218 protein-coding genes, 2 tRNA genes and 2 pseudogenes (1 of these 222 cut by a window edge) are annotated in these 227410 nt (G+C 58.0%); 107 read left to right on the top strand and 115 right to left on the bottom strand.

Going from position 1 to position 227410, the window contains the following annotated elements:
- The 3 genes and pseudogenes from ACR0AP_RS06590 to ACR0AP_RS06580 all read left to right on the top strand — a co-directional run.
- A protein-coding gene (locus ACR0AP_RS06590) for a CHAT domain-containing protein (RefSeq protein WP_480506107.1) crosses the window boundary here: on the top strand, positions 1–44 show its final stretch. The gene continues 5413 nt to the left of window position 1, outside the view; the window shows 44 of its 5457 coding nt (coding positions 5414–5457); the start codon falls outside the window, past its left edge; its stop codon occupies positions 42–44.
- Positions 45–46: 2 nt separating this feature from the next.
- Complete coding sequence (locus ACR0AP_RS06585) at positions 47–589, top strand: D-Ala-D-Ala carboxypeptidase family metallohydrolase (protein WP_170623009.1); 543 nt, start codon at positions 47–49, stop codon at positions 587–589.
- A gap of 890 nt (positions 590–1479) precedes the next feature.
- Positions 1480–1704, top strand: a pseudogene (locus ACR0AP_RS06580) (IS5/IS1182 family transposase); the annotation flags it as partial.
- A 9-nt stretch (positions 1705–1713) separates the two neighbouring features.
- Here the strand turns inward: ACR0AP_RS06580 and ACR0AP_RS06575 are convergent.
- The 6 genes from ACR0AP_RS06575 to ACR0AP_RS06550 form a co-directional block, all read right to left on the bottom strand.
- Positions 1714–3513 carry an NAD(P)-binding domain-containing protein gene (locus ACR0AP_RS06575; protein ID WP_480506105.1) on the bottom strand — a complete coding sequence of 600 codons (1800 nt, stop codon included), beginning with the start codon at positions 3511–3513 and terminating at the stop codon, positions 1714–1716.
- A gap of 148 nt (positions 3514–3661) precedes the next feature.
- On the bottom strand, positions 3662–5401 hold the full coding sequence (locus tag ACR0AP_RS06570) for a sigma-54-dependent Fis family transcriptional regulator (protein ID WP_480506103.1): 1740 nt from the start codon (positions 5399–5401) through the stop codon (positions 3662–3664).
- A gap of 652 nt (positions 5402–6053) precedes the next feature.
- Positions 6054–6794: a maleate cis-trans isomerase family protein gene (locus tag ACR0AP_RS06565; RefSeq protein WP_480506101.1), complete on the bottom strand. Its 741-nt coding sequence runs from the start codon at positions 6792–6794 to the stop codon at positions 6054–6056.
- An 8-nt stretch (positions 6795–6802) separates the two neighbouring features.
- Positions 6803–7966 (bottom strand): M24 family metallopeptidase, encoded by a 1164-nt coding sequence (locus ACR0AP_RS06560; RefSeq protein WP_480506099.1) that lies wholly within the window; start codon positions 7964–7966, stop codon positions 6803–6805.
- A complete protein-coding gene (locus ACR0AP_RS06555) occupies positions 7963–9117 on the bottom strand; it encodes an amidohydrolase (protein ID WP_480506097.1) in 1155 nt (384 codons plus the stop codon). The genes ACR0AP_RS06560 and ACR0AP_RS06555 overlap by 4 nt, the downstream gene beginning before the upstream one ends.
- A gap of 194 nt (positions 9118–9311) precedes the next feature.
- The gene (locus tag ACR0AP_RS06550; protein ID WP_480506095.1) at positions 9312–9776 is read right to left on the bottom strand and encodes an Lrp/AsnC family transcriptional regulator; all 465 of its coding nucleotides are present in this window, start codon (positions 9774–9776) and stop codon (positions 9312–9314) included.
- A gap of 125 nt (positions 9777–9901) precedes the next feature.
- On the opposite strand from ACR0AP_RS06550, the gene ACR0AP_RS06545 reads away from it, so the two are divergent.
- The 4 genes from ACR0AP_RS06545 to ACR0AP_RS06530 all read left to right on the top strand — a co-directional run bounded on the left by ACR0AP_RS06545 (position 9902) and on the right by ACR0AP_RS06530 (position 14001).
- Positions 9902–10951: a pyridoxal-phosphate dependent enzyme gene (locus ACR0AP_RS06545; RefSeq protein WP_480506093.1), complete on the top strand. Its 1050-nt coding sequence runs from the start codon at positions 9902–9904 to the stop codon at positions 10949–10951.
- A gap of 23 nt (positions 10952–10974) precedes the next feature.
- On the top strand, positions 10975–12024 hold the full coding sequence (locus ACR0AP_RS06540; protein WP_480506091.1) for a TRAP transporter substrate-binding protein: 1050 nt from the start codon (positions 10975–10977) through the stop codon (positions 12022–12024).
- A gap of 95 nt (positions 12025–12119) precedes the next feature.
- Positions 12120–12656, top strand: coding sequence for a TRAP transporter small permease (locus ACR0AP_RS06535; protein ID WP_480506089.1), 537 nt, complete (start codon positions 12120–12122; stop codon positions 12654–12656).
- A gap of 61 nt (positions 12657–12717) precedes the next feature.
- Positions 12718–14001: a TRAP transporter large permease gene (locus ACR0AP_RS06530; protein ID WP_480506378.1), complete on the top strand. Its 1284-nt coding sequence runs from the start codon at positions 12718–12720 to the stop codon at positions 13999–14001.
- Positions 14002–14330: 329 nt separating this feature from the next.
- Here ACR0AP_RS06530 and ACR0AP_RS06525 read toward each other — a convergent pair whose 3' ends face one another.
- From ACR0AP_RS06525 to ACR0AP_RS06510, 4 genes are all read right to left on the bottom strand, one after another.
- Complete coding sequence (locus tag ACR0AP_RS06525; RefSeq protein ID WP_480506087.1) at positions 14331–15752, bottom strand: FAD-binding oxidoreductase; 1422 nt, start codon at positions 15750–15752, stop codon at positions 14331–14333.
- 103 nt (positions 15753–15855) lie between these two features.
- Entirely contained in the window at positions 15856–16113 is a 258-nt protein-coding gene (locus ACR0AP_RS06520) for a DUF4242 domain-containing protein (protein WP_267366859.1), read from the bottom strand.
- Between the two features lie 26 nt (positions 16114–16139).
- A complete protein-coding gene (locus tag ACR0AP_RS06515) occupies positions 16140–19736 on the bottom strand; it encodes an adenylate/guanylate cyclase domain-containing protein (protein ID WP_480506085.1) in 3597 nt (1198 codons plus the stop codon).
- A 356-nt stretch (positions 19737–20092) separates the two neighbouring features.
- The gene (locus ACR0AP_RS06510; RefSeq protein WP_480506083.1) at positions 20093–21043 is read right to left on the bottom strand and encodes a GlxA family transcriptional regulator; all 951 of its coding nucleotides are present in this window, start codon (positions 21041–21043) and stop codon (positions 20093–20095) included.
- Between the two features lie 166 nt (positions 21044–21209).
- Here ACR0AP_RS06510 and ACR0AP_RS06505 point away from each other — a divergent pair, with 166 nt between their 5' ends.
- The 4 genes from ACR0AP_RS06505 to ACR0AP_RS06490 are packed head-to-tail and all read left to right on the top strand — an operon-like array spanning position 21210 to position 25684.
- Positions 21210–21920 carry a GntR family transcriptional regulator gene (locus tag ACR0AP_RS06505; protein WP_480506081.1) on the top strand — a complete coding sequence of 237 codons (711 nt, stop codon included), beginning with the start codon at positions 21210–21212 and terminating at the stop codon, positions 21918–21920.
- A 7-nt stretch (positions 21921–21927) separates the two neighbouring features.
- Positions 21928–22845, top strand: a complete 918-nt coding sequence (locus ACR0AP_RS06500) for a dihydrodipicolinate synthase family protein (protein WP_480506079.1) — start codon at positions 21928–21930, stop codon at positions 22843–22845.
- Between the two features lie 5 nt (positions 22846–22850).
- A complete protein-coding gene (locus ACR0AP_RS06495) occupies positions 22851–24347 on the top strand; it encodes an aldehyde dehydrogenase (RefSeq protein ID WP_480506077.1) in 1497 nt (498 codons plus the stop codon).
- The gene (locus ACR0AP_RS06490) at positions 24344–25684 is read left to right on the top strand and encodes an NAD(P)/FAD-dependent oxidoreductase (RefSeq protein WP_480506075.1); all 1341 of its coding nucleotides are present in this window, start codon (positions 24344–24346) and stop codon (positions 25682–25684) included. Before ACR0AP_RS06495 ends, ACR0AP_RS06490 begins: the two co-directional genes overlap by 4 nt.
- Positions 25685–25693: 9 nt before the next feature.
- Here ACR0AP_RS06490 and ACR0AP_RS06485 read toward each other — a convergent pair whose 3' ends face one another.
- Positions 25694–27241 (bottom strand): trimethylamine methyltransferase family protein, encoded by a 1548-nt coding sequence (locus tag ACR0AP_RS06485; RefSeq protein ID WP_480506073.1) that lies wholly within the window; start codon positions 27239–27241, stop codon positions 25694–25696.
- A 228-nt stretch (positions 27242–27469) separates the two neighbouring features.
- Between ACR0AP_RS06485 and ACR0AP_RS06480 the strand changes: the two genes are divergently transcribed.
- From ACR0AP_RS06480 to ACR0AP_RS06470, 3 genes are all read left to right on the top strand, one after another.
- Positions 27470–28936, top strand: coding sequence for a flavin-containing monooxygenase (locus ACR0AP_RS06480; RefSeq protein WP_480506071.1), 1467 nt, complete (start codon positions 27470–27472; stop codon positions 28934–28936).
- Entirely contained in the window at positions 28937–29938 is a 1002-nt protein-coding gene (locus ACR0AP_RS06475) for an alpha/beta fold hydrolase (protein WP_480506069.1), read from the top strand.
- Between the two features lie 55 nt (positions 29939–29993).
- A tRNA-Met gene (locus tag ACR0AP_RS06470) sits at positions 29994–30070 on the top strand.
- 371 nt (positions 30071–30441) lie between these two features.
- Here ACR0AP_RS06470 and ACR0AP_RS06465 read toward each other — a convergent pair.
- The 3 genes from ACR0AP_RS06465 to ACR0AP_RS06455 form a co-directional block, all read right to left on the bottom strand.
- Positions 30442–33270: a phage tail tape measure C-terminal domain-containing protein gene (locus ACR0AP_RS06465; protein ID WP_480506067.1), complete on the bottom strand. Its 2829-nt coding sequence runs from the start codon at positions 33268–33270 to the stop codon at positions 30442–30444.
- Positions 33271–33598: 328 nt separating this feature from the next.
- Complete coding sequence (locus ACR0AP_RS06460; protein WP_480506065.1) at positions 33599–33988, bottom strand: hypothetical protein; 390 nt, start codon at positions 33986–33988, stop codon at positions 33599–33601.
- Between the two features lie 506 nt (positions 33989–34494).
- Entirely contained in the window at positions 34495–35175 is a 681-nt protein-coding gene (locus ACR0AP_RS06455) for a recombinase family protein (protein ID WP_480506063.1), read from the bottom strand.
- 290 nt (positions 35176–35465) lie between these two features.
- On the opposite strand from ACR0AP_RS06455, the gene ACR0AP_RS06450 reads away from it, so the two are divergent.
- From ACR0AP_RS06450 to ACR0AP_RS06440, 3 genes are read left to right on the top strand one after another with little or no spacing between them, the layout of a single operon-like run.
- Positions 35466–35882, top strand: a complete 417-nt coding sequence (locus ACR0AP_RS06450; RefSeq protein ID WP_480506061.1) for a hypothetical protein — start codon at positions 35466–35468, stop codon at positions 35880–35882.
- A gap of 9 nt (positions 35883–35891) precedes the next feature.
- Positions 35892–36401 (top strand): ImmA/IrrE family metallo-endopeptidase, encoded by a 510-nt coding sequence (locus ACR0AP_RS06445; RefSeq protein ID WP_480506059.1) that lies wholly within the window; start codon positions 35892–35894, stop codon positions 36399–36401.
- 14 nt (positions 36402–36415) lie between these two features.
- The gene (locus ACR0AP_RS06440) at positions 36416–37498 is read left to right on the top strand and encodes a beta family protein (protein WP_480506058.1); all 1083 of its coding nucleotides are present in this window, start codon (positions 36416–36418) and stop codon (positions 37496–37498) included.
- 385 nt (positions 37499–37883) lie between these two features.
- Here the strand turns inward: ACR0AP_RS06440 and ACR0AP_RS06435 are convergent, their stop codons facing one another.
- The 10 genes from ACR0AP_RS06435 to ACR0AP_RS06390 all read right to left on the bottom strand — a co-directional run bounded on the left by ACR0AP_RS06435 (position 37884) and on the right by ACR0AP_RS06390 (position 44240).
- Positions 37884–40046: a hypothetical protein gene (locus tag ACR0AP_RS06435; RefSeq protein ID WP_480506056.1), complete on the bottom strand. Its 2163-nt coding sequence runs from the start codon at positions 40044–40046 to the stop codon at positions 37884–37886.
- Positions 40047–40094: 48 nt separating this feature from the next.
- Positions 40095–40529 carry a hypothetical protein gene (locus ACR0AP_RS06430; protein WP_480506054.1) on the bottom strand — a complete coding sequence of 145 codons (435 nt, stop codon included), beginning with the start codon at positions 40527–40529 and terminating at the stop codon, positions 40095–40097.
- Positions 40529–40684 (bottom strand): hypothetical protein, encoded by a 156-nt coding sequence (locus ACR0AP_RS06425; protein ID WP_480506052.1) that lies wholly within the window; start codon positions 40682–40684, stop codon positions 40529–40531. Before ACR0AP_RS06425 ends, ACR0AP_RS06430 begins: the two co-directional genes overlap by 1 nt.
- A 204-nt stretch (positions 40685–40888) precedes the next feature.
- Complete coding sequence (locus ACR0AP_RS06420; protein ID WP_480506050.1) at positions 40889–41470, bottom strand: hypothetical protein; 582 nt, start codon at positions 41468–41470, stop codon at positions 40889–40891.
- A gap of 71 nt (positions 41471–41541) precedes the next feature.
- Positions 41542–41811 carry a hypothetical protein gene (locus ACR0AP_RS06415; RefSeq protein ID WP_480506048.1) on the bottom strand — a complete coding sequence of 90 codons (270 nt, stop codon included), beginning with the start codon at positions 41809–41811 and terminating at the stop codon, positions 41542–41544.
- Positions 41801–42145, bottom strand: coding sequence for a hypothetical protein (locus tag ACR0AP_RS06410; protein ID WP_480506046.1), 345 nt, complete (start codon positions 42143–42145; stop codon positions 41801–41803). The genes ACR0AP_RS06415 and ACR0AP_RS06410 overlap by 11 nt, the downstream gene beginning before the upstream one ends.
- Before the next feature lie 10 nt (positions 42146–42155).
- On the bottom strand, positions 42156–42665 hold the full coding sequence (locus tag ACR0AP_RS06405; RefSeq protein WP_480506044.1) for a hypothetical protein: 510 nt from the start codon (positions 42663–42665) through the stop codon (positions 42156–42158).
- Positions 42665–43198, bottom strand: a complete 534-nt coding sequence (locus ACR0AP_RS06400; RefSeq protein WP_480506043.1) for a hypothetical protein — start codon at positions 43196–43198, stop codon at positions 42665–42667. Before ACR0AP_RS06400 ends, ACR0AP_RS06405 begins: the two co-directional genes overlap by 1 nt.
- A 228-nt stretch (positions 43199–43426) precedes the next feature.
- A complete protein-coding gene (locus ACR0AP_RS06395) occupies positions 43427–44005 on the bottom strand; it encodes a hypothetical protein (RefSeq protein WP_480506041.1) in 579 nt (192 codons plus the stop codon).
- Positions 43941–44240: a hypothetical protein gene (locus ACR0AP_RS06390; RefSeq protein WP_480506040.1), complete on the bottom strand. Its 300-nt coding sequence runs from the start codon at positions 44238–44240 to the stop codon at positions 43941–43943. Before ACR0AP_RS06390 ends, ACR0AP_RS06395 begins: the two co-directional genes overlap by 65 nt.
- A 29-nt stretch (positions 44241–44269) precedes the next feature.
- On the opposite strand from ACR0AP_RS06390, the gene ACR0AP_RS06385 reads away from it, so the two are divergent.
- Positions 44270–45457 carry a tyrosine-type recombinase/integrase gene (locus ACR0AP_RS06385; RefSeq protein ID WP_480506038.1) on the top strand — a complete coding sequence of 396 codons (1188 nt, stop codon included), beginning with the start codon at positions 44270–44272 and terminating at the stop codon, positions 45455–45457.
- A gap of 187 nt (positions 45458–45644) precedes the next feature.
- Here ACR0AP_RS06385 and ACR0AP_RS06380 read toward each other — a convergent pair whose 3' ends face one another.
- Positions 45645–46202, bottom strand: a complete 558-nt coding sequence (locus tag ACR0AP_RS06380; RefSeq protein ID WP_480506036.1) for a ZrgA family zinc uptake protein — start codon at positions 46200–46202, stop codon at positions 45645–45647.
- A gap of 248 nt (positions 46203–46450) precedes the next feature.
- Between ACR0AP_RS06380 and ACR0AP_RS06375 the strand changes: the two genes are divergently transcribed.
- The 10 genes from ACR0AP_RS06375 (at position 46451) to speB (ending at position 57482) form a co-directional block, all read left to right on the top strand.
- Positions 46451–47722 carry an imelysin family protein gene (locus ACR0AP_RS06375; RefSeq protein ID WP_480506034.1) on the top strand — a complete coding sequence of 424 codons (1272 nt, stop codon included), beginning with the start codon at positions 46451–46453 and terminating at the stop codon, positions 47720–47722.
- Positions 47723–47815: 93 nt separating this feature from the next.
- Entirely contained in the window at positions 47816–48109 is a 294-nt protein-coding gene (locus tag ACR0AP_RS06370) for a (2Fe-2S)-binding protein (RefSeq protein WP_480476910.1), read from the top strand.
- Complete coding sequence (gene bfr / locus ACR0AP_RS06365) at positions 48057–48542, top strand: bacterioferritin (RefSeq protein ID WP_209597970.1); 486 nt, start codon at positions 48057–48059, stop codon at positions 48540–48542. The genes ACR0AP_RS06370 and bfr overlap by 53 nt, the downstream gene beginning before the upstream one ends.
- On the top strand, positions 48502–50049 hold the full coding sequence (locus ACR0AP_RS06360) for a di-heme oxidoreductase family protein (protein WP_480506032.1): 1548 nt from the start codon (positions 48502–48504) through the stop codon (positions 50047–50049). The genes bfr and ACR0AP_RS06360 overlap by 41 nt, the downstream gene beginning before the upstream one ends.
- A 3-nt stretch (positions 50050–50052) precedes the next feature.
- Positions 50053–51063, top strand: a complete 1011-nt coding sequence (locus ACR0AP_RS06355; protein WP_480506030.1) for an imelysin family protein — start codon at positions 50053–50055, stop codon at positions 51061–51063.
- Positions 51064–51066: 3 nt separating this feature from the next.
- Positions 51067–52152, top strand: a complete 1086-nt coding sequence (locus tag ACR0AP_RS06350) for a DUF1513 domain-containing protein (protein WP_480506028.1) — start codon at positions 51067–51069, stop codon at positions 52150–52152.
- A gap of 100 nt (positions 52153–52252) precedes the next feature.
- A complete protein-coding gene (gene speA / locus ACR0AP_RS06345) occupies positions 52253–54142 on the top strand; it encodes a biosynthetic arginine decarboxylase (RefSeq protein WP_480506026.1) in 1890 nt (629 codons plus the stop codon).
- Positions 54143–54164: 22 nt separating this feature from the next.
- The gene (locus ACR0AP_RS06340) at positions 54165–55388 is read left to right on the top strand and encodes a saccharopine dehydrogenase family protein (protein ID WP_480506024.1); all 1224 of its coding nucleotides are present in this window, start codon (positions 54165–54167) and stop codon (positions 55386–55388) included.
- A gap of 85 nt (positions 55389–55473) precedes the next feature.
- Positions 55474–56643, top strand: coding sequence for a carboxynorspermidine decarboxylase (gene nspC, locus ACR0AP_RS06335; protein ID WP_480506023.1), 1170 nt, complete (start codon positions 55474–55476; stop codon positions 56641–56643).
- Positions 56640–57482 carry an agmatinase gene (gene speB, locus ACR0AP_RS06330; protein ID WP_480506021.1) on the top strand — a complete coding sequence of 281 codons (843 nt, stop codon included), beginning with the start codon at positions 56640–56642 and terminating at the stop codon, positions 57480–57482. The genes nspC and speB overlap by 4 nt, the downstream gene beginning before the upstream one ends.
- On the opposite strand, the gene ACR0AP_RS06325 is transcribed toward speB, so the two are convergent.
- Positions 57479–58069, bottom strand: a complete 591-nt coding sequence (locus tag ACR0AP_RS06325) for an HD domain-containing protein (protein ID WP_267365093.1) — start codon at positions 58067–58069, stop codon at positions 57479–57481. The genes speB and ACR0AP_RS06325 overlap by 4 nt on opposite strands.
- Positions 58070–58170: 101 nt before the next feature.
- On the opposite strand from ACR0AP_RS06325, the gene ACR0AP_RS06320 reads away from it, so the two are divergent.
- Positions 58171–59004, top strand: a complete 834-nt coding sequence (locus ACR0AP_RS06320) for a LysR family transcriptional regulator (protein WP_480482118.1) — start codon at positions 58171–58173, stop codon at positions 59002–59004.
- Positions 59005–59006: 2 nt separating this feature from the next.
- Here the strand turns inward: ACR0AP_RS06320 and lptF are convergent, their stop codons facing one another.
- Positions 59007–60146, bottom strand: a complete 1140-nt coding sequence (lptF, locus tag ACR0AP_RS06315) for an LPS export ABC transporter permease LptF (protein WP_480506019.1) — start codon at positions 60144–60146, stop codon at positions 59007–59009.
- 442 nt (positions 60147–60588) lie between these two features.
- Here lptF and ACR0AP_RS06310 point away from each other — a divergent pair, with 442 nt between their 5' ends.
- Positions 60589–60801, top strand: a complete 213-nt coding sequence (locus tag ACR0AP_RS06310; protein WP_480493678.1) for a hypothetical protein — start codon at positions 60589–60591, stop codon at positions 60799–60801.
- Between the two features lie 164 nt (positions 60802–60965).
- On the opposite strand, the gene ACR0AP_RS06305 is transcribed toward ACR0AP_RS06310, so the two are convergent.
- Positions 60966–61041 (bottom strand) — tRNA-Trp (locus ACR0AP_RS06305).
- Between the two features lie 141 nt (positions 61042–61182).
- Between ACR0AP_RS06305 and ACR0AP_RS06300 the strand changes: the two genes are divergently transcribed.
- Positions 61183–61887 (top strand): lysophospholipid acyltransferase family protein, encoded by a 705-nt coding sequence (locus ACR0AP_RS06300; protein ID WP_480506017.1) that lies wholly within the window; start codon positions 61183–61185, stop codon positions 61885–61887.
- Here ACR0AP_RS06300 and ACR0AP_RS06295 read toward each other — a convergent pair.
- From ACR0AP_RS06295 to ACR0AP_RS06275, 5 genes are all read right to left on the bottom strand, one after another.
- Complete coding sequence (locus ACR0AP_RS06295; protein WP_170346142.1) at positions 61884–62129, bottom strand: MoaD/ThiS family protein; 246 nt, start codon at positions 62127–62129, stop codon at positions 61884–61886. The two genes, ACR0AP_RS06300 and ACR0AP_RS06295, sit on opposite strands and share 4 nt — an antisense overlap.
- A complete protein-coding gene (locus tag ACR0AP_RS06290) occupies positions 62122–64377 on the bottom strand; it encodes a xanthine dehydrogenase family protein molybdopterin-binding subunit (protein ID WP_267364884.1) in 2256 nt (751 codons plus the stop codon). Before ACR0AP_RS06290 ends, ACR0AP_RS06295 begins: the two co-directional genes overlap by 8 nt.
- Positions 64377–64856, bottom strand: a complete 480-nt coding sequence (locus ACR0AP_RS06285) for a (2Fe-2S)-binding protein (RefSeq protein ID WP_209597982.1) — start codon at positions 64854–64856, stop codon at positions 64377–64379. Before ACR0AP_RS06285 ends, ACR0AP_RS06290 begins: the two co-directional genes overlap by 1 nt.
- The gene (locus ACR0AP_RS06280) at positions 64853–65719 is read right to left on the bottom strand and encodes an FAD binding domain-containing protein (protein ID WP_480506015.1); all 867 of its coding nucleotides are present in this window, start codon (positions 65717–65719) and stop codon (positions 64853–64855) included. The genes ACR0AP_RS06285 and ACR0AP_RS06280 overlap by 4 nt, the downstream gene beginning before the upstream one ends.
- A 125-nt stretch (positions 65720–65844) precedes the next feature.
- Positions 65845–69057 carry a 2Fe-2S iron-sulfur cluster-binding protein gene (locus ACR0AP_RS06275; RefSeq protein ID WP_480506013.1) on the bottom strand — a complete coding sequence of 1071 codons (3213 nt, stop codon included), beginning with the start codon at positions 69055–69057 and terminating at the stop codon, positions 65845–65847.
- Between the two features lie 75 nt (positions 69058–69132).
- On the opposite strand from ACR0AP_RS06275, the gene ACR0AP_RS06270 reads away from it, so the two are divergent.
- Together ACR0AP_RS06270 and ACR0AP_RS06265 are read left to right on the top strand one after the other, a co-directional pair.
- Positions 69133–70035 carry a LysR family transcriptional regulator gene (locus ACR0AP_RS06270; RefSeq protein WP_480506010.1) on the top strand — a complete coding sequence of 301 codons (903 nt, stop codon included), beginning with the start codon at positions 69133–69135 and terminating at the stop codon, positions 70033–70035.
- Between the two features lie 131 nt (positions 70036–70166).
- Positions 70167–70868 carry an SDR family oxidoreductase gene (locus ACR0AP_RS06265; RefSeq protein ID WP_480506008.1) on the top strand — a complete coding sequence of 234 codons (702 nt, stop codon included), beginning with the start codon at positions 70167–70169 and terminating at the stop codon, positions 70866–70868.
- Positions 70869–70870: 2 nt separating this feature from the next.
- On the opposite strand, the gene ACR0AP_RS06260 is transcribed toward ACR0AP_RS06265, so the two are convergent.
- From ACR0AP_RS06260 to ACR0AP_RS06250, 3 genes are all read right to left on the bottom strand, one after another.
- Complete coding sequence (locus tag ACR0AP_RS06260; protein ID WP_480506007.1) at positions 70871–72142, bottom strand: NAD(P)/FAD-dependent oxidoreductase; 1272 nt, start codon at positions 72140–72142, stop codon at positions 70871–70873.
- Between the two features lie 176 nt (positions 72143–72318).
- A complete protein-coding gene (locus ACR0AP_RS06255) occupies positions 72319–73476 on the bottom strand; it encodes an acyl-CoA dehydrogenase family protein (RefSeq protein ID WP_480506005.1) in 1158 nt (385 codons plus the stop codon).
- 142 nt (positions 73477–73618) lie between these two features.
- Positions 73619–74182, bottom strand: a complete 564-nt coding sequence (locus ACR0AP_RS06250; RefSeq protein ID WP_480506003.1) for a TetR/AcrR family transcriptional regulator — start codon at positions 74180–74182, stop codon at positions 73619–73621.
- Positions 74183–74485: 303 nt separating this feature from the next.
- Here ACR0AP_RS06250 and ACR0AP_RS06245 point away from each other — a divergent pair, with 303 nt between their 5' ends.
- A complete protein-coding gene (locus tag ACR0AP_RS06245; protein ID WP_209597988.1) occupies positions 74486–74950 on the top strand; it encodes a nuclear transport factor 2 family protein in 465 nt (154 codons plus the stop codon).
- An 11-nt stretch (positions 74951–74961) separates the two neighbouring features.
- Positions 74962–75582, top strand: a complete 621-nt coding sequence (locus ACR0AP_RS06240) for a pyridoxamine 5'-phosphate oxidase family protein (RefSeq protein ID WP_480506377.1) — start codon at positions 74962–74964, stop codon at positions 75580–75582.
- Between the two features lie 220 nt (positions 75583–75802).
- On the opposite strand, the gene ACR0AP_RS06235 is transcribed toward ACR0AP_RS06240, so the two are convergent.
- A complete protein-coding gene (locus ACR0AP_RS06235; protein WP_480506001.1) occupies positions 75803–76465 on the bottom strand; it encodes a TetR/AcrR family transcriptional regulator in 663 nt (220 codons plus the stop codon).
- Between the two features lie 65 nt (positions 76466–76530).
- On the opposite strand from ACR0AP_RS06235, the gene ACR0AP_RS06230 reads away from it, so the two are divergent.
- The 8 genes from ACR0AP_RS06230 (at position 76531) to ACR0AP_RS06195 (ending at position 87520) form a co-directional block, all read left to right on the top strand.
- On the top strand, positions 76531–77847 hold the full coding sequence (locus ACR0AP_RS06230; RefSeq protein ID WP_480505999.1) for a flavin-containing monooxygenase: 1317 nt from the start codon (positions 76531–76533) through the stop codon (positions 77845–77847).
- Positions 77844–78746: a bile acid:sodium symporter family protein gene (locus tag ACR0AP_RS06225; protein WP_480505997.1), complete on the top strand. Its 903-nt coding sequence runs from the start codon at positions 77844–77846 to the stop codon at positions 78744–78746. The genes ACR0AP_RS06230 and ACR0AP_RS06225 overlap by 4 nt, the downstream gene beginning before the upstream one ends.
- Positions 78683–79675 carry an SDR family oxidoreductase gene (locus ACR0AP_RS06220; RefSeq protein ID WP_480505995.1) on the top strand — a complete coding sequence of 331 codons (993 nt, stop codon included), beginning with the start codon at positions 78683–78685 and terminating at the stop codon, positions 79673–79675. The genes ACR0AP_RS06225 and ACR0AP_RS06220 overlap by 64 nt, the downstream gene beginning before the upstream one ends.
- Complete coding sequence (locus ACR0AP_RS06215; protein WP_480505993.1) at positions 79672–80436, top strand: SDR family NAD(P)-dependent oxidoreductase; 765 nt, start codon at positions 79672–79674, stop codon at positions 80434–80436. Before ACR0AP_RS06220 ends, ACR0AP_RS06215 begins: the two co-directional genes overlap by 4 nt.
- 79 nt (positions 80437–80515) lie before the next feature.
- A complete protein-coding gene (locus ACR0AP_RS06210) occupies positions 80516–82984 on the top strand; it encodes a heavy metal translocating P-type ATPase (RefSeq protein ID WP_480505991.1) in 2469 nt (822 codons plus the stop codon).
- A complete protein-coding gene (cueR, locus tag ACR0AP_RS06205) occupies positions 82981–83370 on the top strand; it encodes a Cu(I)-responsive transcriptional regulator (RefSeq protein ID WP_209504709.1) in 390 nt (129 codons plus the stop codon). The genes ACR0AP_RS06210 and cueR overlap by 4 nt, the downstream gene beginning before the upstream one ends.
- A gap of 59 nt (positions 83371–83429) precedes the next feature.
- Positions 83430–84344: an NAD(P)-dependent oxidoreductase gene (locus ACR0AP_RS06200; RefSeq protein ID WP_480506376.1), complete on the top strand. Its 915-nt coding sequence runs from the start codon at positions 83430–83432 to the stop codon at positions 84342–84344.
- Positions 84345–84454: 110 nt separating this feature from the next.
- Complete coding sequence (locus tag ACR0AP_RS06195; protein WP_480505989.1) at positions 84455–87520, top strand: aminotransferase class III-fold pyridoxal phosphate-dependent enzyme; 3066 nt, start codon at positions 84455–84457, stop codon at positions 87518–87520.
- Positions 87521–87569: 49 nt separating this feature from the next.
- Here the strand turns inward: ACR0AP_RS06195 and ACR0AP_RS06190 are convergent, their stop codons facing one another.
- Together ACR0AP_RS06190 and hemP are read right to left on the bottom strand one after the other, a co-directional pair.
- Entirely contained in the window at positions 87570–88046 is a 477-nt protein-coding gene (locus tag ACR0AP_RS06190; RefSeq protein WP_480505988.1) for a hypothetical protein, read from the bottom strand.
- Positions 88043–88210: a hemin uptake protein HemP gene (gene hemP / locus ACR0AP_RS06185; protein WP_209504713.1), complete on the bottom strand. Its 168-nt coding sequence runs from the start codon at positions 88208–88210 to the stop codon at positions 88043–88045. The genes ACR0AP_RS06190 and hemP overlap by 4 nt, the downstream gene beginning before the upstream one ends.
- Before the next feature lie 199 nt (positions 88211–88409).
- Here hemP and gph point away from each other — a divergent pair, with 199 nt between their 5' ends.
- The gene (gph, locus tag ACR0AP_RS06180) at positions 88410–89087 is read left to right on the top strand and encodes a phosphoglycolate phosphatase (protein WP_480505986.1); all 678 of its coding nucleotides are present in this window, start codon (positions 88410–88412) and stop codon (positions 89085–89087) included.
- Between the two features lie 327 nt (positions 89088–89414).
- The gene (locus ACR0AP_RS06175) at positions 89415–91118 is read left to right on the top strand and encodes a SulP family inorganic anion transporter (protein WP_480505984.1); all 1704 of its coding nucleotides are present in this window, start codon (positions 89415–89417) and stop codon (positions 91116–91118) included.
- A 5-nt stretch (positions 91119–91123) separates the two neighbouring features.
- Here ACR0AP_RS06175 and ACR0AP_RS06170 read toward each other — a convergent pair whose 3' ends face one another.
- The 4 genes and pseudogenes from ACR0AP_RS06170 to ACR0AP_RS06155 all read right to left on the bottom strand — a co-directional run bounded on the left by ACR0AP_RS06170 (position 91124) and on the right by ACR0AP_RS06155 (position 92826).
- On the bottom strand, positions 91124–91324 hold the full coding sequence (locus ACR0AP_RS06170; RefSeq protein WP_480506375.1) for a hypothetical protein: 201 nt from the start codon (positions 91322–91324) through the stop codon (positions 91124–91126).
- 20 nt (positions 91325–91344) lie between these two features.
- Positions 91345–91548: pseudogene (locus ACR0AP_RS06165) on the bottom strand (integrase core domain-containing protein); the annotation flags it as partial.
- 198 nt (positions 91549–91746) lie between these two features.
- The gene (locus ACR0AP_RS06160; RefSeq protein ID WP_480505982.1) at positions 91747–92313 is read right to left on the bottom strand and encodes a tetratricopeptide repeat protein; all 567 of its coding nucleotides are present in this window, start codon (positions 92311–92313) and stop codon (positions 91747–91749) included.
- A 30-nt stretch (positions 92314–92343) separates the two neighbouring features.
- Positions 92344–92826, bottom strand: coding sequence for an Lrp/AsnC family transcriptional regulator (locus ACR0AP_RS06155; protein WP_480505981.1), 483 nt, complete (start codon positions 92824–92826; stop codon positions 92344–92346).
- A gap of 108 nt (positions 92827–92934) precedes the next feature.
- Here ACR0AP_RS06155 and putA point away from each other — a divergent pair, with 108 nt between their 5' ends.
- Positions 92935–96333 carry a bifunctional proline dehydrogenase/L-glutamate gamma-semialdehyde dehydrogenase PutA gene (putA, locus tag ACR0AP_RS06150; protein WP_480505979.1) on the top strand — a complete coding sequence of 1133 codons (3399 nt, stop codon included), beginning with the start codon at positions 92935–92937 and terminating at the stop codon, positions 96331–96333.
- A gap of 42 nt (positions 96334–96375) precedes the next feature.
- A complete protein-coding gene (locus tag ACR0AP_RS06145) occupies positions 96376–97119 on the top strand; it encodes a rhomboid family intramembrane serine protease (protein ID WP_480505977.1) in 744 nt (247 codons plus the stop codon).
- 18 nt (positions 97120–97137) lie between these two features.
- Here the strand turns inward: ACR0AP_RS06145 and ACR0AP_RS06140 are convergent, their stop codons facing one another.
- Together ACR0AP_RS06140 and ACR0AP_RS06135 are read right to left on the bottom strand one after the other, a co-directional pair.
- Positions 97138–97923 carry an inositol monophosphatase family protein gene (locus ACR0AP_RS06140; protein ID WP_209598002.1) on the bottom strand — a complete coding sequence of 262 codons (786 nt, stop codon included), beginning with the start codon at positions 97921–97923 and terminating at the stop codon, positions 97138–97140.
- Positions 97924–98021: 98 nt separating this feature from the next.
- Positions 98022–98927 (bottom strand): LysR family transcriptional regulator, encoded by a 906-nt coding sequence (locus ACR0AP_RS06135; RefSeq protein WP_480482174.1) that lies wholly within the window; start codon positions 98925–98927, stop codon positions 98022–98024.
- A gap of 94 nt (positions 98928–99021) precedes the next feature.
- On the opposite strand from ACR0AP_RS06135, the gene metF reads away from it, so the two are divergent.
- A complete protein-coding gene (gene metF, locus ACR0AP_RS06130) occupies positions 99022–99888 on the top strand; it encodes a methylenetetrahydrofolate reductase [NAD(P)H] (RefSeq protein WP_480482176.1) in 867 nt (288 codons plus the stop codon).
- A gap of 229 nt (positions 99889–100117) precedes the next feature.
- Entirely contained in the window at positions 100118–100783 is a 666-nt protein-coding gene (locus ACR0AP_RS06125) for a DnaJ domain-containing protein (RefSeq protein WP_480505975.1), read from the top strand.
- A 49-nt stretch (positions 100784–100832) separates the two neighbouring features.
- Here the strand turns inward: ACR0AP_RS06125 and ACR0AP_RS06120 are convergent, their stop codons facing one another.
- The gene (locus ACR0AP_RS06120; protein ID WP_480475567.1) at positions 100833–101351 is read right to left on the bottom strand and encodes a YHS domain-containing (seleno)protein; all 519 of its coding nucleotides are present in this window, start codon (positions 101349–101351) and stop codon (positions 100833–100835) included.
- 248 nt (positions 101352–101599) lie between these two features.
- Here ACR0AP_RS06120 and yghU point away from each other — a divergent pair, with 248 nt between their 5' ends.
- Complete coding sequence (gene yghU / locus ACR0AP_RS06115; RefSeq protein ID WP_480505973.1) at positions 101600–102478, top strand: glutathione-dependent disulfide-bond oxidoreductase; 879 nt, start codon at positions 101600–101602, stop codon at positions 102476–102478.
- A gap of 59 nt (positions 102479–102537) precedes the next feature.
- Here yghU and ACR0AP_RS06110 read toward each other — a convergent pair whose 3' ends face one another.
- Positions 102538–103326: an SseB family protein gene (locus ACR0AP_RS06110; RefSeq protein WP_480505971.1), complete on the bottom strand. Its 789-nt coding sequence runs from the start codon at positions 103324–103326 to the stop codon at positions 102538–102540.
- Complete coding sequence (locus ACR0AP_RS06105) at positions 103319–103906, bottom strand: uracil-DNA glycosylase family protein (protein WP_267364354.1); 588 nt, start codon at positions 103904–103906, stop codon at positions 103319–103321. Before ACR0AP_RS06105 ends, ACR0AP_RS06110 begins: the two co-directional genes overlap by 8 nt.
- Before the next feature lie 249 nt (positions 103907–104155).
- On the opposite strand from ACR0AP_RS06105, the gene ACR0AP_RS06100 reads away from it, so the two are divergent.
- From ACR0AP_RS06100 to ACR0AP_RS06085, 4 genes are read left to right on the top strand one after another with little or no spacing between them, the layout of a single operon-like run.
- Entirely contained in the window at positions 104156–104815 is a 660-nt protein-coding gene (locus ACR0AP_RS06100) for an ABC transporter ATP-binding protein (RefSeq protein ID WP_209504732.1), read from the top strand.
- Positions 104793–106376, top strand: a complete 1584-nt coding sequence (locus tag ACR0AP_RS06095) for a KpsE/RkpR family capsule polysaccharide export protein (protein WP_480505970.1) — start codon at positions 104793–104795, stop codon at positions 106374–106376. The genes ACR0AP_RS06100 and ACR0AP_RS06095 overlap by 23 nt, the downstream gene beginning before the upstream one ends.
- A gap of 5 nt (positions 106377–106381) precedes the next feature.
- On the top strand, positions 106382–107215 hold the full coding sequence (gene kdsA, locus ACR0AP_RS06090; RefSeq protein ID WP_480487624.1) for a 3-deoxy-8-phosphooctulonate synthase: 834 nt from the start codon (positions 106382–106384) through the stop codon (positions 107213–107215).
- 15 nt (positions 107216–107230) lie between these two features.
- On the top strand, positions 107231–108727 hold the full coding sequence (locus tag ACR0AP_RS06085; RefSeq protein ID WP_480505968.1) for a phosphomannomutase/phosphoglucomutase: 1497 nt from the start codon (positions 107231–107233) through the stop codon (positions 108725–108727).
- Between the two features lie 47 nt (positions 108728–108774).
- On the opposite strand, the gene ACR0AP_RS06080 is transcribed toward ACR0AP_RS06085, so the two are convergent.
- On the bottom strand, positions 108775–110730 hold the full coding sequence (locus ACR0AP_RS06080; RefSeq protein ID WP_480505966.1) for an AsmA family protein: 1956 nt from the start codon (positions 110728–110730) through the stop codon (positions 108775–108777).
- A gap of 95 nt (positions 110731–110825) precedes the next feature.
- Here ACR0AP_RS06080 and rimO point away from each other — a divergent pair, with 95 nt between their 5' ends.
- On the top strand, positions 110826–112214 hold the full coding sequence (gene rimO, locus ACR0AP_RS06075; protein WP_480505964.1) for a 30S ribosomal protein S12 methylthiotransferase RimO: 1389 nt from the start codon (positions 110826–110828) through the stop codon (positions 112212–112214).
- 137 nt (positions 112215–112351) lie between these two features.
- On the opposite strand, the gene ACR0AP_RS06070 is transcribed toward rimO, so the two are convergent.
- Positions 112352–112540 (bottom strand): hypothetical protein, encoded by a 189-nt coding sequence (locus ACR0AP_RS06070; RefSeq protein WP_209504738.1) that lies wholly within the window; start codon positions 112538–112540, stop codon positions 112352–112354.
- 227 nt (positions 112541–112767) lie between these two features.
- On the opposite strand from ACR0AP_RS06070, the gene ACR0AP_RS06065 reads away from it, so the two are divergent.
- The gene (locus ACR0AP_RS06065; RefSeq protein ID WP_480505962.1) at positions 112768–113022 is read left to right on the top strand and encodes a CDGSH iron-sulfur domain-containing protein; all 255 of its coding nucleotides are present in this window, start codon (positions 112768–112770) and stop codon (positions 113020–113022) included.
- On the opposite strand, the gene ACR0AP_RS06060 is transcribed toward ACR0AP_RS06065, so the two are convergent.
- From ACR0AP_RS06060 to ACR0AP_RS06040, 5 genes are all read right to left on the bottom strand, one after another.
- Positions 113011–113271 (bottom strand): DUF6455 family protein, encoded by a 261-nt coding sequence (locus tag ACR0AP_RS06060; protein ID WP_209504740.1) that lies wholly within the window; start codon positions 113269–113271, stop codon positions 113011–113013. The two genes, ACR0AP_RS06065 and ACR0AP_RS06060, sit on opposite strands and share 12 nt — an antisense overlap.
- Positions 113271–113540 (bottom strand): DUF6455 family protein, encoded by a 270-nt coding sequence (locus ACR0AP_RS06055; protein ID WP_209598012.1) that lies wholly within the window; start codon positions 113538–113540, stop codon positions 113271–113273. Before ACR0AP_RS06055 ends, ACR0AP_RS06060 begins: the two co-directional genes overlap by 1 nt.
- 14 nt (positions 113541–113554) lie before the next feature.
- On the bottom strand, positions 113555–113806 hold the full coding sequence (locus tag ACR0AP_RS06050) for a DUF6455 family protein (RefSeq protein WP_209504742.1): 252 nt from the start codon (positions 113804–113806) through the stop codon (positions 113555–113557).
- A gap of 68 nt (positions 113807–113874) precedes the next feature.
- Positions 113875–114243, bottom strand: coding sequence for a YigZ family protein (locus ACR0AP_RS06045; RefSeq protein WP_209504743.1), 369 nt, complete (start codon positions 114241–114243; stop codon positions 113875–113877).
- Positions 114240–114947 (bottom strand): M48 family metallopeptidase, encoded by a 708-nt coding sequence (locus tag ACR0AP_RS06040; RefSeq protein WP_480505959.1) that lies wholly within the window; start codon positions 114945–114947, stop codon positions 114240–114242. Before ACR0AP_RS06040 ends, ACR0AP_RS06045 begins: the two co-directional genes overlap by 4 nt.
- Positions 114948–115068: 121 nt before the next feature.
- On the opposite strand from ACR0AP_RS06040, the gene ACR0AP_RS06035 reads away from it, so the two are divergent.
- Positions 115069–115308 carry a hypothetical protein gene (locus ACR0AP_RS06035; RefSeq protein WP_267364243.1) on the top strand — a complete coding sequence of 80 codons (240 nt, stop codon included), beginning with the start codon at positions 115069–115071 and terminating at the stop codon, positions 115306–115308.
- On the opposite strand, the gene ACR0AP_RS06030 is transcribed toward ACR0AP_RS06035, so the two are convergent.
- Complete coding sequence (locus ACR0AP_RS06030; protein ID WP_480505957.1) at positions 115305–115580, bottom strand: DUF167 domain-containing protein; 276 nt, start codon at positions 115578–115580, stop codon at positions 115305–115307. The genes ACR0AP_RS06035 and ACR0AP_RS06030 overlap by 4 nt on opposite strands.
- A gap of 134 nt (positions 115581–115714) precedes the next feature.
- Here ACR0AP_RS06030 and ACR0AP_RS06025 point away from each other — a divergent pair, with 134 nt between their 5' ends.
- Both ACR0AP_RS06025 and ACR0AP_RS06020 read left to right on the top strand, forming a co-directional pair.
- Complete coding sequence (locus ACR0AP_RS06025) at positions 115715–116293, top strand: nitroreductase family protein (RefSeq protein WP_480487608.1); 579 nt, start codon at positions 115715–115717, stop codon at positions 116291–116293.
- Positions 116290–116988: an EI24 domain-containing protein gene (locus ACR0AP_RS06020; protein WP_480505955.1), complete on the top strand. Its 699-nt coding sequence runs from the start codon at positions 116290–116292 to the stop codon at positions 116986–116988. The genes ACR0AP_RS06025 and ACR0AP_RS06020 overlap by 4 nt, the downstream gene beginning before the upstream one ends.
- Before the next feature lie 6 nt (positions 116989–116994).
- Here the strand turns inward: ACR0AP_RS06020 and ACR0AP_RS06015 are convergent, their stop codons facing one another.
- On the bottom strand, positions 116995–117267 hold the full coding sequence (locus tag ACR0AP_RS06015) for a DUF1467 family protein (RefSeq protein WP_267364249.1): 273 nt from the start codon (positions 117265–117267) through the stop codon (positions 116995–116997).
- A 24-nt stretch (positions 117268–117291) separates the two neighbouring features.
- A complete protein-coding gene (mce, locus tag ACR0AP_RS06010; protein ID WP_170346086.1) occupies positions 117292–117696 on the bottom strand; it encodes a methylmalonyl-CoA epimerase in 405 nt (134 codons plus the stop codon).
- A 136-nt stretch (positions 117697–117832) separates the two neighbouring features.
- On the opposite strand from mce, the gene ACR0AP_RS06005 reads away from it, so the two are divergent.
- Positions 117833–118552 carry a response regulator gene (locus ACR0AP_RS06005; protein ID WP_480505952.1) on the top strand — a complete coding sequence of 240 codons (720 nt, stop codon included), beginning with the start codon at positions 117833–117835 and terminating at the stop codon, positions 118550–118552.
- Positions 118553–118732: 180 nt separating this feature from the next.
- On the opposite strand, the gene aspS is transcribed toward ACR0AP_RS06005, so the two are convergent.
- The 4 genes from aspS to ACR0AP_RS05985 all read right to left on the bottom strand — a co-directional run bounded on the left by aspS (position 118733) and on the right by ACR0AP_RS05985 (position 122985).
- Positions 118733–120508: an aspartate--tRNA ligase gene (gene aspS, locus ACR0AP_RS06000; RefSeq protein WP_480487603.1), complete on the bottom strand. Its 1776-nt coding sequence runs from the start codon at positions 120506–120508 to the stop codon at positions 118733–118735.
- Between the two features lie 79 nt (positions 120509–120587).
- Complete coding sequence (locus ACR0AP_RS05995) at positions 120588–121259, bottom strand: CPBP family intramembrane glutamic endopeptidase (protein WP_480505950.1); 672 nt, start codon at positions 121257–121259, stop codon at positions 120588–120590.
- Positions 121256–121903, bottom strand: a complete 648-nt coding sequence (locus ACR0AP_RS05990; protein WP_480505948.1) for an aminotransferase class IV family protein — start codon at positions 121901–121903, stop codon at positions 121256–121258. Before ACR0AP_RS05990 ends, ACR0AP_RS05995 begins: the two co-directional genes overlap by 4 nt.
- Entirely contained in the window at positions 121858–122985 is a 1128-nt protein-coding gene (locus ACR0AP_RS05985; RefSeq protein ID WP_480505946.1) for an aminodeoxychorismate synthase component I, read from the bottom strand. Before ACR0AP_RS05985 ends, ACR0AP_RS05990 begins: the two co-directional genes overlap by 46 nt.
- 178 nt (positions 122986–123163) lie before the next feature.
- Between ACR0AP_RS05985 and carB the strand changes: the two genes are divergently transcribed.
- Complete coding sequence (gene carB / locus ACR0AP_RS05980) at positions 123164–126517, top strand: carbamoyl-phosphate synthase large subunit (RefSeq protein WP_480505944.1); 3354 nt, start codon at positions 123164–123166, stop codon at positions 126515–126517.
- A 65-nt stretch (positions 126518–126582) separates the two neighbouring features.
- Here carB and ACR0AP_RS05975 read toward each other — a convergent pair whose 3' ends face one another.
- Genes ACR0AP_RS05975 through ACR0AP_RS05965 form a run of 3 tightly spaced genes read right to left on the bottom strand, consistent with a single transcriptional unit; the run spans position 126583 to position 131143 of the window.
- Positions 126583–129630 (bottom strand): efflux RND transporter permease subunit, encoded by a 3048-nt coding sequence (locus ACR0AP_RS05975; protein ID WP_480505942.1) that lies wholly within the window; start codon positions 129628–129630, stop codon positions 126583–126585.
- A gap of 11 nt (positions 129631–129641) precedes the next feature.
- Positions 129642–130679, bottom strand: a complete 1038-nt coding sequence (locus ACR0AP_RS05970) for an efflux RND transporter periplasmic adaptor subunit (RefSeq protein WP_480505940.1) — start codon at positions 130677–130679, stop codon at positions 129642–129644.
- On the bottom strand, positions 130676–131143 hold the full coding sequence (locus ACR0AP_RS05965; RefSeq protein ID WP_480487592.1) for a MarR family winged helix-turn-helix transcriptional regulator: 468 nt from the start codon (positions 131141–131143) through the stop codon (positions 130676–130678). The genes ACR0AP_RS05970 and ACR0AP_RS05965 overlap by 4 nt, the downstream gene beginning before the upstream one ends.
- A 159-nt stretch (positions 131144–131302) precedes the next feature.
- On the opposite strand from ACR0AP_RS05965, the gene ACR0AP_RS05960 reads away from it, so the two are divergent.
- On the top strand, positions 131303–132427 hold the full coding sequence (locus ACR0AP_RS05960) for a beta-ketoacyl-ACP synthase III (protein WP_480505938.1): 1125 nt from the start codon (positions 131303–131305) through the stop codon (positions 132425–132427).
- Between the two features lie 26 nt (positions 132428–132453).
- Here the strand turns inward: ACR0AP_RS05960 and ACR0AP_RS05955 are convergent, their stop codons facing one another.
- Together ACR0AP_RS05955 and ACR0AP_RS05950 are read right to left on the bottom strand one after the other, a co-directional pair.
- Positions 132454–134256 (bottom strand): hypothetical protein, encoded by a 1803-nt coding sequence (locus tag ACR0AP_RS05955; protein WP_480505936.1) that lies wholly within the window; start codon positions 134254–134256, stop codon positions 132454–132456.
- 159 nt (positions 134257–134415) lie between these two features.
- Complete coding sequence (locus tag ACR0AP_RS05950; protein WP_480475505.1) at positions 134416–134877, bottom strand: hypothetical protein; 462 nt, start codon at positions 134875–134877, stop codon at positions 134416–134418.
- Positions 134878–135232: 355 nt separating this feature from the next.
- Between ACR0AP_RS05950 and ACR0AP_RS05945 the strand changes: the two genes are divergently transcribed.
- On the top strand, positions 135233–135811 hold the full coding sequence (locus tag ACR0AP_RS05945; protein ID WP_480475503.1) for a thymidine kinase: 579 nt from the start codon (positions 135233–135235) through the stop codon (positions 135809–135811).
- Here ACR0AP_RS05945 and ACR0AP_RS05940 read toward each other — a convergent pair.
- The 5 genes from ACR0AP_RS05940 to ACR0AP_RS05920 all read right to left on the bottom strand — a co-directional run bounded on the left by ACR0AP_RS05940 (position 135808) and on the right by ACR0AP_RS05920 (position 139014).
- A complete protein-coding gene (locus ACR0AP_RS05940; RefSeq protein ID WP_480505934.1) occupies positions 135808–136758 on the bottom strand; it encodes a 2-hydroxyacid dehydrogenase in 951 nt (316 codons plus the stop codon). The genes ACR0AP_RS05945 and ACR0AP_RS05940 overlap by 4 nt on opposite strands.
- The gene (locus ACR0AP_RS05935) at positions 136758–137096 is read right to left on the bottom strand and encodes a tRNA-binding protein (protein ID WP_209504763.1); all 339 of its coding nucleotides are present in this window, start codon (positions 137094–137096) and stop codon (positions 136758–136760) included. The genes ACR0AP_RS05940 and ACR0AP_RS05935 overlap by 1 nt, the downstream gene beginning before the upstream one ends.
- Complete coding sequence (proC, locus tag ACR0AP_RS05930; RefSeq protein ID WP_480505932.1) at positions 137089–137904, bottom strand: pyrroline-5-carboxylate reductase; 816 nt, start codon at positions 137902–137904, stop codon at positions 137089–137091. The genes ACR0AP_RS05935 and proC overlap by 8 nt, the downstream gene beginning before the upstream one ends.
- 39 nt (positions 137905–137943) lie before the next feature.
- Positions 137944–138444 carry a type III secretion system chaperone family protein gene (locus ACR0AP_RS05925; protein ID WP_209598027.1) on the bottom strand — a complete coding sequence of 167 codons (501 nt, stop codon included), beginning with the start codon at positions 138442–138444 and terminating at the stop codon, positions 137944–137946.
- Between the two features lie 321 nt (positions 138445–138765).
- Complete coding sequence (locus ACR0AP_RS05920; RefSeq protein ID WP_050604795.1) at positions 138766–139014, bottom strand: accessory factor UbiK family protein; 249 nt, start codon at positions 139012–139014, stop codon at positions 138766–138768.
- A 97-nt stretch (positions 139015–139111) separates the two neighbouring features.
- Here ACR0AP_RS05920 and lgt point away from each other — a divergent pair, with 97 nt between their 5' ends.
- The 5 genes from lgt to ACR0AP_RS05895 all read left to right on the top strand — a co-directional run bounded on the left by lgt (position 139112) and on the right by ACR0AP_RS05895 (position 143331).
- Positions 139112–140002, top strand: a complete 891-nt coding sequence (lgt, locus tag ACR0AP_RS05915) for a prolipoprotein diacylglyceryl transferase (protein ID WP_480505931.1) — start codon at positions 139112–139114, stop codon at positions 140000–140002.
- Positions 139999–141066 (top strand): class I SAM-dependent methyltransferase, encoded by a 1068-nt coding sequence (locus tag ACR0AP_RS05910; protein WP_480505929.1) that lies wholly within the window; start codon positions 139999–140001, stop codon positions 141064–141066. The genes lgt and ACR0AP_RS05910 overlap by 4 nt, the downstream gene beginning before the upstream one ends.
- Positions 141063–141821 carry a peptidoglycan editing factor PgeF gene (gene pgeF, locus ACR0AP_RS05905; RefSeq protein WP_480505927.1) on the top strand — a complete coding sequence of 253 codons (759 nt, stop codon included), beginning with the start codon at positions 141063–141065 and terminating at the stop codon, positions 141819–141821. The genes ACR0AP_RS05910 and pgeF overlap by 4 nt, the downstream gene beginning before the upstream one ends.
- Before the next feature lie 270 nt (positions 141822–142091).
- The gene (locus ACR0AP_RS05900; RefSeq protein WP_280922374.1) at positions 142092–142220 is read left to right on the top strand and encodes a hypothetical protein; all 129 of its coding nucleotides are present in this window, start codon (positions 142092–142094) and stop codon (positions 142218–142220) included.
- Positions 142221–142548: 328 nt separating this feature from the next.
- Complete coding sequence (locus ACR0AP_RS05895) at positions 142549–143331, top strand: Hint domain-containing protein (RefSeq protein WP_267362963.1); 783 nt, start codon at positions 142549–142551, stop codon at positions 143329–143331.
- Positions 143332–143450: 119 nt separating this feature from the next.
- On the opposite strand, the gene ACR0AP_RS05890 is transcribed toward ACR0AP_RS05895, so the two are convergent.
- The gene (locus ACR0AP_RS05890) at positions 143451–143951 is read right to left on the bottom strand and encodes an Lrp/AsnC family transcriptional regulator (protein ID WP_480493624.1); all 501 of its coding nucleotides are present in this window, start codon (positions 143949–143951) and stop codon (positions 143451–143453) included.
- 226 nt (positions 143952–144177) lie between these two features.
- Between ACR0AP_RS05890 and trxB the strand changes: the two genes are divergently transcribed.
- The 4 genes from trxB (at position 144178) to ACR0AP_RS05870 (ending at position 149259) form a co-directional block, all read left to right on the top strand.
- Positions 144178–145119 carry a thioredoxin-disulfide reductase gene (gene trxB, locus ACR0AP_RS05885; RefSeq protein WP_267362965.1) on the top strand — a complete coding sequence of 314 codons (942 nt, stop codon included), beginning with the start codon at positions 144178–144180 and terminating at the stop codon, positions 145117–145119.
- A gap of 3 nt (positions 145120–145122) precedes the next feature.
- Complete coding sequence (locus ACR0AP_RS05880) at positions 145123–145572, top strand: RES family NAD+ phosphorylase (RefSeq protein WP_480505925.1); 450 nt, start codon at positions 145123–145125, stop codon at positions 145570–145572.
- 80 nt (positions 145573–145652) lie between these two features.
- Positions 145653–147344 carry an adenylate/guanylate cyclase domain-containing protein gene (locus tag ACR0AP_RS05875; RefSeq protein WP_480505924.1) on the top strand — a complete coding sequence of 564 codons (1692 nt, stop codon included), beginning with the start codon at positions 145653–145655 and terminating at the stop codon, positions 147342–147344.
- Positions 147345–147540: 196 nt separating this feature from the next.
- A complete protein-coding gene (locus tag ACR0AP_RS05870; protein ID WP_267362968.1) occupies positions 147541–149259 on the top strand; it encodes a bifunctional sulfate adenylyltransferase/adenylylsulfate kinase in 1719 nt (572 codons plus the stop codon).
- A 101-nt stretch (positions 149260–149360) separates the two neighbouring features.
- On the opposite strand, the gene ACR0AP_RS05865 is transcribed toward ACR0AP_RS05870, so the two are convergent.
- From ACR0AP_RS05865 to ACR0AP_RS05855, 3 genes are all read right to left on the bottom strand, one after another.
- Positions 149361–150248, bottom strand: a complete 888-nt coding sequence (locus ACR0AP_RS05865; RefSeq protein ID WP_480505922.1) for a PhzF family phenazine biosynthesis protein — start codon at positions 150246–150248, stop codon at positions 149361–149363.
- A 93-nt stretch (positions 150249–150341) separates the two neighbouring features.
- Positions 150342–150566, bottom strand: coding sequence for a DUF1150 family protein (locus tag ACR0AP_RS05860; protein ID WP_209504776.1), 225 nt, complete (start codon positions 150564–150566; stop codon positions 150342–150344).
- A 5-nt stretch (positions 150567–150571) separates the two neighbouring features.
- The gene (locus ACR0AP_RS05855; protein ID WP_058275530.1) at positions 150572–150985 is read right to left on the bottom strand and encodes an Hsp20 family protein; all 414 of its coding nucleotides are present in this window, start codon (positions 150983–150985) and stop codon (positions 150572–150574) included.
- 163 nt (positions 150986–151148) lie between these two features.
- On the opposite strand from ACR0AP_RS05855, the gene ACR0AP_RS05850 reads away from it, so the two are divergent.
- The 4 genes from ACR0AP_RS05850 to ACR0AP_RS05835 all read left to right on the top strand — a co-directional run bounded on the left by ACR0AP_RS05850 (position 151149) and on the right by ACR0AP_RS05835 (position 153757).
- Positions 151149–151373: a YdcH family protein gene (locus ACR0AP_RS05850; RefSeq protein ID WP_209504778.1), complete on the top strand. Its 225-nt coding sequence runs from the start codon at positions 151149–151151 to the stop codon at positions 151371–151373.
- Positions 151374–151449: 76 nt separating this feature from the next.
- Positions 151450–151935: a 5-(carboxyamino)imidazole ribonucleotide mutase gene (gene purE, locus ACR0AP_RS05845; protein WP_267362974.1), complete on the top strand. Its 486-nt coding sequence runs from the start codon at positions 151450–151452 to the stop codon at positions 151933–151935.
- Complete coding sequence (locus tag ACR0AP_RS05840) at positions 151932–152687, top strand: NAD(P)-binding domain-containing protein (RefSeq protein WP_480505921.1); 756 nt, start codon at positions 151932–151934, stop codon at positions 152685–152687. Before purE ends, ACR0AP_RS05840 begins: the two co-directional genes overlap by 4 nt.
- Positions 152688–152689: 2 nt before the next feature.
- Positions 152690–153757, top strand: coding sequence for a 5-(carboxyamino)imidazole ribonucleotide synthase (locus ACR0AP_RS05835; RefSeq protein ID WP_480505919.1), 1068 nt, complete (start codon positions 152690–152692; stop codon positions 153755–153757).
- 65 nt (positions 153758–153822) lie between these two features.
- Here the strand turns inward: ACR0AP_RS05835 and ACR0AP_RS05830 are convergent, their stop codons facing one another.
- The 6 genes from ACR0AP_RS05830 to ACR0AP_RS05805 form a co-directional block, all read right to left on the bottom strand.
- Complete coding sequence (locus ACR0AP_RS05830) at positions 153823–154974, bottom strand: alpha-D-ribose 1-methylphosphonate 5-triphosphate diphosphatase (RefSeq protein WP_480505918.1); 1152 nt, start codon at positions 154972–154974, stop codon at positions 153823–153825.
- Positions 154971–155744 carry an alpha/beta fold hydrolase gene (locus ACR0AP_RS05825; protein ID WP_480505916.1) on the bottom strand — a complete coding sequence of 258 codons (774 nt, stop codon included), beginning with the start codon at positions 155742–155744 and terminating at the stop codon, positions 154971–154973. Before ACR0AP_RS05825 ends, ACR0AP_RS05830 begins: the two co-directional genes overlap by 4 nt.
- A gap of 29 nt (positions 155745–155773) precedes the next feature.
- Entirely contained in the window at positions 155774–156625 is an 852-nt protein-coding gene (locus tag ACR0AP_RS05820) for a DMT family transporter (protein ID WP_480505914.1), read from the bottom strand.
- A gap of 245 nt (positions 156626–156870) precedes the next feature.
- The gene (groL, locus tag ACR0AP_RS05815) at positions 156871–158511 is read right to left on the bottom strand and encodes a chaperonin GroEL (RefSeq protein WP_480505912.1); all 1641 of its coding nucleotides are present in this window, start codon (positions 158509–158511) and stop codon (positions 156871–156873) included.
- A gap of 53 nt (positions 158512–158564) precedes the next feature.
- Complete coding sequence (gene groES / locus ACR0AP_RS05810; RefSeq protein ID WP_170536247.1) at positions 158565–158852, bottom strand: co-chaperone GroES; 288 nt, start codon at positions 158850–158852, stop codon at positions 158565–158567.
- Between the two features lie 152 nt (positions 158853–159004).
- The gene (locus ACR0AP_RS05805; protein ID WP_480505910.1) at positions 159005–159679 is read right to left on the bottom strand and encodes a DUF2161 domain-containing phosphodiesterase; all 675 of its coding nucleotides are present in this window, start codon (positions 159677–159679) and stop codon (positions 159005–159007) included.
- Positions 159680–159788: 109 nt separating this feature from the next.
- On the opposite strand from ACR0AP_RS05805, the gene ACR0AP_RS05800 reads away from it, so the two are divergent.
- The 4 genes from ACR0AP_RS05800 to ACR0AP_RS05785 all read left to right on the top strand — a co-directional run bounded on the left by ACR0AP_RS05800 (position 159789) and on the right by ACR0AP_RS05785 (position 163412).
- On the top strand, positions 159789–160769 hold the full coding sequence (locus ACR0AP_RS05800) for a TraB/GumN family protein (protein WP_480505908.1): 981 nt from the start codon (positions 159789–159791) through the stop codon (positions 160767–160769).
- 110 nt (positions 160770–160879) lie between these two features.
- Positions 160880–161800: a manganese-dependent inorganic pyrophosphatase gene (locus ACR0AP_RS05795; protein ID WP_480505906.1), complete on the top strand. Its 921-nt coding sequence runs from the start codon at positions 160880–160882 to the stop codon at positions 161798–161800.
- 191 nt (positions 161801–161991) lie between these two features.
- Complete coding sequence (locus ACR0AP_RS05790; RefSeq protein ID WP_480505905.1) at positions 161992–162867, top strand: TIGR01459 family HAD-type hydrolase; 876 nt, start codon at positions 161992–161994, stop codon at positions 162865–162867.
- 101 nt (positions 162868–162968) lie between these two features.
- Complete coding sequence (locus tag ACR0AP_RS05785; RefSeq protein WP_209504791.1) at positions 162969–163412, top strand: MaoC family dehydratase; 444 nt, start codon at positions 162969–162971, stop codon at positions 163410–163412.
- 75 nt (positions 163413–163487) lie between these two features.
- Here ACR0AP_RS05785 and ACR0AP_RS05780 read toward each other — a convergent pair whose 3' ends face one another.
- Complete coding sequence (locus ACR0AP_RS05780; protein ID WP_480505903.1) at positions 163488–164477, bottom strand: methylenetetrahydrofolate reductase; 990 nt, start codon at positions 164475–164477, stop codon at positions 163488–163490.
- Positions 164474–165055, bottom strand: a complete 582-nt coding sequence (locus tag ACR0AP_RS05775) for a methylenetetrahydrofolate reductase C-terminal domain-containing protein (RefSeq protein WP_480505901.1) — start codon at positions 165053–165055, stop codon at positions 164474–164476. Before ACR0AP_RS05775 ends, ACR0AP_RS05780 begins: the two co-directional genes overlap by 4 nt.
- A 261-nt stretch (positions 165056–165316) precedes the next feature.
- Here ACR0AP_RS05775 and ACR0AP_RS05770 point away from each other — a divergent pair, with 261 nt between their 5' ends.
- Genes ACR0AP_RS05770 through ACR0AP_RS05760 form a run of 3 tightly spaced genes read left to right on the top strand, consistent with a single transcriptional unit; the run spans position 165317 to position 167753 of the window.
- Positions 165317–166249 carry a bifunctional riboflavin kinase/FAD synthetase gene (locus ACR0AP_RS05770; RefSeq protein WP_480505899.1) on the top strand — a complete coding sequence of 311 codons (933 nt, stop codon included), beginning with the start codon at positions 165317–165319 and terminating at the stop codon, positions 166247–166249.
- Complete coding sequence (locus ACR0AP_RS05765) at positions 166246–166719, top strand: YcgN family cysteine cluster protein (protein WP_480505897.1); 474 nt, start codon at positions 166246–166248, stop codon at positions 166717–166719. Before ACR0AP_RS05770 ends, ACR0AP_RS05765 begins: the two co-directional genes overlap by 4 nt.
- The gene (locus ACR0AP_RS05760; protein WP_480505895.1) at positions 166719–167753 is read left to right on the top strand and encodes a threonine aldolase family protein; all 1035 of its coding nucleotides are present in this window, start codon (positions 166719–166721) and stop codon (positions 167751–167753) included. Before ACR0AP_RS05765 ends, ACR0AP_RS05760 begins: the two co-directional genes overlap by 1 nt.
- Here ACR0AP_RS05760 and ACR0AP_RS05755 read toward each other — a convergent pair.
- Both ACR0AP_RS05755 and ACR0AP_RS05750 read right to left on the bottom strand, forming a co-directional pair.
- Positions 167740–168573, bottom strand: coding sequence for an alpha/beta fold hydrolase (locus tag ACR0AP_RS05755; RefSeq protein ID WP_480505893.1), 834 nt, complete (start codon positions 168571–168573; stop codon positions 167740–167742). The two genes, ACR0AP_RS05760 and ACR0AP_RS05755, sit on opposite strands and share 14 nt — an antisense overlap.
- A complete protein-coding gene (locus ACR0AP_RS05750; RefSeq protein ID WP_480487552.1) occupies positions 168570–169172 on the bottom strand; it encodes a DsbA family protein in 603 nt (200 codons plus the stop codon). The genes ACR0AP_RS05755 and ACR0AP_RS05750 overlap by 4 nt, the downstream gene beginning before the upstream one ends.
- A 107-nt stretch (positions 169173–169279) precedes the next feature.
- Between ACR0AP_RS05750 and ACR0AP_RS05745 the strand changes: the two genes are divergently transcribed.
- On the top strand, positions 169280–170299 hold the full coding sequence (locus ACR0AP_RS05745) for a ribose-phosphate pyrophosphokinase (protein WP_209504798.1): 1020 nt from the start codon (positions 169280–169282) through the stop codon (positions 170297–170299).
- A 105-nt stretch (positions 170300–170404) separates the two neighbouring features.
- Entirely contained in the window at positions 170405–170854 is a 450-nt protein-coding gene (gene rpiB / locus ACR0AP_RS05740) for a ribose 5-phosphate isomerase B (protein WP_480482278.1), read from the top strand.
- A 28-nt stretch (positions 170855–170882) separates the two neighbouring features.
- Here rpiB and ACR0AP_RS05735 read toward each other — a convergent pair whose 3' ends face one another.
- From ACR0AP_RS05735 to ACR0AP_RS05705, 7 genes are all read right to left on the bottom strand, one after another.
- Entirely contained in the window at positions 170883–171233 is a 351-nt protein-coding gene (locus ACR0AP_RS05735; RefSeq protein WP_480482280.1) for an H-type lectin domain-containing protein, read from the bottom strand.
- A 115-nt stretch (positions 171234–171348) separates the two neighbouring features.
- A complete protein-coding gene (locus ACR0AP_RS05730) occupies positions 171349–171759 on the bottom strand; it encodes a F0F1 ATP synthase subunit epsilon (protein ID WP_209504801.1) in 411 nt (136 codons plus the stop codon).
- 12 nt (positions 171760–171771) lie between these two features.
- Positions 171772–173196 carry a F0F1 ATP synthase subunit beta gene (gene atpD / locus ACR0AP_RS05725; protein WP_209504802.1) on the bottom strand — a complete coding sequence of 475 codons (1425 nt, stop codon included), beginning with the start codon at positions 173194–173196 and terminating at the stop codon, positions 171772–171774.
- A 20-nt stretch (positions 173197–173216) separates the two neighbouring features.
- On the bottom strand, positions 173217–174092 hold the full coding sequence (locus tag ACR0AP_RS05720) for a F0F1 ATP synthase subunit gamma (RefSeq protein WP_480482282.1): 876 nt from the start codon (positions 174090–174092) through the stop codon (positions 173217–173219).
- Between the two features lie 12 nt (positions 174093–174104).
- Positions 174105–175643 (bottom strand): F0F1 ATP synthase subunit alpha, encoded by a 1539-nt coding sequence (gene atpA, locus ACR0AP_RS05715; protein WP_209504804.1) that lies wholly within the window; start codon positions 175641–175643, stop codon positions 174105–174107.
- Entirely contained in the window at positions 175644–176204 is a 561-nt protein-coding gene (locus ACR0AP_RS05710; RefSeq protein WP_209598051.1) for a F0F1 ATP synthase subunit delta, read from the bottom strand.
- A 302-nt stretch (positions 176205–176506) separates the two neighbouring features.
- On the bottom strand, positions 176507–177241 hold the full coding sequence (locus tag ACR0AP_RS05705; RefSeq protein WP_480505891.1) for a class I SAM-dependent methyltransferase: 735 nt from the start codon (positions 177239–177241) through the stop codon (positions 176507–176509).
- A 61-nt stretch (positions 177242–177302) separates the two neighbouring features.
- Here ACR0AP_RS05705 and gloB point away from each other — a divergent pair, with 61 nt between their 5' ends.
- Complete coding sequence (gene gloB, locus ACR0AP_RS05700; RefSeq protein ID WP_480505889.1) at positions 177303–178070, top strand: hydroxyacylglutathione hydrolase; 768 nt, start codon at positions 177303–177305, stop codon at positions 178068–178070.
- Positions 178071–178244: 174 nt separating this feature from the next.
- Positions 178245–180569 (top strand): ATP-dependent Clp protease ATP-binding subunit ClpA, encoded by a 2325-nt coding sequence (clpA, locus tag ACR0AP_RS05695; protein WP_480482288.1) that lies wholly within the window; start codon positions 178245–178247, stop codon positions 180567–180569.
- 166 nt (positions 180570–180735) lie between these two features.
- Here the strand turns inward: clpA and ACR0AP_RS05690 are convergent, their stop codons facing one another.
- The 3 genes from ACR0AP_RS05690 to ACR0AP_RS05680 all read right to left on the bottom strand — a co-directional run bounded on the left by ACR0AP_RS05690 (position 180736) and on the right by ACR0AP_RS05680 (position 184260).
- Positions 180736–182478 carry a peptidoglycan -binding protein gene (locus tag ACR0AP_RS05690; RefSeq protein ID WP_480505887.1) on the bottom strand — a complete coding sequence of 581 codons (1743 nt, stop codon included), beginning with the start codon at positions 182476–182478 and terminating at the stop codon, positions 180736–180738.
- Between the two features lie 3 nt (positions 182479–182481).
- The gene (locus tag ACR0AP_RS05685) at positions 182482–183660 is read right to left on the bottom strand and encodes a biopolymer transporter ExbB (RefSeq protein ID WP_480505885.1); all 1179 of its coding nucleotides are present in this window, start codon (positions 183658–183660) and stop codon (positions 182482–182484) included.
- Between the two features lie 69 nt (positions 183661–183729).
- Positions 183730–184260 (bottom strand): gamma-glutamylcyclotransferase, encoded by a 531-nt coding sequence (locus ACR0AP_RS05680; protein WP_480487542.1) that lies wholly within the window; start codon positions 184258–184260, stop codon positions 183730–183732.
- A 67-nt stretch (positions 184261–184327) separates the two neighbouring features.
- On the opposite strand from ACR0AP_RS05680, the gene ACR0AP_RS05675 reads away from it, so the two are divergent.
- Positions 184328–185329 (top strand): DUF2125 domain-containing protein, encoded by a 1002-nt coding sequence (locus tag ACR0AP_RS05675; protein ID WP_480487540.1) that lies wholly within the window; start codon positions 184328–184330, stop codon positions 185327–185329.
- On the opposite strand, the gene ACR0AP_RS05670 is transcribed toward ACR0AP_RS05675, so the two are convergent.
- The 4 genes from ACR0AP_RS05670 to ACR0AP_RS05655 form a co-directional block, all read right to left on the bottom strand.
- Entirely contained in the window at positions 185326–186177 is an 852-nt protein-coding gene (locus ACR0AP_RS05670; protein ID WP_480505883.1) for an extensin-like domain-containing protein, read from the bottom strand. The genes ACR0AP_RS05675 and ACR0AP_RS05670 overlap by 4 nt on opposite strands.
- The gene (locus ACR0AP_RS05665) at positions 186174–187094 is read right to left on the bottom strand and encodes a prephenate/arogenate dehydrogenase family protein (RefSeq protein WP_267365625.1); all 921 of its coding nucleotides are present in this window, start codon (positions 187092–187094) and stop codon (positions 186174–186176) included. Before ACR0AP_RS05665 ends, ACR0AP_RS05670 begins: the two co-directional genes overlap by 4 nt.
- A complete protein-coding gene (hisC, locus tag ACR0AP_RS05660; RefSeq protein ID WP_480505882.1) occupies positions 187091–188176 on the bottom strand; it encodes a histidinol-phosphate transaminase in 1086 nt (361 codons plus the stop codon). The genes ACR0AP_RS05665 and hisC overlap by 4 nt, the downstream gene beginning before the upstream one ends.
- Before the next feature lie 64 nt (positions 188177–188240).
- Positions 188241–189656 carry an aminotransferase class V-fold PLP-dependent enzyme gene (locus tag ACR0AP_RS05655; protein ID WP_480505880.1) on the bottom strand — a complete coding sequence of 472 codons (1416 nt, stop codon included), beginning with the start codon at positions 189654–189656 and terminating at the stop codon, positions 188241–188243.
- A 102-nt stretch (positions 189657–189758) separates the two neighbouring features.
- Between ACR0AP_RS05655 and ACR0AP_RS05650 the strand changes: the two genes are divergently transcribed.
- A complete protein-coding gene (locus ACR0AP_RS05650) occupies positions 189759–190220 on the top strand; it encodes an Lrp/AsnC family transcriptional regulator (protein ID WP_480505878.1) in 462 nt (153 codons plus the stop codon).
- Here the strand turns inward: ACR0AP_RS05650 and ACR0AP_RS05645 are convergent, their stop codons facing one another.
- On the bottom strand, positions 190221–191093 hold the full coding sequence (locus ACR0AP_RS05645) for a LysR family transcriptional regulator (protein ID WP_480505876.1): 873 nt from the start codon (positions 191091–191093) through the stop codon (positions 190221–190223).
- A gap of 93 nt (positions 191094–191186) precedes the next feature.
- Between ACR0AP_RS05645 and ACR0AP_RS05640 the strand changes: the two genes are divergently transcribed.
- Entirely contained in the window at positions 191187–191468 is a 282-nt protein-coding gene (locus ACR0AP_RS05640; protein ID WP_480505874.1) for a DUF1330 domain-containing protein, read from the top strand.
- A 58-nt stretch (positions 191469–191526) separates the two neighbouring features.
- Here the strand turns inward: ACR0AP_RS05640 and rpsD are convergent, their stop codons facing one another.
- From rpsD to ACR0AP_RS05625, 3 genes are all read right to left on the bottom strand, one after another.
- Complete coding sequence (rpsD, locus tag ACR0AP_RS05635) at positions 191527–192147, bottom strand: 30S ribosomal protein S4 (protein WP_170374584.1); 621 nt, start codon at positions 192145–192147, stop codon at positions 191527–191529.
- 271 nt (positions 192148–192418) lie between these two features.
- Entirely contained in the window at positions 192419–192862 is a 444-nt protein-coding gene (locus ACR0AP_RS05630; protein WP_209504820.1) for a hypothetical protein, read from the bottom strand.
- A gap of 326 nt (positions 192863–193188) precedes the next feature.
- The gene (locus ACR0AP_RS05625; protein ID WP_480505872.1) at positions 193189–195471 is read right to left on the bottom strand and encodes an adenosylcobalamin-dependent ribonucleoside-diphosphate reductase; all 2283 of its coding nucleotides are present in this window, start codon (positions 195469–195471) and stop codon (positions 193189–193191) included.
- A gap of 114 nt (positions 195472–195585) precedes the next feature.
- Between ACR0AP_RS05625 and ACR0AP_RS05620 the strand changes: the two genes are divergently transcribed.
- The gene (locus ACR0AP_RS05620; RefSeq protein ID WP_480505870.1) at positions 195586–196017 is read left to right on the top strand and encodes a DUF1489 family protein; all 432 of its coding nucleotides are present in this window, start codon (positions 195586–195588) and stop codon (positions 196015–196017) included.
- Here ACR0AP_RS05620 and hisG read toward each other — a convergent pair whose 3' ends face one another.
- From hisG to hisS, 3 genes are read right to left on the bottom strand one after another with little or no spacing between them, the layout of a single operon-like run.
- Complete coding sequence (hisG, locus tag ACR0AP_RS05615) at positions 196018–196707, bottom strand: ATP phosphoribosyltransferase (protein WP_480505868.1); 690 nt, start codon at positions 196705–196707, stop codon at positions 196018–196020.
- On the bottom strand, positions 196704–197792 hold the full coding sequence (locus tag ACR0AP_RS05610) for an ATP phosphoribosyltransferase regulatory subunit (protein WP_209598065.1): 1089 nt from the start codon (positions 197790–197792) through the stop codon (positions 196704–196706). Before ACR0AP_RS05610 ends, hisG begins: the two co-directional genes overlap by 4 nt.
- A gap of 3 nt (positions 197793–197795) precedes the next feature.
- Positions 197796–199322: a histidine--tRNA ligase gene (gene hisS / locus ACR0AP_RS05605; RefSeq protein WP_480505866.1), complete on the bottom strand. Its 1527-nt coding sequence runs from the start codon at positions 199320–199322 to the stop codon at positions 197796–197798.
- Positions 199323–199453: 131 nt separating this feature from the next.
- On the opposite strand from hisS, the gene ACR0AP_RS05600 reads away from it, so the two are divergent.
- Positions 199454–199648 carry a SlyX family protein gene (locus tag ACR0AP_RS05600; protein WP_209504826.1) on the top strand — a complete coding sequence of 65 codons (195 nt, stop codon included), beginning with the start codon at positions 199454–199456 and terminating at the stop codon, positions 199646–199648.
- Positions 199649–199652: 4 nt separating this feature from the next.
- Here ACR0AP_RS05600 and ACR0AP_RS05595 read toward each other — a convergent pair whose 3' ends face one another.
- The 3 genes from ACR0AP_RS05595 to dnaE form a co-directional block, all read right to left on the bottom strand.
- On the bottom strand, positions 199653–200024 hold the full coding sequence (locus ACR0AP_RS05595; protein ID WP_480505864.1) for a hypothetical protein: 372 nt from the start codon (positions 200022–200024) through the stop codon (positions 199653–199655).
- An 11-nt stretch (positions 200025–200035) separates the two neighbouring features.
- Positions 200036–200254: a hypothetical protein gene (locus ACR0AP_RS05590; protein WP_209504828.1), complete on the bottom strand. Its 219-nt coding sequence runs from the start codon at positions 200252–200254 to the stop codon at positions 200036–200038.
- 85 nt (positions 200255–200339) lie between these two features.
- Positions 200340–203840 (bottom strand): DNA polymerase III subunit alpha, encoded by a 3501-nt coding sequence (gene dnaE, locus ACR0AP_RS05585; RefSeq protein WP_480505862.1) that lies wholly within the window; start codon positions 203838–203840, stop codon positions 200340–200342.
- Positions 203841–204185: 345 nt separating this feature from the next.
- On the opposite strand from dnaE, the gene xdhA reads away from it, so the two are divergent.
- From xdhA to ACR0AP_RS05550, 7 genes are all read left to right on the top strand, one after another.
- Positions 204186–205547 carry a xanthine dehydrogenase small subunit gene (gene xdhA, locus ACR0AP_RS05580; protein WP_480505860.1) on the top strand — a complete coding sequence of 454 codons (1362 nt, stop codon included), beginning with the start codon at positions 204186–204188 and terminating at the stop codon, positions 205545–205547.
- Positions 205544–207946, top strand: coding sequence for a xanthine dehydrogenase molybdopterin binding subunit (xdhB, locus tag ACR0AP_RS05575; RefSeq protein WP_480505858.1), 2403 nt, complete (start codon positions 205544–205546; stop codon positions 207944–207946). Before xdhA ends, xdhB begins: the two co-directional genes overlap by 4 nt.
- Positions 207946–208881, top strand: coding sequence for a xanthine dehydrogenase accessory protein XdhC (gene xdhC / locus ACR0AP_RS05570; RefSeq protein ID WP_480505857.1), 936 nt, complete (start codon positions 207946–207948; stop codon positions 208879–208881). The genes xdhB and xdhC overlap by 1 nt, the downstream gene beginning before the upstream one ends.
- The gene (locus ACR0AP_RS05565) at positions 208878–210395 is read left to right on the top strand and encodes an ABC transporter ATP-binding protein (RefSeq protein WP_480488998.1); all 1518 of its coding nucleotides are present in this window, start codon (positions 208878–208880) and stop codon (positions 210393–210395) included. The genes xdhC and ACR0AP_RS05565 overlap by 4 nt, the downstream gene beginning before the upstream one ends.
- 63 nt (positions 210396–210458) lie before the next feature.
- On the top strand, positions 210459–211541 hold the full coding sequence (locus ACR0AP_RS05560) for an ABC transporter permease (protein WP_267363631.1): 1083 nt from the start codon (positions 210459–210461) through the stop codon (positions 211539–211541).
- Positions 211542–211543: 2 nt separating this feature from the next.
- Entirely contained in the window at positions 211544–212464 is a 921-nt protein-coding gene (locus ACR0AP_RS05555; RefSeq protein WP_209598075.1) for an ABC transporter permease, read from the top strand.
- Between the two features lie 32 nt (positions 212465–212496).
- Entirely contained in the window at positions 212497–213570 is a 1074-nt protein-coding gene (locus ACR0AP_RS05550; protein ID WP_209598076.1) for a BMP family ABC transporter substrate-binding protein, read from the top strand.
- A gap of 120 nt (positions 213571–213690) precedes the next feature.
- Here the strand turns inward: ACR0AP_RS05550 and ACR0AP_RS05545 are convergent, their stop codons facing one another.
- From ACR0AP_RS05545 to ACR0AP_RS05535, 3 genes are read right to left on the bottom strand one after another with little or no spacing between them, the layout of a single operon-like run.
- Positions 213691–214488, bottom strand: a complete 798-nt coding sequence (locus tag ACR0AP_RS05545; RefSeq protein ID WP_480484829.1) for a metal ABC transporter permease — start codon at positions 214486–214488, stop codon at positions 213691–213693.
- A complete protein-coding gene (locus ACR0AP_RS05540) occupies positions 214488–215234 on the bottom strand; it encodes a metal ABC transporter ATP-binding protein (protein WP_480505855.1) in 747 nt (248 codons plus the stop codon). The genes ACR0AP_RS05545 and ACR0AP_RS05540 overlap by 1 nt, the downstream gene beginning before the upstream one ends.
- A 2-nt stretch (positions 215235–215236) precedes the next feature.
- Complete coding sequence (locus ACR0AP_RS05535) at positions 215237–215749, bottom strand: Fur family transcriptional regulator (protein WP_480484831.1); 513 nt, start codon at positions 215747–215749, stop codon at positions 215237–215239.
- Positions 215750–215806: 57 nt separating this feature from the next.
- Here ACR0AP_RS05535 and ACR0AP_RS05530 point away from each other — a divergent pair, with 57 nt between their 5' ends.
- The 3 genes from ACR0AP_RS05530 (at position 215807) to ACR0AP_RS05520 (ending at position 218968) form a co-directional block, all read left to right on the top strand.
- A complete protein-coding gene (locus ACR0AP_RS05530) occupies positions 215807–216769 on the top strand; it encodes a zinc ABC transporter substrate-binding protein (RefSeq protein WP_480505853.1) in 963 nt (320 codons plus the stop codon).
- A 151-nt stretch (positions 216770–216920) separates the two neighbouring features.
- Positions 216921–218324 (top strand): sensor histidine kinase, encoded by a 1404-nt coding sequence (locus ACR0AP_RS05525; protein ID WP_480505851.1) that lies wholly within the window; start codon positions 216921–216923, stop codon positions 218322–218324.
- Positions 218321–218968 carry a response regulator gene (locus tag ACR0AP_RS05520; protein WP_480505849.1) on the top strand — a complete coding sequence of 216 codons (648 nt, stop codon included), beginning with the start codon at positions 218321–218323 and terminating at the stop codon, positions 218966–218968. The genes ACR0AP_RS05525 and ACR0AP_RS05520 overlap by 4 nt, the downstream gene beginning before the upstream one ends.
- 74 nt (positions 218969–219042) lie before the next feature.
- On the opposite strand, the gene ACR0AP_RS05515 is transcribed toward ACR0AP_RS05520, so the two are convergent.
- Together ACR0AP_RS05515 and ACR0AP_RS05510 are read right to left on the bottom strand one after the other, a co-directional pair.
- Entirely contained in the window at positions 219043–219822 is a 780-nt protein-coding gene (locus tag ACR0AP_RS05515) for a hypothetical protein (protein ID WP_480505847.1), read from the bottom strand.
- A gap of 304 nt (positions 219823–220126) precedes the next feature.
- Positions 220127–221011 (bottom strand): LysR family transcriptional regulator, encoded by an 885-nt coding sequence (locus ACR0AP_RS05510; RefSeq protein ID WP_209598083.1) that lies wholly within the window; start codon positions 221009–221011, stop codon positions 220127–220129.
- Between the two features lie 270 nt (positions 221012–221281).
- On the opposite strand from ACR0AP_RS05510, the gene ACR0AP_RS05505 reads away from it, so the two are divergent.
- From ACR0AP_RS05505 to ACR0AP_RS05485, 5 genes are all read left to right on the top strand, one after another.
- Positions 221282–222247, top strand: coding sequence for an ABC transporter substrate-binding protein (locus ACR0AP_RS05505; protein WP_480505846.1), 966 nt, complete (start codon positions 221282–221284; stop codon positions 222245–222247).
- A gap of 66 nt (positions 222248–222313) precedes the next feature.
- Positions 222314–223369: a quaternary amine ABC transporter ATP-binding protein gene (locus ACR0AP_RS05500; RefSeq protein WP_209598084.1), complete on the top strand. Its 1056-nt coding sequence runs from the start codon at positions 222314–222316 to the stop codon at positions 223367–223369.
- The gene (locus ACR0AP_RS05495) at positions 223366–224907 is read left to right on the top strand and encodes an ABC transporter permease (RefSeq protein WP_209504846.1); all 1542 of its coding nucleotides are present in this window, start codon (positions 223366–223368) and stop codon (positions 224905–224907) included. Before ACR0AP_RS05500 ends, ACR0AP_RS05495 begins: the two co-directional genes overlap by 4 nt.
- The gene (locus ACR0AP_RS05490; protein ID WP_480505843.1) at positions 224904–225620 is read left to right on the top strand and encodes an alpha/beta fold hydrolase; all 717 of its coding nucleotides are present in this window, start codon (positions 224904–224906) and stop codon (positions 225618–225620) included. Before ACR0AP_RS05495 ends, ACR0AP_RS05490 begins: the two co-directional genes overlap by 4 nt.
- 785 nt (positions 225621–226405) lie before the next feature.
- Positions 226406–227362 (top strand): hypothetical protein, encoded by a 957-nt coding sequence (locus ACR0AP_RS05485; RefSeq protein WP_480505841.1) that lies wholly within the window; start codon positions 226406–226408, stop codon positions 227360–227362.
- The last annotated feature ends 48 nt before the right edge of the window (positions 227363–227410 follow it).

Below are 227410 nucleotides of genomic sequence, written 5' to 3'. Positions count from 1 at the left end.
CAAAAGTCTCGGACTCAATTTTGAATTTAGCAGAGGAGATTTGACAATGAACGACCTGTTTGAAGGAAACGAATACGATTTTGTGGAAGGTGACTTGCTTCAGGAGGCGTTAAGGGGGGACTATTCCCGCAGTGACACGCCTGAGATGGTGGAATTCCGGGCATTTTTCGACACCCTGCCCAGCGAGTTTTTTACCGCAGACGAATTCATGGTGCTTGGCCCGTCCAACCGGCCCGGCGGAAGCTGTGAGGGCAAGAACGGTTTGGCACCGAAAAGCCTGTGGAACAATGTCGAGCCGCTTGTGAAGGCCATGAACCTGATCCGGAAGGAATTGGGCACTTCGGTTCAGATCACAAACTGCTTCCGCAGTGGAACCTACAACGCGTGCGTCGGAGGCGTACCTGGCAGCTTTCATTCAAGATTCCAGGCGGCGGATTGGATCTGCGATGCAGGCAACTCTGCCACATGGGCGAGCGCGGCCAGAGCAGTCAGAGATGCCGGAGGGTTTTCAGGCGGTATCGGTATATACAATAGTTTTGTGCATGTTGACGTGCGGGGCTCAAACGCGAGCTGGGACAACCGCAGCTAAATTGAGCCGCTGTATTAGTCTGCACGCGGGCAAGGCCCGTAAAAGGCATAATACGAATTCGCGCTGGAGCGGATTCGACTGAAATTCGGAGGGCTTACTTCAAGGCGTGGAAACTAACGAATTTTGGGTTTCCGCGCCTGGCGGCAAAAACTCGCGCCGACCACATTTGATTTAACATAATGGCGCTTATCCAGCCAATAGGAGTCACGGCTCAGGCATCGCTCACCTATCGAACTTACGCAGCATTCAGACGAGGTCACAGAAACTGTTATGGCCCTATGTGGCCGAAGCGAAGTTTGTATATCTTTGGAGCTTGTATGTCTCCGGGCCGCCCTTGTTCGAATGCTGACAACGGCAGACGAAATCATGAGGGCAGAAACCTGAAAGAGCTACCCTTTCCCTGCAAGGCCGGGAGTTTTCACTGAAAAGGCACAAAAGATTCCCTGTTCAGATGTTCTGGGAATTCGCCCACAAGTCACTGATCTGTTTGCAGATTTAAGGTCTGCGGACGTAAAGTAACGCCAAAACTGTGCAAATTCCCTGTAAAAATCCCTGTTTTCAGGGAATTTTGGGTGAGACTGGCTAGCTGCAAACGGCCTGCACAGCCATGATTTTCCCTAAAACTGCGCACTCAACAGTAAGCCGCCAGTTCTGTCGAGTTTTCAGTGATTTGGCTTTCAGCGGTTTAAGCCAAGTCCCGAACGTGAGCGCAAAAATGGTCGATTTCCAGCCGCGGTCTCAATTCGTGATTCCGGCGGTACGAGTTTAGTGAATTTGGAAGAGTCTGTGGATCAGAGCACAGCGAACTGCTTGCGCATATCTGACCAGATCGCAGGGACTCCAAACTTGATCAGGTATTCCGTGGTCAGGCCGTCAGGTTGTTCGCCTGCAGTGATGGTTTCCGGGATGCGTCAAAAGACAAAGGGATACGCGTCTGCATCCCTGGAAGAAGAAACGCAAGGCCTCTGCAAAATACGAGAAGCGGCGATACAAACTGCGTAACCACATCGAGATCTTGTTCGGCGGCCTGAAGGACTGGCGGCACGCTATGACCGATCCCAAAGGTTTTCTTCTCGGTCATCGCGCTCGCCGCTCTCGTATTCTATTGGTTATGAACCCTGACCCTAGCTGAGGTGATGCACTTCTTGAAGGCCGTAGATCGGCGTCGGGATACCCTCCATCCGGGCCTTTATTTGCAGCGATAGGAACTGTGAATAGTGCCGGGACTGATGCAGGTTTCCGCCATGCATCCATAGATTTGGAACCTGGGTTGGCTTCCACATATTGCGTTGCTCTCCTTCCCAAGGCCCCGGATCCTTGGTCGTGTCAGACCCCAGACCCCAGCATTTCCCAAGTTGATCTGCCATCTGCTGCCCCATTAGGTCCGCGACCCAGCCGTTCATCGAGTTATACCCGGTCGCATAGACCACCAGATCGGCATCCAGATGCGTGCCGTCATCAAGGATAACTCCGGTTTCATCAAGCGCGGTGACCTGACCGCGTTTCAGCTTGATCTCGCCATCAATGATCAATTGGCTGGCCCCGATATCGATGTAATAGCCCGATCCGCGACGCAGGTATTTCATGAACAACCCGCTGTCGTCATCGCCCCAATCCAGCCAGAACCCGGCCTTTTCCAGCCCGTCATAGAACTCTTTGTCCTGTTCTTTCATCGCGGCATAGGCCGGAATCTGGAATTCGTGCAGAATGTGATAGGGCAACGATGCAAAGATCAGATCGGCTTTTTCGGTCGTCATGCCAGACTGAACGGCGCGTTCAGAATACAGATCGCCCAGTCCGATCTCCATCAGGGTGTCCGAGCGGACAATATGGGTTGAGGACCGCTGCACCATTGTTACATCGGCATCGTTTTCCCAAAGTGCCGCGCAGATGTCATGGGCCGAGTTGTTGGACCCCACCACAACGACCTTCTTACCGGCCCATTTGTCGGGACCATCATGTTCCGACGAATGCACCTGTTCGCCTTTGAAAACATCCATACCCGGAAAATCAGGCATGCGTTTCTTGCCGGACATCCCCGTCGCCATGATCAGATGTTTGGGTCGCAGTACAACTTCGTCACCGTCCCGGTTCACAGTTATGGTCCATTCGCCTTTGTCTTCATCGAACGTGGCGGCTTTGGCTGCCGTGCACGTCCAATAGTTCAGTTCCATTACCTTGGTGTACATCTCAAGCCAGTCACCGATCTTGTCCTTTGGTGAGAAGACAGGCCAGTTTTCCGGGAACTTGATATAGGGCAGATGGTCATACCAGACCGGATCATGCAGGCAGAGAGAATTGTAGCGATTACGCCAACTGTCGCCGGGCCGTTCATTCCGTTCAACGATGATCGTCGGAACACCCAACTGACGTAGCCGCGCGCCCATGGCAATCCCGCCCTGACCGCCGCCGATGATGACGCAATAGGGCTGTGTTTTGTAGCCCAGTTCGGCCTCTTCTTGGGCTCGTTCTTCAGCCCATGTGGTCCTATGCTTACCCGCACCGTGCTTGGCCCCAAGTGGGCGGTTGAACCCTTTGGGCTCTTCATGGCCTTTCAGCTCGACCATCGTGGTCAGCAAGGTCCATATCTTGCCATCCTTGAGGCGGATCAACCCGTAGCCGCGTGCCACTTCGGTTTCAAACTCGATCCAAGCGGTGGTAATTCCGCCGTCTTCGGTGGGCACCTCACCTTCGGCAACTTTCCAACCGCTCGGCTTGGTCGTGGCCAACTGATGCGAAAGCATATCTGCCACCTGCGCCTTGCCTTCAACCGTTTTGATATTCCAGGTAAAGCTGACCAGATCTCGCCAATAGCAATCGTCTTGGAACATATCGCACGCGGCATCGATATCACCTTTGGACAAAGCCGCACCGAAGTCATCCAGAAACCCCTGCACCTGATCCGAGAGTGTTGTGTCGAGCATGTCATCCTCCCTATCTCCACGGAGCAGAAGGCTGGCAAATCCGTGACCCTTCAGGCAAGCGTATTTGGCGTCTCAACACTTGGTGCGGTCCAAAAACGCCATGGTTTGTTGCGCGCGCAACAAGGGCGCAACACGGGTACATATGCGTTTAATTGGGCGGTCTAAGCCCGGCCTTTCGCATACGGCGCAGGATCGTCGATCGGTTCACACCAAGGCGCCTTGCCAGTTGGGACATGTTCCAATCGCAAGCACGCAATAGTGCTTCCAGATCGTCTGAGTCCTGCTTTTGCGTAGGGGCGAGCGCTGGGGTGGGCAAATCCGTCAAATCGATGATGTTGTCCTGACACAGGGCGACCGAACTGTGCAGTAGATGTTCCAGTTCACGAATATTGCCGCGCCACAAACGTGATTTCAGGTCGGCGCGGGCAGCGGTCGAGAGGCGAATATCATGGCTGGCAAACCGTCGGAGCAGACGATCAATCAGCCAATCCAAATCCGCACGGTGGCGCAAAGGCGGCAGAGACAATGTGGCCCCCGCAATCCGGTGCAGCAGATCTTCACGAAGAGCGCCCTGCAATCCCGCCGGGGGCTGATTACATGAGGCGATGATCCTTAGATCGGTACGCCGCTCCAGCAGCGCCAAAAGAGAGGCCTGCGCAGGCTTGCTAAGTTCTTCAACACCGCGCAGGAACAGAGTACCGGAACCATGAACATGGTCGAAGTCGAAGGTCTCGGTGGCGCAGCAGATTACGACATGAAAGTCCTGTTTTGCAGGGTCGGCCATGTGAATGGCACGCGCCAACTTGGTCTTGCCAACTCCGCTTTCACCGGTCAGCAAAAGTGGCAGGCTTGTTGGCGCAAGACGTGCAGCTTGGTTCAACAGTTGCTGAAGACTTGCATCCGGTCCCGCAAAACTGCCAAGGGCACCAGGCAAAACCTGCTCCCGCTTGCGCAAAGCGGCGGTCATCTGGGGTGTCTGAGGGGCAACGGCATGACCATAGAGTGCGCGCCCGTCTTTGAGGTGAAGAACGCGGTCTTCGGACGGTCGACCACGCATGAACTCAGGCATCTCATCGACGCTGATCTCAAACCAATCTTGTAGTTGCGATCCGATCAACTGACCCGAACCGCTGAGGTCTAATGCGTTTCGCGCACCAGACGTCATACCAATAATTTTGCCGCTCCCATCCACCGCCACCGCCGCTTCGGGGTCGACCTCAAGAAACTCGGGACTGGTTGAAAAGCGCAGAACCCAATCCCTGCGGGTCGACGCCATCAGGTTCGCCATCTCGACCCGGCGGGCGGAATTAGTCACCAGCGTCATGGCCAGATTCTGCGACGCCTTAGGAGAGGGGCCGCGCAACAAGGACACATCCAGAACAGCTGCAAGACCACCCTTGGTGTCAAAAATAGGGGCCGCTGTACAAGACAGGGGTGTATGCGTAATCGAAAAATGATCGCCCTGATGTATCGTCACTGGCTGGCCCGTAACAATACACGACCCTACACCGTTCGTCCCTGCCAACTCTTCCGTCCATTTGAAACCCAGGTGAAGACCGGCCTTTCTGAGCTCATCCTCGAAATTCCGATCCCCGAAGAAGTCGACACATACACCGTCCGCATCCGCAAGTAGCAGGACGTAGTTTTGCCCCGCGACCTGTGCAAACAACGATTGCAGCCCCGAGCGCGCTGTTGCGATCAGACGTTCAGATTGTTCCAAATGTTCACGAAACTGAGTGTCAGGAAGGATATGCGCGGGTTCTTGCCGCGAGGGGTCCATACCATAGGTCTCAACACAGCGTTGCCAGCTATCTGCGACAAGACGGTCACGCCCTGTATCGAACCCGCTTAAGACACGGTCAATCTCTTCTGTGTGTTGGCGATCCAACAGCTTCCCGTCCTACAATTCCTTCTTCAATTTAGCAGGACTAAAGATTCGAGCCTATGTCCAAGTTTCGTCTCGCCAAGAGTCGATACAACTCTCGTCAAGTTGTCCTTTGTTGAACGCACAGAATCGGTCAAAGCGGGCTCGTTCCTGACCTTGTCTGCTGAGGAATATGAGCATGATATCCTAGCTCCGCCGATGTCAGTTCTGCAATGGAAGGAGAAACCACTGATGGTTCGGGGTACCTGTGGCCCGGTCGGCTTTACGAACGACTGCATATTTCAATTCCGTCAATATGCACGGTTTGTCCGGGAATGGGTCAAATCGATCTGGCTCGATCCCACATCATTCGGAACCCATTCTATCAAACGAACCAAGGTGCACACATATTTTGCAAAACCGGTCACGAGCAACCGCTTCTCGTCCAAGAGGTTCCTAAAAGGATGACAGGATACGGATATCGATTAGGACGACGATCAATGGTTTCCACATCAGAGGCACACACGGGTCGACGTGGAGAACAAATTGATACCAATTAATAATCACCGCTGCGTTTAAGACAGTAGGACAGGTATGGCTACCGCTGAAAAAACACCGGGCTTACACAGGAAAATTACGACGCGGCGTCGACGATGATACGTCCATCTTTATCACGCTATCTGAAGAGGCGCCCGAACTGGGTGCTGGTGTCCTCGATGCCGGCTAACCGAAGCATGTGCCAGGCCAACGCTTGGTTGCTCGAAAGGACTGGCACCCCGGTCGCTTCTTCTGCTCGCGCGATGACATCAAGGCATCGTAGATTCGTGCAGGATACAACCACGGCGTCACAGGGTGCTTGCGCGGCAACCTTGTTGATGGCCTCAAAGATTGACGTTTCAGTGATCCGGGCGACGACACGATCATTGCCCTCCTCGAACGAGCCGAAGCCCGCGATCTCGAAACCGGCTTCCTCAAGCTTTGCACGCATTCCGGCAGATACCTCTGGGATGTAAGGCGTTACAAAGCCCAATCGCTTGGCCCCCAGATGCTTACCGGCAGCGATGATTGCCGCCAACGGATTGGTGACGCAAGCGTCTGGGCATACGGTTTCGATGGCGTGAGCCACTTTCTCCGACCCGATCACCGTCGAGGCCGAAGTGCAGCCAAATCCGATGGCGTGAAAGCTGAGCGATGGCGGCAATAGCCGCGCTGATGCTGGCAGGTCTTGTTCCATTCGAGCCAAAGTGTCAGGCCGAACTTCGGGCACCATCGGAATTCTGCTGTGGTAAAGCGCAACCCCGTTGAGGTTCATGATCCGAGAAAACTCGTGCTCCAGCGTTTCGTCCGTCTCAAGGACAATCACACCGAGATTTGCTCGGGTACCGATACCGTCGTCAGTTTGGAAATCAAGCTTCATTGAGAGCCTCAGATGATTGGAAGTTGGGACGCAGCGCGCTCGGTCAGAAGTTCTGCGCCACCAGCGCGTACGACTAGGTTCTCCTCGTGCACCATGATCCGGCCGTCACCGTAGCTAAGCGAAGGTTCAAGGGTCAGCACCATGTTCTCGGTGATCTCGGTCGTGTCCCAAGCGGCGTGCGAGGGCCATTCAGTCAACTGCATGCCAAGCCCATGGCCCAATCTGCCCACGTCACCGCCCTGATCGTCCAGTTCAGCGATCACGTTCTGCATCGCTTGAAACAGATCACGGCAAGTGGCGCCTGGACGGGCAGCGTCAATGCCGGCTTCGGTCGCGCGCCAAAGCACGTCGTAGGCACGGCGAGAGGCGTCATCAGCGCTGCCGATGGCCCAGTTCCGGTCGAAGTCGCAGAAGTATCCATCCCAGTTAGCGCCGGAATCGAGCATCAGGATATCACCTCTGGCCAGGGGGCGGCGAGAGGGGGGCGAGATAACGTCATGATAGCCACCGTTGTCTGCACCGCCGACAAGATATGGAACGTCGTCAGCGCCCTGTTCTATCCCTTCAAGCCGGAACGCCCGGAATACGTCTTCAAGTGGCTGACCTTCGTGGGCGATTTCCGGCACCCGAGCGAATGTGCGCGAACCGATGGCACAGACATGCGAGAGCTTTTCGATCTCGGCCTCGGATTTCACCATACGCAAACTGCGAACGATCCCGGTAGCATCCGCAATCGCGAGCCCCTTGAGACCTGCTATCAGCCGTTCATAATCGCCCAACGGCATCCTCAAGTGGGTTTCATGTCCCTTCATCAGACCGATTGTATCGCCGCGTTTGGCATAGATAGACAGTAGATCGGTTAAAAGCCCGACACCGTCATCTTGAGGTGCCGGGGCACTCCAAGTGCGGATGTCAGAGATCCAGGTGCGGCGCATAAGATCGGCACCAATCTCGGGGATGATCGCAATCGGCTTGCCCGTTGCGGGTATAAACAGGAACCACGGGCGGGTTGGACTCTGCCAAAACAGCGTGTGAAACCCGCTGAAATAGCGCACCTCCGGTTCAGTGGTCAGCAGCATGCCGGCCATTCCAGTTTCGGCCATCTTTGCTTGTGCCGCTGCTGTGCGGGTTGCGTATTCTTTGTTGTCGAAGCCGCGTCGTGGGGCGTTCATGAATAGTGATCCTTTTGAAGTGGCAGGCGGTCCTGCACAAGTTTGACCCAAAATTCTGTGCCGATAGTCAACAGGGCATCATTGAAATCATAGTCAGAGGCATGGAGCGGTTGGGCATTTGGTCCAACCTCGCCATTTCCTAACAGCAGAAAACAGCCCGGTACGGCGGCCGAGAATTGTGCGAAATCTTCCGAAAAGCTCATCGGAGGTCGGTTGCTAATCAGGTCACAACCTGCGACTTCGGCAGCGCGGTATACTGCCTCGACTGGCCCCTTGGAGTTGATGGTCTCTACAAACTGAGTGTCGAAGCTCACGGACGCTTCGATTCCGTGCGCCGCTGCCACTCCTTCGGCAATCTGGCGCATGAAACGTTCGATGGCCACGCGATCTTCGGGAGATCTGGCGCGGAAGTCACCCTTAAGCGTTGCGTTGCCAGGCAGGACATTTCGTTGACCGTCGGTCAGGAATTCCGTGACTGAGATGACTGCGCCGGACGCAGGCGAAAGCTTTCGCGCCACCACTGTCTGCAAAGCGAGCACAATTTCAGAACCCACAGTTATCGCGTCGACGCCGGTCTCAGGCATGGACGCATGGCCGCCTTGCCCTTTTACAGCAATTTCAAAAAGCGTTTCACTGTTGCAGATGATTCCGGTGCGCGTCGAAATCTGGCCGGTGGGCGCACCAGGCAGATTGTGAATTGCATACACTTCTTCGACCGGAAACCGCTCCAGCACACCTTCGTCGATCATCGCGCGCGCGCCAAGACCATGCTCTTCGTTCGGCTGGAAAAGAAAGATGACGGTGCCGTCGAAGGCAGGATCTTGTGCCAGCCGCTCTGCCGCCCCAAGAAGCATTGCAGTATGACCGTCATGACCGCACGCATGCATCACTCCGGGCGTTTTCGAGACGTAGTCATGCACCGATGTTTCGGTGATCGGCAAGGCATCCATGTCAGCGCGTAGCCCGACGGCCTTGTTACCATCCCCGGATCGTAGCACGCCAACTATGCCGACGCCTTCATGTACTTCGATCCCGAGTGCGCGCAGACGTTCGGCCACAACCTTCTTGGTCCGTGTTTCCTGAAAACCAAGCTCGGCGTTTTTGTGCAGATCACGCCGAAGTTCGATCAAACGGGTCTCAAAATCGCTCATTTCGCCATCCGTGTATGATTTGGGACGGTTTTACACAGTGGTCATGCACGAGTTACATCAAGTTTCCGCCCCGCAGACAGAAAAACTTTCACCAAAGCGGCAATTCCAGACGGGATAATACACGAAAGGCTGTCAACTGCTGGAAAACATTCGACTCGGCCGACCGCGCTCAGAACAGATTTTCAGGCAAAAAGTCAGATGGGTAGCTCGAGGCCGATCTTAGTGCGATCCATTGCGACAGAAGTGCGAAATCTGCGGACGTTGGAGTTGTCAAAGAACAACCGCCGGGTCAGGTCCTCATAATCCTTCATATCCTGGGCCACGCAGACCAGTATGAAATCGGCGTCACCGGTCACGTAATAGCATTGCTGAACCTGCGGTTCGTTTCTGGCGCGTTTTCGAAAAACGTCGAGGTGCTGTAGGCTCTCTCGATCTAGCTCCACAAGAACAACGAATGTCATCTTGTAGTCGAAGCGCGTTGGATTGAGGACTGCGACCTCTTTAAGGATCAGCCCGGAATCCCGTAGCCTTTTAAGTCTCCGCTGCACGGACGGAACCGAAAGGCTGCACTCCTGCGCCAGTTGTTCCAAACCAACTCGGCAATCCTTCTGAAGCGTTCTGAGAATTGTCGCGTCTGCATCGTCAAGTTCGACACTCATGAAAAATCCCCTCGGAAGAAGCGTCTTCTGTGAAATCGATTATCGAAGGTAGAGTTAAATACGATAAATTGGAACAGGCGAGTCATGCAACATCTCCGCTCACAATTACAGCGGATGAAAAACACATGACATGTACCGAAAACCTCAATTTCGCACCGGATTTCACCCGTGCTCTGGAGTTCTTTCAGGCACAGGAGAATTATGCTGTTTCACCGCTGATCGAAATCAAAGGTCCTGGCGGCTTGAACGTTTATGCCAAGGACGAAACGCAACGTATGGGGCTTGGCGCTTTCAAGGCGCTGGGTGCGCCTTACGCCGTTGCGCGCATTCTTGAGGAGGCGTGGCTAAGAGAAACGGGTGAAGCGCTGTCCCTTTCACGGATGAGGGATGCCGATTTTCAAAAATTTGCGGCAGCCCACACTTTCGTTTGCGCAAGTGCTGGCAATCACGGCATGGGCGTTGCAGCCGGAGCACGGGCGTTTAAGGCTAAGGCTCGGATTCACCTTGCAAAGACCGTACCCGAAGGGTTTGCCGGTCGCCTCAGAGCGCTTGGTGCAGAAGTGATCCGATCAGGCGGCGTTTATGATGAAAGCGTCGCAGCGGCCATCGCCGACGCTGAAACCACGGGCGCCACACTTTTGGCTGACGGAACCTGGCCCGGTTACACTGAGATCCCGAAATTGGTGATGGAGGGGTACTGCGTCATCGCCGAAGAGATGCGCCAGCAGTTCGAAACCTCTGGCCTGTGGCCAACACATGTCTATCTGCAGGCAGGGGTCGGCGGGCTTGCCGCCGCGATGTCCCACATGATCCGCCTGAATTGGGCAGAACAGCCTGAATTGATCGTCGTCGAGCCCGATGCTGCCGCCTGCCTGAAAACCAGCCACTTGGCCGGAAAACCAACCCGCAGCGACGGTCCGGATTCGAACATGGGTCGCCTTGACTGCAAGGAACCCTCGATCGTGGCCTGGGAAGTACTCGAACGCTGCGGCGTGAGTTACGAAACCCTTTCCGAAGAAGAAGGCATTGCAGCTGCTGAATCTGTCACCGCCCTTGGTATCTCGACCACACCGTCTGGTGCGGCCGGCTACGGGGCCCTGCGTAAGAGAACCACCGAACAAGGGAACGCCAAGGAAACGCGCCCTCTTGTCATCATCTCAGAAGGCCTCGCATGAGCGGGCATGAAAGGACCAAAAGAATGAAATCTACCATCAGCAAGCTTTTCACTTCGGCGGTGCTTGCCGCCGGTCTGTCGACCGCGGCATTCGCGGATACCTGGAAATTTGCCTCGGAAGAGGACAAGGGAGATGTTCAGGATATCTTCGCTCAGGCGTTTGCCGAAAGCATCAAAGAGCAATCCGGCGGCGATATCAAAGTTCGCATCTACTACTACGGGCAGTTGGGCACCGAGAACGACATCGTCGAACTGACGACGAAAGGCACCGTCCAGTTCGTATCCGTCGGTACAGGTCACCTTGGTTCCTATGTGCCCGAGGCGCAGGTTCTCGATCTACCCTACGTGTTGGGCGGAGATATTGACGTGATCCGCAAGGTTCTGACAACGAGCCCGACTATCTACCAAGATCTGAGCGCAAAGTTCGAGAAGGTGAACCTTAAGCTGCTGACAATGATCTCGGAAGGCGACATGGCCTGGGGTGCCAACAAGGCGATCCGCAGTCCCGCTGATTTTGAGGGTCAGAAAATCCGCACATTCACTTCGACCATTCCTGTCGAAACCTTCAAAGCCTTTGGCGCCAACCCGACGCCGCTGTCCTGGGGCGAGGTCTATGGTGCGCTGCAGCTGAAGACCGTCGACGGCATGGTTAACCCGATCTACTTCATCTACAATGCGAAGTGGCATGAAGTTCAGGATTACCTGATTTTCCCGGGTCAACTGCCTTATGTCGGAACCGTTTCGACCAACAGCGAATGGTTCAACGGTCTGCCCGCCGATCAGCAGGAAATGGTAGAGAAAGCCATCACCGAAGCCGAACAGGCGGCGCACGATTACCAAATCAAGATCAATCTAGAGAATATGGACAAGATCAAGGCTGAACGCCCGGATCTGCAGGTCATCGTCCTAACCGAAGAAGAGCGCGCTGTCTTCGAAGCTCAGAGCGCAACATTGCACGAAACTTTCTATAACGTGGTCGAAAATGCCTATGACGACGCCGAGAAACCCGCCGCGCGTGATGGTGCACAGAAGATCCTCAAGAACCTGCTCAAAGAGGTCGAAAACGCCTCGTAACAAATGATGACATCGCTGAGGGGCGCGGCATCCTGTTCTGGCGTCGCGTCCTTCGTTTGAGGTACGCCCACCGGTGTGCCTAGGGAGGGAAGTCTATGAAGATCTTACTGCTCACCTTGAGCAAGGGCACCGAATTCATCGAGAAACTCGTCATCATCTTGGCCATTCTGCTGATGATGGTGAACTCGACCGCTAACGCCATTGGTCGCTATGCCTTTGGCAAAAGTCTTTTCTTTTCCGAAGAACTGAACCAGTTCCTGATCGTCAGTGTGACCTTTTTCGGATTTGCATATGCGGTCCGGAAAGGCCGGAATATCCGCATGACTGCGCTTTTCGATACGCTGAACCGCCGGTCAAAAAAAGCCGTCCTGACGCTGATCTCGATCACCACCAGCCTGCTGCTGGGATATCTTGCGTATAAATCTGTTTTCTACGTTCTGGAGATCAAAGAACTGAACCGCCTGAGTCCGGCGTTGCAATTTCCGGTCTACATAATCTACTCGGTGATCCCGATCGGTCTTTTCATGGCCAGCCTGCAATACCTGATCGCTTTTGTCATGAACATCACCCATACCGGCACTTGGCACTCTTATGAGGTCGAGGACGGTGACGCAGTAGAGATAGGAGTCTGACATGTCAGGTTTCCTTGAATTTCTCGGGGATATCGTGGCGGGTGAGCTGGATATCTATGTCATCACCTTTACGCTGGTGGTGGCGATGGTTGTACTGCTGTTTCTCAGCTACCCCATGGTCGTTCCCTTGGCAGTTGCGACATTGATCGGCCTGGTACATTTCTCGCAGAGCGATACCGGCGTCATCATTCAGCAAATGGTTACCGGCATTTCGCCGAACGCGCTCATCGCTGTGCCAATGTTCATTTTTGCGGCTGATATCATGGCGCGGGGTCATACTGCCAACAACCTGCTTGGCCTGATCGAAGCTTTTGTAGGGCATCGCCGAGCCGGTCTGCCAATTACGGCTTGTATCAGTTGCACGCTGTTTGGCTCGGTTTCGGGGTCGACCCAGGCGACAGTGGTCTCGGTTGGTCAGATAATGCGACCGAAGTTGCTGAAGGCCGGCTACAAGGACAGTTTCGTCATGGCGCTGATCATCAATGCCAGTGACATCGCCTTCCTTATTCCTCCAAGCATCGGGATGATCCTTTACGGCACGCTGGCCAACACAAGCGTCGGTGAATTGTTCATCGCCGGGATCGGTCCCGGGGTAGTTTTGGCAGTTATGTTTTCGGTATACTGTTACTTCTACAGCGCCCTGCAGGGTGAGCAGATTGCGCTTGTCCCGAAGAAGTCCAGCGCCGAACGACGGGCAGCTTTCCGCAGGGCGGTTCTGCCACTGGGTTTCCCGGTACTGATCGTTGGCGGCATCTATTCCGGCGCTGTGACACCAACAGAAGCGGCATCGTTTTCGGTCCTCTACGCACTGATCGTCGAATGCCTGATCTACCGCGAACTGAAGCTCAGTGATGTATTGGATTCGGCACTCGGCACTGGCTTGATCACGGCGGTCGTGTTCATTCTGGTCGGAGTTGGTCAGGCGTTTTCCTGGTATATCTCTTTTGAACAGATACCCCAGGGCCTGCTGGAGCCTCTCAATCTTGAGGGCGCGTCCGACGAGTACATTCTCTTCATCATCGCCCTTTGTTTCTTCGTGGGCTGCATGTTTGTGGACTCGCTTGTTGTGCTGGTCATCCTCACACCGATTTTCGTGCCGATCGTGGATGCCTCAGGGCTTGATCCCGTACTCGTCGGAGTGATGGTCACACTTCAGATGGCCATTGGATCGGCGACACCGCCCTTTGGCTGCGACATCTTCACGGCAATCGCGATCTTCAACAGGCCTTATCTGGAAGTGATCCGGGGAACTTTGCCATTCTTCGCTATTTTGGCGTTGATGACGATTTTGCTGATTTATGTCCCCGGTATTGCGTTGTTCCTCCGTGATCTCGCGGCGTTCTGAAAAAGCAAAAGCGGGTGGCTAGCCCTTAGGTTTGGCCATCCGCATCGGCCTATCGTTTCAGAGACCAGGCAGCTCGGCTTGGTCTAAAACTGTGGCGATTAAACCATCATGAGTGTGCTGTCGGACGAACTCGAGCCAGTCTCAGCTTACCGCGGAAACCGTGAGTGGAGTGGATGTATCGCGGTTTGATGCCGCTCCTTTGATAGTATTTATTCCAACAAAGGAGACGAACTATGGGATTGAAAATCTCTGTACAGCGTCGTTCTCTAGGCAAGACTATAAAGTGTCAGCAACACTCCCGAACCAAGGCTTTGATGTTGCAGTCTTACTTACCTCCGTGAAGGCAAGATATTGTGATTGATCCGGAACAGATTGCCCGGGTCATAAATACCTTTGATCTTGGACAGCTTTTCGCCGTTCACACCATAGGCGCCAGTCACGTGATCTGCCTGGTCTTCAGGCATGAAGTTCACATAAGCACTGCCTGTTGAGTACGGTTTCATCTGTTCATACAGCTGGCGTGCCCACCCGATGCAGGTGTCATCCTTGTCAGGGTCTTCCCATCGTGTGTGGACATTCATGATGAAATGCGCAGATCTTTGCGGGTAGGCGGTAGAAGCGGGTTCAACGCGGGCCATCGCGCCACCGACATGAGCAATGAAAACCTCGCAAGCGCGATCAGGAAGGGTGGAAATCGCGCCCAGCAGGTCCGTGATGGCGGCCGGGGGCAGCGTGTTGAAGTCATGACTTTTCCAATAGTTGCGGACGCCCGGCGACAACAGGGGATCAAAAGCAGCCTGCCAGTCCACGAACCTGTGCGGTGAAATGACATCCACAATCGGCTCACCCAGCGCGCGCAAGGCCGACATCGCTTTTTCACCCTCATCCATCGGGCCGCTATAACACGCTGCGAAAATCAGCACCTCGCGCCCGTACCACCCTTCCGGCAGGAACGGGAGCGGCGGCGCTTTTCGCATCACGCTCCAGACGGTGAGCTCATCGGGGGAGGTGTCTGCAATGGCCACAAACGCGGAAAGCAGCTCTGGTGCCTTTTCGATCGGGTGCACGATCAGGCCGGACAGGATATCGGGCCCAAGATCATGCAACTGGAAATCGAATGAGGTGACGACACCGAAGTTTCCGCCACCACCACGAATGGCCCAGAAAAGTTCCGGGTGGCTCGTGGACGAGGCGGTGACGATCGCGCCATCCGCCGTCACGACTTCTGCCGACAGAAGGTTGTCGATCGTCATGCCGAATTTCCGCGTCGTCCAGCCAAAACCGCCACCCAAGGTCAGCCCTGCGATGCCGGTTGTCGAGTTGATGCCTGTGGGGACAACAAGACCATGGGCCTGTGTTTCGCGATCAACGTCGCCAAGCAACGCACCCGGTGCAACCCGGACAGTTTTGCCGGCAGGGTCCACGTGAACCGAACGCATTTGGGACAGATCCAGCATGACGGCCTTGTCCGCGACGGCGTGCCCTGCAATCTGGTGTCCACCTGATCGAACGGTCATCATGAGGCCTGCTTGTCGGACGAAGTTAATTGCCTTCTGGACGTCGCTCGCCCCCATCGCACGGATCACGAAGGCGGGGAAACGCTCGAACATGCTGTTCCAGGTAATCCTGGCTTCTTCGTATTCCGGGGTTCCCGGCAGGTAGACCCCGCCGCGCAGTGAGGCATCAAGCGCGTCCAAATCGCCTTGATCCACAGTTGCGATATGTCCGTCGAGTGCTTTCAGGTCAAACATGCTTAGGCCTCCCTTGTTTCAGGAAAGGTTTCGCGCACGGCTGCCTCGTGAGTTTGTTATTGCCCTGAGAAGGGGATACTTGGTTGTGGGAGAAAGCTGGTCGTCAGGCAAATAGTCCCGGATCGATCCGATCTACCGGCGTGATGACATCGGCAGGAATGTTCAGACGTTCGGCCGCTTTTCGCAGGCTTTCTTCATCCGGGGCTTCGTAAAGGCAGTATGTTTTGCGCTTATCTGCGCTGAGGAAGGAAAAGATCCATTCAATGCCGACTTCGTCGTTGATTTCTTTGATGTGAATTTTGTCGTTGTCGCTGATATTCAGCTGCTCGGCAAAATTCCGTTCAATGATGTATCGTGGCATTATGCCCCCCAAGCATTTTCCGGGCCTTAACTGGCTACCCCTTCGAGCTTTGACTTAAGGGAAACCATACTCAATTTCTGTGATATTGCCAACGCTTCCCCTTCCAGTTGAAACGCCAGTTCCAAATCGCTGGGGCGGCCCTGTTGTCTGAGTGCGGATGCATACGCTGCCTTGCAATGCGCAATCCATGGCGGGCAATTCATCCTCGTGTCAATCTCGATGGCTTTCCGGAACATCTTCCCGGCAATTTCCCAGTCTTTCAGCACCGTTGCCAGGTTCCCCAAGCGTCGGGCTGCGGCACCTGTGCAGACTGTGGTTGCCCCTGCGGTGATCGTCAGGTCCTCGTAGGGTTGCAGCATACCGTAAAGCGTCTGGGCATGATCCGGATGCCCGACTGCCACACAGATGTCGGCAAGATAGGACAGTGTTGTTGAATACATGGCATCTGGCGGCAGGTCGAAGCCGTTTTCCGCCATTTCATTCAGTATTTTTTCGGCGGGTTCCGTGTACCCCAGTTCGGCTGCGATAAGGCCAAAACCCGGCTTCCACGATATGTCTTCGGGGCTGTCGGTCATCAGTTTCTTGATCACAGGCGCGACCTCGTGCAGGCGGTTCTGCTCGCGGCGGATGGTGAACATCTGAACGCCGAAAACGCCCTCGACATGTTCGCCGTGCGTTTTTCGGCCGATCTTGACCGCTTCGGTGGCGTGCTTTTCAGCCTGAACAAAGTCGCCGTCCATGATTGCAACCATGGCGCGTGCGTGTTTCTGAACCCAATAGAGTTGCAGATGATTGTCCTTTTCGGAAATCGCAGTCAGCAATTCGAGTGAGTTGTCCATCAGGTCGCGGTCGGCCATTTCAGCACCGACAAACAGGCTGAGCGTCCGGTCGCGGCCCTGATCAATGGTGCCAAGCTTTTCTGCGACCCGATGCATGGCATCCAGGTTTTCACGCCAATGGCGCGCCTCTCGCCCGTTGCGCGCGATGAATGGCGCCCCAAAATGCATCATCATTACCGAAAACTGGGATTTATGATCCCCAAGCTTCGCTGCCAGTTCCATGGATTGCTGACCAAAGCGGGTGCCTTCGGAAAACTGGCCGACAAACATATACGCCCGTGCTAGTTGGCTCATCAACCGGCACCGCCTGACTTCGTCACTGTCAGACAGGTCTTTCAGCGCCTTTTCACAAAGGTCAATGGCCTCGTGATGTCGCTTGCTTGTCATCATGCACGAGTCAGCAAAATGATTGGCTGCATCGGCTGCCAGCTCCACGTCATGGAGTTTCCGGGCAGCTTTAGATGCACTTTTCAGAACTTCCATCGCCTCAGGCAACCGGCCCTGGCTGTCATGGCTGCGTCCGACAAGAATTTTGCCCCTGACCATCTCCGCACTGATTTCAGAGCCAAGTTTTTCCGCAGCCCTGAGTGTTTCCAGTGCATTGGCCATCGCTTCCTGGCTGGCTGACCGGGCCAACGCCATTTCCGCCGCAGCTTCCCATTTGTCGAATGCGGCGCGCCATTCTTCTGCTTCTGACAGATGGCGGGCCACCAGCTCGGGTCGGCGATCGATTTCAGCTGATCGCATCGCGATCAGTGCGCGGGCAACGTTTGAATGTTGCTGCCTGCGGGTAGAGCTCAGCATGGATTGATATGCCGTATCGCGGATAAGGGCATGGCGGAACACAAAATGCCCGCGGTTGTTTCCGCTTTCAAAGATCAATCCCGTTCGCGACAGTTCTTCGAGGCAAAGATTGATATCCGCGCGTTCCAGCCCCATCGCGGCCCTTAACAAATCTGGTTCAAATTCCCGCCCAATGACCGACCCCGTCAACGCGACCTGTTTGGCCTCGGGCGAAACTGCATCAAGCCGCGCCATCAAGGCGCCCTTCAGCGAGGATGGTATGCGGACTTGTCCCTGCTCATCAGCATTCACGATCGCCTGGGTCAATTCTTCGACAAACAGGGGCACACCGTCCGTTTTTTCGATGATTGTCGCGATCAAGGCATCGTCCGGGTCCTTGCCAGTGATATTGCGGACCAGATCCGAGACATCAGCAGAACCGAACCGGCGCAGCAGGAGTGTTTGAACATGCGTGTCCCCGTCATCGCGGGCCAGGTCCCACCCAGGTCTGTGGGTCATCAGGACCATCAGGGGAAGATCGGTACAAATCGCCTTGACCCGCTCCAGCAGGGCTTGCGTCGAGGGATCGATCCAATGTGCATCCTCAACACACAGAATAACCGGGCGTACACTTGCCCGGACCTGCACCGCATGGATCAGGGTTTGGATCGTTATGTCGCGTTGCTCCTGCGGCGACATCTCGAGAACTTCACGAGCCAGCGCGCTGCGCGGCGCAACCAGCGCTGCAAAGACAGGCAGAACCTGTTCCCAGTCCAGACCTTCCCGGCCTTCCAGCAGCTTCCTGACATGTTCCAGAATTTGATTGTCGTCAAAATCCGGTTCAACGCCCGCATCCTGTGAAATTCGCTGGGTGACCGGATGAAAGGGGCTGCTGGTCAGATAGGGCGAGCAGTTCAGCCTTATCACATCGGCTTGTCCGGTTGCTGTAACGTCCGCAAGAAACCCCTCAGTCAGGCGCGACTTACCAATCCCCGCCTCCCCCGACAGCAGAACGACCTCACCATGACCGTTTTGGGCACGTTGCCACGATTGCAACAGGATACCCTTTTCGTAGTCCCGGCCAATCATGGTGCTGCCAGCGTCATCCTTGTATGACGCGCGAAACCGGCTTTCCGCGCTGCGTTCCGATACGACCTTCAACAAGGTCCGAGGGTCTTTGAAACCCTTCAACTGAGTTGATCCAAGGGTCTCGAACTCGAATATCCGGTGCAAGGCGGCTTCGGTTTCTTCTGCAGACAAAACCACCGAGTTTGGCAGGGCGTGTTCCTGTATCCGCGCCGCCAGATTGACCGCCGGCCCGGTCATGGCACCTTCTTCGTACGAGTTTTCGCCGATCGTGTCACCGACCACGACATCGCCGCTGGCAATACCCAGTCTGGCTGACAAACGCTCACCGTCAGGGGCGTTGAGCTCTTCAACCCGACGGACGCACTCAAGCCCCGCCTTTATCGCGCGAATGGCGTGATCTTCGTAGGCTGTTGGCCAGCCGAAAAACACAAGAAGACCGTCGCCAAGATATTTCGCGACATAGCCACCATACCTGCTCACTGCCCCCGCGACGGTATCCTGATAGTTCTGTAGCAGATCCCGCATGTCTTCGGGATCAAATCGGTTGGTCAACTCCGTCGAGCCGACCAGATCAGCGAACAAGACTGTCAGATGACGCCGCTCAGCCGCAGGTGCGATGGGCTTCTTCGCCGGTGCAGCTTCGCCATGCACATCATCAACGGCGGATGGCTGAGTTTTCTCGCTGGTTGGCTCCCCTGCGGCTGGCGCTGATGAAGACAGGCGCCCAGAGCCAACCAAATCCTGAACCGCCGCAAGGATGATCTTTCGATGACCAAGGCTTACCCCGAGCTCTTTCAGGTCGTCGCCTGTCAGCAATGGCAAAACCCGCGCATCAATGTCGTTTTCCGCAAAGGCACTTGCGTACTGACCCAATCCGAGGTCGTTCAGCCACGTGTCCATTTCAACCAACATATCCGGATCATGCTGAGATACGCGTCACTAATCAAGGAAGCGCTATCAGCACGAACCGATTATCGTGACCGGATGTCGGCGTTTTGGCTGATCGAACGTCCAGAAGCCTCAATTTGAGCCTTAAATTAACGGTAGATTAACGAAACAGGGCACAACAAACCTGTCGATGACAAGTTCTTGATATACTTATGCCAATATCGAGATTTATTGGTGGGTAATCCTGCCGGTCTGTTGACTAGTCCAGTTTTTAACGAGGGGGTATCCCGGCAGGATCAGGGGGTGCCAGATCAGGCCAGTTCGAGGCCAACAGATCGCGGCACCCCCGCCGGTAAGCGCGAACCAGCAACCCATCTTTTTCAGTTGATCTTGTTGCGTTGCGCGTGCGGCGTGATGCCGAAACTGGATCTGTACACCCTAGAGAAATGACCCGGATTTTCGAAGCCGCAGGCCACGGCGACTTCGGTAACCGACGCCTCGGTTTGCAATAGCAGTTTCCGGGCCCGTTCCAGCCGCATCTCCATAAAGTATCTTTTGGGGGAAGTATTAAGGTATTTGCCGAACAACCGTTCCAGTTGACGGGTGGAAATACCCAAAACACCGGCAATGAAGGATGGTGAGACAGGAGTTTCGAGACTGTCCTGCATAATATCTATCGCTTTTGCCAGATGGGCATTGCGCATTCCATTGCGCGATTGCAGCGAGACGCGCTGCTTGGCGGTCGCATTACGCACAGTGTTATAGACCATCTGATCCGCAACATCAGTGGCCAGTTCTTCGCCATGGTCGCGTTCGATCAGATGCAGCATCAGGTCTGCGGTCGCGGTCCCACCTGATGCGGTAATGTGTTTTTCGTCGGCGACAAAGACGCTGCGCACCAGATTGATATCCGGAAAGGCTTCCATGAACGCGTCGTGGTATTCCCAATGGATCGCCGCCTGCATGCCGTTGAGGAACCCGGCCTCGGCCAGCAGCCACGCGCCGGAACACAATGCCCCGATCCGCGTTCCGCGCGCGCGTTCGCGCCGCAGTGTGGCCAGAAGGGAACGGGTCACGTGGTCACGCATGTGAATGCCCGACAAAACAAAGAGCTGATCGCACTTGGACAGTTCCTCAAGTCCGGAATGCACAAGGGTGACGGACCCATTGGAAGACACGGCCTGCTCGCCCTGTTCGGATACAAATGACCAGCGATACAGCTCTTCGCCACTTACAAGGTTGGCGATTCTCAGCGGCTCGACCGCACAGGAAAAGGCGAGGTGCGAAAACTCCTCGACCAGGATGAAGGCGAAGTGCTGCGTCTGAGGCATGAGCAGGACCATTTCCAAACTGGGCCGACGCCCGAACGTGAGTCTATTTTGCAGACATCCATGCTGCACGAGATTTTTTTGTATACAAGTTGTATTTTTTAGAAATACAAAACTGTGACCTCCGCGATTCGAACGCGGCGGCCACAGGACATAGTGAGGCCAAAGGATGAAAGACGAAGCCAAGTCGCGCAAAAATGCGCTCAGAGAACACCTGAAGATGTCCATCCTGACGCTGCGCCTTCGTCCAGGTGACGATCTGGATGAGGCGCATTTGTCCGATGAATTCGGCCTGTCGCGCACGCCTCTGCGTGAGGTGTTTCGTCAACTGGCAGGCGAAGGCTATCTGGATCTGCGAAAAAACCGCAGCGCCCGTGTTTCGGAAATGTCCTACACCACACTGCGCGATTTCTTCCTTGCCGCGCCGATGGTCTACGGGGCCATCCTGCGTCTGGCGGCAGTGAACGCGACTAACGCGCAAATCGCTGACCTGAAAGCGGCTCAGCACGCGTTCAAAGCTGCCCTTCGTTCAGGGTCGGTCGAGGATCGCGCACTTGCCAACAACCGTTTTCATGACGTGACCGGAGAGATGTCCGGCAATGTCTACCTGCTTCCGTCATTCAACCGGCTGCTGATCGATCATGCACGGATTGGCATGACGTTTTATCGGCCGCAGACAGTTGAAATGTCGGAAAACCTGTCGCTGGCCAGCCAACAGCATGACGCGATCATCGCAGCCATCGAGGCACGCGATGAAGCTGCGGCGGCGAAACTGGCCGAGGATCACTGGAACCTGTCCCGGGATCAGATCGGGACGTTCGTGATGCCTGACGCACTGGATGTCGCAATGGGTATCCTGCCACTTTCGAAGCCCGCATGAGGACGAAATGAACCCGATTTTCAAGTTCGAAGGAATTTATACTCCTGTGGTCACCCCCTATCACGACGATGGCAGCGTGAACTGGGACGCCCTGTCCGACGTGATCGAATACCTGATCGAAAATGGTGTGCACGGCCTGATTTCCGGCGGATCCACGGGTGAGAATTATGCCCAGACCGGGCCGGAGCGGCTGGAACTGGCCAAATTCACGCATAAGCACCTGAAAGGGCGGTTGCCCTTGGTGGTTGGCACGGGCGCGATGCTGACTTCGGACTCGATTGCGTTGGCCGCGGGCGCGCGCGACATCGGCGCGGACGCCATCCTGTTGGCAAGCCCGCCCTATTCGGTACCGACGGATCGCGAAAACGCGCTGAACGCGCTGGCCATCGACAAGGCCGCCGACCTGCCGGTGATGCTTTACAACTATCCGCACCGTACCGGCACAATGATGGGGGAAGAGTTCCTTGACCGCGTGGGTCGGAGCCGAAATTTCTGCGGCATCAAGGAAAGCTCGGGCGATATCAACCGGGTGCATCTGTTGGCGCGGGATTATCCGCATATCCAGCTGGGCTGCGGCATGGACGACCAGGCACTGGAGTTTTTCGCCTGGGGCGCACCATTCTGGGTCTGCGGCGGTTCGAACTTCCTGCCAGCGGAACATGTGGCTCTTTATCATGCCTGCGTGGTCGAAGGGAATTTCACCAAGGGACGCCGGATCATGTCTGCGATGATGCCGCTGATGCGGGCACTGGAACAGGGTGGCAAGTTCATCCAGACCATCAAGCATGGCGTCACGATGAACGGGATCGACGCGGGTATCATGCGGCCTCCGCTGAAGGGCCTGAACAAGGATGACAAGCGCGCGCTGGAACAGGTCACGCGCGTGCTGAAAAAGACAATCGCCGACATCGTGGCAGAGGGGTAAGAGATATGGATCTGCTGACACAGGACGAATACAAATCCATCGCCGCAGGCCTGACCCTGCCGACAGGTGCCTTTATCGACGGCGCATTCCGTCCGGCGATCTCAGGCCGGACCTTTGCGACAGTGAACCCTGCAACCGGTGAAAATCTGGCCGATATTGCATCTTGCGATGGGGCAGATGTGGATTTTGCGGTCGCGAAAGCTCGTGAGGCGTTTGACGATGGCCGATGGAGCAAACTGCATCCGTCTGATCGCAAGGATGTATTGATCAGGTTGTGCAAACTGGTAACCCGCAACGCCCGTGAACTGGCCGTGATGGAAAGCATCGACAGCGGCAAGACGATCTTTGACTGCGAAACTGTTGATGTGCCCGAGACGATCCACTGCCTGAAGTGGCACGCCGAGGCGATTGACAAAATTTACGATCAGGTTTCGCCCGCCAGCGACGATCACATCGCCATGGTGGTGCGCGAGCCAATAGGCGTTGTGGGTTTGGTGCTGCCGTGGAACTTTCCGCTGCTGATGCTGGCATGGAAGATCGGGCCAGCGCTGGCGGCAGGCTGTTCTGTTGTTGTGAAACCGGCGATGGAAACCACTTTGACGGCCCTGCGCCTTGCCGAATTGGCGATGGAGGCCGGTTTGCCACGCGGTGTACTGAACATCGTACCTGGTGGCGGGACCGAGGTGGGCGAACCCATTGGGCGGCACATGGATATCGACATGGTGTCCTTCACAGGCTCGACCGTGACCGGCAAACGCTTTCTGACCTATTCGGCGGAAAGCAACGCCAAAGAGGTGGTGCTTGAGATGGGCGGCAAGAACCCTGCCATCGTGATGGAGGATGCCGAAAACCTGGACAGGGTGGCGGCGCATATCGTCAATGGCGCATTCTGGAACATGGGTGAAAACTGCTCGGCCTCGTCACGCCTGATCGTGCATAAGAAAGTGAAGGCCGAGCTGCTGGAGCGCATCGCGCATCACGCCAAACAATGGAACATCGGCGACCCGCTCGACCCCGAAACCCGCATGGGCGCACTGGTGAGCGAAGATCACTACACCAAGGTTTGTGGCTATCTGGATCAGGCCGAGAACGTGGTGATCGGTGGCAAGGCAGACAACGGGTTTGTCGAGGCCACCGTGGTCGAAGTGCCCGGCAACGACGCTGCAATAGCGCGCGAGGAAATCTTTGGCCCTGTCTTGTCGGTAATTGAAGTCTCGGGCTTCGATGAAGCGATCCAGATCGCGAACGACACCGACTATGGCTTATGTGCCTCGATCTTCACAGCCAATGTCAAACGCGCCATTCGAGGTGCGCGGATGATCCGCGCAGGCACCGTGACGGTGAACAGCTTCGGCGAAGGTGACATCACGACACCTTTCGGTGGTTACAAGCAGTCGGGTTTTGGGGGTCGCGATAACTCGATCCACGCGCATGACCAGTACACCCAGTTGAAAACCATCTGGATCGATCTGGCCGATGACGCGGATGAGGCCGTCGATTGAGTCGACATGACGCAAAAAGGCTACCCCGGCAGACAGGCCCGTCGGGTTGGAATGCGATTCTGCCGCCCCAAACACCTCTGGCGGTGCTGGAACGGAACCTGACCGCAGATATCACAATAGTTGGCGGTGGGTTTGCCGGGCTCAGCGCGGCGCGGCGGCTGCATCAATTGGATCCTTCCCTGAAAATCGTTCTGCTGGAAGCCGGCCGCTTCGCGGACAGCTCGGCAGGCCGAAATTCCGGGTTTATGATCGACCTGCCCCATGACTTGGCCTCGGACAACTACGCAGGCAAGGGATCGGACGCAGATCGCGCCACCATTGCGCTGAACCGCAAGGCCATTGCCTTTGCGACCGAAGTGGCCTTCGATTGCGGGCTGTCAAAGGAAATGTTCGACCCTTGCGGCAAATACAATGCCGCAGCCACCAAAGCGGGCGACGCGCATAACCGCGCCTTTGCCGCGCACCTGACCAAACTCGGCGAGCCGCATACGCTTTATGATCAGCAGCAGATGCAAGAGATCACGGGCAGCCCACACTATACCTCGGGGCTTTATGCGCCGGGGACAGTGATGATCCAGCCTGCGGCATATGTGCGTGCGCTGTCTGCCCACCTGGCCGGGCAGATTGATGTGTTCGAGCATTCACCCGTCACCGGTTTTGAGCATCAGGGCGCAGGCTGGGTGGTCTGCACCAACAAGGCCAAAGTCAGCACCGGGCGGATCATTCTGGCCAATAACGGTCATCTGGAAAGCTTTGGGTTCTACCAGCGGCAGTTGATGCACATATGCCTCTATGCCTCGCTCACAGCGCCGCTGACCGACGCGCAGATCAGGACACTGGGCGGGCATTCGCGCTGGTCGGTGACGCCAGCGAACCCGATGGGGACGTCAGTACGGCGCACTTCCGGCAGCTACGGGGATCGCATCCTGATCCGCACCTGCTCCAGCTTTCATCCAAAAATCGAGACCAGTCCAATGCGACTGCGCAATGCAGGCTGGGTGCATGACAGAAAGTTCAGGGAACGCTTTCCGCATCTGCCGGATGTGCAGATGGAACATCGCTGGGCCGGGATGCTCTGCCTCAGTCGCAATGGATCGGTCGCGTTCGGCGAGCTTGAGGACGGTGTCTACTCAGCCTGTTGCCAGAACGGTCTGGGCATTGCACGGGGAACACTGCAAGGCATGGGCATCGCGGAACTTTTGCTGGACCAGCAGTCTGACATCGCCGATCATTTTCTGGCGCAACCGGACTTGCCGCGTTTGCCGCCCGAGCCATTCGCCTCGCTTGCCGCCAACAGCTATCTGATCTGGAAAGAGTGGCGGTCCGGTAAGGAATGAACTTGACCGTCAGTAAGTCTGGTTCAACTCATCCGCGGCCGGGATTTCCCTCTCGCGACGGGCGATATAGTCCAGAAGGGCGTCGTTCTTTGCCTCATCCAGCTTGGGTTCCTGATACTCGGCCAAAAGCTTCCTCGCGTAGTTAAGGGCCCGTTCGGTGATTTCAACTTCGCCTTCCGCCACCCATTGTTCGATCGAGTTGTTGTCAAACAGTTCGGGCATGAAGAAAGCCGTCTGAAAATTCTCCTGGGTGTGCGGATGCCCCAAATAGTGCCCGCCGGGACCCACATCCGGAATTGCGGCCAAGGCTTCGTCAAAATCATTCCATTTTGGCCCTTCTGCCATCCGATAGGCCATTGCGCATTGCTCTGCGTCCACAACAAACTTGGCGACCGAACAATGCATCCCCGCCTCGTTCCAGCCTGCCGAATGCCAAATGTAATGGGCCCCTGCATGCAGAACAGCGCCCAGAGTTGTGGCGGATTCGTACCCGGCCTGCGCGTCAAACGTCTTGGCCCCGCCCAGCGTGTTCGAAGTGCGCCATGGCACATCGTAATAGCGCGCCATCTGACCGATCATGAAATTCATCAGACTGATTTCAGGCGTCCCTGCCATTGGTGCGCCTGATTTCATCGAAACGGTTGACAGGTAGTGCCCCCAGATCGCCGGACAGCCCTTGCGGATCACCTGCGTATAAGCCAGTGCCGAAAGTGCCTCGGCGGTTAGCTGTGCCACGGTAGCGGGAACCGATGCGGGCGTATTGGCACCGCCCAGAACGAAGGGCGAGCACAAGACCGGCTGGTTCCTGCGGCAGAAGGCACGCATTGCACCCAGCATGGTTTCATCCCAGACCAATGGGCTGTTGCCGTTGCAGTTGCCCGTTGTAACCGGGTGTTCATCAATGAAACCTTCGCCGAACAGGATATCGCACATGTCCATCACGTCTTCGGCATTCCTGGGCGAGGTGGTCATGCCCATGAATGTTTTGTCCGAGTATTTCATCGACGAATAAGTGATGCGCAAGTGCCGCTGGCTGATCGGGTGGTCGTAAGGTTCGACGATATGATGGGCCGAGCTGTGCAATGCGGGCATCATGTGCGACAGTTTGTGAAACATCGCCAGATCGTCCAGCGTCGGGTTACGGCGCACATCGTCCAGATCACGCAGAAACGGCGCGCCGGTCATCGGCACGAAGATCGAATGCTTGCCGCCGAGAGCGAGGTTCTTTTGTGGATCGCGCGCGTGATAGGTGAATTGCGCCGGAATGGTCGCGATCAACTCGCGCACCATGTGGCGATCCAGAAAGACCAGCTCTCCGTCAACCTTCGCGCCTGCTTTCTTCCAGTCTTCCACTGCGGTCGGGTCGCGGAACTGGACACCGACATTCTCCAGAATATCCATGGCGGCCTTGTCGATAAGCTCAACCTGGCTTCCGTCCATAACTTCGCAATGCGGGATGCCGCGGGTCAGACCCGGCAGCATGTCAAAGTTCGGCGCAGTGCGTAGAGCGCGGCGCGCAGAACGCCCACCGGCGCGTGCAAGCGTACGGGTCGACAAGGGGCAATCCTCCTGTTTGGAAACAGACTGAGGGAATTACGCCGCGTTTACCTCTCTGATTGCGATATGTGCTTGCAGGAAGCGACACCGCCCTGACGACGGAATTTCGCCACGCCTGTTCACGTAAGGTCGTTCGGTCATTTTATCTTGCGTAACCTACTTCACTGCCAATCACGTGCAGACATCTGCAACAAATATCCATAAAGTTGTTTCAGGAGGGCCGCTTCAATGCACCACACGACAGAGATGCTGATCATCGGTGCCGGGTTCTCAGGGCTGACGATGGCGCTTGAGGCGCGCAAACGCGGCATCAAAGATATCGCCATTCTGGAAAAGGCCGAAGATATCGGTGGCACGTGGCGCGAGAATACCTATCCTGGCGTCGCCTGTGATGTGCCGTCGCATCTGTATTCCATGGCGACCCACCCTAATCCGCACTGGAGCCGCGCCTATGCCGGTGGCGCAGAGATACAGGCGTACCTGCAAAATGTCGCGCATAAGGAGGGGTTATACGATCTTTGCCACTTTGGGCAGGCGCTGAAATCGGCGAGATGGGATGGCACGCTTTGGCAGGTTGAAACCATGGATGGCCAATTCTGGTCGGCCCGGTTTCTGGTCTCGGCCATCGGCGCCCTGCATCATCCCAGCATTCCGGATATTCCCGGCGCCGACAGCTTTCCCGGCCCCTGTTTTCATTCGGCCGAATGGGATCACACCGTCGATCTGACCGGAAAGCATGTGGCTGTTGTCGGCACCGGAGCGTCAGCCGTTCAGTTCGTGCCCGAAATTGCCAAGGTTGCGCGCCACGTCACCGTTTTTCAGCGCAGCGCGCCTTACGTCATGCCGCGCCCTGACGGCCCGATCGCGTCTTGGGTGCGCAAACTATATGCCTACCTTCCCCTGCTTCCGCGCATCCGGCGCAAACTGATTTTCATGTTCTTCGAGTTCCGCCACCGCGTGTTCAGGGGCGAGGAACGCGCGATGAACTTTGCTCTGAAGATGTGGCGAAAATCGCTGGAAGGCGCGATTTCCGACCCCGAAGAACGGCGCATTCTGACACCGGACTATCGAATTGGGTGCAAGCGCATTCTCAGTTCAAATGACTGGTACCCGGCGCTGGCCCGCGACAATGTCAGCGTCATTCCACACGGAGTAGCCAGTATCGATGGCAACTGCATCGTCGCGACAGATGGCTCCAAAACAGAGGCAGACGCGCTGATCTGGGGCACCGGGTTTCAGGTCACCAATGTCGTAGAAAGGTTGGATATCACCGGTACAGATGGGCTAACGCTGCGATCGGCCTGGGCAAACGGGATGTCCGCTCATCTGGGCACGGCGATAGCCGGTTTTCCCAACTTTTTCATCCTTCTGGGGCCTCATACCGGATTGGGGCACAATTCGGTTGTGTTGATGATCGAAGCCCAGGTCGGGCATATCGGCCGGGTTCTGAGCGAGATGCAACGCAAGGAACTGTCGGTGATCGCCCCCGATGCGGCGAAACAGGCGGCCTTTACACAGGAAATGCAGGACCGTCACGCGGACAGTGTCTGGCAGACCGGCGGCTGCACATCCTGGTACATTGATGCGGACGGGCAAAACACGACACTTTGGCCCGGAACAGTTGCCGAGTTTCAGAAACGCATGTCACAATCGGGATTGGAGCAATACAACCCCGTTAGGACCGGAGACAGCTAGATGACATTTTTTCTTAGCCTGATTGCGGCCTTTGCCGTCTTTCTTCTCGCCATGGCCCTGTGGACCCGGTGGATAACCCGTCAGGGGCTAAAAACCGTGCCGCAGATGGGCCAAATCGTGCCCGTACGGGGCGGCAGCATCCACTATGTGGAAAAGGGCTATCCGGACGCGCAGACGGTCGTTCTGATTCACGGTCTGGCTGGGCAGTTACAGCATTTTACCTACGCGTTGGTGGATCAACTGGCCGAGGATTTCCACGTCATCGCGCTGGATCGCCCCGGTTGCGGATATTCAACCCGGGATACGGCAGAGCTCGCACAATTGCCGCAGCAGGCCGCGATGATTGCTGAGTTTCTTGAAACCAAGGGTGTGGATCAGGTTGTGCTGGTGGGGCATTCTTTGGGAGGTGCGGTGTCGCTGGCGCTGGCTTTAGACCACCCCGAGCGGGTATCCGGCCTCGCTCTGTTGGCACCACTAACGCACAGGGTGCCTGAAACACCGGTGATCTTCAAACCGCTCGAGATCCGGACCAAATGGCTGCGCAGCCTGATTGCCAACACGATTGCGGTGCCCATGGCCTCAATAACGGCGCCGCACAGTCTGGGCGTGGCATTTGATCCTGAAACCCCACCAAATGACTTTCTGGACCGTGCGGGTGGTGCACTCGGGCTGCGCCCGTCGGCCTTTGTCACGGCCTCGCAGGACGTTATCGGGTTGGATGCCAGTTGCGATGCGCTGGTGGCCAGATACCCCGAGCTGTCGGTCCCCGGCGGGATATTGTATGGAAGTCAGGATGCGCTTCTGTCCCCTGCCCTTCACGGGCCGCCGATGACCGAATATGGTCTGAGCTATGAAGAGCTTGACGGTCTGGGTCATATGATCCTGATCACAGAACCGGAGATATGCGCCGCGTTTATCCGCAGAACGGTGGACACCACGATATTCCGTCAGACGCCCTTGCAGGACCCGGTGAAAGAGCCCGTGAAAGAATTCCCCGGTTAGGGCGATTTCCCTCTTGACCCTCCCCGGCCCCTCGCTTACATCGCCTCTCACTCACGGCGGAGTAGCTCAGTTGGTTAGAGCAGCGGAATCATAATCCGCGTGTCGGGGGTTCAAGTCCCTCCTCCGCTACCACCCCGCCCAGATAGATTTATATCATAAAATCAAGGGTTTTTTGGGTTTTTCGCTTCATTTCAGCTTCGGACTCAGGCAACCATCTGGGCACGTTATACCGTCGACTTTCTACAAAATCACACAACATGAAGTGGAAAATGAGTGGAAAAACGAGGTGGGATTACTTCACCCGCGACTCATTAAGTGGCCGCGTTAGCGGCCTACTTCCTCGTCATCTTCGTCTGTTTCGCTATCTTGGTCTTCACGCGGGAGGGGGAAACCGCTTCGATCCAGCCGCATTGCGACTCTTTTCTGTTCGATCTTGTCGGCCCAAATACCTAGGCGATTACCCGAATTGCTCCGCATCTCATATGCCATGTCTTGCCTCTTTATTAGCTATTTGCCTGTGCCGCGCGCTGACCTGCGCGGAATGCATCATTCTGAATCTGACTCTTGGACCGACGGAAACTGTCAGAGTCCGGAGTCTGGATCGACCAATTGAAGTTGTTCACGGTGGCACCGCCTGACCCAGCACCGACCGCCCCGCCCAGATCGACCGGAATCTTGCGACCTTTGCTGAGCGGAATCACCGCCTCATTGGGATGCAAAACGGCAGGGATGCCCGACGTATTTGCAGTCCCCTCCTTGTAGTGGGGTGCGTGACGGTAGGCGGCGGGTGAAATCATCGGGCCTGCGTTCACCGCCGTTGGACTGCTGGTTAGCCCACCCTCAGCCGCGAAGAACGAACCAATCAATGTACCGAAGTTGAAGCCTCCACCACCGGAGCCAGAGGTGTTACCGCCAAGTAGTGTAATCAGCTCCTTTACGGCCATGTCCGCAATGATCCGTGTTGCAGTCTGGAGGATCGATGCGCCCAACGCTTCGATGTCAAACTTCCCGGTTGCGGCGAATTCTGCGACCGCGTCCGAGAGTGAACGAATTGCCCCTTCTTCGATCTGCCGTCCGGCTTCGGTCCAAGTTGGAACGGAGTCGATCCATTCCTTTACTGGGTCGCGCGCCAAACGCTGTAGACCGTCATTCAATTTCTGTGCAGCTTCATACTGACGGACCATAGCTGCTGTTTGTTCGTCGATTGCACCGCCGCCAAGAGTCATCGCTGCTGCCATCAATTCGGCAGTCTCCTGCGTTGAAGCTTGGCCGGTCGCCAACAATTCAAGCGCAGCGTTTTCCTGTTCGATCTGGAACAGGCGGTTGTTCATTTGCTTGGACAACTTCTCGATTTGGCGAGACTCCGCGCCCAGAGCCTCAACGCGCCCGCCGCCTTTCCGGTCAGAGCCATTCTGTTCGCTGAGCTGCTTACGCAAGGCTTCCTGCTGCTTGGCTGCGGCCTCCAATGCTGCAATTTCGTTTGCCGCATTCGCGATCTGGTCAAGGCTTACGCCGCCTCCGCTCTGGGCCGCGCTCACCATGTCCTGCAACTGCACAGTGCGGTTCGCAGCGGCAGCGCTCAGACCTTCGGAAATCTGCAATTCAAGGCTTCGATTGGTTGCAGCGATGCTAGCGAGCTGGTCTTTCACGCTGCCCTGCAATGTGCTGAGTGCTGAAGGTACAGAACCAAGGTTTGCGAGCAATGCGGCGGCTGCATCGGCTGCCGTCCCCAGCTCAGTGGACAGGGCGCTTGCTGCACTGCTGCTGCGGCGTGTGGCGTCTGTATTGCCGTTGTTCGCTGCCAAGAGGCGCAAGGCTGCGTCTTCGGCCTGTACAAGCTGCACCAATACACCGCGCGCGCCACCTTCAGCGCGGTCCAGACCGCCAGTCGTATCTTCAACGGCCTTACGCAGCTTAGAGACGGCTTCGGCTTGCTGCTCGAATGTTCGGGCATTCTCAACGCCGTGCATCAAATCAAGGAAGATGCGCGCGCGGTCATTGGTCGTGTCGAAGGCGCGGCGGATCGCGTCGATATCATTGGTGAAAATATTGCCGTCGCTGGTCAGGGCATCGCGAATGCTGGCGATCATGTCTGAATTGGCGGTTGCCGCATTCAGTTCCGCAACCTTGTGCAATCGTTCAAGATGCGCGTCCAATTCGTTGTTCAGCGCGCCATATTCCCGGCGAAGCTGCCGGATGTTCCCGCCTGACATATTGGACGTTGCGCGCCGCAAATCGGTGATGCGCGAATTGGCATCGGAAAGGGCATCACTAAAGGACTTCGTTTCTTCGCCTGCTGCGAAAAACCATTTGGCAATTGCCGCACCCGCCGCGACTGCGCCGATTGTGATGAGGCTTAGAGGGTTCACAAGAGAGGTGAAACCAGCGAGCAAAGTGCGAAAGACGCCGCCGCCTGCGGCCTTAAGGGCGTTCATCTGAGATGCAAGCTGGGACCCCTGCTGCAAAGCAATCATGCCGACGCTTTGAAAGCCCATCTGGCTCGTAATGAGCACATCGGAAAGTTGGTGCCCCACCATGATACCTTGCTGGGTGGTGGATGCATTGCGCTGCAAGGCGGCGGTGTGCTGATCGACTACGGCGGACGCACCGACAAGTTGCTGCGCCGCGCGCTGACGCGCGTCAGCCGCAAGACGGGAGGAAATGGCCCCTTCACGTTCGGCAGTGCTGATTTCTTCAAGTGCAGTCTCATAGGCTTTGCTGGCCTGATAAAGCGGATTGTACTTTGCCCGGAGCCGATCCATTTGCGCAGCGTGATCCGCAGCACTGCGAGCCGCTTCCTCTGTTTGGCGAGCAAGCTGTGCCTGTTCCCCTCGCAGGTGCTCGGCAGCGACGGTGTTTTGAAGCAGGCTGCTGCGAAGGTCATCGAACTGGGACTTGGCAGAACGCACATCAAGGGTGCTGGTGGCGTTCACGAGATTGGAACGCAAACGCGTCATGGCGTCGTTGAGCTGTGCAATGCCGCGCGCGTCGCCAAGATCGCCCATACGCAGGGCAAGGCGCTGTGCCGCTTGTTCGGACGTACGCAGAGCGGATGCAGATGAAAGCGCCGTTCTCTGGATCGTGGTAGCGGCTTTTTCTGTAGCCGCGCTGAGTTTTTCTGTGGCGGTGGTTGCCCGCGTTAGCGGGGTCACGTCAAACTGCGGTTTCGCACCCTTGCGCAGTTTCGTGAATGCGCCATCAGACGCCCGATCAAGGCCTTGAATTGAACGCTTTATCGATTCAACGGCGGCGGTGAATTGACGCCCACCTTTACGGGCGGCTCCGGCGTCAATTTTCAAACGGAGCGTGTGGGTTTTTGCACCCTCTGACATGAGGTTCTACTTTCTAGGTCTGTTCTGAAAAGGCTGGCAACGTCAGCAACGGCCATGCAGACCCGCCGTTACTGACGCCGCCAAGTCGTACGCGGCAAGGAAGAAAACGCCACGCGCACTGACTGGGGAGATACGGCAAGTATAAACTAGATCAGGCAGGACACCTAGGAAACGAAGGCGATAGGGTCAGAAAAGTCACACAAACTATAGGCGCACGAAAGCAAAGCACTTTGTCGGCCCTAGGTATGTATAGAGCCCAAAAGCATAATGCTACCGATCGCGCGAACGTCCGTTTGAACATCTCATGCGCGGTCAACACTCCAACACTTCAGTCTGAGACAGCCACTGCCCACATGGTCCCAATCAAAGCAGCGTCAATAGCAACAACGGCCATGATAAAAGGAACAACAGCGATTTGAACATTGCCACTGCCGCCGCCACCGCCGGTGCTTTGATCGTACAATGCTTGCTTAATCTCATTTACTATTCGATCATCGACAATCGCGGCTACTGGTAAGTCTTGATCTATCCCGATGATCGGGATCGCTTCGGTCATCCAGTGGTCTGTTTCCTTGAAGCCAAGGAACGTAAATTCTGAGTATCGAAAAGTTTCTATGGATTGTCGCCCAAGGTAACAAACACCATTATAAAAGACGCTCAGCGGTGAAACTGCGTTACTCGCTTCAAGGTATCTTTGGCAGGCCGTTCCGTCCGACATTTAAAACTCCAGCTTGAAAATCAACTTTGCAATGAGGGTTCATTTTGGCCGTGCAACGACAGACCTGTCAAGTTCACGTCTCGCGGCAACTGATAGCTTCATAGGTTTAGGTAAAGCACGTCACGGTAATGATTGCGCATCAATTTCAGACATCAAACGAACATTTCTGCCTCGACTTCAAACGGCGGTCGTCGTCAAAACCAGAACTCAGGCCACTCTATCCGCGAAGCAGACGCCTAACAATGCAACCAATTTGGCCAAAATTCGAAAAATTGTTGAGGCCCGGTTGAAATTGAAACAAGGGGTCCCTGTTTCTGAATGGGTCCCCGGTCGTGGATGTACAACCTGTACAACCGGCGGTTTCTAACATCACATTGAGCGAGTTGCTCTACAACCTAGTGACAGGTACTGCGCGCCCATTTGAGGCAAGGGGTACTGCCCTCTTGGGTCCCCTCGCGGTTTGTTTTTAGGCCGCTAACGCGGCGACGTACTGTGCCAATGTGATGTTAAGCTACTTGTGCCAATCTCTCACGTAAACGTGCGACTGTGTTGGGGTGCCAGCGACCTCCACGAGCGGTCTTAATCCCACGCTGATTCAACTCGTCTGCCTGTTCCCGCAGGGTGCTGAAACCACAGTTTTCAAGGTCTGCAAGCACGTCTGCCAGATCGTTGGCGCGCGCGTTAGCGCGGTCCCTTTGGGCGGCACAGGCTGCGCTATTGCCCTTGCCTGCGCGACGTAGGGCGGCAGCGCCATTCGGGTTCCCAAACTTCTGTCCACGTGCTTTCGCAGCCTGCATGGCTGCGCGCGTCCTGTCACCGATCATGCGGGACTCGGCTTGGGCAATCACGCTCATGATTCCAACCGTCAGGGCATTGGCATCGGGCATGTCACAGCACACGAAATCGACGCCGGAGTCCTGTAGTTTAAGGAGAAACGCAGCATTGCGGCTCAGTCGGTCCAGCTTGGCAATGACGAGCTTGGCCCCCATTACACGAGCCATTTTAAGGGCCTTTTCAAGCTCTGGGCGTGCGTTGTTTCTACCGGACTCAACCTCTTGGAATTCTGCCACTGTCGCCGCGTTAGCGGTTCTAGCGAACGCTGCAATAGCTGCCTGCTGAGCTTCTAGCCCTAGGCCGCTGCGTCCCTGCTTGTCGGTCGATACTCGGATATATGCGACGATCTTCACGGTAATACCTCCAAACCACATTCTGCCCAAGGGTCCCTACGCTAGTTGTAACATCTTCAGAAAATGATTCGCGAGTCAAAACAATGGTTTACAAGATTTATAATAGGTAAATACTTGTGACCTACCGATGTTGCCGCTTGCGATGTCGAAGGCGGCTAAACGACCGGAATGCAGGGCTAGCCAAATCACCAAGTAGCTGGCAAAGTATGTCAACAAAAACTTGACAAGAACAAAAGAAGAACATATATGGGCGGCAGAGGCAATGGTCCGACTTGTGGGCAGTTAGCGAGATGAAAGATGTTTCCTTTATCGCTGGGCTGATCGGGGGCGCAGTGTTTTGCTACATTCTGTTTTCTCTTGGGGTTGTCGACAAGATCGACGGAATTCCGGGAACTGAACAAGAACCGGCGTTCTCGGTTCCAACGTATCTAAGCTTCGTCTCTGCCATGATGACCACTGTTACAGTCGTGTTGGCTGCAGTGGCTATCGGTATCGGTATCGTGGCCGCGTACACGTTCCGCGAAATCAAAGAAGAGGCTCAGAAGATTGCCAGTGCCACGGCGCAACATGTGGCAGATGACCGACTTTCCGAAGTGAAGGTCAAAGGCATGGTTTTCGATCTGTATGCGAAAGCCGAAGAAGAGCGCCAACAAGATGTGAAATGGGATGAAGACCCATCAGAAGAAAACGAAAAATATGAGAGATAGGAGGCCAACATGACTACTAGGGAGTTGAAAAAAGTCAGAGCCGAACAGGGGGCTACTCTTGACAGATACATGTCATCATACCCAGTGAAACTAGGCACGCTGGCGCGTGAACTAGGTGTCGCGGGTATCAAAGTTTCGAGTATGCCGACCGGCGTATCTGGTCAAATCACCAAAGAGGGCGGCGACTATATCATTCGCGTCAATCGAAATGAGGCACGCGAGCGCCAGCGGTTCACTATCGCTCATGAACTCGCTCATTTCCTGCTGCATCGGGATGTTATCGACAGTTCGCCGGACGGGATAACAGACAACGTGTTGTATCGATCAGGCGAACCTGAGCAAATCGAATTCGAAGCAAATCGACTTGCAGCCGATCTGGTTATGCCGAAGGAGTTGATAGAGCAGAAACTGGACGATGACTTTGGTGGAGTGGTAACCGACGCAACCATAGAAAGCCTTGCAGCCAGCTTCCAAGTATCTAAAGCTGCTATGGAAATCAGGCTATCCACTCTTTCATAAGCACGAGGTGACCCATGGTCCTAGAGAACAAAGCCTACGTCCCAACTCTGGCAGTACGAGCCAGCGAAATGAATGGGCTTGAGTTCTTACCGGGGGCGGCGAAGGACAGGATGGTTCCATGCTTCCTCCTCGCCCCATGGGCCAGCTCAAACAGTCTAGAGCGCACAATCACCCGAATAGAGCGAGCGTTCCCTAATCGTGACTATTTTCTGGATATCGACCGATACTACCAGATCACGAACATGGACAGTGTTCCACAACAGGAATTGATCCGTCTGATGGACCCGGCGGACTGCTTTGCGAATTGGGTTAGCTTTGTTAGAGATCACGAACGTGTCTGGCCATGTGTACAAACACGCGGCCAGACTGAAGGCCAAATACGGACCCAGATCGAAGAATTTCAGAATCTAGGACGCCCGTATTGCATGCGGATCGTTTATGATCGGTACCCTGACAACATGGAAGAGATCGCCGGGGCGTTTGCTGCTGGGGGTGCCGCCGACTTTGCGATCATTCTCGAAGGCGGGTGGACACGCGATCCATTGTCTCTAGCGGTGTGGTTCGAAGGAATAATATCCGGCAGTCTTGATCCAATCGATGCGACCGTGCCAGTAGTCTTGTCCTGTACATCGATTCCAAAGATGTTCAGCAACTACAACGCAGAAAACCCAACGGCTGTTCCATTCTCAAATCGTCAGCTTCTGGATCAAGTTGCTCGGCAATCGAACCGGGCAAGAGTCATTTATGGTGATTGGGGCAGCACCCGCCCACGTGAGCCGGGGGGGTTTGCGAACCGGCCCTTAGATCGCGTGGACTACCCAACAGAAAATGCTTGGTATATCGCTCGCAATAAAGACGAAGAATGGGATTTTCGGGACGCCGCACTTGCAATCGTTGGTTCTTCGCAATGGGATGGCGGTCTAGGAATCTGGGGCGAAGAGATGATCCAGAACACGACAATCAATGAAGAGCTGGGCATCGATACCGCTCAGAAGAATGTCGCGGCGCGTGTGAATATCCATCTTCATAGACAAGCGTTCTACGGGCTGCCGCCGATTGATCCGTCTGCCTTCGATGAGGAGTGGCAGGATGACTGACCGCTACCGCGGGCACGTGCCATGTATTTGTCGGACCCTGTATGTATTTCGCAATCCAAATACACACCAAATACACAAGAGAAATCCCTTATAAATAAAGAGTTTAGCCAATTTCGTGTATTTATGTATTTGTTGAGGAACTTCCGGCACATATAGAAATGCCCCTCCCCCTTAGCGAACGTCCTCGAAGGGGGAGGGTCATTTTTCTTATGAACTAGGTCACCTTTTTAAATACACAAATACATTAAACGCCCTCAAAGCCCTTATTTTTATGACCAGAACGCCCATGTATTTGGCATGTATTTGGATGTATTTGTGTATTTGGCCCTGCGGGCAGCCCTCGCAAAACAAGGTGCAGATCGTTCTTAGTGTGTGCAGGCCGCGACTATGCGGCCCGCTCTTCAAGACGCTTCTTTAGCTCTGCCTTTTCATCTGGCGACATAGACCGCATTGCCTGCCGCTCTTCTCGTGTCATAAGCCTGTAAAGGCCTCGACCAATAAGGACAGTCACGTTTTCGGTATTCTGAATTTCCCGGTCCTGTGTCGTCGCTGTCTGCGGTGCTTCTCGCTCCACAAGCCGCCAGATTGCCCCACCGCTTTCGCGGCCCGCATGGGTCAGCGAAACGGCCCTTTGACACCCGTTAGTTTCGATGTTGAAGGTGCTATCCTTTGCCTGCGCCAGATAGGTGCCAAAGCTCTTTGGCGAGTAATCGAAGTCGCTGATTGCATCACGCTTGAGCTTGAGCGGCAACGGGATTTCGTGATCCGCAACCAGTGCCAGAAGCCCATTTTCCCCGGATGCCTGAGCTTCCATTTCAACCGGCGTTAGCCGGTTCTTGGCAGCGCTATACCATGCCTGAACAAGCGCCTGCATCGGATTACCATCACCACCGGTAACAGTCTTCAACTCGCTGCGATTAGTCTGGAACTTGACCATCCCAACTGTCTCAAGAATACCTCCGACAACACGGTGCCAGCGTTCGAAGGAAGCTAGAGGATTGCTCTTAGCATTTGGCTTGCCTTTCTCGATCCAGTGCTTCACCAACGTCAAACACGCCGCGATAATCTGTCCTCTGTGCGCTCTGATGTAGCTCTTCAAGTCACCCTTGATCTTGAAAGATGCCGGATTGCGCTCACCGGGATTCGCCATCTTGGCGTCAAGCTTGATGAGGCTCAGACGTCGCAACAGTTCAGGAGAAAAGCCCGGATTGATTCCGGTCCACACCGTCGCTGATGAGTTTCGCATGGTGCGTTCACCTGTGCGGCCCAGAATTCGGTCGGTCCACTCGCGAGAAGTCAGGAAGGACGCAATCGTAGGCGAGTCCATTTCACCTGCAACGTTGTCGTATACTAGGAAGTTCTTCTGTGTCTGCAAAGCCGTGAACAGCGCCTTACGGCGCTCGTCCTCGTTCCGCGACAAGGGGGGCCGCAAGTCGGTTCTACCGTCCGTCACGATCTGACAGGCTTCTGCCAACAGCGACGCGCCAGTGCCGGGGGCAGGCTTAGTCAACAAATGAGCCGGTACGACATCATCGATGATTGCGGACACGAACGGAGTCAGCAACAGCGCCAGAAAGTTGGTAAGGGACGCGCCGGGATTGGCAACGTTTTCCTGCCGCGTACAGCCATCGAATGGAAAGTCGGAAAACAAGTCGATCAAGTATTCGGCTGACTGCTGTGCAGCCTGTTCCAGACCACTGGTCGGAATGGCTGGGATTTCAAAACCGGGATCGGGAAGATAGAGCAACCCGGACGCCTTGTGATATCCAGGCGTCTGGATCAAATCGCCATCCTTCGTAAACGTCGGGACCGTTACAATCTTTTCAAGTTCGGGCACCGGCAAGGCGGGATCAGCAAACAAGTGCTCTGCAACGTCCTTGGGGGCTGCGGCGCTGACATAGTCGCTGTCACCCCTCGTCTTTCGGTAAGGAGCCTGAGTGTTAAGAACGTGGTTGAAAGTTTTCTGATTCAGAATTTCAATCCGCGCATCGCCCCTTGGTGTCTGAGGCACCCGAACAAGTTCAGAGCTGTGTGTGAACAAAGTCGGACGCTTACCCTTGTTGGCCTTTTCCAGCCCGTTCCGCCCGTAGTCACACTGCTCTGCAAAGCCGTGCAAATCGATAACATTCGTGTCTTCGTTCTTGATGCGCTTGTTTCGGCGTGACGCTGCAATCTCACATTCGGCAAGGCTGCGTGCCGCATCCAAGAAGTTCGATGTGTAATCGGGCCAGTTTTCCTTAATGACTCGCTTTACCAAGCCCTTTTCTCGCTCAGTTGCACCGTGAACGTGTAGCTGTGCAAACAACACAGCAATTTGAGCGTCAGGCAATGGCGCAAGGCGCAAACGACCTTTGCCATCCTTCTTAGTCAACCGATCCAAAGCGGCTTCTGGGTCCATTGGCTTCGCCTTGCGAATGCGTTCAATATCTGACCCGTTCATTTTTTCTCGCAACTTCGCGGCTCCGGGCGACATACGCACCCGCCCCAAAGTCGGCAACGGCGTGTCGTCGTCATCAATGACCGCATCTTCGAAATCATAACTGCTCAATTTGTTCTCCTTTGTCAGTGTTGTTTCCCTTCCTCTGTTGGTGGGGCGCTAACGCGCCCCGGCACCAATTCTCTCGCGGTGAGCCTTCAAATCTGCCGCAGCAGCCGAAAAACGTGCTTTCCGTTCCGCAGTCATCTCTGGCGGTTCCTGCCCCCGATCCGCGCGTTGAATCTTGGTTGGATAGACCAGCCGGTAGTCGACTTCGCGGCTCTGCATCACATCGAACCGGTGCCCTTGGTAGCCCTTCACATACTGAACAACACGCGCGGAAAACCTGACCGTATCGCCGGGGTTCAGATCAGCCCAAGATTTCCCTTTGGTGAACCAGAGATGTTCGGTAAGAACACGCCCATTTTCGTCAGTTACATTCTTCAGCAGGATCGTCGGTTCTGGGCCATTGAAACCGCTCTTCGTGCCGAAGCGCTCCACTTTTGCAGTGACGGAAATACGTTTGCCGTCCAGTTTTCTAAGAGCTTTGCGCATCAGCTTGTCTCCAATTCCGAAGTCGCAACTGGGCTACCGATCAGGCAAATGAGTTCCATACACATCGCGCTCAACTGCTCGTCACGCTCCAAAGACGGTTCCTTTTCGCCGACTTCTTTGATGTCGTGAGCCAGCTTTACAATCTGTTCGTCCATTTCATTTTCTCCTTTCGATTTCACGATATCGGTGTGTTCAACACCTGAAGAAACCTACTCAGCGACGTGCTGGCATACAACGAAATCAGGATTAAGTGATTGATTTACAATAATTTAAGCTTCAAGCTGAATTTGGTGGGGTGTCCAATTACCACTTCTCAGCTTCAAGCTGAATTTGTTTGTTTCAGGCTGTAACAATTGGCTTCACACCGGGCGGTGAAAATCGACGGCGCGCGTCAGCGCGTCACCAAGTGATTCCATGTTGACCACCTTGGACAAGGGCCACGCGCCCTGCCGCCAACACCACTCGCCGTTTTCACCGGGCACGAACCCAGCGGAAGAGAGTACCCGTGTCGTTAGGCTAGAATCGTCGTCCAGATGCAACTTGATCCAATTGAACGATACATGAAGCCCGCCACATGAACGGTATCGCGGATACCGATTTACGACGCTGTGGAGGATCGAAGAAAGCTCATAAACTAGCTCGTTATCGCCGCGCTTGCGCCGTCCATGTCGGTCAAAAATCTTCGTTTCGGGCAAGCGCCCGTTGTGAAATGCCTGCATCTTTTGTTCTCCATAGTCAGTTGTTAGATTTTGGGTCCCCGGCGGTAGCAATTTGGGCTGCACTACCGCCGGGGCATCGGGGCCGGTGTTCAAATCTTTCCACGGAATGAACCCCACTGCTTCGTCGCAGGTTGTTAAAAAATTAAGCCCCGAATTCTCTCTGGAGCTGCCTTTCGACAGCTCGCCCGATAGACGGCCACGCTGCCCGCCATGTCTCTTCATCGCCACAGGCAAGACGGGCGGCGTGCCATAGCTGAGCGCGGCGCAGAACCCGATTTAATGCCCGCTTCATTTTATGCTGCTTTGCGCGCAACATGTTCCGCCACCTCCTGCGCCAAACGCGCTTGCTCTTCAGCAAACTGCTCAGGCGTCCAGTTCTCACGAGCGGCCAAAGCTTTCTTCCATTTCTGCTGTCGCTCAATCGCGCGTTTCTTGGCCTTCGCTCGTTCGCGCTTCGGCAGGTGTGTGAAATCTCCGCTGATGTTGATACGTGTCGGACTACCGCCCCATCCGGGTTCGTCTTCAAAGATGTGCTCAACGTTGCGGAAGGGATCAGCGGCCATAACGACGGCCTCCTTCATCGGCGGCATGCGCCTTGGCCCGAACCTTGTTGCGCTGGATTTCGGCGGGGGTCAGGCTCCGCTGCGCCCCGCGCATAGCGTCCAAAGCGTTGCAAACGGCGGAGTATTCATATGGTGACAGACTGACGCCAGTTGGTCGGTAGGTGTAGCTACCAGTAGCGACTCCACCTTCCACATAAATCGGCGGGCCATTTGGTGACGGCAGGATATCGGTTAGTTCGTCATGTCGATGAAACAAGGCGCGGAATGTGCCTGTGTTTACCGCATGCGGATATTCTCGACGTACAGCAGCAACGATGCGTTCTACAGTATTCATTTTGTATCTCTCAGATCAGATTGAACTTGCGCCCGAGCGCGATACGCTCGGCTGGACTGGACACTTCGCGGATCATGCGGAGCTGTTCGTCTCGGGTCATCTCACTGGCCTGCGACTGCGGTGGGGATGCAATGCCCAGATCACGGGCCTTCGATAGTCGGACCGCAGCATTGTCTGTCCACCGGTCGGGGTGAGTATCAAACTTGCCTCGATTAACTTCAGCCACGGCAGCACTGCGGGCTTGTTTGTCGCCCTCGGCAATAGCCCTCTTTCGCGCGGCCTCTGCCATTTCCGGCAGTGCGTCGAGCTCGGAAAGATAGTTGTCCGGGTTCATGCCTCCGGCGTTACCAAGGGCTGCAAGGCGCGCTTCGCGGATTTGAAGGACCTGATCGACGTCCAGCGAAATACCTCGCTCTGCGGCGTCGGATACGACACGTTCGCAGATCGTAGCCCACCGTTCTCGGACAGTCTCGGACCCCCGAACGATATCCAGAAAAAGGGAAGGATCGTATTCTGACATCAAGCTGCCTCCAAAAGTTCGGCGGCATGCTGATCCAGCAGCGCGCTATTATTCGAAATGGCGAAAGCTGGGGCCAGTGCATCCACGTTCGGGACCGGACCACCGACAAGCACATAGCGCGACACGTCCGAGTTCAGCGTGAATAGCGCCTTAAGCGGTTCCAAAGATGCAACGATGGTTGGAGTGCAAAGCGGAGAATTGGCGACAGCAATAACAAAGGCCATCTGCATTCGCGCTAGGCGGTTTCGCATCTCGGGACTAGGTAGCCACTGCGCGAAGTCCTGCGCAGCGCTAAGCGCTTCCGGTTCGATATACAGATCATCGTTCAGGAGGCGCGCAGACGCCGCCAGAAGGCCGACCACGCCTGCCTTCACCTCGCTAGGTGTCAGGGTGGTAACGGCTGCCGCCAGTGGGTAGTAGTGCCGCCCGTTTTCCTTAGTCGGGATACGATACGGCGCGCCAGACAGGCGGCGGCTTGCCATTGGCCTGCCGACACCAACAATGTCGGCATATGTCGCGATAGTGATGTACAATACTCTGCCTCAATTTATGGAGATTTAGTCATGCAGAATTTTCTGCTTGACTTTTACTAACATAAATTGCAGCAAAAATCGAATCATTGCGTCAAAACGGGTCAATAACGCAATCAGATGCCTGCGCCAGTGATACCACAGTAGGCAGCGGCGAGTCTCGAAAGTGCGGCTGAGAGGGTCACGGCGCTGGTGTAAAGAAAGGCCCGCGTCAGCGGGCGTACGGGCAGCTCAATTCTTCTTCCGCGCTTCTTCTGGCGTTTTGCGAGCAACTCGCTCTTCATCTGGATTCAGACCGCCATCCAGCATATCGATGTATTGCCTGAGCGAAGTAATGTCGCTTTCGAATGCACCAAGAAAGCCTGTGCACATACCGCACGACATTGATACCACGCCCACGTCAGGAAGCGCTTCAAGTTTACCCCAATCCTTCTCGATACTGGCCTGCATTTCTTCAGTCATTTCATTGATAAACAGGCGGCGTAACTGCTTTAGTTTTTTGTCTCGCCGTTCGCCAGCCAGATTGTGGGCCACCTCGTTTCGGACTTCGTTGATTGACAAAAGGAGTTGCCATATTGAGTCTTTGTCTTTCCGCAATGCGTACGCACGTGCGAGCTGAACTTTTTGAAAGAAGGTAAAATTACTTTTCAGCACATACTCAGGGTGAAAGAAAATGATAGTGAGAATGCTATCGAGAGCGCTCTCAATGATCAGATGCCCTTTCAACAGAACATGCTGAAGTGGATCATTTTCGCTCAATTGCTTCTGAAAAATTTCCTGATACTTTTCGTGAGTTGTAGCTTTCGCCATCGACTTCCAAACTCCTTAGAATCTTTGAAACAATCCGCCCAAACAAATACTTCGAAGCCTTGCGGCGCAAGGGGTCAACCTGCCTCAATCTGTCAAACGGATACTTCATTCCCGCACCGTCACCATAGCTACCTTCAACGGCTTCCTCTTTGGCACGACCTGTCAGATAGCGGCGGTGCGCTTCGGAAATGTTGGCAGTGGCGGCTTGCAATTCCAGCCTATTTACGCAATCCATTATAGACATGCGGAATCAGGAGTGGAAATTTGGCTCACGTATTCAAAAAGACTGTGAAATCCAAAGGCGACACTACGCGGGAGGTTTGGGTCGCACGTTGGAAGAATGAAAAGGGTAAGTGGAAGGAAAAGGCGACCTTCACAAAAAGGAAAGATGCTCAAGCATTCTTGACCACCGTCGGGCCAGAGGCGGCACGAGAGTTTGAACTATACGGCAGCGACAAGACCTATATCGAAGTCGCACGGGCGTATCGGCTGAGCTTGGTGGAGCCTACGGACGGTAGCGACCCAATCGGAGAGCAGACCAATCGGACATACAAGCAGTACCTGACCTATTCCGCGTATGTCCTGCAACAACACAAGATTGGTGAGGTAAGCGACGACGACATGCGCCGGGTCCGCGACTACTGCGTTTCGAACACAAACAGCACCCGCGCCGCTTCCGAAGCCTTCCGACTTTGCAAAGCAGTTATGAACTTTGCAGAGGCAGAGGGAATTATCGCCCGCGCACCGGGGCAGAAAATGAAAGTCGCTAAGAGCCGCACAGACCGGATGCAGGACCGCATTCGAAAGGTAGACCAAGTCTACACACCCGAAGAGATTAGGACTCTTCTCCGCGCTGCGGATGCGCTGGCAGAGGATAAGCAGAAACAGCGCAGGGAAGCGTGGGTGGCATATAGGGCAATGACTTACTTTCTCGTATATACTGGCGCTCGAATTTCGGAAGTTCGGGGCTTCCCGCGCGCGGCGTTTCTGCACAATCGCGGCCTGATTCAGATACGCCAAAAAGCGACGGAAGGCGGTGAAATCGAATTCCCGAAGTCGGCTGACGGTATCCGGGACATTCCGCTACATCCTGACCTAGTTGCGCCGATGCAAGTTGCGCTACGCGCCCACAATCGAGACCTTGTTTTTTCAACCCGCAACGGCGACCCGCTGGAACTTCGGAACCTCTACAACCGGATGTGGAAAGTTCTTCTTGCTAAAGCAAACGAACTAGCGGCGACCAAAGAGTCCGGCCTATCTCCGGTTCGGGAACTCGGATTCCATGCCCTGCGCCATGCATACGCCTCGCGACTGATCGCGGCTAATGTAGACCTAAAGAGACTGCAAGTGTGGATGGGCCATCATGACCCGGCGTACACGGTCAAACAGTACGGGCACTTGATGGAAGACAGGGCCGCTGACGCGGCGTTGATGGAAAAAATTGCGGTTTAGAGGTGGAAAATGGAGTGGAAAAACAAAATCATACACCCACCATCCATATGATATTAAATCAAAAACCCAATCAATGACGCGCGCTATCATAATCCGCGTGTCGGGGGTTCAAGTCCCTCCTCCGCTACCAATTCCCCAGAGCATCAAACCGAAACACCACTTGTGGTTTTTCTTTTGATTTCAGCGCTCATCGATCCGGCTGAAGATCGAGATATGGTGCCGCGCGTGTGATTTCGACAGCGTCCTGTACCCCGTTCGTATTCAAGTGGATGTTCAGCTGGCCAGTCCCACTGAACCGCGCGAAATAGGCGAACTCGATCATGTTCAGCGCATTCATATCCTGACACTGAATGACATAGTCCGCCTGAAACTCCGAGTGACTCTCCTCCGTTGTGGAGCCTGAAACTGCGTTCGCCTCGCCACTCTGCCGTGTGATACCATATGTCAGAACCACATGGGCGGTCACCGTAGAGCACCCAGCTTCCGGCGGGGTTACGAACAGGTCCAGCGGGTCGGAAAGCTCTGACATTGCTATGGCCACACGCGTGCGGTTGTCATCGTTTTCAACCGGAGATTCGAACCCGACGATATCCATGCTGGGCACCCGGAGTGCCAACGAAAATCCGGTTTCAGAAAACACGATATCGATCTGGCCCGAACCGTGGTGATGAGGCGTGGAAACCTGCGTTGCTTGCGCTGCAAGTGCCGCAGGAAACAGGAATAAGGCCAGAACCACGCGCTTCATGAACCACAAACCACCTACAAAGAATCACTGGGATGATTTTAGCCCGAAACATGTACCGCGCAATGTGACCCGCCGAATCAAACCCCCGCCAGATATGGGGATGGCGACCATCAGGTCAGCAGCTCCTTTTTCCGATAAAAAAACTCAGGTTGACAATGTTGACTTTTTAACTCAGTTATTTCAACAAAAGCCTCCGCGGGAACAAACCCGCCTGATTTGACAGTTCAGACAAGAAAGTAACGACCCCTATGACCAAGTTGTTTGCAACAGCCAGCACTTTGACCTTTTGTACAACCGCTTTTGCCTTTGCCGGGGATGTGCCTGCAAAAGTGGATATTCTGGAAACCTACGCCAATATTGCCGAAGCCAAGTATGACGACAGTCTGACTGCGGCGAAGACGTTGCGGGATACAGTCGGTGCGCTGATTGCCGAACCCTCGGACGCGACCCTGACTGCGGCACGGGCAGCATGGGTTGCAGCGCGTGTGCCTTATCAACAGACCGAAGTTTATCGTTTTGGCAACGCAATCGTTGATGACTGGGAAGGCAAAGTAAACGGTTGGCCACTGGATGAAGGTCTGATTGATTATGTCGACGCGGCCTATGGTGGCGCGACGGATGAGAACGAATTTGCGGTTCTGAATGTCATCGCCAACCCCAGCTTCGAACTGTCGGGCGAAACCATTGACGCCAGCGAGATTACTCCGGAACTACTGAGCGAATCCCTGCACGAAGCTGATGGTATCGAAGCCAATGTCGCGACCGGCTACCACGCTATCGAGTTCCTGCTGTGGGGTCAGGACATGAACGGCCACGGGGCCGGTGCAGGCAACCGTCCAGCCACTGATTATGCGAACGGCGATACCTGCACTGGTGGCAATTGCGACCGTCGTGCACAGTATCTGAGCGCCGCAACCGACCTGCTGGTCAGCGATCTGACCTGGATGGCCGATCAGTGGAAACAAGGCGGCGCGGCGCGCACGGCGCTGATGGAAAATGAAACGGCGGGTGTCAGTGCGATCCTGACCGGTATGGGTTCACTGTCTTACGGTGAACAAGCGGGTGAGCGGATGCGTCTGGGCCTGATGCTGAACGACCCGGAAGAAGAACACGATTGCTTTTCGGACAACACCCACAACAGCCATTACTACGATGGACTGGGCGTTCTGAACGTCTATCTGGGCAGCTATACCCGCATCGATGGCACACCTGTGTCAGGCGCATCGCTGGCCGATCTGGTGATCGCAACTGATCCGGCACTGGACGCCGAGATGAAGGCGAAACTGGCCGTCACGATGCAAGCCCTTGGCAGAATCAAATCGACCGCGGAAGCAGGGTTTGCCTATGACCAAATGCTGGAACGCGGCAACGAAGGCGGTGAAACCCTGATCATGGCCGGCGTCAACGGCCTGATCGAGCAGACCAAGACAATCGAGCGCATCGTGAGCGCACTGGAACTGGACCAGATCGAATTCGAAGGATCAGACAGTCTGGATAACCCTGACGCGGTATTCCACTAAACACGAACGCGTACCGGGGGCTTGCCTGCCCCCGGTACGCTCAGCACGCTGACCCGCCAGCCCTCAGAGCCACACAAACCCAAGCCAACATTCATGATTGTCTGCCACTGCACCAACATCTCGGACCACGACATCCGCGCAGCCATCGACTGGATGCGAACAGCCGACCCCCGAACCATCATCACCCCCGGCAAGGTTTACCGTGCTCTTGGAAAATCGGCGGATTGCGGCGGATGCATGCCTCTGTTTCTGGACACGATGCGGTCAAGCGATAATCTCGAAGTACCCATGCAACTCCGCGCCCTGCGCGCGGCAGTATCACAGGAGAGTGCAGATGAAGGGCGATCCAAAAGTCATCGAATATCTCAACAAATCTCTGCGGCATGAACTGACTGCAGTCAGCCAATACTGGCTGCACTACCGGTTGCAGGAAGACTGGGGGCTTGGCCACATGGCCAAGAAAAGCCGCGAGGAAAGCATCGAAGAGATGGGCCACGCGGACAAGCTGATCGAACGGATCATCTTTCTGGAAGGCCACCCCAACCTTCAGAAGCTGGACCCGCTTCGGATCGGTCAAACACCAAAGGAAACGCTGGAATGTGACCTTGCGGCCGAGATCGATGCACGGGCCTTGTACAAGGAAGCGCGCGAATACTGTCGGGATGCCGGCGACTATGTCTCGATGTCGCTGTTCGAAACGTTGATGTCCGATGAAGAGGGCCATATCGACTTTCTCGAAACGCAGCTCGACCTCTATGAAAGGATCGGCGAAGCCAATTATGCGCAACTCAACGCATCGAAAATGGACGAAGGCGAATAGCCTTGTCGCCCTGTCGGTGGTGGCTTTCGCGGCCACCCCTTCCCTGTCAGCCGAGCTGCAGGATCTGCATCTGAATGTCACCCCCCGCACTGACGATGAACGCGCCCGAATTGCTGTTGTGACGGCGGCGCCCCAGGATTTCAACGCACCGCAGCAGTTTGAAGAACTGCCCGCCGGGGCTTCGACTGTTCGGGTCCGTACGGACGCGGATGCGTTCTCGCAACCGTCAGACAACCTGAGCTTTGAACAGGAGCTGAACTTCAAAGTCGGAAACGGACTGTTCAAGAAGGTCTGGGTTTCGTCGCCCTCATCGACACTCGCCTCTGACGGGTTGGGGCCGCTCTATAACGCGCGGTCGTGCCAGCGCTGCCACATCAAGGATGGGCGCGGACACACGCCAAACGGGCCCGATGACAACGCGGTTTCGATGTTCTTGCGGGTCTCGATCCCAGGCACGTTGGAGGATGGTTATGCAGCGATCGAAGATTACATCGCCACTCTGCCCGAGCCCACCTATGGTGGACAGATGCAGGATTTCGCACTGGCAGGTCATCCAGCGGAATACCGGCTGGACATCTCATACGAAGAAATCCCGGTAGAGCTTTCTGACGGTGAAACCGCCTCACTGCGCCGCCCGACTTATCAGGCAGCCGATCTGGGTTATGGCCCGCTGCACCCGGACGCGATGCTAAGCCCACGGGTCGCGCCGCAGATGATCGGGCTTGGCCTGTTGGAAGCGATCCCGGTCGAAGACCTGCTTGCCAGGGCCGACCCGGACGATTTGGATGGGGACGGCATATCGGGCCGCCCGAATATCGTCTGGTCGGTCGAGTTTGACACGCCGATGATGGGCCGGTTCGGTCACAAGGCGGGGATGCCGACAGTTATGGAACAATCGGCTGCTGCTTTTGCCGGGGATATCGGCATATCGAACCCACTCTACCCTGCTCCGCACGGGGATTGCACCAATGTGCAGGTGAACTGCATCCAAGCCCCGCATGGCGACAATGATGAGCGCGGCTTCGAGATCGATCATCAGGGTATGGACCTGGTCGCTTTCTACAGCCGCAATCTGGGGGTGCCGGGTCGCCGCGACATGGACAACCCCAGGGTCCTCCGCGGGAAAAAGGTGTTTCATGCAACCGGCTGCGCGTCATGCCACACACCGTCACATGTCACTCATCGGATGGAAGACCGGCCCGAGCACAGTTTTCAGCTGATATGGCCCTACACCGACCTGTTGCTTCATGACCTGGGCGAAGGTCTGGCCGACAATCGCCCCGAGGCCCGCGCAACGGGCCGGGAATGGCGCACGCCGCCTTTGTGGGGTGTTGGCCTGACCGAACGCGTCTCGGGCCACACAGAGTTTCTGCATGACGGGCGTGCGCGCGACTTGCTTGAAGCAATCCTGTGGCATGGCGGTGAAGCGCAGGCTGCCCGCGACACCGTTATCTCGATGCCCAAAGCCGACCGTGACGCCCTGATCCAATTTCTGGAGAGCCTCTGACCCATGCGAGTTCTTACCCTTGTTGCAGCGTTGATCATGCCACTTGCCGCGCAGGCACAGGATCGCGCGCCGATCCTGATGGATGTAACAGAAACCCATATCCTGCCCCGGTTCGACACGCTCCCGGAAACGACGGGCGCGCTAGTCAGTGCATCACTGGTTGAGTGCGATCCGACCTCACCGGCGCTGCGCGCGGCCTACGATGCGGCTTTCGATAGCTGGATATCCGCCAGCCACCTGCGGTTTGGTCCGACCGAGATCGATGACCGCGCTTTTGCCATGGCTTTCTGGCCCGACACGAAAGGGTTCACATCCAAAGCGCTATCCCAGCATATCGAAGCTCAGGATGATGCCGTGCAAAGTCCGGAGGCCTATGCCGAAACGTCCATAGCAGGGCGCGGGTTCTTTGCTCTCGAACGGATGTTGTTCGATCCTAATTACGCGGAACAGGGCAATGCCGAATATCGCTGCGCGCTGATCAGGGCGATCACGGCGGATATCGATGCCAATGCCCGCGCGATGGCGCAGGACTGGCACAGCTATGCCCCAAGCCTTACCCAACCCCAAGAGAACAGACGCTACCGGACGCAGGACGAAGCAATGCAGGAGCTGTTCAAGGCCTTGGCTACCGGTCTTGAGTTCACGGCGGACACTCGGCTGGGTCGCCCCATGGGGACATTCGACCGCCCCCGTCCGAACCGGGCCGAAGCGTGGCGGTCCGGGCGGTCTTTGCGCCATGTGGAACTTTCGCTGATATCCTCGCGGGATTTAGCCGCACGGCTGTCTTTTGACCACGCCGAAATCGCATCGGAACTGGATGCAGCGTTTGCACGTGCCATCCAGAACGCTCAATCCATTGACGATCCCTCGCTGGCCGGGGTTTCAGATCCCCAGGCCCGGTTCCGGATCGAGGCCCTTCAACAGTCGATCCACGATATCCGCACCATCGCCGTGACCAAGCTGGGTCCGACATTGGGGATCAGCGCAGGATTCAACGCGCTGGACGGAGATTAACCCATGACGTCACGCCGCCATTTTCTTGCCGGTCTTGCCGCAGCCGCGATTTCCCCGGTCCGCGGGTGGGCCTCGGCCGGTTCGCCTGATTTTCTGGCCGCAGGGCTGTTCCCCGGCGGGTCCTTTCGACTTGCCGGTTTAAGCACGTCGGGCGAGCTCGTGTTCTCCGTGCCTCTACCCGGACGCGGACATGCGGCCGCAGCCCACCCGCACAAGGCCTTAGCGGTCGCGTTCGCCAGGCGTCCGGGCACTTTTGCCATCGTCATCGATTGCTCAACCGGCGCGCAGATTGCGCAGCTAAAGGCCCCTGAAAGCCGCCACTTCTATGGCCACGGCACATTCTCGGCGGATGGCGCGTACTTTCTTGCCACCGAAAACGATTACGAAGCCGGGACTGGCATCGTCAGTGTCTGGGATGCTGAAAGCTTTGCGCGTCTGGATGAGTTTTCATCTGGCGGAATAGGCCCACATGACATACGCCTGATGCCCGACGGGGAAACGCTGGTGATTGCCAATGGCGGGATCGAAACCCACCCCGAAACCGGGCGCACAAAGCTGAACCTGCCGACGATGGCACCCAACCTGAGCTATCTCACCCTGTCGGGCAGTATCCAAGAGCAGGTGTCGTTACCTCACGAGCTTCACAAGAACTCGATCCGCCATCTGGCCGTGCGACGTGACGGTCTGGTTGGTTTTGCCATGCAATGGCAGGGCAGCAAGTCCGACCATCCGCCCCTGCTGGGCCTGCATCGTCAGGGTGAAGCCCCGCGCCTGCTGGCGGCACCGGATCACGAACAAAGCATGTTGCAGGGATACGCTGGCAGCGTCGCGTTTTCAGCCGACGCCGATATGATCGCAATAACCTGTCCGCGCGGCAATGCGCTGCACCAGTTCGACATAACCAGCGGCACACTCACCGGCGCCTTCGCGCTTGAGGATGTCTGCGGGCTTGGGGCCGGGGCGGGCGGGTTGGTCTTTACCACGGGAACAGGCGCTTTCGGGACATTGATGGGCGCGCGCCCAGCTGTTCGAACCCGCGCCGAATGCCAATGGGACAATCATCTGATCCCGATCCACCCGTCCGCGTAAAATTCGGAATCCCCAATCAGATAGTTTACACTTGGAAGAATCAAACTGCTGCCGTATTGGCGGGCGCGAAACTGGCACCCTACGTTAAGGACCGACTTGATTGAAACAGACGCCCGACGCACCGCATTCCATCTACGGAGTTGAGAAATGGGGCAAAGGCCTCATCGAGGTGACCGAACAGGGCGAGATCGGTCTGCGCAATCCCATGGCCCCCGAGGCAGCGGCGATTAGCCTGCCCGGTATCCTCAGCGATCTGGACGACCGCGGCATCAAGGCACCGATGGTCCTGCGAGTCGCGTCTTATCTGGAACACGAAATCACCCATCTGAACGAAAGTTTCCAAGATGCGATTACGCGCGTGGGCTACTCAGGCAGCTATCGCGGCGTATTCCCGATCAAGGTAAACCAACAGGCCCAGGTTGTTGACCGGATCGTCGAGTTTGGGAAGAAATACAACTATGGGCTCGAGGCCGGCTCCAAACCCGAACTGGTGATTGCGCTGGCGCATCGCCTGGCCCCCGAAGCGCTGATCGTGTGTAACGGTGTCAAAGATGCCGAATTCATCCAACTGGCTATTCTAAGCCGCAAGATCGGGTTCAACACGGTCATCGTTCTGGAAAGCCCGAAAGAGGCCGACACGGTAATCGAAGTTTACAATGAACTGGGCATCGAGCCCCTGATCGGTGTTCGGGTGAAGCTGACCAACCAGATCAGCGGCAAATGGGAAGAAAGCTCGGGCGACCGCTCGGCCTTTGGGATGAACACCGATCAGCTTATCGCCACCGTAGACAAGCTGAAAGACGCAGGGTTGCTGCATTGCCTCAAGCTGCAGCACTCACATCTGGGCAGCCAGGTTCAGGATGTCAACGATGTGCGCCGTGCTGTGGGCGAAGCCTGTCGCTATTACACCGAGCTTACGCGCGAAGGCGTGCCATTGACCCACCTGGATCTTGGTGGCGGCATGGGGGTCGATTACACCGGCGAAAAGAAAGCCGCCGAAAACTCGATCAACTACACGGTCGAAGAATACTGTGCCAATGTCGTCGAAACCGTGGCCTACGCCATGGACGAGGCAGAGGTGGACCACCCGACACTGGTCACGGAAAGTGGGCGTGCCGTGGTGGCGACGTCCTCGATGCTGGTCTTCAACGTGCTCGAAAGCACGCTTTACGATGCGCCCAATGGCCCCGAGGTTGATCCAGATGACCACCACTTGGTCTCGGACCTCGCCGCGGTGCACGGATACCTCTCTCGCGACCGCCTGCAGGAATGCTGGAACGACGCCACCTTCTATCGTAACGAGCTGCGCGCCCTGTTTCGTCGCGGCTATGTCGACCTGCGTCAGATGGCCCGGGCCGAACGGATATACCTGTCGCTGATGGCGCGGCTCAAGGCGTTGGCCGCGTCAGAGGATCTGGAAACGGACCTGAATGACCAGCTTGAAAAGGTTGCGGATATCTATCACTGCAACTTCTCGCTGTTCCAGTCGCTGCCAGATGTCTGGGCCATCGACCAACTGCACCCGATCGTGCCGCTGCAATATCTGAATCAGGTCCCCGACCGTCGCGCCGTGCTGTCCGACATCACCTGCGACAGCGACGGCAAGATTGACCGGTTTATTCTGGCCGACGGTGTGTCCCCCAGCCTGCCGGTGCATTCCCTGCCTGAAGAGGACGAATACTTCATGGGTGTCTTCTTCGTCGGTGCCTATCAGGAGACATTGGGCGATCTGCACAATCTCTTTGGTGACACCAACGTGGTCACCATCGACCTGCGCCCGGATGGCGGCTTTGACCTGCTGCACGAACAAGAGGGCGACACGATCAGCCAGGTTCTGTCATATGTCGAGTTCGACCCGCAGGATTGCGTCGCCGCCTTCCGCAAAATGGTGGATGAGGCGATTTCGACCGGCGCCCTGAAAGCCAAGGACCGCAAAACCCTGATGAGCGCTTACCGCGACTCGATCAACGGTTACACCTATTACGAATAACCCCTGAGAGGAGATCACCCCCATGGGCACTTTGAGTGGCAAAACACTGGTTGTCGGCGCGGGCGGCGTATCCCACGCTGCCGTGCACAAGATGGCAATGAATTCGGATATCTTCACCGAAATCACACTGGCCAGCCGCACGAAATCGAAATGCGACGCGATCGCCAAGTCGGTGAAAGACCGTGTGGGCGTTGATATCGCGACCGCCGAACTGGACGCCTACAAGGTCGAAGACACCGTAAAGCTAATCAAGGAAACCGGTGCTGAAATCCTCGTGAACCTCGCCCTGCCCTATCAGGATCTGGTGCTGATGGACGCATGCCTTGAGGCGGGCATTCATTATGTGGATACGGCAAACTATGAGCCCGAGGATGAGGCCAAGTTCGAATACCACTGGCAATGGGCCTATCAGGAACGGTTCAAAGCGGCCGGTTTGACCGCCATCCTTGGTTCGGGCTTCGATCCCGGTGTTACATCGGTCTTTGCCAAGTGGTTAAAAAAGCACAAGCTGGACACCATCCGTCAGATCGACGTGTTGGACGCCAATGGCGGTTCGAACGATCAGGAATTTGCCACCAACTTCAACCCCGAAATCAACCTGCGCGAAGTGCTGGCCGAAGTGCGCCACTGGGAAAACGGCGAATGGAAACACTCCCCCGCCATGACCCACAAGGTCGAATTCGACTTCCCCGCCATCGGCCCTAAGAACATGTACCTGATGTATCACGAGGAACTGGAATCGCTCTCGACCCACTTCCCCGAGATCGAGCGCGCCCGCTTCTGGATGACATTCGGTGACGCCTACATCACCCACGCCAAGGTTCTGGAAAATGTCGGCATGACCCGCATCGACCCGGTGATGCATGACGGCAAGGAAATCATCCCGATCCAGTTCCTGAAAACCCTCCTGCCCGATCCCGGTGATCTGGGCGCGGAAACCAAGGGCAAGGCCTGCATCGGCGATATCGCCACAGGTCAGGCCAAGGATGGCTCCGGCGAAAAGACCTATTACATCTACAATATCTGCGATCATCAGGAATGCTACGCGGAAGTCGGCAGCCAGGCTGTCAGCTACACCACCGGTGTCCCCGCCATGATCGGCGCGGCGCAGGTGCTGAAAGGCAACTGGACCGAGCCCGGCGTTTGGAACATGGAACAACTCGACCCGGACGACTTCATGGCCATGCTGAACGAACATGGCCTGCCGTGGCAGGTCCATGAACTCGACGGCCCGGTCACCTTCTGATCCGCTTCAGCTTCATCTGGCCCTAAATATCCCGGGGGTCCGGGGGCAGCGCCCCCGGCCTCTCCACCAAACGGAGACGCCGGTTATGTCCGACATGATGACCACACAGGCCGGAGACGCCGGCGCCTTCCGCAATTTCAACCTCTCCCGTGTACCCAGCCCTTGCTTTGTCGTCGACGAAAAGGCGGTTGAACGGAACCTGAAAATCCTCGCTGATGTCGGAACCCGCTCCGGCGCGCATGTTCTCAGCGCGCTCAAGGCGTTTTCAATGTTCTCACTGGCCCCACTGGTGCGCCAACACCTCGGCGGCACCTGCGCCTCAGGTATCTATGAAGCGCGGCTGGGACGCGAGGAATATGGAGGTGAAGTCGCAACCTTCTGCGCCGGGTACAAAGACGCCGACATCGACGAAATCCTGTCGCAGTCCGATCACGTCATCTTCAACTCCGCTGCCCAAAAGGACCGGTTTCTCGCCAAAGCCCAAACCGCCAAAGTGCAGGTTGGCCTGCGCATCAATCCGGAACATTCCGAAGGCGAGGTTCCGAAATACGATCCCTGCGCCCCGTGCTCGCGCCTTGGCACACCGGTCAGCCAACTGACCGCCGACACCTTGCGCGGCGTTGACGGCTTGCATATGCACACTCTCTGCGAACAGGGGTTCGAACCGCTGCAACGCACGTGGACCGCCATCGAACCGAAGATCAAACCCTACCTTGATCAGCTCAAGTGGCTGAACTTCGGCGGTGGCCACCACGTCACCCGTGATGATTATGACCGCGACGGGCTGGTGGCCTTCCTCAAGGACATTCGCGAAACCTATGGCATTGATGTTTACCTTGAACCCGGTGAGGCTGTGGCGCTGGACGCAGGTATTCTGATCGGTGAAATCCTCGACCTGCCGACCAACGGCATGAACCTCGCGATCACTGATATCTCGGCCACATGTCACATGCCCGACGTGATCGAGGCCCCCTATCGCCCTGCCCTTATGGATGAAGCCAAAACAGGCCATACCTATCGCCTTGGCGGCCCGTCCTGTCTGGCGGGTGACGTGATTGGCGACTACACTTGGGACAAGCCGCTGGAGATCGGACAGCGTTTTGCCTTCCTCGATCAGGCACATTACTCGATGGTCAAGACAAACACTTTCAATGGCGTCCCCCTGCCCACAATCGCCCTGTGGAACAGCGAAACGGACGAGCTGAAGATCATCCGGCAGTTCGGATATGACGACTTCAAGGACAGACTCTCATGAGCATTTTTCTCGACAGCGAATTGACCGCATCCGAACGCACCGAAGATGCCCGCTTTCGCGTGATCCCGGTGCCTTTGGAGCGCACGGTCTCTTACGGGGCCGGCACGGCCAAAGGCCCCGAAGCAATTATCGAGGCCAGTAATGAACTGGAACGCATCACCGGTCACGCTGAGCCCTGTGTCGAAGGGATTTTCACCGAAGAACCGCTAAATTGTGACGGCCCGTTGCCCGAGGTAATGGAACGCCTTGCGCACCGCACCGAAGCTGCAATTCGGGCTGGAAAGGTACCGGTCACTTTGGGCGGCGAGCATTCCCTCAGCTATGGCGCGGTGAAGGGTGTGGCCCGTGCGCTAAACCAACCCATCGGCATCGTCCAAATCGACGCCCATGCCGACCTGCGCAACGCTTATCAGGGCGAAAAACACTCTCACGCCTCAGTGATGCACCTGCTTGCCGAAGAAGGCGTTCGGTTCGCCCAGTTCGGTGTTCGCGCTTTTTCAACTGAAGAGGCCCAAAGCCGACTGAGAAACCACGTCTTTCACGTGGATGCCGAGGAACTGGTGACAGGTAACATCCATTCGGTCGACCTGCCTGCAGACTTCCCAAAGCTGGTCTATGTCAGTTTCGACGTCGACGGGCTGGATCCATCGCTGATGCCCGCCACCGGAACACCGGTGCCCGGTGGGTTGGGCTATTACCAGGCACTGCGGCTGGTCGAGCACGCGCTCAAGGGGCGCAGATGCGTGGGCTTCGATGTGGTTGAGCTGGCCCCGGACGGCAATTCCGCCTGGGACTTCACCACAGCTCAGATTGTCTATCGCCTGATGGCTGCCTGTTAATCTTCGGCAGTTTCGTTCAGTTCCATATGGCCTTCGCCCTTGCTCAGGATGCGGCGCAGCATGGGTTCAAAAAACTCCAGCGGTTTCGTCGGATAGTCTGGGTCAAACGCCTTCTGATCGTATTCATGGCAGAAATAGCGGCAGTCCTCCCAATGGGGGCTGTCGCGATACTTGTCGCGCGCGTTTCGGTCTCCTCCAAGGTGGTGGTTGTAGTAGTAACCCTGAAACACGCAATGGTGCTTGAGTATCCAATAGGTTTTCTCGCTGACATAGGGCTTCATCATCGCCGCTGACAGCTCTCCATGGTTGTAGGGTGACAGAATATCACCGGTATCGTGGATTAGGGCAGCGACCACCAACTCCTCTTCCGCGCCATCCTCATAAGCCCGGGTCGCGGCCTGAAGGCTGTGCTGATACCGGTTGATGGGATAGGGTGTCCATTCCTCGTCCAGTGACCGAATGGCGTCCAGAATGCGATCCGGCAAGGCGGCATTATACGCCTCTTCATAATCCATAACGGCGTCCCAGTCGGCCTTGGTGGCATTCTCAAAACTAGTCCAGGTCGGTTTGTGGCTTTTGTCCAGCATGGCTGATCCTTTGGCGTGTTTCCCGAAGCCGACAATATTACGAGTCGCAACTTCAAAAAAATGAATTGATTTTATCACAACGATCAAAAAATACTCTCGGTATGCGAACCAAAGCTTTGGAAACCTTTCTATGTGTGGCGGAGACAGGTGGTTTTCATGCCGCTGCCCGTAAGCTGAATGTAACTCAAACGGCCGTCAGCGCGCGCATTCATCTGATCGAAGAAGAAACCGGCAGACCACTATTCACCCGCGGAGCCGGTGGCACTTCGCTGACCGAGTTTGGCCAACAATTCAAACCGTATGCAGAACAAATACTATCCCTTTGGGCCTTCGCGTCGCGGGATTTACCGTTGCAGACACAGAACCGTCCAGCGCTTCGGTTGGGTAGTCAGCTTAGCATCTGGGACCCTTTGCTTGTGGATCTGGCTGTTCGGTTTGAACAGCGCTTTGACAAACTGCTGCTGACACTGAATTACGACCACGATCTGAACATGGTTGAAGCTGTTGCGACCCATGTGCTGGACGTGGCGATCACGCATGAAACGCCATCAGACCGACGCGTCACCTATCACGAGCTGGAACCGGAGCTTCTAACCCTGGTCAGAACCCCGCAAGCAGCAACAGCAGAAAACGATTTGGTCTTCGTCAACCTTGAACTTGGAGAGATTTACCAAGATCACATCAGATCGGCTGTGCGACGCGCCTCGGGGCAGACCTTGTTTCTGGGTAATTGCATGATGGCACTACGTTATGTCCTGCAAAGAGGCGGATGCGGCTACTTCCCCGATTACGTTACTTCGCAACATCTGGCTTCGGGTGCACTCGAACCGGTCGAGGACAGTGTGAGCCTGCGGCTGCCAATGTATCTGGTCGCCCGTGGTGATCGCGAAGAATTCGACGACATTCGTTGTTGTCTGGAAGAACTTCGAACCTGAAATCAAGCGGGTGTTGGGATGACCTCGGACCCGCGCGCACGTTTCCGCAAAAGCGGACGACCTGCGACAAGCAGAAAACAGCACGAAATCAGCACACCCATTATGGCGGGAAGGTAAAGCAGCGCCCAAAGCCTCGGGTCATCAATCACAACCGGGGACACAAACCCGCGAACGCCTTCAAGCAGTACAAGTATGGTAAATGCACCCAAAATCTGAGGCCACAATCCAAACCGTGAAAAGCTGCCCAGCATCAGGGTCGAATACCCCGCCAGCGACACGGCGATGCAAATGGCTATCCAGGAAAATCGCTGATGCAGTTCTTCGATCAATTTACCCTGGCTGAACCCCTCGGTTTCTGAAATCGTATCCCGGTAGAGGATCAGATCAGAGGTCGGAATGGCTTCGAGGCTGCGGTTCGTCAACGGGCTTGCGTTCGTCAGTTGCGAAATGTCGTATGATGCGTCCTGAAACAGGGTCGAGGAGAGAACCCTGCCCGCCTTGTTCAGGCGCAGCGCCACCCCGTCGACCATCACCAGATGAATTCCCGCGTCGTTATTGACCAGATAGGCCGTCACACTGGAATAGCTGACTGCGTTTTCCGGGTCGCGCCGATCGGATACGAACACCTCGTGCAACGTACCGTCCAAATCGATGCCACCGATGTAAACCGTAACATCTTCGGCGGGGTGCAGAAATTCGCCTTCATTCAACAACTGCGCTGTCACATCTCCTGCTACTTCGGCTTGCCGGTATTCCAATTGTTGGACCGATGCAGGGCGCAGGAACACACTGATGGCAGCCATCATCAGACCAGTGATCACACCGAACAAAACAACGGCCCGCGCTAGTCGCCACGGGCTTGACCCGGTTGCCAGCATCACTGTCATCTCGCTTTCGCGACTCAATCTGTTGGTCGCATAGACGGCAGCCGCAAATACCGCCATCGGCATAACCGTACGAACAAGCGTTGGCAGGGTAAGCGCGGTGAATTCAAGAAACACCATAGCGGACTGGCCACCGCTGATGACTTTGTCAAACAGGCTGACAGAACGGGTGATCCAGAAGACACCCACCAGGACGAGGGTGAAGAAGCCGAATAAAACCAGCAATTGCCGCAGAAAATATCCATCAAAACGCGACATATATCCTCATCCGGCTGATTGCGTCGTGGCCGGACAATAAGTCAATCGCCCACCCAAGGAAACCTCGATTACCGCCTCAGAACCGGCATCGACGGCAACCTAGTTATTCGGACATAGGAAGGGCGCGCTCAACCACAAGCGCGCCCCGGCCACAGGAGGGAAAAACAAAACAGCGTCATGTACCGAACGTGAGCGCCAACTCGTAACAGTTGTAAGTAAAGCGGGATTCTAGTGATTGGTCTGTGATTTAGTTCACCTTTGAACCGGTCACATGAACACTCTTATGGACAAGAACCCCAGCAAAAAGTTAACGACACGTTAACGCCTTGTTTCCAGCCCATTCACTGTACTACCCACATAGTGATACCTGTCGGTTTTGGGAATGTCCGTGACAGGACGATTGCAAATAACAGTATCAGTTGGCACAAGGGGTCCGATGGCAATGCATAAACCTTCGACATCAGAAGCCGCTGCACTGAATGCGCAATTACTGAAAAAGACCGACTCGGATTACGATGTCGCTATGTGGGCCGCGTGTGCATTGATGGCGCTCCACTCAGACAAACCAGCGGTGTTTCAAGAATATCAGAATATGTGGGCTGAAAAACTGGATGCGGTACGCCCGCACGAAAAAACAGGTGCCAACAAAAGATAACAACAGGTCACGATGGCCTCGCGTCATTGTAGCAGTGTTGTCGAAGCCAATGCTGCGACTAGTATTGATCCAAGCGCGAAATAGCTGAAGACAGGTATAGCGAACTCAAAGGCTGAAACCCGTTCATCCTTGGAAATCACAACTTAGTATTCGGACAATTTCAATGGCAGGGGCAGCAGGGTTCGAACCCGCGACCTACGGTTTTGGAGACCGTCGCTCTACCAACTGAGCTATACCCCTGTAGTGAGCCCCAGATATGCCAGCCGCGCGGCGGACTCAAGAGGCTTTTTCAGATTCCGATCCACGAAATGTCCGGACAAACAAGTTGCGCAAAATGCGTGGTGCGCTAAGACAAGGACCGGTTAGCAGAAGGAACCCGGCGTGAACCTCCGTAAGAAGATTGCAGACAGCGAAGCTGTGCTAAACTGGGTGGCGCGTCGGATTGCAAATTATATTCGGCTGGTACACCGCAACACACGTTGGCAGCGCATCGGCTATGAAGAACTGGACCAGTTGGCCGAACAGGGTGAGCCGGTCATCGTTGTTCTCTGGCATCAACGGCTGGTGCAGTCGCCTTATTTTTTCCCGCTGGACAAGGGGCGCATCTGTTCGATTACATCTTCTGCGCGGGCTGGCAGCATGGTGGGTCGCGTGCAAAAGTTGTTTGGAATGGACACCATTGCCATGGCCAGCAAGGCACGCCATGTCGCCCTGTCGCGACAGGTATTAGGCAAAATGAAACAGGGGATATCCATTGGCATAGCGGCGGACGGCCCCCGTGGGCCAGAGCGGGTTTTGTCGACGGTTCCTCTGGTTTGGGCGCGAACATCGGGTAAACGTGTTTTTGGTATTACCTTTTCGGCGAAACATGGGCGCGAAGCAGGAACATGGGATCATCTTTTGATGCCCCGGCCATGGGGTAACGAGGGGGTATTTCTGTGCCGGGAATGGACAGAAACAGTTCCTCGGAAAGCCAGCGAAGACGAAATAGAAACGCTGCGTTTGAGTCTCGAACAACACATGAACGATATCACGGCCGAGGCAGACCGAATGGTCGGGCGCGAGCCTTGGTCGCCTGACGCTTAACCGCCCCTCAGCCTTTGCATCAAATAGACTTCACTGCCTTCGGGAATCGGTTCGGTCAGCCCGGTCGCGATCACGCGCCCGTCGACAGCGATAGATACGCCAGCGTCGATGGGTGCTTGAAGCTGCGGATGCGCACGCACGAGCGCACGCAGCAACTCTCCGGTGGTTTTGGCCTCGACCTCAACCACCTGTTGGCCCCCGGTCAGTGACCGGAGGCCGGACCAGAGGTGAACCTCAACCATTGTCCTTGAGAGCGGCCAGAATACGTGGCGGCGACATCGGCAACCGCTTCATCCGCACTCCAGCCGCGTTGGACACAGCGTTGGCAATGGCGGCCAGTGGCGGCACGATACCCGTCTCACCCACACCGCGGACGCCAAACGGGTGGCCCGGATTCGGAACCTCGACGATCACGGTGTCGATCATCGGCAAGTCGCTGGCCACCGGGATGCGGTAGTCGAGAAAGATCGAGTTCTGCAAGCGACCGTCTTCACCGTAGATATATTCCTCGTTCAGGGCCCAGCCGATACCCTGCGCGGCACCGCCCTGATACTGGCCTTCGACATAGGTCGGATGGATCGCCTTGCCCGCGTCCTGAATGACCGTGTAGCGGGTCACACTGGTCTTACCGGTTTCCGGGTCAACCTCGGCATCCACGATGTGGGTGCCAAAGGACACGCCAGCACCTTCGGGGGTTGCCTCGAAATGACCCGAGATCGGACCACCGGTGCGGCCCATATCGGCGGTGATATCGGCCAGCGGCATCGGATCGAAATCGCCTGCATTCGGGCCTGAGGGCACCGCACAGCCGTTTTCCCATTTCACCGCATCAACCGGGATGCCCCATTTGGCCGCGGCCCGTTCGCACAGTTTCTCGACCGCGTGTCTCGCAGCCTTGATTGTCGCCAGCCCTGACGCGTAGGTCACGCGAGAGCCATGGCTTACATCATTGTAGCCCAGTGTAGCCGTATCGGCGATGGTCACCCGGATGTTTTCATACGGGATGCCCAGAACCTCGGCCGCCATCAGGGCCATCGACGCGCGCGAGCCACCGATATCAGGCGTTCCGACCATCACCTGAGCCGAGCCATCCTCGGATAAGGCAAGCGAAACGCTGGTCTCGCCACCATGGTTAAACCAGAAGCCACAGGAAATACCGCGCCCCTGCCCCGGCTTCAGCGGAGCCGAATAATGAGGATGTGCCTTGGCTGCTTCCAGCGTTTCGACAAGACCGATGCGCTCGTAGGTCGGTCCATAGCTGGCTTTCGTGCCCTCATGCGCGGCGTTCTTCAGGCGCACCTCAACAGGGTCGAGACCCAGCTTGTTGCACAACTCGTCAATCACGGACTCGACTGCAAAGGCGCCCATTGGTGCACCCGGCGCGCGGTACGCTGCCTGCTTTGGGCGGTTGGCCATCACGTCATAGCCGATCTGCTTGACGTTGGTCAGGTTGTAGGGTGCGAAGGCACACATGGCTGTCATGTCGCCCGGCGCGCCGGGAAAGGCCCCGCCCTGCAAGCGGAAAACACCCTGAGCCGCCGAGATCGTGCCGTCTTTCTTCATGCCGATCTTGACGTCCATCGAGGCAGACGAAGTCGGACCAGTGGCCCGGAACACTTCGGACCGGGTCATCACAAGCTTGACCGGGCGATTGGCCTTACGGCTGAGCGCTAGTGCGACGGGTTCGATGAAAACGGTTGTCTTACCGCCAAACCCTCCGCCAATCTCGGACGCAGTGACGCGCAACTGCGAAGTTTCAATTCCCAGAAGCGCGGCACAGGTTTTCTGCGCAATCCAATGCCCTTGTGTCGTGCACCACAACTCACCTTTGCCGTCATTACCCAATATGGCCAGACAGGCGTGCGGTTCGATATAACCCTGATGCGTCGCTTCGGTGACGAAACTGTCTTCAATGACCAGATCCGCTTCGGCAAATCCGGCCTCGACATCGCCGTGACCACTTTCATGATAGCGGACAACGTTCGGGTGCATTCCTTCCGGCACGGAATAATCCGCTGCCCCTTCGCGGATCACAGGCGCATCCGGTGCCATCGCCTTATCCACATCGGTGACGTGGGGCAGAACTTCGTATTCGACCTCGATCAGCTTGAGCGCGTCACGCGCCGCCAATGCCGAAGTCGCAGCGACCGCTGCAACCGCGTGCCCGTCATATAGCGCTTTCTCACCGGCCATAACGTTTTCCAGAACGTTGTAGAATTCACCTTCCAGACCGGGCTTGAACGGCACTTCAGCAAAGTCGGCACGCGTCACAACAGCTTTGACATCCTTGTGCGCCTCGGCTTTCGACGTGTCGATTTTCACGATCCGCGCATGAGCATGAGGTGAGCGCAGGATCGCGCCATGCAACATTCCCGGGGCGTAGGCATCCGCTCCGAATTTGGCGCGGCCGGTCACCTTGTCCAGACCGTCGGGACGGTTGGGGCGGGTGCCGACAAAAGTGAAGTCTGATTTACGATCGTCTAGAGCCATTACGACGCCTCCCGCATCTCAGCCGCCGTATCCATCACGGCGCGAATGATCTTGTCATACCCAGTACAGCGGCAGAGGTTGCCTGCCAGCCAATACCGCGTCTCTTCCTCGGTCGGGTTCGGGTTTTTCTCCAGCAAAGACTTGGCCGCCACCAGAATGCCCGGCGTGCAGATGCCGCATTGCAGGGCAGCGTATTCGATCATCTTCTTTTGCAGCGGATGCAGAATATCACCGTCGGCAATGCCTTCGACCGTTTCGATCTGCTTACCTTCGGCCTCGACACCCAGCATCAGACATGAACAGACCAGACGGCCATCAACGGTGACCGAGCACGCGCCGCAATCGCCGGTGCCACAGCCCTCTTTCGCGCCTGTCAGGTTCAGCTTGTCGCGCAGACAATCCAGCAGGGTTTCACGCGGATCACACAGGTATTCGACCGCATCGCCATTCACGGTGGTGGTTACGTGGAGCTTTTTCATGCGTTTTCTCCCTTCGCGCGGGCATAGGCAATTTTCGCGGCGCGCTTTGCCAGAACGCCTGCGACCTCGGTACGGAACGCGATCGTGCCGCGCTTGTCGTCAATCGGGTTACAGGCGGCAGAGGCGGCGGCGGCCAGCGCATCCAGGGCCGCATCATCCAGCGCGCTGCCGATAATGGCCTTGGCACAGTCTTCGACCAGCAGAACGGTCGGGGCCACGGCGCCCAGTGATACGCGGGCCTCGGTGATGGTGTCGCCGTCAAGACGCAGGTTCACACCAACGCCAACCACAGCGATGTCCATTTCGGTGCGGGGGATGAACCGCAGATAGGCATCGCCGCCGTTTTCGCCACGTGCAGGGATATTGACCGCCGAGATCAGCTCACCTTTGGCCAGCGAGGTTTTGCCGGGGCCGGTCGGAATATCCTCGACCGCGACTTCGCGAGTGCCGTCCGGGCCGGTCACGGTAACAGTCACACCAGCTGCGACCATGGCGGGCACGGAATCAGCCGCAGGTGAGCCGTTACACAGGTTACCGGTCGGTGTTGCGCGCCCCTGCACCTGGGTTGATCCGATCAGGTCCATCGCCTCGACCACACCGGGCCAGTCACGACCCAACTCGGGATGCTCGCTCATTTCGGCACCGGTTGCGGCAATTCCCAACGTCCAGCTGCGATCCGCATTGCGGGTGATGTCGTGTACACCGTTGATTTTCTTGATGTCGATCAGCGTATCAGGCGTCACCAACTCCGAGCGCAGCTGCACCAATACGTCGGTGCCGCCCGCCAGAAAGCGCGTGATGCCCGTCGCATTTGCGGCCAGAGCCGAAGCCTCGGCAAAGCTGGCGGGGCTGTGATAATCCATAATGCTACCTCGCACCTGTTGGTCAGGGATATCTGGGTTCGGGGCGACGTTAATTCACCACCCACCTGACGTCCATGGGCCGAGCGACCAAATTTCACCGTCCAAAGGTCGCTTTCTGACCATGCTTACAGATCGAGCTCGATCACACCATCCGGCTCCGCAGCGCGGCTTTGGCACAGAATCATGGCCCCTTGGCGCTGCTTTTTGGACAGCACGAAATCCCGATGCTCGACCTCGCCCGAAAGGACGCCACATTTGCACACACCACAGATACCATCGGCGCATTTCACATCCACGTGAAAACCCGCTTCGTTCAGAACCTGCGCGGCATCCTTGTCTGCGGGAACCGGCAGCGTCTTCCCTGAATGCGCGAGTTTCAGGGTAAATGGATGATTTTCGTATTCCGGGGTTTCCGGGACCGAGAAATATTCAAGATGTCGCGCCTCTTCGGGGAAACCCTGATGTTCTGCGGCCTGCATGACCCCATCCATGTACCGATCAGGCCCGCACGTATAGACGTGCCATCCCTGCTGATACCCCGACAGGATTGCATCCAGATCAGCACGCGTGCCTTCATCCGAGAAATGGTAGTGGACGCGGTTCGCCCAGGGCATCCCCGCCAGATCATCCAGATACCCCGCCCCACCCCGCGTGCTGGCCGAGTAGTGCAACTCGAAATCCATGCCCAATGAATGCAGGCGATGAGCAAATGCGATCATCGGAGTGATTCCGATACCTCCCCCCATCAAAAAGGTTTTGGACGCCTTTTCGTTCAGTTCGAAATGGTTGATGGGTTTCGAGATGAAAACTTTGCGCCCTTCGTTGAAAATTCGGTGCAGCAAAGCCGAGCCACCCCGCCCTTCATCCTCGCGCAGAACACCGATCTGATAAGACCCCCGTTCCGACGGGTCGCCAGACATGGAGTATTGGCGCAGGAACTCTGGCGCGACAAGCACATCCAGATGCGCACCTGCGGACCATTCAGGAAGCGGCGCACCGTCAAGGGAGGAAAACTCATACTTGGTGACATCCGAGGTCATCTTGTCGACCTTGGTCACAGCGACCCGCATCACCGGCGCGTCACCTGCGACCTGATAGCGATGAATGATCGACATATCCCCCGCAGCTTTACGCGCCTTGTACTCTTCGGCTGTCACCAAAGCCTCATAGGCGGCAATTCCTGCCTCGCGATCCATTGCAAACGGATAGGGCCAGGGGTGCGGGGCCAGATAGGCGGGGTAGACCGCCAATGTCTGATCCTCGTATCTAAGGTCCAGTTCCTTTTGCAGATCGCGCCGGTTCAATGGGTGTGTAGTTGGCCGATACGCCCCGTCGGGCTGCAACTCGATATCCCACCACCATTTCTTGGTGTCGTTCAAACCACCATTGCCAACCGCATCATCCAGCTTGGCCAATACCGGTGCCGCCGAGGGGATGTTCATCGCAGCCCAGCGAAATGGGCGCTCCTTGAAGATACCCTCTAGGTTCCAGGGGCAGGTCTTCATGCACCGCCCGCACATCGCGCCGCCCGGAGTGGTCACGCGATAGGTCGCGCATTTCTGGCTGTCGGATTTCCAGATTTCATAGCCGTTGAACATCAGCTTTGGCCCAGCCGTGATCGCGCCCGATGGGCATTCGCGCGCGCATTTGTTGCAAGATTCGCAAAAGCTTTGCAGACCGAAATCAATGGGCCTGTCATGCGTGATCGGCATGTCCGTGGTCACCACGCCTGATTTCAGGCGCGGTCCCAGATAAGGGTTCAGGATCACTTCGCCGATCCGGCTGACCTCGCCCAGACCGGACAGCAACAAAAGCGGAGGTTGCAGAACCTCGCCATCCATCACCGTGTGCGCCTTGGCCTTGTAGCCCAGATTGCGGATCTGCTGTGCAATCACGCCACCCAGCAAAGAAAACCTTAGATAGGCACGCATCGATTGGGCGACGCTGATCCAGTCATCACCGCTGGCACCCTCCATCGTCTCATATCCCTGATCGATGATCATGCTGACGGCCTGATCATGGGGCGGCACGATTTCTTCGCCTGTCGCGTCATGGGAATACCAGGCCCATTCTGGGCACCGGCTGAGACCCACCGCATCGACCCCAAGAAAATAGGTCGCAGCCTTGATGTTTGCTGCGTTGCGTTGCGCGTCAGATGGCTTGGTCGCGTCAGCACTTTCACCGTCCTGCAACAGTACAAACGCACCCAAAGCACGGCGTTGGGCAAAGCTGGGCGCGGCCTTGCGCACGTAGTACCCGCCTTTCGCGGCGTCCTGCAATGGCTTCCCCATGTCGCCGAACTGGGCGCGGGCGAACATGTCGGCGCGCTTGGGAACGCGGGCAACGTTCTCTTCGTCGATATAGGTTGTCGGGGCCTCGACCCGTTTGAGCTTTTCGAAGGGATGGGCCCCGTCCACATAGCGTCGTTTGGCGTATGTATCACGGTTGAGGGCGTTCTTGGCAAACCCCGTTCCCAACCACCATGCTGGCCCCTGCGTCTGAAACCAAGGCTGATCGGCCATAGGCTTCAGCGGTTTTTCATGGGCGATCGGCATGTCAGTCGTCACAGCGGCCAAACCAAAGCGCTTGCCCAGCCAGGGCACGACGACCGCTCCATCTTCGACCGAAGCCAACCCGGCGGCCACCGCCAGCTTACCCAAATCCACGTCGGTCGACATCAGGCTGTGCGCCCGCGCGTCAAAGCCCAAAAGGCGGATGTAATTGGCAATGACCACCGCGTTCTCGGTCGCCAGCAGACAGGCACGATGATCCTGCGCGCCGACAATCCAATCAGCGCCGGGTTCGGACGGGTCGGGATTGCGGTTGTGTTCGTAAAGAAAGACGATGCTGTGCCGATGGCTGTCGATCGGCTTGGGCGCGGCCTCCATACTGTCTTTCAGATCAGCCATGATGACGTCGATCCCGGATGCCAGCGTTTTGGTCTGACGTGTGCGCAACGCGTGGGCAAGCCGGTCGATATCGGGATTGCGGCGGGCCTCGGGCAACAGGGCGTCAGATGGCAGCGGTCCGCACCCCAGCATCGACGCATCGTTGAAATAGCCGAACGCTTTAATGTGGTTGGCCCGGTCCTGCGGATTCGATGGAACCTCGGATGCAACCGGGTTCACCATTCCGTCACGGATGGCGTCCATCATCGCCTGAAACTCACGCATCGCATTGACGATGCTGTCAGGGTGTTCCGGTCGGTGGAAACTCAGCTCGGCCATAGGGGGCACAAGCGACAGGTCCGGCATGTCATCTTGCCGGGCCAAACGCTCCAGCGGGTAGCCGCCCATATGAACGGGCCGGTTTCTGTCCGAGAAAAAGCGGATCCCCATCGCATATCTCCTGTTGATGTCCGTCCCGTACCCCGCCATGGACAGCAAATCCATTCATGACTAGTCATAAATAGCATGAGCAAATTCGATTTCATTGACCTCGACGGCAAGGTTCTACGCACTTTTTTGACGATACTCGAGGAAAGCTCGGTCTCGAAAGCCGCAGATCGGCTGGGGGTTACGCAATCTGCGATCAGCCATACACTGGCTAAACTGCGGCTGGTGCTGGGCGATCCGTTGTTTGTCCGGTCCGGTCAGGGCCTGACCCCGACCGAGCGCGCCTTGTCCCTGAAGGAGCCCGCGCAAAAGGTGCTGGACGGAATGCGGGCGCTGACCGACGGCCGACCGTTCGACCCGTTGTCGGAACAGATCTACATCCGCATCGCCACCAATGACATGCCACGAGAACTGATCTTTCCACAGCTGCTGCGTGACACCCGCGCCGAAGGCGTGCGCCTGCGGTTGGAATTCATCCCATCGGGTGTGCCCGACCCCGAATTGTTGCGCAGCGACCGGTGCCAGTTGATGCTGACCCCGCTGCCGCCCGACGGACCGGATATTTTCCAGAAAAGACTGATCGAAAGCCCGCTGATGGTGTTCTACGACGCCACGCAACGCACGCCCCCGGACAGTTGGGAAGACTATTGCCACACCGACCATGTCGAGGTGCGATTTGCCGATGGCCGAAACGCTCGCGCCGTCTTGCGTGGCGTCGATCAAAGCCAGATCAGGCCAGCGGTGGTGACCCTGCCGCATTTCAACGCGATCCCGGCCTTTGTGCAGGGCAGCGACCTGATCTCGACAGATACGGCGCTGATGAAACAGGGGCCGTTGGCCGTGCTTGATTGCGCACCTTTACCCTTCGCCTGTCCCCCTGTGTCCATCTACATGGTCTGGCATCAAAGATCGGCCAATGACCCCGCTCACCGCTGGTTACGCGGCCGGTTAGAAGCCATCGCAGCGTCCCTTCAGACCTGAGATAGCGGTCAGCTACGCATGACCGGGGCCAGGTTTGGCTGCGGGGCGCGGTCACGAGTATTCAACAAAACTAATTGGTCAAACCGCAATTCATTCGCCATCCTGAAACCAAATCAAAACGGAGATCTCAGATGGAGAAAGTAGCACTAATAACAGCAGGCGGCAGCGGCATGGGCGCGGATTCCGCTCGGCGGCTGGCCGCCGACGGTTTCAAGGTCGGGATACTGTCATCCTCGGGCAAGGGCGAAGCGTTGGCGCATGAGTTGGGAGGCGTCGGTGTAACCGGCTCGAACCAGTCTACGGTGGATCTGCAAAAGCTTGTTGATGCGGCCATGGCTCATTGGGGGCGCATTGACGTCCTGGTCAATTCCGCCGGCCACGGCCCCCGTGCCCCGATCCTTGAATTGACGGACGAGGATTGGCACACCGGCATGGACGTCTACTTTATGAATGCGGTCCGCCCCACGCGGCTTGTGACACCGATCATGCAGGCGCAGGGCGGTGGATCGATCATCAATATCTCGACCTTCGCCGCGTTCGAACCTGACCCGGTCTTTCCGACCTCGGGCGTGTTTCGCGCCGGGCTGGCCGCCTTCACCAAACTGTTCTCGGACAAATACGCAGCTGAAAACATCCGCATGAACAACATCCTGCCCGGTTTCATTGACAGCCTGCCCGAAAAAGAAGAATTCCGCGCGCGCATTCCCATGGGACGTTATGGGCGCAGTTATGATGAGGTCGCCTCGGTCGTGGCCCTGCTGGCATCCAAAGGCGGTGGCTACATCACCGGACAGAATATCCGGGTTGATGGTGGCATCACCCGCTCGGTCTGAATTCAGATCCGCGCCTTTATCAGATGCGTCAGCGCCGCGCCGGATTCAAAAAAGGCGCGGCGCACGCGCGTCCAGCTTTCGCGATGCTCATGCACCGCAGGAACGGGCAAAAGCGAAAGCTCACCTGCAAGAAGACTTTTGGCCATCATTCGACCGAACACCGTGCCGGGGCCAATACCACGGCCGGAATATCCGTGCGCGGCCAGAGCGTTGGGGCCAATCTGCGTGATTTTCGGGATATGGTCCGAGGTCATGGCAATCCGCCCGTGCCAACCCTGTTCAAACGGCTGATCGGCAAGCTGAGGATAAAGCTCAGCCAGTTTGCGTCGGACCCATCCGGTATGCGCGCTGCGGCCTGCATTCCCCAGATCGCCCATGCCGCCAATGATCATCCGCCCCGCCTGATCCAGCCGGAAGGACGTCATGATCAGCCCTGTATCCCAGCAACCTTCTGCCTGCGGCAGGATGCTGGCGCGCAGATTATGCGACAGCGGGGCCGTAGCGTATTGAAAATAATAAACGGGAACATAGGCGGGCGCAGTATCTGGCAATCCAAGGTGATAGGCGTTGGTTGCCTGAATGACGAACTTGGCCCTTACAGTCCCTCCCGGTGTGGTCAACACCCATTGTCCACCTTCGTGCCGAAGGGTCTGCACTGGACTTTGTTCATGTATCTGCACCCCGGCCTGAGACGCGGCACGCGCCAATCCCATGACATAAGCCAAGGGTTGTATGGTTCCTGCGCGAGGGTCGAACAACGCCCCATGGAAAGCATCGCTACCGGTCCGGTCACGGGCCTGATCCGCCGACAGCAGCTCTACCGGCGCGCCAGACCCGCTTAGCTGCGCGTGGCGCGTTTGCAGGTTCTTCAGCCCCGAGGCGGAATGCGCGCAATGCAGGGTTCCGTTGCGAATGGGTTCGCATGTGATGCCGTGTTCTTCGATCAGGGAAAATACGTCCGACGGTGCCTTGCCCAGCAGATCGATCAGGCGATCGCCAGCCTCTGCACCGATATGCGCGCGGATGTCATCCGGTGGCAGCCACAGCCCGGCATTGACCAGACCGACATTGCGCCCCGACCCGCCAAACCCGATCTTCTGCGCTTCCAGCAAACAGACCGAAGCGCCGGACCGGGCTGCCGTCAAGGCAGCTGAACACCCGGTATATCCGCCACCTATGATAGCCAGATCAACGGTTGTATCACTACCCAGCGGCAGAGCTATGACTGCTTCGGTACATGTAGTCCGCCACAGGGCTTGTTCGGGATCGTTCACGTCAGACCTCTGAGTCTTTTCGGCGGATCATCATACCGCTGCACGTCCTTTGCAAGTGGGCAACTGCGGTCGGGTCAGCAACGAAAAAACCCCGCAAGCACGGGCCTGCGAGGTCCAACAGAAGCGAACATTCCGTCAGGAATGATGACATCCGGCAAGAGGCTGCCCGGATACCTTCAGACGTCGAGCGACCGTGCAATCACCTCTTTCATGACCTCGTTCGTGCCGCCGTAAATCATCTGCACGCGCGCGTCTGCGTAGAGGCGGGCAATTGGATACTCCATCATAAAACCGTAACCGCCGAACAGCTGCAGGCATTCGTGCATGATTTCGTTCTGCACCTCTGACCCCCAGTACTTGGCCATCGAGGCGGTTGCCGCGTCCAGTTCGCCTGCCTCCAGCTTGCCGATACAGTCATTGACGAAACTGCGCAGCACCTCGGCCTTGGTCTTGCATTCTGCAAGCTTGAAACGTGTGTTCTGGAAATCCATTACCCGCTGACCGAACGCTTTGCGCTCCTGCACGTACTTTACCGTTTCGGCAATGGCAAAATCGATCGAACCCAGCGCCATGATCGCGATATTCAGCCGTTCCCATGGCAGTTGCTTCATCAGCTGATAAAACCCATGACCTTCCTCAGCCCCCAGCAGGTTCGTCATCGGAACTTTGACATCTTCGAAAAACAGCTCGGCCGTGTCGTTGCCCTTCATCCCCAGTTTCTTGAGGTTGCGCCCCCTGCGAAACCCCTCGGCCCCTTCGGTTTCGACCACGATCAATGACACACCCCGCGCGCCCTCGGACTTGTCAGTCTTGGCGGCCACGATGATCAGATCCGCCGTCTGGCCATTCGTGATGAAGATTTTCGAGCCATTCAGCCGGTAGGAGTTTCCGTCCTTCTCGGCCGTTGTGCGCACAGCCTGAACATCCGAGCCGGTGCTGGGTTCCGTCATGGCAAGTGCGCCGACCATCTCACCCGAAGCCAGTTTGGGCAGCCATTTCCGTTTCTGATCTTCGCTGCCATAGGCGGTAAGATAGTGGGTCACGATCGACTGAATACCATAGCCCCAGCCAGCGTCGCCCCGTGCACCCTGTTCGTACGCGGTGATGGCGTCAAAGCCCATACCGCCGCCGACGCCGCCATATTCTTCGGGGATTGCACCAGCCATCAGGCCGGTTTCACCAGCCTTGCGCCAGAAGTCGCGATCAACGGCCCCGTTTTCAACCCAGGCTTCGATATTCGGTGACAGTTCATCATCCATGAATCGGCCAGCCATATCCGCAAACATGCGGTGTTCGTCAGTGATCCATGCCGCGGTCGAAGTGAAAAGTGACATCAAAGGCTCTCCAATCTGTCTTTCGCGAAAGCCTAGCGTTCAGCCCGATTCCCGCCAATCCACGTGACGTGGCGTTCCGACTTCGAACAACGCAACGTTTCTTTGCTAGGTAACTTTAAGAACCTGCTTGTTTTAAAGGAAATTAACTCAGCGCCAATGCCAGCAAATGCTGTGCCGCATCTCTGGCGTCTTCCGCAGGATCACAATTCTTGAGCAAAACCGCAGACACAATTGCCCCTTCCTGCAACAACACGATCTGGCTCGCGAGTTTCTGAGGATCACGCGCACCAGCCTGTTCGGCGACGGACGTGAAATGCTCCAGCAACAGCTGTTTATGTTCGGCTGCCTGCACATGGATCGGATGGTCTGTTTCCTGATATTCTGCCCCGGCCTTGATGAACATGCAGCCCCGGAACCCATCTTCCTCGAACCATTCCTTCAAGGCATCAAAACTGACGATGAGTTGCTCGGCCGGTGTATCCGACATCTCGTCAATGCGCTGAAAGAACCACTCGCGAAAATTCTCATCCCGCAGACGCAGAGCGGCTACAATCAGGTCTTCTTTAGTGCGGAAATGTTTGTACATCGACGTTTTCGAAACGCCCGTTTCCGCCACCAGCTTATCCATGCCGGTCGCGTGAAACCCGTCGCGGTAAAAAACCTTCAGGGCTTTGCTGACAAGTTCATCCCGTTTGTTTGGACGCATGATTCGGCTCCATGGTGTACCGTTCTGTACATATTGCCCCGAAACATGAAGTACAACCGGCCTCACACAAAGCATTGTTTTCATTAGAACTCACGACTCGCCCTGAACCGCGCGAAAAATTTTCTGCTTTCCCCCTTGCAAAAGTTAACAGATCGGTACACTTTATTGCAAAGTTAACCGATCAGTACACCAGAGGATTTGACCGATGAAACGTCGCGCCAGCATTTTCCCCCCTCAGTACGTTCCATTTCTTCTGACACTGGCCATTCTTGCCGCTTCTCTGACCTGAAAGCCCCCTGCACCATGTCTCGACCCCCTCTTCCCCCGTTCACGTTGGAAACTGCCACGCAAAAAGTGCGCATGGCAGAGAATGCCTGGAACAGCCGCGATCCCGACCGCGTCACCCCCGCATACACAGATGACAGTCAGTGGAGAAACCGGGCGGAATTTCTGTCAGGGCATGACGAAATTCACGCCTTCCTAAGCCGTAAATGGCACAAGGAACTGGAGTATCGGCTGATCAAGGAACTCTGGGCCTTTACCGGTAATCGCATCGCAGTGCGTTACGCTTACGAGTGGCACGACGATAGCGGTCAGTGGTTCCGGTCATATGGCAACGAGAATTGGGAGTTTGCCGAAGACGGACGCATGTCGCATCGGCATGCCTCGCTGAACGATCACCCCATAGCCGAAAGCGACCGCTTGTTCCATTGGCCATTGGGTGAACGCCCCGATGACCATCTCGGGCTTTCTGATCTGGGTCTTTGAAAGGACTTACCGTGCCGCGTGCGTTTTCCGAACTGACCTTCACCCCTGCCGTCCGCGCCCATCAGGAGCGGATGGGATCGGCAAAAACCTATGCTAAATTCATTGAAGATGGCCCGCAACAGGGCCATCTGATCGGCGAGCCGGAAAAACAGTTCATTCAGGCGCGCGACGGGTTTTATCAATCCTCGGTGTCTGAAACAGGCTGGCCTTATGTGCAGTATCGCGGCGGGCCGGTCGGGTTTCTGAAAGTACTGGGGCCGCAAACCATCGGATATGCCGATTTTTCGGGTAACAAACAGTATATCTCGCGCGGGAATCTGGACGGCAACGATCGGGTCGCGATGATCCTGATGGATTACGCCAATCAACGCCGTTTAAAGATCCTGGGGCGTGTCGAATTCACGGAGGGTCAAGCCGCCGCTGCCAGCTTGCATCCAGAAGAGGCCGAAGCCCCTGCAGAGCGGGCGGTGATCATACGTGTTGAGGCGCTTGACTGGAACTGCCCGCGCCACATCACGCCGCGTTTCACCGAAGCCGAACTGCGACCGCATCTGAACAGTTTGGGCCAGCAACTCGCGCAGTTGCAGGCTGAAAATGAAAGGCTGAAACAAGAGCTGTCAAAGCTCTCGTGACGCGTAAGACACCACAGATTTTATTGAGTATAAACAGGGAATAAGCCAATGGTTCGTTCGGTCTTTCAGCTTTCTGCGGCGTGCCTTGCCGGAGCGGCCCTGATCCTTATGATCATGATGTTCGGTTTTTTTGTCTCACCCAGCGCCGTCCGAACGTCACCACCTTCTGTGTTCAGCACCATCCTGTTCAACCATTTGCAGCAATAGCAATGCCGCGCGTTCAACCACGACTGGTCTGAACCATCGCTTCGATACCGGCTGCACAAAAATCGATCAGGCGTTCCGCCTCCGACACTCCGCCGCCTTGCGACAGGGCCCCGACCCGCCAGCCACTGTTGAGATGCGCCAGCATTGCCGAAACTGAATAGACCTGGCCGCTGGCCAGCAGCGCAGGGTCAACATCCGGATAAAGCGCAGCGATTTCGTCGATAAAAAGCCGGGCGGTCGGGTCGAAACACTCAGCCGCGATATCGCGCCAGCGGGGATCGACCGAGACATGCGCCACGAGGCGCCCATACGCCATCCATCCCGAACCGCCTGTTTCTGCCAGTTCCACATAAGGCCGGATAAAACTGTCCAGAATGCTGCGCAATGTTAGCGGGCCTGCTTTTCTTGCTTTGGCCAGCGCATCGGTTCTGATTTGTGCCAGCTTGCCCGCACGACGTTCGATCGCTCGAAAAAACAGCTCCTCCTTGCTGCCGCCGTGGTGATGAACAAGGCCAACCTGAACGCCTGCAAGCGCAGCGATATCGCGGATTGACGCGCCTTCGAATCCGCGTTCGGCAAAGACGGATTCGGCCGCATTCATGATCCGCGCTTTGGTTTCCAAAGACCGCTTGGACGGTGCCCTTTGTCTTGGTTTTTCTACGTTTTTCAGCGTCATGAAATTCATCTTGCCTTATTTTGGACGATCGTTCAATTTAAACCTCACGAACTTTGGGAGGGTTCATGACAGAAACGCGCGACGCATTCGCCCTGATCGGGGCGGGGCCAATGGGTTTGGCCGCGGCCAAGGTGCTGAAAGAACAGGGGATCGCATTTCAGGGGTTTGAATTGCATTCGGATGTGGGCGGTCTGTGGGACATCGATGCCCCAAGATCAACTATGTACGAGTCGGCGCACCTGATCTCGTCCAAGCGCATGACCGAATTTGCGGATTTCCCCATGGATGACGCGGTTGCCGAGTACCCCTCGCACCGGGCGATGCGTGACTATTTCCGCGCATTTGCAGATCGTTTTGAGTTGCGTGATAATTTCAGGTTCAACGTGGAAGTCACTCATGTCGCTCCGCTGGGTATTCCGGGTGACGGTTGGCGCGTGAGCTGGCGGGATGAGGATGGCGACCATCAGGCCACGTATGCTGGCGTACTCATTGCCAACGGCACCCTGTCGGAACCGAATGTACCCAGCTTTCCGGGTACGTTTGACGGCGAGTTGATCCATGCCTCGCAATATCGGTACCCAAGCCAATTCGACGGCAAGCGTGTGCTGGTCGTGGGCGCAGGCAATTCCGGCTGTGACATCGCAGTCGACGCCATCCATCACGCGAAACGCTGCGATCTGTCGATGCGGCGCGGGTATTATTTCGTTCCGAAATACGTCTTTGGCAAACCCGCTGACACAATGGGCGGAAAGATCCGTCTGCCGATGTGGCTGAAGCGTAAGGTCGACAGCCTGATCCTTGGCTGGTTTGTCGGCGATCCACAGAAATACGGCTTTCCCAAACCGGATTACAAGCTGTACGAAAGCCACCCCGTAGTGAATTCACTGGTTCTGTATCACGCAGGTCATGGCGATCTGAGCATTCGCCCGGATATCGACCGGCTGGAAGGCCGCACCGTGCATTTCAAGGACGGCTCCTGCGACGACTATGACATGATCCTCGCCGCGACCGGATACAAACTGCACTACCCGTTTATCGACAAGGACCTGCTGAACTGGCAGGGCGACGCCCCGCATCTGTATCTGAACACGATACATCCCGAACGGGACGATCTGTTCGTGCTGGGCATGGTCGAGGCCACGGGCCTGGGCTGGCAGGGAAGGCACGAGCAGGCCGAGATGGTGGCGCGCTACATCAAAGGGCTTCGACACGGCTGCCCCGTGGCAGCCGATCTGCACGCAGAAAAGCAAAAAGACTATGCGCGCGCCACCGGAGGCATGAACTATATCGACCTGCCCCGCATGGCCTATTACGTGGACAAGAATACCTACAGAAAGGCTGTCACCGGCTGGATCGACCGGCTGCGGAAGGCAGCCGCATGAGTGGTATTGACCAGATCACACTGAATTTCAGTCCGGCGTCTCTGACGCTGTTGAATGCTATTCTGGCAATCGTGATGTTCTCGATTGCCATCGACCTTACGCCTCGGGATTTTGACCGTTTAAGGCGCGCACCCAAACCAGTGGTTGTCGGATTGTTTTCACAACTCGTCGTCCTGCCTGCGCTGACCTTTGTGATGGTGTGGATTACCACACCGCAACCGTCAATTGCGCTTGGCCTGATCCTTGTCGCGGCCTGCCCAGGGGGCAATATCTCGAACTTCATCACCCACCGCGCGGGCGGGAATGCAGCGCTTTCGGTGTCGATGACAGCCTTCGCCACCATCTGTGCGATCTTCATGACACCTTTCAATATTGCGCTTTGGGGTGGGCTTTACCCTCCGACCCGCGCAATCCTGCAACAGACCCAGATCGACCCAATGCAGATCGCAATCCTGGTCGGTCTGATGCTGATCCTGCCGCTGGTTCTGGGAATTACGCTGAATCAACGCCTCCCCGCCTTGACGGCACGTTTACGCGCACCGCTGCAACTTCTGTCGATGGGTATTTTTGCTGGGTTTATCGTACTTGCTCTGGCTGCCAACTGGGGGTTTTTCCTTGGGTTTGCCGGGGCTGTTGCCGGGCTTGTGATCCTTCACAACGCCCTGGCGCTGGGGGGCGGTTGGGTTGTGGCCACTCTGACCCGGCTGTCCCCCTTTGATCGCCGCGCCATCACCATTGAGACCGGCATTCAAAACTCCGGACTTGGGCTCGTCCTGATCTTTGCATTCTTCAACGGTCTTGGCGGCATGGCCGTGGTCGCTGCATTCTGGGGAGTATGGCACGCTATTTCGGGCCTGGCTTTGGCTTCGGTCATGGCACGAACCGAGGCCGCGCGATGACCCGCATCCTGATTACCGGCGCTGCCGGGATGGTCGGGCAAGCGCTGTTGCCCGCATTTGTTGGGCACGAGGTCTTTGCAACCGATCTGAAACGCCCGGTTAACCTGCCGGAAGACGCCTCATTTTTGTCCATGGATGTTACAACCGACGCTCCTGCACGTGTGATTGCCAAGGTGAATCCGGATGTGATTGTGCATTTGGCTTCTGTCGTAACGCCGCCGCCGAAGATGGGGCGCGCGACAGCCTATGCTGTCGATGTCGAAGGCACGCGAAATGTGGTGAATGCCGCCATCGCAAACGGGGTGCGCAGACTGGTCGTTACGTCTTCCGGTGCCGCTTATGGCTATCATGCAGACAGTCCTGTGCCGTTGCGCGAAGACGACCCATTGCGCGGCAACCCCGAGTTTCCCTATTCAGATCACAAGCGTCAGGTCGAAGAGATTTTGGCCGAAGCCCGCAGTGCCGCCCCGGATCTTGAGCAGGTTGTTTTGCGCGTTGGAACGGTTCTGGGGGCTGGAACCGAAAACCAGATCACCGCCCTGTTTCGCAAACCCCGTTTGCTGGCGGTGTCCGGCAGCGAAAGCCCGTTTGTCTTTATCTGGACCCAGGATCTGGCACGCATCCTTCAGCGCGCAGCAACCGACGGGCCAGCCGGGATTTACAACGTCGCCGGTGACGGCACGATGGGTGTGAACGACTTGGCGCGCGCCATGGGAAAACCGGTTCTGCGTCTGCCCGCATGGGTGCTGAAAGCGGCCTTGGTCGTGGCGCGCCCACTGGGTTTATCTCGCTATGGGCCGGAACAGGTAAGGTTCCTTCAATATCGGCCAGTTCTGGATAATTCTGCCCTGAAATCTGAATTCGGCTATGTGCCCGAAAAGTCCAGCGCCGAGGTTTTTGCGCTCTGGCAACGGCAGGCCGGGTTATGAAGACCGCGGTCATCTCTGGCGGTGCGGGCGGTTTGGGACAAGCTTTGAGCCGTGCACTGCAAGCCCATGGGTGGCGGGTGGTGCTGTTGGACCTTGATGTGTCCGATCTGCAAACAGAACCGAACCAACTGCCAATTGCCTGTGATCTGACTGACCCCGAACAGCTTGCCAACGCAGCACAAAGGGCGATCACGTCAAGCGACAGTATTGATCTGGTCATCTACAACGCCGGGGTTACTCAAATTCGCGGGTTTGATCAGGCTGACACGGCCAGTCACCGTGCACTGTTTGATATCAACTATTTTGCAGCCGTTGAAATGGCCCGCGTATTCTTGCAGCCTCTCCGCGCGTCAAAGGGAACGCATCTGGCTATCTCGTCGGTGGCTGGTTTCGCTCCGCTCTGCCATCGCACGGCTTATGCTGCCTCGAAACACGCGCTTGAGGGTTTTTTCAAATCGCTTCGATCCGAAGAAAAGCCACATGGCGTTCAGGTTCAGATTGCAGCGCCGTCTTTTGTGGCCACCAACCCCGGCAACGCAATGGAGCAACCCGATGGAACCGCGCGCCCCGGATCGGCCAAGGACGGAATGGACGAAATGAGCCCCGAGAGTGCCGCCATGGCGATCCTGCGCGGACTGGACAAATCGCAGCCCATGATCCCGGTCGGTCGCGTTGCATACATATCGTGGTGGCTCAACCGACTGTCACCACGCCTGTATCAGCGCTTAATGGAGCGTAACATGCGCGGGCCCGGGTCGTAGAATTTCGCCGCGACCCCCTTGACCTTCCCGTCACTGGAACCCCCATCTGGAGGGCAGAAAACCACTTGGGATGAGTCGCATGGCGCAAGAAGCACTGACAGAACTGAAAATCACCGGCATGGGATGCGCATCCTGTGTGGGCCATGTCGAGGCTGCACTGCGTGATGTGTCTGGTGTTGATGCGGCCTCGGTCAATTTCGCGACCAAAACGGCGCAGGTGGCATTTGACGGGCCGGTCTCGGCACTGACAGCGGCGCTGGATGCAGCTGGCTATCCGGCTGAAACAAGTCATGCAGATCTGAGCATCGAGGGCATGAACTGCGCATCCTGCGTTGGCAAGATCGAGCGCGCGTTGGCATCCACCGCTGGCGTGATCGAAGCACAGGTCAATCTGGCAACTCGGACGGCCACGGTAACTTATGCTATAGCGGCAACTACACCCGAGGCGCTGGCTCAGGTTGTTACCGAAATTGGATACCCCGCGCGTATCCAAGGCGTTGCGGAACCAGAAAGCCGGGAAGACGATGAAATTCAGCGGCTGGTCCGTTCCACAATACTGGCAGCGGCACTAGCCCTGCCCGTATTCATTCTTGAGATGGGCGGGCACATGATCCCCGCCTTCCACCATTGGATACAGGCGACCATTGGAACGCAGACGAGCCATTTGATTCAGTTTGCCCTGACCTCGGCTTTGCTGATCGGACCGGGCCGTGTGTTTTACCGCAAAGGTATCCCGTCGCTGTTGCAAGGCACGCCGGACATGAACGCGTTGGTAGCGCTTGGGACCGGCGCGGCTTATCTGTATTCGGTCACGGCCACATTCGCGCCCGGCCTGCTGCCGCAAGGTACCGCCAATGTCTATTTCGAAGCGGCCGCGGTGATCGTGGTTCTGATCCTGCTCGGCCGGTTGATGGAGGCGCGCGCCAAAGGCAAAACAGGAGCTGCGATCCGAAAACTGGTGGGTTTGCAACCAAAAACCGCGCGGGTCGAACTGGATGGACAGATACAGGACCGGCCAATCGCCGAAATTGTTGTCGGAGATATCCTGCACATCCGCCCCGGCGAGCGTGTACCGGTGGATGCCGAAGTGCTTGAAGGCACCTCTTACGTCGATGAAAGCATGATCACGGGCGAACCAGTGCCTGTTGGCAAGTCGGCAGGCGCGCCTGTTGTCGGCGGCACCGTGAATGGCACCGGCGCTTTACGGGTAAGCGCCACCCGCGTCGGCGGCGACACGGCTCTGGCACAGATCATTCGTATGGTGCAGCAGGCGCAGGGCGCGAAGCTGCCGATCCAGGGTCTGGTGGATCGGATTACCTATCGCTTTGTTCCTGCGGTCATCGCAGTTGCAGTGATCACCGTCGCGCTCTGGTTGATCTTCGGCCCCAGCCCGGCCCTTCCTCTGGCGCTTGTCGCGGGTGTTTCAGTTCTGATCATCGCCTGCCCCTGCGCAATGGGGTTGGCGACCCCAACCTCGATCATGGTGGGCACCGGGCGGGCGGCAGAACTCGGGGTTTTGTTCCGCAAGGGTGATGCGTTGCAACAGCTTCAGCAGGCGCGCGTCATCGCGTTGGACAAGACCGGAACCCTGACGCTGGGACGCCCCGAACTGGACAGCGTGACAACGGCGAAGGGGTTTGACCGGGAGGAGGTTTTGCGACTGGCCGCAGCCCTTGAGGCACGGTCGGAACACCCGATCGCATCCGCCATCACCCGCGCGGGCCCCTCGACACTGCCAGAGGCATCGGATGTCCGTTCGCTTACCGGGCTCGGCCTGCAAGGGTTGGTCGAAGGCCGCGACGTATTGATCGGGTCGCACCGACTGATGCAGCAGCGTGGGATTACGCTTGGAGCCCTGGCGGACGAGGCCGAAGCCCGTGCCGCCCAAGGGGCAACCCCTCTGTTCGTCGCTCTGGATGGGCAGGCGGCGGCCACGTTGTCCGTTTCCGACCCGATCAAGCCCGGCACAGTGGAGGGGCTGGAACGGTTGCACCAGATGGGTTTGACCGTGGCCATGATCACCGGTGACAACGCGCGCACGGCGCAGGCTCTGGCCGACCGGCTGGGGATTGATCATGTCACTGCCGAGGTACTTCCCGATGGCAAGGTCGACGCAATCACGGCCTTGCGGGACCGGTTCGGAGTGCTGGCCTTTGTCGGTGACGGGATCAACGACGCCCCCGCTCTGGCGGCGGCTGATATCGGCATCGCCATCGGAACCGGCACGGATGTAGCCATCGAAACAGCCGACGTTGTCCTCATGTCTGGTGATCTGCGTGGCGTCGCAAATGCGACCGAGATCAGTCGCCGGACAATGAAGAATATTCGCCAGAATTTGGGCTGGGCCTTTGGATACAATGTCCTTCTGATACCGGTGGCTGCCGGTGCGCTGTACCCGTTTGGCGGCTATCTGCTGTCCCCTGCACTGGCAGCTGGCGCAATGGCACTGTCGAGCGTTTTTGTGGTCTCAAACGCGCTGCGCCTGCGCCGTATTCGCGCCAGCGTGCCGGAAACATCAGGCAAGGCCACCAAAGAGGTGCACGCATGAACATCGGAGATGTTTCCGCCCGCACCGGCCTGCCCGCCAAGACGATCCGGTATTATGAGGACATCAACCTGATCAAACCGATGCGCGACGACAATGGCTATCGCCGGTTTCGCGACCAGGACGTACATAAGCTGAATTTTCTGGGCCGCGCCCGGGCGCTTGGGTTCACCATCGAGGATTGCCGGACCCTGCTGGCGCTCTACGAAGATGAAACCCGTGCCAGTGCCGACGTGAAACAAGTTGCACGCGACCATCTTGTTCAGATCGAAACCAAGATTGCAGACCTGAACGCCATGCGCGATACGCTAAGCCACCTGATCGACGCCTGCGCCGGGGACGACCGGCCCGATTGCCCAATCCTGCGGGATCTGGGTGGGAAAGGCTGACTTGGGGTTGCCCTTTGGGCGCAGCTTTGCTTTGTCTTCGCCAGAGATTTTGGTCAGGCCTGTTTCGCGGAAGCCGACCGAACAGCGGAGAGGATCACAAAATGGCAAAAGTCGCGTTCCTTGGCCTTGGTGTCATGGGCTATCCCATGGCCGGACATCTGCAAGCCGCAGGCCATGACGTCACCGTTTACAACCGCACGACCACCAAGGCCGAAGCCTGGGTCGCGCAGCATGGCGGCGCAATGGCGACCACTCCGAAAGGCGCCGTCAAGGGTGCTGAGTTTGTCATGGCCTGCGTCGGCAATGACGACGACCTTCGCGCGGTTTGCACCGGAGAGGATGGCGCGTTTCAGGGCATGTCCGACGGGGCCATTTTTGTCGACCACACGACAGTTTCAGCAAAGGTCACACGCGAACTCTACGCTGCTGGCCAATCTCAGGGTATCGCTTTTTTGGACGCCCCTGTTTCGGGTGGTCAGGCAGGTGCTGAAAACGGCGTTCTCTCGATAATGTGTGGCGGTGATCAGGCAGCTTATGATGCGGCTGAGCCGGTGATGAATGTCTATTCCAAGATCTGCCGTCGACTCGGAGTCAGCGGCGCGGGCCAGATGACCAAGATGTGCAACCAGATCGCGATTGCCGGTCTGGTTCAGGGTCTCAGCGAAGCCTTGCACTTTGCCGAAAAAGCGGGCTTGGAAGGGAAGGCCGTTGTTGAGGTGATCAGCCAGGGTGCGGCTGGCAGCTGGCAGATGTCAAACCGGTATGAAACCATGCTGAATGATCAATTCGAACATGGCTTTGCTGTCGACTGGATGCGCAAGGATCTGGGGATTTGTCTGGATACCGCCAATGAGACCGGTGCGTCTCTGCCGGTGACCGCTCTGGTCGATCAGTTCTACAAGGACGTGCAGAAACTGGGCGGCGGGCGATGGGATACCTCATCGCTGTTCAAACGTTTGCGTGCCTTGGATTGAGGGGTGGGGGGGGGGCTGTCTGCCCCCTCTTGTCCCTTTGGGCCAATTCACCCCCGAGGATATCTTCGGCCAGATGAAGAGGATCCCGGATGAGCGGGACGGAGAAAGACATGAGCGACTTGGTGAACTTCTGGGCGGACGCGCTGCGCCAAAACTGGGGGCTGGACGCACGGTTGACCCGGCTGGATGGCGAATATGATCTGAACTTTCTGGCGCAGGCCACAAATGGCCAGGACTATGTGCTGAAAGTCATGCGCGCGGGGTGCGATGCGGGTCTGGTAGATCTTCAGATCGAGGCACTTGCGCATATCGCCTCGGAAGCTCCCGGGTTGCCGTTTCCAAAGGTGTTCCCGGCGTTGAACGGCGCAATGTTGCCGGAAATTTCCGATTCCGAAGGGAAATCGCGGCTGGTGTGGTTGCAGGAACGCCTGCCCGGGCTTTGCTATGCAAAAGCGAACCCGAAATCCGAAGAGCTGATCCTGAAATTGGGTCGTGTTCTGGGGGCAACGGATCGCGCGCTGGAGGGGTTTCAGCATGAAGCTTTGCACCGCACAGAATTCAAATGGGACCTGACGCAAGCGGGTTGGATCAGTGACAAGCTGGGCGCCATCAGCGATCCCGCGCGTCGGGCGTTGCTTCGGGATATCTACAACGAATTCACGGTGATCACGGATAGGCTGGGGCGCCTGCCGCAACAGGCCATTCACAACGACGCCAATGACTATAACATCCTGGTTGAAGGCGAATTGGGTGAGCGGACGCAGGTTTCCGGCCTGATTGATCTGGGTGACATGTGTGCAGCACCGCGCGTCTGCGATCTTGCAATCGCCGGAGCCTATGTGGTGCTAGATCATGCCAGACCCGAGCGGGCATTAACTGCTCTCGTGCGGGGGTACCATGCCGCAAACCGGCTGCAAGCCGAGGAGATCGACCTGATCTGGCCTCTGCTACGGATGCGACTGGCAGCATCTGTCCTCAACTCGACCCTGATGGCGGTCGAAAACCCGGACGACCCATATGTGACAATCTCGCAGGCACCGGCGTGGCGGTTTCTTGAGAATGCATCCGTCAATGGCGGACTGATGTCTGCGCGTCTTCGGGCAGCGTGCGGGCTGCCGGTCGTGGACGGCGCAGAACGCATCCATGCGTATCTGCAAGAACATCGCGGACGGTTTTCCCAGATGTTCGGTCAGGACCTAAGCGATACTCCGATGGGTTCATTGTCAGTCGAGAATTGCGTGTGGCCTCAGAACCCTTTCCACATGCCATTGGCCGAGGCCGCACGTGTTGGCGAAGAATACGGTGAGGGGCTGTGGCTGGGCTATTACAACGAACCTCGCCTGATCTATGCCGAACCGGGGTTTCGCAAAGGGCCTTGGAAAGCCTCAGATCGGCGAACAGTGCATCTGGCGGTGGATGTGTTTGCACCCGCCGGGACGGTGCTGCACGCGCCAATGAGCGGGCGGGTCGAGGTGATCGAGAACCGAGATCGACACCTCGATTACGGCGGGGTGATTATCCTGCACCATGAAACACCCGAGGGCGATCCGTTCTATACACTCTATGGTCATCTGGACCCGGAATGCTGTGACCGGTTGAAACCCGGTGATCCGGTGGCACAGGGGTCGGCGTTTGCCCGATTGGGCGACGCCAGCCAGAATGGCGGATGGGCCCCACATGTGCATTTCCAGCTGGCGTTGACAACCAATGGCATGGAAGCGGATTGGCCCGGTGTCGGCGACCCGGATGAGATGGAGCTATGGCACGCAGTTTGCCCGAACCCGGCGGCCTTGCTGAACCTGCCGGATGACAAGGTGTTCTACCAACCCACCGACAAGCAGGCGATCCTGCAAGGCCGCCGCGATCACTTTGGTGGCAACCTGTCGCTGACTTATGATGACCCTGTCATGCTGGTACGCGGGTGGAAACATCACCTGTTTGACGAATGGGGCCGCCCCTATCTGGACGCCTATAACAACGTCCCTCATGTGGGTCATGCGCATCCCCGTATTCAGGCAGTGGCGGCGGATCAGTTGAAGCGGATGAACTCAAATACCCGCTACCTGCATCCGGCACAGACAGCTTTTGCTGACAAGATCCTGTCCAAACTGCCCGATCACTTCGAGGTCTGTTTCTTCGTCAATTCCGGAACTGAAGCCAACGAACTGGCCCTGCGGCTTGCCCGCGCCCATACCGGGGCCAAAGGGATCGTGACGCCAGACCATGGCTATCACGGCAATACGAATGCGGCTGTGGCGATCTCGGCCTACAAGTTCAACAAACCGGGCGGCATCGGGAAAGCCGACTGGGTTGAACTGGTTGAGGTTGCTGATGACTATCGCGGGTCATTCAAGCGTGACGATGCGGATCGGGCGCAGAAATTTGCTGATCTTGTGGACCCGGCCATTGCGGCTTTGCAGGACCGGGGTCAGGGTCTGGCCGGGTTCATCGCCGAAACTTTCCCATCTGTCGGTGGACAGATTATTCCGCCCAAGGGCTACCTGCCTGCGGTTTATGAAAAAATCCGCGCCGCCGGGGGTGTCTGCATTGCAGATGAGGTACAGACCGGTCTGGGTCGCCTGGGTGAATATTACTTTGGCTTTGAGCATCAAGGCGCGCTTCCTGATATCGTGGTGATGGGTAAACCCATTGGTAACGGGCACCCTCTGGGTGTGCTGGTGACGACGCGGGCGATTGCCGACAGCTTCAATAACGGGATAGAATTCTTCTCGACCTTTGGCGGATCAACGCTGTCTTGCCGGATCGGCAAGGAAGTATTGGACATCGTCGATGACGAAGGCCTGCAGGACAATGCGCGTCAGATGGGTGAGCGCCTGATGGCGGGGCTGCGCCAGATCGAAGCCGACTTTGGTTGCGTTGGCGATGTACGGGGCATGGGACTGTTTCTGGGTGTTGAGCTGATCAATCCCGACGGAACCGAAGGAACCGAGATTTGCAGCTATGTCAAAAATCGGATGCGTGATCACCGAATTCTGATCGGCAGTGAGGGACCAAAGGACAACATCCTGAAAATCCGCCCACCGCTGACGATTGAGGCCGAGGATGTGGACATGATCCTGTGGGCGCTAAGGGACGTGCTGTCCGAGGTCGGTGACTTCTCTCCTGCTCCGGTTTGCGGTCACGACCATCACCACGCGGGATGCGGGTGCTGCTGAAGGATTGACCCCGGCGCTTTGCCGGGGTTTGACCGTCCTGCAAGCACAGTCAATGCAAAACGGCAGTGCGGGTATCGTGGCCTGTCGTCGGAATCGCATTTCCCGTCGTCATACGCCGGAGCGTCAGGCCCAGTTCCTCCGACAGGGATGCCAGAGCAGGCGCAAAATCCGGGCGCACGATCAGTGACGCCATCATCATCGCGTCTTCGCGTGCCCCTTCGGATGCGGCGGCAACCATTTGGGCAAAACAATTCTCATCCGCGCCCAGACATGCACACCCCAGACCGTGCCTGACTAACGGACGTCGACAATGCGTTGCGCAAAGCGAACACAGACGATCCAGCGTCAGCATGGCGGCACGCCCATAATCTGATCCGAGCGCTATGCAAAAATCGCTCGCGACATCGGCGCGACCACTTTCACCCTGGCTCCACATCCGCAGATACATCACCGCACCTGCTTCGACAGGATCAAGGTCCGCCAGACGGCCGACCGCGGCACCGCCGCGCAATGAATGCGCGCTCATTTCGTCAGGATCAGTTTACCTGCACGGGTGATGCGCAGGGTATACAATTGGTCGCCCAACTCGATATGGGCCAGGTGGCCACCTTTGGTCAAATCCTCGGCCTTGTGCGCAGGCAGCATCGAGACAGCATAACCTTGGGTTGGGGTCGGGTTCTGTACGTTCATCGGGGCATCTCCAGAGCGAGTCGGCATGGTGCCATACCTGTTGCGTTTCGTTTTATCTGGCTGACCCGAGAGGGTTGGCTTTCCGTTCCTGTTATTAAATCTGATTATTTTAGTAAGGAATGTCAAGCACTGTTTCAAATCAAGCATCATTGAGCCGATTGCGCCCCTGAAAACGACGGGTTAAGACTTGGGGCGGGTATTGAAAGGCAAGAAAAACGTGACCGCAGCAGTTGTTTTTGATCTGGATGGAACGTTGGTCGACAGCGTCGGGGACCTGGCAGCAGCGGCCAATAAAACGCTGAATGGCGTCGGTCACGATCCTGTGCCCGTTGATGTGATTAGAGGGTTTGTTGGCAATGGCCTTCCGAAACTGGTCGAGCGTTTGATGCGACACTGTGATTTGCCCATGGATCGCCACGCGGAACTGACGCAACAGACACTGAAGCATTACAATGCGGCGGTCAGTGCAACGACAGTGCCTTACCCCGGAGTTCCCGAAGCCCTGGAAACACTGAAACAGATGGGTTGCGTTCTTGGTATCTGCACCAACAAACCCGAAGCACCCGCACGTCACGTGCTGGAGGCGCTCAACCTATCCCGGTTCTTCGACGTTGTTTTCGGCGGTGATACATTGCCAATTCGCAAACCGGATCCGGGCCACCTGCTGGAAAGCTTCAAAGCACTTGGGACCTCGGGCACACGCTTGTATGTCGGCGACAGCGAGGTCGACGCAGAAACAGCTGTAAACGCCAAGATACCGTTTCTGCTGTTCACGGAAGGGTACCGCAAAACCCCGGTGGCCAGCATACCGCACACCGTTGCTTACAGTGCGTCCGAAACACTGCCGACACTCGTGACCAGATTGATCCAAAACTAAGTAAGTTCACTCGACACGAGTCATAAAACGAATGACTTGGGCTTTCGCAAACCCCAAAAAGTTAAGAGGGGCCGGCCGAGGGGGTGTGACCAGCCCCTCATCGGGGAAAGTAAATACCGTGTTTGTGTGTGGTAAGTACGGTAGGTCATGTTTACCCCTGATCGGCAGTTTGCGAAATTGGGGGATTCCCGTAGTTCGGCGAAAATAACTGAAAAACTGGAAAAAGAGGCACGTCAGACCACACAATTTACCTGTGATAATTTGCCTGTAAGATAGCCCGACGGTTCGAACACTCGGTTCGCTGGTTGAATGGGTATACGGTAACCCATGGAAAAACAGGACAGAAATCAGAGAGCGGCGCGTCTGCAAATCCTGCAGGGCACCCTGCCTATTGACCGCGCGCGCCTTCCGGCGGAAATGCTGGCTGGTCTGAGTTTTGCCTGCCTCGCGATCCCCGAAGTCATGGGTTACACCAAAATCGCCGGCACTCCGGTCATGTCCGGGCTGTATACGATCCTGATTCCCATGGCTCTGTTTGCGCTGTTCGGATCGTCCCGACACCTTGTTGTCGGCGCTGATTCGGCGACAGCAGCCATCACCGCCTCGGGACTGGCGGGCTTGGCGATGTCCGGAACGTCTGAGTATCTGGCACTGGCGTCCTTGCTGGCGCTTATGGCTGGCATGCTTTTGATTGCCGCGCGTGTCATCGGGCTGGGGTTTCTGGCCGATTTTCTGTCCAGAACGGTTTTGGTCGGCTTTCTGACCGGCGTGGGCATTCAGGTTGCAACGGGTCAAATCCCTGGATTGTTGGGGATCGAATCCGCTGGGCACGGAACACTTGCCAGGTTAGAGGACCTCTATCTCAACATATCCAACGTCAACTGGCCGACCGTGATCGTCTCATCAGCCGTGTTGGGCACCGTCTTAGGTTGCGCAAGGTTGTCACACAAGATTCCTGGGCCATTGGTCGCCATAGTCGGGGTAGTCCTGTGCAGTTGGGCCTTTTCATTCGACACTTCCGGAATTTCAGTATTGGGAGAGATTTCCGGCGGCTTGCCCTCGTTCTCGATCCCGGACGTGCAGTGGAACTGGGTCATGTTCAAACAACTGCTACCCACGGCCCTGTCCATCTTCGTAGTTATTTTGGCACAAAGCGCCGCCACATCACGGGCATACGCCTCAAAATATAACGAGACGTTCAATGAGAATACCGATCTGATCGGACTGGGTCTTGCGAATTTCGGAGCGGCCTTCACGGGGACATTCGTGGTCAATGGCAGCCCAACAAAGACCGAGATGGTCGCCAGCGCCGGAGGGCGCAGCCAGGTGGCCCAACTAACAACAGTGGCAATAGTCCTGTTGGTTATCCTGTTCCTGACCAAGCCTTTAGCCTTTCTGCCCACAGCAGCATTGTCGGCCATCGTTTTCCTGGTCGGTCTCAAGCTGATCGACCTGCATGGAATGACAACAATTTACAGGCAGGCCCGGTCTGAATTCTGGGTTGCCACGGCAACCGCCACCGTGGTCGTTCTGGTTGGGGTCGAGCAAGGCGTCATTTTTGCCATGGTCCTGTCTTTGGTCGACCACACGCGCCGGGGATACCACCCAAAGAATTCGGTCGTATTGCGCACCGAGTCTGGTGGCTGGCGTTCAAAGGGATTGGAAGCACCAAACCAATTCGAGCCCGGTCTGGTAATCTACCGGTTTTCCCACGGCATGTACTACGCGAACATGCAGATATTCACCGAGGAAGTCACAACAATCGTTCAGAACGCAGACGGAAAACTGACATGGTTCTGCATCGATGCCTCGGCAATTGATGTTGTCGATTTCACAGCCGGGTTCACTTTGCGCAATATAATCAGCTTCCTACGAACCAAGGGGATACGGCTGGTTTTCACGCTGGTCGAGCCAGATGTGAAAGCCGAGCTGGATCGCTACGGTGTCACAGAACTGGTTGACGAAACTGCGTTCTATGAAAACGGCAAGGCTCTGCTGGATGCCTATCACACGCGCCCAAATCCCATGTGACATAGTCACCGGTAGTTTCGCGCCTTGGACATCTTTCCTATCCCCGGATTGAAAGAGTTGGTTGGATCACAGCATTTATAATGCGCTGCCAAATCGGGTTTGGCTTTGTACAGGTGGCCCACATTGTGTTCGGCAGGATATTCCGCACCGCGCTCGTCAAAAATGGTCAGCATTGCCGCCTTCAGCGCCTTCGGGTCAGCCCCTATCGGGTGGTCCGGTTTGTTTGTTACTGCACCGTGGGCCTCTGGTCTATCGGGACGATGCTTTCGGGCGCAGGCCGGCGGTAGCCCAACGCGCTGTGCGGCCTGACGGAGTGATAGTGGACACGACATTGCTCAATCAGGATTTGCGCCTTCCTTAGGCTGTAGAAGATTTCACCGTTGAGCAGCTCATCCCGGAACCGGGCGTTGAAGCATTCAGCGCATCGGTTGAGTTGAACTTGCGATCGACACGGATCATCAGCGCCTCGCTGGTGTATTCGCCAATGATGCTCAGCGTCGATAGACGCGTCCGTCAGCCAGTAGTCATGCCATATGATAGCCAGTGAACAACTCGGATGGGTCCAACACGACCAGTTTGCTTGCAAATAGGTTCGGTTTCCCATTGCGGTTCTTTCGAGGACCTGATGTCAGATATCTTGACCGGGCGGCTCCAAAAGACCGCCAGGTTCCAACAAGGCCCTTTCTGACAGCCATGGGTTAAGTTCTAGCGCTTCGGCAAGTGCCGCGCGCGCATCGTCAAGGCGCTTCAGACCCAACAATGACAAGGCACGCCCGCTCAGCGCACCTATATGGTTCGGCGACAACTCGATCGTGACATTCAGATCCTGCAAGGCAGCAGCGAAGTCTTGTCTGAGATAGTTCACAAACGCGCGCTGATTATAGCCTTCGGCGTAGTTCGGGCAGTAATCGACTAGTTGGTCAAGTTCGTCCAACGCGCCCTGTAAATCCCAGGCCTCTCGCCGCGCCATTCCCCGGTCCAGCAAGCCTTGCGCACGCGCATCTGGTGCGTCGGTCCAAAGCTCCCACATCTGGCTGGAAATGGCGCGCGCATCACTTTGCGATTCTGCCTTCTGAACCTGATTGATTAGCGCTTCCACACTTTCCGAATGATCCGGAGCGGTCGGGCAGGACTGAGCGTGCGCCGTGCAGGACAAGGCAACAACAGCAAGAGCAGCGAGGAAAGCGTGTGTCATGCACCAAGGATGGTTCGTATTCTTGATCCGTCAAGCCTGATGCTCGAACCCACCCAAACTGCCGGTTTCCTTAACCGCCTCCATCGCCACAAAGGTCGACGTGCTGGCGACATGCGGCAAGGATGAAATCTTTTCAGCCAGAACACGGCGATACTCCGACATCGTGGCCGTGCGAACCTTCAACAAATAGTCGAAGTTCGAGGCGATCATATGGGCTTGCTCGACCTCGGCAGTTTTTCGGACAGCCGCATTGAACTCGGCCAGTGCCTTTTCGCGGGTATCGGCCAGGCGCACCTCGACAAAGGCAACGTGGTCCAGCCCCAATCTGATCGGATCCAGCATCGCCCGGTATCCTTTGATCACCCCGCTTGCTTCAAGCCGTTTCAGGCGCGCCTGTGTCGGTGATTTAGATAAACCGATTTCGCGCGCAAGATCGGCGACCGAAATGCGCCCATCCTCGGCCAGAATTCTCAGAATCGACCGGTCAAACCGGTCCAGGTCAGGAAAGTTCATTTGCGCTGCTCTCTGGCGAAATTTCAGGTGTTCCGCCTTCAATTATCGTAAACTCAGGCGATTGTCCTGACTTTTCGCAGGTATATTGGCACAAAGACCGGAGGACCCATGTCTCATTCCCTGCGTACATTAATCGACACCTCAACCTATGCTGACCAGTCGGCGATCCTTGAAACCCTGATCTCTCAGGCCAGCCTGAGCGCTACGGACCGCAGCGCTATCAGCGCAGCTGCCGCGCAGCTTGTGCGCGACATCCGCTCCAGCACGTCTCCGGGGTTGATGGAGGTGTTTCTTGCCGAATACGGTCTGTCTACCGACGAAGGCGTCGCGCTGATGTGCCTGGCCGAAGCGCTGTTGCGCGTGCCGGATGCAGACACGATTGACGCGTTGATTGAAGACAAAATCGCCCCTTCGGATTGGGGTAAGCATCTTGGGCACTCGTCTTCATCCTTGGTGAACGCCTCGACATGGGCACTGATGCTGACGGGCAAGGTTCTGGACGAAGGCAAGGCCTCGCCTGTTGGCGCCCTGCGCGGGGCCATCAAGCGATTGGGTGAACCCGTGATCCGTACCGCCGTGTCGCGTGCGATGAAGGAAATGGGGCGGCAATTCGTGTTAGGTGAGTCCATCAACGCCGCGATGGAGCGTGCGCGCGGGATGGAAAACAAGGGATATACCTACTCCTACGACATGCTGGGAGAGGCCGCGCGAACCGAGGCGGACGCCGCACGATATCACCTGTCGTATTCACGCGCCATCTCGGTCATCGCCGAAGCCTGCACCCATGAGGATATCCGCGCCAACCCGGGAATTTCAGTCAAGTTGTCAGCCCTGCATCCCCGTTATGAACTGGCGCAGGAAAAGCGCGTGATGGATGAACTGGTTCCCCGACTGCGGGCGCTGGCCCTTTTGGCCAAGGCCGCTGGTATGGGGCTAAACGTCGACGCGGAAGAGGCGGATCGCCTGTCTTTGTCATTGCAGGTGATTGAAGCGGTGATGTCCGATCCGGCTCTGGCCGGCTGGGATGGGTTCGGCATCGTAGTTCAGGCTTATGGGCCACGCGCGTCGCTGGTTCTGGACACGCTCTATGACATGGCGGAACGCCACGATCGCAAGCTGATGGTCCGTCTGGTCAAAGGCGCCTATTGGGATACCGAGATCAAACGCGCGCAGGTCGAAGGTGTGGACGGCTTTCCCGTCTTCACCCACAAGGCGGTCACCGATGTGTCCTATATCGCCAATGCGCGCAAGTTGCTGGGCATGACAGACCGGATCTACCCACAATTCGCCACCCACAACGCCCATACAGTCAGCGCCATATTGCACATGGCCGAAGGTCAGCCTTTTGAATTCCAGCGCCTGCATGGTATGGGTGAGACATTGCATCAGCTTGTGATGAACAGGCAGAAAACGCGTTGTCGCATCTACGCACCGGTTGGTGCGCATCGTGACCTGCTGGCCTACCTTGTGCGGCGTCTGCTGGAAAACGGCGCAAACTCATCCTTCGTCAACCAGATTGTCGACGAAAACGTCCCGCCGGAAGTGGTTGCCTCGGATCCGTTTGTTACGGTGCTGACACCGCCGCCCCCACTGCCCACCGGGCCCGAACTATTCAAGCCGGAACGCCCCAATTCCAAAGGTTTTGATCTACACCACACTCCAACGCTGGACAAAATCGATGCAGCGCGGGATCAGTTCCGTGCGTATCACTGGTATGCACAGCCGTTGCTGGCTGACGCTGCCAAACCCCAGGCGGATGAGCAGGTAATCAACCCGGCGAATCCTGCCGACAAGCCGGGTGCGGTCGCCTCGGCAAGTGAAGCTGATGTGGAACTGGCGCTGGCTTCGGCAAAGCCGTGGCAAGCCCTGGCAGTCGAACGTGCCCGCATCCTGAACTCTGCCGCCGATCTTTATGAAACGCATTACGGCGAGTTATTCGCCCTGCTGGCGCGCGAGGCTGGCAAGTCGCTGCCTGACGCCGTGGCGGAACTGCGTGAGGCGGTGGATTTCCTGCGTTACTACGCCGCCAACATACCTGATGCCGAGCCCGCTGGAGTATTCACCTGCATCAGCCCGTGGAACTTCCCGCTGGCGATCTTCTCAGGGCAAATATCGGCAGCTTTGGCAACCGGGAACGCCGTTTTGGCCAAGCCTGCGCCGCAGACACCCCTGATCGCGCACCGCGCCATTCAATTGCTGCATGAGGCTGGTGTGCCGCGCCACGCGCTGCAATTGCTGCCGGGTGGTCCGACCGTGGGCGCGGCGCTGACATCGGATGCGCGCGTTTCGGGCGTGGCCTTCACCGGCTCGACAACGACCGCTCTCAGGATACGGTCGGCAATGGCTGGGTCCATGCGCCCCGGCACGCCGCTGATTGCGGAAACTGGTGGCCTGAACGCCATGATCGTTGACAGTACCGCACTTCCCGAACAGGCCGTGCAATCGATCATTGAAAGCGCTTTTCAGTCCGCGGGTCAGCGGTGTTCGGCACTGCGATGCCTGTACCTGCAACAGGATATCGCAGATGACGTCCTTACCATGCTCAAAGGGGCAATGGATGCCCTGCGCATCGGTGATCCGTGGCTGATCTCTACCGATTGCGGCCCGGTGATCGACGCGCAGGCCCGGCAGGTCATCGCTGATCACGTCGCCACGGCACGGGCCGAAGGGCGTGTTCTGAAAGAGCTGCCGCTGCCACCCGAAGGTATCTTTGTTGCCCCCACGTTGATCGAAATCTCGGGCATTGCCGCGCTGGAGCGCGAAATATTTGGCCCCGTATTGCACGTGGCAAGGTTCAAAGCGCAGGAGATCGACAAGGTCATCGCGGATATCAACGCAACCGGATACGGGCTGACCTTTGGCCTGCAAACCCGGATCGACGACCGGGTGCAGCATGTGACCGAAGCTATCCATGCCGGAAACATCTATGTAAACCGCAATCAGATTGGTGCCATCGTTGGCTCCCAACCTTTTGGCGGTGAAGGGCTGTCAGGCACCGGCCCGAAGGCGGGCGGCCCGAATTACATGGCCAGGTTCTGTGCACCTGATCGGCAAACCACGACAGAAACCTGGGAGCATTTGGCAGACCTACCTGCCCCTCAAGGCCAGCCTGCCCCAATCCAAACCCGTTCTCTGCCCGGCCCAACCGGAGAATCGAACCGGCTGAGCGAATATCCCCGCCCACCACTTCTGTGCATGGGGCCGGGGGAAACGGCGGCGCGCGCGCAGGCTGAAGCCGTACAGGCACTGGGTGGCACGGCCATTCAGGCAACCGGAATGCTTGACCTTCACCGGTTGGAGAACCTGACCGGTATCTCTGGTGTTCTTTGGTGGGGCGATGCTGAAACCGCGCAGCAGATCGAACTGCATCTGGCCCGTCGGGACGGCCCCATTCTTCCCCTGATTCCGGGCAGACCCGACCGCGCGCGTGTGCTGGGTGAGCGCCATGTGTGTGTCGATACGACCGCAGCTGGCGGAAACGCTGCGTTGTTGGGAGGTGCGGCATAAGCTTGCCTTGACGCTGGGCGCGCAAAAGCCCAGCGTCACCTCATGTTTCCGATACGTGACCATAACCCCTCGGGGCGCACGCCTTATGTTGTCTACGTCTTATTGGCGGCCAACATCCTGATCTTCCTCAGCTATGTGGGGATCATGAATAATGCGCCACTTATCAACCGGCTGTTCTTCGACTACGCCATCATCCCGGCGCGGGTCAGCGATGGGGTTGGTCTGGAAACCTTTGTGACATCCATGTTCCTGCATGGAGGCTGGATGCATCTGGCCGGGAACATGCTGTTCTTATGGATATTCGGCGACAATCTGGAAGACGAAATGGGCCATCTGCCCTTTTTGCTGTTCTACCTGGTCGCAGGTATCGGCGCAGGTCTGATCCATGTGGTTACAGGGCCGGACTCTCAGGTGCCTACCGTCGGCGCCTCGGGCGCGATTGCGGGTGTCATGGGGGGATACCTACTGCTGTTTCCCAAGGCGCGTGTGGATATTCTGCTGATCCTGGTTGTCTATTTCAGGGTCTTTACCATCCCCGCCTTCATCATGCTGGGCGTATGGCTGGCGATTCAGTTCTTTGGCAGCGTCACCAGCAACCCGGACGAAGGCGGTATCGCCTACTGGGCCCATACCGGCGGGTTTGCCGTGGGGTTGATCCTATGCGTACCATTGTGGCTGCGGCGCGGTGGAGTGCAATTCTGGAACCGCACGCACGGGCACCCGCCCCACCCAGAGACAAAGTACAAGCTGTCGCAGTCTCGTATACCGCGCGTTCCGCGTCGATAAAGCTGGGCTAAGGGGCGATCAGCCCCGGATGACTTTGGAGAATTGATCAAAGATCGGTTCATTCGAACAGATCACTTCACCATCTTCCAGCGCGTTGCCTTCAGGGTTCAGGGCCTGCACGAAACCGCCCGCCTCTTTCACGATGATGATACCGGCGGCGATATCCCAGGCGTTCAGGCGGCGTTCCCAGAAACCTTCGTACCGGCCCGCAGCCACATATGCCATGTCAAGCGCCGCAGCACCCCAACGGCGCACACCGGCGCAGGCGGGCATCAGACGCGCCAGATCCTGCAGGGTTGCAGGCAGGTCAGAACGACCCCCAAAAGGCAGGCCGGTTGCAAAGATCGATTCAATCATGCGGTGACGCCCCGACACACGAATTCGGGTGTCGTTCATCCACGCACCTTCGCCTTTTTCAGCAAAGAACATCTCGTCCTTGGCAGCATCATAGATCACGCCGGCAACGATCTTGCCCTTATGTTCCAGTGCAATCGAAATTGCCCAATGGGGCAGGCCATGCAGAAAATTGGTGGTACCGTCCAGCGGATCTACGATCCAGCGGCGGGTCGGGTCTTCTCCGTCGATGGAACCGCCCTCTTCGGCCAGCCAGCCATAGGTTGGGCGTGCGCCCAGCAACTCGTCCTTCAGGATGGCTTCGGCCGCGATATCGGCCTTCGACACAAAGTCACCAGCGCCCTTCATCGAAACCTGCAGATTCTCGACTTCACGAAAGTCCTTGACCAAAGAACGCCCCGCCTTGCGCGCGGCCTTGATCATGATGTTGAGATTTGCACTGCCAACCATTGTAAAAAGGCTCCTGTCCGGTCAAACCGCGCGTATACTGCCGCAAGGCTTCCTTGCCAAGAGGAATGATGTGCATAACAGACCCGCAGAAAACGCCTCTACCGGGATTGCAGCTTGCGCGCCTCTTCGCGGGCCAGTTTTACCAGTTCCTGCACATAAGGCTTGTCCAGATCTTCTGATCGGACCGCTGCATAAAGGCGACGCGTAATCCCCTCTTTGGTCAGGGGGCGGGTCACATAGTCCGAGTTGTATTTGACCTCGCGCACGACCCAATCCGGCAGAACCGAGATGCCTCGGTTTGAGGCCACCAGAAGCAGGATGACAGCTGTCAGTTCCACCTGCCTGATTGAGGCGGGTTCGACCCGTGCAGGGATCAACAATTGGCTGAACACATCCAGACGTGTGCGTTCCACCGGGTAGGTGATCAGGGTCTGGCCTCGGAAATCCTCAGCCTCGACATAGGCTTTTTCCGCCAGTGGATGGGCTGATGCAGCGACAAAGACGGGGTTGTAGTCAAACAGCTCCACAAACTCGACACCCGGCAGGTCTTCGGGATCGGATGAGACCACCAGATCAACCTCTTCCTTCTGCAAGGCTGGCAGGGCGTCGAAGGCCAGACCGGGTCGGATATCGACATCCACGTCGCCCCAGGATTTCCTGAAGGATTCAAGAACCGGAAACAGCCATTCGAAACACGCGTGGCATTCGATGGCGATATGCATCCGCCCGGTGCGCCCGTCCCTCAGCGACGAAAACTCATTCTGTGCCGCCTCGACCTGCGGCAGGATCTGTTCGGCCAACCGCAGCAGGCGCAAACCGGCGGCTGACAGCTTCATCGGCTTTGAACGTCGCAGAAACAGCTCGACCCCGGCCTGATCCTCCAACCCTTTGATCTGATGACTCAATGCGGATTGAGTGATGTTCAACTGGTCGGCAGCGCGTGCCAACCCACCGCATTCATGGATCGCCTTGATGGTACGCAGGTGCCGGAATTCAATATGCATCTCAAGTATCGTTCATGTTGTTGTTGAATAATATGAGTTTGTCTCACAATGCCCGTCATGGCACAAGATAGTCAGTTGATCCAGTGAGGCAGCCATGTCCAAACCCGAAATTTCATTCGAGTTCTTTCCGCCCAAGACTCTGGAGGCTTCTTTCCGCCTTTGGGATACGGTCCAGACATTGGCACCGCTGGAGCCCCGTTTTGTTTCCGTCACCTACGGTGCAGGCGGTACGACCCGGGAACTGACGCGCGACGCGGTCGCAACCCTGCATAAATCCTCTGGCCTGAACGTCGCTGCGCATCTGACCTGTGTTGACGCTTCGCGGCAGGAAACGCTGGAAATCGCCGACACATTCGCACGTGCGGGCGTGCAGGACATCGTGGCCCTGCGGGGCGACCCGCCGAAAGGGCATGATCGGTTCGTACCGCACCCCGAAGGCTTTAACAGTTCGATTGAGTTGATTGAGGCGCTGGCTGAAACCGAAATGTTCAGCATCCGTGTCGGGGCTTATCCTGACAAGCACCCTGAAGCTGCGGACATGTCAGCAGACGTGGACTGGCTGAAGGCCAAACTTGACGCGGGCGCTGACGAAGCGCTGACGCAATTCTTTTTCGAGGCCGAAACCTTCTTCCGTTTCCGTGACGCCTGCGCCAAGGCAGGTATCGACAAACCAATCGTGCCGGGCATTCTGCCTATTGAAAACTGGGCAGGTGCGCGCAAGTTCGCCAAAAGCTGCGGCACGCATATTCCCGATTGGGTCGAACACGCCTTTGAAAAGGCCGTGCGCGACGGGCGTGAGGATCTGCTGGCAACTGCGATCTGCACCGAGTTGTGCTCGGACCTGATCGAAGGTGGCGTGGACAAGCTGCATTTCTATACCCTGAACCGCCCGGAATTGACGCGCGATGTGTGCTTTGCCCTTGGGATCACGCCGCAGGTCGATCTTCAAAACGTCGCCTGACAACTGAAAAATCCAATGATTCGCCCGGGTTACTAACTTGTCCGGGCGTTTTCCTTTTCTTGTGCGTGACCTGTATCACAGTTACATCCGTGAATTCACGCCTTTGCGGAACAATGGATTCTTCGCATCGCGATTGTTGTCAGCTTCCCTCTCAATCAACAGTGAAATTTGACAAAACCATGCCCTCGGCAACACTAGGGGTGTGTAGTTTTTAATGAGTGTTTTGAGTATGGAACCTGTCGATAAGGTCAGGGCACGCACGGATGCCCTGGCAGATCTGGGCCTGAACCCGTCTGCCAATTCCAGTGAAATACGAGAGGCGTGGCGTCACATCGCCTTTCACACGCATCCTGATCACAAGGAAGGCGACAGTTCCGGGTTTTCACGCGCCAAGGCAGCCTATGATTTTCTGCGCAAAGAAGGGCTGGCGACAAAGGGCGGTGCCGCTGCTGGCCTGCCACAACCACGTCGGGCACGGTTGAAGAAACGAATCATCGAGCTTCCGCAGGAGGATATTGCCGCATGCGAGGCGATGCTGAATCCCGGGCAGGCGCTGTCGCATATGAACAGTCAGACTGGTATTCAACCCAAATGCGGCAGTGATGTTGCTGACCATGTTCCCGACGCGGTCGGATGCTATGGGCGGCACCTGACTTACTTTGTCACGACACCGGTCAATCAGGGCGCAAATCGTGTGGCTTTGCCAACGACCGTTCTGACCAGTGCGCGGCACACCACAGCGGAAATCCTGAGCTTTCAATCCAGCGATACGGGCGCCGGGGAAGTTGTCATTCCCGATACTATCCGCGAAAGCAAGTTTCCGGGTGCCAAGAGCGTCAGGATCCGGTTTGACGCGGATCAGGCGATACGGGATCAATTCTGGCTTGCAGGCTGAACGAAAAAGCCCGGCTGGTTAAGCCGGGCTTTGTGCATTTGCGGCCAGGTCAGTTTTTCACCGGACCTTCCGAGGTAAATTTCGGGATCACGCTGGTCGAGGCGTCAGACGGCTCGATACCCGGCCAGTTGCCTTCAGCAAGGTTGATGTTGCCCGGAATGTCTTCTTCGAAGAACCCGACGACCACATCCGTGATGTTGAGATACAGCTTGTCGTCAACGATCCGCCACAAGTTCGGGTTTGCCGGAACCTTGCCACCGCGCGACACGCCATAGGCGCAGTGCCCATCATATTGCGGCGCATAATAGGCCGGGTTTTCCAGAAATTTGTCGCGGTTTTCCTCGGACGAGAATGCCCAGGTTGCACCATTGTATTCGGCAGTAATGCTGGCATTGCCACGCACGCCTTCGTGCTGTGGCTGACCTACCGGTACCTGATCCAGGTTGCGATAGGCGACAACATCATACCCCGAGACGGCAAACCCTGTGCCGTCAATATATTGCGGCCCGGCAAATGCCGGAACGGCTAGGGCCATGGCCGCAGCAAAGGTCAAAGCAAAGCGTTTCATGTAGTTTATCCTTTTCGTTCCAGCGGTATCGGTGACGCCGTGATGGCAGGTCTGGCAAAACAATATGCGATTCCCATTCTGTTCGTAGCCCTCCTCGCGCCGCTGTGACCCCTCTCGAGCAAACGTGAGAGTTTGGTCGCGGATTATTACAAATTATGCCGGAAAAGCTGGGTTGGACTCGGCGGATTGCAACACTACCTGTAAGACTGCATCGAACGCGGCCCGGACAAAGGCATGAAAGGCAAGAAATGAGCGACCAATCTTCGTATACCCCACCTGCAGTCTGGACATGGGACAGTGAAAGTGGCGGACAGTTCGCCAACATTAACCGACCTATTGCCGGCGCAACCCATGACAAGGACTTGCCGGTTGGACGTCACCCATTGCAGTTGTATTCCCTTGCCACGCCCAACGGTGTCAAAGTCACCGTAATGCTGGAAGAGTTGCTGGCATTGGGTCACGAAGGCGCTGAATACAACGCGTGGCTGATCAACATCGGCGAGGGCGACCAGTTCGGTTCAGGGTTTGTCGAGGTCAACCCAAACTCGAAAATCCCCGCCCTTTGGGATCGCTCTGGCGACAAGCCGGTTCGGGTGTTTGAAAGTGCCTCGATCCTGTTTCATCTGGCTGAGAAGTTCGGAGAGTTTCTGCCCGCGTCCGGGCCGGAACGGACCGAAGTCATGAACTGGCTATTCTGGCAAATGGGCAGCGCCCCTTATCTGGGCGGCGGGTTTGGCCATTTCTACGCCTACGCGCCCGAAAAGTGGGAATACCCGATCAACCGCTTTGCGATGGAGGCAAAACGCCAGCTGGACGTTCTGGACAGGGAACTGGCGAACAAGACCTATATCGCGGGCGAGGAATATACCATTGCCGACATGGCGATCTGGCCGTGGTACGGTCAACTGGTTCTGGGCCGACTGTACAGCGCGGCAGAGTTCCTTGACGCGGAATCCTACAAGAACGTGGTGCGCTGGGCCAAAGCGATTGACGCACGACCTGCGGTTCAGCGTGGCCGTATGGTCAACCGCGCCTTTGGCGAGCCGCACACACAGCTTCACGAGCGTCACGACGCCAGCGATTTCGAAACACGTACGCAGGACAAACTGGAAGCTGCTGCGGAATAGCAGCGTCCGATCCTGGTACCACGCGGCGCAATATGCGCCGCGTGTTTGCCTTTTGGTCGTTACTTCAGAATTGGCGGTTTCGCGGGATTGCTGCCCGGAACCTCGCGTACCAGATCTGCAACCTGCGGTTCGGGCAGGTCAAAGCGAAGCCCCGTCTTCGCCAGCAGCGCGGCAGCGGCGTCATCTGTGGCAAAGAACCCGACATCTATCGCCCCCGCTTCGATCCCCGAAAACGTCAACGCCTCTGAAGCTGCCCTGGCCAGCGCTGGCTCGGCCCCTTCGACCGCACCGACAAACCCCAGCAAATGACCCTGAGCGCCCGCTTCGGATTTCGTGGCGACCAGATAGGCCGCACTGGCAAGCCCGCCAGCAGTTGCCAGCTTTGCATCAAGGGCGGTCAACAGGCTGTCCGGCAGACCGGAGGGCGGCATGAACTCGGCAAGCTTTTCCTCGACCTCTTTGGGGCCATGCTGCAACGTTTCGGCCAACCAGCCCAGGGCCTCGGCAGGCACCAGCATGGATGATGGCGCAGTTTCCAGGTTCAGGCCCAGCCCGATACCCTGCCCTGCCAGCATCCCCGACAACACACGCCCCGACAGCGCAACATAAGGCACGGGCCGCCCGGCAAACCGCGCCAATCGTTCCTCGCGGTCGAAAGCCAACACAAAGCGCCCATCGGCCACATCGAACACCTCGGGCGAGATGTTTTCGCCCATCGCTTCCTCGGTCAGCATCAAAAACAGCTCACTATCTGCAAGCCGTTCAAAAAACCGCAGACGGGCAGCATCGTTCTGCGGATCTGCCAGCATCGCGGCATGCGCCGTGTCCAACGCTGTGGTTTCAGTCATTCAGCACCTCTTGGACCCGCGCGCGCAGAACCGGCAGCAGTTCTGCCTCGAACCACGGGTTTTTCTTTACCCATGCCGTATTCCGCCAGGACGGATGAGGCAAGGCAAAGACCCGCGGCGCATGGTCCTGCCAGTTCCGAACGGTATCCGTCACCGACCCTCGCGCGCCCAGATGATATTTATGCGCATGACCACCGACCAACACCGTCAACGGCACCTGCCCCAGTTCCTGCATCACCCTGTCATGCCAGGTTTTGCCGCATATCGCGGGCGGAGGAAGGTCCGCGCCGCGGGCATCATAGCCGGGGAAACAGAATGCCATGGGCACAATCGACACAAGGTCACGATCATAAAAAACAGGTTCATCGACCCCAAGCCAGTGGCGCAGCCTATCGCCTGACGGGTCAGTAAAGGGCTGCCCCGACTCGTGCACGCGCGCACCCGGTGCCTGCCCTGCGATCAGGATGGGTGTCCCGCGCCGAAACCAAACCACCGGGCGGGGTTCATGGGCAGTTTTGGTTTGCGCAAAGGACGCGGCGCACAGGCGGCACGCGCGGATTTCGCCATCTAAATCTTTCATCTTGTTGCAAAACCTCCCAAAGCTGTTTTGCAAGGATCAGGTGTGAAACCACATAATAATGGTGCGGTAGATTTCTAGAAGTGCAGCGGAATTGCCGACAACCGATCAGTTGTTTGAGGGGTCGGCAGCAACGCATTGAACATTTGTTTCATAATTCGACATAATGTAGCCAACATGGAACGGTAAAAACCATCCTTTCTGACCGCCTGAAAGCGCGGCGACACAACGGAAACGAGCAGCAGGCCCCGAATGCTAGAGTTCGACAATGTCAGCAAGTCCTTCTGGACCGGGACGCGCCGCAAGGTGATCCTGGACAGGGTCTCGTTCCGTGTCGAACTGGGCACGTCGCTGGGCGTTCTGGCCCCGAATGGTACTGGCAAAACCACGCTGATCAACATGATGGCCGGTCTGGAAAAACCCGACGAGGGCGTGATCCGCCGCGAATGCCGGGTCTCGTTCCCCATGGGTTTCACCGGGGGTGTAACCGGCAAGTTGTCGGCGCTTGAGAACGCGCGATACATCGCCAAGATTTACGGCATGGATCCGGACTATGTTGAGGCGTATTGCAAATGGCTCTGCGGTTTGGGTGAATATTTCGAACAGCCGCTGTCCACCTATTCTTCGGGGATGCGGTCTCGATTCACGTTTTCTTTGATGCTGGCGCTGGATTTCGACATGTATCTTGTCGATGAAGGGATGCCGGCGTCTACAGATGTTGAATTCAACGAGAAGGCAGGGGCGATCCTGAAGGAAAGGTTGCGCACCACGACATTGGTGATCGTGTCGCACAGCCCGACTGTTTTGGAAAAATTCGCGCAGCAGGCCGCCGTTCTGCTGGACGGGCAATTGTACATGTTTGACTCCTTGGAAGAGGCAAAGCAGCTATATGACTACGAAACCCAAGGTTAGAAAGTACAACTGGCGCAGCAATCGACAGGTGGACGATTCGGCCGAGGCGCGAGCGGATGCAATCTCGCGCATACGGGGCGCGACGCAAGGTCAGGCACCGGCGGCCGAGGCCCAGCCAGGCACGCAAATTGACGACATCAAGCGCGAAGGCCTGACAGGCCGCCAGTTGCGTATTGCGCGTAAACTCGCGCAGAAACACGGACTGGCGGCAACATCGGACTATGATGCGGTGCGCTTGCTGCGCAAGAAAGGCATTGATCCGTTTCAGCGCACGAACCTTCTTGATCTTGCCGCGGCAAAGCCCTCGGGACAGGGCGACAGTTCGAAGGTCAAAGACAAGATCAGCATTCAGTTGCCGCAATCCATAGGCGCAAGCACGCCAAACCTTCCGGGACCCGAGCTCAGCCCGGCTGAGCGGCGCAACCTTGAAATCGGTCAGATTCAGAAGGACATCGCGCGTCGGCGCAGGCGTAAACTGTTTGGCCTTTTCGCGCGTCTGGCCGCCTTTGTGTTTCTGCCGACCTTTGTTGTGGGGTTCTATTTCTATCGCATCGCCACCCCGATGTATGCCAGCGATTCCGAGTTTCTGATCCTGCAAGCCGATGGCGGGCCGGGTTCCATCGGCGGGCTGCTTGCCGGGACGCAATTCGCCACCACGCAGGATTCTATCTCCGTTCAGTCTTTCCTGGAATCGAAAGAGGCTTTGTTGCTGCTGGATCGGGACGCCGGTTTTTCTGATGTCTTCAAGCAGGAATCAATTGATCCGATTCAAAGGCTATCACCCGACGCCACACTGGAAGACGCATACAAGCTGTTCAAACGCATGATCACCATCGGGTATGACCCAACCGAAGGGGTCATTCGGATGGAGGTTGTTGCACCGGACGCACAGACATCGACCGAGTTCTCGGAGCGTTTGATCTCTTACGCGGAAGCCCGGGTGAATGCCCTGTCCGGCAAGAAGCGTGAAGACCAGATGCGCGACGCATTGGAAAGCTTTGAAGCGGCGCAGGAGGCGCGGCGGCAGGCGCAGGAGGAATTGATCGAACTTCAGCTTCAAGGGGCGGTGCTGGACCCCGAGAATGTCATTGCCAGCCTGCGCGCACGCATCAACGAGATCGAGATATTGGTGCAGGACAAAGAGCTTGAACTTGCCGCTCTGCAAGACAACCTGCGCCCGAACAAAGCTAAGGTCGACGGCGTCAAGGCTGACATTGCCCGGCTTGAAAAGGTGCTGGAACAACTGAATGCCGAGATGCAGGATGCTTCCGATGGCGAAAATTCGCTGGCGCGGTTGAGCGTGCGCATCCAGATCGCTCAGGCGGATCTGGCGGCGCGGGACATGATGCTGCAAACGGCAATGCAGCAAATGGAATCGACCCGATCCGAAGCTAACCGGCAGGTGCGTTACCTGACCGTCTCGGTGAACCCGATACCCAGTCAGGAACCCAGCTATCCGCGCAAGTTCGAAAATACGATTTTGGCATTCCTGTTGTTTGCTGGTATCTACCTCATGATCTCGCTTACCGCGTCGGTCCTTCGTGAACAGGTATCCTCATAAGACTCATGAAACATGTAAAAATCTCCGACCTGACAGTCGGCAACGACCTTCCGCTGACTATCATTGCGGGCCCCTGCCAGCTTGAAACGGCAGACCACGCACAGATGATTGCTGGCAAGATGAAAGAGGCCTGCGATGCAGCCGGTGCGCAATATGTCTTCAAGGCGTCTTATGACAAGGCAAACCGGACCTCACTGTCCGGCAAGCGCGGCATGGGCATTGATGCCGGGTTGCAGGTTCTGGATAGCATCCGCAAGACAATGGGCATTCCGGTCCTGACCGATGTTCATACCGAAGCGCAGTGCGCCATCGCCGCCGAGGCGGTAGACGTCCTGCAAATCCCGGCGTTTTTGTGCCGCCAGACGGATATGCTGCTGGCTGCGGGCAATACGGGCGCTGTGGTCAATGTGAAAAAGGGTCAGTTTCTCGCGCCGTGGGAGATGCCCAATATCGTGTCCAAGATCGAAAGCACGGGGAATCATAATATCCTGCTGACCGAACGTGGCACTTCGTTCGGCTATAACACACTGGTGGCTGATATGCGGTCCCTGCCGCAAATGGCCCAGACCGGGTATCCAGTAGTGATGGATGCGACCCATTCCGTGCAGCAACCGGGCGGAAAAGGTGGCTCCTCGGGTGGGCAACGCGAATTTGCTCCGGTCATGGCGCGCGCCGCCGTGTCGCTGGGTATTGGCGCGGTGTTCATTGAAACACACCAGGATCCGGACAATGCTCCTTCGGACGGGCCCAACATGATTCCGTTGGATCAGATGCCCCAACTCATTGACACTTTGATGCGCTTCGATGCGCTGGCCAAAGCTGATCCTATTCAGATTTAACTACTGAGACTTGTTATGACCAAACCAATTCCCGAGGTAACACCAAACACCTGGAGTTTTCTGCGCGACGCGATGATCAAACCCACCGGGTTTCGCGAATATGACGCCCGCTGGAAATATCCGGAAGAGATCAACCTGCCAGGCATGACAGCGCTGGGCCTTGGGCTGGGTACCCAAATGCGCAGGCGCGGGATCGAGCCCGTGATCGCTGTCGGCAATGACTACCGTGATTACTCATTGGCGATCAAAAACGCCCTGATCCTGGGATTGATGCAGGCCGGTATCCGCGTGAAAGATATTGGCCCTGCGCTTAGCCCGATGGCCTATTTCGCACAGTTTCATCTGGATGTACCGGCCGTGGCGATGGTTACGGCCAGCCACAATCCAAACGGCTGGACCGGTGTAAAAATGGGCTTTGACCGTCCTTTGACACACGGCCCCGACGAGATGTCTGAATTGCGCGACATCGTTCTGAACGGCGAAGGTCAGACGCATGAGGGTGGATCTTGGGAATTCGTCGAGGGCGTGAAAGAAGCCTATATTGACGACCTCGTCGGCGATTTCAAAATGTCCCGCCCGCTAAAGGTTGTCTGCGCAACCGGAAACGGCACCGCTTCGGCCTTTGCGCCCGAAATCTTCGAACGGATGGGGGTTGAAGTCGTCTCCAGCCATAACCGGCTGGATTACACCTTCCCAAACTACAACCCGAACCCCGAAGCGATGGAAATGCTGCATGACATGGCGGCAACGGTAAAATCCAGCGGTGCCGATCTGGCACTTGGGTTTGATGGTGACGGTGATCGCTGCGGCGTCGTCGATGATGAAGGCGAAGAGATCTTTGCCGACAAGGTGGGTGTGATCATGGCCCGCGATCTGGCCAAGCTGCACCCCGGATCGACCTTTGTCGCTGATGTGAAATCCACCGGCCTGTTTGCCAGCGATCCCGAGTTGCAGGCCCTTGGCGTCAAAGCAGATTACTGGAAAACCGGCCACAGCCACATGAAACGGCGCGTCAAGGAAATCGGTGCGCTGGCTGGGTTCGAAAAGTCAGGTCACTACTTTTTAGCCGAACCGGTGGGGCGCGGTTATGACTGCGGAATGCGCGTCGCGGTCGAGATCTGCAAGCTGATGGACCGCAACCCGGATCAAAGCATGTCAGACCTGCGCAAGGCGCTGCCCAAGACCTGGTCGACGCCCACGATGTCACCTTATGCAGCAGATACCGAAAAATACGATATCCTGCAGCGTCTGGTCGACAAGTTGGTTGCCAAAAGCGAGGCTAATGAGACTTTCGCTGGTCGTGCGATCAAAGAGGTCGTTACGGTGAACGGCGCACGTGTCATTCTGGACAATGGCAGCTGGGGGCTGGTGCGGGCTTCATCCAACACACCCAATCTGGTGGTCGTCTGTGAAAGCAGCGAAAGCGAGGCTGAGATGCGGGCGATCTTTGTCGATATCGATGCGGTGATCAGAACCGAACCCGGTGTTGGAGATTACGACCAGACCATCTGAAGAAAACTGCTTGGGGCATATCTGATTGTCCCAAGCGCAACACTTGCTCAGTTTCCGCCAAACAGTTTGAGCAGCCCTTTCTTCGCCTCTTCTTCCAGCTTGTTCTTGAGCGCATCTTCGATCTGATCGCTGTCCGTGATGGTGGTATCCAGCTCGTTTCCAACCTTCTCGAAAACTTTCTGTTTCGCGTCGTTTTCCAGCTCTTTGACCTTCACATCTGCCGCTGCTTCGATGACCTTGGTCAGGTCCGGCTTGATTGATGGGTTGCTCCACGGGCCAACGATGCGCACAGGCACCGAGATGCCCTGCCCCGAATTGGCACGCAAAGCTACGGGCGTGAACAGATAATCGATATTGCGCACACCCAGCCCCACGACCCCCTGACCATCGGCGCGGAAATTCTTAAGCGACATAAGCAGATCGTTATTCGTCAACACACCCTGATCGATGGTGAAGCTGGCCGACAGGCTGTTGAACACCGTTGTTCCGCCCGATCCGGTCCCCTGCCCCATAAGTCGATCCAGATCGAAACCGGATATTACCCCCGTCCCGACATCCAGATTTCCCTTACCGCTGAGAGACCGCATGATCTGATCCTCAGACCGACCGACACCCAGAAACTCAATGGTTCCTGCCGCGGTTCCCGACAGGCGTTCGACACCGGCCAGTGTCGACAACGCCTGTTTCAGATCAATCTCACTTGCCGTTACCTTGCCGCCCACGGACAAGCCATTGCGATTGTTGGCAACCACCTGTCCGTTCAACTGACCCGAAAACAACGTCGCCGGATGCATCGCAAGAACCGCCCGCGCGCGATCCAGTGTCAGTGTCAGGTCACTTTTCCCAAAGGTCATGCCGGGAACCGCGATTGAGTTGGCCGTCAGGCGAATATTGCCATTCGCCAAAGCCAATGCGGATGCGTCGATTGGGTCTTTTGACCAGCCTTCCTGAACTGGTGACGCAGGTTGAGACGCGCCACCCGACCCGGCGCCGGTTTCGGATATCTTTGACAGGTCAAGATCGCCCGCATCCAACCGTGCGACGATCTGAGGGGGATCGGAAATGGTGATATCCGCCTCTCCGACGAACCGGTTGCCATCCAACTGCGCTGTCATGTTCCGCAGGGAAATCCGACCGTCCCGCGTATAGGTCATTTGCGCAGAGATATCGGCAACGTTACCCAATCCCCACGGCACAGCCACACCCGCCTGACCGAAGGCCGCCAGCATCTTTTCCGTATCTCGGGTGGTGATCTTTGTGGTCCCGTCCATCTCTCCGGCCAGATTGACGTGGCCGTCAAAGCCTATCTCACCACCCGGTGCAGTCAGGGCCAGTTCAAGCGCGGTTACGGACCCTGCGGCAAAAGCTGGCAAGTCCGGGATCTTCAAATCAACCTGAACAGCACCTCCGGGTACAGGCATTGATGCTTCCATTACCATCGGCGCAGTGACCTGAGGCCAACTGGCCGACAAGGTGACATCAGGAAAATCCATCTGCGTGGCACCGTCTTCCACATAGATAAGTCGCGCATTATTTAGCTGCAACTCTTCCAAAGTTACGGTCGACGATGCGCCTGCCGGAACCGTCCCCGCAGACGGTGTGGCAGTCGCGGTGGTCACAGGCGCGCTCAGCTCCCAGTTTCCGCGCCCTTGCGAACGTTCCAGCCGCAGCACCGGGTTTTCCGCGAAAACGCGTTTGATCCGCAGATCCCCATTCAAAAGCGCAGCAGCATCCACGCCCACGGCAAGGCTATCAGCGCTCAACATCGGCTCTGGCCCGGCCCAGCTGGCGTTCCCAAAACGCACAGGCCCGGTTTCCATCCCAAGTACCGGCCAGAACGACAGGCGCACATCGCCGCTCAATGTCAGTTCGCGCCCTGTCTGGGCTTTGACCTGCTCAGCCAGAATCGCGCCAAGCTTGTCGCCGGGCATCAGCAATAGCGCGCCAATGACCAGCCCAACCACCGCCACAACAATAAACAGGATGCGTATCAGCCATTTCATGATCTGCTCTCCGCCTTTTGGCTTGTCTTTGCCGCGATCATTCAAATCGCACGTCACATTTGCAAGGGGAAGCTTTCCCCACTATATGCCGCGCCATGACGACGAACCCGCCAAACCTCCGCCCTGACCTGGCTCCGGCCGCCCGGATCACCGAGACACCCCGTTCAAACCAGCCGACGATCGGTATGGTGTCGCTGGGCTGTCCAAAAGCTTTGGTCGACAGCGAACGCATTCTGACCCGGCTTCGTGCTGAAGGATACGGCATTTCGCCCGATTATGCCGGGGCCGATGCCGTCATTGTGAACACCTGCGGGTTCCTCGACAGCGCCAAGGCGGAATCGCTGGACGCAATCGGAGAGGCACTGGTTGAAAACGGCAAGGTCATCGTCACCGGCTGTTTGGGGGCCGAACCGGATTACATCCGCGAACACCACCCCCGCATCATGGCGGTCACCGGTCCGCATCAGTACGAACAGGTACTGGATGCGGTTCACGCCGCCGTTCCCCCTGACCCTGACCCGTTCGTCGATCTGCTGCCCGCCAGCAGTGTTCGACTGACCCCCCGCCACTACAGTTATCTGAAAATCTCCGAGGGCTGTAACCACAAATGCAAGTTCTGCATCATCCCCGATATGCGGGGAAAACTGGCCAGCCGTCCGGCCCATGCGGTTCTGCGTGAGGCGGAAAAGCTGGTCGAAAATGGCGTGCGTGAACTGTTGGTGATTTCGCAGGATACTTCGGCCTATGGGCTGGACCGGAAATACGATGTGAACCCGTGGAAAGACCGCGAGGCGCGCAGCCACATCACCGATCTGGCCCGAGAACTGGGTCAGTTGGATGCCTGGGTACGGCTGCACTATGTCTATCCCTATCCACATGTGCGCGAGTTGATCCCGCTGATGGCGGACGCCGGGTCCAACATACTGCCCTATCTGGATATCCCGTTCCAGCACGCCCACCCGGATGTTCTGAAACGGATGGCCCGCCCCGCCGCAGCGGCCAAAACTCTGGACGAAATTCAGGCCTGGCGCGCAATCTGTCCCGATATCACCCTGCGTTCGACCTTTATCGTCGGTTACCCGGGTGAGACCGAGGCCGAATTCCAAACCCTGCTGGACTGGATGGACGAGGCGCAACTGGATCGTGTCGGCTGTTTTCAATACGAAAACGTGGATGGTGCGCGCTCAAACGACCTGCCTGATCATGTCCCGGCCGAAATCAAACAAGAGCGGTGGGATCGCTTCATGGAAAAGGCTCAGGCCATTTCAGAAGCCAAGTTGCAAGCTAAAGTCGGACAAACGCTTCAAGTAATCGTCGATGAAGTGGATGACGAAGCCGCCACCTGCCGCACCAAATCGGACGCGCCCGAGATCGACGGCAACCTGTTCATTGACGAGGGCTTCGAAAGCCTCAAACCCGGCGATATCGTCACGGTCGAAGTGGACGAGGCGGGGGAATACGATCTGTGGGGGAAACCCGTTTGACGCCAGTAACCTGCCCATAATGCCCTCGGGTGAATAGTTACCCCTTACAGCGCAGGTAGAAATAAACCGCCATGAATGGCGGCGATAATTCCTGAAAATGGTGCAGGCGGTCCGCAATCAGACCGCCTGCGATAAGCTTACTGAGAAACCGGGTTGCAGACAGTCTGACCTGCTTCGGTTGTTGCCAGTTCATAGCCTGCCGAGCAGCTGGCCGAGCCATACTTGTCGTAGTCGGGTTGTACGTAAACAGGGGTCGGTTCTTCCTGCTGCGCACAAGCGGTCAGGACCAGAGCAAATGCGCCAACGGCTGCAAGTTTCAGTTTCATGTCCGTCAATCCTCTATTACTTTTCTGATATTGCCCAGCTTTTCGGGGCCGCCACCAGAATACGGGTTGAACGGCAATCTGGCAACAGCATCAATCACATCATTGTGAGACAGAGCGATTCCATGCCAGTTGGAAACCCAAATAACGATCCTCACGGCATTATTGCTACCTTTTTGTCTGCATCGCCTTAAACTGTGTGACGTTTCAGCCAAAGACGGAGAAGCCACATGCCTGACACGCCAGTTATCGCCCAGAAAACTCCTTTCCCAGTCGAGGTTGTCGAAGGCAAAACCTATTTCTGGTGCGCATGTGGAAAGTCGAACCGGCAACCCTTTTGCGATGGATCACATAAGGGCAGCGGGCTCGAACCTGTGAAATACACAGCTGAAACCAACAAGAAGGTCTTCTTTTGCGGTTGCAAACATAGTGCGAACCCGCCGTTGTGTGATGGAACCCACAAAGACCTTAAATCAGACCTTTAATCTGTTCAGCGTCTCTGAATTTGCGCAAAAATCCGGGGCCACATCCGCCGGGCTCTGTCGCTGAGCCAGCCAGTTGGCGCATTGCGTGTCACAGCCTGAGGCCCGGCAGCGCGTGACCAATTCGGCGTATCCTTCGGGCGACAGCCGCCCTTCGGCCATGGCTTCGCTCAGTGAAATTCCCATGCTTCGGGAAACAGAACGCGTCAACCAAAAGTGCTTTTCGACCTCGCCCAAGATGTCCCGAGGCATCACGCGTCCTCCGCTTGCAACGACTTGAGAGCCGTGAATCGCTCGCGATTCGGGCACGTGCATGGGGCTTGATCAATCTGTTCGCGTTGCTCCAACCATTCCGGGCAGTTTCTGGCCCACGCACAGCCACGGCATTGCTGCACGATCTCGGCCCAATCCTCATGTTTCAGGTGACCATCCCGATAGGCTGCGGCCAGGTCGGTTCCTGTGACCTCGCCCATCCGCAGTACGAGGCGAAGATGGGCCATGATTTCACCGAGTCGTGGCATGGCGAACCTGACAGTTAAGGCATTAGTTTGTGTAACAATTCCTGGTTACGGCAATATTCCGGTGTCCGCCCGGCGGTCGCCATTTTCTTGAGCAGGTCCTGACAATGATCCGGGTTCGGACAGTCAGTACATCGCAGAACTGCCTCGGAAATCTGGTCGACAGATACTTTGCCACCAATGGCTGCTTCCTCAAGATCGATGTCCAGCATTCTGGCCATATCGTCCACCAATCCGGCATGAAGCCGCAAGGACTCTCGGGTGGGCATACTGTATCCTTTCCCTTTCGCGCTTTGCGAAATCGTAGCGCATCCGGGGCGTCAGACTTTGACACAGGTCAAGATTGGATGCCGATGTGATCCAGATAGGCCCGAGTTGCATCCTGAACACGGCGAAAGCGGTCCCCGCCCAGCTTTTTGCCTCCGTACCAGCGGGTGACGATGATCACGTGATTGTCCAGCCCTGCACGTTCGATCATCCGCAGGATTACCATACCAGCGCCGCTCTCCCCATCATCAGCCTTCAGCGCGCCGGTCGGCAAAGAGGCGGCCCAGGTGTTATGTGTGGCCTTGGCATAGGATTTATCGGACTTCAGTTGGTCCAAAACCGCGTCAACGTCCGCGCGTGACGCCACAGGCGCGCCAGATACCGCATATTTCGACCCGCGATCCGTCAAAATCACGCCAAGGCGCACAAGATCGGTCATTGCGTCAGTCCCAGTTGCATCGCGGTTTCAAGCACGATGTGAACGCGCTGCGCGTTTGGCGGGTGGGTGCCCAGAAACCTGTCGCCGGGATCCGGAATCCGATCAAAGAACTTTGCCCCGATCAGCGGGTTGTAGCCCGCATTATGCGTAATGATCGTGCCCATCTGGTCAGCCTCAAGCTCAAAATCCTTCACATAAGCCTGCACGCCTACCTGCGCCCCAACTTTCTGGGCTTCTTCTATGTCGGCGGCGTCGCCCCCGCGCAGCTTCTCGGCCTTTCCGAACTCAGTCGCGCTTGCGCTGGCATTTTCGCTTTGCCGTGCGATGTGCCCCAGCACGTGATGGGCCGCCTCATGCCCCATGACAAAAGCCAGTTCGTCTGCGTTTTGCGCGGAACGGATCATCGCAAGTGTAAAAATTATGGTGGGTTGCTTCTGGTCGTCCAATGTCTGAAACGCATTGGCCGGCGCACGTGGGTTCAGATCAACGAGAACCCGGAAATCGCATTTCTGAGGCCTTGATTGTTTCAAACACTGGCTGCGAGCCTCGGCCCCAATGTTCTGGCTGACTTCGCGAAAGGTCTGGGCCATGGTTTCGGACTCCGGCCCTTCACCCAGCCAATCCGCGGCGGGTTGCACGCGCAGTGCACCTTCCGCACAGGCCGCAAGCAGCAGGGGAAGCACCAAAACAAAGCGTCTGCGCATGTTACATCCTTCGGCTCGGTCTGACCGTGATTTCAACATAGTACGTGCTGTTCAGAGTGACCACACAATGCTTTGAAACGAACGTCTTGCATTGCGCGTCGACGGCTTGCACTCTGTCCTTATGTTTTCGATTGAGCATGAATTCGACTCGACGGTCATAACGCTTGTGGACGAAGGTGAAAAACCTTTGCAGGAAGATGTTGTGATCAACAATTTCGCCGAATGCGTCACGCTGGAACAGTTTGATCCGCGAACCGACCAGGTGCAAAAGATCACCTTGTCGCCCGAACAGGTCCGCGATCTGGCCGCAGCGCTGGACCTGCCCGAGGGGGTTTACCAGATCCGTGAAACGGGGCCTTAGGGCACATAGACAAACACCTTGTTGCGCGCGGTTTGCCCCTGCTTGAGTGTCAGTGTCGAAGGGGCAACGCCAAGACATTTCGCAAGGATCACCTGAACCGCATGGTTGGCTTTGCCGCTGTCAGGCGGTGCCGTGACAAATACCCTGATCTGCCCGTCTTTCACGACCACCCGGTCGCGCGCGGCCTTGGGTGTAACTTTCAGATGAAACGTTGCCCCGGCGTGCGCGTGCGCGCGGAGATCCGGCAGATCTCGTAGTTTGGATTTCACCATTTTGGCCCCTTCCCTCAATAGTCTTGCATGATGGGCAGTGGAATGAAATTGATCCACGCGATCCGTCGCCGCGCCCTTGAAACCCTCGGCATGCCGACCAAGATACAGAGACGTGATGTAAAGGAAGTTAACATATGTCCATGAAAAACCCCGCTGCTCTGGAGTTTTTGCAGTCGCGCCGGTCCCGACCTGCCAAGACACTGGTTGCCCCGGCCCCGACACCGGACGAGTTGCGCCCCTTGTTGATCGCAGCTGCACGCAGCCCCGATCACGGAAAACTGGAACCCTGGCGATTTATCGTTCTGGAACAGGGGGCCATGGCAAGACTGGCAACCCTGACCGAAACCTGCGGGCAAAGGCTGAAGAAAAGTCCGGAAGATATTGCAAAAGCACGCAGCCAATTTGACATGGGACATCTGGCCGTAGCGGTGATCGAAGTACAAAAACCGTCCGAAAAAATACCTGCAATCGAACAAACCTATTCTGCGGGCGCGGTCTGTCTGGCCCTGCTGAATGCCGCGCTGGCCGCAGGCTGGGGCGCAAACTGGCTATCGGGTTGGCAAACCCATGACCACGACTTCTGCGTCGACGCATTTGGGCTTGCCGACAACGAACGTGTCGCCGGGCTGATACATATCGCCACCGAAGGAACAGCCCCACCCGAGCGCCCGCGGCCCGATGTGGCGGCCATAACGGAATGGATCACAGAATGATCATCCTGAACGCCTTCTTCAGCGCGCTCGGCCAGATCGGAGATCCCAAATTCCGCGCCGTTCTGCTGCGCGGTGTAGGTTTGACCATCCTGTTGCTGGGTCTCGCCTGTGCGGGTGCGATCAGTTTGATCAACTGGTTGTCGGGCAGTGAAATCTCTCTGCCGTTCGTCGGCGCAGTGCCATGGCTGAATGACGTTCTGAACTATTCAGGTATCGTTCTCGTCCTGATCTTGCCTGTTTTCCTGATGGTGCCGGTGGCGTCAGCCATCACATCGATCTTTCTGGACGAGGTGGCACAGGCGGTCGAGGACAAGCACTTTCCAGTCTTGCCGAATGCACGACGCATCCCGGTGTCAGAAGCCCTGTTGGACGGCCTCAGCTTTCTTGGCGTGCTGATTGTCGCAAACCTGCTGGCGCTGATCGTCTATGCGATCTTCACCCCGTTTGCGCCCTTCATCTTCTGGGCCATGAACGGGTTCCTGTTGGGGCGGGAATACTTCACGCTGGCCGCCATGCGCCGGATCGGACGGGATGGCGCACGCCAACTGCGGGCCAGGCATTCGACCACGATCTGGGTCGCTGGAACGCTGATGGCCATTCCGCTGTCGATACCGCTGTTGAATCTGGTGATCCCGATCCTTGGCGCGGCGACATTCACCCATATTTTTCATGCTGTGTCAGGCCAAAAGGTCTGACACAGATTAGCGCGGCTCCAGTTGGTTCAGCCAGTCGAAGTCCCGCACTGAAATCACACCAGATATGATGATCCCGGCAATGATAGCCCACAAAACCACAGCAATGGCGGTGGTGATCCACATCTTTGCCTTCAGATGATGGACTTCCGGCGCACCCGCATGGGTGCCCGGAACGATATCGTTCAGGTCACCCTGAGTTTTGATGCGAATGGGCAAAACCACTAGCAACGTCATGAACCAGATGACGGCAAACAGCACCAATGCAGCAGTAATGGTCACTTCAGCCCCTCCGGGTTTTGCGGATCATACCTGTTCCAGCTCGACAAGGCAGCCGTTGAAGTCCTTGGGATGCAGGAACAGCACCGGCTTGCCATGCGCGCCGATCTTGGGCTCCCCCGACCCCAGAACACGGGCACCGGTCGCTTTCAAATGATCACGGGCGGCGATGATGTCTTCGACCTCATAGCATACGTGATGAATGCCGCCTGCCGGGTTCTTTTCCAGAAACCCGTTGATAGGGCTGTCGTCGCCAAGCGGGTACAAAAGTTCGATCTTGGTGTTGGGCAGTTCGATGAACACAACCGTGACGCCATGATCCGGCTCGTCCTGAGGCGCGCCGACCTTGGCGCCCAGCGCATTGCGGTACTGTTCGGATGCCGCCTCAAGGTCGGGTACGGCGATGGCAACGTGGTTCAGACGCCCAATCATGTCTCACTCCTGATGTCCTGCGTTGCGTGGGTTATGGGGGCTGCTCTGCAAAAGGACAAGTGCGCCAAATCGCGCGTTAACGTCGTGTTAGCCAGAAGTTCCTAGCGTGAAGCATCTGCTGGATAGGAGAGCTGCCATGGACGATTCGGGCCTCATTGCCACCACCGCCGCCACGCCCACCGCAACGCGGCCCTTGCTGGGACAGACAATTCTGGTTGTTGAAGACAGCCGATATGCCTGCGACGCGATCCGCCTGATGTGCCTGCACAGCGGCGCACGCATCCGACGCGCTGACTGCCTGAAATCAGCACGGCGACACCTGCAGATCTATCGCCCTTCGGTCATTCTGGTCGATATGGGCCTGCCCGACGGGTCCGGAGCTGACCTGATCGCCGAACTGGCCGACGCTTCACCACGGATCAGCGTGATCATGGGCCTGTCGGGCGATGACGCCACCGAAGGTCTGGCCCACGCAGCCGGGGCGGATGGTTTCCTGTCCAAGCCGATAAAATCATTGTCTTATTTTCAGAAGTCCATCCTGGAGCGCCTGCCCGAAGATCGACGCCCAAGCGGGCTCCACTCGGTTCGAGATGAAGTCATCCGCCCCGACCCGATGGCCTATCAGGACGACATGGCGCACATCGCCGATGTCCTTACCGGGCCCAACGATCATCGCACATGGGATTACGCCGCCCAGTTCCTGCAAGGGGTCGCACGGGAAGCCGATGACAGACCCTTGGCAGAAGCCGCCCGAAAGCTGGCGCTGTCACGAGCGAACGGTGCACCAATCACGGCGCAGGCAGCGCAGGTCGCCGGCATGGTGCAGAACCGTTTGGAACAAAGAAAGGCGATTTGACGTGATTGCAGCCTACTTCATCACCGCGACGCTTCTGTGCATCTGGGCCTATCGCCAAACACGGCAGACTGCGCGCTCTATTCGGGTCAACCGGGGCGATCTGAACAACCCGCTGGACTGACCCGCGAGTATTCGCTGGCATCAAAATGAAACCGCCCGCTTGATGCGGGCGGCTCTCGTTCAGTCCTGCGGAATAAGGCGCAAGCCCAGTTCCATCAGCTGATCTGACGTCGGGTCCGACGGCGCATGCATCATCAGGTCTTCGGCCCGCTGGTTCATCGGGAACATCATGACCTCGCGGATATTGGCCTCATCCGCCAGCAACATCACGATCCGGTCGATTCCAGCAGCGCATCCACCGTGTGGCGGCGCACCGTAGTGGAAGGCATTGAACAGGGCCCCAAAGCGGGATTTCACTTCGTCCTCGCCATAGCCCGCCAGTTCAAAGGCTTTCAACATGATCTCCGGCTTGTGGTTCCGGATCGCGCCCGAGACCAGCTCATACCCGTTGCAGGCCAGATCGTATTGATAACCACGTACGTCCAGCGGATTGCCCTGCAGCGCGTCCATGCCGCCTTGCGGCATCGAAAACGGGTTGTGCTCAAAGTCGATCGCGCCGGTTTCTTCGTCTTGTTCGTAGATCGGGAAATCAACGATCCAGGCAAAGGCAAAGCGGTCTTTCTCGGTCAGGCCAAGCTCTTCCCCGATCACGTCGCGCGCCTTGCCTGCAACCTTTTCAAAGGTTTTCGGCTTGCCGCCCAGGAAAAACGCCGCATCGCCGACACCCAGACCCAATTGCTGACGGATAGCCTCGGTCCGCTCGGGGCCGATGTTCTTGGCCAGCGGGCCTGCGGCTTCCATCCCTTCGCCCTGATCGCGCCAGAAGATGTAGCCCATCCCTGGCAGACCCTCTTTCTGGGCAAATGCGTTCATGCGGTCACAGAACTTGCGGCTGCCACCGGTTGGCGCGGGGATAGCGCGAATTTCGGTGCCTTCCTGTTCGAGCAGTTTTGCAAAAATCGCGAAGCCAGACCCGCGGAAGTGGTCAGAGACCACTTGCATTTTGATAGGGTTCCGCAGGTCGGGCTTGTCCGTGCCGTACCACAGCGCCGAATCCTTGTAGGAAATCTGGGGCCACTCCTGATCGACCTTGCGGCCACCGCCGAACTCTTCGAACACGCCGGTCAGAACGGGCTGGATCGTGTCGAACACGTCCTGCTGCTCGACAAAGGACATCTCGAGGTCAAGCTGGTAGAAATCGGTGGGTGAGCGGTCGGCACGCGGGTCTTCGTCACGAAAGCAGGGCGCAATCTGGAAATACTTGTCGAAACCCGACACCATGATCAGCTGCTTGAACTGCTGCGGGGCTTGCGGCAACGCGTAGAACTTGCCCGGATGCAGACGCGACGGCACCAGAAAGTCGCGCGCGCCTTCGGGCGAGGATGCGGTGATGATCGGCGTCTGATACTCGCGGAACCCCTGATCCCACATACGCTTGCGCATGGAGGCCACAACGTCCGAGCGCAGGGTCATGTTTTGCTGCATCGCTTCGCGGCGCAGGTCGAGGTAGCGATAGCGCAGGCGTGTTTCCTCGGGGTATTCCTGATCGCCGAACACCATCAGCGGCAGTTCCTCGGCGGCCCCCAGAACTTCCAGCTCGCGCACGTACACCTCGATCTCGCCGGTGGGCAGCTTCGGGTTCACCAGTTCGGCGGCACGCGCTTTGACAGTGCCGTCGATGCGGATGCACCATTCCGAGCGCACTTTCTCAAGCTCGGCAAAAGCCGCGCTGTCGCCGTCGCACAGAACTTGTGTCACACCGAAATGGTCGCGCAGGTCGATGAACAGGACGCCCCCGTGGTCTCGGACCCGATGCACCCAACCGGACAGGCGAACGGTTTCACCGACATTAGCGGCGGTCAGTGCGGCGCAGGTGTGGCTGCGATAGGCGTGCATGGATCATATCCCTTCGGGCGCAGAATTCGTCGCGCCGATACACCCTGTCAGGCCCGGAAAGTCAAGGCGGGTCGCCCTGTCAAAATGGCCTTTGCACGTTGCCTGAGTAGAAATAGACACCCAGCCCGACCGCAAAGATGATATTGCCCGCAATCGCGTGCAACAGCACCGCATAGAAGAACGAGCCGCGCTGCCTGTAGGCCCATGTAAACAGCAGCCCGCCCGCAAATGTCATGAGGGCGACAATCCAACTCCAATACATCAGATGCGCGAACGAGAAGATGGCAGCATTCAGCACATAAGCCGCACGCCCCTCTGGCAGGATCGCGTGATAACGCCGGAAGAACAGTGGGCGGAACAGCAGTTCCTGAGGCAGTGCAGACAAAACAGGATAACCGATCCAGATAAGCACCAGCATCTCAGGGCGGTGTACTGGCAGAAAAAACGCGGCGTCGGGGCGTGTCACCTGAATCAGCCCAACGCAAAACACGGACATGAAAGCGGTAAACAGCACAACTTCGCGAAGCGACCAGTTGGCCCAATCATAGCGCAGCTCGGCCCATTGAAAGCCCGGTGTCCAATGCAGCAGCATGATCCCCAGCCCGGTCAGGGCAAACAGAGCCGGAAACATCCAGTTCGGTGGAAACAAAACCGCGATGATCAGCGGCAGGACAACATAGAACAGGCCGAACTCAACTCTTAACCGCGGCAATGCAACCGGCGGTCCGACCATCGCGCTGTCTTTGGTCACGTGTCTATCAGCTCCACCCGGATCAGCCCGCGCAATGAATTGCCCATGTAGGCAGTTTGTGCATTTTTCAGGTCGCTCAGGGTCAGCACGGCCTCAGACACCGTTCCTTTATCCAGTAATTCTTCGCGCAATATGCCAGGCAACAGACCGCTGGAGAGCGCAGGTGTCAGAATACGACCGTCCTGTTTTTCGACGAAAAGGTTGCTGATGGTGCCCTCACACAGCTCATCAAGCTCATTCAGGAATAACACCTCGTCTATGCCATCCGTCAGCGCGGCGCGAGTATTGTCATAAAGGGCGCGGCGGCTTGTCTTGTGACGCAGCCAAAGATCATTGGAAGCCAGTCGCTGATCAGACAGGGCGATGCGCCAGACCGGAGGGTTGCTGGCCAGAACCCCGGTGGTCAATTCGAATGCGCCCGATGCGTCCAGTGTAAGGCGGCACCGCAAGGGGGTGTCGCCCAACGCGCCATCCAGCGCGGCGGTCGCTGAATCCGGGTTGAAGGGAAGGCCAAAGGCCGCAGCGGTTCGGGCCATGCGCGCAAGGTGACGGTCTTTTCGGACAAAGCCCTGACCTGGCCGAAACGCCAGTGTTTCGATCAGGCGGAAATCAGGCTCAGCTGGCGGGCGAAGCGGGCTTTCCATAGCGCCTCCTCATATTCTGCCGGGGCGGTGCTGTCCCAGACAAGGCCCCCGCCCACGTTCAGGGTGGCCTGATCGTCTTCCAGCATCAGCGTACGGATGGCCACGTTGAACTCGGACCGGCCATCAGGCGCGGCCCAGCCGATGGTGCCACAATAGATGTCGCGCGGCCAGGGTTCCAGCCCGGCCAGAATTTCCATGGCGCGAATTTTGGGGGCGCCCGTGATCGAGCCGCAGGGAAACAGAGCCGTCAGTATATCGCTGAGCCCTGCGCATTTGAGCAACTGGGCACGGACAAGTGAAACCATCTGATGCACTGTCGCATAGGTTTCCACCTTGAACAGTTCAGGGACATGAACGGAACCGGGCAACGCGACACGGCTGATATCGTTGCGCAGAAGATCGACGATCATCAGGTTTTCCGCCCGGTTCTTTTCGTCCGTGGTCAGAAACGCCCGGCGCCGCATATCCTCATCCGGGTCTTCGCTGCGCGGCTGGGTGCCCTTCATCGGTCGAGTCTCGATCTTTCCATCCGCGTCTGTGCGGAAGAACAACTCTGGCGAGCGGCTGAGCAAATCCGGCAACCCGACCTGCTGCACCAGCGCACCATGCCCAACGGGCTGCCCCGCTGCCAGTGCCGCATAAAGGGTTTCACTGCTGCCCGAGACGGTCAGGTCAATCGGAAAGGTCAGGTTCGCCTGATAGATATCGCCTGCACCGATGGCATCATGCACCAGTTGAAAGGCTTCGCTATAGCGCGCCTCGTCCCAGCGCGGCTGAAACGCGCGCACCTCACCCGCGGGCGTTGGTAAAGCAACCCGATCCGGCGCGCCGTAGACCCCAAAACACAGCAGGGGCAGCCGACGCGATTCCGGCAAAAGATCAATCAGCCGGGATTCAAGCACATATCCCAGTTCATAACTGGCATAGCCAGCCAGCCAGGCTCCGCCCGCGCGCGCCTCATCCAGCGCCGCCAGAGCCTGGGGCACGTCCTCCGCCGTATCCGCGCGGATAATCCGAGTCGGGCGCTGAAACCGGGTTCCGCGACCGGCTGGTCCCTGATCAAAACGAATACGCAACTGCATCCTCTTTTGCCGTGAAGGGCGATATAGAGAATACTCTGGCAGGGGAAAGGGGGGAAAGCGGCAATTTCGCTTCTGTTTCCGATACCCCTTGAACCTTTCTGCGTGGTCCCTATAACGCACGACAATTTGGGCGCTTGGGCGGCGCCCGCGACTCGTGCAAAATTGAAGGGGCCAGGCCATGCCGAAGAGAACCGACATCAAGTCGATCATGATCATCGGGGCGGGTCCCATTGTTATCGGTCAGGCCTGCGAGTTCGACTATTCCGGCGCTCAGGCCTGCAAGGCCCTGCGCGAAGAAGGTTACCGGGTTATTCTGGTCAACTCGAACCCGGCGACAATCATGACTGACCCCGGACTTGCCGATGCCACCTATATCGAGCCGATCACGCCCGAGGTCGTCGCCAAGATCATCGAAAAGGAACGCCCTGACGCCCTGCTGCCCACAATGGGCGGGCAAACCGGTCTGAACACCTCGCTCGCGCTGGAAGAGATGGGGGTGTTGGACAAGTTCGGTGTCGAGATGATCGGTGCCAAACGCGACGCCATCGAGATGGCCGAGGATCGCAAATTGTTCCGCGAGGCGATGGATCGGCTGGGGCTGGAAAACCCCAAAGCCACCATCGTGACCGCCCCCAAGAAGGCCGACGGCTCTGCCGATCTGGAAGCAGGTGTGCAGATCGCTCTGGACGAGTTGGAGGAAATCGGCCTGCCCGCCATCATCCGCCCGGCCTTTACCTTGGGCGGCACAGGCGGCGGCGTGGCCTATAACCGCGAGGATTATATCCATTTCTGCCGCTCGGGCATGGATGCCTCGCCCGTCAACCAGATCCTCGTCGATGAAAGCCTGCTGGGCTGGAAAGAATACGAGATGGAAGTGGTGCGCGACACTGCCGACAACGCCATCATCGTCTGTTCCATCGAAAACGTCGATCCAATGGGCGTGCACACGGGTGACTCGATCACCGTGGCCCCTGCCCTGACGCTGACCGACAAGGAATACCAGATCATGCGCAACGGCTCGATTGCCGTGCTGCGCGAGATCGGGGTGGAAACCGGCGGCTCGAACGTGCAATGGGCAATCAACCCCGATGATGGCCGCATGGTTGTGATCGAAATGAACCCGCGCGTGTCGCGTTCATCGGCGCTGGCCTCCAAGGCGACGGGTTTCCCGATTGCCAAGATCGCCGCGAAACTGGCCGTGGGCTACACGCTGGACGAGCTGGACAATGACATCACCAAGGTCACGCCTGCGTCGTTCGAACCTACCATCGACTATGTCGTCACCAAGATCCCGAAATTCGCGTTTGAAAAATTCCCCGGCTCTGAACCCTACCTGACCACTGCAATGAAGTCGGTGGGTGAGGCGATGTCCATCGGGCGCACCATCCACGAATCCATGCAGAAGGCGCTGGCATCGATGGAATCCGGCTTGACCGGGTTTGATGAGATCGAAGTTCCGGGGTTGAGCATCGGCCTGTGGGATGAGGTCGAAAGCAGCGATGACAAGGCGCATGTCATCAAGGCGATCAGCAAGCAGACCCCCGACCGCCTGCGCACCATCGCCCAAGCCATGCGTCATGGCCTGAGCGACGACGAAATCTTTGGCGTCACCAAGTTTGACCCCTGGTTCCTGGCCCGCATTCGCGAGATCATCGAAGCCGAACGCACCGTGCGCAAGGACGGTCTGCCAGTGACCGAAGAAGGCATCCGCAAGCTCAAGATGCTGGGCTTCACCGATGCGCGTCTGGGCAACCTGTCAGGCCGCAGCGAAGATAACGTGCGCCGCGCCCGCCACAATCTGGGCGTCACCGCGGTCTTCAAACGCATCGATACCTGCGCTGCTGAGTTCGAAGCGCAGACACCCTATATGTACTCGACTTACGAAGCCCCGATGATGGGCGATGTCGAATGCGAAGCACGCCCAAGCGACCGCAAGAAGGTCGTTATTCTTGGTGGTGGCCCGAACCGGATCGGTCAGGGGATCGAGTTCGATTATTGCTGCTGCCACGCCTGTTATGCGCTGACCGAGGCCGGGTACGAGACCATCATGGTCAATTGCAATCCCGAGACGGTTTCGACCGACTACGACACCTCGGACCGTTTGTATTTTGAACCGCTGACCTTTGAACACGTCATGGAAATCCTGACGAAGGAACAGGAAAACGGCACGCTGCACGGCGTGATCGTTCAGTTCGGTGGTCAAACACCGTTGAAGCTGGCCAACGCGCTTGAGGCCGAGGGTATTCCGATTCTGGGTACCACACCGGACGCAATTGACCTGGCCGAAGACCGCGAACGGTTCCAGGCGCTGGTCAATGAACTGGGCCTGAAACAGCCCAGAAACGGTATTGCCTCGACCGATGAAAAGGCGCTGGAGATTGCCGAAGAGATCGGTTTCCCGCTGGTCATTCGCCCCTCTTACGTTCTGGGCGGTCGTGCGATGGAAATCGTGCGCGATATGGATCAGCTGCGACGCTATATCAACGAGGCCGTTGTGGTCTCGGGCGACAGCCCCGTACTTCTGGACAGCTATCTGGCGGGCGCGGTCGAGCTGGACGTAGATGCGCTGTGTGACGGCACCGACGTTCACGTGGCGGGCATCATGCAGCACATCGAAGAAGCGGGCGTTCACTCGGGCGATTCCGCCTGTTCGCTGCCGCCCTATTCGCTGTCGAAAGAGATCATCGGGCAGATCAAGGAACAGGCATTCAAACTGGCCAAGGCGCTGAATGTCGTTGGCCTGATGAATGTGCAATTCGCGATCAAGGATGATGAGATCTATCTGATCGAAGTGAACCCGCGCGCCTCGCGCACCGTGCCGTTTGTTGCCAAGGCCACCGACAGTGCAATTGCGTCGATTGCGGCGCGCGTCATGGCGGGCGAGAAACTGGCCGATTTCCCGATGCGCCCGCCCTATCAGGAAGGCAAGGACACCAAGATCGCGGACCAGATGACGTTGGCCGATCCGGACATGCCGTGGTTCTCGGTGAAAGAAGCTGTCATGCCATTCGCCCGTTTCCCCGGCGTCGACACCATCCTTGGCCCGGAAATGCGCTCGACCGGCGAGGTGATGGGCTGGGACCGTGACTTCCCACGCGCGTTCCTCAAGGCGCAGATGGGCGCGGGCATGGTGCTGCCGTCCTCTGGCCGTGCGTTCATTTCGATCAAGGATGCCGACAAGGGCAAAGCCATGCTGGAAGCGGCGCAGGTTCTGGTTGATCAGGGTTTCACGCTTGTGGCCACGCGCGGCACGCAAAGCTGGCTGGACGAACAGGGTGTTGCCTGTGACGTGGTGAACAAGGTGTACGAAGGCCGCCCGGATGTGGTGGACATGCTGAAAGACGGTCAGGTGCAGCTGGTGATGAACACCACCGAAGGTGCGCAGGCGGTTGAGGACAGCAAGGCCATCCGCTCGATCGCGCTGTACGACAAGATCCCGTATTTCACCACCGCAGCTGGGGCCAATGCCGCAGCACTGGCGATCAAGGCACAAGCTGAGGGCGACGTTGAGGTGAAATCGCTACAGGGGTAAAGACCCATGAACCAAACAGAAAAGCCCCAGAGGAAACTCTGGGGCTTTTCCTTATTTTCAATATTTTACGCAGGTATTTCCATCGTTTTCTTTCGTTCGTCACGGGCGAAGAACAGCAGGTAAAACACCGGTGCCGCAACCATTGTCAGCACGGTGGCAAATGCCAGACCGCCCATGATCGTCACTGCCATCGAGACGAAGAACGCATCCGTCAGCAGTGGCGCCATGCCCAGAATGGTCGTGACAGCCGCCAGCATGACGGGCCGCAAACGCGACACGGATGCTTCGATGATTGCCTCGCGCAGGGGCTTGCCGGTGGCGCGGACCAGATCGATTTCCTCGACCAGAACAATGCCGTTCTTGATCAGCATGCCCGACAGGCTGAGCAGGCCCAGAAGTGCCGTAAAGGTGAAGGGCAGTCCTGTTCCCAGCAGGCCGATTACCACGCCGTTCACGGACATCGGCACCAGCAGCCAGATGATGATCGGCTGGCGGATCGCGTTGAACAATAGGACCGAGATCAACACCATGATCAGCAGGCTCAGCGGCAGTTGTCTGCCCAGGCTTGCCTGCGCGTCGCGCGAATTTTCGAACTCACCGCCCCACTCCATCTTGTACCCGGGCGGCAATTCGATGGCCTCGATGGCGTCTCGCACTTCGGCGTGGACCTGTGCCGCTGTCAGGTCGGGCGGGATGTCGGCGCCGACGGTGATAGTCAGAACCCGATCACGACGGTGAACCAGCGTATTGAGCGTTTTGTACTCGAATCCATCCACCATTTGTTCAATTGGTACAAATTTTTCCGACTGGTCCGAGTACACGACCTGATCAACGATCGAGTAATCTCCGTCCGCGGGTCGGCGCAGGATGATCGGGATCAGGCGGTCGCGCTCGCGGAACACACCACCCGTAATGCCGTCGGTCGAGAATTGCAGGGTGGCGGCGATATCTTCGCGTGTGACACCCGCTGTCTGCGCCCGTTCGGTGGCATAGATCGGTTGCAGAGCCAGTTCCTGTTCGCGCCAGTCGTGATGAACCAACAGCGCGTTCGGGGATGCGGCTGCCATGCGCTGCACCGCCTCATCAGCAAGCTGGCGCAGCACGACCGGATCGCTGCCCGAGAAGCGGGCCTGAATCGGATCACCACCGCCGGGGCCAAAAACCAGGCGCTTGGTGCCAAACTCACCTTCGGGGAACTGGACGGACCCGAACGCCTCAAGGTCCGCTTGCAGCGCCGGGATGTCGTCCAGGCTTGCTGTGCGGATGACCATGTGCCCATAGCTGGGATTCGGCTTTTCGGCGGAGTAGGTCAGCATGAAACGGGTAGCCCCCTGGCCGACAAAGGTCGTGACCGAGACGACGTCGTCGCGTGCCGCCAGCCACTCTTCGAATACCGCCATGTCTTCGGCGGTTCGTGCAATCGGTGTGCCCTGCGGCAGTTTGTAGTGCACAAAGAACAAAGGCGTGTTGGAGTTGGGGAAGAACTGCTGTTTCATCAGCCCAAACCCGGCATAGCACACGACGGTTACGCCGACGAGACCAGCAACAACCAGCCAGCGGAAGCGCAGCGCAAAGCGCAGGATCGCACCATAGGTGCGGAACAGGAGGCCGCCGTAAGCGTCGATCTCGCCTGCTTTGCCCTGTTTGAAGAAGTAGTGCCCCAAAAGCGGCGTGACGGTGATCGCCAATACCCAGCTGAGCAACAGTGAAATACCAATCACGGCGAACAGAGAGAACAGGAATTCTCCGGTTGCGTCAGGGCTGAGGCCAATGCCCGCAAAGGCCATGATGCCAATCACGGTCGCACCCAGCAGCGGGATCTGGGTTTTTGACGCCACATCCTCGGCCGCATCTCGCGAGGACTGGCCGCGCAGCATGGATATCTGCATCCCTTCGGCCACGACGATGGCGTTGTCCACCAGCATCCCCATGGCGATGATCAGGGCACCCAATGAGATTCGTTCCATCTCGATTGAGAAGAGCGACATGAACAGAAGCGTGCCGACCACGGTCAGCAGCAGGGTCGAGCCGACGACAATGGCCGCGCGCCAGCCCATGAAGATGCCCAGCACGGCGACCACGATGGCCACCGACATGGCAAGGTTCACGAGAAAGTCGTTCGAGGCCTGCTCGACCACCACATGTTGCTGATAGATCGGCAGGATTTCGACACCGAAGGGAATGCTTGTGTTCAACTCCGCGAATTTGGCGTCAGCGCGTTTGCCGACTTCGACAATGTTTTCGGTGGCCAGACCCGCGATGCCCAAGGTGAAGGCCTCGGTCCCGTTGTAGCGGATAATGATGTCGGGGTCGTTCTGACGGGCACGATAGACATCGGACATGTCAAAGAGGTTGATCACCTGCCCTTGCGAACCGACAGACAGGCCCGCAATGGCCGACACACTGTCCGACCCTTCGGCCGTCAGAATGGTGGTGCGCTCGTTATCAGAGCGCAAGGACCCTGAGGAATTGACCGAATCCGCATTGGCGATGGCCTGGTTGATTGCTTGCAGCGGGACATTCTGGTTCACCGAAATCGCCAGATCGGGTTCGACAAAGATCGCCTCGTCCGGCAGGCCCTGAACCTCGACATCCGCAACCCCGTCCACGGTCAGCAGTTCCCGCCGCAGGAACGTTGCCAGTTCGTGCTTTTCGGCGTCCGAGAACCCTTGGGCGGTCACCGCATAGAACAGGCCGAACACGTCGCCGAACCCGTCATTCACAAACGGCTGGCCGACGCCCGATGGCAGGCCGCGCGCGGCGTCGCGCACCTTGGCCCTGAGCCGGGTCCAGATGGCAGGCAGTTCGGTGCCGTCATATGTCGACTTGATCTCGACCTCGATCAGGGACCGTCCGGGTTGATTGACAGAGGTGATGACATCCACCTCGCCCATCTGCTGTATAGCGGATTCCAGCGGTTCCGATACTTCCAGCGCCACCTGTTCGGCAGTGGCACCGGGGTATTGCGTGGCGATGACCGCGTTTTTGATTGTAAAGGCCGGGTCTTCCAGACGGCCAAGCGATGTGAACCCCCAGATGCCCCCAACAAGGGCAATGAGGATGACCAGCCATGTGTAAAGCGGCCGGTCGATTGAGGCGCGGGCGATGTTCATCTGTCAGCCCCTCAATTCGCGAAACCGGCGAACCGACGCACCGTCTGACCATCCGTCAGCACAGCGCCTCCGGCAACAACGACCTCATCCCCGTCAGACAGGCCCGTCAGCACCCGGACATCGCCGGTTTGCGTGGGCTCGATGGTCACCGGGATGCGGCGCACGGTGCCCTCATCCGCCCCGACCGGGGAAAACACCATGACGTTCAGCGCGCCGTTTGCGTCGGCGATCACAGCGGTTGCTGGCACGATGATGCCAATGCGGTTGTCCTGCACCTGAACATTGACGGTAACGGACGAGCCGGGAAGGATCAGCAACCCCTCGGGCGGGGTCAGGCCGAACTGGATGCGGAAGGTTTGACCGACGCTGGAGGTTTCCGCGTCGAATTCTCGGATTTCCAGCGGGAAGACTTCGTCACTGGCAGGGAATTTGGCGGTGATCGTTCTTTGATCAGTCTGGCCAGAGCGTTGAAACAGGATCTCGGGCACGTCGACCACGATGCGCAATTCGGACATGTCGTGGATGCGGACGATGGGCGTGCCCGCCGAGACGGTCGTAAACGCCTCGACCGAGCGGCTGGAGACCAGCGCGTCAAACGGCGCGGTCAGCGTGGCGTGTTCCAGTTCATATTCCGCGTCGCGCAGGGCGATCGCGGCCAGTTGCGCCTCGGTCTCGGCATCGTCCACGGCCACCTGGCTGGCGGTTGTACCGCGCAGGCGCGACAGGCGGGCGACGGTGCGGTCGGCCTGTTCCTTTTGCAGCCGCGCCCGATCAAGGCGCAGCTCGAACGGTTCCTGATCCAGACGGGCAATCAGGCCATCCTTGGGAATCACGAAGCCTTCGTTGATGGGCATTTCGACAATCTGCCCCGCAACCTGAAAGGCCAGATCAACGGTCTGGCGCGCGGCGACGCGGCCAAAAAACTGCCGCGTGAAACCGGGCGCGGTTTCGCGCACCTGCATGAGTTTCACCGGTTTCGGGGTCTCTTGAGCGGCAATCGGGGTTGCCAGAATGGCCAGTGCAAGGCCCAGAGAGGTCAGGAGTTTCATTTCTTCAATCCCTCGGGAATTCCCGTTTTCAATACGTTGTCGCGGATTTTGCGCGCCAGTCGCGCGAATTCGGCAGTTTCTTGTTCGTTTAGGCCCGAGGCCCTGTGAAACAGGTCCCCGGCGGCGGCGACCAGCATGTTGCGGGCCTCTTCGCCCTGCTCTGTCAGCACCAGCAACCAGGCGCGGCGGTCTTCGGGGTCACGCCGACGCGTCAGGTAGCCCGCTTTTTCAAGGGCATCGGCTGTGGCGGTGATCGTTGACGGGACGCTTAACATATCAGCGGCCAGAACGCCCATGCGCTTGGGCTGATCCAGTTTGATCAGCATGTGGCATTCCGGGTGGCTCAGGTCTGTTTCGATACAGTCGAAGGTCTCTTCCAGTTTCCAGTACAGGGCATAGACGCCCATGATCGCCTGAATCTCGGGGCTGAGGCGGCCCAGTCTGGCACTGATATCGTCGGGCATTGGGGGTCTCCGCGCGGGTTACGGGGCGATATACTTCAATTTATGAACTATTCAAGATATGAAACTGCACCCCGGAACGGATTCCCTTGGGTCAACATATCTTGATCAAATCACGCCATGACTGCATTTTGGGCGAATCCGAAACATTCAGGGCCCGCCATGTATACCCCCGCCATCACCGGTACCGGTGTCTTCACGCCGGAAAACGTCATCACCAACGCCGAGCTTGTTGAAGCGTTCAACGCCTATGCCGACAAGCAGAACGCGAAGAATGCCGAGGCCATCGCAGCCGGGCAGATGGAGGCGATGCAGCATTCCTCGGAAGAGTTCATCGTCAAGGCGTCGGGCATTCAGAACCGGTACGTGATGGACAAGGCCGGGGTGCTGAACCCGGACGTGATGCACCCGACGCTGCGCCAGCGCAGCGATGACGAGCCCGGGATCATGACCGAGATGGCAGTGGATGCCTGCAGGAAGGCGCTGGCGCAGGCGGGGCGTTCGGCGGCGGATGTCGATCTGGTGATCTGCGCGGCCTCGAACCATGAACGCGCCTATCCGGCGATTGCAATCGAGATTCAGCAGGAACTGGGCATCGACGGGTTTGGCTTTGACATGAATGTCGCCTGTTCTTCGGCCACGTTCGGCATTCAGGCGGCGGCGGATATGGTGCGGTCCGGGTCGGTGCGCGCGGCGTTGGTGGTGAACCCTGAAATCTGCTCGGGCCATCTGGAATGGCGCGACCGGGATTGTCACTTTATCTTTGGCGATGTGGCAACGGCAACGTTGATCGAGCGGATCGAAGACGCCAAAGGCCCGCATTTCGAAATCCTGTCGACCCGCTGTGCCACCGCCTTTTCCAACAATATCCGCAACAATAACGGGTTCCTGCGCCGGTCGCGCCCCGATGGTGTGATTGACCGCCGCGACATGCAGTTCATGCAGAACGGCCGGAAGGTGTTCAAGGAAGTGTTGCCGATGGTCAGCAAGCATATCAGCGACCATATGGAGGCCGAAGGGGTCAGCAATACCGACCTCAAACGCCTGTGGCTGCATCAGGCCAACAAGACGATGAACGACTTCATCGGCAAGAAAGTTCTGGGCCGCGAACCCGAGGCGGGCGAGCAACCCAATATCCTTCAGGATTATGCGAACACCTCATCCGCAGGGTCGATCATTGCGTTTTCGAAATACTCTGACGATCTGCAAGAGGGTGATCTGGGGCTGATCTGTTCTTTTGGGGCCGGGTATTCGGTTGGATCGGTGATCGTGAAGCGTCACGCCTGATCAGCATTCCGCAAAGCGCGGACGGCCTAGAAATCGGCCGCCAACTGAAAAACCTGAAACGCGGCCCCTTCCCCACCATCAATCCGTTTGAGATAGGCGGGGGTTTCACCCTTTGCCAATTGGGATTGCAGCCCGCGCCCCTGAGACGCCCAGTCCCAGAATTCAGTACGGGGCGCAGCGGTGCAAAGCAGCACATAGCTTACACCCAGCGCAGCAAGACGCGGACCGGCCTGGGACGCATCCATACGCAAAACCGCAATCTGCGCCTGAATTCCGGCCCGGTTGCGGTGATAATTGCCCGCCAGAACCGAATGATCGGTATAGCGCAGCACCTCTGCCGCATAATCAAAATCGACCAGAACCATGCCGGTTGGCAGGTTTTTCAGGGCCGCGTAAGCCTCGGGCGCCTTACAGGCGGCGCCGTCGTTTTGCGAATCCTGCGCGACCTCGGCGGCGGGTGCCGCAAGGGAGGGGCGCGCAAATCGTCCCAGCTGTTTTTCCACGCTGATGCCGATCTTTGGCGAGACGCAGACAACAAAGCCTACCATAGCCAAGCCGGAAAGCGTGCGACCATGGGTTCTGTAACTGATGTAAAGGGCGCGCAGCATCTGAGCCTGAACAGCCACAAGGGACACGCCCAGAAACGTCATCATCCGGGACTGGTACAGAAACATGGAAAACCCGGTCACAATCAGCGCCAGAAACAGAAGATAGTCCATTTTGTCTTGTGACTGTCGGACAAAGAACAACGCTGCAACCGCTGTGATGACGGACATGGCGATCAGGGCCGCAGCCTCGCCCAAATGCAGTTCCAGCACAACGGTGATATTCTGCGCTTCGGCAACCTGGCTGAGCCAGAAGTCACGCATGTCCTGAGGCAGGTCCGCAATCGGGTTTTCAAGGCAGTAGGGCGCAAATGCGTAAGCGCAGCCAAGTGTTACAGCGCCTGTCGCAAGACACGCGCCGAAGCGCCCCCAATAGGACCAGCCCGACCCGACCCAGGCTGCTGCACACAGGCACAGCGCTGCGATCCCCGCCGGCAGGGCCACACTGATCGTCAGGGCATCGCAGCTTGGGAACAGAAAGCCCTGACGCCCCGTTGTTGCAACGCTGGCCAACAACAGGGTCAGCGCCAGCCCGGTTCCAAACACTATGGTGCGGCGGCGGGCGGCTGTGCCGGTCACGATCCAGTCAATCGTGAAGAACACCGCGATAATCGCGACCTGCACGATCGATTCGGTTCCGATGGACACCGAAAGGGCCAGACAGACACCCAGCCATCCCGCAGCAGAGGGTTTGGCCTTGCGCAGGACAAAGAACATGAGGGCCGCTGCAAACAGCAGAATCTGAACATTGTGGTGGTCAAACGAGAAATAGTCGAACTTCCGATAATGTTCGAGCGTCAGCGCACCGACCACCAGTGCCGAAATCGCGCCATTTCGCCCGCCCAACGCTGCGCCGGTGACAGCAAAGGCCCACAGGGTCAGCCCCGCCAGAAGCACCGGCCACACAAACGCGGTCACTTGCAAGGCGGTGTCGGGCGGCACGACCATCGCGGACAGCGCGTAGATCCCGGCAATCGGTGCATCGACAAGCCGGGACCAGTGCATCAGCGTGCCGTCACCGGGGCCCAGCCGATGCTGATAGGCGTCAAACCAGCCCTGTCCCGCCAGCAGGTCCTGTACCATGACCCAGCGCATCGCGTCATCAGGGCCTTCCTGATAAGCGCCAAACAGCACCGTGGCCAGAAAGAGCGCATAGACAAACAGGAACGACCGCCAAACCATACGGTCTGCGAGAATGCTGTAATTTCCCTGCATTTTCTGCATGGTTTACTGCCCTTGACGATCTTGCCTGCGCCACAGCTTATCTGAAAGACGTGACTGAATTGAGGCGCAGAGTCCGGTTGATGATCATGCCACAAAGCGCACGACATCTGCGGCGATCCGGGCAGGCGGTTTTTGGCCGATAGCTGGCCGCCACCAAGCCTAGCTGACGCTTTCTTCTTCCAGGTGCAGTTTCATTTCTATCAGGACCTGCTGAAGCAAACTGGTTTCTTTCAGCAGCCTTTTGGCTTCGTTCACCGTGATGATGCCATCTTCGATTGCGGATTGATATTCAGTCATCAGCATTGCAAACCGCTGGCTGAGCGCGATGACATCCGAATTCACCCCGCCTGTGCGAGGATCCTCGGTGTTGCGTTCGCTGTAGGACAGGGTGATGTTTTTCAGATCCGCCAGCGCGGATGTCACATGCGGATAAGTTGCTGCGTTTTCAAGCCGGGCCACCGCATCCACGGGCATGAACCTGTCCGCGTGTTCGGCATTGTCCGAATAATACCGGCCCAGGGTCGCCTTGGATTTTCCGGTGATTTCACAAGCAGCTTCTATTCCGACATCTTTGACCAGCGCTTCTGTGTGTTTCTTCAGATAGGCCCCGATATCTGCCATTGATTTACCTTTATTACCTGCAAACGCCCGCCCGGTGTCCAAACCGGGGAAAGCGTCGGGAAATTTCCCATACCTGAGTCATAATTGAAATGTCATACATTGACTATCCCTCAGATAAGCGGGGGATTTTGTGAGTGAGTGGCGGCAGTTCAAGCCGGTAAAGAGTGATTGCAGGGCGGTATTGTTGGGCCTTGCTTTGTTTTGGCCACATGTTGGCCGACGGCGTCGCTGTTGCAGACGCGGGGGTTCCATCCCCTACGAGCCCAGCTCGGCCTCTGCGCACGCAACGGCGACGTCGCTTCTTACATCCCTTTGCTCTCTTGTTCCTTTTGGCCGGGCGTTTTAGACCCACGCCATGGCAAAGCTGTATTTCAACTATTCCACCATGAACGCGGGCAAGTCGACCGTGTTGCTACAGGCCTCGCACAACTATCGCGAGCGCGGAATGCAGACCTACCTGATGACCGCCGCCCTTGACGGGCGGGCGGGTGCGGGGCGGATTGCATCGCGCATCGGCATATCGGAGCAGGCTGACACTTTCACACCCGAAGATGACGTCTTCGCCATGATCCGGTCCCGGCTGGACAAAGGTTCCGTGGCCTGCGTTTTCATTGATGAGGCGCAGTTCCTGTCCGAGGCGCAGGTCTGGCAACTGGCCCGTGCGGTGGACGATCTGGATGTGCCGGTGCTGGCCTATGGGCTGCGCGTGGATTTTCAGGGCAAGCTGTTCCCCGGTTCTGCCGCCCTGCTGGCCCTTGCCGACGAAATGCGCGAGGTGCGCACGATCTGTGAATGCGGCCGCAAGGCCACGATGGTGATTCGTCGCGACGAGACCGGCAAGGCCATCACTGAAGGGGCGCAGGTACAGATCGGCGGGAACGAGACGTATGTCTCGCTCTGCCGCAAACACTGGCGCGAGGCGGTGGGCGACTAGACCGGGTTGGGCAGCGCCCTGCCCGCGACAAAGGCCGCCACGTTATCCAGCGCCATGTGCCCCATGCTGCTGCGCACCTCTTCGGTGGCGGTGCCCAAGTGGGGCAGCAGGGTGACGTTTTCCATTTCGCACAGGGATTGCGGCACTTTGGGTTCGAATTCGTAGACGTCAAGCCCCGCCCCCGCGATCTGACCGGTTTGCAGCGCCGTGATCAGCGCGACCTCGTCCACCACCTCGCCACGGGCGATGTTGACCAGAGTAGCCGAGGGGTTCATCGCCTCAAGAATCTGCGCATTGATCAGGTGGCGGGTTTCCGCACCGCCGGGAACCGCAAGCACAAGGAAATCGACCGAAGCGGCGAGTGTTTCAAGGTCAGGTGTGAATTCCGCCGGGAAATCCAGTTGCTTGGCGCTGCGGGACTGATAGGCCACCTGCATGGCAAACCCGAAATGACAGCGGCGCGCGATGGCCTGTCCGATGCGGCCCATGCCGACAATGCCCACGCGCTTGCCGGTCACATGATGGCCCAGCATCTGCGTCGGGTGCCAGCCCTGCCACTGACCCGATCGCACCAGCCGCTCCCCCTCACCGGCCCGCCGGGCTGTGGTCAGCAGCAGGGTCATGGCGATATCGGCTGTGGCATCGGTGACCGCGCCGGGCGTGTTGGTTACGTCAACCCCGGCCGCGCGTGCGGCATCCACGTCGATATGGTTGAAGCCAACACCGAAATTGGCCAGCAGCTTGCAGCGCGGCTGACCGGCTTCTGCAAAAATCTGCGACGAAAACTGATCACCCAGCGTCGGGACGACCACGTCGTAATCGGCCAGAGCGGCCAGCATCTCCTGCCGTGACATGGGCAGGGTGTTTTCCCGGATGGTCACATCGAAATCGGCGCGGGCGCGCGATTCGACTGCCGGGGTCATCGGGCGCGTGATCAGCAGTTTCATCAGTGCATCCGCCCGCCTGTAGGAACCTTGCCGTCGGGGCCGATCAAAACGATCTCGCCGTTGTCATCGGGCAGACCCAGCACCAGAACCTCGGACATGAACTTGCCGATCTGGCGCGGAGGGAAGTTGACGACAGCCATGACCTGTTTGCCGACCAGAGTGGCCGGATCGTAATGCGCGGTGATCTGGGCCGAGGTCTTGCGCTCGCCAATCTCGTCCCCAAAGTCGATCCACATCTTGATCGCGGGTTTGCGGGCCTCGGGATAGGGTTCGGCGCGGATCACCTCGCCCACGCGAATATCGACCTTGAGAAAGTCGTCGAACGAAATTTCACTCACGCGAGAGCTCCTTGGATCGGTTGGTTGCGGCCTTGACGGCACGGTGCAGCAGGTCGGGAAAGCCGGTTTCCTGATGCATCAGCACCTCAAGCGCGGCCTGTGTGGTACCGTTCGGAGAGGTCACGTTGATACGCAGCTGCGCGGGGTCTTCGTCGGACGCCATGGCCAGCGCCCCGGCACCGGCCACTGTGGACTTGGCCAGTGTCATCGCAAGCTCGGCAGGCAAGCCATGCGCCGCGCCCGCAGCGGCCAGGGTTTCGATCAGATGGAACACGTAGGCCGGGCCGGACCCGCTGAGACCGGTGACGGCGTCCATCTGTGCCTCATCCTCAAGACGAACGGTCTGACCCACTGCCGCCAGCAGGTTTTCGGCCTGTTCCATATCGGTCTCGGAGGCGTGTGCGTTGCCGATCAGCGCCGTGATGCCCTGACGGATGGCGGCGGGCGTGTTTGGCATGGCGCGAATGATCGGGGTGTCACGGCCCAGAACGGATTCGAAGGTGGCAATCGAGGTGCCAGCCGCAACGGAAATGAACAGGCTGGACCCACCGCCCAGTGCCTGAATGGCAGGCAGGGCTTCGCCCATCATCTGCGGTTTGACCGCAACCAGTACCACGGCGGGGGATTCGGGCAACGGTGCGTTGATATTGACGCCCTGCGCCTTCAGCCAATCTGACGGGTAGGGATCGATGACCCAAACGGAAGCTGGCGGAAGGCCGTGTTCCAGCCATCCCGCCAGCATTGCGGACCCCATCTTTCCGCACCCCAGAAGCACAAGCCCCTGTTCGGCCACGCGCGTCATGTCCATTTGCCCCTCCCGCTTTACATATCGGTTCGGGGCAAAGGTTTACGCGCGGCCGTAGGCCTCTGCAATGGCCACTTGCATGGCTTCTTCTGGCCCTCTGTTTCCCCAGGTCACCAATTGGATCGCGGGGTAGTACCGCTCGGCGCTCATGACGGCGGCATTGATCATCGTGTCGATCTGGTCAGCGCTGGCCGTTTGCCCGCCTGCAAGGACCAGACCATAGCGATAGACCATCAGCTTCTGGTTTGCCCAATAGGTAAACGCGCCTGCCCAGCACTGGTCGTTCATCTTGTTGAGCAGCTCATAGAGCTGCATTTCACGCTCGGCCGGTGGTTCCATTTCGAAGCTGCACACCATGCGCAGCGTTTCGTCATAGTTGGACCAGGCCAGTGTGATCGAGTAGGTGCGCCACTGCCCTTCAACGGCCATGGCAATCTGATCGTCCCCAATGCGATCAAAATCCCAGTCGTGATGTTCGGCCAGATGCTCAACAATGTCGATCGGATGAATGTCTTCTTCGAGATACTGCTCGGAAAGGGCCATAATGCCACCTCACTAATCTCTAGCATTTCGGGGCTGGCAGCGCCCCAGCGCTAGTTGCCTGCTCTACAAACCGGGCTTCCCCCATAGGCCTGTACTAAATATGGTGCGATGTGGCGTAAGTTCTGGCAACCCTAATTATTGGGGATAACAGCAATAAGTTGTGGACAGAAGGCAACGGCGATCAAAATATTGGCGCCAGAGTCAGCTTTGTCTTGAATAAATTCTGCGACGCGTCAGAATACACAGCACCGCACAATCCGGGCTGGATTGCGCGGCGTTATGCTTTGTCCGAAAATTGTGGAAACAGGGAGCGCCTGGGCGTTATTTGTCCAGTTTCGCCTCGAGCGCGGCGATGCGGGCTTCGAGTGCCGCGTTTTCTTCGCGCGCCTTCTGGGCCATGGCGCGCACGGCGTCAAATTCTTCACGGGTAACGAAATCGCGGTCGGCCAGCCAGCGGTCGATCATCGACTTCATCGCGTTTTCAGCCTCTTCCCGCGCGCCCTGCGCCACGCCCATGGCGTTGGTCATCAGTTGGGACACGTCATCCAGGATCTTGTTGCGGGTCTGCATATCTGTTCTCCGATCTCGCGGTTTACATGTATATGGGCAAAGAATGGCGCGGGCTCAAGGTTGACTTGACCTGCAAACCCCGGGCAATGAGACGCACATGCAGGCTGTTCTGAATTTTCCCGATCTGTCGCCCGAACTGTTCTCGATCCCGCTGTTCGGGATGGAGTTCGCGTTAAGGTGGTATGCACTGGCCTATATCGCGGGCATCCTGATCGCGTGGCGGCTGGCTGTTGTGGCGTTGCGCCGCCCGGCGCTCTGGCCTGCGGATGGCCCGCCGATGAAGCCCGAGCAGCTGGAGGATCTGGTCACCTGGATCATTCTGGGCGTGATTCTGGGCGGGCGGCTGGGCTTTGTGCTGTTTTATCAACCGGGTTATTACCTGTCGCACCCGCTGGAGATCGTGAAGGTCTGGCAAGGCGGCATGGCGTTTCATGGCGGCCTGCTGGGCGTGATCCTTGCGTCGTACCTGTTTGCACGACGGCACCGGATCCCTGCCCTGTCGCTGGGGGATCTGGTTGCCTACACCGTTCCGCCCGGATTGCTGCTGGGGCGGCTGGCCAATTTCGTCAACGCCGAGCTGTGGGGCCGCCCGAGTGAGCTGCCCTGGGCTGTCATCTTTCCTGGATATGCTGCGCAGGATTGCCCCGGCGTGGTCGCAGGCATGTGCGCCCGGCACCCGTCGCAGCTGTATGAGGCCGCGCTGGAGGGGGTGTTGCTTGGGGCGGTATTGCTGTGGCTGGTCTATCGGCGCGGCGGTTTTCGCACACCGGGCCTTGTCATGGGGACGTTTCTTGCGGGCTACGGCGCGTCGCGCTTTATCGTCGAGTTCTTTCGCCAGCCGGATGCGCAGTTCGTATCGCCCGGCAATCCGCTGGGGCTGGCCTGGCATGTGGGCGGGTACGGGCTGACCATGGGGCAGTTCCTGTCGCTGCCGATGATCGCGCTTGGTCTGTGGTTTGCCCTGCGTGCGCGGCGGCGGGCGGCATGAGCCTGACCGATCATCTGGTCGCCCGCATCCGGCAGGATGGACCGATGAGCGTGGCAGATTTCATGGGAGAATGCCTGCTGCATCCGACGCTGGGCTATTACACGACCCGTGATCCGCTGGGGGTTGCAGGGGATTTCACCACAGCGCCGGAAATCAGCCAGATGTTCGGAGAGCTGGTCGGGCTGTCTCTGGCGCAAAGCTGGATGGATCAGGGTCGGCCCGCACCGTTTACCCTATGCGAGCTGGGGCCGGGGCGCGGTACCCTGATGGCCGATATTCTGCGCGCCACACGGTCAGTACCCGGATTTCACGAGGCAGCGCAGGTTGTACTGGTTGAAGCATCGCCTGTATTGAAACAGGTGCAGGCGGCAACGCTGAAGGATTACGAGGCAGTCTGGATTGCAACGATCGCCGACCTGCCCGACCAGCCGCTGATGCTGGTTGCCAACGAGTTCTTTGATGCCCTGCCCATCCGCCAGTTTCAGCGTGACGGTACGGGCTGGCGCGAGCGTCTGGTGGGTGAGCGTGACGGCGGGTTGACGTTCGGACTGGGCGCGATCGGGCCGCAGGTGGCGTTGAATGATAGGCTGTCGGACACCAAGGACGGTGATCTGGTCGAACTGTGTGCTGCTGCGATTCCCGTTTTGACCGTGATCGCGGGGCGGGTCGCCAGTCATGGCGGCGCGGCATTGATTGTGGATTATGGCGACTGGCATTCGCTGGGCGATACCTTGCAGGCTCTGCAAAGCCACGAGCATGCCGATCCTCTGGCATCGCCCGGTCAGGCCGATTTGACCGCGCATGTGGATTTTGAGCCTTTGGCCGTTGCGACCCGCGCCTGTGGGTGCAGGCATACGCGCCTGACACCGCAGGGCGTCTTCCTTGAACGGCTGGGGATCACCGCCCGCGCGCAAGCCCTGTCCAAGGCGCTGAGCGGTTCCGAGCTGGATGCGCTGATTGCCGCGCATCGGCGGTTGACGCATCCTGATGAAATGGGAAATCTGTTCAAGGTGATGGGCCTTTTCCCGGCCTATGCCGCCCCACCACCAGGATTGGAACCATGACGCTGGAAATTCTGACCTCGGACCTGCTGTCGCCATTTCGCCATGGGTTCTTTACCCGTCGCGGCGGCGCGTCTTCAGGAATTTTCAGCGGGTTGAACTGTGGTCAGGGGTCCTCGGATCAAACCGAGATTGTCGCGCTGAATCGGCGGCGGGTGGCCGACGCGATGGAGGTGGACCCCGAGGCAATGGTCGCGGTACATCAGGTTCATTCGCCAACGGTTCTGACAGTCAAAGCCCCGGTTGAAGGTGAAAAGCCCAAAGCGGATGCCATTGTCACAGCAACACCCGGTCTGGCCCTGACGATCCTGACGGCCGATTGCCAGCCGGTTCTGTTCGCCGATCCCGATGCGCATGTGATCGGTGCCGCCCATGCCGGGTGGCGCGGCGCGCTGGACGGTGTTCTGGAGGCAACGCTGGACGCGATGGAGGCGCTGGGGGCCGACCGCAGCAATATCTGCGCCGTGATCGGACCCAGTATTTCGCAGCGCGCGTACGAGGTGGGGCCAGAGTTTCTGGACGCGTTCCTTGCGGATTCGCCGGACAACAGCCGCTTTTTTGCCAATTGTGATAGTGACCGCCTGCAATTTGATCTGCCCGCCTTCGGGCTGCACCGGCTGCGGCAGGCGGGAATCGGACAGGCCGAGTGGACCCGGCACTGCACCTATTCCGACCCCGACAGGTTCTATTCCTATCGCCGGTCAACACACGCGAACGAGGTCGATTACGGGCGGCTGATTTCCGTCATAAGATTGTGATCTTCGTCCAGATTTAGGTGCCCTGCCACTTTTCCGCCACATTTTTTGTGTTGATTGGGCATCAGAATCGTAACGAGTTTTTGCCAGTCATCAGATCGGTATCTGACGTTCGAAAATCGGGCGCTGGCGTGTTGAGTGGGAGGTCCATCTGACTTCATCTTTCTGTCCGCAAATCTTCCCGGATAAGCCTTACCCCTGCCGCAAACGCGCGTCACAAAAGGTTTACAGAGGACATGGGGAGGAAATCCCCGTTCAGAGCAGGACCAGAAAATGAAAACCAAATCACGCTTTCTAAAAGCCATGGTCGCCGCCACTCGGGACCAGGACCTGGAAATGCCGTGGAAACGGGTAACAAGCAATTCTGTCAGGGTCGCCAGCCGCATCGCGGCACGACGCTGAGACAGAAAACCCAGAGACCAAGCTGCCGGTCTTATTTGGGTCAACGCGTATCAGGTTTGCTCCGGCCTGATGTATCGCGCGCCACGAGCGAGGGGTTCGTGGCTTTTTCGGAGTTGTGTGTGCGGGCAATTTCGCCCGTGAAGTACGAGTTTGTCTGGGGGGTCAATGTGTTGACCGTTGGAAAGCGAGATTTAGTCGCGTCGCGGGACCGTACCGGTTGCCGCCCGAGGGTCACCCATTTGTTTCAAGGCAAAGAACCAGTTCGCCGGGCGCGTCTGTACGGGGGTACGCCGCGCCTGACCGAACATTTTGAGGGGACGGAATATTAATGACTATTCCTAATTCACTGGCCCGCGCGGCCAGAAATGCTATCGAAACGTCTGTTATGCTGCGGGACGCGCCGCGGCCGGTTTCCAAGCCAAAAGCCCAGCTGCGCCGCTATGAGGTCAGCAGCCTGTTGAAGAACGGAGATGTGGTTCAGACCCGCCACATCGCACCTGCCCTGCCGATGTTTGAAGACGCGTTTTGCGCCTTCACACGTGGATCTTTGGTAGAAACGGAACATGGACCGATGGCAATCGAGGATCTGATGCCGGGGGATACGGTCCTGACGCAGGATGGCGCATCGGAAACCGTGTTGTGGAAGGGATCTGTCACGTTGATCCCCGGACGCGCGGATTCACGTGGCCGGACGCGACCGCTGACGCGGATCATGGCGGATACGTTCGGGATGCAAAAGCCAATGTCGGGTGTCATTGCTGGCCCGGCGGCGCGAATCGTGGGAACACCTGCGCATTTGCGGCACCTGCATGGGGGGCAGCCGATTCTTACACCCGTGTCCGAATTTCAGGACGGGATGGGTGTCATTGAAACAATGCCGCCCACCCCCGTTGAACTGTTTCACATTTGTTTAAAACGCCATTCCGTTATTCGCGTAGATGGATTACAGTTCGAAACATATCATCCAGGTGTGAATGCGGTTCGCATGATCAGCCACTCGCTTCGGTCGATCTATCTGAACCTGTTCGCGCATATCGAGTCGCTGAACGATTTTGGCCCGCTGCTGATGCCGCGCGCCGGAGATGGTGAGATCGACGCGATGACGGCCTGAGCATGATTGTGATTACTGCATTATGGGGGGCATCATGCAGCTGGTAATAAGTTGGGTTCTATCCCTTGCGGTGGCAGCACTGTTGCCACCAATCACCGCGCAACCAAAACGTGTTGGGGTCACGCCATCCGGTTCATACGTTCTTCCAGAACGTCGAACGGTACGCCTGGCTCGTCTTTTGCGCCGCGAATAACGAGCGATGTCTTGACGCTGGCCACGTTTGGCGTGGTCAGCAACTCGCCCGTCAGAAACTGCTGAAAGCTGCTCAGGTCAGGTGCGACGCATTTCAGGATGAAGTCCACTTCGCCGTTCAGCATGTGGCATTCGCGGACCAATGGCCATTCACGGCAGCGGCCTTCGAACGCGCGCAGTTCGACTTCGGCCTGGCTGTCCAGACCGACCATGGCAAATACCTGGACCTCGAACCCCAACTCGCGTGAGTTGACCTCGGCGTGATAGCCGGTGATGAAGCCGGATTCTTCGAGTGTGCGCACCCGGCGCAGACAGGGCGGGGCCGAGATTCCGACCCGTTTTGCCAGCTCGACATTGGTCATACGACCGTCCGCCTGCAGTTCCGCCAGAATCTTGCGATCGATATCATCCAGCCGAGTCGTGACCATCAAATGCTCCTGATTTTTCGGTTCTTATATCAGCACCCCACACGCGCGCAATAATGTTTCGCAGATGCGCAATTTTCTTTGTTTCCTTTTCGCCTTCTCCCCTAAAACCCAGGGCGCCCCGTCCCGAGGGGACCTGAACAGTAAGGGGCTTTAAGCCGGGCCGGTCGGTCGCTATATCGGGGCGACGGGCCGCGGGCCCAATTCAGGCAATTCGAGCGGGGGCACCATGGCCGACACAAGACACACCAAGGTTCTGATCATCGGGTCGGGGCCCGCAGGATACACCGCAGGCGTATATGCAAGCCGCGCCATGCTGGAACCCATTCTGGTACAGGGCATCGAACCCGGTGGTCAGCTGACAACGACGACCGAGGTCGAAAACTGGCCCGGCGATACCGAGGTGCAGGGCCCGGACCTGATGGTGCGGATGCAGGACCATGCCAAGGCCATGGGATGCGAGGTGATCGGCGATATCATCAGCGATCTGGACCTCAGCAAGCGCCCCTTCACCGCCAAGGGCGACAGCGGCACCACATACACGGCGGACGCTGTCATTCTGGCCACCGGCGCGCGTGCGAAATGGCTGGGTCTGCCGTCGGAAGAGAAGTTCAAGGGCTTTGGCGTCTCGGCCTGCGCCACCTGTGACGGGTTCTTCTATCGCGGGCAGGAAATCGTGGTGATCGGTGGCGGTAACACAGCCGTGGAAGAAGCCCTGTTCCTGACCAATTTCGCCAGCAAGGTGACCCTGATCCACCGCCGTGATGAGTTGCGGGCGGAAAAGATCCTTCAGGATCGCCTGTTGAAGAATGAAAAGATCGAACCGCTGTGGTTCCACCAGCTGGAAGAAGTGATCGGCACCGATGCGCCTTTGGGCGTCGAAGGTGTTCGGGTCAAACATGTTAAAACCGGCGAGATCACCGAGATCCCGTGCAAAGGTGTCTTTGTCGCCATCGGCCACGCCCCTGCGAACGAGTTGGTCAAGGACACGCTGGAAACCCATATGGGTGGTTATGTCGTCACCAAACCGGGCAGCACCGAAACCTCGATCCCCGGCGTGTTCGCGGCAGGCGATCTGACCGACCATGTCTATCGTCAGGCGGTAACAAGCGCGGGAATGGGCTGTATGGCGGCACTGGATGCCGAACGGTTCCTGGCCGAACAGGACTGACACATGCTTGAATTCTCTGGCCCTGTCTGGAGAATTCTGTTTGCGTCGCAGGCAGCAGCCCCATTGCTGCCTGCCCGCGCGCCCGAGGGGCGCTTTCATCATTCCGGACAATTCGCGCTTTATGCCTCGCTCAGCGCCGAGGGCGCTTCGGTCGCCATCCGCCGCTACATCTCGGGTGATGATCCCGACCGGGTGGTTCAAAGGTTTCTGGTGGAAAACGCGCGATTGGTGGACTACCGCGGGCAGACGGCTGCATCGGTGATCTGGCAGGATATTCGCGCGACGGGGGCCCCTTCCCCGACATGGTCTTTTTCAGATAAAGCGCGGGCACTGGGGGCGGACGGCTTGATCTACAGCTCGCGCTCGCGCCCTGACCTCAGCCATCTGGTGCTGTTTTGTGCGGACAAGATATCAATTCAATCCCAACACCCCGCCACCCATTGGCAGGCCTAGATTTGCACCCGAAGCCTTGACCTGACCGCGAACGTCCTCGCAAAGTCCAACCACGGCGAACAGCGATACAGGTGGTATTCTTGAAGAGCGCTTTGTGGCGTGGCGGTTGGGCAGCCCGGCTTCGGATCGGCAGCGGGTTGGTTCTGTTTGCTTTCGCTTTCTTCCATTTCATCAACATCGGACTGGGCCTGTTTCACACCGATTATCTGCACGGGATGCAGGACGGTCGAACAGCGGTGACGCGGCACAGTTTTATGAGCCTGCTGCTTTATGCGGCGTTGTTCACTCATGCCGGTCTGGCGCTAGCTTCGATCGCACAACGCCGGACCCTGCGCATGCCGTTCAGCACGGCGTTGCAGATTGTTCTGGGTCTGCTGATACCTTTGCAGCTGATCTCGCATGTCATCCAGACGCGGGTCGCGCACGAGATCTATGACGTCAATGACGAGATGGGGTATATCATCATCCTGATGTGGCCCAGCACCGTGATTTGGATGCAAAGCGCACTGTTGCTGATCGTCTGGGTGCATGGCTGTATCGGGCTGCATATGTGGTTACGGCTGACGAAATGGTGGTCCAGCGCCGTACCCTATCTGATCGGTGTTGCCGTCTTCATCCCCATGTTCGCCTTGGCCGGTCTGCTGACCGAGGGCCGCCGCATTTGGTTGGAATTCGCGGATGAGTTTCTGCGGGAACAATATATCGAGCATTACAACTGGCCCTCGCCCGAGGCGTTCCAGACCATGTTCACCGTCAAGGATAATGCCCTTTTGGCGTTCTGGCTCGCCTTGGCGGCCACGGGTCTTGTGTATATCGGGCGCAAGCTGTGGCGGCGCAGGCATTCGGTGCGGGTAAGTTACAGCAACGGGCCCGAGGTGGATGCCGAAAAGGGCATGACACTGCTTGAGATTTCGCAGGCACATAGTGTGCCCCATACGGCCTTGTGCGGCGGGAAGGGACGCTGCACCACATGCCGCGTCATCATCGAGGAAGGCGCTAACGCCCTGCCCCCGCCCGGCGATGTCGAGGCCCGCAGCCTGGCCGCTGTCGGCGCCTCACCGCAGACACGGCTGGCCTGCCAGATCCGCCCGACGGAACCGACCACCGTTTTCCGCGTTTTTCAACCGGATGGCGGGCGCGTTCGCGGGCATGCCAGTCAGGGGCAGGAACGGAAACTGGCCGTGCTGTTTCTGGACATGCGCGGATTTACCGCCCGCACGACGGGTCAGCTGCCCTATGATATCGTGTTCCTGCTGAACCGGTTCTTCGACGCCGTCGTACCTGCCATCACCAAGGACGGCGGTGTCGTGGACAAGTATATGGGCGACGGGTTGCTGGCGGTTTTCGAGAAACCCGATGCGGCCGCATCCGCCAGCGCGGGGTTGAAGGCTGCGATAGATATCAGCCATGCCCTCGACCGGTTCAACGAGCAGCTTGAGGCCGAAGGCAGCCCCGGGATTCGCATCGGAATGGGCTTACACCTTGGTGATCTGGTGCTGGGTGAGATTGGCGCGCAGGGACATGCCGCGAGAACGATCATCGGCGACGCCGTCAATGTGGCCAGCCGACTGGAAAGCGAAACCAAGGCGTTGGGGGTCGAACTGCTGGTCTCACAAGAGGTGTTGAAGGCCGCGGGCATGGACCTGTCGTCGGAGGGTATACGGTTGTTCCAGTTGCGCGGCGTTGCCGATCCGATTCCCGCCCTGCCAGTCACCCGTGCCTCCGGGCTTACGCCGCACACGCAAAAACAGGAACAGTCATACCTTGCATGATCGGATTATCTACGCCCCAAGGAACCAGATCATCATTTTGATTTCAGAGTTGGAAATTCCTTCCAATCCGCGAGAAATCAGCGCATATCGTCCTTTGTTTCATTGACGCCAGTGGACTTCGCGCGACAGTCGGTGCAAATGCCCCGAAAACGCCCTTGAATCACTGGCAACACAACACTGCGATAAGAGTATTCAGATGACGATGTTAAGCAATCTGGCCCCCATTCCCGAACTTTACGTGTCGTATGACTCGGCCCAGAAACTGAAGGTCGAAGCCGCCGACCTGACCAGCTGGGATCTGAGCCCGCGCCAGATCTGTGATCTGGAACTGCTGATGAATGGCGGTTTCAACCCGCTCAAAGGTTTCCTGAGCGAAGCCGATTACGACAATGTCGTCGAAAACATGCGTCTGGCTGATGGCACGCTTTGGCCGATGCCCATCACGCTGGACGTCAGCGAAGATTTTGCGGACAAGATCGAACTGGGTCAGGATATCGCGCTGCGCGATCAGGAAGGCGTGATTCTGGGCACCATGACGGTCACTGACCGCTGGACCCCGAACAAGGCCCGCGAGGCCGAGAAGGTTTTTGGTGCCGATGACGATGCCCACCCGGCTGTGAATTATCTGCACAATGTGGCGGGCAAGGTCTATCTGGGTGGCCCTGTCGTGGGCATCCAACAGCCTGTTCACTATGACTTCCGCGGTCGCCGCGATACGCCGAACGAGCTGCGCGCCTATTTCCGCAAGCTGGGCTGGCGCCGGATCGTGGCCTTCCAAACCCGCAACCCCTTGCACCGTGCGCACCAGGAGCTGACCTTCCGCGCCGCCAAGGAAGCGCAGGCCAACCTGCTGATCCACCCGGTCGTCGGCATGACCAAGCCCGGCGACGTGGACCACTTTACCCGCGTGCGCTGCTATGAGGCGGTGCTGGACAAGTATCCCGCATCCACCACCTCGATGAGCCTGCTGAATCTGGCCATGCGTATGGCTGGCCCGCGCGAGGCGGTCTGGCACGGGCTAATCCGCGCCAACCATGGCTGCACCCATTTCATCGTTGGCCGCGATCACGCGGGTCCGGGCAAGAACTCGGCCGGGGAAGATTTCTATGGCCCCTATGACGCGCAGGATCTGTTCCGCCAGTTCCAGGACGAGATCGGCGTCGAGATGGTCGATTTCAAACACATGGTCTATGTGCAGGAACGCGCGCAATACGAGCCGAATGACGAGATTCTGGACAAGGACAATGTCACGATCCTGAACATCTCGGGCACCGAGCTGCGCCGCCGTCTGGCCGAGGGTCTGGAAATCCCCGAATGGTTCAGCTTTCCCGAAGTGGTGGCAGAGCTGCGCAAGACCAAGCCGCCACGCAGCCAGCAGGGCTTTACCGTGTTCTTCACCGGCTTCTCGGGCTCGGGCAAGTCCACCATCGCCAACGCGCTTATGGTCAAGCTGATGGAGATGGGGGGCCGTCCGGTCACGTTGCTGGATGGCGATATCGTGCGGAAAAACCTGTCATCCGAACTGGGTTTCTCGAAAGAGCATCGCGACCTGAACATCCGCCGGATCGGCTATGTGGCATCCGAGATCACCAAGAACGGTGGCATCGCCATCTGCGCCCCGATCGCACCTTATGCCACCACGCGCCGCGCGGTACGCGAAGAGATCGAGCAGTTCGGTGCCTTCTGCGAAGTGCATGTCGCGACCACCATCGAAGAGTGTGAGCGGCGCGACCGCAAGGGTCTGTACAAGCTGGCCCGCGAAGGCAAGATCAAGGAATTCACCGGAATCTCGGACCCGTATGACGTGCCTCAGAACCCCGAATTGCGTGTCGAGACCGAGAATGTCGAGGTCGACAACTGCGCCCATCAGGTGCTGCTGAAGCTGGAAAGCATGGGCCTGATCGCAGCAGGCTGAACCAGATGAATGAATGCAGCGGCCTCCGGTTTTCGGGGGCCGTTTTTTGTTTTTATGGGCTGAGGTGTTCCGGGCAGTCCCTGGGGACGGGAACGGTTTGGCTACTGGGTGGCTTCTGGCAGATCAACCTGCCCGCGCATCAGGATGTGCCCCTGACCGGCAACCTTGATTCCCGTCATCGCGTCGCTGGGGCCAACGCGCGTGACAACGGCCTGACCGGGGCGACCCATATCGTGCCCCTGTTCCGCAACGAAACTGTCTTTGGTCATCAGCCCATATTTCCACAGATAGGCCGCCATGGCCCCGGTGGCGGACCCGGTAAACGGATCTTCGGGCGGGCTGGGCGGAGCCATAAGCAAGCGCGAGAACGTATCGCCCGCGTCGGTGGCCCCTTTGAGCGTCACGAGGAAAGGCTCGGCCATGTCCGAGCCGGAATACCCTGCCGTCGCAGCCACTTTGCGCAGCGCGTCCTCGGACAGGAGGGCCGCGCGCAAAGCGTCATGATCGCGCAGAACGGTGACACAGAAGGGTAAGCCGGTTGAAACCATCCGGGGTGGCGAGATGATGGCATCTTGTGGCAGGCTGATCGCCTTTGCCACCAGATCGGCTGGCACATGCGCACCAAATTGCGGGGCGACCTGCGTCATTTCAATCTGTTCGCCCTGCAATCCGATCGAAACAATGCCAGCGCCGGTTTCCAGCGTCAGGTTATCGCCGGAGATCATGCCGCGCGACCGCATCGCCGCTACGGTGGCAATCGTCGGGTGCCCGGCAAAGGGAATTTCGCGGCTGGCCAGAAAATACCGGACGCGGATGTCGGCCACGTCGGACGGGCCGGTGAATGTGCATTCGACCAGAGAGGTTTCGAGCACATAGGCCATGCAGACCTCGGCCGAGAGACCCGCGCCGCCGTGGACCACGGCACAACCGTTGCCGCCAAATGCACGATTGGTGAAGGCGTCTACCCAGTCGAATTCAAACCAGCTCATGCAGTCGGCTCCGTTACAGGTTAAAAGCGGCAGTTTCGCCGATGCGCGTGTGTTGAGGGGAACGTTACAGCCCCACCGGGACAAAGGGGCCGTTCAGTGAACGGCCACAGGTGACAGGTCGTGCTGACGGGCTAGAACAAAGGCCAGCTTGCGGTCGGCCACAAGCGCCAGTTGCTGCCCATCGGAATCGTGCACGGCATAAAGGTGATCCAGATCACCTGCCTGATCGCGCAGATCACGCGGCAGATCGGCAACGTCGACTGTTTTCACATAGACGATACGATCGCCTTCGGTGTTGATTTCAATCGGTGTATTCATTGCTCTTACCCCTTCCGTATGTTGATTGTCTGAACCACTGTTTCCGGCACGGCGCGGGTCAGATCCACGTGCAGCAGACCGTTTTCCATGATCGCCTCGCCCACCTCGACCCCGTCGGCCAGCACGAACATGCGCTGAAACTGACGCGCCGCGATACCACGGTGCAGGAAGATGCGCCCCTCGCTGTCGTCGCGCTGACGGCCCCGGATCACCAGTTGGCGATCCTCGATGGTGATCGACAGATCCTCTTCGGCGAACCCGGCCACCGCAAGGGTGATGCGGTAGGAAAAGTCCGAGGTCTGTTCGATGTTATAGGGCGGGTATCCTTCGTTACCGGCCTTGGCAGACCGTTCCAAAAGGCGTTCCAGCTGCTCGAACCCCAAAAGATGCGGGTATGAGCCAAGAGTAAGTTTCGACACGTATTTTCGTCCTTTATTGTCAAAGCGACGTGGTGCGCGGTCCCGTTCCGGCAACCGCTTGTTATAGAATATGGGAAGAAACCAGGATGTCCACAAGGTCTGGCGCGATAACGTCTGACACACTATCTTGTTGGGCAAGCACCACAACAAGCCCGAGTCGCCAATGAACGCGCCCACCGACCTTTCGATGAAAACCGATGAAGTTCTGCGGGTTGAATTGGAGGTTTTCCGCCGCCAGCACCGCGACCTTGATGAGGCGATCGAGGCGCTGCACGAAAAAGGAACGGCTGATCAGTTGACCCTTAGGCGCCTGAAAAAGGAAAAACTGCGCCTGAAAGACTTCATCCGCCTGATAGAAGACCGCCTGACCCCCGATATCATTGCCTGAACGCCCTGTACCGCATTGCCACAAAAGCGGATTTGGCTATAGTGCGCGCTCTTTCTGAGCGCGGGGACATAAGCGGATGAGCGATGTGACAGTGGGGATCATCATGGGCAGCCAGTCGGACTGGCCCACGATGAAGGAAGCCGCAGATATTCTGGATGAACTGGGCATCGCTTATGAGGCGCGTATCGTTTCGGCCCATCGCACCCCGGACCGGTTGTGGGACTATGGCAAGACCGCCGTGTCGCGCGGGTTGCAGGTGATCATCGCGGGCGCTGGCGGAGCGGCACATCTGCCGGGTATGATGGCCTCGAAAACACGCGTACCGGTGATTGGCGTGCCTGTGCAGACGCGGGCCCTGTCGGGGGTGGATTCGCTGTATTCCATTGTGCAGATGCCCAAGGGCTTTCCCGTGGCGACCATGGCAATCGGGTCCGCTGGCGGGGCCAATGCGGGCCTGATGGCAGCGGGCATTCTGGCCTTGCAGGATGAGGCCCTGGCCGCGCGGCTGGATGCCTGGCGTGACGCGTTGTCCGCCTCGATCCCCGAGGAACCGCAGGGATGAGCCGGATCGGGTTTATCGGCACCGGGCATATCGCCGCGCCGATTGCGCGGCTGATGGCCGCCAAAGGGCATGAGATCAGCGTGACAGAACGCAACGCCGAGGTCTCGGCCGCCCTGAAGGCCGAACTGGGCGTGACTATCGCGCCGCCGCAGGCGGTGATTGACGCCTCGGACATCGTGTTTCTGTGCCTGCGCCCGCATATCGCGGCCGAGGTTCTGGCCCCCCTGACCTTTCGCGCCGATCAGAAGGTCGTGTCAGTTATGGCGGCCGTTTCCGCCGAGGATCTGGCCAAGCTTTGCGCACCAGCCTCGGATTTCGTGCAGACCATCCCGCTGGGGTTCTTGCAGTCCGGTGGCTGCCCGATGGCGGCGTTCGGCAATGACCGCTTGCTGGCCGAGCTGTTTGAGCCGGATAACCCCGTGGTCAAGGTTGCGGATGAGGTGGCGCTGAACGCGCATTTTGCCATTTGCGCCATGGTTCCCGGCATTCTGGATCTGATGGCCACCGGGGCCGAATGGCTGGGTGACGTAACCGGCGATGCGGACGGGGCCGAGTTTTATACCACGCAGTTGATGGCGGGTTTTCTCGCCGCGATGGAGAAAGGTACAGCCGGGCGGTTGGCACAGGAGCGCGACGCTTTGGCGACCGAAGGTACTTTGAGCCTGCAGATGACGGGCACCCTGATCGAACAAGGCGCGCATGAGGCGCTGAGAGCGGCGCTTGGCGCAATTGGAAAACGTTTGGAGAATTGACGATGGCGGACATGCTCGCCCAAGGTGCGGTGATCGGGATTCTGGGCGGTGGCCAGCTGGGCCGGATGCTGTCGGTGGCGGCCTCTCGGCTGGGGTTTGTCAGCCACATCTACGAGCCGGGCGCAAACCCGCCTGCCGGGCAGGTGGCGGATCGGGTAACGACAGCGGCCTATGACGATGTCGACGCCCTGACGGCTTTTGCCGATGCGGTGGACGTCATCACCTATGAGTTCGAGAACATCCCGACCGAGGCGCTGGATATTCTGGAAGCCCATCGCCCCATTCGTCCCGGGCGTGAGGCACTGAGGGTCAGTCAGGACCGTCTGACCGAGAAGACGTTTTTGCAGGGGCTTGGCCTGAAAACGGCCCCGTTTGCGGATATCACCGATCTGGATAGCCTGACTGCGGCCATCGAAGAAATCGGCACGCCTGCGATCCTGAAGACCCGCCGCTTTGGTTATGACGGCAAAGGGCAGGCCAGATTGCGCAACCCCTGGGATACCGAGGCCGCGCTGGCCGATATGGCTGGTGCGCCTGCTCTTCTGGAGGGGTTCGTTGATTTCTCGCACGAAGTTTCGATCATTGCAGCGCGCGCGCTGGACGGTCAGGTGGCCTGTTTCGATCCGGGTGAGAATGTACACCGCGACGGCATCCTGCACACCACCACCATCCCCGCCCGACTGTCCCCCACCCAGCGCACCGATGCCATCCTGCTGGCGGCCAATATCCTGAACGCGCTGGAATATGTCGGTGTCATGGGCGTTGAGCTGTTCGTGACATCCGGCGGGCTGATCGTGAACGAGATCGCGCCGCGCGTGCATAATTCGGGCCACTGGACGCAGAATGGCTGCGCCGTGGATCAGTTCGAACAGCACATCCGCGCGGTGGCAGGCTGGCCGTTGGGTGACGGGCAGCGCCACTCGGATGTGGTGATGGAGAACCTGATTGGCGACGATATGGACCGTGTGCCCGAGCTGGCGCGCGAACGGGACGTCGCGCTGCATCTTTACGGCAAGGCCGAGGTCAAGGCTGGTCGCAAGATGGGACATTTCAACCGGATCAAGCGGTAGAATATCGCGCTGCGGCGCGATGCCTTCGGCGAAAGTATTTGGAAAAAGGTGAAGCCGGTCTGGTTTCACCCCACAAAGCGCGCCGCGATATCCCCTGACATGTAGCTGACGCGCCCGCCCGCCAATGTCGCGGCGACCCGGTGAGTGGTTGCGTCAAGGATTACCAGATCGGCGCGTTTGCCCGCCGCAAGCGTGCCCCGGTCCTGCAAGTCCAGCACCCGCGCGGGGCCGGATGAGATCAGCGCCCAGGCCCCTGCGAGATCCAGCAGCCCGGTTTTGATCAGCATCAGCGCCGCGCGGCGTGGACTGGGATAATGGTAGTCCGAGGCCAGCGCATCACAGAGCCCCATCGCAATCAGCTCTACCGCGCTGGCGTTGCCCTTATGCGAGCCGCCGCGGACCACATTGGGTGAGCCGAGAATGACGTGATCCCCGGCAGCGCGCGCGGCCTCGGCGGCTTCAAGCGTTTCGGGAAACTCGGCAATGCGCACCCCTTGGCCGCGCCACCAGGCGCGCGCCTCGGCAGTTGCGTCATCGTGGCTGCCCAGACGCACGCCCATGTCCGCAAGGTCCGAACAGAGCGCTTTTAGCGCGGCCGGAACCTCAGCCTTGCGGGCGTGCATGTCGAGCATCATCGCAAAATGCGCCTCTGGGTTGCGTCCGGCCTTCAATGCCTGCCCGGTCAGGCGCGGTGGTTTCTTGCCCTGTGCCAAACGATCATGCGGCAGGTGATCATTGAAGACCACGTATGGCACCTGCCAATCGGCGATGCGAAGGGCCAGCTCGTCGTAATCCGCGAGCATATTGGTCTCGAACCGCAATTGCGGGATCAGATCGGTGACCGTGCTGCCCTTGACCGCTGCGATGGCCGCAAACACCTGCGCGGCAAAGTCCGGGCCGCGCACGCCGCCTTCCCAGCTGTAAAACTGCGCCAGAACGGCTGTGGTGATGCCGTTGGCGGCCAGTTCGGCCTCGACCGACAGAATGCCCTCATTCATCTGCTTCATCGCGCCGCGACGTGGGGCGATATGGCGTTCGAACCCATCGCCGTGCAAGTCGACAATACCTGGCAGAACAAGAAACCCGGTCAGGTCAATCCGCCGCCCGGTTGCGTCTTTCTGAATGACCCCACCTGCAACGGAAAGCTCCGCGCGTGACAGCCCTTCATCCGGTAGCAGAACCTCGGCACCGGTCAATGTCAGTTCCAATGTGGTCATTCTGATGGCTCCGCCCCCGGTTCCGAGCAATTCTGCCCGATGCAGATCTCGTCTATTACGTCCATCACACCGTCCAGCCAAGTGATCTGGGGATCGAACCGACCAAATTCGATAAAGTGCAGAGCCTGTGCCATGACCTGCGGGTTGTTCATCATGAAAGTGTGGGTCACCGGCAAGACGAGATGATCGGCCATGCCTTCGACTTTGGTGGATTCGACCGACACCTTGCCATCGTCCGGGCCGTCGATCAGAGATGAAAACACGAGGTTCAGGGACTGATCACCTGCGATGACCCCCAGTTCGAAATCCACGGGCGGCAGGCGGCTGGGAATACTATCCGGGCCCGTACCCAGTTGCAGTCCGGCCGGGCCGTTCAGGTATCCGAACACCTCCCACGCGCTGAGTTCATCGACCAGCTGGCTACCCTGATTGGGTGGCCCCAGCATGACGACACGGCGCATGTTTTCAGGGCTGTGGTCCTGCAACCAGTATCGCAACAGGATGCCACCCATGGAATGCGCGACAACATTGACGGTATCAGTGCCGCAGGCTGCAAACGCTTGCGGGATGGTTTGTTCGGCCAGTTCGGGGATACCGATTTCGGTCGAAGGGTAACCGGGGCGCACCACGGAATAGCCATTCGCTTTGAACAGTTGTTCCATCACGCTGAACGACGCCTCGGTCCGGGCAAGACCGTGCAGCAGGACAACGCATTTCGCGTTGGCCACGGCGGGAAATAGACAACAAAGCAGGGCGATCAGAATTCTCATACCCGCCAGATAAAGCCTGTGCACCTGCGTTAAAAGCCCTTCCCGCGTTGACGTCGCAGGACAGCCAGCGCGATACCGCCCAAAACCAGTGCCGCACCAACAAGCAGCCGCACGCCCGCGCTTTCCCCCAACAGCACCACGCCGCCCACAATCGCGATCACCGGCACGCTGAGCTGAACGACTGCCGCCGTCGACGGTGCCAGCCGGGGCAGGACGCGATACCACAAGGCGTATCCCAGACCAGATGTTACGCCACCCGAAAGGACCGCGAGGAGATAGCCCATTCCGGTCATGTGCCACTCTGCCCCTGTGGCCATCAGGGCCAGCGCGGTCACCGGCAGCGCGACGATGAAATTCGCTGCCGTGCCTTGCAATGCGTCAGGCTCGGACCGCCCGGCCAGTGAATAGGCTGCCCAGCCGATCCCGGCTGCAATCATCAAAACGGTTCCGGTCGGATCGACCCGCACTGTTCCCGTGGGCCACAGGACACAGGCCAGACCACCCAGTGCAATCGCTGCCCCGGCCAACTGTCGTCGGGTGGGTTTGGCCCCGGTAAGGGCGGTGGCGGCGAACATGGTGATCTGCACAACGGCAAACAGGATAAGCGCGCCCAGCCCCGCATCCAACGTCAGATAGGCAATTGAAAACCCGATCATATACAGGGAAAGCGACCCGGCCCCGATAAACCGCCTGCGGTTGCGCAGGGGCAAATGTCCTCTGCGCAGCAGCACCAGTGCGGCCAGAACCAGCGCCCCCGCCAGAACCCGGACAATGGCAAACCCCGCGGGATCACTGGACCCGCTGTCGATAGCCAACCGGTTCAGAATGGAGTTCGCCGCAAAGGCGCACATGGTCAGGGCGGTCAGAAGGAACAGTCGCATTTCAACCACATACCGACTTGGCGGCGGGTTGGACACTCACAATTCGGGCACACGCGGCCCAGCCTTCACCTTTTCCAAAATACTCCCGCCGGAGGCATGGCCGCTTGCGGCCATCAGGAACAAAACGGGGCCGCCAAAAGGCGACCCCGTCCATGAGCACTTTGGCTTCCCCTCTCGACAGCTTGACCTTGCAGCCAAACGCCTGTCAGGGGTCGTCAGAATTCGCTTAGGCGAATTCGACGTGCTTACATCATGCCGCCCATGCCGCCCATGTCGGGCATGCCGCCACCAGCAGGCGCATCTTTTTGCGGCTTGTCTGCAACCATCGCTTCGGTGGTGACCAGCAGGCCGGCAACAGATGCCGCGTCTTCCAAAGCGGTACGGACAACTTTGGCCGGATCGATCACGCCGAACGAGAACATGTCGCCATATTCTTCGGTCTGAGCGTTGAAACCAAAGGACGGATCCGAAGATTCGCGCACTTTACCTGCAACAACCGCACCGTCAACGCCTGCGTTTTCAGCGATCTGGCGCAGCGGCGCTTCGATGGCTTTACGCACGATGTTGATGCCTGCGTCCTGATCAGCGTTCGCGCCTTTCAGCGATTCCAGTGCTTTACCGGCCTGAACCAGAGCAACACCACCGCCTACAACGACGCCTTCCTGAACGGCTGCGCGTGTTGCGTTCAGAGCATCGTCCACACGGTCCTTACGCTCTTTCACTTCAACTTCGGTCATGCCGCCGACGCGGATAACGGCAACACCGCCTGCCAGTTTGGCAACGCGTTCCTGCAGTTTTTCACGGTCGTAATCCGACGAGGTTTCTTCGATCTGGGTGCGGATCTGAGCAACACGTGCTTCGATCTCGGCTTTCTCGCCAGCACCGTCGACGATGGTGGTTTCGTCTTTGCTGATCTCGATCTTCTTGGCGGTGCCCAGCATGTCCATGGTGACATTCTCAAGCTTCATGCCCAGATCTTCGCTGATCACCTGACCACCGGTCAGGATTGCGATGTCTTGCAGCATGGCTTTGCGGCGGTCGCCGAAGCCCGGTGCCTTGACAGCAGCAATTTTCAGACCACCACGCAGTTTGTTGACAACCAGAGTTGCCAGCGCTTCGCCTTCAACATCTTCAGCAATGATCAGCAGAGGCTTTTGCGACTGGATGACCTGCTCGAGCAGCGGAACCATTGGTTGCAGCGAGGACAGTTTCTTTTCGTGCAGCAGGATCATGCAGTCGTCGAGCTCTGCGATCATCTTGTCTGCGTTGGTGACGAAGTAAGGCGACAGGTAGCCGCGGTCGAACTGCATACCTTCGACAACATCGGTCTCGGTTTCCAGACCTTTGTTTTCTTCGACGGTGATGACGCCTTCGTTGCCAACCTTCTGCATCGCGTCTGCGATCTGCTGGCCAATTTCAGCTTCGCCGTTGGCCGAGATGGTACCAACCTGAGCAACTTCTGCCGAGTCTTTGACTTCGCGCGAAGCAGCACGGATGCCTTCGACAACTTTGGCGGTTGCCAGGTCGATGCCGCGCTTCAGGTCCATCGGGTTCAGGCCCGCTGCAACCTGCTTCAGACCTTCTTTTACGATGGCCTGCGCCAGAACGGTCGCGGTGGTGGTGCCGTCGCCGGCTTCGTCATTGGTGCGGCTGGCGACTTCTTTCACCATCTGCGCGCCCATGTTTTCGAACTTGTCTTCCAGTTCGATTTCCTTGGCAACCGAAACACCGTCTTTGGTGATGCGCGGTGCGCCGAAGGATTTGTCCAGCACCACGTTGCGGCCTTTGGGGCCCAGGGTCACTTTGACAGCATCCGCCAGAATGTTGACGCCTTTCAGCATCTTGTTGCGGGCATCGGTGTCGAACTTGACGTCCTTTGCAGCCATGTCGTTTCTCCTTGAGAAAATGTGTTGAGTGGAAGATCAGAGAAAGCGCGGGCTTACTCGATGATCCCCATGATGTCGCTTTCTTTCATCATCAGCAGCTCTTCGCCGTCGACCTGGACCTCGGTGCCCGACCATTTGCCGAACAGGATCTTGTCGCCAGCCTTGACCGCCATTGCGATCAGCTCGCCGCTGTCCTTGCGCGCGCCTTCGCCGGTTGCGACGACTTCGCCTTCGCTGGGCTTTTCTTTTGCGCTGTCAGGAATGATCAGTCCGCCTGCGGTTTTTTCATCGCTTTCGGTACGGCGAACCAGCACACGGTCATGAAGCGGTTTCAATGCCATCTTTGCAGCTCCTTGGGCTCAAAGTTTTGTTTATCCTCCCCTCGCCTTTCGACGAGGCGTTAGCACTCGGTGTGTATGAGTGATAACGACGCATAGCTAGGGAGTCTAAAACGCCGAGTCAACAAGGTGTTTGGGATTTTTTTGAGAACGGCCTAGTCGGCCTGTTCCCAGCTGTAGGCCCAGTGTTTCAAGCCGTCTGTTCCCTCAGAGGTAAGTGCGTAGACACCTTTTTCAACCTTCTCGAACCAGCCATAGTGATTTTCCCGCATCAACCGGGTGGCGACCGGAACACCCACTGATCTGGCAACCTCGGCCCCTTTGGCCGGGCCGTGTTCGGCCAGAAAGGCGGCGCATTTCAACGCATCCTGACGGTAGGCCGTCACGATCCCATGGCGTGTCGCGCCCCCGGAATTGGGGTCGCCCTCCAGCCGATCGAATTCGCGCAGCAGCCGCGCCGCCCTGGCCTTGTTCTTGCGCGGCGCATAGGGCCCCGGATCGCATTGCACCTCGACCGTGCCATCGACACGTACGGTGATCAGACCCAGACCAAGCCTGCGGCACAGCGCAATATTGTCCCTGAGCGCCCGCCGGGCCGTGCGCCCGGTGGGTTTGCTGACCCCGATATAGACCTGATCCGTGAGTTTCAGGCGGGCAATTGCCTGATGGAACAGGGACAGCGTGAACCTGAGCTTGAGCTCGACAATCACAGGCGGCTCGTCTTCGCGTATCGCGACGATATCGGCTGCGCCCACTTCTCCTTTGACGGTGTATCCCTGACGCTCCAAAAGCGCCTTGATCGGGGGATAGAGGTCCTGCTCGCGGTTCATGGGCCTATGCTACGCAGATTGTTGAGGAATACCAGACGGGTTGCTTGAACATAGGTCGCAGGCATGGCTATGTCTGGGGCACCTTGATGACACAACACCGGATGGGTTCATGCGCCTGCTGACATTTCTTGCTTTTCTACTGGCCCCGATCACGGCTGCTGCTGCGTGCGATGGGCAGGACCTGCGCCCACTGCTGTCAGATGACGCGCGTGCCGAGTTGCAACGCGCCGTGGCGGACATCCCCTTTCCGGAAGGCAACCACTGGATTGCGCGCAAGGATGACACGGTTCTGCACATCATTGGCACCCTGCACACGTATGACGAACGCATGGAAAAGGTGGTTGAACGCCTGTCTCCGGACCTGAGCAAGGCTGACGCATTCTATTTCGAAGTCACCCAGACTGACATGGACGCTTTCGAAAAGAATCTGGCCAATAATCTCAGCGCCATAATGATCACATCCGGGCCGACCCTGATTGACCTGATGGGCGATGAAGACTGGGCCGCATTCTCGACCGCGTTGAACCAGCGCGGCATTCCCGGCTGGATGGCAGCCAAAATGCGACCGTGGTTCTTGACCATGATGCTGAGCATCCCGCCCTGCATGATGGAAGATCCGAACGGGACCTACGGTATGGACGCCCGCCTGAACGACCTGGCCGCAGAAAACGGCATTCCGCAATACTCGCTGGAACGTATCGACGACCTGATCGCCATGTTCGACAGCCACCCGCTGGAACAGCAGGTCGAGTCACTGGTGCGCCTGTCCGGGGCGATGATGGGAAGCAACGATCAACTGGCCACCATGGCCAATGGATATCTGGAAGAAAAGCACGCCGAGATCATACAATTTGCCCGCCTGCAGGGGTTCGAGGAATCCGGGCTGAGCCGGGACGTCTTCGATGAGGAATGGAACGGGTTCGAACAGCAGATGCTGGTCCAGCGGAATGCCCTGTGGATGGAGCATATTCTGGCCATCACGGATCAGACAGCGGTGATCGCGGTCGGCGCAGGTCATCTGAGTGACGATCACGGTTTGCTGAACCAGCTGGAGCAGGCCGGATATACGCTGACACGGGCCGCATTCTAGCCCGGTTCAGCGGTTTTCAGACCAAGCGTCGCAGACGGGCTGCTGTGGCGTGACAAGGGCGTTTGTCCGCCCTATAAGGCGCGCAAATTTCCATTCCGCAGGACGCTGACATGACAACGCTCGTATTTGGTCACAAATCCCCCGACACCGATTCCACAGGCTCGCCGATCCTGTGGTCGTGGTACCTCAACGAAATCAAAGGCGTGCAGGCCGAGCCCGTGCTGTTGGGCGAGCCCAACACCGAAGCGGCGTTCATGCTGGACAACTGGGATTTGCCCAAGCCACGTATCCTGAACGATCTGGCCGCGGGCACTCCGGTGGTCATCGTCGACACCAACAACCCCGCCGAACTGCCCGCCAATGTAAATGACGCGGACATTCGCGCCGTCATCGACCACCACAAGCTGGTCGGTGGTCTGGAAACCAAAGGCCCGATCGACATCACCGTGCGCCCGCTGGCCTGCACGGCCACCATCATGGTCGACCTGATGGGCGACGATGCGGCCAAGATGCCCGATGCCATCAAGGGCGCGGCACTGACCTGCATCCTGTCGGACACGCTGGAATTCCGCTCGCCCACCACCACGCCCCATGACCGCGCGGTTGCTGAGCGGCTGGCAGCCGAGCTGGAGCTGGATATCTCGGCTTACGCGGCAGACATGTTTGCGGCGAAATCGGATGTCTCGTCCTTCTCGGATGCCGAACTGATCCGCATGGACAGCAAGGAATACGAGGTCGATGGCACCAAATTCCGCGTCTCGGTTCTGGAAACCACTGCGCCGGGCGTCATTCTGGACCGCAAGGCAAGCCTGGCGGGTTCGATGGTGGATGTCGCCAAGGAAGACGGTGTCGACCAGGTGCTGCTGTTCGTCGTCGATATCCTGAACGAGGAAGCCACCCTGCTGGTGCCCAACGATCTGGTCAAAACCGTTGCCGAGAAAAGCTTTGGTGCATCCGTCGAAGGCGACGCCGTGGTTCTGCCGGGCATCATGAGCCGTAAAAAGCAGATTATTCCGAACCTGAAGGTCTGAAGAAACACGCGGGGTCTGTCGTTCTGAGTAAAACAGGCCTCGCATTATTAGTCCTGAGTCTGCGCCTTTGGCATTGCGCTTGGGCAGACCTGTACCCGACAGATGAAATACAGGGTGGCCACCTATCGATTGGTGGCCAATCCCTTGCCAATCGGTCATAAGGCTCGTGCAGTTTCAGCTTGAGGCCACATATGACCCAGATCGTTCACGCGCTTTCCGAAATCTCTGCCCGCTACAAAGCGTTGTTTGTCGATCTGTGGGGGTGCGTTCACAACGGAATCACGGCCTATCCCGAAGCTGTCGCAGCCCTTCAGGCCTATCGCGCGGACGGGGGGCTTGTCGTGCTGGTCACGAACTCGCCCAAACCCCGTGCGGGTGTGGCCGAGCAACTGGTGCAGTTCAATGTTCCCGCAGATGCCTATGACACCATCGCCACCAGCGGCGATTCCGCGCGGTCGGCGATGTTCCGTGGTGCTGTCGGGCACAAGGTTTACTTCATGGGGGAATGGCAGCGCGATGCGGGCTTTTTCGAGCCACTGAAACTGCTGCACCACCCGATCCATATCGAACGTGTCCCGCTAAGAGAGGCCGAAGGGATCGTCTGCTGTGGTCCCTTTGATCCGATGGCTGACCCGGACGTGAACCGCCCCGATTTCCTCTATGCCAAGCAGATGGGCATGAAGCTGCTGTGCGCAAACCCCGATATTGTTGTCGATCGCGGCGAGGTGCGCGAATGGTGTGCCGGCGCTTTGGCCAAGCTCTATACCGAGATGGGCGGCGAGAGCTTGTATTTCGGCAAACCGCACCCGCCGATCTACGATCTGGCGCGCCGCAGGTTGCAGGAACTGGGACATGATATCCCGGACAGCGACATTCTGGTGATCGGCGACGGCCCCCATACGGACATTCTGGGGGGTATGGGTGAAGGCATTGATTCCCTGTTCATTTCGGGCGGGCTGGCGGCGGCTGAGACAAAAACGTCGCACCATCCGGATTACGAATCCCTAACGGCTTATATCGAAAGGGAAAAGATCAACCCGACCTACACAATCGGTCGATTGAGATAGCAAGAAAAGACTTGATTTTCTGCAACTGCGAAGTAATAAAGTTGCCAACCTAGGCCGGATAGTGGTTTTTTCTTTCTCGGTCGATTTCGAGTGAGGGCAACATGTTGGACAATCTTCCACGCGGAACGATCTGTATCGAAGACATCGAAATGGGCATGTCCCGCCACCTGCGTAAAGTGGTGACGGACGAAGATATCGAGATGTTCGCGCAGGTCTCGACAGACCGGAATCCGGTGCATCTGGATGATGATTATGCCCGCGATACAATCTTCGAAGGGCGCATCGCACACGGAATGCTGACAGCTGGGCTGATCTCGGCCGTAATTGGCGAACAACTGCCGGGCCATGGCACGGTCTATATGGGGCAGTCACTGAAGTTCCTGGCCCCCGTGCGCCCCGGTGACATGGTTTATGCCGAGGTCAAAGTCATCGACATCGACTTTTCCAAGCGTCGCGTCAAACTGGATTGCCATTGCTCGGTCGAGGGCAAGAAGGTTCTGATCGGTGAAGCCATGGTACTGGCCCCGTCGCGCAAGTTCGACTGATCGGCGAACACTTCCATGCAAAAGGCGCCCGACCGGCGCCTTTTTTGTTTGGACGCTGTTTTTTGCCTGTGCCTTTCAGGACGGGCGGGCGCGTTTTCGCCCTTTCAACGCACCGGATTCCAGAATGATCTCTGACACCACGTGTTCGCGCCTGTAAGCCATCACATGAACGCCGGACACCCCCGCGATATCGCGGATCTGCTGGATCAGTTCGATACAGATCTTCTTGCCCTCGTCAGCTGGCTTTTCGGCTTTCTCCATCCGCTCGATGACCTGATCGGGGATGTGAATGCCGGGAACATTGCTGCGCATCCAGCGTGCCGCACGCGCTGACGCGATGGGGCCGACGCCCGCGATGATGAACACTTTCTTGTCCAGTCCCGCATCCCTCACCCGCGCCATGAATTTCTCGAACAGCGGAGTGTCGTAGATGTAATTGGTTTGAATATACTCGGCCCCGGCCTCAACCTTCTTTGCCAGACGATCAGGTCGCCAGTCATAAGGTGGTATGCAGGGGTTTTCGGCAGCACCAAGGAACAGTTGCGGCGGGCGCGTGATCTTACGACCAGAAAGGAACATTCCCTGATCGCGCATCGTGCGGATCGTCCGCAGCAGGGTAAGGGAATCGAAATCGAAAACCGGTTTTGCCCCTGGCTGATCCCCGACGCCGACGCCGTCGCCGGTCAGGCACAGTACGTTACTGACGCCCAACGCCGCAGCCCCCAGAACATCGCCCTGAATGGCAATCCGGTTCCGGTCGCGGCAGGAAATCTGATAGACCGGAGAATAACCCGCGCGCGTCAGCAAGGCACAAATCCCAATAGACGACATATGGCAGTTCGCGCCCGAAGCATCAGTTGCATTGATCGCGTCAGCCACTTCACCAAGCGGTTGGGCCGCCTGAAAAACATCCTCTGGGTCGGCACTGTCGGGTGGGTTCAACTCGGCAGTGACTGCGAAACGGCCTGAACGGAGTACCTTTTCCAATCGGCTGTGCGACACATATCCTTGGGGAACCGGAACATAGCCAATCGGCTCCACCTCGTTGCGATGGGTATCACTCATTTCTTCAGTTCCCGGTTTATCGCGTTGGGTGGTTCGGCGGCCAGTGGTGCCGCAGAAGGTTCATTCTCGCGCGCTTCGGGGAATGCCTCGGCCAGCGCCAATCGGGCTGCATCCCGGGTCTCGCGCTCGTGCGCTGCAATCTCGCGGCTGACCCGCAACCAGGATGACGAGCCTTTCAACGTGTGCTCCACCGGTGGCAGAACTTCTTTTATCTTGTCGGCTCCGTGCCGCATGCGGCTGGCTCCGTTCCAGGCCAGGGCCCAGACACATTTCATATCCGGCTTCACCTCGCAGAACTCGCCGGGACGTACGCCGCCACAGGGGCCATTGCGCAATTGCTTTGGGCAGTTCATCGGGCAGGACATTCCGGTGGATGACAACACGCATTGCCCGCACATCTTGCAATCGAACAACAGGGTTTTGACGCCCTTCTCGACCAATGCAATGGGGCGTTCGACGCGGTTATATCCGATCTTTGCAAATAGCGGGTCCATCGCGACCATGCCGCGTTCGACACATTTATAGATCCACTCGAAAGAGCGGGCATGACGAATCGCGAACAGTCGCATTCGGTACATGGGTCTGCCTCCTGTGCTGGGTTCGTTCGAACCTGGCCGGGCTTTGATCCGGCTCGCTGTAAATCCAGAGAACCGGATTTTCAGTCTAAACCCGGAGTTTTTTTTGAATCAAGCGGTTGGAGACGCCTGGTCTGAAATACTTGGATTGGCCTCGTCCATTTCCCGGCCAACTGAAATGTTCAGAGCTCAATCACAGGATCACATTCTTGGAATTCAAACTGCCGCTTGAACAAATTGACTCGCGCCGCTACGCAATCGTCTATGCACATCATCCGGGATATCCAGTTCGTCCAGCCAGAAGATCGCGGCGCCAGCGTGGCAATCGGGAATTTCGACGGCGTTCATTTGGGGCACCAGTCGGTCATTGAACTGGCCCGTAATGCAGCGCCGGAGGCGCCGCTGGGTGTGTTGACCTTTGAGCCGCATCCGCGGGAGTATTTTGCGCCGGACACGCCTCCGTTCCGCCTGATGCGGGGTAATGCGCGGGCGCACCGGCTGGAAAAGCTGGGCGTGGAAAAGCTGTATGAACTGCCGTTCAACGCGGCGCTGGCCGGTCTTTCGCCAATGGAGTTTGCGCGCAACGTGATCTGTGACGGGCTGGGCCTGTCGCATGTCGTCGTGGGTGCCGATTTCTGCTTTGGCAAGGGCCGCAGTGGCACAGCGCAGGATCTGGTGAAGTTCGGGCGGGACATGGGGTTCGACGTGACGATTGCGCCTTTGATGGAACGGTCGGAAAACGTGGTGTCCTCAACCGCCATTCGCACCGCGCTGAGCGACGGCCGACCACGGGACGCAGCCGCGATGCTGGGACACTGGCACCGGATCGAAGGCGAAGTGATCGGGGGCGAACAGCGCGGGCGCGAGTTGGGCTTTCCCACCGCGAACATGTCCATCGAAGGGCTGCACCCGCCAAAGTTCGGTGTCTACGCCGTATTGGTGGATGTGTTGGATGGGCCGCATAAAGGCAGCTATCACGGCGCGGCCTCGATCGGGGTGCGTCCGATGTTTAACGGTCAGGTGCCCAATATCGAGACCTTCCTGTTCGACTTTTCGGGCGATCTGTACGGGGCGACCCTATCGGTGGGTCTGATCGACTTTCTGCGCCCCGAGATGACATTTGACGGGCTGGAGAGTCTGATCACGCAGATGGATGCCGACTGCAAACAGGCCCGCGGTGTTCTGACCGCCCTATGAGTGTTGATCCGATTGAACGCACGGGCCTGCCTGCCCGGTTTTGGGAGCGCAAACCTCTGCGCCAAATGAACCAGCGCGAGTGGGAGGCGTTGTGTGATGGCTGCGGCAAATGCTGCCTGAACAAGCTGGAAGATGAAGACACGGGCGAGGTTGCCCTAACCTGCGTCGCGTGCCGCCTGTTGGATGATGAAAGCTGCCGCTGCGTACAATACGACATCCGGCATCAATTCGTGCCCGAATGCATCATCATGACCCCCGACAATATCGACGAACATGCCTATTGGTTGCCACAAACCTGCGCGTATCGGTTGTTGTGGGAAGGCAAACCGCTTTACGACTGGCACCCGTTGATATCTGGTACAGCGGACAGTGTGCACGCTGCCGGGGTCTCGGTTCAGGGACGCACGGTGTCTGAATTCGAAACGCCCATTGAAGAGTGGGAAGATTACATAATCGAGGAGCCAAGCTGATGCATTTCGCGTCTGACAATTCCGGGCCGGTTCATCCGCAGGTCATGGCCAGGCTGGCCCAGGTCAATCAGGGCTATCAGATGGCCTATGGCGCGGATACGCTGATGAACGAGGTGCGCGACCGTATCCGCAGCATATTCGAGGCTCCGGGTGCTGCGGTCTATCTGGTGGCGACGGGGACAGCAGCGAATTCGCTGGCCCTTGCAACATTGTCGAAGCCCTGGGAAACGGTCTTCTGTTCCCCTGTCGCACATATCCACGAGGATGAATGCAACGCGCCGGAATTTTATAGCGGCGCCAAGCTGACCCTGGTTCCGGGCGGAGACAAGATGACCCCTGAGGCGCTGCGCGGGTCAATTCTGGGCGAAGAAACACGCGGCGTACATGGGCCGCAGCGCGGTCCCGTGTCGATCACACAAGTAACCGAGCGCGGATCGGTTTATTCGCTGGCAGAGTTGCAGGCCCTGTGCGGGGTCGCCAAGACGTACGGCCTGCCCGTGCATCTGGACGGTGCGCGCTTTACCAACGCGTTGGTTGCGCTGAACTGTTCCCCGGCGGATATGACGTGGAAAGCAGGTGTGGATGCTGTCAGTTTTGGCGGCACCAAGAATGGTCTGATGGGTGTCGAGGCGGTGGTGTTCTTTGACGAAAGCAAAGCCTGGGAGTTTGAGCTGCGGCGCAAACGCGGGGCGCATCTGTTTTCCAAGCACCGCTATCTGTCCGCTCAGATGGCCGCCTATCTGGAAGACGACCTGTGGCTGAAGATGGCACGTCAGGCCAATGACAACTGCGCCCGCTTGGCCGAGGGTTTGCGCGCCAAGGGGGCCGCATTTTTGCACGAACCGCAGGCCAATATGATCTTTGCCTCATTCCCACGCGCGAAGCACAAGCAACTGCACGAGGCCGGCGCGGTTTATCACCTTTGGGGGGCAGAGCTGGACGGCGAGGATGATAACGAAATCCTTGCGTGCAGGCTGGTTTGCGACTGGTCCATCGGAGCGGCGGAAATCGATCAGTTTCTCAATCTGCTTTAACGCCTGACGGGGCGTTGGCCTGCCAGAACGCCCGCATCAAAGCGCCGGTTTCATCAGGGTGTGAAATCGGCAGCATGTGCCCTGCGCCGTTGATGCGTTCATGGCGCGCAGCAAGCAGGCGCCGTTGCAGCCCTGCGCAAATCGCGTGGATCACCGGCGGCGTCTCTGACCCGCTCATCAACAAGGTCGGCATCGATGCACGCCGGAGCCGATCCGGGTCAAGCAACCCTGCCTGATCGTCATAGAGCACAGGCTGCACAGCCGGAACCGCATCGATCCCGCGCACCATATTTGCCCGCGTGCGTTCGGGCAAATCAGGCCATTTGGGGCTGATCTTCGTGCTCCACGCCCTGTTGAACAGGCGCGCGGCCAAAACCTTGTCACCAGACGCGAAGGCCGCATTGACCTGCTCGGAGTCCCGTTCGTGCTGTTCGAACAACAGCGGCGCATCCTGTTTTGCAACTGCAAAGAACACGGGTTCGATCAGGATCAGGCTGCGCACGCGGTCGGGATGTTCGATCGCCAGCCTAAGCGCGATCATCGCCCCAAAGGAATGCCCGATTACATCCATGGGTTCGGTCAATTCAGCCAGGGCGGGTTTGGTCACTGCGACAAAGAAATCACCCTGCCCGTCCCAATCCGGGCTGCGCCCATGCGACAACATATCCGGGGCAATAAATGACGCGCAGCCATCCAGCGCACTGGCCAAACCAGACCAGGCACCGGAATGCGCAATCGTGCAATGGAGGGCGAGCAGTTTCCGCTCCCCCTCACCCAAGTGCCTGACGAAAACGGATTGCATCACGGCCCTGACCGTCACCCGTTCATCTTGGCCAGATGCCGGTCCAGATCGTCCAGCCTGTCCTGACCCCAGAACCGCTGATCGTCGGGCGTGATATAGAACGGTGCGCCGAAGACACCCCGGTCCACGGCTTCCTCTAGGTTGGCGGCATAGGTTTCGGCCCCCACCAGCAAGCCGCTGTCTGCCAGACCGGGATCAAACCCGGCTTGCGTCAGACATTCGCGGATGACATCGTCCTGTGCGATATCCTTTTCCTCGGCCCAGCAGGCGCGAAGGAAGGAATGACACAGCTTACCCACATCGCCCGAACCGTCCTTGATCGCGGCAATAACCGCATAAGATGACGGGGCCATGTTGGTCGGCCAGTGCGCCGGTTTCAGATTGAACTCCATCCCCAGATTCTTCGATTGGCGCAGCAACTCCTGTGCGCGGTACTCGATACGAGAGATATGCCGGTCTTTCGGAGGGGTTCCCCCGGTGCGCGCGAACAGGGCGATAATGTCCAGCGGTTTATAGTTGATCGTCGCGCCGTGTTTCGCCGCGATATCTTCCAGCCGCATCCCCGCCAGATAGGAATAGGGTGAGAGTGTCGCAAAAAAGTAGTCAATCTGGGTCATGTGCACTTTCTCCGCTGCGTTACCTTTGCGGGACGGTAAGGCCATGCTAAGCGGTGTCAACATCACGATTCTGTCACATTGCCATTGCTGCCCGGGGACCTCAGCCGATGCCGACACTTCACGAACCCAAGCTTATCGCTGGGAACGCCAACCTTCCGCTTGCCCAAGCCATCGCACGCCGCATGAGCCTGTACCGAGGCGTTGATCAGGGTCTGGTCGATGCGCGTGTCGAACGGTTCAACGACGGTGAGATTTTCGTCGAAGTATTCGAGAATGTGCGCGGCGAGGATATGTTCATTATCCAGCCGACCTCGAACCCGGCCAATGACAACCTGATGGAACTGCTGATCATCGCAGATGCCCTGCGCCGGTCGTCCGCGCAGCGGATCACTGCCGTGATCCCGTATTTCGGGTACGCTCGTCAGGACCGTCGCACCAAGGCCCGCACGCCCATCAGCGCCAAGCTGGTGGCCAACATGCTGACCGGGGCCGGGATCGAACGGATCCTGACAATGGACCTGCACGCGGCCCAGATTCAGGGCTTTTTCGATATGCCCGTGGACAACCTTTATGCCTCGCCCATCTTTGCGCTGGATGTGAAGCATCAGTTCAAGGGAAATCTGGATGAAATCATGGTGGTTTCACCCGACGTGGGCGGCGTTGCCCGCGCGCGTGAACTGGCCAAGCGGATCAACGCCCCTCTGTCGATCGTGGACAAGCGCCGCGAGAAAGCGGGCGAAGTCGCCGAGATGACCGTGATCGGGGATGTGAAGGACAAGATCTGTCTGATCGTCGACGACATGTGCGACACCGCCGGAACGCTGTGCAAGGCGGCGCAGGTGCTTCTGGATAACGGTGCGAAAGAAGTTCATTCCTACATCACGCATGGCGTCATGAGCGGCCCTGCGGTGGAACGGGTGACAAATTCGGTGATGAAGTCGCTGGTGCTGACCGACACGATCCAACCGACCAAAGAGATTTTGGGCGCCAAGAACATCCGCATTGTTCCGACCGCGCCTATCTTTACGCAGGCGATCCTGAACATCTGGAACGGAACCAGCGTGTCATCCCTGTTCGAAGACAAGACACTGACGCCGATCTACGAATCCATGTACCAGATGGATTGAGTTTGGACGGGGCGACGGGATGTGTCGTCCCTTTCTTTTTGAACCATCGATTGCGCACAAGCCTGACCCATGTGCGCGATCAACGACACAAGTGGACCGATCTCCATGACTGGCAACAAACGCATTGTTCTTTCCAGCGACCACGCGGCAATCGAGCTGCGTCAGGCCGTGGCTAACCACATCGCGCAGCAAGGCTGGGACGTGGTCGATATCGGCCCGACGACCTCTGAAAGCACCCATTATCCCAAACACGGCAAGGCCGCGGCACTGACTGTTGCATCGGGTGATTGCGAATTGGGTATTATCCTCTGCGGCACGGGTCAGGGCATCATGATGGCTGCAAACAAGGTACCCGGCATTCGCTGCGGCGTCTGTTCGGATGCGTTTTCTGCGCGGATGATCCGCCAGCACAACAATGCCAACATGCTGTCGATTGGTGCGCGTGTCGTCGGCGAAGGTCAGGCGCTGGATATTGTGGATGCGTTTCTGGGGGCCGAATTCGAAGGTGGCCGCCACGCCACACGGGTCGACATGATCGAAGCGCAGGACGACTGAGCCCCGCGCCTGTCCTGCAAGCCCCGGATCAGGAAATGTTCCAGTCGTCGGGGTGTGCTACCTCTCCAAACGCGGTCCAACTGATCCGGATCCGGGCAATCCGCGTGTCGGACCATGTCCGAAACACCGCTTCGAACCCTTCCGAGGTGATATTTTCTGCCTGAACCTCGGCGCGCAGGGCTGATGATGTGTCGACATCCCAAAGGGAAATCCCGATCTGAACCATGGGCGGGCTAAGAAACGTGCCCTTGAATTGGATGGGTTTCCGGCGTTCGCGGGGGCCTTCGCCAGTCCACATGTCCCCGCCTTCGGCAAATTCCGAAAACAGAACACTTTCACCCTGATCGATGCCAATGGGATGGGTCAGAAATTTTTTCATGTTTTCATCATTATACTTGAATTTCCGCAACTTACCCCGGCTTTCTGGCAAAAGCACGACAAAAAAAACGGCCCCGCAATCGCGAGGCCGTTCCAATTTTCCACTGTTAAGCCAATTACAGGCTCATATGTGTCCCAAGAGCTTCCATATCGGCCAGCAGCTTGGCGGCTTCGTCGACGATCGACATGTCGTCGCCGCCCTTTGCCGCTTCGTGCGAGGCGCGTGCCTCGGCAATCAGCTCGTCCATATGCGAACGGGTGATTTCCGAAACCGGAACCGCCTTTTCGGCCAAAACCGACAGGCTGTCGCCGTTGATCTGGGCAAACCCGCCGGTGACCAGGTATTCGCTGGACCCTTCGGGTGCCTCAACCTTCAGCAGACCGGGGCGCAGCGTTGTGATGGTGGGGGCATGATCGGGCATCGCCGTCATGTCCCCGTCCGCGCCGGGAATCTGGACCGCGGTGACCTCGAGTGAAGCAAGGCTCCGCTCGGGGCTGACGAGGTCGAAATGCATCGTGTTTGCCATCAGGGATACTCCTTAGGCGGCTGCTGCTGCCATTTTCTCGGCTTTGGCGATCACTTCGTCGATGCCGCCAACCATCAGGAAGGCTGCTTCGGGCAGGTGATCGTATTCGCCAGCCACAACGGCCTTGAACGACGAGATTGTGACATCCAGAGGAACCTGAACACCCGGCGAGCCGGTGAAGACCTCGGCCACGTCGAACGGCTGCGACAGGAAGCGTTCGATCTTACGGGCACGGGCCACGGTCAGCTTGTCCTCTTCCGACAGTTCGTCCATGCCGAGGATGGCGATGATGTCCTGCAGTGACTTGTAGCGCTGGAGGATCTGCTGAACGTCGGTCGCAACCTTGTAGTGCTCTTCGCCGACGATGGCCGGGTCGAGCAGGCGCGAGGTCGAGTCGAGCGGGTCAACCGCAGGGTAGATACCCTTTTCCGAGATCGCACGGTTGAGAACGGTGGTCGCGTCGAGGTGCGCAAACGAGGTTGCCGGCGCGGGGTCGGTCAAGTCGTCCGCAGGCACGTAGATCGCCTGCACCGAAGTGATCGATCCGGCCTTTGTCGAGGTGATGCGTTCCTGCAGGGCGCCCATGTCGGTGGCCAGTGTCGGCTGGTAGCCCACAGCGGACGGGATACGACCCAGCAGAGCCGAAACCTCGGAACCCGCCTGCGTGAAGCGGAAGATGTTGTCGACGAAGAACAGAACGTCGGTACCGGACTGGTCGCGGAACTGCTCGGCCAGGGTCAGACCGGTCAGAGCAACACGCGCACGCGCACCCGGAGGCTCGTTCATCTGACCGTAAACCAGGGCCACCTGGCTCTCCGACAGGTTGTCCGGCTTGATCACGTTCGATTCGATCATCTCGTGGTAGAGGTCGTTACCTTCACGGGTCCGTTCACCAACACCGGCAAACACCGAGAAGCCCGAGTGCACTTTTGCGATGTTGTTAATCAGTTCCATGATCAGAACGGTTTTGCCAACGCCGGCGCCGCCGAACAGGCCGATCTTACCGCCTTTGGCGTAAGGGGCCAGCAGGTCAACCACCTTGATGCCGGTGACCAGAACTTCGGACTCGGTCGACTGTTCGGCAAAGGTCGGTGCGGGCTGGTGGATCGCGCGCGCTTCGGTTGCCTCAACCGGGCCTTTTTCGTCGATCGGCTCGCCGACCACGTTCAGGATGCGGCCCAGGGTGGCGTTGCCAACCGGAACCGAGATCGGTGCACCGGTGTCGGTGACCACTTCACCACGGACCAGACCTTCGGTCGCGTCCATCGCGATGGTGCGGACAGTGTTTTCACCCAGGTGCTGAGCAACTTCCAACACCAGGCGCTTGCCGTTGTTGGTGGTTTCCAGCGCGTTCAGAATTTCAGGCAGCTGATCTTCGAAGTGCACGTCGACGACGGCCCCGATGATCTGTGTGACTTTGCCTTTTGCATTCGCCATGTTTCGTCTCCGGTTTGTCTCTACAGCGCCTCGGCGCCGGAAATAATTTCAATCAGCTCGTTGGTGATCACGGCCTGACGCGAGCGGTTGAACTGGATCGTCAGCTTGTCGATCATCTCACCCGCGTTGCGTGTCGCGTTGTCCATTGCGGACATCCGCGCGCCCTGTTCAGACGCTCCGTTTTCGAGCAGAGCCGAGAAGATCGCGGTCGCAACCCCCTTGGGCAGCAGGTCGGCCAGAATGGCCTCTTCGCTGGGCTCGTAGTCGAAAATGGCACCGCTGTCGTCACCTTCCGATTCCTCGAACGAGGCGGGGATGACTTGCTGTGCCGTCGGGATCTGGGTCACAACGTTGACGAACTTCGAGTAGAAGATCGTGGCAACGTCGAACTCGCCCCCGTCGAAGCGGGACAGGATGTCCTTTGCGATGTCCTGCGCGTTGGAATAACCCAGACGCTTGACCTCGCTCAGATCCACATGCCCAACGAACAGATCGCCAAAATCACGCTTGAGCGCGTCGCGGCCTTTCTTGCCGACGGTCAGAATCTTGACCGTCTTGCCCTTGCCGCGCAGCTCTTCCGCCTTCTGGCGGGCCAGCTTGGCGATGTTCGAGTTGAAGCCGCCACACAGGCCGCGTTCAGCTGTCAACACAACCAGCAGATGGACATCATCACTGCCCGTACCACGGAGCAGCTTGGGGGCGCTGTCGCTGCCCCCGACCGACGCCGCCAGCCCGGCCATCACGGCATTGAACCGCTCGGCATAAGGGCGCGAGGCTTCGGCAGATTCCTGGGCGCGGCGCAGTTTTGCGGCCGCGACCATCTGCATGGCCTTGGTGATCTTGCGGGTCGATTTGACCGACTCGATCCTGTTTTTAAGGTCCTTCAGACTAGGCATCGGAACCTCCTATCAAGCGAAGGTCGCGGCGTATTCGTCGATCGCTGCTTTGAGTTTGTCGGACGCGTCGCCTTTGATCTTCGGATCTTCGTCGGTGATCCACTTCAGCAGGTCAGCGTGCTTGCCGCGCAGATGCGCCAGCAGGCCAGCCTCGTAGCGGCCAACATCCGACACGTCGATCTTATCGAGGTAACCGTTGGTGCCCGCGAAGATGACGCAGACGATTTCCGCGTTGGTCAGCGGTGAGTACTGCGGCTGCTTCATCAGCTCGGTCAGGCGCGCACCGCGGTTCAGCAGCTGCTGGGTTGCGGCGTCGAGGTCGGACCCAAACTGTGCAAAGGCCGCCATTTCGCGATACTGAGCCAGTTCCAGCTTGACCGGACCGGCAACCGATTTCATCGCGTCGGTCTGAGCCGACGAGCCCACACGCGAAACCGACAGACCAGTGTTCACGGCAGGACGGATGCCCTGATAGAACAGTTCAGTTTCCAAGAAGATCTGACCGTCGGTGATCGAGATCACGTTGGTCGGAATAAAGGCCGAAACGTCACCACCCTGGGTTTCGATAACCGGCAGAGCGGTCAGCGAGCCGGCACCGAAATCTTCGTTCAGCTTCGCCGAACGTTCCAGCAGACGGGAGTGGAGGTAGAAAACGTCACCCGGATAGGCTTCGCGGCCCGGCGGGCGGCGCAGCAGCAGCGACATCTGACGATAGGACACGGCCTGTTTCGACAGGTCATCATAGATGATCAGCGCGTGACGGCCATTGTCGCGGAAATACTCCGCCATCGCGGTTGCGGCATAGGGTGCCAGGAACTGCATCGGTGCCGGGTCGGACGCGGTTGCGGCGACAACGATCGAATATTCAATCGCACCGGATTCTTCCAGTTTCTTCACCAGCTGGGCAACGGTCGAACGCTTCTGACCGATCGCAACGTAAACGCAGTACAGTTTCTTCGACTCGTCGTCGCCTGCGGCTTCGTTATAGACCTTCTGGTTCAGGATGGTGTCCAGAGCCACGGCGGTTTTACCGGTCTGGCGGTCACCAATGATCAGCTCGCGCTGGCCGCGGCCAATCGGGATCATCGCGTCAACCGATTTCAGGCCGGTTGCCATCGGTTCGTGCACCGATTTACGCGGGATGATGCCAGGCGCTTTGACGTCTGCAACGCCGCGCTTGGTGGCATTGATCGGACCTTTGCCGTCCAGCGGGTTGCCCAGACCGTCAACAACACGGCCCAGAAGTTCATCACCGATCGGAACGTCCACGATCGAGTTGGTGCGCTTGACGGTGTCACCTTCTTTGATGTCACGGTCGGAACCGAAGATAACGACACCGACGTTGTCGCTTTCCAGGTTCAGCGCCATACCCATGATGCCGCCGGGAAATTCGACCATCTCACCGGCTTGAACGTTGTCCAGGCCATATACACGGGCAATCCCGTCACCGACGCTCAGCACGCGACCGATCTCGGCCACTTCGGCTTCCTGACCAAAATTCTTAATCTGGTCCTTCAGGATTGCAGAAATCTCTGCAGCTTGGATTCCCATTTATCCGACCTCTTTCATTGCATTCTGTAGGGAGTTCAGCTTCGAACGGATCGAACTGTCGATCATTTTCGAGCCCACTTTGACGACAAGACCGCCGATGAGGCTTTCATCAACGGTCGCATTGATAGTTACGGTCTTGCCCACACGCTCGGACAGCGTCTTGGACAGTTTTTCCAGTTGTGTCTTGGTCAGCGCCTTGGCCGAGGCGACATCGGCGGTCACTTCGCCACGCTCATCAGCCAGCATGTCACGCAGCACCTGCACCAGTTGCGGCACAACAAACAGGCGGCGTTTCTGCGCCATCAGAGCCAGCGTGTTGCGCAGGATGGCGTTCAGCCCCATCTTGTCAGCAACAGCGGCAATTGCTCCTTCTTGCTCGGCCCGCGAAATCAAAGGCGATGCGATCAGGTCACGCAGGTCGGCACTGTCGCCCAGTGCTGCTGCCAGATCATTGATGCCGGATTCCAGACCCGCAAGGTCATTATTCTCTTTTGCGATCTCGAAGATCGCGGTGGCATAGCGCTCGGCGATGCCTGTGGAAATCGAAGCTGGTTCGGACACGTCCACCCTTCCGATATTTGAGGCCCCGATTTTGGGTAGCGGCCGCTACCTTGGGGCGTGAGGAAACCCCGGCCAGACGGTCGGGGATCAAAATCACCGGGGATGTAGCAGAGGTGAACCAACCAAGCAATACGCTATAGCGGTAACAGATTTATCCACAAAATGTTAATTTTCATGCACTTACACCAAGTGCGACCGTTTGGACCCGTCAACCCGGTTGAAAAATGTTACGAATATGCAGGTTTTTGCGATTCCTGTGACTTTTTTCTCGCGAATTTGTCACTTTGGGATGCACGCAGTTGTCATGCAGGCTTTAGAAGACCGTCAAGCGCCTTGATCGGCTTCCTGATGGCATCTTTGGTGACATTGCCCCGAGGCGGATGAATGTTCTTTGTGACCTCAACCATCAACACCCCGCCCGCCATGACAGTTGGAATGCGCTGTCCGGTTTTTTCGATCAGACTGCCCGATTTCAACCAGAACCGCCGGAAGGACGGCGGCATGTAAAGAGCCGAGCAATGGCTCTCGGGGACAAAGTGATGCGCACGCAACTGATTTTCCAACTGGGTTGTTGAATATGGATGGCCATAACCGAACGGCGTCCGGTCAGAGCGCGACCACAACCCGGCGCGATTGGGCACGACAAACAAGGCCCGTCCGCCCGGCCCCAGAACGCGCCAGCATTCCTCCAGCACCTTGCTGGGCCGTTCTGACGTTTCAAGCCCGTGCATCACCACCAGCTTATCCACATGACCGGTTTCAATCGGCCAAAGCGTCTCTTCCGTCAGAACCGAGACATTGGGCATCCCCGCAGGCCAAGGCATCACGCCCTGCGGGCCGGGCATCAGCCCGATGACCCGGCGCGCATCGGCCAGATAGGGGCGCAACAGCGGCACGGCAAAGCCAAAACCGGCAACGGTCTGACCTTTGGCTTCGGGCCAAAGCTGGGTCAGTCGCCCGCGAATAGCCGCTTGCGCCGCGCGCCCAAGGGTGCTGCGGTAGTAGAAGTTCCTCAGATCCTGCACATCAAGATGCATTGCGGACATCCGGTCAATCGGCTTAGCTGGGCGCAGTCTAGCAATGAAAGGGCAAAAGGCCATGCCTCTTGAAATCGTTACAATCCCGTGCCTCAGCGACAATTACGCCTTTCTGGCCCATGACAGCGGCAATGGCCAGACTGCGCTGATTGATGCGCCCGAAGCCGCGCCGATTCTTGCAGCGCTGGAAGATCGGGGATGGACGTTGTCACATGTGCTGCTGACCCATCACCACTGGGATCACGTTGAAGGGTTGGCCGAAATTCTGACCCAGCACCCCGCAAGGGTCATCGGTGCGGCCGCCGACGCGCACCGCCTGCCCCCACTGGACCAGCAGGTTGCCGAAGGCGACAGCTTTGAGATCGGTGGCGAACCGGTCGAGGTGCTGGACGTTTCAGGGCACACGGTTGGTCATGTCGCGTTTTATCTTCCGCAAAGCGCGGTCGTCTTTACCGCTGACAGCCTGATGGCGTTGGGTTGTGGGCGTCTGTTCGAAGGCAGCCCGGCGCAGATGTGGGCGTCACTGAGCAAACTGGCCGCTTTGCCGGATGACACTCTGGTCTGTTCGGGGCATGAATATACACAATCCAACGCGAAATTTGCCATTACCGTCGATCCCGAGAACACCGCGTTGAAACAGCGAATTGCCGATATCGACCGCGCCCGTGCCGCCGGCGAAGCCACTGTTCCGTCGATTTTGGCGCTTGAAAAAGCGACCAACCCGTTTCTGAGGGCCACTGATCCGGCGATTCAGGCCCATCTTGGTATGGTAAACGCCGATCCTGCGGCGGTTTTCGCCGAAATCCGGGGTAGAAAAGACAGGTTCTGATGCTTATTTGCCCCTCTTCACGGCCACGGTCACAACAAATGTGACTGTCAAGTGAAAGAAAACCCTTGAAGCCGGGCCACGATCAACCAAACTCTAATAGTATGAGGACATGGTTGGGATGGGGTTCCGGCCGAAAGCCCGCCCCCTTCTGACCCAAGACAGAGGAGCACCCGCGTGCCTTCATTCTCGAGCACACTGGAACAAGCCATCCACGCGGCCCTTGCGGCTGCGAATGAACGGCGACACGAATTTGCAACGCTGGAGCATTTGCTGCTGGCGCTTCTGGAAGAACCCGATGCGGTACGCGTCATGAAAGCGTGCAGCGTTGATCTGGACGAGTTGCGCAGCACTCTGGTTGAGTTCATAGACGAAGATCTTTCAAATCTGGTCACAGATATTGACGGGTCCGAAGCCGTACCAACGGCAGCGTTCCAGCGCGTCATTCAACGCGCCGCGATTCATGTGCAAAGCTCGGGCCGGACCGAAGTGACCGGTGCCAATGTGCTGGTCGCGATATTCGCTGAACGCGAAAGCAATGCCGCCTATTTCCTGCAGGAACAGGATATGACCCGGTATGACGCGGTCAATTTCATCGCCCATGGCGTGGCCAAAGACCCCGCGTATGGCGAAAGCCGGTCGGTATCCGGTGCGGATCAGGTGGAAGAAGAAGCTCAGACAGGTTCCGGCGACACGGAACAAAAGGAAAGTGCGCTTGGGAAATACTGCATTGACCTGAACGCGAAATCGCGTGCGGGTGATGTCGATCCGCTGATCGGGCGCGCGGATGAGGTGGAACGCTGTATCCAGGTGCTGTGCCGCCGCCGCAAGAACAACCCGCTGCTGGTGGGCGATCCGGGCGTGGGCAAAACCGCCATCGCCGAAGGTCTGGCGCACAAGATCGTCGCCGGAGAGGCGCCGGATGTCTTGGCAAACACCACCATCTACTCGCTGGACATGGGTGCACTGCTGGCCGGGACCCGTTATCGCGGCGATTTCGAAGAACGCCTGAAAGCGGTTGTAACCGAGCTGGAAGAGCACCCCGACGCGGTGCTTTTCATCGACGAAATTCACACCGTGATCGGTGCCGGTGCAACCTCGGGCGGGGCAATGGATGCCTCGAACCTGCTGAAGCCTGCGTTGCAGGGCGGCAAGCTGCGCACCATGGGCTCGACCACCTACAAAGAGTTTCGCCAGCATTTCGAGAAGGACCGCGCCCTGTCGCGCCGGTTCCAGAAGATCGATGTGAACGAGCCTTCGGTTGAAGACAGCGTCAAGATCCTGCGCGGTCTGAAGCCTTATTTCGAAAAACATCACGACATCAAGTATACCGCTGATGCGATCAAAACGGCGGTCGAGCTGTCGGCACGTTACATCAACGACCGCAAGCTGCCCGACAAGGCCATCGACGTGATTGACGAGGCTGGCGCGGCGCAGCATCTGGTGGCGGAAAGCAAACGGCGCAAGACCATTGGTGTCAAAGAGATTGAGGCCGTGGTTGCCAAGATCGCCCGCATCCCGCCCAAGAACGTCACCAAGGACGATGCCGAGGTGCTGAAAGACCTCGAAGCCTCGCTGAAACGGGTGGTGTTTGGGCAGAATCTGGCGATCGAGGCACTGGCCAGCGCAATCAAACTGGCCCGTGCCGGCCTGCGGGAACCCGAAAAACCCATCGGCAACTATCTGTTTGCCGGCCCGACCGGCGTGGGCAAGACCGAGGTGGCGAAACAGCTGGCGGATACGCTGGGCGTTGAACTGCTGCGTTTCGACATGTCGGAATACATGGAGAAACACGCAGTCAGCCGTCTGATCGGCGCACCTCCGGGCTATGTCGGGTTCGATCAGGGGGGCCTGCTGACCGACGGTGTCGACCAGCATCCACATTGTGTGTTGCTGCTGGATGAGATTGAAAAGGCGCACCCGGATGTGTTCAACATCCTGTTGCAGGTGATGGACCATGGGGAACTGACCGACCACAACGGCCGTACGGTGAACTTCCGCAACGTGGTGCTGATCATGACCTCGAACGCGGGGGCGCAAGAGCAGGCCAAGGCCGCGATCGGGTTCGGTCGTGACCGTCGCGAGGGCGAAGACACCGCCGCGATTGAACGCATGTTCACGCCGGAATTCCGCAACCGTCTGGATGCCGTGATCTCGTTCGCGCCGCTGCCGAAAGAGGTCATTTTGCAGGTGGTCGAGAAATTCGTCCTGCAACTGGAAGCGCAGTTGCTGGATCGTGGTGTGACCATTGATCTGACACCCAAAGCCGCCGAATGGCTGGCGGATAAAGGGTATGACGACAAGATGGGTGCGCGCCCGCTGGGCCGCGTCATTCAGGAATACATCAAGAAACCGCTGGCCGAAGAGTTGTTGTTTGGCAAGCTGGCAAAAGGTGGTGTGGTCCGTGTCTCGGTCAAGAAGGGTGATCTGGATCTTGAGATCCTTGGCCCGGATCAACCGCGCATTTCGGGTGACAAGCCTCCGCTTCTGACGGCGGACTGATCGCCCGCCGCATTTAACAGAAAACCCGCCTACCAAGGCGGGTTTTTTTGTTTCGCCCAGCACAGGCAAGGACTTATCCGCTCGGCTGGGGTCGCTGGGGTCGGTATCGCCAATAACCGGTTGCGGATCGGCTGTTTGTTTTCGTGGCTGCTAAGGGCCAGTGACCTTACCTTTCGGTCAGCTTCAACTCGATCCGGCGGTTTTGCGCGTGTGCCTCGGGCGTGTCAGCGGGGTTTACGGGCTGGAATTCACCAAACCCGTTGGCTGCAAGACGGTTGGGCGGAATGCCCAGCGCGTCAACCATATAGCGCACAACCGACAGCGCGCGACCCTGGCTGAGCTCCCAGTTGTCGCGATACCGGCCCGACCCGGCCAGAGGAACGTTGTCGGTATGGCCGTCGACCCGGATCACCCAGTTCAGACCCGGCGGGATTTCAGCGGCAACACTACGAAGGATTCTGGCCACCTTGGCGACTTCCTGCTGCCCTTCTGCGGACAGCACGGCGGACCCGGTCGGAAACAGAACCTCGGACGAGAACACGAACCGGTCGCCTTCGATGCGCACCCCTTCCTGACCACCAAGAACGTCCCGCAGGCGACCGAAGAATTCCGAGCGATAGCGTTGCAGGTCCTCGGCCTGTGCCGCCAGTTCCTGGTTCTGCCCGGCCAGAGCCTTGGCCTCGGCCTCAAGACGCAGGCGCTCCGCTTCTTCCAGCAGACGGCGCCTGCGTTCTTCGGATGCGGCACGGGCCAGTGCGGCATTCAGGTCCTGCCCTAAGGTCTGAATCTGCACCTCGGCGGCGGCGTTGCGTTCTTCGAAATCATCAAGCAAAGCCTGCAAAGAGCCCAATTGCCCGCGCAGGGCGGCGATCTGCTGGTTCAGCAGGGCGGCCTCTCGCTGCGCCTCGGCAGAGATTTCTTTTTCATCCGAAAGCGTCGCATTGGCGAGGTCCAATAAGGCCTGCCGCTGCTCGGCCAGAGAGCGTTGCGCATCGGCATCCGCCTGCGCTTGCGTCTGCGCCTGCAAAGCGGCTTCAAGCTGGGCCCGCAGTTCATCGGGGTTCACGTCGCCAAACTGACGCTCCAACGCGGCACGCGCCGCCTGTGCTGCCGCCAGCAGGGTGAGTGTGTCTTCAGCCTCTTTGCGCTGCGCTTCCAGTGCGAGTGTCATGGCCGTCAGTTCGGCATCGGCATCCTGAAGGCGGTTACGCAATGCTTCGGCGGCGGCGGCTTCGGCCAGACGGGCGGCCTCTTCATCGCTGAGCTGCTGTTCAAGGTTGGTGATCTGGGCGTCTCGGTCGGCGCTGCCTTGCTCCAGATCCGCCACCAGTGCTTCCAGTGCTTCCCGACGGGCAGCGGCCAAACGGGCGGCTTCGGTCTGTGCGTCGATTTCCTCGCGGCTTTGGGCAAGCGCCAGGTTCAACGCCTCCTGCTCGGTCAGCAGTTTCGCGCGCTGCGATTCAAGCGCTGCAATATCACCCAGTGCCCGTTCCTGTTCGGCCAGCAGGGCGGCAACTTGCGCTTCGAAATTGGTGATCCGGGTCTGTGCCTGATCCAAAGCGGCAGCCTGACGGTCGCGCTCGGTGGTCAGTGATGCGATCAGTGACTGGGCTTGCGCCAGATCGTCTTCGGCCTGCGACAGGGTGGTATTCAACGCCCCAAGCCGCGCCTGCAACCGGCTGTTTTCGCGTTCTTCCAGCCCCAACGCCCCCGCCAGCGCAGCGATTTCGTCGGCCAATGTGGTCAGTTCGTCTTCCTGACCCGAGATGGTTTCGCGCAGCACAAACTGGATCACCATGAAGATGGTCAGCACAAAGGTCAGCACCATCAATAGCCCCGTCATCGCGTCGACGAAACCGGGCCAGACCGAGCCCTGGAACCGTTGACCGGTGCGGCGGGACAGCGCCATGGGCTATTCTCCTTCCGGCGAGGTGCGTACCGCACCGCGCGGCAGGGTCAGCGCCTTGACCAGCAGTTCTATATCCTTTCGGAACTCGTTCATGCTTTCCTGACGGCCCGCCGAAATCTCTTCGAGGATACGCAGCAGCTGCACATCCATCGAGCGCAGGCGCATCCGGCTTTCGGCGTCGATACCTTCACCCGCGCCGTGATCGCGCATGTGATCCAGCAGGGCTTCCTGACCCAGCGCCACGCGTTCCAAAGCCGAGGTGACTCCTTCGGTATTGGCCTGACGGTTGTTCATCTCACCGATCACATCGACCAGCAAACCCAGCTTGGCGGAAACCTCGGCGCGCTCGCTTTCCTGCGCTGAAAACAGATCCTGCAACGCATCCATCTGTTCGGACATAGCGTCCAGCACCGGCGTGAGCACGGCAATTTCGGCACCGCCTTCTTCTCCACCCGCGAAACCTACACGGGTGATCGAAGACAGCCATTCTTCAAGCTCGCGATAGAAGCGGTTCTGGCCGTGCCCTGCGAAAACTTCGAGCAGACCGACGATCAGCGACCCGGCCAGACCCAGCAGAGACGATCCGAACGCAACGCCCATTCCCTGCAACTGCGCTTCGAGCCCGGTCATCAGGCGGTTGAACACGGCCAGCCCTTCTTCGCCCTCTTGCGGATTAAGGCTGCGGATCGTATCGACGATGGCAGGTACGGTTGTCGCCAAACCGAAGAATGTGCCCAAAAGACCCAGATAGATCAGCACATTGGTGATATAGCGAGTGATCTCCCGCTCTTCCTCGACCCGTTCGGCTACGGAATCCAGAATCGAGCGGGTTGAAGTGGAGCTGATCTGCGACCGCGCGCCCCGTTCGCGCAGCAATGATGCCAAAGGAGCCAGCAATTGCGGCGTGCGGGCGTCTTCGCGAACAACACCGCCGACGAAGGCCTCGATCCAGCGTACGGATCCGATCAGTTGCGTCACCTGATAGAAACAGGCAAGAACGCCGATCAGAAAAACCATCAGGATGAAGCCGTTCAGGTACGGGTTGGCGAAGAAAACCGGTAACACATAGGGCAGCGCCAGAAACACACCCAGCCCGGACAGGCCGATCGCCATCAACATCAACAGAATCTGCCGTGTTGGATGCGAGAAATGGGGTCTCGCGCCCTGATGTGCCTGCGCCATGCGCGTGGTTCCCGGTATTTGCCTGCTCTGCGTCGAAACTAGCGAAATTCCACTGGTGACGCCAAGAGTTTATGCGGTAATACTGCGCACCCGTTGCGCCAACCACTCAAGATCGGCGTCGCGCAGGCCGATCTCGGCCAGATGTTCGGCGGTATTGTACAGGTATTCGTCATTCGGGCCGCGCCCGCCAACCGCATGGGCGATGATCCGGGCCTGATCCTCCAACGGCATCCCGCCGCAATACTGCACATGGTCGGCATCGATCACATAGGTCACGGCGTTGACAATGTCGCCATTTTCCAGATGCACATCCAGCATACGTTCGACATAGGCCGACGAGATCAGCTCGCGCTCGCGCAGTTCGTGCAGGGTGCGGTCTTCGTGACCGGTTTCAACCGCAAGGGCCAGACCGGTGCAGGTCGCGTTTGCCTGTTCGTCCAGCGCCAGCACCAGCCCCGGTTCTTCCTCGGTTCCCCGGTGGTGGATCGAGCTCATGCAGAAGGACCGGGCATAGCCATGCAGTGTCGCGCGTTCGCTGCGCGCGACCGGAAAGCCCGGATTCCACAGCAGCGATCCATAACCGAAAACCCACATCGTCATTGCACTGGTCCTTGCCCGTTTGGGCCTATAAACATCAATTCCGAGGCAGGAAAAAGGGCCAAAGCTCATGCGCCGTGTCATACGAGTGATCATTTTTATCGGCATCCTTTGGAGCGCCTATTGGTTTGTCGCCGGATATGGTCTGCGCGCGGCAATCACTGGCTGGTTTGATCAACAACAGGCGCGCGGCTGGCTGGCTGATTTCTCGGACGTGGCAACGGCAGGGTATCCGACCCATCACGTGACCCGACTGAACAACCCTGCCCTTGCAGATCCGGTGAATGGCACAGCCTGGCGCGCGGACTGGATCGAATTCGAAAGCCCCGCGATCTGGCCCGGCCGGCAGGTGCTGCGGTTCGCCGAGACGCCGCAACGACTGTCTTACTACGATCAAACCTCAACGATTGTCGCCGATGAATTGATTGCGGAACTACAGTTGCAACCCGGCGTTTCGCTTGTGTTTGAAAAACTGGCGCTGACGGCAGGGGCGTGGTCGGTGACCGAGAACACCACTGCACTGGCCGCCGGGGACACCCTGAGCCTGATCATGGCGCAAACATCCCTGCCCGAAGCCTATGCCATTACCGCCCGCGCGGATGGGTTCACACCCGGCGACCGGTTGCGGGCCCTTATGAATTCGGCGGCTTCGCTGCCGCAGTCCTTCGAAACGCTGGAACTGGACATGGTCACCACGTTCAGCAAAGTCTGGGACAGGTCGGCGCTGGAACACAGCAGGCCGCAGCCCGTGGCCATCGACCTGCGACTGGCCGAGATCAAATGGGGTGGATTGCGTCTGTTTGCTGCCGGTAAACTGGATGTAGACGCGCAGGGTGTTCCCAGTGGTGAGATCGCTGTCAAGGCCGAGAACTGGCGTGATATGATCGACATGGCAAACGCGGCAGGTGCCCTGCCTGATCAGGCGGTTGATCCTGTCACCCGCGCACTGAATTTTCTGGCAGGGCTGGGCGGCAACCCCAACGCGCTGGACCTTCAGCTGAACTTCCGGGATGGTTTTGTCGCCCTGGGGCCGGTGCCGCTGGGCCCCGCCCCGCGGCTGATCCTGCGTTAACGGCAATACGCTCCGCTGCGGTAGCGTGCCGTATCCAGATGGAAATGATCGCGATGGTAGCTATCCGAGTTCGGCCCCAAAACGGTGCCGAACGGGCCACAGGCGCCGCGCCAGATTTTCTGCAGCTGCTTCTGTGACGGGTTCTTGCGCCATCCTTCCAAGACAGTCACCACCTCACCATCGGCCATTTTGAAGGCCGAAATATCGATCGCGCGCCCTTTGCCGTGCTCGGAAATCCGCGCGCCTTTACGATTGTTTCGAGTTCGGCAGGCATAATGAGCCGCCACCTGCAACTCGACCACCGGGCCGCGACGTTTGAAGGTGGGTTTGACTGTCTTATCGACCCATTTGTTCAGCGCAACGGCGGTGCCGCAATCCATTGTCGACGGGCGGCTGAGTGCCACACCGGAAACAGAGGTGATCTGCACTGCATCTTTTACGCCACAGGCTGAATTCTCGCTGCCGACCCTTCCGACGGGCTTGCCCTGAATTGCGATATCTCCGCAAACGGACCCTTTGCGCAGCTTGCGTTTTTTGAAAAGCACCTGCTGTTCAAGCAATTCAGGTCTCATGTTAGGTATCAGCGAGGTGTCGGGCCCCAGCAGCGGCAAATCCGAAGGTCGCGCCAGTGCAGCAGTGACCTGCGGTGAAACCGGACGTGAGATGGGGCGCAGATCGGTTATGACCGCGACGGACACCGGGGCAACGGCGGACACAACCTGCACGTTTTGCTGGTCCAGAATCGGACGTGCAGGTGGGACCAGAGATCGTTCCAGAGGGGCTGCCTGCGTCGCCACGGCACACAACGCCATGATCCCGATCAGAAATTGCCCCCGGTAAACCCTCATGAACCTGCCTTTCCCCGCCCGAAATCCGGAGCATCCGTGTCCTGCCCCGCGTCGATGATGCCGCGACGAATAGCACGGGTATGGGTAAAGTAGTCAAACAAATGTTCCCCGTCCCCGGTGCGGATGGCACGTTGCAGCGCAAACAGCTCTTCCGTGAACCGGCCCAGGATTTCCAGCGTCGCATCTTTGTTGGACAGGAACACATCACGCCACATGGTCGGGTCCGATGCCGCGATGCGGGTGAAATCCCGAAAACCCGCAGCCGAGTATTTGATCACTTCGCTATCGGTCACCCGGCGCAGATCGTCGGCCACACCAACCATCGTGTAGGCGATCAGGTGCGGCGCATGGGACGTGACGGCCAGAACCAGATCGTGATGATCCGCGTCCATCTCATCCACATGGGAGCCCATACCTTCCCACAACGCCCGAAGGCGGGCGATTGCATCCGGGTCGGTCCCTTCGACAGGCACCAGCAGGCACCAGCGATTGTCGAACAATTTGGCAAAACCCGATTCCGGACCGGAATGCTCTGTCCCAGCCAAAGGATGCGCGGGAATGAAATGCACACCTTCGGGGATATGCGGCTGAACCGCCTGAATGACATGCCGCTTGACCGACCCCACGTCCGACAGGGTCGCGCCGGGCTTGAGCACGGGTGCGATGTCTTCTGCGACGGCTCCCATTGCCCCCACGGGCACGCAAAGAACGACAAGATCAGCACCTTCGACCGCTTCGCGCGCCGTGTCACAGACGCGGTCGCACAGCCCGATTCTGCGCGCCGTGTCACGTGTCGCCTCGGACCGGGCATAGCCGGTCACTTCTCCAGCCAGGCCCCCACGCTTGATCGCCCAGAACATGGAGGAGGCAATCAGGCCAAGCCCGATCAGCGCAACCCGGTCGTAAATCTGGCTCATGCTGCACCCTCTTTGAATGCTGTAATCGCCGCAACGACGCGGCGGCAGGCTTCCTCATCGCCCACGGTGATCCGCAGGGCATTCGGCAGGTTGTAGCCTGCAACCCGGCGGACAATCAAACCCTGCGTCTTCAGATAGTCGTCACAGGCCTCGGCCTCGGTCCTGTCGGCAAAACGCGCGAGGATGAAGTTGGTGCAGGACGGGTCCGAGGGTACGCCGATCTTGTCCAGCTCCTCGGCCAGCCACACCCGAAGGCGCGCATTTTCGGATTGGCAGAACGTCAGGAAATCGACGTCGCTGATCGCTGCTTCGGCTGCGGCCAGTGCTGTCAAAGACAGGTTGAAGGGCTGACGCACCCGGTTCAGTACATCGATAATCGATCGGTGCGCATACCCCCAGCCGACCCGCATCCCGCCCAGCCCGTACACTTTCGAGAATGTACGGGTCATGATCACGTTCTCATACGCATCCACCAAGGACGCACCGCCATCGAAATCGTCGACGAATTCGGCATAGGCGCCGTCCAGAACCATCAGGCAGGTATCAGGCAGACCCTGCGCCAGACGGTCCAGTTCGTCGTTCGAGATCATGGTCGAGGTCGGGTTACCGGGGTTGGTGACAAACAAGATCCGCGTCTGGCTGGTTACGGCGGCCAGAATGGCACCCACATCAACTTTGCGGTCGCGCTCGGCCACCATGACCGGCGTGGCACCTGCCATGCGGGCGATGATCGGGTACATAGAGAACCCGTGCTCGGTATAGATCACCTCATCCCCCGGCCCCGCATAGGCCTGAGCGATGAATTGCAGCACCTCGTCGCTGCCGACACCGCAGATGATCTGCGCAGGGTCCAGCCCGTGACGTGCGCCGATAGCCGCGCGCAAACTGGCGTGGTCGGTGTTGGGGTACCGATGCAAGTTTGCCGCGCTGTCGCGCACCGCCTCAATCGCCTTGGGGCTGGGGCCGAACGGATTCTCGTTTGAGCTCAGCTTGATCACATGCTCAACACCCGCCACATGCGACTGGCCGCCCTGATAAAGCGCGATGTCCATAATGCCGGGTTGCGGGGTGATCTTGGTCATGAGAGGCTCCGTTGATTGGGCCCCTCATACCTGTCTCAACGGATTGAGAAAAGCGACAAATCCATCATGCGGCCTTGAAGCGCGCAGTCGCCGGGTCGGCGTTGTAATAAGGCACGAATTCCTCGGTACGGCGGGACAGGTCATTGACACTGTCGATGATGAATTGAACTGTTTCCTCGCTCATCAGGTACGAGAAATTCAGGCGTACCCAGCCGGGTTTCTTCATCTCTTCGCCCGCAGACAAGGCCGCGTGCAGCGCCTCGGACGCGGCGCGGTCAATCCCCAGCAGGCGGTGGGCATAAGGCCCGGCGCAGGCACAGCCGCCACGTGCCTGAATGCCGTAGACGTCGCTGAGCATCCGGGTAAACAGCTGCTGATGCACAGGCTGTCCCGCGTTGTCGCGCACGAGGAAAGAGAAGATCGGCAGGCGATGCGGGTGATTGACCCCAAGCAAGGTCAGGTTCGGATTATCCTTCCACCCGTCCAGCGCCATCTGGTTGTACTGCGCCTCGCGCCTTGCAATTTCTTCCGTGCCGACGACATCTTTGACGATAAAGGCCAGCGCCGCGCGGATGTCGCCAATCACGTTGGGCGTTCCCGCCTCTTCCCGCGCAGACAGGTCCGCGCTGTAGTCATGCCGCCACGGTGACACGAAACTGACGGTGCCGCCGCCCGGCCAGCTGGGGCAGTTCCGTTTGGACGCAGCCCGGTTTACGATCAGAACACCCGACGCCCCCGGACCGCCCGGGAACTTGTGCGGGGAAACGACAATCGCATCCTTGCGCGCGTCCACCGGCCCCATATCCATCGGCAGGTAAGGCCCGCCCCCGGCGTAATCCCAAATCGCCACGGCACCGTGCGCCTTGAGCAACCGAGTCACCGGATCAGGGTCCGTGACAATTCCGGTTACATTGGACGCCGCCGAAAAGGAACCGATCAGAAGATCTGCGCCTGCATGGGTCAACAGCGCGGTTTCCAGCGCCCTCAGGTCAACCCCGCCGCCTTCGACCTCGGGGATTTCAACCACAAGTGCCTTGCTTTCCCGCCACGGCAGGATGTTCGAGTGATGCTCGTACGGACCAATCAAGACAACCGGTTGGTCGGCCTCTGCCACCCCGAGCAGGCTGACCAACCGGTTGAGCCCCGCAGTGGCGCCAGACCCGGTGAAGATCACCGCGTCCTCTTCCTGAGCACCAACAATGCGGGCTATTTTCGCCCGCGCCTCGCGGCGCAGATGTGTCATGTAAGATCCGCAGTAAGAGGCCTCGGTGTGGCTGTTCGCGTAAAACGGCAACACATGTTGCGCCACAAAGTCTTCAACCTGCCGCAAGGCGCGACCCGAAGCGACGTAATCCGCATAGACAAGCGGCACGTCCCCATGCAGACCCGGGATCAGAACATTCTCTCCGATCAGCCCATCGCGCAGGTTTGAATTGTGAGCGGTGGAACAGAGTTCCGCACGAAACTTGGACAGGGACATTGCATTGGCTCCTAACTGTCCGACTAATGTGATTTATTGTCAGCGCGAAAACTTCACCTATTATTGCATAGATTTTAAAATCTTTGTGTCATATGATCAGTAATGGCATCAAAATTGGATCAAATTGACACACGCATTCTGAAAGAACTGCAGAAGGACGCCACCCTGTCGCAACGGGAATTGGCGGATCGTGTGGGGCTTTCGCAGAACGCCTGCTGGCGGCGGCTGAAGGCTTTGAACGAAGATGGCGTCCTGATCGGTTCAACCGCCCGCATCGCACGCGAGAAATTGGGCCTGAGCCTTGTGGTCTTTGTCATGCTGCGCACGCGGCATCATTCGGCCGAGTGGCTACAGGCCTTTCGCAGCCACGTTCTGACGATCCCCGAGGTCGTGGATTTTCATCGGATTGGTGGTGACTACGATTATCAGCTGAAAGTCGTCACACAGGATATGGCGTCTTACGACAAGGTGTATCAACGGCTGATCGAAAAGGTCGAGCTGGACAGCGTCACGTCGTATTTCGCGATGGAAGCAATCGCCGAAGGACGACCTTTGCCGATTTGATCACGCCGTAAACAGCGGGCGTTTTTGTTTAAAAAAGGGCACCGCGATATCGCGGAACGCGACCAGTTTCGCCGAAGGCCAAACATCCGGGTGCGCCACGATCCAGATATCTGCGTAGGGTTGCGGTGAAAGAACCGGAACCTGCACCAAGCCCCGAAGTGAGCGGCCCAGAAACACCGGCATACGCACAACGCCCAACCCTGATTGTGCGGCACCCGCCATCGCGACCATGTCATCAAAACGCATATGTATGCGCGAGTTCGGATAGATATTGTCGACGCCGTCCGGCAGGTTCGGCTGCTTCTCATAAAGCAACCAATCCACGGGCGCGTTCGGATCTTGCTGCATTCGCGCGGCCCATTCAGGCGTGGCAAAACAAGCGCTGTGCTGTTGCGTCAGGCGCAGACCTTTCAACGTATCGCCGGGGTTGCGGCTGATCCGGATCGCTATGTCGGCTTCGCGCCGATTAAGATCCAGAATCTCGTTTGCTGCACGCACCTGCAAAGACACAGCAGGGTGCCTTTGAGCAAAATCACCCAGCGCCGGAGCCAGCACATGGGCAATTAAGAGTTGCGGCGCGGTTAAGGTCAGTTGCCCTTCCAACCGGGCATCCCGCCCTGACAAACCACGCAGCATCGCATGTTCTGCGCTTTCCATCCGGGCAGCATACGCGGCGACAAGGTGCGCTGCTTCTGTCGGCCGATACCCGTCGGTTAGCCTTTCGAACAGCACTTCGCCTGTCGCCGCTTCGGCGCGGGCTATACGGCGCGCGACAGTTGTGTAGTTGACGCCAAGCTCTTGTGCCGCGGCGGACAGGGTACACCTGCGGACCACGGCGAGTACGGCCCGGTAATCATCCCAATGAATATCCATACATGCAAATTCGCATACCAATGATGCAAATACACGCGTTTTCGCAAAGCAGATCACACCCTAGCTTTTGCCCACACATCAAGGAGCAAAGCCATGATCTATGCCTACGCAAAACTCACCGTAAAGAATCCCGACGCTCTGGCCGCTTATCGCGAGCAGGCCGGGCCTGCACTGGCCCGCCATGGCGGAAAGGTCGAACACGCGACTGCTGAAACAACCGCGCTGGACGGCACACCGGACTTGCCTGACGTTGCAGCCCTGCTTTCCTTTCCCAACCGGGACGCTGCACTGGGATGGATCAACGACCCGGAACTAAAAGACATTCACGAGCTGCGTCGCAGCGCAGGCGCGTCAGATATCGTTGTGCTGGGCTGAAAATGAAAAGAGCCGCACCCAAAGGTGCGGCTCTGAATTCCAGGTCGGAAAGCGAAGATCAGTTCTTCGCGTAGAATTCGACGACCAGGTTCGGTTCCATCATGACCGGGTACGGCACATCGCTCAGGCCCGGTGCGCGAACGAACGTTGCGGTCATTTTAGAGTGGTCGGCGTCGATGTAGTCAGGAACATCACGCTCGGCCAAGGCAACAGCTTCCAGAACAACAGCCAGCTGCTTGGACTTGTCACGCACTTCGATGACGTCGCCTTCTTTGACACGGTAGCTGGGGATGTTGACCCGCTTGCCGTTCACTTTGACGTGGCCGTGGTTCACGAACTGACGCGCAGCGAAGACGGTCGGTACAAACTTGGCACGATAGACGACGGCGTCCAGACGGCGCTCCAGCAGGCCGATCAGGTTTTCACCGGTGTCGCCTTTTACACGCTCGGCTTCGGCATAGATGCGGCGGAACTGCTTTTCGGTCAGGTCGCCGTAGTAGCCTTTCAGCTTCTGCTTGGCACGCAGCTGCAGACCGAAGTCCGACAGTTTGCCTTTGCGGCGCTGGCCGTGCTGGCCGGGGCCGTATTCACGACGGTTAACCGGGGATTTCGGACGACCCCAGATGTTTTCGCCCATCCGGCGGTCGATTTTGTACTTGGCAGACGTGCGTTTGGTCACGGCTGATCTCCTTCTTTAGGTCGATGCCCAAACGGGCAACTATGAAGGGCGTTGTCCTCTTGAGGTTTCCCTCATGACAGGCTTCCCCTTGCGGGGGCCACCAACACCAATGAAGCCGCGCTTATATCCGCAAAGCCGGCAGAGTCAACACGGCATTCAACGCAGTTTCGAATATCTGCAAAGATATGTTCGCCGCAGGCAGCACAGGCCCCTGCGCGCATAGCGACGGTTGCCGTCACACCGCTTTCATCAAGAAAAATGCAGTTCGCCTTCAGGCCGGAAATGCAACGACGTTCCCACCGCCTTCAGCACCCGCCTTGTGCACCATCACAACCTCGGTCACGTCGACGATCCAGAATTCTTCATCCCGTGGCGGGCAAGCGCCATCGAAAACGATGGTCGGCGCTGCATCATTGGTGTCGGCAACAAGGTTGGCTGAAAACCGCTGCGACCCATTGGTAAGTGTCAAAGCTCCGGTCACGTAGCCGGAAATTTCCCGGACAATCGGAAAGCGGTTCTGCAAACGGGTTGCAGCGCCCCGCGCATATCCAATCTGTTCGACGCTGCTCTCGGCCTCTGCGCTCAGCACTATTGCCTGTCCGCGCCATGACCAAGCCGCGCCGACGGCCAGACACGCCAGAGGCGCGTCCTCGAGTCCGTCAATTTCAGTTTGATCCCATGAAATGGCTACCTGACCGTTAACTCCGGCTCTCATCTGCCCACTCGCACTATTTAACATCCCGATATTCAATCATTGCTTATCAGCACAAAATCCGGCGGAAAAGAGACGGGAATGCAGCATTCACAAGAATGTTGCAGAAGTGAATCAAAAATACGTGTTCGACCTGAAATCAATACCCGCCTGCGAACAATCCCGGTGCCGCGTTCGTTGTTGATTGTCCGAACTTCAACCGGCTGCGATTGATCATGATTCGAATTTGAAACCACCACCCAGAAGGGCGATGGCCACACAAGTGTGGCCAGGCTCTCAATCTGTCGGGTCAAATTGATGAGTGCTGACTTTCGTGCACCGCCTCAAATCTACCCGCATTTGGAATGACCGCAGCTGCGGCAGGTTATGCAGCCTTCGATCATGACCATGTCATACTGACCGCAGGACGGGCAGGCTTTGCCGCGTGGCGCGTCCAGGTTCACCACCTGCGCCTGGGGGTCGGATTTCAGCCCCATCCCCTCACCTTCCAGAAAGCCGATGGCAACCATGTGCTGTTCGATCACGCCCCCGATCGCGGCCAGGATCGATGGGATATACTTGCCTTTCACCCACGCCCCGCCGCGCGGGTCGAAAACGGCTTTCAGCTCTTCGACCACAAAGGACACGTCTCCGCCCCGGCGGAACACGGCCGAAATCATCCGCGTCAGCGCCAGTGTCCAGGCGTAATGCTCCATGTTCTTGGAGTTGATGAACACTTCGAACGGGCGGCGGCGGCCCGAGATGATGATGTCGTTGATGGTCAGATAAATCGCGTGCTCGCTATCGGGCCATTTCAGCTTGTAAGTCGACCCCTCCAGCGATTGCGGGCGATCCAGCGGTTCGGACATGTAGATGACGTCGCCGCCTTCAATTTCATGAGGCGCACTCGCGCTTTCCCCCGGCACCTTGTCATCGCTTTCAGAAACGGTCAGAACCGAGCCGGTCACATCGTTGGGGCGATAGGTCGTGCACCCTTTGCAGCCCTGATCCCAGGCCTGCATGTAGACGTCCTTGAAGGCGTCAAAGCTGATATCTTCCGGGCAGTTGATGGTCTTGGAGATGGAGCTGTCGATCCATTTCTGCGCTGCCGCCTGCATCTTGACGTGATCCGACGGCGTCAGGGTCTGGGCATTGACGAAATAGTCCGGCAGCGCTGCGTCGCCAAACTTGTCGCGCCACATCTGAACGGCGTAATCCACGACCTCTTCTTCGGTGCGCGAGCCGTCTTTTTGCAGAACCTTGCGGGTGTAGGCATAGGCAAAGACCGGTTCAATCCCCGACGACACGTTCCCGGCATAAAGCGAAATCGTGCCCGTGGGTGCGATCGAGGTCAGCAGAGCGTTGCGGGTACCATGTTCGCGGATCGCATCGCGGACGTCGTCATCCATTTGCTGCATTGTGCCGCTGGCCAGGTATTTCTCGGCGTCGAACAGGGGGAACGCGCCTTTTTCCTTAGCCAGATCGACCGAGGCCAGATATGCGGCGCGGGCGATTGCGTGCAACCAGCGTTCCGTCTGACGCGCCGCCTCGTCGGACCCATAGCGCAAGCCCAGCATCAGCAGCGCATCCGCAAGACCCGTCACGCCCAGCCCGATGCGGCGCTTGTCCTGCGCTTCCGCCTCTTGCTCGGCCAACGGGAATTTCGAGGCGTCCACGACGTTATCCATCATGCGCACGGCTGTCGCGACCAGTTCCTGCAACGCCGGTTCATTCAGATGCGCGGCATCCCCAAACGGTTCGGCCACCAGCCGCGCCAAATTGATCGAGCCCAGCAGGCACGCCCCGTAAGGTGGCAGAGGTTGCTCGCCACAGGGGTTCGTCGCGGCGATGGTTTCAACGTAGCTCAGGTTGTTGGCCTGATTGATGCGATCTATGAAGATCACGCCCGGTTCGGCATAATCATACGTGGCCTGCATGATCTTGTTCCACAGATCGCGCGCCTGCACGGTGTGATAGATCTTGCCATCAAACTGCAACTCCCACGGGCCGTCGGCCTTGACCGCCTCCATGAAGGGATCGGTCACCAGCACCGACATGTTGAACATGCGCAGGCGGGCCGGGTCGGATTTGGCGGTGATGAACTGTTCGATATCGGGGTGATCGCAGCGCATGGTGGCCATCATCGCCCCCCGGCGCGAACCCGCGGACATGATCGTGCGGCACATTGCGTCCCACACATCCATAAAGCTGAGCGGGCCCGAGGCATCCGCCGCCACGCCTTTTACATCCGCGCCGCGCGGCCGGATGGTCGAGAAATCATAGCCGATCCCGCCCCCCTGCTGCATGGTCAGCGCGGCCTCTTTCAGCATGTCAAAGATACCACCCATGCTGTCGGGGATGGTGCCCATGACGAAACAGTTGAACAGCGTCACCTGCCGCGCGGTACCTGCGCCAGCAGTGATGCGCCCGGCGGGCAGATATTTGAAATCTTCCAGTGCCTCGTAGAACCTGTCTTCCCAATGATCTGGGTTGTCCTCGACCCGCGCGAGGTCACGGGCGATGCGTCGCCAGCTGTCTTCAACCGTCTGATCGATGGGCGTGCCATCCGCCTGTTTAAAGCGGTATTTCATGTCCCAGATCTGCTCGGCGATGGGGGCGGCAAAGCGGCTCATTGGTGATTCCCTGTGCTGAAAGAGGTATCCAGACTAACACCCACTACACCTTGATGAAAGCCAATCCTGAGCTACAATGGATAGATAGCAAAGGGACGACTCTGTGGGAAAGCTGTGGATAAGTACGTGAACCTCATCAAGCTTTCGGTTGGTTCGGAAAGCGTGGACTCTCTGATCGCTTGGCAGGACAGCCGAATGTCGCTTTATGAGGACGGATATCCGCGCCACGTAACCCGCATGTGGCCCAAACGTGATGCCGAGATTCTGAATGGCGGATCAATCTATTGGGTCATCAAGGGTGTCGTACAGTGCCGTCAGCGCATTCTGCGCCTGGATGAGGTGATCGGCGAAGACGGTATCCGCCGCTGCGCCATCGTGCTCGACCCTAACGTACATCGGACCCAGAACGCCTTGAAACGCCCGTTTCAGGGTTGGCGGTATCTGAAACCCGAAGATACACCAGCCGACCTGCCGAAAGGGCGCGCGCAGGACGACGCCCTGCCCGATGATCTGAACCGTGCCCTTGCGGATATCGGTGTGTTGTAATTACTGCAACCGATCCAGCAATTCCGTCAGAACCGCCTTGTCCGCCGCGTCTACCTCTGCAACCCGGCTGCGCCACAATGTGGCTTGCGATTGCAGGATCAGGCCATCCGACAGGACCTTGAGGTGGTTCGCCCGCAGGGTTTCACCTGAGGAGGTGATATCGGCAATTGCCTCGGCTGTTTCGTTCATGACCGTACCTTCGGTCGCCCCCTGGCTGTCGACCAGAGTGTAGTCGGCCACGCCCGCGTCGGTCAGGAACTCACGCACCAGTCGGTGATATTTGGTGGCGATCCGCAACCGGTGGCCATGGGTGTTGCGAAATGCTGCTGCTGCCGCATCGAGATCGTCCAGCGTGTCCACATCGACCCAGCAGGCGGGTGCGGCAATGATCAGATCGGCTTTGCCAAAGCCCAGCTGCGCAATCTCTTCGACCTGCTGTTCCCAGCGCGGCAGCTTCTCATGCACCAGATCGATGCCGGTGACGCCCAGATGAATACGGCCCGACGCAAGTTCGCGCGGAATCTCACCCGCCGACAACAGAACCAGCGAGACGCCGTCAATCCCGTCAACCCTACCCGCATATTCCCGGTCTGAGCCGTTGCGGGACAGCATGATGCCATGTTTTTCGAACCATGATACGGTCTTTTCCATCAACCGGCCTTTCGAGGGCACGCCCAGTTTCAAACTCACAGCGCGGCCTCCTCGATTTCAAGCATCAGGTCCGGGCGGATCACGCCGCCGATCGCGGGGATTTCGGCCCCATCCCCCAAACGGCGCGTCAGCGCATCATAGCGCCCACCGGTGGCGACGGGCGGCAGGTCGGGACGGCCTTCGGCGTAGAACCCAAAGACAAACCCGTCATAATATTCCATCGATGTCCGGCCATATGACGCTTCGAAATCCAGCCGTGCAACATCGACACCACGCGCCTGCAGGGCGGCGATCCGCGCCTCTAACCGGTCCAGCGCCGGGGTGATCTGCGGCAGATCCACTGCCACATCCCGCAGCTGTTCCAGCGCGAAGGGCATGGTTTCACGCACATTCAGCAGCGTTTCCAACCCGGCCAGTTCATTGTCAGAGATCGGCGGCGCAGCGCGATCTTCGCGCAGGGCTTTGATCCTATCGGCAATCTCGGGCGCGCGACGCTTGCCGATCATCGGAACATCAACCGCCATCGGGTCGTCCGCGTCCAAAAGCGCGTCACGGCCTTCGGGCCCCGGTTTACGCCCTGCAAACCGGTCCAGCAGCGCACGAAACCGGCGCGGCCGCCACAGGTGCCGCATCAGCGCGGCCTTGCGGCGGTCAGTGGTGCGAAGCCCTTCGACAGCCGCGGTCAGAATGCCAATATCCCCGGTAGCTGCGCGCAGGGGCAGCCCGCGCAACTGCAGCGCCATCAGCGAAAACACTTCGGCATCGGCACCAGCGGGATCATCGCGGTCAAAAACCTCGTACCCCACCTGAATATATTCGTTCGAACGGTCCGGGTCGTGTTCCTGGCGGCGGAACACCTCACCTGAATAGGTATAACGCGCGGGCTCGGCCCCGTCCCGCATGTGCATCTGAACAACAGGCAGGGTGAAATCCGGGCGCAGCATCTGCTCGCCCCGCAGCGCGTCCGAGGTGACGTAGGCACGGGCGCGGATATCCTCGCCATAGAGGTCCAGCAACATTTCAGCGGGTTGCAACAGAGGCGTATCCACCACCTGCGCGCCCGCAGCCTCGAACCGGACACGCATCATCGCGGCACGGGCCTGTATCTGGGAACGGTTGGGCATGGGTCAGTCCTGACTGTCCAGAATTTCACGCACTTTCGCGACCAGATCAGCGCGCGATACTTCGAACTGGCTGGGGCGTTCTTTCCATTCCTCCAGCGTGGCGCTTTCGGCGATCTTGGCCCCAAGGATCAGGTCCTTGATCTGCACGATGCCTTTTGCCTTTTCGTCCCCGCCTTCGATCACCGCAACCGGAGAGTTGCGCTTGTCCGCGTATTTCAACTGATTGCCAAAGTTCTTGGGATTGCCCAGATACACTTCGGCCCGGATGCCCGCGTTGCGCAGCTCGGCCACCATCGCCTGATAATCGGCCATCCGGTCGCGATCCATGACGGTGACGACCACGGGGCCTTTGGCCTGGGCGCTGATCCGGCCCTTTTCGCGCAGCGCGGCCAGCAACCGATCGACGCCGATGGACACGCCGGTCGCGGGCACTTCTTGCCCGGTGAACCGCTTGACCAGATCGTCATAGCGCCCGCCCCCCGCGACCGAGCCGAACTGCCGCTTGCGGCCTTTCTCGTCGAAAATTTCGAACGTCAGTTCGGCCTCGTAGACCGGACCGGTGTAATAGCCCAGGCCACGGACGACGGAGGGGTCAATCACGATGCGGTCGGGGCCGTAGCCTTGCGCGCTCAACAAGGAAGCAATCTGTTCTAACTCGTTGATACCGTCTGCCCCGGTAGGGCTTTCACCAACCGCTGTTCTCAGATTGTCCAACGTTTCTTTTGTGCTACCGCCTTTCGACGTTAGAAACGCGATAACTGGCTCTGCTTGCTCGCTCGTAAGCCCTACGCCTTCTATGAAAGCTCCAGAACTGTCTTTCCTGCCAACGGTTAGCAGTTCTCGCACTCCATCGACACCAACTTTGTCGAATTTATCAATGGTTCGAAGAACTGCATCCCGTTTCTCGATTGCATCGTAAATTGCTCCGAGATGTTCATCTTCCTCCCCAGAGACAAAACCGAATACACAGTGCAACACGCCTGTCAAAACCTTCCGGTTGTTCACCCGCACCAGATAATCGCCGCGCGGAATTCCGACCTCTTCCAGCGTGTCGGCCAGCATTGCACAGATCTCGGCGTCAGCAGCCATCGAGGCGGTTCCAACCGTATCCGCATCGCACTGATAGAACTGCCGAAAGCGCCCAGGTCCCGGCTTTTCGTTGCGCCAGACCGGACCCATTGCATAGCGGCGATAGGGCGTGGGCAAGTCGTTGCGGTGCTGGGCGTAAACCCGGGCCAGAGGCGCGGTCAAGTCATAGCGCAGGGCCATCCAGTCGCCATTTCCGCCCTCGTCAAACTCCTGCCACGCAAAGACGCCTTCGTTCGGGCGGTCCACGTCGGGCAGGAACTTGCCCAGCGCCTCGACGGTTTCGACCGCGCTGCTTTCCAGCGCGTCGAAACCGTAACGATGATAGACACCCGCAATCGTCCGCAGCATCTCGGTGCGCTGCGTGACTTCCTCGCCGAAATAGTCACGGAACCCTTTCGGCGTTTCGGCCTTGGGGCGGGGCTGTTTCTTGGGCTTGGCCATGTGGGGCGTCCTTGGGAGTGTACCTGTTCCGCGCGCGGTCTATCCCATGGCCCGCATCTGGGCAAGGCGCGCTTTCTCTGGCCAAGGCGTCACAGGGTCGCTATGTGCAGTCTGAAAGACAGGAGCATCCTATGCAGCAACTGGAAGAACAGATTGCCCATCTGACCCGCACGGTTGACGATCTGAACGCGGTTGTCACCCGGCAACAGGCCGAGATTGACCGGCTGACCCGCCGTGTCGAGATGCTGCTGCACCGCGAGGCCGAGCGCGCACAGGAAGGGTCAGGCGGCGTTGTCCTTGGTGACGAACGTCCGCCACATTACTGAAAGCTTACAGCCCCAGCGTTGATTTCACCGCGTCGTCGACGACGCCACCCAGCAGGGCGTTTTCATCCCCGGCGCAGCCGTCTTTCAGAGCCGCCACAAATGTTTCGCGCAGCGCGGCCTTTTCCTCGTCCGAACTGGCATGAGCTTCGAGGTCAACCTGACGGTTATAAAGTGACAACGCCGTCATCTTGCCGACCACGTCCACAATGTATTCTTCATTCCCGTCAGCCTCTTCGATGACCGACGCGCATGTGTGATACATGAGCGGCAGCGCCGCTTGCACCATCTGTTCGGCTTCCTGGTCCGCAAGGGCAAAACCGGGCCCAGTGAGCAGCGCGGCGGTCGTGATCACTTTCATCGCGTTCAAACGCATCATCCCGCCCCCGCTTATTTCGAGTTCGCGCCAATCAGCGCCCCAACAATTGCCCCAGCGGCGGCGCCTTTGCCGTCGCCGATCAAGGCCCCAACCCCGGCCCCAATCACAGCACCTTTGATCGTGTTCTCTTTCTTCTTGTCGTCCGCAAGCGTGGCTGTCGCCGAAACCAAAGCCAGCGATGCCGCCGCCCCTAATGCAATCGTTCTGAAATTGAGACCTGCAATCGTCATATCAACGCCCTCCCGTGGCATGATCAGAAGACATATTTGCAAGGTCAGCCTAGCGGTGCACTAACTGTCTGGCAACAAAGCGGTGTCAGATCTCTTCGACGGTCATAACACCTTCCAGCGATTTGATCGCGCCCTTGATCTGGGGATTGATCGGAAACACACGCCCAAGGTCGATTTCGACGTCGCCGGGCAGGCCGGGGTCCAGCAACAGCAGCTGGATCGGGCCGCGGGCCGCACCCTTGGCGGCGGTTGCGGCTTCTTCAAGAACCGTTGCAATCGTTGGCACCGCCCGCGCTTCGTCTACAAAAATGCGCAGTCCCGTCGCCCCGGCTTCGGCCACTACAGAATCCGCTGGTCCAACCGAACGACCCAGCAGCTTGAGCTGATCGGACTCCATCGTCGCCTCGACGGTCAGAACCACCTGAGCGCCGGTTTCCAGAAACTCGCGGCATTTCTCCAGCGTGTCGGAAAACAGCGTGACCTCATAAGCGCCGGTCGGGTCCGAAAGCTGGGCAAAGGCGAACCGGTTGCCCTTGGCCGATTTCCGTTCCTGCCGCCCGGCAACCACTCCGGCCATCTTGGCAATCAGCGGGCCAGAACGGGCTTTCTCGGTCACCTCGTCCAGCGTCAGAACCTGTTTACGCTTCAAGGCCGGCATATAGTCATCCAGCGGATGACCAGAGAGGTAGAAGCCGATGGCCTTGAACTCTTCGCTCAGACGTTCAGCCGGCAGCCAGTCGGGGGTCGGCGACAGGCGTGGTTCGGGCAGGTCATCCCCGGCCTCGCCAAACAGCGACACCTGGTTCGAATTCTTCTGTTCTTGGATAGCGGCCGAATACTGCACCAGCGCATCTAGGCTTTCAAACACGCGGCGGCGGTTCCGGTCCAGCTCATCAAAGGCCCCGGCGCGGGCCAGCATCTCAAGCGGGCGTTTGCCCACTTTCTTCAGATCAACGCGGCGGGCGAAATCGAACAGGTTGAAAAACGGCTTGTCCGCGCGTCCCGCAACGATCAGGTTCATTGCCTCGACACCCACATTCTTGAGTGCGCCCAGCGCATAGACCAGATGCCCGTTATCAACATCGAACGTGGACTGAGAGCGGTTCACACACGGTGGGATATACGGCAGTTCCAGCCCTTTTCGGACCTCTTCGAAATAGATCGCCAGCTTGTCGGTCAGATGAATATCGCAATTCATGACACCCGCCATGAACTCGACCGGATGGTTCGCCTTCAACCAACCGGTTTGATAGCTGACCACCGCATAGGCGGCGGCGTGGGATTTGTTGAAGCCGTAATTGGCGAATTTCTCGAGAAGGTCGAAGACTTCGCTGGCTTTCTTGGCATCCACCCCGTTTTCTGCCGCGCCTTTTTCGAACTTGGGGCGTTCGGCATCCATCGCCTCTTTGATCTTTTTACCCATCGCGCGGCGCAGCAGGTCCGCGCCGCCAAGGGAATACCCGGCCATGACCTGCGCAATCTGCATCACCTGTTCCTGATAGACGATAATGCCTTGAGTTTCATCAAGAATGTGGTCGATCAGCGGATGAACAGATGTGATCTCGCGCAGCCCGTTCTTGACCTCGCAATAGGTCGGGATGTTTTCCATCGGGCCGGGGCGGTAGAGCGCCACAAGGGCCACGATATCCTCGATGCAGGTGGGTTTCATGCGCTTGAGCGCGTCCATCATGCCCGAGCTTTCCACCTGGAACACCGCGACCGTCTTGGCCGCTGAATAGAGCTTATACGTCGCCTCGTCATCCAGCGGGATGGCGTTGATCTGGTTCTCGGCCCCCTCGGCAGGTTCGTAAAGCTCGGTGCCATCGGCGGCGATATGCAGCTTCCGTCCGGACTTGAAGATCAGGTCCATCGCGTTCTGGATCACGGTCAGGGTTTTCAGACCCAGAAAGTCGAACTTTACCAGCCCGGCCTGTTCCACCCATTTCATGTTGAATTGGGTCGCAGGCATGTCGGATCGCGGGTCCTGATAGATCGGCACCAGCGCGTCCAGAGGCCGGTCGCCAATCACAACCCCAGCCGCGTGGGTCGAGGCGTTGCGCAGCAGCCCTTCGACCTGCTGGCCGTATGTCAGCAGACGATCCACCACCTCTTCGTTGCGCGCTTCTTCCCGCAGGCGCGGCTCGTCCTTCAGGGCTTTTTCGATGGAAACCGGTTTGACGCCTTCCACAGGGATCATCTTGGACAGACGGTCCACCTGCCCGTAAGGCATTTGCAGCACCCGCCCGATATCACGAACGGCGGCCTTGGACAGCAAGGCACCAAAAGTGATGATCTGCCCCACCTTGTCGCGCCCGTATTTCTGCTGCACGTAGCGGATCACCTCTTCGCGGCGATCCATGCAGAAGTCGATATCGAAGTCGGGCATCGAAACCCGTTCGGGATTCAGGAACCGTTCAAACAGCAGGCTATAACGCAGCGGGTCGAGGTCGGTGATTGTCAGCGCATAAGCCACCAGCGAGCCCGCACCCGACCCCCGCCCCGGCCCAACCGGAATATCGTGATCCTTGGCCCATTGGATAAAGTCGGCAACGATCAGGAAGTAACCAGGAAAGCCCATGCCTTCGATGATGCCAAGTTCGAAATCCAACCGCTCCTGATACTCCTCGGGCGTCACCGCATGGGGGATTACCGCCAAACGTTTCTGCAAGCCTTCATTGGCGATGCGGCGCAGTTCAGCGACCTCGTCATCGGCGAATTTCGGCAGGATGGGATCGCGGCGATAAGCCATAAAGGCGCAACGGCGCGCGATCTCGACCGTGTTCTCAATGGCCTCGGGCAGATCAGCGAACAGCGTCACCATTTCCTGCTGCGACTTGAAATAATGCTGTGCGGTCAGGCGGCGGCGACCTTCCTGCTGGTCGACATAAGCCCCTTCGGCGATACAGATCAGCGCATCATGGGCCTCGTACATGTCCGAGGTCGGGAAATAGACGTCATTGGTGGCAACCAGCGGCAGGTTCTTGGCATAGGCCATCTCGATATGGCCGCGCTCGGTCTGGCGTTCAGCCTCGGGTTGGCCGTCTTCACCTGGGTGACGCTGGAGTTCGATATACAGACGATCCGGGAAAATCGCGGCCAGCCGATCCACCAGCGCCTCGGCCGCCGGACGTTGCCCCTGTTGCAATAGGCGGCCCACCGGCCCGTCAGGCCCTCCGGACAGGCAGATCAGCCCGTCGGCGCGGTCCGCAAGCTCGTCCAGCGTGACCTGCGGCAACTGCCCGCCCTTGTCCACGTAAAGGCACGTGCTCAGCTTCATCAGGTTCTCGTACCCCGCCTCGGACTGTGCCAGCAGAACAAGCGGCGCGGGCGATTTTTGTTTTTCCCCCGGTTGCGACTGCACATAAGTCAGATCAACCTGACATCCCATGATCGGCTGGACACCGGCCTGACTGGCTGTCACCGAAAATTCCAGCGCTGAAAACATGGAATTCGTGTCAGTCACCGCAACGGCAGGCATCCCCATCTTCTCGCACAGGGCAGGCAGTTTTTTCAGCCGCACAGCCCCTTCCAGAAGGGAATATTCGGTGTGAACACGAAGGTGAATGAATCGGGGGGTACTGCTCATAAACGGCAGGCTACCCTAGCCGCGAGGCATGCAAAAGCCGGAACCTGCGCCGTTGTTTGGCTAAATAATCGTTTTCGATTATTCGGATTTTCCAGAAGGTGCTTCGGGAAGCGGTATCTTCACTGACAAAAAAACGCTTTAGTTTCAAGCAACTGATATTTAAACAGGGTGCGCAAATCCACGCCATTTGGCTGTAATGATGCATCATACAGGCAGTTTTTCTTGCCAGATCACGCATGCTGTTTCTAACATCCATTGGCAAGCTATCCGCCCGCCACTCTTTCTACGTCGCATCGAAGGAGGGCACCACCAGGGCGCAACCGGGTAAGGCGACGGGTTTCTCGAATGGACATCACGTTTCTTCTGAACGGAGAGACAGTGGAGCTGACGGATATCAATCCGACGGCCACTCTGCTGGATTGGCTGCGTGAAGATCGTGGCCTGACCGGCACCAAGGAAGGCTGCAACGAAGGCGATTGCGGTGCCTGTACTGTCATGGTGACGGATGCGGGTGGCGCAAAGGCCCTGAACTCGTGCATCCTGTTCCTGCCGCAGTTGCATGGCAAGGCGGTTCGAACCGTCGAAGGCGCCAGCAGCCCCGATGGCGAGGTCCATCCGGTTCAGCAAGCCATGGTTGACCTGCACGGTTCGCAATGCGGCTTTTGCACGCCCGGTTTTGTCATGTCGATGGTGGCCGGCCACACCAATGGCGCGACGGATCACGATACACAGCTTGCCGGTAATCTGTGCCGTTGCACGGGTTACGCTCCCATTATTCGCGCAGCCGAAGCGGCCGAGAAACAGCCCGTGCCTGTCTGGGTCAAAGACAAGCCTGTCGCAACGCCTGCCGCCTCACCCATGCTGCCGGGCTCGTCCGACGCGCTGGCTGCTGTGTATGCCGAGAACCCGAATGCCACTTTGGTTGCGGGCGCAACAGACGTTGGGCTTTGGGTGACCAAGCAACTATGCGATCTTGATCCGGTGATCTTCCTGAACCGCTGTGACGATCTTAAAGAGATCACGATCACCGACGAAGAAATTCGTTTCGGTGCCATGGTCGATATGAACCGTATGGGCGACGCCTTGGCGGACATTCACCCATCCTATGCCGAAATGATCCGGCGCTATGCCAGTGTTCAGGTCCGTCACGCGGCCACTGTGGGCGGCAACATCGCCAATGGCTCGCCAATCGGAGACAACCCGCCCGCGCTGATTGCATTGGGTGCGACGCTGCACCTGCGCAAAGGTGATGAACGCCGGTCGGTGCTGCTGGAAGACTTCTTCATCGATTACGGGAAACAGGACCGCGCACCGGGTGAGTTTGTCGAAGCCGTCAGCTTCCTGCGTCAGGCGGACCGGCTGAAATGCTACAAGCTGAGCAAACGGTTCGATCAGGATATCTCGGCGGTGTGCGGATGTTTCAACATTACCATTTCGGACGGACAGGTGGCAGATGCGCGCATCGCGTTTGGCGGTATGGCCGGCATTCCGAAACGGGCAACCCATGTCGAGGCCGCGTTGATCGGCCAGCCGTGGGTGCGCGAGACGATTGACGCTGCGCTGCCCGCTTTTGCCAACGATTATTCACCGCTTACGGATATGCGCGCCTCGGCCACGTACAGGCTTGAGACCGCCAAAGCGATGCTGGAACGGTACTTCCTTGAGGATCAGGGCCAAGTGACCAACGTGCTGGAGGTATCGGCATGAGCGTAACCAAACCCCTTCCCCACGACGCGGCACCGCTGCACGTATCCGGTTCCGCCCGATATGTGGACGACATCCCGACGCCAAAGGGCACATTGCATCTGGCCTTTGGCCTGAGCCCGATCGCCAAGGGCACGATTACCGCGATGGACCTGTCTGCCGTGAAAGCGGCAGCCGGGGTCGTCAAGGTCATGACGGCACAGGACCTGCCCTTTGCCAACGATGTTTCGCCCTCGATCCATGACGAGCCTTTGCTGTCCGACGGGACGGTTCACTATATCGGTCAGCCTGTTTTCCTTGTGGTTGCCACCAGCCATCTGGCCGCCCGCAAGGCGGTTCGGCTGGGCAAGATCGACTATGCCGAGGAAACACCGATCCTGACGGTGGAAGAGGCTCTGGCCGCAAACAGCCGATTTGAAGACGGGCCCCGCATCTATGCCAAGGGCGATGCGGACGCCGCGATTGAAAGCGCCACACACGTCATCGACGGAACGTTCGAGATCGGCGGTCAGGAGCATTTCTATCTGGAAGGTCAGGCTGCGCTTGCCGTGCCGAATGAAGGCGGCGACATGCTGGTCCACAGCTCGACCCAGCACCCGACCGAGATACAGCACAAGGTGGCGGACGCTGTGGGCCTGCCCATGCATGCGATCCGCGTCGAAACCCGGCGCATGGGTGGCGGATTCGGTGGCAAGGAAAGCCAGGGGAACGCGCTGGCCGTTGCCTGCGCGGTGGCGGCACGGGCAACCGGCAAAGCCTGCAAGATGCGCTATGACCGCGATGATGACATGATCATCACCGGCAAACGCCACGCCTTCCGAATTTCCTATCGCGCGGGGTTTGACGAACAGGGCCACATTCAGGGCGTGTCCTTTCTGCAATACGCGATCTGCGGCTGGGCGCAGGACTTGTCCCTGCCCGTCGCCGACCGTGCGATGCTGCATTCTGACAATGCCTACCTGCTGCCCAATGCCCGGATTGAAAGCCATCGGTTGAAGACCAACACGCAGTCAGCCACCGCCTATCGCGGGTTTGGTGGCCCGCAGGGGATGGTTGCCATCGAACGGGTGATGGACCACGCCGCGCATGAACTTGGGTTGGACCCGGTGGAATTGCGCCGCCGCAACTATTACGAGCCCGCGCACAAGGTTGCCGAAGTCCAACCCCACGAGAAACCGCTGGGTCATCCCGACCCGCACGAAGACCTGACCAGCCGTGGCGCGGTGGAAACAGGGGCCGCCCCGGTCCGCCCCCTGCCCGCTGGCGGCAACACGACACCCTACGGCATGGAGGTCAGCGACTTCGAACTGCATGGCATGACCGAAGCGCTGATGAAGTCCAGCGACTATGCCGCGCGCAAGGCAGCCATCTCGAAATGGAACGCCGAAAACAGCGTGATCAAGAAGGGCATCGCCTTTTCTCCGGTCAAGTTCGGAATTTCCTTCACGCTGACCCATCTGAACCAGGCCGGTGCGCTGGTGCATGTGTATCAGGATGGTTCGGTGCACCTGAATCATGGTGGCACCGAGATGGGTCAGGGCCTGTTCCAGAAGGTCGCACAAGTGGCCGCGTCGCGTTTTGGCATCCCGCTTGAGATGGTCAAGATCACCGCCACGGATACAGCCAAAGTGCCGAATACGTCAGCCACGGCGGCGTCTTCGGGCAGCGATCTGAACGGCATGGCAGTGAAAGCGGCCTGCGATACGATCCGCGACCGGATGGCCGATTATCTGGCTGAACGGCATCAGGCCGACCCTTCTGCGGTCACTTTCACGGATGGCCACGTTTCGGTTGGTGAAGAACGGTACACGTTCGCCGAAGCTGCCGCACTGGCCTATCAGGGTCGCATAAGCCTGTCGGCCACCGGCTTTTATAAAACGCCCAAGATCGAATGGGACCGGATCGCGGGGCGCGGTCGCCCGTTTTACTATTTCGCCTATGGTGCTTCGGTCACCGAGGTGGCTGTGGACACATTGACGGGCGAGAACCGCATTCTGCGCACAGATATCCTGCATGACGCGGGCGCTTCGCTGAACCCGGCGCTGGATGTCGGACAGGTCGAAGGCGGTTACGTGCAAGGTGCGGGCTGGCTGACGACCGAGGAACTGGTCTGGGACGGAAACGGCAACCTGCGCACGCATGCGCCCTCAACCTACAAGATCCCGGCCTGTTCCGACCGGCCCGACATATTCAACGTCGCACTTTGGGATGGCGAGAACCGAGAGGACACCATCTATCGCTCGAAAGCCGTGGGGGAACCCCCGTTCATGCTGGGAATATCAGCCTGGCTGGCGCTTTCGAATGCGGTGGCGGCCTGCGGGGATACTTATCCGGCACTCAATGCGCCCGCCACCGCCGAAGAAGTCTGGCGCGGCGTCCAGAGGATGAAGGGAGGCATCTGATGGGATTTGACCTTGAGGCTTTGAGGGAGGCGGTCAAAACCCACGGCAAAGTGGTCCGGGTGGTCATCGCCGGGATCAAAGGGTCGTCTCCACGTGAAGTTGGTGCCGCCATGCTGGTCTGGGACGGCGGGCAAAGCGGCACAATCGGCGGCGGAACACTGGAATACCAGGCGGCACATGCCGCGCGGTTGCAAACCACGCCAACCCGCCTGACGCATCATGCGCTTGGACCCGAGTTGGGGCAATGCTGCGGCGGTGCCGTGTCGCTGCTGAGCGAAGTCTACGACGCAAAAACCGTCAATGATCTGGACGATGCCGTCATCGCGCGCCCGACCAAGGATGGCGCGATGCCCCTGTCGGTCAAGCGAATGCTGGCGACGGCGCGCGGACAGGGGATTGCGCCTGAACCGCAGCTAATTGACGGCTGGATGGTTGAACCCGTTCACAAGCCCACGCGCAATCTGTGGATCTGGGGCGCGGGCCATGTCGGCCGGGCGCTGGTGGATGTGCTGTCCCCGCTTCCCGATCTTGCGATCACCTGGGTGGACACCAGCCGTCAGCGCTTTCCGGCAGCTGTGCCAGTGGGCGTGACAATTGTTCCGGCGGCAAAACCGGCCGAGCTGGTCCGCCACGCCCCATGTGCCGCCGAACATCTTGTGCTGACATACTCGCATAGCCTTGACTTTGAACTGTGCAACAGACTGCTTTTGCACGATTTTGGCTTTGCGGGGCTGATCGGCTCGGCTACGAAATGGGCGCGATTCCGGTCGCGGCTGGCCGCCCTTGGACATCCGCCTGAACGGATAAGCCGGATCACCTGCCCGATCGGTGACCCGTCGATGGGGAAGCATCCACATATGATCGCCGTGGGCGTCGCTGCACAATTGCTGCGCCCGGCCCTGCAAAACGAGTTGAAGAAGGACCTGAGCGCGTGACCATTCCACTTTTGAGCTTGCAAGGGCTGACCAAAGCCTACCCCGGTGTTGTGGCCAATGATCAGGTGTCTTTTGACATCGGTGAAGGCGAGGTGCACGCACTGCTAGGTGAAAACGGCGCGGGGAAATCCACGCTGGTAAAAATGATCTATGGGCTTGTGAAGCCGGACAGCGGCACCATGAAACTGCGCGGCAATCCGTTTGCGCCGCCCGAACCCCGCGCGGCCCGTGCGGATGGGATCGCGATGGTGTTCCAGCATTTTTCGCTGTTTGACGCGCTGAACGTGGCCGAGAATATCGCGCTGGGGATGGAGAACCCGCCCCCGATGGGGGATCTGGCATCGCGCATTCGCGAAGTTTCGGAAACTTATGGCCTTCCGCTGGACCCGTTTCGCACGGTTGGCGACCTGTCCGCAGGCGAACGCCAGCGGGTCGAGATCATCCGCTGCCTGTTGCAGGACCCCAAGCTGCTGATCATGGACGAACCGACCTCGGTTCTGACCCCGCAAGAGGTCGATATTCTGTTTGAGACGCTGAACAAGCTACGCTCCGAGGGAACCTCGATCCTGTATATCTCGCATAAACTGGAGGAAATCCGAACGCTATGCGACCATGCTACGATCCTGCGTCTGGGCAAGAACGTGGGCGAATGTGTCCCCGCTGAAACCTCGGCGCGTGACATGGCCGAGATGATGGTCGGGTCAACCTTGCAGACGCCCGAACGCTCGGGCCGGGAACTGGGCGAGGTCGCGCTGGATGTCAGCGGGCTGTCAGTCCCCTCGCCTTCGGAATTCGGCACCGCATTGCGCAATGTGCACATGACGGTCCGCAAGGGCGAGGTTCTGGGCATCGGTGGCGTTGCCGGAAACGGGCAGGATGAGTTGCTGGGCGTGTTGTCCGGGGAAATCCTGACATCGGCGGATGCAATCAAGTTCAACGGTCAGGCGATCGGCAAGCTCGGCCCGACAGCGCGCCGTAAGCTGGGCGTTCTGACCGCGCCCGAGGAACGGTTAGGCCACGCAGCGGCACCCGACATGAGCCTGACCGAAAACGCTTTGCTGACCGGATCTGTGCGGGAAGGGCTTGAGAAAAATGGCTTCTTGAAATGGTCCGAAACCCGGAGTTTTGCCGAAAAGATCATCGAAGCCTTCGACGTTCGCACGCCCGGGCCCGAAAACGCAGCGCGGTCCTTGTCCGGCGGTAACCTGCAGAAATTCGTGATTGGACGCGAAGTGCTGCAAAACCCTGATGTGTTGGTGGTAAACCAGCCAACCTGGGGGGTGGATGCCGCGGCGGCCGCGTCGATCCGGCAAGCCATACTCGATCTTGCGGCGAAAGGCACAGCGGTGATCTGCATCTCGCAGGATCTGGATGAGCTGATGGAGATCTCGGACAGTTTTGCGGCCTTGAACGAAGGTCGGCTGAGCGCACCGCGCCCGACCACCGGCCTGACGGTGGATGAGATTGGCCTGATGATGGGCGGCGCCCATGGCATGGAGGTGGCACATGTGTGATCTGCTGGGCCGCCTTCGGCTAGAGTATTTGCGAAAAGATGAAACATCTGGGGGGATGAGCAGATGATTGTGTTGGAGAAACGGCCACAGCCGTCCAGGGCCTGGTCTTACGCGACCCCCCTTGTGGCGGTGCTGGCAACAATGGTGTTTGGCGGGTTGCTGTTTGCCATTTTGGGGAAAAATCCGGTCGAAGCCATCGGTACCATCTTCTGGGAGCCGCTGTTTGGAGAGTTCGCATTCTATTACCGCCCTCAATTGCTGGTCAAAGGCGCGCCCCTAGTGCTGATCGCAATCGGATTGTCGCTGGGTTTTCGGGCCGGTATCTGGAATATCGGGGCCGAAGGACAATACATCATGGGCGCCATATTCGGCGCGGGCGCAGGTCTGGCCTTCTATCCGCTTGATGCCTGGTACATCTTCCCGATCATGGTGGTCGCAGGCGCATTTGGCGGTTGGCTGTGGGCAACGATCCCGGCTTTGCTGAAGGTGCGTTTCGGCACCAACGAAATCCTTGTGTCGCTGATGCTGGTCTACGTGGCCGAGCAGATGCTGGCCTCGGTCTCGCTAGGTCTTCTCAAGAACCCCGAAGGGTTCGGCTTTCCCGGATCGCGCAACCTGCAATCCTATGAAAGCGCGCATAATGCCGAGCTGATTGCCGGTTCCGGGATGCATTGGGGTGTTGTCGCGGCCTTCATCGCGGTGATCTTTGCCTATGTATTGCTGAACCGTCACATGCTGGGCTTCCATATCCGTCTGACGGGTGAGGCCCCCCGCGCGGCAAAGTTTGCAGGTGTGAATCCGGCGCGCCTGATCCTGTTCTGCCTTGGGATTTCGGGCGCTTTGGCCGGGCTGGCCGGTATGTTCGAGGTGTCCGGCCCGTCCGGTCAGATCAGCATCGATTTCAACGTGGGCTATGGCTTTACCGCGATCATCGTCGCGTTTCTGGGCCGCCTGCATCCGGTGGGTATCCTGTTGGCCGGGGGCCTGATGGCGCTGACCTATATTGGCGGCGAAATTGCACAATCGCAGCTGGGTCTGCCTGCCGCTGCCATTCAGGTGTTTCAGGGAATGCTGCTGTTTTTCCTGCTGGCCTTCGATCTTCTGACAAACTTCCGCATCCGTGCGGCGCGTAGCGAGGTGGCGTGATCATGGACCTTGGTCAAATCAATCCCGTTCTTCTGGTTGCCTCGCTTATGGTGGCCGCAACCCCCCTTCTGCTGGCCGCGATCGGAGAGCTTGTCGTGGAAAAGGCAGGCGTTCTGAACCTTGGTGTCGAGGGCATGATGATCGTTGGCGCGATCAGCGGTTTTGCGATCTCGGTCGAAACCGGCTCGCCCTGGCTGGGCTTTGTTGCTGCCGCCATTGGCGGGGCCGTGCTGTCGCTGCTGTTCGTCCTGCTGACACAGTTTGCATTGGCCAACCAGGTTGCAAGCGGCCTTGCGCTGACCCTGTTTGGACTGGGGTTCAGCGCCTTGATGGGGCAAAGCTATGTGGGCGTCAAACCCCCCAGCATGGGCGATATCCACATCCCTTTGATTAGCGATATTCCGGTCATCGGCCCGATCCTGTTTCGGCACGACCCCATCCTGTATCTGGGCATTGCGCTGACCGCTGTGGTCTGGGCCGTCCTGAAGTACACCCGCGTCGGGTTGATCCTGCGGGCGGTTGGTGAAAACCACGATGCCGCCCATGCGCTTGGCTACAAGGTCATCAAAATCCGTATCATGGCGATCCTGTTCGGCGGGGCCTGCGCGGGCCTGGGTGGGGCTTACATCAGCCTGATCCGTGTGCCGCAGTGGACCGAGGGCATGACCGCGGGTGTGGGCTGGATCGCGCTGGCGCTGGTGGTGTTTGCCAGCTGGAAACCATGGCGGGTCCTGCTGGGTGCATATTTGTTCGGCGGCATTACCGTCTTGCAGCTCAATTTGCAGGCAGCGGGCGTTGCCATTCCCGTCGAGTATCTGGCAATGTCACCCTATCTCATCACGATCCTTGTGCTTGTGATCCTTTCGGCCGACAAGAGCAGCGCACCTGCCTCACTGGGCCGGACCTTCCACGCCTCACACTAGGGGCCAACTGAACCAACTTGGGGAGTAACTACATGAAATTCAAATCACTTCTGACAACTGCCGCGATAGCGCTTGGTCTTGCGACCGGTGCAGTGGCGCAAGACAAGACCAAGGTCGGTTTTGTCTATGTCGGCCCTGTCGGCGACGGTGGCTGGACCTATGAACACAACAAAGGCCGTTTGGCGATCGAAGAAGAGTTCGGCGACAAGGTCGAGACTGTATTCGTTGAATCGGTGCCGGAAGGCCCGGACGCCGAACGCGTGATGACACAGATGGCGCTGGAAGGCGCAGATCTGATCTTTACCACCTCATTTGGCTATATGGATCCAACCATCAATGTGGCCAAGAAATTCCCGAACGTGAAGTTCGAGCACGCGACCGGCTACAAGATGGCCGACAACGTCTCGGTCTATTCGGCGCGTTTCTACGAAGGTCGTGCGGTTCAGGGGCATATCGCGGGTAGAATGACCGAATCGAACATCATCGGCTATATCGGGTCTTATCCGATCCCCGAGGTGATCCGCGGTATCAACTCGGCCTATATCCACGCCAAGAAGGCAAACCCGGATGTCCAGTTCAAGATCGTCTGGGCCTATACCTGGTTCGACCCGGCAAAAGAGGCTGACGCCGCCTCGGTTCTGATCGAACAGGGCGCCGACGTGATCCTGCAGCACACTGACTCGACCGCTCCGCAGGCCGCCGCACAAGAGGCGGGTAACGTGATCACCTTCGGTCAGGCTTCGGATATGAGCGAATACGCCCCCAAACCGCGTGTTTCCTCGATCATCGACAACTGGGGACCCTATTACATTGCGCGCACGCGAGCTGTGATGGACGGCACCTGGACCTCGTCCAACACCTGGGACGGTATCGGGCCGGGCATGGTAGAAATCGGTGAGATTTCGGATGCAGTTCCTGCGGACATCAAGGAAGAGGCACTGGCGCTGAAAGCGGCGCTGGCCGATGGCAGCTATCATGCCTTTACCGGACCGCTGAAGAAGCAGGACGGCAGCGACTGGCTGGCCGAGGGCGAAGTGGCCGACGACGGTACGCTGGCTGGCATGAACTTCTATGTTGAAGGGCTGGAAGGCGATATCCCGCAGTAAACGACGCGGGTAGAAATGCATCAAGGCCCGCAGGTTTGCGGGCCTTTTTTCGTGGCGTTTTCGCTTTGGTCACATTACCGGATGACCGGGATGCTACGGCCGCGAAGACCTATGGAACCATTAAGCCCTGTCCTGTGTTCGCCATCCAATCAGGCTAAGGCACGCGAACACGATCGCGGCAACGCAGACGATCGAAGGCCCTGCCGGAGTGTCGAAAACATACGCAGCCCTTAACCCCGTGATGGCTGAAAGCGCGCCTATTCCCGCCGCGATCAAGGCCATCGTTTCTGGTGACCGCGCAAGGTTACGCGCCGCTGCCGCCGGAATGATCAGCATTGCGGCAATCAGCAAAACACCCACAACCTTGATCGCCACCGCCACGGTCACGGCAAGAGACAGGGTCAGGATCAGTTGCTCTCGTCTTGGATCGAATCCGCTGGCGTAAGCCAGTTCTTCGTTCAATGTCGCGGTCAGAAGTTGCGCCCAACGCCAGACAATCAGCGCCACGACAAGCGCCGCACCGCCCCAGATCACGATCAGATCAGAACGGGAGACCGCCAGAATATCCCCAAACAGATACGCCATAAGGTCAATCCGGAGACCGGACAGGAATGAAACTGCAACCAGCCCGAAGGCCAACGCAGAATGTGCCAGAACGCCCAGCAGCGTGTCCATCGCATATCCGCGACCGGCCAAAAGCGAAACGGTCAGCGCCATGACCAAAGCGACAGCCAACGCGCCCGTGAAGATCGACATCTGAAACGTCAGGGACAGGGCCACGCCCAAAATTGCGGCATGTGCGGTTGCATCGCCGAAATACGCCATGCGACGCCATACGACAAAACACCCAAGGGGGGCCGCCGCAAACGCCACGCCAATACCGGCGAGCGTTGCCCGCATCATGAAATCATCCAGCATTATTCCGCCGCTTCCTGTGTACTCGCATCATGGTCATGATCATGATTGTGATCATGTTCATGACGATAAAGGGCAAGCGCACCGCCAGTTCCGGTTCCGAACAAGGCCCGATATTCGGGCGCCGAGGCGACCACAGCCGGCGATCCTTCGCAACAGACATGCCCATTGAGGCAGATCACCCGGTCCGACGCACTCATGACCACGTGCAGTTCGTGGCTGATCATCAGAATGGCGCATCCGGTCTCGCGCCGGACAGCCTCGATCTGCTGGTAAAAGCTGGCCGACCCCCGTTGGTCCAACCCCTGAGTCGCCTCGTCCAGCAATAAGATATCCGGGCGGTTGATCAAAGCCCGAGCCAGCAGCACCCGCTGGAACTGTCCACCGGACAGTTGCGACATCTGGCGTTTCAACAAATCCGGCACACCCGCCGATTCAAGCGCCTCGACACATTGCCTGCGCGACACAGGATCGGTCAGACGCATGAACCGTTCGACAGAAATCGGCAATGTCGGATCGACATGCAGTTTCTGCGGCACATAGCCGATTTTCAATCCGGGCTTCAGTGACACTTGACCGGCACAAGGCCGTGTCGCACCGATAATGGCGCGCAGCAGGCTGGTCTTTCCTGATCCGTTCGGGCCAACGATGGTTACGATTTCACCCGGCTCAATGACCATGTCCACATGATGCAGTACGGTATGCGCGCCATAGCGGACGCTGAGTTTCTCGACAGTGATCAGCGCCATCTTTATGCCTTTTCGGTGCAGTCGGGGCAGAGACCTTCAGCCTCTACAACCGTTCGCTCGATCTCGAAACCCGCCGCGCGCGCGGCAGCACCAAGAACACCTTTGGACGGGGCAGATTGCGCCTCGGCTACGGCGTCGCATTTTCGGCAGATCATGAAAGCAGGTGAATGTGCAGCGCCAGGATGAGAGCAGGCGACAAACGCGTTCAGCCGCTCGATCTTGTGGACAAATCCGTTTTGTACAAGAAACTCCAGCGCCCGATAAGCGACCGGAGGCTGGGACCCGAACCCTTCGTCGCGCAACCGGTCAAGGATTGCATAGGCACCTTGGGCGCGATGTTCGTGCAATAACATCTCAAGAACCTTGCGCCGAACCGGCGTCAGCCGCAGCCCTTCCGCTTTGCACCGGACTTCGGCGGATGTCAGAGCCGTTGCGACGCAGCTCTGGTGGTCATGTTCCTGAAACCCGACCGGAGCCGCGTCTTTGCCAATAACTGGGTGCACATCACTTGTCATGTTATTACATATCATGTATTGCCGCTTGAAATGTTATAAAATCACACAGAGGGCCCGATGTCCAGAACGCTTCTTCTTCCATTATCTATCACAGTTGCACTGCTGGGTGGACCGGCCCGCGCAGATGCGCCAAACGTTGCCGCGGACATTGCCCCGGTTCATTCGCTGGTGGCCCGTGTCATGGCGGGTGTGGGAACACCTGCCCTGATCGTCGCACCGGGTGCCTCGCCGCATGAATACAATCTGCGCCCGTCCGAGGCAGCCGCGTTGCAAAACGCCGATCTGGTGTTCTGGGTAGGAGAAGACCTGACACCCTGGCTGGAAAGTGCGATAGAAACTCTTGCTCAAGGTGCGACCGCCACAGCCCTATTGGACGCAAAGGGTACGGGGCTTCTTGAGTTCCGGGAAGACGCATTGTTTGAGGCGCATGATCACGCGGACGATGCGGGTCACGAAGACCATGACGACCATGGCGATCACGAAGGCCATGATGATCATGACTCTCATGACCCACATGCCTGGCTGTCGCCAACGAATGCCAAAGCCTGGCTGACCCTGATCGCGGATCAACTGTCGTCAGCGGATCCCGACAACGCCGCTGCGTATTTAGCAAATGCCGAAGCGGCGCGCGAAGAAATGACCGTGCTTTCCGCAGAAGTGGAAGAGTTGCTTGAACCGGTTCGCGGCGGCAGCTTCATCGTGTTTCATGATGCCTACCAGTATTTTGAGGTCGCGTTCGGTTTCCCTGCATCGGGCGCGATTTCCCTGAGCGACGCGTCCGACCCAAGCCCCGCGCGAATTGCCGCCATTCAAGGTCGCATTCACGCAGAAGGCATCAATTGCGTATTGTCCGAACCACAGTTCAATCCGGGCATCGTCGAAACCGTGCTGGATGGAACATCGGCGCAATCCGGTGTGATCGATCCGCTGGGCTCGGCTCTGGAACCCGGGCCGTCTTTGTACCCGCAAGTCATTCGCAACATGGCGCAAACCCTGGCGGAGTGTTTGAAAACCCGTTGAGCCGGGATTGGGATCGGGACGCGGGAACCTGCCGGGGTGCACCCAAAAGGGCCAAGTCCCGATCTGCGCATCAGGTTTGGTACACTTGAGAAGTGCATCAGACCATGGTCTGTAGCGCGTCAAGCAATTGTCGTTCATAGTCGATTGCGAAATGAGACCCAAAATTACTGACCTGACAATTGGCAACTGGTCTTTGTCGCGCGTTTTTCTCGCGGCGAGCGTTGCGGTCATGGGGACTGCAACGGTGTTTGTTGGTCACTGGGTATCGAACCGGATCGAAAACGCGGTTGTACAAAATTCCGCCAACTCTGCGGCATTGTACATGGAAAGCATTTTGTCCCCACTCAGCCAGGAGCTGGCGCATGGAGATCGACTGTCCGAACAGGCCAGCCGGGCGCTGGACGAGATCTTCATGACCCAGCCGATGCGCGAACGCATTGCCTCGTACAAGTTCTGGAAGCAGGAGGGCGAGATTGCCTACGCATCGGATCCCGCCATCATCGGTCGCCGGTTCGAGCCGACAGATGACCTGAAACGTGCGTGGAACGGAGAAATCTCGGGCTCATTTGAAGAGCTGGAAGACGAAGAAAGCGCGGCAGAGGCTGCGCTTGGCATTCCATTGCTGGAAGTCTACAGCCCCATTCGCGAAATCTGGTCGGGGAAAATCATCGCCGTCGCCGAGTTTTATGAAAAGGCAGATCAGCTGGAACTGGACATGGCCAGAGCCCGAAGAACAAGCTGGTTGATCGTTGGCTCGGCCTTTGCGGCAAGCACGGTTGTTCTGTTTTCCATTGTCGCAATCGGCGACAACACTATTCGACGGCAAGGACGCCTTCTGAACGATCGTCTTGCCGAAAGTGAAAAGATGGCCGCGCAAAATGCCATGCTGCGGTCGCGTGTCATTGATGCATCGGAAAGATACGCCGCGCAAACCGACAGGTTCCTCAGGAAACTCGGCGCGGAGCTGCACGACGGCCCCGCCCAATACCTGTCGCTCGCCGCCCTTCGACTGGAGGCCGCATTCGGCGACAGGCCGGAGATGCCCACCGAGGCCGAAGAAATTCAACAGTCGTTGCAGAAGTCTTTGGCAGAAATTCGCGCTCTTTCTCGGGGATTGTTCGCGCCGGACATCGAAAACCTGGCGCTCGTTGATGTCGTGAAAAGAGCTGTCGAGGACCATTCCGAGCACAGCCCTTTTCGCCCCGGTATTTCCTTTCAAGGCAATCCGTCGCCTGATTTGTCAATCTCGGGCAAGTTGTGCGTTTTCCGGTTCCTGCAGGAAACGCTTTCCAATGCCGCAAGATATGCGCCCGCGTCCCAGTGCACTGTCACCTGCGACGTACAAGATGATCGCATTACCGTTCAGGTCAGCGACGACGGCCCCGGGTTCGCCCCCTCCGGCGAGACGGTTCTGCGTGAGGACGGGGGCCAGGGCCTTGTCGGCTTGCGTGACCGGGTCGAAAGCATTGGCGGTCGGTTCGAAGTGACGTCAACCCCAGGCAAGGGCACCACTGTTGCTATGACGTTGCTTCCCAGAAAGATGAGTGCATCATGACAACTTCAGTCGTTATCGCAGATGATCACCCGATTTTCAGGGACGGTCTACACCGCACATTGGAGGAGGCCGACGGCTTCAAGGTTCTTGCCGCCGGATCAAACGCGGATGAGGCCGTTTCCCTTGTCCGAACCCATCAGCCTGACATCGCCATCCTCGACCTGTCGATGCCCGGTGGCGGCATTAGCGCGACCCGTCGAATTGCTGAAATGGCGAACCCGCCTTTCATTGCGATATTGACGGTCTCTGAAAACAGCAGTGACGTTGCAGACGCTTTGGAGGCGGGTGCCATTGGCTATATCGTCAAGGGCGTGACAGCACGCGAATTGACAGCTTCGCTGCGCAGTATCGCCTCGGGCGAAGGGTTCGTCTCGCCGGGTCTTGCTTCGCGTATGCTGCTTCAGATCAATCGCAGAAACGGGTCGCAGCAAGAAGCTGACGCCATAGATGATCTTACCCATCGCGAAGAGGAGATTCTTCGGCGCGTCGCCAAAGGGCTGAGCAATCGGGAAATAGCCGATGAGTTGGGAATACAGGAGAAAACCGTCAAGCATTACATGACGGCGATCCTGTCCAAGCTCCATGCGCGAAACCGGGTGGAGGCCGCTCTTATCGCGCATGAGGCCTGGAACAAGAACGACTAAGGGTCAGGCGTTCAATGACCGGGGCGGTCTCTCAAGAAAAGAAACCGCCCCGCACATTCGTCAAAGTTCGTTGCTCAGTTGGCGACCGACTGAAGCCTTTGGCGGTCCGCTGCAGTTGCGTTTCTTTCAACAACGGTCCGGTTGAACGGGTCTTTCAACTCGTATCGTCCGCCCTCGATCTCTTCCTTCCAGCCGTTCGTGTAGCTGACTTCGATATTGTTGCCCTGAATCTCGATTTTTGCAGGACGACTTCCGGCGCCACCGCTCTGCCCTTGCGAACGCACGCTATCGATTGAGATGCCGATTGCCATCGACCGAAGGCGCGAAACGTCGGCACCGGTTGCAGGTCGTTCTTCGACGGTTCGGTTCTGCGCATTCTTTCTTTCGTATCGACCGTTTTCGATCTCTTCCTTGGTACCGTCGGCATAGCGTACTTCAATGCCGCTCGCGCTTGTTTCGACCTTTGTTATTCCGGCTGAACCAGATGGTCGCCCTCCAGACCGAGAGCGGTCCGTCTTACCGCTGCCGCTGCCTCGGCCTGAGCGTGACGAGCCGTCATCATCATCGTCGTCATCATCGTCGTCATCATCGCTGTCGCGACCACCTTTGCCCGATCCGGAACTGTCATCCCGGTCATCATCACGATCACCGCCACTCCCTGACCCGGAGTTGCCGTCACGATCATCATCCCCGCCGTCACCATCACTCCCCTTCCCACTTTTTGCCAACGCGTAAGCGGGTTCCAAGCGCAGATGGCCCTCTGCGTCGAAGGTCGGCACATAAGGTGTCATCACAATCAGCGAGGCAAGCGCTGCAGTGCTTAGAAGTTGACCGGTTCTTTTCTGGATCTTCATTTTCGTCTCCAATCCTGTTCGAGGCGTTTTCCTGTATTGGGGTCAGAATATCCCGGGCCTTGCTGCGCTACATCGGGCTTAGGTCTGATGATTTTCCGGCCGAATGTCCGGGTCGAAGAAGAACTCTGAAATTCTTTCAGGCAAACGGGACAAATAATCCTGAACCTGGCTTGTCCTGCGATGCGCCCTCCGTCGCAGTGTGGGCAAGTTTGTCTGGCCCGTGACGCGGCGCGCGCATCCTTGCGAATAGCGTTGCAGGCGCGCGAAATACTTCAAATAGCCTCGAAGGTGACGACCAACACCGTCACAACAGTTCCCATAGCTGTCGTGCGGTCTGGTCAAAGGCCGCGGGATTGGAAAAGGCTGAAATCGTCAATGTGGCGCACCATGCCTCATCACCAATTGGGACCAGCAACCCCTGATCCAGTTCCGAAGAAATAGCTGTCTCGGGCATCCAGGCAAAACCGCTGCCCGTCATCAGTCGCCGTTTGATCGTTTCGACCAGACTATCGACATAGATGGTCTCGGTATTCTGGGGTTTCCGATCAACAGTATTTTCGACGACCATCCCCAAAAACGATGATCGGTCATAGGACAGATAAGGGATAGGCGGGCCGTCCTGTCTGCCGAGATCCCATCCCAAGGCGCGCACCGGTTCAACGGCCGCCACTGGCACCAGCCGGTCCTTCAACAGGTCCTTACGCTCGAATGCAGCTTCATTGATCATGGGTGACACTGAGTGGTGATTGTAGCACAGCAGGATATCCACCACGCCTTCGACCAAAAGGTCACAACAGGTGCTTAAGGAATCAGACAGGACGCGAGTGCGCAAATCTGGGATCTGCTTCTGCAACTCTTCTATTCGGGTTGCCAAAAAATTAACCGCAATGGTGTGAAGCACCGAAAATCGGATGAACCGACTATCGCCCCGGTCTGCATCCCGCAAGGACTGGCGTGTTTCTGACAGTTGTGAGATCGCTGTCAGGGCAACGGGTAAAAACTGCTTACCCGCTTCCGTCAGCTGTACAGGATACGTGGCCCGATTGACCAGAGGCAACCCGACCCAGCTCTCCAACGCTTTGATTCTGCGGCTAAATGCGGATTGCGTAATGTTTCGCTCATCAGAAGCGCGCGTGAAGTTCAGGGTCCGGGCAAGGCATTCAAAGTCACGTAACCAATTCAGATCCAACGGGTGTTCCTGCGTGTTAATGAACGTATTCTCCAAGCATAATTCAAATTATGCAGAATACGAATAGTTTGATGAAATGTTCGAATTGGCTCTGAGAAAAGCTCTTGATCTAGACTTCTGAACAGGGTCCGGCGGCAGGACTTATTGTAAGCCTTCCGTCCGAAGTTGCGGCCAAAGACAAGTTGGCACGACCCAATTGCGCGATGGGAAAGTGGAACGACAGAGAATACGACGCCAAAAACACGGCGCATATCAACAGAGGAGAAGACCATGAGAACCAAGTTGAACACAATAAGCCTGGTGGCTGCGGCTGGCATCTTCGCGATGCCCGCTTTCGCGGCTGAAGAGGTAAAAATCGGTGTCCCGTCATGGACCGGCGCCCAAGCCATTGCTCATCTGCTGGGCGCGGTCGTGGAAATGCGCATCGGTGGCAAAGTGGAATATGTGCCTGGCAACAACGCCACGATCTTTCAGGCGATGGATCAGGGCAAGGGCGATATCGACGTACATCCCGACGTATGGCTGCCCAATCAGGAAAGCTTTACCAAAAAATACGTTGACGAGGCGGGTACTGTGACTCTGTCTTCAAATCCCTATGAAGGCAATCAGGGGTTCTGCGTCAGCAAGGATTTTGGTGAAGCCAACAACATCACCGACATCGCCGACCTGGGTCGCCCGGATGTGGCTGCCCTGATGGACAGTGACGGCAATGGCAAAGGTGAGATGTGGATTGGCGCACCGGGTTGGGCCTCGGCCAATGTAAACGAGGTCAAGACAAGGGATTATGGCCTGCTTGATTTCATCGAACCGATCCGTGCCGAGGAAAGCGTGAAGACCGCGCGGATCAAGGACAGCATCGCCAAGGGCGAAGGGTACGCCTTTTACTGCTACAAGCCGCACGCGGTTTGGTACATGTTCGACGTACAGATGTTGACCGAGCCGACATTCGATCCCGCAAATTACGTGATGATCCAGCCTTCCGACGATCCGGATTGGTACAACAAATCCACGGTCGCGACAAAGGACGCTCTCAAGAACGTGCAGATCGCATGGTCCAATTCCCTGCCAGAACGTTCGCCAGCTATTGCCGACTTCTTTGCTAATTTCGCGTTGACAGCGGATGATGTCAGCGGGTTTGCCTATGAAATCAGCGGCAAGGGCCGTGATCCGGCAGAAGTTGCCCGCGAATGGGTCGAAGCAAACCCGGATCGCGTCGACGCGTGGCTGGGCCTCTGATCTCACGCAGGAAACAGGGTGGCGGCAGGTGATGGCGCCACCCAAGTGCAGACCTCTGGGGGACCCATGAGCGAAGATACCGTTATTGAAATCTCGAATGTCTGGAAGATATTCGGGAGCAGGCCGGAAGTGGCGCTGCAAGCGATCCGCGACCGCGGGCTGAACAAGGCGCAAGTGCTGGCAGAATACAATTGCGTCGTCGGCGTCGCTGATGTCAGCCTGTCGGTCAATCGGGGCGAGATTTTCTGCATCATGGGCCTGTCCGGCAGTGGGAAATCCACTTTGGTTCGCCACTTCAACCGGCTGCTGGAGCCGACCGCTGGCAAGATCGAAATCGAAGGTACCGATGTCATGGCTTTAGGGCCAAAGGAGCTTCAGCAGTTTCGCAACAGCAAGATAGGCATGGTATTTCAGAACTTTGCGCTGATGCCGCATAGGTCAGTGCTGGATAACGTGGCAATGCCGTTGGAAATTCGCCAAGTCAGCAAGAATGAACGCATGCGCCAGGCCGCGGCCATTCTCGACATCGTTGAGCTTGGCGCTTGGGGATCGAAATTCGCGCACGAGCTGTCAGGTGGTATGCAGCAACGTGTAGGCTTGGCTCGGGCACTGGCAGCCAACCCGGATGTGCTTTTGATGGATGAACCTTTTTCGGCACTCGATCCTTTGATCCGGCGACAATTGCAGGATGAATTCATCCGGCTCAGCAAGATCCTTAAGAAGACCACCATTTTCATCACCCACGATCTGGATGAAGCTGTTCGCATTGGCAATCGGATCGCGATCATGCGCGACGGCAAGGTGGTACAGATCGGAACGGCCGAAGACATCGTCATGAACCCTGCAGATGACTATGTGGCCGATTTTGTCGCCGGTATTTCACGGCTTAAAGTGGTGCGGGCCCATGCGGTTATGCGACCGATACCTGAACACGTCGCGGTTGACGGGCCTCTGCCGGCTGACGCCCCACGGGTGAATGAGAGCGAAAATCTCAGCACCCTGATCAATTTGGCAATCGACAACAGCAGTGCAATCCTGGTCGAGGACGGCGGCGTGGATGTTGGCGTCATAACCCGTGCCGACCTGCTGCGCACCGTGATCGAAGGGACCGAAGTGTCATGAGCACCTCAGATGTGAATCCGCTGGAAGACACCGAAAGCGAAGCGGCCCTGGCCTATGCCGAAGAGCGGCGAGAAAACATTCGGACATTCGTTCGCACCAGCCCGGACTACTACATACGAAATTTCGACAAGATCGGGGCGTCATCCCGTTTTACGCCAACCTTCAACTTCATGGCCGGGTTATTTGGCCCGGTCTGGTTCGGTGCGCGGGGCCTGTGGACATGGGCGTTACCGTTTTTGATCCTCGAAACGATAGCCTACGTGCAGATTGCCCGAGGGTTGTTCGGTGACCTGGCCGCCGATGCAATGGAACGTATCGCTTCGATTGAAGGAACGCTTGAACTGCGGCGTCAACAACTGGCCGCAGCCATCGAAAACAACTCAGACAAGATTGATGTCTATCAACGTACTGTAGACTCGCTTGAGGAAAACATTGGCGGCATCCGGGCCGAAGCCGAAGCAATGGCCGCTGAAGGGCCTTACATCGTTCTGACCGGTCTGGCCATTCTGATTATCGTCAAGCTTATCCAGTCGCAGGTGGCGAATTGGGCGCTTGAGGCGCGCTTCTCGGAATGGTTGTCAGACCGTTCCATTCGGTCCGCCATGCCAGTGTCTCAGATCGTATTCAGTGCGATCTTCATGGTTTTGATCGTCGCGGCGGCGATGATGCACTACAGTTTCCCGGGCCGATTTTCGATCCTCAGCCAATTTCCGACAGATCCAAACATCCGGCTGACCAGTATCACATGGGTCGAAAACTTTATCGCCTGGTGCGTGCGCAACAGTGTGGCCTTCTTTGACGGGCTGACCTTCGGCATACGAACGCTGCTGGACGCGCTTGAAGTTATTCTGGTGCAAACACCATGGATCGTGATCGCAAGCCTGATCATTCTGCTGACCTGGCTGACTGCGGGTATCAGCACGGCGATCTATTCCGGGGCGTTTCTGGCCTATATGGGCCTATTGGGGTTTTGGGAAGGCGCCATGACCACACTGGCATTACTTGGGACGGCGGCCTGTCTGTCGATCGTCATCGGTATTCCACTGGGCATGTTCGCTGCGCGTCGCCCAAGGTTCTATGCTTTTATCCAGCCTATCATGGATTTCATGCAAACCATGCCAGCCTTTGTTTTCATGGTGCCGGTAATCGCGTTCTTCGGTGTCGGCAAACCCGCAGCCGTCGTGGTCACCATGATCTTTGGTGGCACACCCGTGGTGCGCCTGACTGTGCTGGGCTTGCGTGGCGTACCCGAAAGCGTTCGAGAAGCAGCGATCAGTTTCGGCGCCAATAAGTGGTATTTGCTGACCAAGGTAGACCTGCCACTGGCAAGCCCATCGATCCGGGCCGGGATCAACCAGACCATCATGCTGTCGCTGGCGATGGTTGTCGTCGCCTCGCTGATCGGAGCCAAAGGGCTGGGTGAGGACGTTCTGGAAGCGTTGCAATACGCAAACGTCGGCCAGGGTATCCTTGCCGGGTTCTCAATCCTGTTCTGCGCCATGATCCTGGATCGGATTGTGCAGGGCGGTCGGAAATGACACCCATTGTATTTGTCCATGGATTTTTGGGCGGCAGTCGGCAGTGGCAGGGGCAGGTTGAGGCAATGGCAGGCCACAAGATCATCACGCTTGACTTGCCGGGTTTTGGCGAAAATGCACAGCTCGAAGCTCTCGGCAGCATTTCAGATTTTGCTGAATGGGCCCTGAATGAGCTGAAGACGCGTAGCATTGAGAAATTTCACCTGGTTGGCCACTCGATGGGCGGGATGGTCGTACAGGAAATGATTGCTCGCGCACCCGAGCGGATCGACCAATTGGTGCTTTATGGCACAGGGTCCGTAGGTGTTTTGCCAGGGCGGTTCGAAACGATTGACACCACAAAGCGACGGGCTTGCATTGACGGCCCGCAAGCGACCGGTCGGCGAATTGCAGCAACCTGGTTCCTTGAGCGGGAAAAAGCTGAAGCTTACGAAGAATGTGCTTCAATCGCCGAGTTGAGTAGCCTGCAAGCCATACTTACAGGTTTGGATGCCATGCATTGCTGGAGCGGTACCGATCTCCTGCCCGTTATCACAACCAAAACGCTGGTTATCTGGGGGGATCGTGATCGTACCTACCCCTGGAGCCAAACAGAAAAGTTGTGGCAGTCTATTCCAAACGCAAATCTTGCGGTGATACCAGAATCTGCGCATGCGACGCATCTGGAAAAAGCCGAGCTATTCAACAAGGTGCTGAGTGATTTTCTTGTTTGAGCTGCCCCCAACGTTTGGACCTATCCCGCGCTGAGCAAGTTACTCTCGTTTCCTGTTGTTACATTCCCCGGCAGATGATGCGCATTTCGCTCAACGTTATTTGCTGCGAACTGCCAAAGAAACGCCAACCGAACTACCGAATCAATCAGTGCCTCAATGACATAGTTGAAGCCGCGTTCAGCTTTCGGCAGTAAACTCGCCGCCCAAGGGCTACAACCGAAAGACTGAAGTGTGATCATCGGCAGCTTTTGGGCCCATCGGGACTTCTTGCGTGGACTTGTGTAAATAGTTTGTGCTGGATTGCTACACATCGACTTCGCCACATCTGCTTCCAGAGTACTTCCGGCGGTATTGGCGCAAATAGAAACACCGCCGGGAGGCGGTTCGTAACAATCTGATATTGTGTGTTATATTTGGTTGCGGTGAGAGGATATGATCCTCTGCGGTTCAGGTTCTGATGCTGACGAGGTTAAGAGGTTAAGCAAAAGATCCGGGGGATCACTTGTGGTCTGAACGGGCAGTGTTTGTGGTTTTCTGACGCTGGTTGCGGGAGGGCGCAACCACCGTTGCCGAACGCAATTGAAATGTCAGGTATAGGCAATGAAACCGACATACACAAAATACTACTAAACTTCTTTTGAGCGGACGAAGCGCCGTTTCGCTGCGCTTGCGCCAAGGGTTGCTTCATGGATTGTACCGCTCTTGGTAACGCAAGTTAGGCAGGGTTGTCGTTTGCTATGTCACCGGCCATACAGAAGGTACTCAAACCTTATCCGAGACTGACCATGGGCGATGACCAACAAAACTGGCGCAAAGACGTAGCCCATTTCCTCGCAGGAACTTTGCCAAAAGCTTCGGATCGTCCGGGCTGGAATGACATGGCGACTACGGCCTACCAAATCGGATGCATGGCCTTGGTCAAGCTTGGCTTTGCAGATCCAACGGACTGGGGGGCAGTACCAAAAGATGTTCCTGAACTACCTGCGATCATGCCGCGATGGGATGACATCTGCATTTCTGTTCTTTGGCTTGCGGAGCAACAAAACAAACTTTCATTCCGCCTACCAGACGGAAGCCTCCCGCCAACTCGTATCGGGAGCGGCTTTGTAATTGCTATGAAGGATCCGCCTCCACCTCAGACCCCAAACATCAAAGCTCGTTCTGGATTGGGCTGCGCACTTTGTGATGATGACCTTTTACAATTGCTTCAGCAACTTGGCCTTGTCTCGAACGGCACCTGGACGCAACAGGCGGAGTTCATTCTGTGGAGAACTTCGCCTAAGAATTGGTCCTTAGAATTCCTGCGCGACGAGCGTTTTTTGGATGCAGTTCAAAAGGCTACGGCCACCATTCCCGATGACATAGCAGCCGAAATTACGGAGTTAACTGAGATCAGCGAAGAACACATCGACGAGCTTATAGCTTGGCATGAAGAGAAGCTTGCAGAGGGTCGAGAGAAGTACGGGCAGAAGGCGCGGCTTGGTGAGATTCCAACAAGAGAGCGAGCCAAAAGCTCTCTCGAATTCTCGCGCAGAAACGCAATAGATTGGGTGTTCTTTCGCCACTGGAGAATTGAAGATGGCTGGCTTTCTACGAGAGAGGCGGAAGCCGCTCTGGACATCTTTCATGACAGGCTGGCGATTGCGATGCGCAGATCAGTAATGAAGGATTTGCACCCCGTGACCCAGCCCCTTGATCCGGGCCGTTTGGATGTAGAATCCGTTCCTGTTTCTTTCTTGTGATTAGGTTGCGGTCAAGGCCTGCTGAGCGGAGCCCTTGCGTAGCTCAAG

Source organism: Ruegeria sp. AF7 (genome assembly GCF_056541885.1).
This window is presented reverse-complemented; position numbering and strand designations above follow the sequence as displayed.

Excerpts from the sequence above, each read along its gene's own strand:
- ACR0AP_RS06280 (WP_480506015.1), bottom strand. The coding sequence starts at position 65,719 with ATGGATTATCACAGCCCCGCCAGCTTTGCCGAGGCTTCGGCTCTGGCC.
- ACR0AP_RS06045 (WP_209504743.1), bottom strand. The coding sequence starts at position 114,243 with ATGACCGATCTTGTGCGCCTTGGCGTGATTTTGACGGATCGCGGGTCG.
- ACR0AP_RS06235 (WP_480506001.1), bottom strand. The coding sequence starts at position 76,465 with ATGACGCTGAAAAACGTAGAAAAACCAAGACAAAGGGCACCGTCCAAG.
- ACR0AP_RS05720 (WP_480482282.1), bottom strand. The coding sequence starts at position 174,092 with ATGCCTAGTCTGAAGGACCTTAAAAACAGGATCGAGTCGGTCAAATCG.
- ACR0AP_RS05500 (WP_209598084.1), top strand. The coding sequence starts at position 222,314 with ATGAGCGAAGATACCGTTATTGAAATCTCGAATGTCTGGAAGATATTC.
- ACR0AP_RS06190 (WP_480505988.1), bottom strand. The coding sequence starts at position 88,046 with ATGAGCGCGCATTCATTGCGCGGCGGTGCCGCGGTCGGCCGTCTGGCG.
- ACR0AP_RS06585 (WP_170623009.1), top strand. The coding sequence starts at position 47 with ATGAACGACCTGTTTGAAGGAAACGAATACGATTTTGTGGAAGGTGAC.
- ACR0AP_RS06565 (WP_480506101.1), bottom strand. The coding sequence starts at position 6,794 with ATGAAGCTTGATTTCCAAACTGACGACGGTATCGGTACCCGAGCAAAT.
- ACR0AP_RS05655 (WP_480505880.1), bottom strand. The coding sequence starts at position 189,656 with ATGTCCCTGTCCAAGTTTCGTGCGGAACTCTGTTCCACCGCTCACAAT.
- ACR0AP_RS06560 (WP_480506099.1), bottom strand. The coding sequence starts at position 7,966 with ATGAACGCCCCACGACGCGGCTTCGACAACAAAGAATACGCAACCCGC.
- ACR0AP_RS06145 (WP_480505977.1), top strand. The coding sequence starts at position 96,376 with ATGTTTCCGATACGTGACCATAACCCCTCGGGGCGCACGCCTTATGTT.
- hisS (WP_480505866.1), bottom strand. The coding sequence starts at position 199,322 with ATGGCCAAGCCCAAGAAACAGCCCCGCCCCAAGGCCGAAACGCCGAAA.
- ACR0AP_RS05925 (WP_209598027.1), bottom strand. The coding sequence starts at position 138,444 with ATGGCCCTTTCCGAGCAGTATCTCGAAGAAGACATTCATCCGATCGAC.
- ACR0AP_RS05665 (WP_267365625.1), bottom strand. The coding sequence starts at position 187,094 with ATGAGCCAGATTTACGACCGGGTTGCGCTGATCGGGCTTGGCCTGATT.
- rpiB (WP_480482278.1), top strand. The coding sequence starts at position 170,405 with ATGACTGGCAACAAACGCATTGTTCTTTCCAGCGACCACGCGGCAATC.
- ACR0AP_RS05900 (WP_280922374.1), top strand. The coding sequence starts at position 142,092 with ATGAAAACCAAATCACGCTTTCTAAAAGCCATGGTCGCCGCCACTCGG.
- atpD (WP_209504802.1), bottom strand. The coding sequence starts at position 173,196 with ATGGCGAATGCAAAAGGCAAAGTCACACAGATCATCGGGGCCGTCGTC.
- xdhB (WP_480505858.1), top strand. The coding sequence starts at position 205,544 with ATGAGCGTAACCAAACCCCTTCCCCACGACGCGGCACCGCTGCACGTA.
- ACR0AP_RS06025 (WP_480487608.1), top strand. The coding sequence starts at position 115,715 with ATGTCCATGAAAAACCCCGCTGCTCTGGAGTTTTTGCAGTCGCGCCGG.
- ACR0AP_RS06430 (WP_480506054.1), bottom strand. The coding sequence starts at position 40,529 with ATGCGCAAAGCTCTTAGAAAACTGGACGGCAAACGTATTTCCGTCACT.
- ACR0AP_RS05535 (WP_480484831.1), bottom strand. The coding sequence starts at position 215,749 with ATGACAAGTGATGTGCACCCAGTTATTGGCAAAGACGCGGCTCCGGTC.
- xdhA (WP_480505860.1), top strand. The coding sequence starts at position 204,186 with ATGGACATCACGTTTCTTCTGAACGGAGAGACAGTGGAGCTGACGGAT.
- ACR0AP_RS05765 (WP_480505897.1), top strand. The coding sequence starts at position 166,246 with ATGAGTGTTGATCCGATTGAACGCACGGGCCTGCCTGCCCGGTTTTGG.
- ACR0AP_RS06080 (WP_480505966.1), bottom strand. The coding sequence starts at position 110,730 with ATGAAATGGCTGATACGCATCCTGTTTATTGTTGTGGCGGTGGTTGGG.
- ACR0AP_RS05680 (WP_480487542.1), bottom strand. The coding sequence starts at position 184,260 with ATGACGATGTGGGTTTTCGGTTATGGATCGCTGCTGTGGAATCCGGGC.
- ACR0AP_RS06515 (WP_480506085.1), bottom strand. The coding sequence starts at position 19,736 with ATGTTGGTTGAAATGGACACGTGGCTGAACGACCTCGGATTGGGTCAG.
- gloB (WP_480505889.1), top strand. The coding sequence starts at position 177,303 with ATGCCTCTTGAAATCGTTACAATCCCGTGCCTCAGCGACAATTACGCC.
- groL (WP_480505912.1), bottom strand. The coding sequence starts at position 158,511 with ATGGCTGCAAAGGACGTCAAGTTCGACACCGATGCCCGCAACAAGATG.
- ACR0AP_RS06060 (WP_209504740.1), bottom strand. The coding sequence starts at position 113,271 with ATGCCTCGGGACATCTTGGGCGAGGTCGAAAAGCACTTTTGGTTGACG.
- ACR0AP_RS05880 (WP_480505925.1), top strand. The coding sequence starts at position 145,123 with ATGCTTGAATTCTCTGGCCCTGTCTGGAGAATTCTGTTTGCGTCGCAG.
- ACR0AP_RS05790 (WP_480505905.1), top strand. The coding sequence starts at position 161,992 with ATGACCCAGATCGTTCACGCGCTTTCCGAAATCTCTGCCCGCTACAAA.
- ACR0AP_RS06440 (WP_480506058.1), top strand. The coding sequence starts at position 36,416 with ATGGTCCTAGAGAACAAAGCCTACGTCCCAACTCTGGCAGTACGAGCC.
- ACR0AP_RS05965 (WP_480487592.1), bottom strand. The coding sequence starts at position 131,143 with ATGCCCGACGATATCAGTGCCAGACTGGGCCGCCTCAGCCCCGAGATT.
- groES (WP_170536247.1), bottom strand. The coding sequence starts at position 158,852 with ATGGCATTGAAACCGCTTCATGACCGTGTGCTGGTTCGCCGTACCGAA.
- ACR0AP_RS05530 (WP_480505853.1), top strand. The coding sequence starts at position 215,807 with ATGTCCAGAACGCTTCTTCTTCCATTATCTATCACAGTTGCACTGCTG.
- ACR0AP_RS05955 (WP_480505936.1), bottom strand. The coding sequence starts at position 134,256 with ATGCAGAAAATGCAGGGAAATTACAGCATTCTCGCAGACCGTATGGTT.
- ACR0AP_RS06520 (WP_267366859.1), bottom strand. The coding sequence starts at position 16,113 with ATGCCACGATACATCATTGAACGGAATTTTGCCGAGCAGCTGAATATC.
- ACR0AP_RS06540 (WP_480506091.1), top strand. The coding sequence starts at position 10,975 with ATGAAATCTACCATCAGCAAGCTTTTCACTTCGGCGGTGCTTGCCGCC.
- ACR0AP_RS06460 (WP_480506065.1), bottom strand. The coding sequence starts at position 33,988 with ATGTCGGACGGAACGGCCTGCCAAAGATACCTTGAAGCGAGTAACGCA.
- cueR (WP_209504709.1), top strand. The coding sequence starts at position 82,981 with ATGAACATCGGAGATGTTTCCGCCCGCACCGGCCTGCCCGCCAAGACG.
- ACR0AP_RS05940 (WP_480505934.1), bottom strand. The coding sequence starts at position 136,758 with ATGAAACTGCTGATCACGCGCCCGATGACCCCGGCAGTCGAATCGCGC.
- ACR0AP_RS06005 (WP_480505952.1), top strand. The coding sequence starts at position 117,833 with ATGGACGATTCGGGCCTCATTGCCACCACCGCCGCCACGCCCACCGCA.
- ACR0AP_RS05840 (WP_480505921.1), top strand. The coding sequence starts at position 151,932 with ATGAGCCGGATCGGGTTTATCGGCACCGGGCATATCGCCGCGCCGATT.
- ACR0AP_RS06100 (WP_209504732.1), top strand. The coding sequence starts at position 104,156 with ATGCTAGAGTTCGACAATGTCAGCAAGTCCTTCTGGACCGGGACGCGC.
- ACR0AP_RS05835 (WP_480505919.1), top strand. The coding sequence starts at position 152,690 with ATGGCGGACATGCTCGCCCAAGGTGCGGTGATCGGGATTCTGGGCGGT.
- lgt (WP_480505931.1), top strand. The coding sequence starts at position 139,112 with ATGCAGGCTGTTCTGAATTTTCCCGATCTGTCGCCCGAACTGTTCTCG.
- ACR0AP_RS06480 (WP_480506071.1), top strand. The coding sequence starts at position 27,470 with ATGCACCACACGACAGAGATGCTGATCATCGGTGCCGGGTTCTCAGGG.
- ACR0AP_RS05560 (WP_267363631.1), top strand. The coding sequence starts at position 210,459 with ATGATTGTGTTGGAGAAACGGCCACAGCCGTCCAGGGCCTGGTCTTAC.
- ACR0AP_RS06380 (WP_480506036.1), bottom strand. The coding sequence starts at position 46,202 with ATGAAGCGCGTGGTTCTGGCCTTATTCCTGTTTCCTGCGGCACTTGCA.
- yghU (WP_480505973.1), top strand. The coding sequence starts at position 101,600 with ATGAGCGACCAATCTTCGTATACCCCACCTGCAGTCTGGACATGGGAC.
- ACR0AP_RS05975 (WP_480505942.1), bottom strand. The coding sequence starts at position 129,630 with ATGAACATCGCCCGCGCCTCAATCGACCGGCCGCTTTACACATGGCTG.
- ACR0AP_RS06510 (WP_480506083.1), bottom strand. The coding sequence starts at position 21,043 with ATGCCTCAGACGCAGCACTTCGCCTTCATCCTGGTCGAGGAGTTTTCG.
- ACR0AP_RS05960 (WP_480505938.1), top strand. The coding sequence starts at position 131,303 with ATGTATACCCCCGCCATCACCGGTACCGGTGTCTTCACGCCGGAAAAC.
- aspS (WP_480487603.1), bottom strand. The coding sequence starts at position 120,508 with ATGCACGCCTATCGCAGCCACACCTGCGCCGCACTGACCGCCGCTAAT.
- ACR0AP_RS06465 (WP_480506067.1), bottom strand. The coding sequence starts at position 33,270 with ATGTCAGAGGGTGCAAAAACCCACACGCTCCGTTTGAAAATTGACGCC.
- ACR0AP_RS06290 (WP_267364884.1), bottom strand. The coding sequence starts at position 64,377 with ATGGCTCTAGACGATCGTAAATCAGACTTCACTTTTGTCGGCACCCGC.
- ACR0AP_RS06250 (WP_480506003.1), bottom strand. The coding sequence starts at position 74,182 with ATGCGTCCAAACAAACGGGATGAACTTGTCAGCAAAGCCCTGAAGGTT.
- ACR0AP_RS06125 (WP_480505975.1), top strand. The coding sequence starts at position 100,118 with ATGGAACCTGTCGATAAGGTCAGGGCACGCACGGATGCCCTGGCAGAT.
- ACR0AP_RS06320 (WP_480482118.1), top strand. The coding sequence starts at position 58,171 with ATGCGAACCAAAGCTTTGGAAACCTTTCTATGTGTGGCGGAGACAGGT.
- ACR0AP_RS06270 (WP_480506010.1), top strand. The coding sequence starts at position 69,133 with ATGAGCAAATTCGATTTCATTGACCTCGACGGCAAGGTTCTACGCACT.
- ACR0AP_RS06340 (WP_480506024.1), top strand. The coding sequence starts at position 54,165 with ATGGGCACTTTGAGTGGCAAAACACTGGTTGTCGGCGCGGGCGGCGTA.
- metF (WP_480482176.1), top strand. The coding sequence starts at position 99,022 with ATGTCCAAACCCGAAATTTCATTCGAGTTCTTTCCGCCCAAGACTCTG.
- ACR0AP_RS06040 (WP_480505959.1), bottom strand. The coding sequence starts at position 114,947 with ATGCGCAGACGCTTTGTTTTGGTGCTTCCCCTGCTGCTTGCGGCCTGT.
- ACR0AP_RS05705 (WP_480505891.1), bottom strand. The coding sequence starts at position 177,241 with ATGCATCTTGATGTGCAGGATCTGAGGAACTTCTACTACCGCAGCACC.
- ACR0AP_RS05650 (WP_480505878.1), top strand. The coding sequence starts at position 189,759 with ATGGCATCAAAATTGGATCAAATTGACACACGCATTCTGAAAGAACTG.
- pgeF (WP_480505927.1), top strand. The coding sequence starts at position 141,063 with ATGACGCTGGAAATTCTGACCTCGGACCTGCTGTCGCCATTTCGCCAT.
- ACR0AP_RS06065 (WP_480505962.1), top strand. The coding sequence starts at position 112,768 with ATGCCTGACACGCCAGTTATCGCCCAGAAAACTCCTTTCCCAGTCGAG.
- ACR0AP_RS05970 (WP_480505940.1), bottom strand. The coding sequence starts at position 130,679 with ATGAAACTCCTGACCTCTCTGGGCCTTGCACTGGCCATTCTGGCAACC.
- ACR0AP_RS05945 (WP_480475503.1), top strand. The coding sequence starts at position 135,233 with ATGGCAAAGCTGTATTTCAACTATTCCACCATGAACGCGGGCAAGTCG.
- ACR0AP_RS06425 (WP_480506052.1), bottom strand. The coding sequence starts at position 40,684 with ATGGACGAACAGATTGTAAAGCTGGCTCACGACATCAAAGAAGTCGGC.
- ACR0AP_RS05640 (WP_480505874.1), top strand. The coding sequence starts at position 191,187 with ATGATCTATGCCTACGCAAAACTCACCGTAAAGAATCCCGACGCTCTG.
- ACR0AP_RS06095 (WP_480505970.1), top strand. The coding sequence starts at position 104,793 with ATGACTACGAAACCCAAGGTTAGAAAGTACAACTGGCGCAGCAATCGA.
- ACR0AP_RS06310 (WP_480493678.1), top strand. The coding sequence starts at position 60,589 with ATGCATAAACCTTCGACATCAGAAGCCGCTGCACTGAATGCGCAATTA.
- ACR0AP_RS05805 (WP_480505910.1), bottom strand. The coding sequence starts at position 159,679 with ATGAACCGCGAGCAGGACCTCTATCCCCCGATCAAGGCGCTTTTGGAG.
- ACR0AP_RS05685 (WP_480505885.1), bottom strand. The coding sequence starts at position 183,660 with ATGGCGCAGGCACATCAGGGCGCGAGACCCCATTTCTCGCATCCAACA.
- ACR0AP_RS06420 (WP_480506050.1), bottom strand. The coding sequence starts at position 41,470 with ATGAAGAGACATGGCGGGCAGCGTGGCCGTCTATCGGGCGAGCTGTCG.
- ACR0AP_RS05785 (WP_209504791.1), top strand. The coding sequence starts at position 162,969 with ATGTTGGACAATCTTCCACGCGGAACGATCTGTATCGAAGACATCGAA.
- ACR0AP_RS06215 (WP_480505993.1), top strand. The coding sequence starts at position 79,672 with ATGAAGACCGCGGTCATCTCTGGCGGTGCGGGCGGTTTGGGACAAGCT.
- ACR0AP_RS06055 (WP_209598012.1), bottom strand. The coding sequence starts at position 113,540 with ATGCCACGACTCGGTGAAATCATGGCCCATCTTCGCCTCGTACTGCGG.
- ACR0AP_RS05730 (WP_209504801.1), bottom strand. The coding sequence starts at position 171,759 with ATGGCAAACACGATGCATTTCGACCTCGTCAGCCCCGAGCGGAGCCTT.
- ACR0AP_RS05690 (WP_480505887.1), bottom strand. The coding sequence starts at position 182,478 with ATGGCGCTGTCCCGCCGCACCGGTCAACGGTTCCAGGGCTCGGTCTGG.
- ACR0AP_RS06050 (WP_209504742.1), bottom strand. The coding sequence starts at position 113,806 with ATGCCCACCCGAGAGTCCTTGCGGCTTCATGCCGGATTGGTGGACGAT.
- speB (WP_480506021.1), top strand. The coding sequence starts at position 56,640 with ATGAGCATTTTTCTCGACAGCGAATTGACCGCATCCGAACGCACCGAA.
- bfr (WP_209597970.1), top strand. The coding sequence starts at position 48,057 with ATGAAGGGCGATCCAAAAGTCATCGAATATCTCAACAAATCTCTGCGG.
- ACR0AP_RS05870 (WP_267362968.1), top strand. The coding sequence starts at position 147,541 with ATGACGATGTTAAGCAATCTGGCCCCCATTCCCGAACTTTACGTGTCG.
- hisC (WP_480505882.1), bottom strand. The coding sequence starts at position 188,176 with ATGACCAAGATCACCCCGCAACCCGGCATTATGGACATCGCGCTTTAT.
- purE (WP_267362974.1), top strand. The coding sequence starts at position 151,450 with ATGAGCGATGTGACAGTGGGGATCATCATGGGCAGCCAGTCGGACTGG.
- ACR0AP_RS05645 (WP_480505876.1), bottom strand. The coding sequence starts at position 191,093 with ATGGATATTCATTGGGATGATTACCGGGCCGTACTCGCCGTGGTCCGC.
- ACR0AP_RS05830 (WP_480505918.1), bottom strand. The coding sequence starts at position 154,974 with ATGACCACATTGGAACTGACATTGACCGGTGCCGAGGTTCTGCTACCG.
- ACR0AP_RS05525 (WP_480505851.1), top strand. The coding sequence starts at position 216,921 with ATGAGACCCAAAATTACTGACCTGACAATTGGCAACTGGTCTTTGTCG.
- lptF (WP_480506019.1), bottom strand. The coding sequence starts at position 60,146 with ATGTCGCGTTTTGATGGATATTTTCTGCGGCAATTGCTGGTTTTATTC.
- ACR0AP_RS05825 (WP_480505916.1), bottom strand. The coding sequence starts at position 155,744 with ATGAGAATTCTGATCGCCCTGCTTTGTTGTCTATTTCCCGCCGTGGCC.
- ACR0AP_RS06265 (WP_480506008.1), top strand. The coding sequence starts at position 70,167 with ATGGAGAAAGTAGCACTAATAACAGCAGGCGGCAGCGGCATGGGCGCG.
- ACR0AP_RS05595 (WP_480505864.1), bottom strand. The coding sequence starts at position 200,024 with ATGATGCGTTTGAACGCGATGAAAGTGATCACGACCGCCGCGCTGCTC.
- ACR0AP_RS05545 (WP_480484829.1), bottom strand. The coding sequence starts at position 214,488 with ATGCTGGATGATTTCATGATGCGGGCAACGCTCGCCGGTATTGGCGTG.
- ACR0AP_RS06220 (WP_480505995.1), top strand. The coding sequence starts at position 78,683 with ATGGCACGCTATTTCGGGCCTGGCTTTGGCTTCGGTCATGGCACGAAC.
- ACR0AP_RS05505 (WP_480505846.1), top strand. The coding sequence starts at position 221,282 with ATGAGAACCAAGTTGAACACAATAAGCCTGGTGGCTGCGGCTGGCATC.
- ACR0AP_RS05625 (WP_480505872.1), bottom strand. The coding sequence starts at position 195,471 with ATGAGCCGCTTTGCCGCCCCCATCGCCGAGCAGATCTGGGACATGAAA.
- nspC (WP_480506023.1), top strand. The coding sequence starts at position 55,474 with ATGTCCGACATGATGACCACACAGGCCGGAGACGCCGGCGCCTTCCGC.
- ACR0AP_RS05775 (WP_480505901.1), bottom strand. The coding sequence starts at position 165,055 with ATGTACCGAATGCGACTGTTCGCGATTCGTCATGCCCGCTCTTTCGAG.
- ACR0AP_RS06450 (WP_480506061.1), top strand. The coding sequence starts at position 35,466 with ATGAAAGATGTTTCCTTTATCGCTGGGCTGATCGGGGGCGCAGTGTTT.
- ACR0AP_RS06155 (WP_480505981.1), bottom strand. The coding sequence starts at position 92,826 with ATGAACTTTCCTGACCTGGACCGGTTTGACCGGTCGATTCTGAGAATT.
- ACR0AP_RS06350 (WP_480506028.1), top strand. The coding sequence starts at position 51,067 with ATGACGTCACGCCGCCATTTTCTTGCCGGTCTTGCCGCAGCCGCGATT.
- ACR0AP_RS06535 (WP_480506089.1), top strand. The coding sequence starts at position 12,120 with ATGAAGATCTTACTGCTCACCTTGAGCAAGGGCACCGAATTCATCGAG.
- ACR0AP_RS05920 (WP_050604795.1), bottom strand. The coding sequence starts at position 139,014 with ATGCAGACCCGCAACAAGATCCTGGATGACGTGTCCCAACTGATGACC.
- ACR0AP_RS06225 (WP_480505997.1), top strand. The coding sequence starts at position 77,844 with ATGAGTGGTATTGACCAGATCACACTGAATTTCAGTCCGGCGTCTCTG.
- proC (WP_480505932.1), bottom strand. The coding sequence starts at position 137,904 with ATGGACATGACGCGCGTGGCCGAACAGGGGCTTGTGCTTCTGGGGTGC.
- ACR0AP_RS05555 (WP_209598075.1), top strand. The coding sequence starts at position 211,544 with ATGGACCTTGGTCAAATCAATCCCGTTCTTCTGGTTGCCTCGCTTATG.
- ACR0AP_RS05780 (WP_480505903.1), bottom strand. The coding sequence starts at position 164,477 with ATGAGTGATACCCATCGCAACGAGGTGGAGCCGATTGGCTATGTTCCG.
- ACR0AP_RS05950 (WP_480475505.1), bottom strand. The coding sequence starts at position 134,877 with ATGGCAGATATCGGGGCCTATCTGAAGAAACACACAGAAGCGCTGGTC.
- ACR0AP_RS05495 (WP_209504846.1), top strand. The coding sequence starts at position 223,366 with ATGAGCACCTCAGATGTGAATCCGCTGGAAGACACCGAAAGCGAAGCG.
- ACR0AP_RS05745 (WP_209504798.1), top strand. The coding sequence starts at position 169,280 with ATGCCGACACTTCACGAACCCAAGCTTATCGCTGGGAACGCCAACCTT.
- ACR0AP_RS05610 (WP_209598065.1), bottom strand. The coding sequence starts at position 197,792 with ATGCCCAACCGTTCCCAGATACAGGCCCGTGCCGCGATGATGCGTGTC.
- ACR0AP_RS05800 (WP_480505908.1), top strand. The coding sequence starts at position 159,789 with ATGCGCCTGCTGACATTTCTTGCTTTTCTACTGGCCCCGATCACGGCT.
- ACR0AP_RS06035 (WP_267364243.1), top strand. The coding sequence starts at position 115,069 with ATGTTTTCGATTGAGCATGAATTCGACTCGACGGTCATAACGCTTGTG.
- ACR0AP_RS05985 (WP_480505946.1), bottom strand. The coding sequence starts at position 122,985 with ATGCAGTTGCGTATTCGTTTTGATCAGGGACCAGCCGGTCGCGGAACC.
- hemP (WP_209504713.1), bottom strand. The coding sequence starts at position 88,210 with ATGAACGTACAGAACCCGACCCCAACCCAAGGTTATGCTGTCTCGATG.
- trxB (WP_267362965.1), top strand. The coding sequence starts at position 144,178 with ATGGCCGACACAAGACACACCAAGGTTCTGATCATCGGGTCGGGGCCC.
- ACR0AP_RS05860 (WP_209504776.1), bottom strand. The coding sequence starts at position 150,566 with ATGAATACACCGATTGAAATCAACACCGAAGGCGATCGTATCGTCTAT.
- ACR0AP_RS06140 (WP_209598002.1), bottom strand. The coding sequence starts at position 97,923 with ATGGTTGGCAGTGCAAATCTCAACATCATGATCAAGGCCGCGCGCAAG.
- ACR0AP_RS05850 (WP_209504778.1), top strand. The coding sequence starts at position 151,149 with ATGAACGCGCCCACCGACCTTTCGATGAAAACCGATGAAGTTCTGCGG.
- ACR0AP_RS06405 (WP_480506044.1), bottom strand. The coding sequence starts at position 42,665 with ATGTCAGAATACGATCCTTCCCTTTTTCTGGATATCGTTCGGGGGTCC.
- ACR0AP_RS05890 (WP_480493624.1), bottom strand. The coding sequence starts at position 143,951 with ATGGTCACGACTCGGCTGGATGATATCGATCGCAAGATTCTGGCGGAA.
- ACR0AP_RS06175 (WP_480505984.1), top strand. The coding sequence starts at position 89,415 with ATGGAAAAACAGGACAGAAATCAGAGAGCGGCGCGTCTGCAAATCCTG.
- ACR0AP_RS06525 (WP_480506087.1), bottom strand. The coding sequence starts at position 15,752 with ATGTTTGACCTGAAAGCACTCGACGGACATATCGCAACTGTGGATCAA.
- ACR0AP_RS06415 (WP_480506048.1), bottom strand. The coding sequence starts at position 41,811 with ATGGCCGCTGATCCCTTCCGCAACGTTGAGCACATCTTTGAAGACGAA.
- ACR0AP_RS06295 (WP_170346142.1), bottom strand. The coding sequence starts at position 62,129 with ATGGTTGAGGTTCACCTCTGGTCCGGCCTCCGGTCACTGACCGGGGGC.
- ACR0AP_RS06505 (WP_480506081.1), top strand. The coding sequence starts at position 21,210 with ATGAAAGACGAAGCCAAGTCGCGCAAAAATGCGCTCAGAGAACACCTG.
- mce (WP_170346086.1), bottom strand. The coding sequence starts at position 117,696 with ATGATTGGGCGTCTGAACCACGTTGCCATCGCCGTACCCGACCTTGAG.
- ACR0AP_RS06285 (WP_209597982.1), bottom strand. The coding sequence starts at position 64,856 with ATGAAAAAGCTCCACGTAACCACCACCGTGAATGGCGATGCGGTCGAA.
- ACR0AP_RS05865 (WP_480505922.1), bottom strand. The coding sequence starts at position 150,248 with ATGAGCTGGTTTGAATTCGACTGGGTAGACGCCTTCACCAATCGTGCA.
- ACR0AP_RS06105 (WP_267364354.1), bottom strand. The coding sequence starts at position 103,906 with ATGAAAGATTTAGATGGCGAAATCCGCGCGTGCCGCCTGTGCGCCGCG.
- rimO (WP_480505964.1), top strand. The coding sequence starts at position 110,826 with ATGACGACGAACCCGCCAAACCTCCGCCCTGACCTGGCTCCGGCCGCC.
- atpA (WP_209504804.1), bottom strand. The coding sequence starts at position 175,643 with ATGGGAATCCAAGCTGCAGAGATTTCTGCAATCCTGAAGGACCAGATT.
- ACR0AP_RS05670 (WP_480505883.1), bottom strand. The coding sequence starts at position 186,177 with ATGAGGGTTTACCGGGGGCAATTTCTGATCGGGATCATGGCGTTGTGT.
- ACR0AP_RS06555 (WP_480506097.1), bottom strand. The coding sequence starts at position 9,117 with ATGAGCGATTTTGAGACCCGTTTGATCGAACTTCGGCGTGATCTGCAC.
- ACR0AP_RS05770 (WP_480505899.1), top strand. The coding sequence starts at position 165,317 with ATGCACATCATCCGGGATATCCAGTTCGTCCAGCCAGAAGATCGCGGC.
- ACR0AP_RS06495 (WP_480506077.1), top strand. The coding sequence starts at position 22,851 with ATGGATCTGCTGACACAGGACGAATACAAATCCATCGCCGCAGGCCTG.
- ACR0AP_RS06550 (WP_480506095.1), bottom strand. The coding sequence starts at position 9,776 with ATGAGTGTCGAACTTGACGATGCAGACGCGACAATTCTCAGAACGCTT.
- ACR0AP_RS05550 (WP_209598076.1), top strand. The coding sequence starts at position 212,497 with ATGAAATTCAAATCACTTCTGACAACTGCCGCGATAGCGCTTGGTCTT.
- ACR0AP_RS06390 (WP_480506040.1), bottom strand. The coding sequence starts at position 44,240 with ATGGATTGCGTAAATAGGCTGGAATTGCAAGCCGCCACTGCCAACATT.
- ACR0AP_RS05485 (WP_480505841.1), top strand. The coding sequence starts at position 226,406 with ATGGGCGATGACCAACAAAACTGGCGCAAAGACGTAGCCCATTTCCTC.
- ACR0AP_RS05895 (WP_267362963.1), top strand. The coding sequence starts at position 142,549 with ATGACTATTCCTAATTCACTGGCCCGCGCGGCCAGAAATGCTATCGAA.
- ACR0AP_RS06195 (WP_480505989.1), top strand. The coding sequence starts at position 84,455 with ATGAGCGACTTGGTGAACTTCTGGGCGGACGCGCTGCGCCAAAACTGG.
- ACR0AP_RS06255 (WP_480506005.1), bottom strand. The coding sequence starts at position 73,476 with ATGTCACTTTTCACTTCGACCGCGGCATGGATCACTGACGAACACCGC.
- dnaE (WP_480505862.1), bottom strand. The coding sequence starts at position 203,840 with ATGAGCAGTACCCCCCGATTCATTCACCTTCGTGTTCACACCGAATAT.
- ACR0AP_RS05630 (WP_209504820.1), bottom strand. The coding sequence starts at position 192,862 with ATGAGAGCCGGAGTTAACGGTCAGGTAGCCATTTCATGGGATCAAACT.
- ACR0AP_RS06325 (WP_267365093.1), bottom strand. The coding sequence starts at position 58,069 with ATGCTGGACAAAAGCCACAAACCGACCTGGACTAGTTTTGAGAATGCC.
- ACR0AP_RS06085 (WP_480505968.1), top strand. The coding sequence starts at position 107,231 with ATGACCAAACCAATTCCCGAGGTAACACCAAACACCTGGAGTTTTCTG.
- ACR0AP_RS05735 (WP_480482280.1), bottom strand. The coding sequence starts at position 171,233 with ATGAAAAAATTTCTGACCCATCCCATTGGCATCGATCAGGGTGAAAGT.
- ACR0AP_RS06210 (WP_480505991.1), top strand. The coding sequence starts at position 80,516 with ATGGCGCAAGAAGCACTGACAGAACTGAAAATCACCGGCATGGGATGC.
- ACR0AP_RS06355 (WP_480506030.1), top strand. The coding sequence starts at position 50,053 with ATGCGAGTTCTTACCCTTGTTGCAGCGTTGATCATGCCACTTGCCGCG.
- ACR0AP_RS05490 (WP_480505843.1), top strand. The coding sequence starts at position 224,904 with ATGACACCCATTGTATTTGTCCATGGATTTTTGGGCGGCAGTCGGCAG.
- ACR0AP_RS06030 (WP_480505957.1), bottom strand. The coding sequence starts at position 115,580 with ATGGTGAAATCCAAACTACGAGATCTGCCGGATCTCCGCGCGCACGCG.
- ACR0AP_RS06395 (WP_480506041.1), bottom strand. The coding sequence starts at position 44,005 with ATGGCGAAAGCTACAACTCACGAAAAGTATCAGGAAATTTTTCAGAAG.
- ACR0AP_RS05910 (WP_480505929.1), top strand. The coding sequence starts at position 139,999 with ATGAGCCTGACCGATCATCTGGTCGCCCGCATCCGGCAGGATGGACCG.
- ACR0AP_RS06445 (WP_480506059.1), top strand. The coding sequence starts at position 35,892 with ATGACTACTAGGGAGTTGAAAAAAGTCAGAGCCGAACAGGGGGCTACT.
- kdsA (WP_480487624.1), top strand. The coding sequence starts at position 106,382 with ATGAAACATGTAAAAATCTCCGACCTGACAGTCGGCAACGACCTTCCG.
- ACR0AP_RS06230 (WP_480505999.1), top strand. The coding sequence starts at position 76,531 with ATGACAGAAACGCGCGACGCATTCGCCCTGATCGGGGCGGGGCCAATG.
- ACR0AP_RS06070 (WP_209504738.1), bottom strand. The coding sequence starts at position 112,540 with ATGAAACTGAAACTTGCAGCCGTTGGCGCATTTGCTCTGGTCCTGACC.
- ACR0AP_RS05600 (WP_209504826.1), top strand. The coding sequence starts at position 199,454 with ATGCAGCAACTGGAAGAACAGATTGCCCATCTGACCCGCACGGTTGAC.
- ACR0AP_RS05675 (WP_480487540.1), top strand. The coding sequence starts at position 184,328 with ATGCGCCGTGTCATACGAGTGATCATTTTTATCGGCATCCTTTGGAGC.
- ACR0AP_RS05820 (WP_480505914.1), bottom strand. The coding sequence starts at position 156,625 with ATGCGACTGTTCCTTCTGACCGCCCTGACCATGTGCGCCTTTGCGGCG.
- ACR0AP_RS06160 (WP_480505982.1), bottom strand. The coding sequence starts at position 92,313 with ATGACACACGCTTTCCTCGCTGCTCTTGCTGTTGTTGCCTTGTCCTGC.
- ACR0AP_RS05515 (WP_480505847.1), bottom strand. The coding sequence starts at position 219,822 with ATGAAGATCCAGAAAAGAACCGGTCAACTTCTAAGCACTGCAGCGCTT.
- ACR0AP_RS06500 (WP_480506079.1), top strand. The coding sequence starts at position 21,928 with ATGAACCCGATTTTCAAGTTCGAAGGAATTTATACTCCTGTGGTCACC.
- ACR0AP_RS05750 (WP_480487552.1), bottom strand. The coding sequence starts at position 169,172 with ATGACCCAGATTGACTACTTTTTTGCGACACTCTCACCCTATTCCTAT.
- ACR0AP_RS06020 (WP_480505955.1), top strand. The coding sequence starts at position 116,290 with ATGATCATCCTGAACGCCTTCTTCAGCGCGCTCGGCCAGATCGGAGAT.
- ACR0AP_RS06135 (WP_480482174.1), bottom strand. The coding sequence starts at position 98,927 with ATGCATATTGAATTCCGGCACCTGCGTACCATCAAGGCGATCCATGAA.
- ACR0AP_RS05990 (WP_480505948.1), bottom strand. The coding sequence starts at position 121,903 with ATGGAAAGCCCGCTTCGCCCGCCAGCTGAGCCTGATTTCCGCCTGATC.
- ACR0AP_RS05760 (WP_480505895.1), top strand. The coding sequence starts at position 166,719 with ATGCATTTCGCGTCTGACAATTCCGGGCCGGTTCATCCGCAGGTCATG.
- ACR0AP_RS06120 (WP_480475567.1), bottom strand. The coding sequence starts at position 101,351 with ATGAAACGCTTTGCTTTGACCTTTGCTGCGGCCATGGCCCTAGCCGTT.
- ACR0AP_RS05795 (WP_480505906.1), top strand. The coding sequence starts at position 160,880 with ATGACAACGCTCGTATTTGGTCACAAATCCCCCGACACCGATTCCACA.
- ACR0AP_RS06110 (WP_480505971.1), bottom strand. The coding sequence starts at position 103,326 with ATGACTGAAACCACAGCGTTGGACACGGCGCATGCCGCGATGCTGGCA.
- ACR0AP_RS06575 (WP_480506105.1), bottom strand. The coding sequence starts at position 3,513 with ATGCTCGACACAACACTCTCGGATCAGGTGCAGGGGTTTCTGGATGAC.
- ACR0AP_RS06475 (WP_480506069.1), top strand. The coding sequence starts at position 28,937 with ATGACATTTTTTCTTAGCCTGATTGCGGCCTTTGCCGTCTTTCTTCTC.
- ACR0AP_RS06375 (WP_480506034.1), top strand. The coding sequence starts at position 46,451 with ATGACCAAGTTGTTTGCAACAGCCAGCACTTTGACCTTTTGTACAACC.
- ACR0AP_RS06275 (WP_480506013.1), bottom strand. The coding sequence starts at position 69,057 with ATGGGGATCCGCTTTTTCTCGGACAGAAACCGGCCCGTTCATATGGGC.
- putA (WP_480505979.1), top strand. The coding sequence starts at position 92,935 with ATGTCTCATTCCCTGCGTACATTAATCGACACCTCAACCTATGCTGAC.
- ACR0AP_RS06545 (WP_480506093.1), top strand. The coding sequence starts at position 9,902 with ATGACATGTACCGAAAACCTCAATTTCGCACCGGATTTCACCCGTGCT.
- ACR0AP_RS05590 (WP_209504828.1), bottom strand. The coding sequence starts at position 200,254 with ATGACGATTGCAGGTCTCAATTTCAGAACGATTGCATTAGGGGCGGCG.
- ACR0AP_RS06360 (WP_480506032.1), top strand. The coding sequence starts at position 48,502 with ATGCGCAACTCAACGCATCGAAAATGGACGAAGGCGAATAGCCTTGTC.
- ACR0AP_RS06245 (WP_209597988.1), top strand. The coding sequence starts at position 74,486 with ATGTCTCGACCCCCTCTTCCCCCGTTCACGTTGGAAACTGCCACGCAA.
- ACR0AP_RS05540 (WP_480505855.1), bottom strand. The coding sequence starts at position 215,234 with ATGGCGCTGATCACTGTCGAGAAACTCAGCGTCCGCTATGGCGCGCAT.
- carB (WP_480505944.1), top strand. The coding sequence starts at position 123,164 with ATGCCGAAGAGAACCGACATCAAGTCGATCATGATCATCGGGGCGGGT.
- ACR0AP_RS05520 (WP_480505849.1), top strand. The coding sequence starts at position 218,321 with ATGACAACTTCAGTCGTTATCGCAGATGATCACCCGATTTTCAGGGAC.
- ACR0AP_RS06370 (WP_480476910.1), top strand. The coding sequence starts at position 47,816 with ATGATTGTCTGCCACTGCACCAACATCTCGGACCACGACATCCGCGCA.
- ACR0AP_RS06410 (WP_480506046.1), bottom strand. The coding sequence starts at position 42,145 with ATGAATACTGTAGAACGCATCGTTGCTGCTGTACGTCGAGAATATCCG.
- xdhC (WP_480505857.1), top strand. The coding sequence starts at position 207,946 with ATGGGATTTGACCTTGAGGCTTTGAGGGAGGCGGTCAAAACCCACGGC.